At 67.1% G+C, this 225,753-nt stretch carries 206 protein-coding genes, 4 tRNA genes, 1 other RNA gene and 16 pseudogenes (1 of these 227 running past the window's edge); 98 read left to right on the top strand and 129 right to left on the bottom strand.

Translation table 11 applies throughout. From position 1 onward, the window contains the following. The first annotated feature begins 351 nt into the window (after positions 1-351). The 4 genes from ASG92_RS29285 (at position 352) to ASG92_RS17535 (ending at position 8,654) form a co-directional block, all read left to right on the top strand. Positions 352-1,005 (top strand): DUF4232 domain-containing protein, encoded by a 654-nt coding sequence (locus ASG92_RS29285; protein ID WP_200952009.1) that lies wholly within the window; start codon positions 352-354, stop codon positions 1,003-1,005. Positions 1,006-1,123: 118 nt separating this feature from the next. Continuing rightward, on the top strand, positions 1,124-2,620 hold the full coding sequence (locus ASG92_RS17525; RefSeq protein ID WP_056632138.1) for an FAD-dependent oxidoreductase: 1,497 nt from the start codon (positions 1,124-1,126) through the stop codon (positions 2,618-2,620). Positions 2,621-2,692: 72 nt separating this feature from the next. Continuing rightward, positions 2,693-7,789, top strand: a complete 5,097-nt coding sequence (locus ASG92_RS17530; protein ID WP_056631002.1) for a DEAD/DEAH box helicase — start codon at positions 2,693-2,695, stop codon at positions 7,787-7,789. Beyond that, on the top strand, positions 7,782-8,654 hold the full coding sequence (locus ASG92_RS17535; protein ID WP_056631005.1) for a DNA-formamidopyrimidine glycosylase family protein: 873 nt from the start codon (positions 7,782-7,784) through the stop codon (positions 8,652-8,654). Before ASG92_RS17530 ends, ASG92_RS17535 begins: the two co-directional genes overlap by 8 nt. A 57-nt stretch (positions 8,655-8,711) precedes the next feature. Here the strand turns inward: ASG92_RS17535 and ASG92_RS17540 are convergent, their stop codons facing one another. Beyond that, a complete protein-coding gene (locus ASG92_RS17540; RefSeq protein ID WP_056631008.1) occupies positions 8,712-9,380 on the bottom strand; it encodes a membrane protein in 669 nt (222 codons plus the stop codon). A 60-nt stretch (positions 9,381-9,440) separates the two neighbouring features. Here ASG92_RS17540 and ASG92_RS17545 point away from each other — a divergent pair, with 60 nt between their 5' ends. Continuing rightward, positions 9,441-10,919, top strand: a complete 1,479-nt coding sequence (locus tag ASG92_RS17545) for a PLP-dependent aminotransferase family protein (RefSeq protein WP_056631011.1) — start codon at positions 9,441-9,443, stop codon at positions 10,917-10,919. A gap of 104 nt (positions 10,920-11,023) precedes the next feature. On the opposite strand, the gene ASG92_RS17550 is transcribed toward ASG92_RS17545, so the two are convergent. Further along, complete coding sequence (locus ASG92_RS17550) at positions 11,024-11,539, bottom strand: DUF4188 domain-containing protein (protein WP_056631013.1); 516 nt, start codon at positions 11,537-11,539, stop codon at positions 11,024-11,026. A gap of 101 nt (positions 11,540-11,640) precedes the next feature. Here ASG92_RS17550 and ASG92_RS17555 point away from each other — a divergent pair, with 101 nt between their 5' ends. After that, complete coding sequence (locus ASG92_RS17555; protein ID WP_240987184.1) at positions 11,641-12,216, top strand: TetR/AcrR family transcriptional regulator; 576 nt, start codon at positions 11,641-11,643, stop codon at positions 12,214-12,216. 138 nt (positions 12,217-12,354) lie between these two features. Here the strand turns inward: ASG92_RS17555 and ASG92_RS17560 are convergent, their stop codons facing one another. Then, positions 12,355-13,047, bottom strand: a complete 693-nt coding sequence (locus ASG92_RS17560) for a hypothetical protein (RefSeq protein ID WP_056631020.1) — start codon at positions 13,045-13,047, stop codon at positions 12,355-12,357. After that, positions 13,040-13,714: a helix-turn-helix domain-containing protein gene (locus ASG92_RS17565; RefSeq protein ID WP_056631022.1), complete on the bottom strand. Its 675-nt coding sequence runs from the start codon at positions 13,712-13,714 to the stop codon at positions 13,040-13,042. The genes ASG92_RS17560 and ASG92_RS17565 overlap by 8 nt, the downstream gene beginning before the upstream one ends. A gap of 157 nt (positions 13,715-13,871) precedes the next feature. On the opposite strand from ASG92_RS17565, the gene ASG92_RS17570 reads away from it, so the two are divergent. Beyond that, positions 13,872-14,822, top strand: a complete 951-nt coding sequence (locus ASG92_RS17570) for a pseudouridine synthase (RefSeq protein ID WP_056631025.1) — start codon at positions 13,872-13,874, stop codon at positions 14,820-14,822. 26 nt (positions 14,823-14,848) lie between these two features. Here the strand turns inward: ASG92_RS17570 and ASG92_RS17575 are convergent, their stop codons facing one another. Continuing rightward, complete coding sequence (locus tag ASG92_RS17575; protein WP_082579582.1) at positions 14,849-15,445, bottom strand: O-acetyl-ADP-ribose deacetylase; 597 nt, start codon at positions 15,443-15,445, stop codon at positions 14,849-14,851. A 79-nt stretch (positions 15,446-15,524) separates the two neighbouring features. Here ASG92_RS17575 and ASG92_RS17580 point away from each other — a divergent pair, with 79 nt between their 5' ends. Next, positions 15,525-16,154, top strand: coding sequence for a DedA family protein (locus ASG92_RS17580; protein ID WP_056631028.1), 630 nt, complete (start codon positions 15,525-15,527; stop codon positions 16,152-16,154). 31 nt (positions 16,155-16,185) lie between these two features. On the opposite strand, the gene ASG92_RS17585 is transcribed toward ASG92_RS17580, so the two are convergent. After that, on the bottom strand, positions 16,186-16,491 hold the full coding sequence (locus ASG92_RS17585) for a hypothetical protein (RefSeq protein ID WP_056631031.1): 306 nt from the start codon (positions 16,489-16,491) through the stop codon (positions 16,186-16,188). A gap of 356 nt (positions 16,492-16,847) precedes the next feature. Then, entirely contained in the window at positions 16,848-19,664 is a 2,817-nt protein-coding gene (gene ppc / locus ASG92_RS17590; protein ID WP_056631036.1) for a phosphoenolpyruvate carboxylase, read from the bottom strand. A 326-nt stretch (positions 19,665-19,990) separates the two neighbouring features. Here ppc and ASG92_RS17595 point away from each other — a divergent pair, with 326 nt between their 5' ends. Next, positions 19,991-20,809: a DUF1684 domain-containing protein gene (locus tag ASG92_RS17595; RefSeq protein WP_056631039.1), complete on the top strand. Its 819-nt coding sequence runs from the start codon at positions 19,991-19,993 to the stop codon at positions 20,807-20,809. 140 nt (positions 20,810-20,949) lie between these two features. Here ASG92_RS17595 and ASG92_RS17600 read toward each other — a convergent pair whose 3' ends face one another. Then, a complete protein-coding gene (locus ASG92_RS17600; protein ID WP_056631041.1) occupies positions 20,950-22,158 on the bottom strand; it encodes an acyl-CoA dehydrogenase family protein in 1,209 nt (402 codons plus the stop codon). Beyond that, positions 22,155-22,988 (bottom strand): SDR family NAD(P)-dependent oxidoreductase, encoded by an 834-nt coding sequence (locus ASG92_RS17605; protein ID WP_056631043.1) that lies wholly within the window; start codon positions 22,986-22,988, stop codon positions 22,155-22,157. The genes ASG92_RS17600 and ASG92_RS17605 overlap by 4 nt, the downstream gene beginning before the upstream one ends. A 119-nt stretch (positions 22,989-23,107) precedes the next feature. Between ASG92_RS17605 and ASG92_RS17610 the strand changes: the two genes are divergently transcribed. The 5 genes from ASG92_RS17610 (at position 23,108) to ASG92_RS17630 (ending at position 30,458) form a co-directional block, all read left to right on the top strand. Continuing rightward, entirely contained in the window at positions 23,108-24,406 is a 1,299-nt protein-coding gene (locus ASG92_RS17610; RefSeq protein WP_056631045.1) for a glycoside hydrolase family 76 protein, read from the top strand. Between the two features lie 251 nt (positions 24,407-24,657). Then, positions 24,658-25,704, top strand: coding sequence for an iron ABC transporter substrate-binding protein (locus ASG92_RS17615; protein ID WP_056631048.1), 1,047 nt, complete (start codon positions 24,658-24,660; stop codon positions 25,702-25,704). Positions 25,705-25,708: 4 nt separating this feature from the next. Beyond that, positions 25,709-27,301, top strand: a complete 1,593-nt coding sequence (locus ASG92_RS17620) for an iron ABC transporter permease (RefSeq protein ID WP_200952010.1) — start codon at positions 25,709-25,711, stop codon at positions 27,299-27,301. After that, on the top strand, positions 27,298-28,461 hold the full coding sequence (locus ASG92_RS17625) for an ABC transporter ATP-binding protein (RefSeq protein ID WP_200952011.1): 1,164 nt from the start codon (positions 27,298-27,300) through the stop codon (positions 28,459-28,461). Before ASG92_RS17620 ends, ASG92_RS17625 begins: the two co-directional genes overlap by 4 nt. A gap of 104 nt (positions 28,462-28,565) precedes the next feature. Beyond that, positions 28,566-30,458 carry a glycogen debranching N-terminal domain-containing protein gene (locus tag ASG92_RS17630; protein ID WP_056631051.1) on the top strand — a complete coding sequence of 631 codons (1,893 nt, stop codon included), beginning with the start codon at positions 28,566-28,568 and terminating at the stop codon, positions 30,456-30,458. Positions 30,459-30,534: 76 nt separating this feature from the next. On the opposite strand, the gene ASG92_RS17635 is transcribed toward ASG92_RS17630, so the two are convergent. Both ASG92_RS17635 and ASG92_RS17640 read right to left on the bottom strand, forming a co-directional pair. Then, positions 30,535-32,202, bottom strand: coding sequence for a glycoside hydrolase family 32 protein (locus ASG92_RS17635; protein ID WP_056631054.1), 1,668 nt, complete (start codon positions 32,200-32,202; stop codon positions 30,535-30,537). A 65-nt stretch (positions 32,203-32,267) separates the two neighbouring features. Beyond that, positions 32,268-32,876: a YdeI/OmpD-associated family protein gene (locus ASG92_RS17640; RefSeq protein WP_056631057.1), complete on the bottom strand. Its 609-nt coding sequence runs from the start codon at positions 32,874-32,876 to the stop codon at positions 32,268-32,270. 83 nt (positions 32,877-32,959) lie between these two features. Between ASG92_RS17640 and ASG92_RS17645 the strand changes: the two genes are divergently transcribed. Further along, positions 32,960-33,700: a hypothetical protein gene (locus tag ASG92_RS17645; protein ID WP_056631060.1), complete on the top strand. Its 741-nt coding sequence runs from the start codon at positions 32,960-32,962 to the stop codon at positions 33,698-33,700. 95 nt (positions 33,701-33,795) lie between these two features. Here the strand turns inward: ASG92_RS17645 and ASG92_RS17650 are convergent, their stop codons facing one another. Genes ASG92_RS17650 through ASG92_RS17670 form a run of 5 tightly spaced genes read right to left on the bottom strand, consistent with a single transcriptional unit; the run spans position 33,796 to position 41,232 of the window. Continuing rightward, entirely contained in the window at positions 33,796-35,058 is a 1,263-nt protein-coding gene (locus tag ASG92_RS17650) for a M20 family metallo-hydrolase (protein WP_056631063.1), read from the bottom strand. A gap of 9 nt (positions 35,059-35,067) precedes the next feature. Then, positions 35,068-36,846 carry an amidohydrolase gene (locus ASG92_RS17655; protein WP_056631066.1) on the bottom strand — a complete coding sequence of 593 codons (1,779 nt, stop codon included), beginning with the start codon at positions 36,844-36,846 and terminating at the stop codon, positions 35,068-35,070. Positions 36,847-36,859: 13 nt separating this feature from the next. After that, positions 36,860-38,266: a gamma-aminobutyraldehyde dehydrogenase gene (locus tag ASG92_RS17660; RefSeq protein ID WP_056631069.1), complete on the bottom strand. Its 1,407-nt coding sequence runs from the start codon at positions 38,264-38,266 to the stop codon at positions 36,860-36,862. Between the two features lie 12 nt (positions 38,267-38,278). Beyond that, the gene (locus ASG92_RS17665) at positions 38,279-39,898 is read right to left on the bottom strand and encodes a thiamine pyrophosphate-dependent enzyme (RefSeq protein WP_056631071.1); all 1,620 of its coding nucleotides are present in this window, start codon (positions 39,896-39,898) and stop codon (positions 38,279-38,281) included. After that, entirely contained in the window at positions 39,895-41,232 is a 1,338-nt protein-coding gene (locus ASG92_RS17670) for an MFS transporter (RefSeq protein WP_056631074.1), read from the bottom strand. Before ASG92_RS17670 ends, ASG92_RS17665 begins: the two co-directional genes overlap by 4 nt. Before the next feature lie 161 nt (positions 41,233-41,393). Between ASG92_RS17670 and ASG92_RS17675 the strand changes: the two genes are divergently transcribed. From ASG92_RS17675 to ASG92_RS17715, 9 genes are all read left to right on the top strand, one after another. After that, positions 41,394-42,584 (top strand): helix-turn-helix domain-containing protein, encoded by a 1,191-nt coding sequence (locus ASG92_RS17675; protein ID WP_056631077.1) that lies wholly within the window; start codon positions 41,394-41,396, stop codon positions 42,582-42,584. Between the two features lie 166 nt (positions 42,585-42,750). Then, entirely contained in the window at positions 42,751-44,106 is a 1,356-nt protein-coding gene (locus tag ASG92_RS17680) for an MFS transporter (RefSeq protein ID WP_082579583.1), read from the top strand. Further along, on the top strand, positions 44,103-44,546 hold the full coding sequence (locus ASG92_RS17685) for a RidA family protein (RefSeq protein WP_082579584.1): 444 nt from the start codon (positions 44,103-44,105) through the stop codon (positions 44,544-44,546). Before ASG92_RS17680 ends, ASG92_RS17685 begins: the two co-directional genes overlap by 4 nt. A gap of 14 nt (positions 44,547-44,560) precedes the next feature. After that, the gene (locus ASG92_RS17690) at positions 44,561-45,181 is read left to right on the top strand and encodes a dimethylmenaquinone methyltransferase (RefSeq protein WP_056632154.1); all 621 of its coding nucleotides are present in this window, start codon (positions 44,561-44,563) and stop codon (positions 45,179-45,181) included. 126 nt (positions 45,182-45,307) lie between these two features. Then, the gene (locus ASG92_RS17695) at positions 45,308-45,847 is read left to right on the top strand and encodes an NUDIX hydrolase family protein (RefSeq protein ID WP_056631080.1); all 540 of its coding nucleotides are present in this window, start codon (positions 45,308-45,310) and stop codon (positions 45,845-45,847) included. Positions 45,848-45,931: 84 nt separating this feature from the next. Beyond that, positions 45,932-47,005 (top strand): DUF6707 family protein, encoded by a 1,074-nt coding sequence (locus tag ASG92_RS17700; RefSeq protein ID WP_056631082.1) that lies wholly within the window; start codon positions 45,932-45,934, stop codon positions 47,003-47,005. An 81-nt stretch (positions 47,006-47,086) separates the two neighbouring features. Then, positions 47,087-47,812 (top strand): hypothetical protein, encoded by a 726-nt coding sequence (locus tag ASG92_RS17705; protein WP_056631085.1) that lies wholly within the window; start codon positions 47,087-47,089, stop codon positions 47,810-47,812. 33 nt (positions 47,813-47,845) lie between these two features. Beyond that, entirely contained in the window at positions 47,846-49,132 is a 1,287-nt protein-coding gene (gene tgt, locus ASG92_RS17710; RefSeq protein WP_056631086.1) for a tRNA guanosine(34) transglycosylase Tgt, read from the top strand. Positions 49,133-49,283: 151 nt separating this feature from the next. Further along, positions 49,284-50,219 (top strand): type IV toxin-antitoxin system AbiEi family antitoxin domain-containing protein, encoded by a 936-nt coding sequence (locus ASG92_RS17715; RefSeq protein ID WP_056631089.1) that lies wholly within the window; start codon positions 49,284-49,286, stop codon positions 50,217-50,219. 129 nt (positions 50,220-50,348) lie between these two features. Here the strand turns inward: ASG92_RS17715 and ASG92_RS17720 are convergent, their stop codons facing one another. After that, positions 50,349-51,059: a queuosine precursor transporter gene (locus ASG92_RS17720; protein ID WP_056631093.1), complete on the bottom strand. Its 711-nt coding sequence runs from the start codon at positions 51,057-51,059 to the stop codon at positions 50,349-50,351. 244 nt (positions 51,060-51,303) lie between these two features. Beyond that, positions 51,304-52,767 carry an MFS transporter gene (locus ASG92_RS17725; protein WP_056631096.1) on the bottom strand — a complete coding sequence of 488 codons (1,464 nt, stop codon included), beginning with the start codon at positions 52,765-52,767 and terminating at the stop codon, positions 51,304-51,306. A gap of 142 nt (positions 52,768-52,909) precedes the next feature. Between ASG92_RS17725 and ASG92_RS17730 the strand changes: the two genes are divergently transcribed. Next, positions 52,910-53,767, top strand: a complete 858-nt coding sequence (locus ASG92_RS17730; RefSeq protein WP_056631099.1) for a hydroxymethylpyrimidine/phosphomethylpyrimidine kinase — start codon at positions 52,910-52,912, stop codon at positions 53,765-53,767. Positions 53,768-53,843: 76 nt separating this feature from the next. On the opposite strand, the gene ASG92_RS17735 is transcribed toward ASG92_RS17730, so the two are convergent. Further along, complete coding sequence (locus ASG92_RS17735; protein ID WP_056631102.1) at positions 53,844-54,431, bottom strand: TetR family transcriptional regulator; 588 nt, start codon at positions 54,429-54,431, stop codon at positions 53,844-53,846. A gap of 92 nt (positions 54,432-54,523) precedes the next feature. On the opposite strand from ASG92_RS17735, the gene ASG92_RS17740 reads away from it, so the two are divergent. Continuing rightward, positions 54,524-54,841 (top strand): hypothetical protein, encoded by a 318-nt coding sequence (locus ASG92_RS17740; protein ID WP_157372271.1) that lies wholly within the window; start codon positions 54,524-54,526, stop codon positions 54,839-54,841. A gap of 16 nt (positions 54,842-54,857) precedes the next feature. On the opposite strand, the gene ASG92_RS17745 is transcribed toward ASG92_RS17740, so the two are convergent. The 3 genes from ASG92_RS17745 to ASG92_RS17755 form a co-directional block, all read right to left on the bottom strand. After that, positions 54,858-56,150 (bottom strand): serpin family protein, encoded by a 1,293-nt coding sequence (locus tag ASG92_RS17745; RefSeq protein WP_056631110.1) that lies wholly within the window; start codon positions 56,148-56,150, stop codon positions 54,858-54,860. A 521-nt stretch (positions 56,151-56,671) separates the two neighbouring features. Further along, positions 56,672-58,420 (bottom strand): pyruvate dehydrogenase, encoded by a 1,749-nt coding sequence (locus ASG92_RS17750; protein ID WP_056631112.1) that lies wholly within the window; start codon positions 58,418-58,420, stop codon positions 56,672-56,674. Positions 58,421-58,671: 251 nt separating this feature from the next. Beyond that, on the bottom strand, positions 58,672-60,159 hold the full coding sequence (locus tag ASG92_RS17755; protein WP_056631116.1) for a helix-turn-helix transcriptional regulator: 1,488 nt from the start codon (positions 60,157-60,159) through the stop codon (positions 58,672-58,674). Positions 60,160-60,341: 182 nt separating this feature from the next. Between ASG92_RS17755 and aceA the strand changes: the two genes are divergently transcribed. Next, entirely contained in the window at positions 60,342-61,673 is a 1,332-nt protein-coding gene (gene aceA, locus ASG92_RS17760; protein ID WP_056631119.1) for an isocitrate lyase, read from the top strand. A gap of 94 nt (positions 61,674-61,767) precedes the next feature. Beyond that, positions 61,768-63,438 (top strand): malate synthase A, encoded by a 1,671-nt coding sequence (gene aceB / locus ASG92_RS17765; RefSeq protein ID WP_056631122.1) that lies wholly within the window; start codon positions 61,768-61,770, stop codon positions 63,436-63,438. Positions 63,439-63,658: 220 nt separating this feature from the next. On the opposite strand, the gene ASG92_RS17770 is transcribed toward aceB, so the two are convergent. The 7 genes from ASG92_RS17770 to ASG92_RS17800 form a co-directional block, all read right to left on the bottom strand. Continuing rightward, positions 63,659-64,852 (bottom strand): MFS transporter, encoded by a 1,194-nt coding sequence (locus tag ASG92_RS17770; RefSeq protein WP_056631125.1) that lies wholly within the window; start codon positions 64,850-64,852, stop codon positions 63,659-63,661. 164 nt (positions 64,853-65,016) lie between these two features. Beyond that, a complete protein-coding gene (locus ASG92_RS17775) occupies positions 65,017-65,760 on the bottom strand; it encodes a ThuA domain-containing protein (protein WP_056631128.1) in 744 nt (247 codons plus the stop codon). Position 65,761: 1 nt separating this feature from the next. Next, positions 65,762-66,862 (bottom strand): Gfo/Idh/MocA family oxidoreductase, encoded by a 1,101-nt coding sequence (locus tag ASG92_RS17780; RefSeq protein ID WP_056631129.1) that lies wholly within the window; start codon positions 66,860-66,862, stop codon positions 65,762-65,764. A 55-nt stretch (positions 66,863-66,917) separates the two neighbouring features. Beyond that, positions 66,918-67,823 (bottom strand): carbohydrate ABC transporter permease, encoded by a 906-nt coding sequence (locus tag ASG92_RS17785; protein WP_056631132.1) that lies wholly within the window; start codon positions 67,821-67,823, stop codon positions 66,918-66,920. Continuing rightward, positions 67,820-68,755: a sugar ABC transporter permease gene (locus ASG92_RS17790; RefSeq protein WP_056631135.1), complete on the bottom strand. Its 936-nt coding sequence runs from the start codon at positions 68,753-68,755 to the stop codon at positions 67,820-67,822. The genes ASG92_RS17785 and ASG92_RS17790 overlap by 4 nt, the downstream gene beginning before the upstream one ends. Positions 68,756-68,757: 2 nt before the next feature. After that, positions 68,758-70,053, bottom strand: coding sequence for an ABC transporter substrate-binding protein (locus ASG92_RS17795; protein WP_240987185.1), 1,296 nt, complete (start codon positions 70,051-70,053; stop codon positions 68,758-68,760). A 439-nt stretch (positions 70,054-70,492) separates the two neighbouring features. Further along, on the bottom strand, positions 70,493-71,707 hold the full coding sequence (locus tag ASG92_RS17800) for an ROK family transcriptional regulator (protein ID WP_056631139.1): 1,215 nt from the start codon (positions 71,705-71,707) through the stop codon (positions 70,493-70,495). A 210-nt stretch (positions 71,708-71,917) separates the two neighbouring features. Here ASG92_RS17800 and ASG92_RS17805 point away from each other — a divergent pair, with 210 nt between their 5' ends. The 9 genes from ASG92_RS17805 to ASG92_RS17845 all read left to right on the top strand — a co-directional run bounded on the left by ASG92_RS17805 (position 71,918) and on the right by ASG92_RS17845 (position 81,510). After that, positions 71,918-73,057 carry a Gfo/Idh/MocA family oxidoreductase gene (locus tag ASG92_RS17805; protein ID WP_240987208.1) on the top strand — a complete coding sequence of 380 codons (1,140 nt, stop codon included), beginning with the start codon at positions 71,918-71,920 and terminating at the stop codon, positions 73,055-73,057. A 1-nt stretch (position 73,058) separates the two neighbouring features. Beyond that, complete coding sequence (locus ASG92_RS17810; RefSeq protein WP_056631145.1) at positions 73,059-74,060, top strand: sugar phosphate isomerase/epimerase family protein; 1,002 nt, start codon at positions 73,059-73,061, stop codon at positions 74,058-74,060. A 54-nt stretch (positions 74,061-74,114) separates the two neighbouring features. Next, positions 74,115-75,236, top strand: coding sequence for a LacI family DNA-binding transcriptional regulator (locus ASG92_RS17815; protein ID WP_056631149.1), 1,122 nt, complete (start codon positions 74,115-74,117; stop codon positions 75,234-75,236). 239 nt (positions 75,237-75,475) lie between these two features. Then, the gene (locus ASG92_RS17820) at positions 75,476-76,216 is read left to right on the top strand and encodes a sugar phosphate isomerase/epimerase (RefSeq protein ID WP_056631152.1); all 741 of its coding nucleotides are present in this window, start codon (positions 75,476-75,478) and stop codon (positions 76,214-76,216) included. Continuing rightward, positions 76,213-77,337: a Gfo/Idh/MocA family oxidoreductase gene (locus ASG92_RS17825; protein WP_056631155.1), complete on the top strand. Its 1,125-nt coding sequence runs from the start codon at positions 76,213-76,215 to the stop codon at positions 77,335-77,337. The genes ASG92_RS17820 and ASG92_RS17825 overlap by 4 nt, the downstream gene beginning before the upstream one ends. A 76-nt stretch (positions 77,338-77,413) precedes the next feature. Next, the gene (locus tag ASG92_RS17830; protein WP_200952012.1) at positions 77,414-78,733 is read left to right on the top strand and encodes a sugar ABC transporter substrate-binding protein; all 1,320 of its coding nucleotides are present in this window, start codon (positions 77,414-77,416) and stop codon (positions 78,731-78,733) included. Between the two features lie 64 nt (positions 78,734-78,797). Continuing rightward, a complete protein-coding gene (locus ASG92_RS17835; RefSeq protein WP_056631158.1) occupies positions 78,798-79,811 on the top strand; it encodes a sugar ABC transporter permease in 1,014 nt (337 codons plus the stop codon). Continuing rightward, positions 79,804-80,643 (top strand): carbohydrate ABC transporter permease, encoded by an 840-nt coding sequence (locus tag ASG92_RS17840; RefSeq protein WP_056631161.1) that lies wholly within the window; start codon positions 79,804-79,806, stop codon positions 80,641-80,643. The genes ASG92_RS17835 and ASG92_RS17840 overlap by 8 nt, the downstream gene beginning before the upstream one ends. A gap of 147 nt (positions 80,644-80,790) precedes the next feature. Beyond that, positions 80,791-81,510, top strand: a complete 720-nt coding sequence (locus ASG92_RS17845) for a DsbA family oxidoreductase (protein ID WP_056631164.1) — start codon at positions 80,791-80,793, stop codon at positions 81,508-81,510. A gap of 33 nt (positions 81,511-81,543) precedes the next feature. Here ASG92_RS17845 and ASG92_RS17850 read toward each other — a convergent pair whose 3' ends face one another. Further along, positions 81,544-83,472: a bifunctional diguanylate cyclase/phosphodiesterase gene (locus tag ASG92_RS17850; RefSeq protein WP_056631166.1), complete on the bottom strand. Its 1,929-nt coding sequence runs from the start codon at positions 83,470-83,472 to the stop codon at positions 81,544-81,546. Positions 83,473-83,687: 215 nt separating this feature from the next. Between ASG92_RS17850 and ASG92_RS17855 the strand changes: the two genes are divergently transcribed. After that, positions 83,688-84,338 carry a TetR/AcrR family transcriptional regulator gene (locus ASG92_RS17855; RefSeq protein ID WP_056631167.1) on the top strand — a complete coding sequence of 217 codons (651 nt, stop codon included), beginning with the start codon at positions 83,688-83,690 and terminating at the stop codon, positions 84,336-84,338. A 58-nt stretch (positions 84,339-84,396) separates the two neighbouring features. Here the strand turns inward: ASG92_RS17855 and ASG92_RS17860 are convergent, their stop codons facing one another. Continuing rightward, positions 84,397-85,071, bottom strand: a complete 675-nt coding sequence (locus ASG92_RS17860) for a LytR C-terminal domain-containing protein (protein WP_056631168.1) — start codon at positions 85,069-85,071, stop codon at positions 84,397-84,399. Continuing rightward, a complete protein-coding gene (locus tag ASG92_RS17865) occupies positions 85,064-85,363 on the bottom strand; it encodes a type II toxin-antitoxin system VapB family antitoxin (protein WP_104140389.1) in 300 nt (99 codons plus the stop codon). The genes ASG92_RS17860 and ASG92_RS17865 overlap by 8 nt, the downstream gene beginning before the upstream one ends. Before the next feature lie 147 nt (positions 85,364-85,510). Here ASG92_RS17865 and ASG92_RS17870 point away from each other — a divergent pair, with 147 nt between their 5' ends. Both ASG92_RS17870 and ASG92_RS17875 read left to right on the top strand, forming a co-directional pair. Beyond that, positions 85,511-86,443 carry a hypothetical protein gene (locus ASG92_RS17870; protein ID WP_056631170.1) on the top strand — a complete coding sequence of 311 codons (933 nt, stop codon included), beginning with the start codon at positions 85,511-85,513 and terminating at the stop codon, positions 86,441-86,443. A gap of 53 nt (positions 86,444-86,496) precedes the next feature. Next, on the top strand, positions 86,497-88,134 hold the full coding sequence (locus ASG92_RS17875; protein WP_056631171.1) for a stealth conserved region 3 domain-containing protein: 1,638 nt from the start codon (positions 86,497-86,499) through the stop codon (positions 88,132-88,134). Between the two features lie 68 nt (positions 88,135-88,202). Here the strand turns inward: ASG92_RS17875 and ASG92_RS17880 are convergent, their stop codons facing one another. The 3 genes from ASG92_RS17880 to ASG92_RS29290 form a co-directional block, all read right to left on the bottom strand. Next, positions 88,203-89,114: a phosphodiesterase gene (locus tag ASG92_RS17880; protein WP_056631174.1), complete on the bottom strand. Its 912-nt coding sequence runs from the start codon at positions 89,112-89,114 to the stop codon at positions 88,203-88,205. A 174-nt stretch (positions 89,115-89,288) separates the two neighbouring features. Continuing rightward, on the bottom strand, positions 89,289-89,774 hold the full coding sequence (locus tag ASG92_RS17885) for a glutathione peroxidase (RefSeq protein ID WP_056632165.1): 486 nt from the start codon (positions 89,772-89,774) through the stop codon (positions 89,289-89,291). A 123-nt stretch (positions 89,775-89,897) separates the two neighbouring features. Beyond that, on the bottom strand, positions 89,898-91,193 hold the full coding sequence (locus tag ASG92_RS29290) for a M23 family metallopeptidase (RefSeq protein ID WP_240987186.1): 1,296 nt from the start codon (positions 91,191-91,193) through the stop codon (positions 89,898-89,900). A gap of 378 nt (positions 91,194-91,571) precedes the next feature. Here ASG92_RS29290 and ASG92_RS17895 point away from each other — a divergent pair, with 378 nt between their 5' ends. Then, entirely contained in the window at positions 91,572-92,480 is a 909-nt protein-coding gene (locus tag ASG92_RS17895) for an oxygenase MpaB family protein (protein ID WP_056631177.1), read from the top strand. A gap of 46 nt (positions 92,481-92,526) precedes the next feature. Here the strand turns inward: ASG92_RS17895 and ASG92_RS17900 are convergent. Then, positions 92,527-92,614: transfer RNA gene (locus ASG92_RS17900), tRNA-Ser, on the bottom strand. Between the two features lie 166 nt (positions 92,615-92,780). Between ASG92_RS17900 and ASG92_RS17905 the strand changes: the two genes are divergently transcribed. From ASG92_RS17905 to ASG92_RS17920, 5 genes are all read left to right on the top strand, one after another. Further along, entirely contained in the window at positions 92,781-93,104 is a 324-nt protein-coding gene (locus tag ASG92_RS17905) for a hypothetical protein (protein ID WP_056631180.1), read from the top strand. A gap of 74 nt (positions 93,105-93,178) precedes the next feature. Next, an RNA gene (gene ffs, locus ASG92_RS27560) (signal recognition particle sRNA small type) lies at positions 93,179-93,275 on the top strand. Further along, entirely contained in the window at positions 93,274-96,672 is a 3,399-nt protein-coding gene (locus ASG92_RS17910; protein ID WP_082579586.1) for a DNA polymerase III subunit gamma and tau, read from the top strand. Before ffs ends, ASG92_RS17910 begins: the two co-directional genes overlap by 2 nt. 99 nt (positions 96,673-96,771) lie before the next feature. After that, positions 96,772-97,371 carry a recombination mediator RecR gene (recR, locus tag ASG92_RS17915; protein WP_056631186.1) on the top strand — a complete coding sequence of 200 codons (600 nt, stop codon included), beginning with the start codon at positions 96,772-96,774 and terminating at the stop codon, positions 97,369-97,371. A 124-nt stretch (positions 97,372-97,495) separates the two neighbouring features. Beyond that, positions 97,496-98,854 carry an aspartate kinase gene (locus tag ASG92_RS17920; RefSeq protein ID WP_056631189.1) on the top strand — a complete coding sequence of 453 codons (1,359 nt, stop codon included), beginning with the start codon at positions 97,496-97,498 and terminating at the stop codon, positions 98,852-98,854. Between the two features lie 132 nt (positions 98,855-98,986). On the opposite strand, the gene ASG92_RS17925 is transcribed toward ASG92_RS17920, so the two are convergent. Further along, on the bottom strand, positions 98,987-99,193 hold the full coding sequence (locus tag ASG92_RS17925) for a hypothetical protein (protein ID WP_056632172.1): 207 nt from the start codon (positions 99,191-99,193) through the stop codon (positions 98,987-98,989). 141 nt (positions 99,194-99,334) lie between these two features. Next, on the bottom strand, positions 99,335-99,559 hold the full coding sequence (locus tag ASG92_RS17930; protein WP_056632174.1) for a hypothetical protein: 225 nt from the start codon (positions 99,557-99,559) through the stop codon (positions 99,335-99,337). 149 nt (positions 99,560-99,708) lie between these two features. On the opposite strand from ASG92_RS17930, the gene ASG92_RS17935 reads away from it, so the two are divergent. After that, a complete protein-coding gene (locus ASG92_RS17935; RefSeq protein ID WP_056631194.1) occupies positions 99,709-100,146 on the top strand; it encodes a MarR family transcriptional regulator in 438 nt (145 codons plus the stop codon). Positions 100,147-100,287: 141 nt separating this feature from the next. Here the strand turns inward: ASG92_RS17935 and ASG92_RS17940 are convergent, their stop codons facing one another. After that, positions 100,288-102,654 carry a S8 family serine peptidase gene (locus ASG92_RS17940; RefSeq protein WP_240987187.1) on the bottom strand — a complete coding sequence of 789 codons (2,367 nt, stop codon included), beginning with the start codon at positions 102,652-102,654 and terminating at the stop codon, positions 100,288-100,290. A 319-nt stretch (positions 102,655-102,973) separates the two neighbouring features. Between ASG92_RS17940 and ASG92_RS17945 the strand changes: the two genes are divergently transcribed. Genes ASG92_RS17945 through ASG92_RS17955 form a run of 3 tightly spaced genes read left to right on the top strand, consistent with a single transcriptional unit; the run spans position 102,974 to position 104,932 of the window. Beyond that, complete coding sequence (locus ASG92_RS17945; RefSeq protein WP_056631200.1) at positions 102,974-103,585, top strand: SSI family serine proteinase inhibitor; 612 nt, start codon at positions 102,974-102,976, stop codon at positions 103,583-103,585. A 55-nt stretch (positions 103,586-103,640) separates the two neighbouring features. Beyond that, positions 103,641-104,567 (top strand): 3-methyladenine DNA glycosylase, encoded by a 927-nt coding sequence (locus ASG92_RS17950; RefSeq protein ID WP_157372284.1) that lies wholly within the window; start codon positions 103,641-103,643, stop codon positions 104,565-104,567. Beyond that, positions 104,564-104,932 carry a hypothetical protein gene (locus ASG92_RS17955; protein ID WP_056631206.1) on the top strand — a complete coding sequence of 123 codons (369 nt, stop codon included), beginning with the start codon at positions 104,564-104,566 and terminating at the stop codon, positions 104,930-104,932. Before ASG92_RS17950 ends, ASG92_RS17955 begins: the two co-directional genes overlap by 4 nt. A 92-nt stretch (positions 104,933-105,024) precedes the next feature. Here ASG92_RS17955 and ASG92_RS17960 read toward each other — a convergent pair whose 3' ends face one another. Beyond that, a complete protein-coding gene (locus ASG92_RS17960; RefSeq protein WP_056632177.1) occupies positions 105,025-108,123 on the bottom strand; it encodes a S8 family serine peptidase in 3,099 nt (1,032 codons plus the stop codon). Positions 108,124-108,442: 319 nt separating this feature from the next. Continuing rightward, on the bottom strand, positions 108,443-108,628 hold the full coding sequence (locus ASG92_RS17965) for a hypothetical protein (RefSeq protein ID WP_056631209.1): 186 nt from the start codon (positions 108,626-108,628) through the stop codon (positions 108,443-108,445). Positions 108,629-108,866: 238 nt separating this feature from the next. Here ASG92_RS17965 and purS point away from each other — a divergent pair, with 238 nt between their 5' ends. Genes purS through purL form a run of 3 tightly spaced genes read left to right on the top strand, consistent with a single transcriptional unit; the run spans position 108,867 to position 112,223 of the window. Continuing rightward, entirely contained in the window at positions 108,867-109,118 is a 252-nt protein-coding gene (gene purS / locus ASG92_RS17970) for a phosphoribosylformylglycinamidine synthase subunit PurS (protein WP_056631212.1), read from the top strand. Position 109,119: 1 nt separating this feature from the next. Beyond that, on the top strand, positions 109,120-109,893 hold the full coding sequence (purQ, locus tag ASG92_RS17975; protein WP_056631215.1) for a phosphoribosylformylglycinamidine synthase subunit PurQ: 774 nt from the start codon (positions 109,120-109,122) through the stop codon (positions 109,891-109,893). After that, complete coding sequence (gene purL / locus ASG92_RS17980) at positions 109,890-112,223, top strand: phosphoribosylformylglycinamidine synthase subunit PurL (RefSeq protein WP_056631218.1); 2,334 nt, start codon at positions 109,890-109,892, stop codon at positions 112,221-112,223. Before purQ ends, purL begins: the two co-directional genes overlap by 4 nt. Before the next feature lie 84 nt (positions 112,224-112,307). On the opposite strand, the gene ASG92_RS17985 is transcribed toward purL, so the two are convergent. The 6 genes and pseudogenes from ASG92_RS17985 to ASG92_RS18010 all read right to left on the bottom strand — a co-directional run. Beyond that, complete coding sequence (locus tag ASG92_RS17985) at positions 112,308-113,249, bottom strand: hypothetical protein (protein ID WP_240987188.1); 942 nt, start codon at positions 113,247-113,249, stop codon at positions 112,308-112,310. A gap of 121 nt (positions 113,250-113,370) precedes the next feature. Continuing rightward, the gene (locus ASG92_RS17990; protein ID WP_056631222.1) at positions 113,371-113,664 is read right to left on the bottom strand and encodes a DUF503 domain-containing protein; all 294 of its coding nucleotides are present in this window, start codon (positions 113,662-113,664) and stop codon (positions 113,371-113,373) included. Between the two features lie 21 nt (positions 113,665-113,685). Beyond that, complete coding sequence (locus ASG92_RS17995) at positions 113,686-114,003, bottom strand: putative quinol monooxygenase (protein WP_056631224.1); 318 nt, start codon at positions 114,001-114,003, stop codon at positions 113,686-113,688. Between the two features lie 103 nt (positions 114,004-114,106). After that, entirely contained in the window at positions 114,107-114,733 is a 627-nt protein-coding gene (locus tag ASG92_RS18000; protein WP_056631226.1) for a hypothetical protein, read from the bottom strand. A 14-nt stretch (positions 114,734-114,747) separates the two neighbouring features. After that, the gene (locus ASG92_RS18005; RefSeq protein WP_056631229.1) at positions 114,748-115,296 is read right to left on the bottom strand and encodes a DUF1990 domain-containing protein; all 549 of its coding nucleotides are present in this window, start codon (positions 115,294-115,296) and stop codon (positions 114,748-114,750) included. 107 nt (positions 115,297-115,403) lie between these two features. Further along, a pseudogene (locus ASG92_RS18010) lies at positions 115,404-115,796 on the bottom strand (MmcQ/YjbR family DNA-binding protein); the annotation flags it as partial. A 45-nt stretch (positions 115,797-115,841) separates the two neighbouring features. Between ASG92_RS18010 and ASG92_RS18015 the strand changes: the two are divergent. Continuing rightward, positions 115,842-116,870, top strand: a complete 1,029-nt coding sequence (locus ASG92_RS18015; RefSeq protein ID WP_056631231.1) for a 2-oxoglutarate and iron-dependent oxygenase domain-containing protein — start codon at positions 115,842-115,844, stop codon at positions 116,868-116,870. Positions 116,871-116,909: 39 nt separating this feature from the next. On the opposite strand, the gene ASG92_RS18020 is transcribed toward ASG92_RS18015, so the two are convergent. Beyond that, the gene (locus ASG92_RS18020; RefSeq protein ID WP_056631234.1) at positions 116,910-117,335 is read right to left on the bottom strand and encodes a CoA-binding protein; all 426 of its coding nucleotides are present in this window, start codon (positions 117,333-117,335) and stop codon (positions 116,910-116,912) included. Between the two features lie 147 nt (positions 117,336-117,482). Here ASG92_RS18020 and ASG92_RS18025 point away from each other — a divergent pair. Together ASG92_RS18025 and ASG92_RS18030 are read left to right on the top strand one after the other, a co-directional pair. Beyond that, positions 117,483-117,920: pseudogene (locus ASG92_RS18025) on the top strand (PLP-dependent transferase); the annotation flags it as partial. Beyond that, entirely contained in the window at positions 117,917-118,411 is a 495-nt protein-coding gene (locus tag ASG92_RS18030) for a CoA-binding protein (protein WP_056631237.1), read from the top strand. The pseudogene ASG92_RS18025 and the gene ASG92_RS18030, both read left to right, overlap by 4 nt. Before the next feature lie 202 nt (positions 118,412-118,613). Here the strand turns inward: ASG92_RS18030 and ASG92_RS18035 are convergent, their stop codons facing one another. The 5 genes from ASG92_RS18035 to ASG92_RS18055 all read right to left on the bottom strand — a co-directional run bounded on the left by ASG92_RS18035 (position 118,614) and on the right by ASG92_RS18055 (position 122,199). Next, on the bottom strand, positions 118,614-119,279 hold the full coding sequence (locus tag ASG92_RS18035; RefSeq protein ID WP_056631240.1) for a hypothetical protein: 666 nt from the start codon (positions 119,277-119,279) through the stop codon (positions 118,614-118,616). Next, complete coding sequence (locus ASG92_RS18040) at positions 119,276-119,824, bottom strand: RNA polymerase sigma factor (protein ID WP_056631243.1); 549 nt, start codon at positions 119,822-119,824, stop codon at positions 119,276-119,278. Before ASG92_RS18040 ends, ASG92_RS18035 begins: the two co-directional genes overlap by 4 nt. A gap of 87 nt (positions 119,825-119,911) precedes the next feature. Further along, entirely contained in the window at positions 119,912-120,397 is a 486-nt protein-coding gene (locus tag ASG92_RS18045; RefSeq protein WP_056631246.1) for a hypothetical protein, read from the bottom strand. A gap of 197 nt (positions 120,398-120,594) precedes the next feature. Next, complete coding sequence (locus ASG92_RS18050) at positions 120,595-120,777, bottom strand: hypothetical protein (RefSeq protein ID WP_056631250.1); 183 nt, start codon at positions 120,775-120,777, stop codon at positions 120,595-120,597. A gap of 132 nt (positions 120,778-120,909) precedes the next feature. Further along, positions 120,910-122,199 carry an adenylosuccinate synthase gene (locus tag ASG92_RS18055; RefSeq protein ID WP_056632182.1) on the bottom strand — a complete coding sequence of 430 codons (1,290 nt, stop codon included), beginning with the start codon at positions 122,197-122,199 and terminating at the stop codon, positions 120,910-120,912. 398 nt (positions 122,200-122,597) lie between these two features. On the opposite strand from ASG92_RS18055, the gene ASG92_RS18060 reads away from it, so the two are divergent. Next, complete coding sequence (locus tag ASG92_RS18060; protein WP_056631254.1) at positions 122,598-123,233, top strand: uracil-DNA glycosylase; 636 nt, start codon at positions 122,598-122,600, stop codon at positions 123,231-123,233. A 123-nt stretch (positions 123,234-123,356) separates the two neighbouring features. On the opposite strand, the gene ASG92_RS18065 is transcribed toward ASG92_RS18060, so the two are convergent. The 3 genes from ASG92_RS18065 to ASG92_RS18075 form a co-directional block, all read right to left on the bottom strand. Then, complete coding sequence (locus ASG92_RS18065) at positions 123,357-123,779, bottom strand: DUF3151 domain-containing protein (protein ID WP_056631257.1); 423 nt, start codon at positions 123,777-123,779, stop codon at positions 123,357-123,359. Position 123,780: 1 nt separating this feature from the next. Beyond that, positions 123,781-124,800, bottom strand: coding sequence for a class II fructose-bisphosphate aldolase (gene fbaA, locus ASG92_RS18070; RefSeq protein ID WP_056631260.1), 1,020 nt, complete (start codon positions 124,798-124,800; stop codon positions 123,781-123,783). 154 nt (positions 124,801-124,954) lie between these two features. Beyond that, complete coding sequence (locus tag ASG92_RS18075) at positions 124,955-125,629, bottom strand: RNA methyltransferase (protein WP_056631263.1); 675 nt, start codon at positions 125,627-125,629, stop codon at positions 124,955-124,957. Positions 125,630-125,681: 52 nt separating this feature from the next. Between ASG92_RS18075 and ASG92_RS18080 the strand changes: the two genes are divergently transcribed. After that, positions 125,682-126,512 (top strand): HAD-IIA family hydrolase, encoded by an 831-nt coding sequence (locus ASG92_RS18080; RefSeq protein ID WP_056631265.1) that lies wholly within the window; start codon positions 125,682-125,684, stop codon positions 126,510-126,512. A 9-nt stretch (positions 126,513-126,521) separates the two neighbouring features. Here ASG92_RS18080 and ASG92_RS18085 read toward each other — a convergent pair whose 3' ends face one another. The 6 genes and pseudogenes from ASG92_RS18085 to ASG92_RS18110 form a co-directional block, all read right to left on the bottom strand. Continuing rightward, positions 126,522-127,571: an alpha/beta fold hydrolase gene (locus ASG92_RS18085; RefSeq protein WP_056631268.1), complete on the bottom strand. Its 1,050-nt coding sequence runs from the start codon at positions 127,569-127,571 to the stop codon at positions 126,522-126,524. A gap of 108 nt (positions 127,572-127,679) precedes the next feature. Further along, positions 127,680-128,243 (bottom strand): STAS domain-containing protein, encoded by a 564-nt coding sequence (locus tag ASG92_RS18090; protein ID WP_056631272.1) that lies wholly within the window; start codon positions 128,241-128,243, stop codon positions 127,680-127,682. Positions 128,244-128,334: 91 nt separating this feature from the next. After that, complete coding sequence (locus ASG92_RS18095) at positions 128,335-129,093, bottom strand: GAF and ANTAR domain-containing protein (RefSeq protein ID WP_056631275.1); 759 nt, start codon at positions 129,091-129,093, stop codon at positions 128,335-128,337. Between the two features lie 84 nt (positions 129,094-129,177). Then, a complete protein-coding gene (gene pyrE, locus ASG92_RS18100; RefSeq protein WP_056631278.1) occupies positions 129,178-129,759 on the bottom strand; it encodes an orotate phosphoribosyltransferase in 582 nt (193 codons plus the stop codon). 78 nt (positions 129,760-129,837) lie between these two features. Further along, a complete protein-coding gene (locus tag ASG92_RS18105) occupies positions 129,838-131,085 on the bottom strand; it encodes an FAD-dependent oxidoreductase (protein ID WP_056631282.1) in 1,248 nt (415 codons plus the stop codon). Positions 131,086-131,314: 229 nt separating this feature from the next. Then, positions 131,315-131,635 (bottom strand): annotated as a pseudogene (locus ASG92_RS18110) (enolase C-terminal domain-like protein); the annotation flags it as partial. Positions 131,636-131,645: 10 nt separating this feature from the next. Here ASG92_RS18110 and ASG92_RS18115 point away from each other — a divergent pair. Next, positions 131,646-131,999 (top strand): annotated as a pseudogene (locus ASG92_RS18115) (LacI family DNA-binding transcriptional regulator); the annotation flags it as partial. Positions 132,000-132,074: 75 nt separating this feature from the next. Continuing rightward, complete coding sequence (gene nadE, locus ASG92_RS18120; RefSeq protein ID WP_056631292.1) at positions 132,075-132,929, top strand: ammonia-dependent NAD(+) synthetase; 855 nt, start codon at positions 132,075-132,077, stop codon at positions 132,927-132,929. Between the two features lie 99 nt (positions 132,930-133,028). Here nadE and ASG92_RS18125 read toward each other — a convergent pair whose 3' ends face one another. Together ASG92_RS18125 and ASG92_RS18130 are read right to left on the bottom strand one after the other, a co-directional pair. Then, positions 133,029-133,943, bottom strand: coding sequence for an NADP-dependent oxidoreductase (locus ASG92_RS18125; RefSeq protein ID WP_056631295.1), 915 nt, complete (start codon positions 133,941-133,943; stop codon positions 133,029-133,031). A 165-nt stretch (positions 133,944-134,108) separates the two neighbouring features. Next, the gene (locus tag ASG92_RS18130; protein ID WP_056631298.1) at positions 134,109-134,903 is read right to left on the bottom strand and encodes an IclR family transcriptional regulator; all 795 of its coding nucleotides are present in this window, start codon (positions 134,901-134,903) and stop codon (positions 134,109-134,111) included. A 185-nt stretch (positions 134,904-135,088) separates the two neighbouring features. On the opposite strand from ASG92_RS18130, the pseudogene ASG92_RS29935 reads away from it, so the two are divergent. The 5 genes and pseudogenes from ASG92_RS29935 to ASG92_RS29940 all read left to right on the top strand — a co-directional run. Then, positions 135,089-135,184: pseudogene (locus ASG92_RS29935) on the top strand (succinyl-CoA--3-ketoacid-CoA transferase); the annotation flags it as partial. A gap of 121 nt (positions 135,185-135,305) precedes the next feature. Beyond that, on the top strand, positions 135,306-136,133 hold the full coding sequence (locus tag ASG92_RS18135) for a CoA transferase subunit A (protein ID WP_056631302.1): 828 nt from the start codon (positions 135,306-135,308) through the stop codon (positions 136,131-136,133). Between the two features lie 71 nt (positions 136,134-136,204). Further along, a partial coding sequence (locus tag ASG92_RS29295) for a CoA-transferase (protein WP_277309758.1) occupies positions 136,205-136,596 on the top strand: 392 nt, incomplete at its 3' end. 1 nt (position 136,597) lies between these two features. Beyond that, positions 136,598-136,875: pseudogene (locus tag ASG92_RS29300) on the top strand (CoA-transferase); the annotation flags it as partial. Between the two features lies 1 nt (position 136,876). Next, positions 136,877-137,120: pseudogene (locus ASG92_RS29940) on the top strand (CoA-transferase); the annotation flags it as partial. 72 nt (positions 137,121-137,192) lie between these two features. On the opposite strand, the gene ASG92_RS18145 reads toward ASG92_RS29940, so the two are convergent. Together ASG92_RS18145 and ASG92_RS18150 are read right to left on the bottom strand one after the other, a co-directional pair. Beyond that, a complete protein-coding gene (locus ASG92_RS18145; protein WP_157372286.1) occupies positions 137,193-137,729 on the bottom strand; it encodes an ankyrin repeat domain-containing protein in 537 nt (178 codons plus the stop codon). Positions 137,730-138,015: 286 nt separating this feature from the next. Continuing rightward, a complete protein-coding gene (locus tag ASG92_RS18150) occupies positions 138,016-138,588 on the bottom strand; it encodes a heme-binding protein (protein ID WP_056631306.1) in 573 nt (190 codons plus the stop codon). A gap of 209 nt (positions 138,589-138,797) precedes the next feature. On the opposite strand from ASG92_RS18150, the gene ASG92_RS18155 reads away from it, so the two are divergent. After that, entirely contained in the window at positions 138,798-140,000 is a 1,203-nt protein-coding gene (locus tag ASG92_RS18155) for a histidine kinase (protein WP_082579590.1), read from the top strand. Then, on the top strand, positions 139,997-140,623 hold the full coding sequence (locus tag ASG92_RS18160) for a response regulator transcription factor (protein WP_056631311.1): 627 nt from the start codon (positions 139,997-139,999) through the stop codon (positions 140,621-140,623). Before ASG92_RS18155 ends, ASG92_RS18160 begins: the two co-directional genes overlap by 4 nt. On the opposite strand, the gene ASG92_RS18165 is transcribed toward ASG92_RS18160, so the two are convergent. Next, a complete protein-coding gene (locus tag ASG92_RS18165; RefSeq protein WP_056631316.1) occupies positions 140,620-140,889 on the bottom strand; it encodes a hypothetical protein in 270 nt (89 codons plus the stop codon). The genes ASG92_RS18160 and ASG92_RS18165 overlap by 4 nt on opposite strands. Positions 140,890-140,920: 31 nt before the next feature. Between ASG92_RS18165 and ASG92_RS18170 the strand changes: the two genes are divergently transcribed. From ASG92_RS18170 to ASG92_RS18190, 5 genes are all read left to right on the top strand, one after another. Further along, on the top strand, positions 140,921-141,241 hold the full coding sequence (locus ASG92_RS18170) for a hypothetical protein (RefSeq protein WP_056631319.1): 321 nt from the start codon (positions 140,921-140,923) through the stop codon (positions 141,239-141,241). A gap of 47 nt (positions 141,242-141,288) precedes the next feature. Continuing rightward, positions 141,289-144,120 (top strand): PEP/pyruvate-binding domain-containing protein, encoded by a 2,832-nt coding sequence (locus ASG92_RS18175; RefSeq protein WP_056631322.1) that lies wholly within the window; start codon positions 141,289-141,291, stop codon positions 144,118-144,120. A 290-nt stretch (positions 144,121-144,410) separates the two neighbouring features. After that, on the top strand, positions 144,411-144,614 hold the full coding sequence (locus ASG92_RS18180) for a cold-shock protein (RefSeq protein WP_013599688.1): 204 nt from the start codon (positions 144,411-144,413) through the stop codon (positions 144,612-144,614). A gap of 229 nt (positions 144,615-144,843) precedes the next feature. Beyond that, complete coding sequence (locus tag ASG92_RS18185; RefSeq protein WP_056631325.1) at positions 144,844-145,425, top strand: DinB family protein; 582 nt, start codon at positions 144,844-144,846, stop codon at positions 145,423-145,425. A 503-nt stretch (positions 145,426-145,928) separates the two neighbouring features. Then, positions 145,929-146,783, top strand: a complete 855-nt coding sequence (locus tag ASG92_RS18190; RefSeq protein WP_240987189.1) for a serine hydrolase — start codon at positions 145,929-145,931, stop codon at positions 146,781-146,783. Between the two features lie 217 nt (positions 146,784-147,000). Here the strand turns inward: ASG92_RS18190 and ASG92_RS18195 are convergent, their stop codons facing one another. Next, the gene (locus ASG92_RS18195) at positions 147,001-148,233 is read right to left on the bottom strand and encodes an acyl-CoA dehydrogenase family protein (RefSeq protein WP_056631327.1); all 1,233 of its coding nucleotides are present in this window, start codon (positions 148,231-148,233) and stop codon (positions 147,001-147,003) included. Positions 148,234-148,328: 95 nt separating this feature from the next. On the opposite strand from ASG92_RS18195, the gene ASG92_RS18200 reads away from it, so the two are divergent. Both ASG92_RS18200 and ASG92_RS18205 read left to right on the top strand, forming a co-directional pair. Beyond that, on the top strand, positions 148,329-150,089 hold the full coding sequence (locus ASG92_RS18200; RefSeq protein ID WP_056631330.1) for an AMP-binding protein: 1,761 nt from the start codon (positions 148,329-148,331) through the stop codon (positions 150,087-150,089). A 3-nt stretch (positions 150,090-150,092) separates the two neighbouring features. Continuing rightward, positions 150,093-150,599, top strand: coding sequence for a MarR family transcriptional regulator (locus ASG92_RS18205; RefSeq protein WP_056631333.1), 507 nt, complete (start codon positions 150,093-150,095; stop codon positions 150,597-150,599). Between the two features lie 10 nt (positions 150,600-150,609). On the opposite strand, the gene ASG92_RS18210 is transcribed toward ASG92_RS18205, so the two are convergent. Together ASG92_RS18210 and ASG92_RS27565 are read right to left on the bottom strand one after the other, a co-directional pair. Further along, positions 150,610-151,287, bottom strand: a complete 678-nt coding sequence (locus tag ASG92_RS18210) for a PAS and ANTAR domain-containing protein (RefSeq protein ID WP_056631336.1) — start codon at positions 151,285-151,287, stop codon at positions 150,610-150,612. Positions 151,288-151,315: 28 nt separating this feature from the next. Next, entirely contained in the window at positions 151,316-151,663 is a 348-nt protein-coding gene (locus ASG92_RS27565; RefSeq protein ID WP_082579591.1) for a DUF1508 domain-containing protein, read from the bottom strand. A gap of 320 nt (positions 151,664-151,983) precedes the next feature. On the opposite strand from ASG92_RS27565, the gene ASG92_RS18215 reads away from it, so the two are divergent. Next, a complete protein-coding gene (locus ASG92_RS18215) occupies positions 151,984-152,394 on the top strand; it encodes a metalloregulator ArsR/SmtB family transcription factor (protein WP_056631338.1) in 411 nt (136 codons plus the stop codon). 66 nt (positions 152,395-152,460) lie between these two features. Here the strand turns inward: ASG92_RS18215 and ASG92_RS18220 are convergent, their stop codons facing one another. The 6 genes from ASG92_RS18220 to ASG92_RS18245 all read right to left on the bottom strand — a co-directional run bounded on the left by ASG92_RS18220 (position 152,461) and on the right by ASG92_RS18245 (position 158,080). Next, the gene (locus tag ASG92_RS18220; protein WP_056631340.1) at positions 152,461-152,724 is read right to left on the bottom strand and encodes a hypothetical protein; all 264 of its coding nucleotides are present in this window, start codon (positions 152,722-152,724) and stop codon (positions 152,461-152,463) included. Between the two features lie 149 nt (positions 152,725-152,873). Further along, a complete protein-coding gene (locus ASG92_RS18225; RefSeq protein WP_240987190.1) occupies positions 152,874-153,650 on the bottom strand; it encodes a CPBP family glutamic-type intramembrane protease in 777 nt (258 codons plus the stop codon). Between the two features lie 41 nt (positions 153,651-153,691). Next, positions 153,692-154,471, bottom strand: coding sequence for an enoyl-CoA hydratase (locus ASG92_RS18230; RefSeq protein WP_056631345.1), 780 nt, complete (start codon positions 154,469-154,471; stop codon positions 153,692-153,694). Positions 154,472-154,507: 36 nt separating this feature from the next. Then, positions 154,508-155,404, bottom strand: coding sequence for a 3-hydroxyisobutyrate dehydrogenase (gene mmsB / locus ASG92_RS18235; protein WP_056632188.1), 897 nt, complete (start codon positions 155,402-155,404; stop codon positions 154,508-154,510). 58 nt (positions 155,405-155,462) lie between these two features. Next, the gene (locus ASG92_RS18240) at positions 155,463-156,542 is read right to left on the bottom strand and encodes an enoyl-CoA hydratase/isomerase family protein (protein ID WP_056632190.1); all 1,080 of its coding nucleotides are present in this window, start codon (positions 156,540-156,542) and stop codon (positions 155,463-155,465) included. A gap of 38 nt (positions 156,543-156,580) precedes the next feature. After that, positions 156,581-158,080: a CoA-acylating methylmalonate-semialdehyde dehydrogenase gene (locus tag ASG92_RS18245; protein WP_056631348.1), complete on the bottom strand. Its 1,500-nt coding sequence runs from the start codon at positions 158,078-158,080 to the stop codon at positions 156,581-156,583. A 155-nt stretch (positions 158,081-158,235) separates the two neighbouring features. Between ASG92_RS18245 and ASG92_RS18250 the strand changes: the two genes are divergently transcribed. Together ASG92_RS18250 and ASG92_RS18255 are read left to right on the top strand one after the other, a co-directional pair. Next, on the top strand, positions 158,236-159,042 hold the full coding sequence (locus ASG92_RS18250) for an exodeoxyribonuclease III (protein ID WP_056631350.1): 807 nt from the start codon (positions 158,236-158,238) through the stop codon (positions 159,040-159,042). Between the two features lie 33 nt (positions 159,043-159,075). Beyond that, complete coding sequence (locus tag ASG92_RS18255) at positions 159,076-159,978, top strand: hypothetical protein (RefSeq protein WP_056631352.1); 903 nt, start codon at positions 159,076-159,078, stop codon at positions 159,976-159,978. Positions 159,979-160,002: 24 nt separating this feature from the next. Here ASG92_RS18255 and ASG92_RS18260 read toward each other — a convergent pair whose 3' ends face one another. The 5 genes from ASG92_RS18260 to ASG92_RS18280 form a co-directional block, all read right to left on the bottom strand. Beyond that, positions 160,003-161,055, bottom strand: coding sequence for a LacI family DNA-binding transcriptional regulator (locus tag ASG92_RS18260; protein WP_056631356.1), 1,053 nt, complete (start codon positions 161,053-161,055; stop codon positions 160,003-160,005). A gap of 81 nt (positions 161,056-161,136) precedes the next feature. Continuing rightward, on the bottom strand, positions 161,137-161,403 hold the full coding sequence (locus tag ASG92_RS18265) for a hypothetical protein (protein WP_056631359.1): 267 nt from the start codon (positions 161,401-161,403) through the stop codon (positions 161,137-161,139). Beyond that, the gene (locus ASG92_RS18270; RefSeq protein WP_056631361.1) at positions 161,400-162,290 is read right to left on the bottom strand and encodes a carbohydrate ABC transporter permease; all 891 of its coding nucleotides are present in this window, start codon (positions 162,288-162,290) and stop codon (positions 161,400-161,402) included. The genes ASG92_RS18265 and ASG92_RS18270 overlap by 4 nt, the downstream gene beginning before the upstream one ends. Further along, complete coding sequence (locus tag ASG92_RS18275) at positions 162,287-163,324, bottom strand: sugar ABC transporter permease (protein WP_056631363.1); 1,038 nt, start codon at positions 163,322-163,324, stop codon at positions 162,287-162,289. The genes ASG92_RS18270 and ASG92_RS18275 overlap by 4 nt, the downstream gene beginning before the upstream one ends. 7 nt (positions 163,325-163,331) lie before the next feature. After that, positions 163,332-164,615 (bottom strand): ABC transporter substrate-binding protein, encoded by a 1,284-nt coding sequence (locus tag ASG92_RS18280; RefSeq protein ID WP_056631366.1) that lies wholly within the window; start codon positions 164,613-164,615, stop codon positions 163,332-163,334. A 127-nt stretch (positions 164,616-164,742) separates the two neighbouring features. Between ASG92_RS18280 and ASG92_RS18285 the strand changes: the two genes are divergently transcribed. Next, positions 164,743-166,719 (top strand): glycoside hydrolase family 13 protein, encoded by a 1,977-nt coding sequence (locus tag ASG92_RS18285; RefSeq protein WP_056631369.1) that lies wholly within the window; start codon positions 164,743-164,745, stop codon positions 166,717-166,719. A gap of 137 nt (positions 166,720-166,856) precedes the next feature. On the opposite strand, the gene ASG92_RS18290 is transcribed toward ASG92_RS18285, so the two are convergent. From ASG92_RS18290 to ASG92_RS18330, 9 genes are all read right to left on the bottom strand, one after another. Next, complete coding sequence (locus ASG92_RS18290; RefSeq protein WP_056631372.1) at positions 166,857-167,171, bottom strand: hypothetical protein; 315 nt, start codon at positions 167,169-167,171, stop codon at positions 166,857-166,859. A 158-nt stretch (positions 167,172-167,329) separates the two neighbouring features. After that, positions 167,330-167,941: a hypothetical protein gene (locus ASG92_RS18295; protein WP_056631374.1), complete on the bottom strand. Its 612-nt coding sequence runs from the start codon at positions 167,939-167,941 to the stop codon at positions 167,330-167,332. Continuing rightward, positions 167,938-168,501: a DUF6286 domain-containing protein gene (locus ASG92_RS18300; RefSeq protein ID WP_240987212.1), complete on the bottom strand. Its 564-nt coding sequence runs from the start codon at positions 168,499-168,501 to the stop codon at positions 167,938-167,940. The genes ASG92_RS18295 and ASG92_RS18300 overlap by 4 nt, the downstream gene beginning before the upstream one ends. 83 nt (positions 168,502-168,584) lie before the next feature. Then, positions 168,585-168,968: a hypothetical protein gene (locus ASG92_RS18305; protein ID WP_056631381.1), complete on the bottom strand. Its 384-nt coding sequence runs from the start codon at positions 168,966-168,968 to the stop codon at positions 168,585-168,587. Then, complete coding sequence (locus ASG92_RS18310) at positions 168,965-169,156, bottom strand: hypothetical protein (protein ID WP_056631385.1); 192 nt, start codon at positions 169,154-169,156, stop codon at positions 168,965-168,967. The genes ASG92_RS18305 and ASG92_RS18310 overlap by 4 nt, the downstream gene beginning before the upstream one ends. Continuing rightward, the gene (locus ASG92_RS18315; protein ID WP_056631387.1) at positions 169,153-169,611 is read right to left on the bottom strand and encodes an Asp23/Gls24 family envelope stress response protein; all 459 of its coding nucleotides are present in this window, start codon (positions 169,609-169,611) and stop codon (positions 169,153-169,155) included. The genes ASG92_RS18310 and ASG92_RS18315 overlap by 4 nt, the downstream gene beginning before the upstream one ends. A 107-nt stretch (positions 169,612-169,718) precedes the next feature. Beyond that, on the bottom strand, positions 169,719-170,174 hold the full coding sequence (locus tag ASG92_RS18320; RefSeq protein ID WP_056631391.1) for a hypothetical protein: 456 nt from the start codon (positions 170,172-170,174) through the stop codon (positions 169,719-169,721). A 285-nt stretch (positions 170,175-170,459) separates the two neighbouring features. Next, a complete protein-coding gene (locus tag ASG92_RS18325; protein ID WP_056631394.1) occupies positions 170,460-172,055 on the bottom strand; it encodes a glycoside hydrolase family 68 protein in 1,596 nt (531 codons plus the stop codon). Positions 172,056-172,578: 523 nt separating this feature from the next. Beyond that, a complete protein-coding gene (locus ASG92_RS18330; RefSeq protein ID WP_056631396.1) occupies positions 172,579-173,259 on the bottom strand; it encodes a DUF2306 domain-containing protein in 681 nt (226 codons plus the stop codon). Between the two features lie 107 nt (positions 173,260-173,366). On the opposite strand from ASG92_RS18330, the gene ASG92_RS18335 reads away from it, so the two are divergent. Beyond that, positions 173,367-174,137, top strand: a complete 771-nt coding sequence (locus ASG92_RS18335; RefSeq protein WP_056631400.1) for a TetR/AcrR family transcriptional regulator C-terminal domain-containing protein — start codon at positions 173,367-173,369, stop codon at positions 174,135-174,137. Here the strand turns inward: ASG92_RS18335 and ASG92_RS18340 are convergent. From ASG92_RS18340 to ASG92_RS18360, 5 genes are all read right to left on the bottom strand, one after another. Next, positions 174,118-175,101 carry an EamA family transporter gene (locus tag ASG92_RS18340; RefSeq protein WP_056631404.1) on the bottom strand — a complete coding sequence of 328 codons (984 nt, stop codon included), beginning with the start codon at positions 175,099-175,101 and terminating at the stop codon, positions 174,118-174,120. The genes ASG92_RS18335 and ASG92_RS18340 overlap by 20 nt on opposite strands. Next, on the bottom strand, positions 175,101-175,706 hold the full coding sequence (locus ASG92_RS18345; RefSeq protein WP_056631406.1) for a TetR/AcrR family transcriptional regulator: 606 nt from the start codon (positions 175,704-175,706) through the stop codon (positions 175,101-175,103). The genes ASG92_RS18340 and ASG92_RS18345 overlap by 1 nt, the downstream gene beginning before the upstream one ends. Positions 175,707-175,853: 147 nt before the next feature. After that, positions 175,854-175,926: transfer RNA gene (locus ASG92_RS18350), tRNA-Phe, on the bottom strand. Positions 175,927-175,974: 48 nt separating this feature from the next. Continuing rightward, positions 175,975-176,048: transfer RNA gene (locus ASG92_RS18355), tRNA-Asp, on the bottom strand. Between the two features lie 95 nt (positions 176,049-176,143). Continuing rightward, positions 176,144-176,216: transfer RNA gene (locus tag ASG92_RS18360), tRNA-Glu, on the bottom strand. Positions 176,217-176,456: 240 nt separating this feature from the next. Between ASG92_RS18360 and ASG92_RS18365 the strand changes: the two genes are divergently transcribed. The 4 genes from ASG92_RS18365 to ASG92_RS18380 all read left to right on the top strand — a co-directional run bounded on the left by ASG92_RS18365 (position 176,457) and on the right by ASG92_RS18380 (position 180,461). Then, a complete protein-coding gene (locus ASG92_RS18365) occupies positions 176,457-177,419 on the top strand; it encodes a DMT family transporter (RefSeq protein WP_056631408.1) in 963 nt (320 codons plus the stop codon). Between the two features lie 9 nt (positions 177,420-177,428). Further along, complete coding sequence (locus tag ASG92_RS18370) at positions 177,429-177,857, top strand: metallopeptidase family protein (RefSeq protein ID WP_056631411.1); 429 nt, start codon at positions 177,429-177,431, stop codon at positions 177,855-177,857. A 10-nt stretch (positions 177,858-177,867) separates the two neighbouring features. Continuing rightward, a complete protein-coding gene (locus ASG92_RS18375) occupies positions 177,868-178,788 on the top strand; it encodes a cation diffusion facilitator family transporter (RefSeq protein ID WP_056631413.1) in 921 nt (306 codons plus the stop codon). 239 nt (positions 178,789-179,027) lie between these two features. Next, positions 179,028-180,461, top strand: coding sequence for a C40 family peptidase (locus tag ASG92_RS18380; protein WP_056631415.1), 1,434 nt, complete (start codon positions 179,028-179,030; stop codon positions 180,459-180,461). A gap of 17 nt (positions 180,462-180,478) precedes the next feature. Here ASG92_RS18380 and ASG92_RS18385 read toward each other — a convergent pair whose 3' ends face one another. From ASG92_RS18385 to ASG92_RS18395, 3 genes are read right to left on the bottom strand one after another with little or no spacing between them, the layout of a single operon-like run. After that, entirely contained in the window at positions 180,479-181,378 is a 900-nt protein-coding gene (locus ASG92_RS18385) for an ABC transporter permease (RefSeq protein WP_056631418.1), read from the bottom strand. After that, positions 181,365-182,423, bottom strand: coding sequence for an ABC transporter ATP-binding protein (locus ASG92_RS18390; protein ID WP_056631420.1), 1,059 nt, complete (start codon positions 182,421-182,423; stop codon positions 181,365-181,367). The genes ASG92_RS18385 and ASG92_RS18390 overlap by 14 nt, the downstream gene beginning before the upstream one ends. Beyond that, positions 182,420-183,586, bottom strand: coding sequence for a DUF2092 domain-containing protein (locus tag ASG92_RS18395; protein WP_056631423.1), 1,167 nt, complete (start codon positions 183,584-183,586; stop codon positions 182,420-182,422). Before ASG92_RS18395 ends, ASG92_RS18390 begins: the two co-directional genes overlap by 4 nt. Before the next feature lie 103 nt (positions 183,587-183,689). On the opposite strand from ASG92_RS18395, the pseudogene ASG92_RS27570 reads away from it, so the two are divergent. Next, a pseudogene (locus tag ASG92_RS27570) lies at positions 183,690-184,038 on the top strand (DedA family protein); the annotation flags it as partial. Positions 184,039-184,048: 10 nt separating this feature from the next. Here ASG92_RS27570 and ASG92_RS18405 read toward each other — a convergent pair. Both ASG92_RS18405 and ASG92_RS18410 read right to left on the bottom strand, forming a co-directional pair. Continuing rightward, on the bottom strand, positions 184,049-186,814 hold the full coding sequence (locus tag ASG92_RS18405) for a PEP/pyruvate-binding domain-containing protein (RefSeq protein WP_056631429.1): 2,766 nt from the start codon (positions 186,812-186,814) through the stop codon (positions 184,049-184,051). Between the two features lie 3 nt (positions 186,815-186,817). Continuing rightward, positions 186,818-187,855, bottom strand: coding sequence for a universal stress protein (locus ASG92_RS18410; protein ID WP_056631430.1), 1,038 nt, complete (start codon positions 187,853-187,855; stop codon positions 186,818-186,820). 413 nt (positions 187,856-188,268) lie between these two features. Here ASG92_RS18410 and ASG92_RS18415 point away from each other — a divergent pair, with 413 nt between their 5' ends. Continuing rightward, complete coding sequence (locus ASG92_RS18415; protein WP_056632192.1) at positions 188,269-188,916, top strand: hypothetical protein; 648 nt, start codon at positions 188,269-188,271, stop codon at positions 188,914-188,916. A 42-nt stretch (positions 188,917-188,958) separates the two neighbouring features. Here ASG92_RS18415 and ASG92_RS18420 read toward each other — a convergent pair whose 3' ends face one another. Further along, positions 188,959-189,621 (bottom strand): copper resistance CopC family protein, encoded by a 663-nt coding sequence (locus tag ASG92_RS18420; RefSeq protein ID WP_056631433.1) that lies wholly within the window; start codon positions 189,619-189,621, stop codon positions 188,959-188,961. A 108-nt stretch (positions 189,622-189,729) separates the two neighbouring features. On the opposite strand from ASG92_RS18420, the gene ASG92_RS18425 reads away from it, so the two are divergent. After that, a complete protein-coding gene (locus ASG92_RS18425) occupies positions 189,730-191,172 on the top strand; it encodes an NCS2 family permease (protein ID WP_056631436.1) in 1,443 nt (480 codons plus the stop codon). 73 nt (positions 191,173-191,245) lie between these two features. Continuing rightward, complete coding sequence (gene hutG / locus ASG92_RS18430) at positions 191,246-192,319, top strand: formimidoylglutamase (RefSeq protein WP_056631439.1); 1,074 nt, start codon at positions 191,246-191,248, stop codon at positions 192,317-192,319. Here hutG and ASG92_RS18435 read toward each other — a convergent pair. Beyond that, on the bottom strand, positions 192,316-194,583 hold the full coding sequence (locus ASG92_RS18435) for a transglycosylase domain-containing protein (RefSeq protein WP_082579617.1): 2,268 nt from the start codon (positions 194,581-194,583) through the stop codon (positions 192,316-192,318). The genes hutG and ASG92_RS18435 overlap by 4 nt on opposite strands. Positions 194,584-194,741: 158 nt before the next feature. On the opposite strand from ASG92_RS18435, the gene ASG92_RS18440 reads away from it, so the two are divergent. Further along, a complete protein-coding gene (locus ASG92_RS18440; protein ID WP_200952014.1) occupies positions 194,742-195,002 on the top strand; it encodes a hypothetical protein in 261 nt (86 codons plus the stop codon). Positions 195,003-195,097: 95 nt separating this feature from the next. On the opposite strand, the gene ASG92_RS18445 is transcribed toward ASG92_RS18440, so the two are convergent. From ASG92_RS18445 to ASG92_RS18470, 8 genes and pseudogenes are all read right to left on the bottom strand, one after another. After that, on the bottom strand, positions 195,098-195,334 hold the full coding sequence (locus ASG92_RS18445; protein WP_056631446.1) for a hypothetical protein: 237 nt from the start codon (positions 195,332-195,334) through the stop codon (positions 195,098-195,100). Between the two features lie 162 nt (positions 195,335-195,496). Beyond that, a complete protein-coding gene (hutH, locus tag ASG92_RS18450) occupies positions 195,497-197,089 on the bottom strand; it encodes a histidine ammonia-lyase (protein ID WP_056631449.1) in 1,593 nt (530 codons plus the stop codon). Between the two features lie 75 nt (positions 197,090-197,164). Beyond that, positions 197,165-197,380, bottom strand: a pseudogene (locus ASG92_RS29945) (urocanate hydratase); the annotation flags it as partial. A 1-nt stretch (position 197,381) separates the two neighbouring features. Continuing rightward, positions 197,382-198,255, bottom strand: a pseudogene (hutU, locus tag ASG92_RS18455) (urocanate hydratase); the annotation flags it as partial. Between the two features lies 1 nt (position 198,256). Further along, a pseudogene (locus ASG92_RS29950) lies at positions 198,257-198,621 on the bottom strand (urocanate hydratase); the annotation flags it as partial. A gap of 1 nt (position 198,622) precedes the next feature. After that, positions 198,623-199,023 (bottom strand): annotated as a pseudogene (locus ASG92_RS29955) (urocanate hydratase); the annotation flags it as partial. Positions 199,024-199,131: 108 nt separating this feature from the next. Beyond that, a pseudogene (locus ASG92_RS18465) lies at positions 199,132-199,467 on the bottom strand (urocanate hydratase); the annotation flags it as partial. Between the two features lie 229 nt (positions 199,468-199,696). Next, positions 199,697-200,530, bottom strand: a complete 834-nt coding sequence (locus ASG92_RS18470) for an IclR family transcriptional regulator (RefSeq protein ID WP_056631454.1) — start codon at positions 200,528-200,530, stop codon at positions 199,697-199,699. Positions 200,531-200,715: 185 nt separating this feature from the next. Here ASG92_RS18470 and ASG92_RS18475 point away from each other — a divergent pair, with 185 nt between their 5' ends. From ASG92_RS18475 to ASG92_RS18485, 3 genes are all read left to right on the top strand, one after another. Next, positions 200,716-201,633, top strand: a complete 918-nt coding sequence (locus ASG92_RS18475; protein ID WP_056631458.1) for an SDR family oxidoreductase — start codon at positions 200,716-200,718, stop codon at positions 201,631-201,633. A 120-nt stretch (positions 201,634-201,753) separates the two neighbouring features. Further along, positions 201,754-203,229 carry an amino acid permease gene (locus ASG92_RS18480; protein WP_056631461.1) on the top strand — a complete coding sequence of 492 codons (1,476 nt, stop codon included), beginning with the start codon at positions 201,754-201,756 and terminating at the stop codon, positions 203,227-203,229. A gap of 346 nt (positions 203,230-203,575) precedes the next feature. After that, entirely contained in the window at positions 203,576-204,211 is a 636-nt protein-coding gene (locus ASG92_RS18485; protein WP_056631464.1) for a LysE family translocator, read from the top strand. A gap of 28 nt (positions 204,212-204,239) precedes the next feature. Here ASG92_RS18485 and ASG92_RS18490 read toward each other — a convergent pair whose 3' ends face one another. Then, on the bottom strand, positions 204,240-204,989 hold the full coding sequence (locus ASG92_RS18490; RefSeq protein ID WP_056631466.1) for a 3-hydroxybutyrate dehydrogenase: 750 nt from the start codon (positions 204,987-204,989) through the stop codon (positions 204,240-204,242). A 230-nt stretch (positions 204,990-205,219) separates the two neighbouring features. On the opposite strand from ASG92_RS18490, the gene ASG92_RS18495 reads away from it, so the two are divergent. Beyond that, positions 205,220-206,137 carry a LysR family transcriptional regulator gene (locus ASG92_RS18495; RefSeq protein ID WP_056631469.1) on the top strand — a complete coding sequence of 306 codons (918 nt, stop codon included), beginning with the start codon at positions 205,220-205,222 and terminating at the stop codon, positions 206,135-206,137. Between the two features lie 28 nt (positions 206,138-206,165). Here ASG92_RS18495 and ASG92_RS18500 read toward each other — a convergent pair whose 3' ends face one another. From ASG92_RS18500 to ASG92_RS27575, 3 genes and pseudogenes are all read right to left on the bottom strand, one after another. Then, entirely contained in the window at positions 206,166-207,071 is a 906-nt protein-coding gene (locus tag ASG92_RS18500) for a fused MFS/spermidine synthase (RefSeq protein WP_056631472.1), read from the bottom strand. A 73-nt stretch (positions 207,072-207,144) separates the two neighbouring features. Further along, a pseudogene (locus ASG92_RS18505) lies at positions 207,145-207,429 on the bottom strand (hypothetical protein); the annotation flags it as partial. Between the two features lie 158 nt (positions 207,430-207,587). Continuing rightward, positions 207,588-207,808: pseudogene (locus tag ASG92_RS27575) on the bottom strand (aldehyde dehydrogenase family protein); the annotation flags it as partial. 217 nt (positions 207,809-208,025) lie between these two features. Between ASG92_RS27575 and ASG92_RS18515 the strand changes: the two are divergent. Next, a complete protein-coding gene (locus tag ASG92_RS18515; protein ID WP_056631482.1) occupies positions 208,026-209,228 on the top strand; it encodes a glycosyltransferase family 9 protein in 1,203 nt (400 codons plus the stop codon). Here the strand turns inward: ASG92_RS18515 and ASG92_RS30465 are convergent. Continuing rightward, positions 209,194-209,701, bottom strand: a pseudogene (locus tag ASG92_RS30465) (sigma factor); the annotation flags it as partial. The gene ASG92_RS18515 and the pseudogene ASG92_RS30465 sit on opposite strands and share 35 nt — an antisense overlap. A gap of 402 nt (positions 209,702-210,103) precedes the next feature. Beyond that, positions 210,104-210,658: a hypothetical protein gene (locus tag ASG92_RS18525; RefSeq protein WP_056631487.1), complete on the bottom strand. Its 555-nt coding sequence runs from the start codon at positions 210,656-210,658 to the stop codon at positions 210,104-210,106. A 340-nt stretch (positions 210,659-210,998) separates the two neighbouring features. On the opposite strand from ASG92_RS18525, the gene ASG92_RS18530 reads away from it, so the two are divergent. Further along, positions 210,999-212,216 carry a YihY/virulence factor BrkB family protein gene (locus tag ASG92_RS18530; RefSeq protein ID WP_056631489.1) on the top strand — a complete coding sequence of 406 codons (1,218 nt, stop codon included), beginning with the start codon at positions 210,999-211,001 and terminating at the stop codon, positions 212,214-212,216. Here the strand turns inward: ASG92_RS18530 and ASG92_RS18535 are convergent. The 5 genes from ASG92_RS18535 to lepB all read right to left on the bottom strand — a co-directional run bounded on the left by ASG92_RS18535 (position 212,193) and on the right by lepB (position 216,483). Beyond that, positions 212,193-212,969, bottom strand: coding sequence for a glycosyltransferase (locus ASG92_RS18535; RefSeq protein WP_056631492.1), 777 nt, complete (start codon positions 212,967-212,969; stop codon positions 212,193-212,195). The genes ASG92_RS18530 and ASG92_RS18535 overlap by 24 nt on opposite strands. Before the next feature lie 15 nt (positions 212,970-212,984). Continuing rightward, on the bottom strand, positions 212,985-214,361 hold the full coding sequence (locus ASG92_RS18540; protein WP_056631495.1) for a bifunctional PIG-L family deacetylase/class I SAM-dependent methyltransferase: 1,377 nt from the start codon (positions 214,359-214,361) through the stop codon (positions 212,985-212,987). Then, a complete protein-coding gene (locus ASG92_RS18545) occupies positions 214,355-215,527 on the bottom strand; it encodes an acyl-CoA dehydrogenase family protein (protein ID WP_056631496.1) in 1,173 nt (390 codons plus the stop codon). The genes ASG92_RS18540 and ASG92_RS18545 overlap by 7 nt, the downstream gene beginning before the upstream one ends. Positions 215,528-215,570: 43 nt before the next feature. Continuing rightward, on the bottom strand, positions 215,571-215,876 hold the full coding sequence (locus tag ASG92_RS18550) for a ferritin-like domain-containing protein (protein WP_056631497.1): 306 nt from the start codon (positions 215,874-215,876) through the stop codon (positions 215,571-215,573). A gap of 118 nt (positions 215,877-215,994) precedes the next feature. After that, positions 215,995-216,483, bottom strand: coding sequence for a signal peptidase I (gene lepB / locus ASG92_RS18555; protein ID WP_240987191.1), 489 nt, complete (start codon positions 216,481-216,483; stop codon positions 215,995-215,997). Between the two features lie 512 nt (positions 216,484-216,995). Between lepB and ASG92_RS18560 the strand changes: the two genes are divergently transcribed. Then, entirely contained in the window at positions 216,996-219,221 is a 2,226-nt protein-coding gene (locus tag ASG92_RS18560) for a VCBS repeat-containing protein (RefSeq protein ID WP_056631501.1), read from the top strand. A 119-nt stretch (positions 219,222-219,340) separates the two neighbouring features. Here the strand turns inward: ASG92_RS18560 and ASG92_RS18565 are convergent, their stop codons facing one another. Both ASG92_RS18565 and ASG92_RS18570 read right to left on the bottom strand, forming a co-directional pair. Further along, positions 219,341-220,018 (bottom strand): O-methyltransferase, encoded by a 678-nt coding sequence (locus tag ASG92_RS18565; protein ID WP_056631503.1) that lies wholly within the window; start codon positions 220,016-220,018, stop codon positions 219,341-219,343. 73 nt (positions 220,019-220,091) lie between these two features. Continuing rightward, the gene (locus tag ASG92_RS18570) at positions 220,092-220,430 is read right to left on the bottom strand and encodes a thiamine-binding protein (RefSeq protein ID WP_056631504.1); all 339 of its coding nucleotides are present in this window, start codon (positions 220,428-220,430) and stop codon (positions 220,092-220,094) included. A 111-nt stretch (positions 220,431-220,541) separates the two neighbouring features. Between ASG92_RS18570 and ASG92_RS18575 the strand changes: the two genes are divergently transcribed. Together ASG92_RS18575 and ASG92_RS18580 are read left to right on the top strand one after the other, a co-directional pair. Next, on the top strand, positions 220,542-221,162 hold the full coding sequence (locus tag ASG92_RS18575) for a TetR/AcrR family transcriptional regulator (RefSeq protein ID WP_056631505.1): 621 nt from the start codon (positions 220,542-220,544) through the stop codon (positions 221,160-221,162). 220 nt (positions 221,163-221,382) lie between these two features. Further along, positions 221,383-221,634 carry a hypothetical protein gene (locus ASG92_RS18580; RefSeq protein WP_056631510.1) on the top strand — a complete coding sequence of 84 codons (252 nt, stop codon included), beginning with the start codon at positions 221,383-221,385 and terminating at the stop codon, positions 221,632-221,634. Positions 221,635-221,694: 60 nt separating this feature from the next. Here ASG92_RS18580 and ASG92_RS18585 read toward each other — a convergent pair whose 3' ends face one another. The 6 genes from ASG92_RS18585 to ASG92_RS18610 form a co-directional block, all read right to left on the bottom strand. Next, the gene (locus ASG92_RS18585; protein ID WP_056631511.1) at positions 221,695-221,994 is read right to left on the bottom strand and encodes a hypothetical protein; all 300 of its coding nucleotides are present in this window, start codon (positions 221,992-221,994) and stop codon (positions 221,695-221,697) included. Positions 221,995-222,106: 112 nt separating this feature from the next. Next, on the bottom strand, positions 222,107-222,784 hold the full coding sequence (locus ASG92_RS18590) for an SIS domain-containing protein (protein WP_056631512.1): 678 nt from the start codon (positions 222,782-222,784) through the stop codon (positions 222,107-222,109). Positions 222,785-222,892: 108 nt separating this feature from the next. Then, positions 222,893-223,138 (bottom strand): hypothetical protein, encoded by a 246-nt coding sequence (locus tag ASG92_RS18595; RefSeq protein ID WP_056631513.1) that lies wholly within the window; start codon positions 223,136-223,138, stop codon positions 222,893-222,895. A gap of 103 nt (positions 223,139-223,241) precedes the next feature. Continuing rightward, positions 223,242-223,553 (bottom strand): AzlD domain-containing protein, encoded by a 312-nt coding sequence (locus tag ASG92_RS18600; RefSeq protein ID WP_056631514.1) that lies wholly within the window; start codon positions 223,551-223,553, stop codon positions 223,242-223,244. After that, a complete protein-coding gene (locus ASG92_RS18605; protein WP_157372273.1) occupies positions 223,550-224,326 on the bottom strand; it encodes an AzlC family ABC transporter permease in 777 nt (258 codons plus the stop codon). Before ASG92_RS18605 ends, ASG92_RS18600 begins: the two co-directional genes overlap by 4 nt. A 40-nt stretch (positions 224,327-224,366) precedes the next feature. Further along, positions 224,367-225,242 carry a glycerophosphodiester phosphodiesterase family protein gene (locus tag ASG92_RS18610; RefSeq protein ID WP_056631520.1) on the bottom strand — a complete coding sequence of 292 codons (876 nt, stop codon included), beginning with the start codon at positions 225,240-225,242 and terminating at the stop codon, positions 224,367-224,369. 50 nt (positions 225,243-225,292) lie between these two features. Here ASG92_RS18610 and ASG92_RS18615 point away from each other — a divergent pair, with 50 nt between their 5' ends. Beyond that, positions 225,293-225,753, top strand: partial view of a DUF445 family protein gene (locus tag ASG92_RS18615; RefSeq protein WP_056631523.1) — the 5' portion only. The gene runs 892 nt beyond the window's last position; the window shows 461 of its 1,353 coding nt (coding positions 1-461); its start codon is at positions 225,293-225,295; the stop codon falls past the right edge of the window.

Genomic DNA, 225,753 nt, shown 5'->3' on the forward strand with positions numbered 1-225,753 from the left:
CGTAGCCGGACTATGAGCTAGTAGCACTTGTTCGAATTGGATTCATTCAAGTGATGGACAAGCGAGACCAAGTTCATTCTGACATAGCAAAATCGCCATATCAACGCAATTTAGGCCCGCAATTCCGCCATTTCTGCGGCAAAGCGAAGGTTTATCGTTGCATCAGTGGCGCGAAATTACCGCCGCGGCCGAATGCCGGAAAATGAGAGGTGGCTCCGGGCCGCGGAGCCGTCGGAAAGGCGCGTCGTGCGGCCCGGCTTCGGCGGCCCGGATGTCACAATCCGGGCACCAAATTCGTCCGGCCGCCGTGCCTTCGTTGACTCCGGCAGAAACGGCCGCAAAGGTAAAGCCATGAGGCTTCAGCGAATCACCAACGGACTGATATGCACGACGGCGGCTGCCGCACTGGCGCTCTTGCTGGCCGCCTGCGGGCCCAGCCAGCCGGCCGGCCAAGGGAGCGCGGAACCGGGTACGGGCTCCCCCAGCGCGGGCGGCAGCCAGGCTGCCCCCGAAACGTCGGCCCCGCCGTCGTCCTCTACTTCGGCGTCCCCGTCCTCCGGAGCGCCCCAGGCCACTTCCGGCAGCGTCCAATTATGCAAAGCCTCGACGCTGAAAGCCACGACGGATGCCACCGGCGGCGGCGCGGCCGGCAGCGTCTACATGGAACTCATTCTGACCAACAGCGGCCCGTCTTCCTGCCATCTCAAGGGCTTCGCCGGCGTCTCGCTGGCCAGCGGCCCCAACGGCCAGCCGATCGGTGCCCCGGCGCGGCGCGACACGACGGTTCCCGTCGGCGACGTGCTGCTGGCGCCGGGCCAGTCCGGCACGGCCGTGCTCCGCTACACGCAGGCAGGCAACTACCCCGACTGCGTCAAGGCGTCTGCGGCAGGATTCCGGGTCTACCCGCCCGAGGACACGGCATCGCTGTTCGTGGCGCGGCCGTCGGATGCCTGCAGCAACGCCTCCATTGAGCTTCTGAGCATCGGGGCGTTCCAGGCCCGCTAGGTTATGCCCGCCGTCGTTTGCGTGTTCCGGAGCCTAACCTGTTCCGGTCCTGCATCCGTCAGTACACTTGCGGATACTCAGGGTCCTTGCTGACAGCACCGAAGGCGGGTTGATTTACGTGACGTCACTCTGGTTGGACCGCACCGACACTTTCACCGGCGACGACTTCAGCCAGGGGGAGGCCTACGACACCGTAGTCGTCGGCGCCGGCCTGACCGGGCTGGTCACGGCGCTGCTCCTGGCCCGTTCAGGGCAGAACGTCCTGGTCCTCGAGGCGAGAAGTCCCGGAGCCGTGGCCACCGGCAACACCACCGCCAAAGTCACGCTGCTGCAGGGAACCGTCCTGTCCGGCCTGCGGCATCAGTATCCCGCGAAGATCGTGGACGCCTACGTGGCAGCCAACCGCGAAGGGCAGGCCTGGCTGCTGCGGTACCTGGAAACCCGCAGGGTGCCGTTCCAGAAACGCGACGCGTACACCTACGCCACCACGCCAAAGGGGACAGAGGCGCTTCGCGAGGAGCTTGCCGTGGCCCTGGCCGCCGGCGTCGAAGTGGACTATGTCCGCGACGCCGGGCTGCCTTTCCCGGTGCGCGGGTCGCTGCGCCTCGGCGGACAGGCGCAGATCAATCCCATGGACGTTGTCCTTGCCCTGGCTGAGGACGTGCGCTCGCACGGTGGCACCATCGTCTCGGGCGTCCGCGTCCAGAACGTCGGCGGAACGGACCCGTCGACAATTGAGACCGACCACGGAACGGTGCAGGCCAACGAAGTGGTGCTGGCCACGGGCACGCCCATCCTGAACCGCGGCCTGTACTTCGCCAAGCTCAAGCCCAACCGCTCGTACGCCGCCGCCTTGGAGTTGTCCGGAGACGCCGTGCCGCCGGTCGGCATGTACCTGTCCGTGGAGCAGCCTGTCCGGTCGCTGCGGGATTATCCCGCCGACGGGCGGCGCCTGCTGCTGGTGGGCGGCAACGGACATCCCGTGGGACGGGCGCGATCGGAGCAGGCGCACCTGGACGAGCTGCTGGCCTGGGCGGCCTCGCATTTTCCGGAGGCGACGGTGACCCATACGTGGTCCGCGCAGGACTACCAGGCCACCAACCTCATGCCGTTCTTCGGAAAACTCCCCCGCGGTAGGGGCCGCATCTACTTCGCCACGGGGTACAACAAGTGGGGCATGACCAACGCGGTGGCCGCGTCCCTTGGCATCGCCGCGGACATCCTCGGGGGCCACCTGCCCTGGGCCAACACCATTCACCGCCGCGTTACGTCCCCTCCCGGTGCGGCATCCGCCGTGGCGCTCAACGCGGACGTTGCCGCGACGCTTGCGAAGGACTGGGCGCGGGCCGGCCTCAAGAAACTGCCCCCGGAGTCCGGCACCCCGCCTGCGGAAGGGACGGGCGCGGTGGCCCTGCGCGGCCGCAAACCCGTTGGATCGTCAACCGTGGACGGAACCACGTGCACCCTGTCGGCCGTCTGTACCCACCTCGGCGGGGTGCTCCACTGGAACGACAACGAAAAATCCTGGGACTGCCCGCTGCACGGCTCCCGGTTCAGCCACGAGGGGAAGGTCCTCGAGGGACCGGCCACACACGATCTTCCACCGGCCGGGTGAACCGGAGCGGCTGACGGCCTCTCGGCAGAAGCCGCAGGCAATACTGTCGGTGCCTTAGGGCATGATGGAGGCATGCAGTCGCAGGAGCCCGCCGGCACGCCCGGCGGCACATCTATGGTGGACGCGATGGGCCAGTTCAGCAGGCCCACCCGGGAGTGGTTCCTGGGTGCGTTCGCCGAGCCCACGCCCGCCCAGCAGGGCGCCTGGGCGGCCATTTCCTCCGGTTCGCATGCCCTTGTCGTGGCACCCACCGGGTCCGGAAAAACCCTGGCAGCGTTCCTCTGGGCCCTGGACCGGCTGCTGGTTTCGGGAGCCGCCCTGCCCCCGGAGCTGCCGGGGCTGGAGGACACTCCCGCCGGAGGCCCGGGCGGTTCCCCGGCGGCCAAACAGCCCCGGGCCAAGAAGCCGAAGCGGAAAACCCGGGTCCTGTACATTTCGCCGCTCAAGGCGCTTGGCGTCGACGTCGAACGCAACCTCCGCTCGCCCCTCATCGGTATCACGCAGACGGCCAAGCGGCTGGACCTGCCCGCGCCGCTGATCACCGTTGGCGTCAGATCTGGCGACACGCCTGCCTCGGAGCGCCGCGCCCTGCTCAGCCACCCGCCGGACATCCTCATCACCACCCCGGAGTCCCTCTTCCTCATGCTGACGTCCAAGGCGCGGGAAACGCTGAGCGAGGTGGACACCGTCATCGTGGATGAGGTCCACGCCGTCGCCGGCACCAAACGGGGGGCCCACCTCGCGGTCTCCCTGGAGCGGCTTGATGCGCTGCTGCCCAAGCCCGCCCAGCGGATCGGCCTGTCCGCCACGGTGGAGCCGAGGGAGCTCGTGGCGCAGTTCCTGGCGGGTTCGGCTCCGGTGCAGATCGTGGCGCCGCCCTCGCGCAAGAACTGGGACCTCACCGTGTCTGTCCCCGTGGAGGACATGTCCGATCTCCACGGCGCCGCCGGTGCCTTCGACTCCGGCCCCGCTTCAGGGCTGCAGCCGCAGGCCTCGATCTGGCCGCACGTGGAGGAAAAGATCGTGGACCTGGTGCTGGCGAACCAGTCCACCATCGTCTTCGCCAACTCACGCCGGCTGGCGGAACGGCTGACGGCACGGCTCAACGAGATCCACGCCGAACGGCGGCTCATGACGGTTGGCGGCGGCTGGGAGGATCCGTCGCCTCCCGCGGCGGGGATCCTCCCGACATCCACGGCCACGCCGGCGCATATGATGGCGCAGGCCGGGAGCACGGCAGGCGCCGATCCCCTGCTGGCCAGGGCGCACCACGGCTCAGTGTCCAAGGACCAGCGGGCCCTGATCGAGGACGACCTCAAATCCGGGCGGCTGCGCTGCGTCGTGGCCACGTCCTCCCTGGAGCTCGGCATCGACATGGGCGCGGTGGACCTCGTGGTGCAGGTGGAATCGCCGCCCTCCGTGGCCAGCGGACTGCAGCGGGTGGGCCGTGCGGGCCACCAGGTCGGCGAAATCTCGCAGGGGTATCTTTTCCCCAAGCACCGCGCCGACCTCGTCCACACCGCCATCACCGTTGAGCGGATGCTGGACGGCAAGATCGAGCGCCTCAGCGTCCCGGCCAATCCCCTCGACATCCTGGCCCAGCAGACCGTCGCCGCCACGGCCCTCGGCAGCATCGACGTGGAGGAGTGGTTCTCCACAGTGCGGCGGTCCGCGCCCTTCGCCACGCTCCCCCGCTCCGCCTTCGAAGCCACCCTGGACCTGCTCGCCGGACGCTACCCCTCGGACGAATTCGCCGAGCTCCGTCCGCGCATCGTCTGGGACCGCAATGCCGGCACCATCGAGGGCAGGCCCGGCGCCCAGCGCCTCGCCGTCACCTCCGGCGGGACCATCCCGGACCGCGGCCTGTTCGGCGTCTACATCATCGGCACCGAGGCGGAAGGGTCGGCCTCCCCCGCCGGAGCGCCCGGGGACGGCAAGGCCCGCGGCACCGCGTCGCCGGCAAAAGGCGGCCGGCGCGTCGGCGAACTCGATGAGGAGATGGTCTACGAATCCCGCGTGGGCGACATCTTCGCCCTCGGCGCCACGAGCTGGAAAATCGAGGACATCACGCACGACCGCGTGCTCGTCTCGCCCGCCTTCGGCCAGCCCGGAAAGCTCCCCTTCTGGAAGGGCGACTCGCTGGGACGGCCGGTTGACCTGGGCCGCGCCCTCGGCGCGTTCGTCCGCGAACTGTCAGCGTCCGACGTCGGCCCTGCCACCGAACGCTGCAAGGCCAGCGGCCTGGACGACTTCGCCGCCAACAACCTGCTGCAGTACCTCAACGAACAGAAGCAGGCCACTGACGTGGTCCCCAGCGACACCACCCTCGTGGTGGAACGCTTCCACGACGAACTCGGCGATTGGCGGGTCATTCTCCACAGTCCGTTCGGCATGCCGGTCCACGCGCCGTGGGCACTTGCCGTGGGCCAGCGCCTGCACCAGCGCTACGGCCTGGACGGCTCCGCCATGGCGGCCGACGACGGCATCGTGCTGCGCGTCCCCATGATGGAGGACGAACCGCCCGGCGCCGAGCTGTTCCTGTTCGACCCCGAGGAACTGGAGCAGATCGTGACGGCCGAGGTGGGCGGCAGCGCCCTGTTCGCCTCCCGTTTCCGCGAGTGCGCGGCGCGTGCCCTGCTGCTGCCGCGGCAGACGCCGGGTAAGCGGCAGCCGCTGTGGCAGCAGCGCCAGCGGTCCGCCCAGCTGCTGGATGTCGCGCGGAAGTATCCATCCTTCCCCATCGTGCTGGAAACCGTGCGGGAGTGCCTGCAGGATGTATACGACCTGCCGGCCCTGAAGGAAATTGCGGCGTCCGTGGAACGCCGGGAACTGCGGATCGTGCAGACAACCACGCAGCAGCCGTCGCCCTTCGCCAAGTCGCTGCTCTTTGGCTACGTGGCGCAGTTCCTTTACGAGGGCGACTCCCCGCTGGCCGAGCGCCGAGCCGCCGCACTGGCCCTGGACTCCACCCTGCTCAACGAACTCCTTGGCCGTGTGGAACTGCGCGAACTCCTGGACGCCAGGGTCATCGAAGCCACCGAGCGCGAACTGCAGCGCCTTGCTCCCGACCGGAAAGCCCGCGGCGTCGAGGGGGTCGCCGACCTGCTGCGGCTCCTCGGTCCGCTGGACCCGGAGGAGGTGGCCGCCAGGCTCGCCCCGCCGGCTGAAACCGCCGCACCGCTGGTTGTGCCTGTCGAAACCGAGCCCGCCGAAACCCCCGCACCGCTGGTTGAGCCTGTCGAAACCGAGCCTGCCGAGACCCTCGTAGCTGTCGCCGTCGCGCACCTCGCCGCGCTGCAGCGGGCCAACCGGGCCATCAAGGTCACCATCAGCGGCGTCGAAAGGTTCGCGGCGGTGGAAGATGCCGCACGGCTGCGCGATGCCATCGGGGTCCCGCTCCCCATGGGCGTTCCCCTGGCCTTCATCGAACCGGTAGCGGATCCCCTGGGCGACCTCGTCTCGCGCTACGCCCGCACCCACGGTCCCTTCACCGCCACGGAAGCCGCGGCCAGGCTGGGACTTGGCGTCGCCGTCGTCGGCACGGCCCTGAAGCGGCTCGCCGCGGACGGCCGGGTGGTGGAGGGCGAATTCCGGCCCCACACCGAGCCCGCTGCCAACCAGACTGCCACTGCGGACACCGGCCCGGGCCGCGACGCCGCCCCCGCATCCGAGTCCTCGGCACCTGGCCTTCCTGCGACCGCATCCGTCACCACTGCCGCCGCCGGCAGCGAGTGGTGCGACGCCGAGGTCCTGCGCAAACTGCGGCGCCGCTCCCTGGCCGCGCTGCGTGCCGAAGTGGAACCGGTGGACGCCGCGGCGTACGGGCGGTTCCTGCCCGCCTGGCAGAACGTCCGCACCCCGGGGGCCGGGCGCGGTCAGCCGGCGCTGCGAGGACTGGACGGGGTGGCGACGGCCATCGATCAGCTGTCCGGAGTGCCGGTTCCGGCGTCCGCGTGGGAACCTGTTGTGCTGGCCAGCCGGGTATCGAACTACCAGCCGGCCATGCTGGACGAGCTCATGGCAGCCGGCGAGGTTCTCTGGTCCGGGGCCGGCTCCCTGCCCGGCAACGACGGCTGGATCAGCCTGCATTTGGCGGACTCGGCCGAACTGACACTGAACCCGGCGATTGATTTTGAGCCCGGAGACGCCCAGCGGAGGTTGCTGGACTATCTCCAGGCCAACGGCGGGGGCTATTTCTTCCGTCAGCTGACGGACGTGGCCGGCGGAATGGACTCGGTGCTCAGCGACCAGGAAGTCGTGTCCGCGCTGTGGGACCTCGCCTGGGCGGGCCGCGTAACCGGAGACACGTTCGCTCCCGTCCGGGCCCTGATCGCCGGCGGGCACACGGCCCACCGGCAGGTTGCCCGGGCACCGCGCGCCCGTGCCCCGCGGCTGGCCCGACTGGGGCGCTCGCACGGGACCGGACTGCTCGGCTCACCGGGGCTCACCGGCGGACGGTACGGATCGGTGACCGGTTCGGCGCCGACGCCGCCGTTGGCGGCCGGGCGCTGGTCTGCGCTCCCGGCGCCGGAGCTCGACCCCACTATCCACGCCCGCGCCACTGCCGAGCTGCTCCTCGACCGCTACGGCGTGGTCACGCGCGGCTCAGTCATGGCCGAGAACATCCTGGGCGGATTCGGACTCATGTACAAGGTGCTGGCCCGGCTGGAGGAGGCAGGACGCTGCCGGCGCGGCTACTTCATCGAGCACCTCGGGGCGGCCCAGTTCGCCGTGCCTGCCACGGTGGACCGCCTGCGCTCGTATTCGGAAGACACGCAACTGGCCAAACCGGAACCTGTGGCACTGGCCCTCGCCGCCACCGATCCCGCCAACCCGTACGGCGCCGCCCTGCCGTGGCCCGCCCTCAGCGTCGAGGCCGGCAGCGGCCACCGGCCCGGGCGCAAGGCGGGGGCGCTTGTGGTGATGGTCGACGGCGCGCTGGTGCTTTACGTGGAACGCGGGGGAAAGACCTTGCTCGTCTTCACCGAGGAGGAACCCGTTCTCGCCGCCGCCGGCGCCGCCCTCGTGGACGTGGTCAAGCGGGGCGCCGTCGACAAACTCGTTATGGAAAAGGTCAACGGCCACGGCATCCTGGACACTCCGGTGGCAGCCGCTCTGACCCACGCCGGGGCCTACTCCACTCCGAAGGGACTGAGAATCCGTGCCTGAGGGCGACTCCGTCTGGCGCGCAGCCAACCAGCTGCACGCTGCCCTTGCCGGGCAGATACTCCTGGCCTCCGACTTCCGCGTACCCCGCTTCGCCACGCTGAACCTCCGGGGCTGGACTGTCCAGGAAGTCGTGCCGCGCGGAAAGCACCTCCTCATGCGGCTGGTGGGCCCTGCCGGCGATCGGCTGACCATCCATTCGCACCTCAAGATGGAAGGCAGCTGGCAGGTCTACCCGCCGGGCGGCCGGTGGCGCAAGCCTGGCTTCACGGCACGGTGCGTCCTCCGCACGGCTGCGGCAGACGCCGTCGGGTTCTCGCTTGGCGTGCTCGAGGTCATCAACACCGCAGAGGAGGACAAAGCCGTGGGGCATCTCGGGCCGGACCTGCTGGGGCCGGACTGGGACCCTGCCGAGGCCGAGCTCCGTGTGGCATCGGCGCCGGACGTTCCCGTCGGGGTGGCCCTGCTGGACCAGCGCAACCTCGCAGGCATCGGCAACATCTACCGCTGCGAGGTGTGCTTCCTGGCCGGAATCCACCCGGCATCTCCCGTCGCGGCCGTGACCGATCTGCGTGCCATGTTCGCCGACGCCAAGCAGCTTCTCGAGGCCAACCTCGGACCGGGCGGGCGGACCACCCTGCTCAACTCGCCCGGCCTTCCCGTGGACCGCGCCGCCGGCCGGCCAGGTTACTGGGTCTACCGGCGCGAGCACCAGCCCTGCCTGCGCTGCAGGACCCCGATCCGCCGCGGCGTGCTGGGCAAGACGCAGCCGGCGGGATCGGCCGGATCTCCGGAGCTGGTCACCGAGGAGCGCGACATCTACTTCTGCCCCAAATGCCAACCGCTCATCGGCACCGGCCAAGCCTGACGCGCCCGCATATCCGGTCGCCACGCCATTGGCGCCCCGGAGACGAAGAGCCGATTCTCAGGAAGCGGCCACCGGCTCCCCCGCCTCTTCCCCGGCCACTCCCCCGGCTTCTTCCGCGGCCTCTTCCGAACGGACCCGGGCGGGGATGGCCGCCGGAACCATGAAGCGCGGCAGCAGGAGCTGGACCAAAGGCCCGATGGCCAGCGCATAGACCACGGTCCCCACCCCCACCGAACCGCCCAGCAGCCAGCCCGCGGCGAGTACCACCACCTCGATCAGCGTCCGGGACACACGGACGGACCATCCGGTGCGCCGGGCCAGTCCGGTCATGAGTCCGTCCCGGGCACCCGGGCCGAAGCGCGCGCCGATGTAGCAGGCGGAGGCAATCGCGTTGAGCGCCACGGCGCCTCCCAGAAGGGCGATCTGCCCGCCGAGGTGGGAGAAGGACGGGAGCATGGCCAGGCCGACGTCGGCGAACACGCCCACCAGCACGGCGTTGCAGAGCGTGCCGAATCCCGGCCACTGACGGAGCGGAATCCACAGCAGCAGCACGAGGAAGCTGATGATGATCACCACCACCCCGATGCTCAGACCGGTTCGTCCCGCCAGGCCCTGATGGAACACGTCCCAGGGGTCCAGGCCGAGTCCGGCACGAATAAACATGGCCAGGGAAATGCCATACATGGCGAGGCCGGTGAAGAGCTGTACGAGTCTGCGGATCATCATTGAACCATCCTGAAGGACAACTGGCCTTGTTTTCCATGGCCAGTTTGAGATACTGGCCTCATGACCGGCTCCCTGACCCCCACCGCCCTCGCGCGGCTGCTCGGCCAGTGGCACCTCGGCGCCGCGCCCGCCTACCGCGAGCTGGCCGACGTCGTCCGCCTTCTTGTCCTGGACGGTCGCATCCCCCTCGGAACCGCGCTGCCCAGCGAGAGGACCCTGTCCGCCACGCTCGCCGTCAGCCGCACCACCGTGACGGCGGCCTATGCCTCCCTGCGCGACCAGGGTTTTCTGAGCAGCGGACAGGGCACGCGCGGCCGCACCTGCCTGCCCCGGACAGCGGCGCAGGCATCGGGGGCACAGGCCGGCGCCGGGCTGTCCGGGGCGCCCGGACTCGCGGTTCCCGACGGCGTCATCGACCTCGCCTATGCTTCCCTCCCGGCCAGCGGCGAAGTCGTGCACCGGGCCTTTGCCGCCGCCCTGACGGAACTTCCTGCCCTGTTGCCCGGATTCGGTTACGACGCCCTCGGTGTTCCGGCCCTCCGCGAGGCGATTGCCGCGAGGTACACCGCCGTCGGCGTCCCCACGTCGGCGGCACAGATCCTGGTGACGTCGGGCGCCCAGCATGCGCTGAACATCGTGCTGCGCGCCCTGGTCGCCCGGCAGGACCGGGTACTGGTGGAGCACCCGACGTACCCGAACGCGCTTGATGCCATCCGGGCCGCAGGCGGAAGGATGGTGCCGGTGGCTCTGCCGCCTGCACCCGAGGCCGGCTGGGACATCGCCGCCACAGAGGCGGCCCTGATGCAGCAGCGGCCCAAAATGGCCTACATGGTGCCTGACTTCCACAACCCCACCGGCCGCCTGATGCCCGATTCCCAGCGCCGCCGGCTGGTCCGGGCCGCCGCCGCTTCGGGCACCATCCTGGTCGCGGATGAAACCCTCCGCGAGCTGAACCTCGACGGCGGCACCGCGGCACCGATGTCCTCCTTCGGTCCGGCGGTAGTGTCCATCGGATCGCTGAGCAAGTCCCACTGGGCCGGCATGCGCACGGGGTGGATCCGCGCGTCCGAAGGCATGATTCAGCGCTTCGCCGCCGTCCGCACCACCATGGATCTTGGCGGGCCGGTGGTGGAGCAGCTCGCGGCCGCGCACCTGGTGCGCAACCTGACGGAGCCGCTGCCGGGCAGGCTGGCCGCGCTCCGCGAGAGCCGCTCGGCACTGCTGGAACTGCTGCACGGCCATTTGCCGCAGTGGCAGCCCGAACGGCCCGACGGCGGCCTGGCAGTCTGGTGCCGGCTCCCCGCTCCGAGCAGCACGGCACTGACCGTCATCGCTCCCGAGCTTGGCATCCGCCTCGCGGCAGGTCCGCGCTTCGGAGTAGGGGGTGTCTTTGAAAACCATCTCCGCATCCCCTTCACGCTGCCGCCGGACCAGCTGGAAACGGCCGTCCTGGCGCTGCGCTCAGCCCAGGACAGGCTGGACGCCGCCCCGCAGCTGCGCCGGACACTCCGGGACTCCCCCGCCGTGGCCATCGCCTGACGGTCGGGGATGCGCAAATTGCCTGGGGACGCGGAAAATGCCCGGGGACACCGGAATTCCGTTGTCCCCAGGCGTTTTGCGCGTCGCGGGGCCGATTGCGCGTGCTAGCCAATCCCGGACGGACCACCCGCGCCGTGCCCCGCCGGGCGGCCCATGCGCTGCTTCGCCGTATTGGTGCCGGCGCCGACGGGGACATGCGCCGTCGCCTTGGCCAGGCCAAAGAGCGGCATGCCGTTGTAGATCACCTCGATCCCGGCGGCGGGCACCTGGTACGTCTCGTGCCAGACTCCAACATCGCCAGTCCCGGCAAGCACTTTCATGAAGCGGCGCCAGGGTTCCAGATGCGGGGACTCCCTGTCCGCCGCGAATTTCCGCAGGTGCTCAGGGCTTTCCCAGTAGCTCAGCAAAATTGTGGTGCGCCCGAACCACTGTTCACACCCCAGCATGCCGGACGCCGGATGGCCCGCCAGGTGCCGGAGCATCCTGGGCATGGCGGCAGCCACCTTGGCGACGGTGCCGACCTTCCACCACCGGTTCGCACGCATGCCGATCAGAAATACGGTCACCGACTCGCGCTCCGGGTCAGCGGTGTAGCGGCCCGGGAATACCTTCTGTGCCATGACAGCTCCTTGTGTGATCCTCATGTTCGGCTTCATCGCCGTGCCTCAAAACCCTGTTCCATAACATCGTTACAAAACAACGTTATGAAACAATGGGCACTATGGCAAGACCCGTCGTGCACAACGATTCACTCAGACAGGACCTCCTGGCCGCCACGGCGGACCTCGTAGATAGGGAAGGGCCCGCACGGGTCACGCTGCGCGATGTCGCGTCGGCCGCGCAGACGTCCACGAGCGCCGTCTATTCGCTGTTCGGCGGGAAGTCCCAGCTGCTGACCGCGGTGGTGGACGATGGCTTCCGCTCCTTCCGAGACTCACAGGTGGCCGCGGCCCCGGGCGGCCTGCACGCACTCGGCGTGGCCTACCGGATCTGGGCGCTGGAGCATGAGGCCCTGTACCGGCTGATGTTCGGCGGCGCACTGGCGGCCTACGCCGATTGCCAACCCAGCCCCGACGCCGCCGCAGACGCCATGGCACCCCTGATTGAGGCCGTCGCTTCGGCTCAAACGGCCGGCACCTTACTGATGGCGCCCGTGGACGTGGTCGCCTCGGCAATCTGGGGACAGGTTCACGGACTCGTGAGCCTGGAGTTGGCACACGTCGGATCGCCCGCAACCGACTGGGCGGCGGTTTACGCGTCGGCGCTGGACGCCGTCGCACGCGGCTGGGCTGCCTGACCCGCCGCCACCATCCTCTGGCGCGCAAATTGCCTGGCGACACACAATCGGTCCGGCGACACCCGAATTCGAGTGTCGCCGGACCGATTGCGCGTCCCGGGGTAACAGGCGCGTCGTGTTCTGCTTCGTCCTGGAGAGCTACGCGTAGACCGTTTCGAGGAACCCGCCCCAGGCCGTGGCTGCGGCCGCGGAATCTCCGGTGCCGCCGAAGTCGTGCACGGTCATGCCCACCGGGGCGCCGAAGGAGTTGCGGCCAAAGAACCGGTACAGCGCATCCGCGGTCCGCAGTCCCAGGAAGTGCTCATTGGAGAAGTCCACCTCGCCCGAAAGCCGCCCCACGCCGTCGAGCTCCACGTCAAAGGCGTCGCCCGCGGACGCGTCATCCATGCCGAGCGCCTTCTTCAGCAGCACGAAGCCGTCCGGCGACCGGGACGACGGCGGAGCCTGCACGTCCGTGAACACCACGGGCCTGCCGTCGAAGTGCCTGAGGTACTGGCCCAGGGTGTGAAGGTAGAACGCGGTGTGCTTGCTGGCGCCGTCATACTGCTCATCCCAGCTGTCCACGAAGATGCCGCTGTGGACGTAGTGGAGTTTGGCGCGCCCGCCCTCGAGGGGTTCCAGCACGTGCTCCAGCTGGTTGAACCAGCCGTCCGGCCCGTCCATGCGGGTCACGAGGTGGCCGGGATATTCGTCGACCGTCCGGACAGCCGGCCACTGGTCCGTGGGGAACATCCACGCCGGGGTGTCCTTGGTGACGGCTTCCCAGACGCGCTCGGGCGTGCCGGGCAGTTCGGTGTCGAATACGATCTCGAATTCGCGGTTGTCAGTCATTGTCCTGCTCCTTAGCTGATAGTGGCTTAGTCGATGACGTTTTGGTGGGTTTGAGCGTCGGGTGAAGTGCGACGACGAGCCGGTGCCTGCGGCCGCGCGGGCCGCCGGCGCCCCCGCCCGCTTCAGCGCCACCGCCTGCGGCAGCACCGCCGTCGTGATACTTGTCCACGAGCCGCGTGACCGCCGCGCCCAACTCCTCGGCGAAAGCGGCGCGGTCGGCGGCGGAGCGGAAGGTGATCTCGCCGTCGATCGCGAAGGTGGCGAGTTTCTGCCGGGCGGCGGCGGCACCGGTGATGAGCTTGCCCACCTCCTGGACCATCCGCCCCGCCAGCGCCAGCAGCCAGAAGGCCGAGAACCGGTCCGAAAACCGGTGCGGATCAGGCGCCACGGCGGCGAGTGCCACGGGTGAGATCAGGTACGAGGCGGCCGTCGCCTGGACCACGCGCTCGGTGACGTTTCCTTTGCGGCGCTCCTCTACGAGCTCCACGAGCCCGTGCCGTTCCAAGGCCTTGAGGTGGTAGTTCACCTTCTGGCGCGGAAGGCCAACCCTGCCGGCGAGCTGCGTGGCTGACCAGGGTTCGGCCAGCTCATGCAGGATCCGGGTGCGGATGGGATCCAGCGAAGCCTCCGCGGCCGCGGGGTCCTCGATCACTTCGATGTCCAACATGCTTCCAGTCTGCCGACCGACGATTTTATTTGTCAAGAACTTTTTTACCGTCGGTGGCCGTTTCGACGGTTCCCTGCCGGTTCGACGTCGGGCATCGTCTTGCATGCAGGGAACCGTCGAAATGGCGGAGTCGGGGGCAAAGTAGAATGGACCGGTGATGCAATCCCCCCTTCCCGTGCGCGACGGCGTGAACGCCACCCGCCTGCGGCTGCCGAACGAGGGGCCCTGGACCACCGCGATGGACTACATGATGCACCGCTGGGGGCACATCGACCCGCAGGGCATCGAGGACCGGTTCGACGCCGGCGAGATCGTGGGCGAGGGCGGCATCCCCTTGGACCGGCGCACCAGGCTCGAGGACCACACCTTCATCTGGTACTACCGCACGCTCCCGCCGGAGACCCGCCTGCCCGTGGAACTGAACATCCTGCACCAGGACGATCACATCCTCGTGGTGGACAAGCCGCACTTCCTGCCCACCACACCCGGCGGAACGTACATCCAGGAATCCGCGCTCGTGCGGCTCCGGAACCAGCTCAACCTCCCGGATCTCATCCCGATGCACCGGCTGGACCGCATGACGGCCGGCATCCTGCTGCTCTCCACCAACCCCGAGACGCGCGGCAACTACCAGGTGCTGTTCGAGAAGCGCCAGGTGCAGAAGGAGTATGAGTGCGTGTCCGCCGCCCAACCGGCTGCCGGGCACGCCGCCGTCGACTTCCCTGTGGTGGTCCGGAACCGGATGACCAAGTCCCGCAGCTACCTGCTCGCCGAGGTGATCGACGGTGAGCCCAATGCGGAGACCCGCATCGACCTGATCAGGACGTTCGACGCCGGAACTTCCGACGGCGGTTCGCCCGCCTCCGGTTCGCGGGGGCTGTACCGCCTCGAGCCGCATTCCGGGAAGACGCACCAGCTGCGGGTGCACATGGCCTCGCTGGGCCTGGGCATCCTGCACGACGCGTTCTACCCGGACCTGTTGGACAAGGCCCCGGACGACTACACCAAGCCGCTCCAGCTGCTGGCCCGCGGCATCCGATTTGTCGACCCCATCACCAAGAAGCCCGTGGAGTACCGCAGCCGGCTTGAGCTCAGCGAAGTCCGCTAACTCCGGCCGTTAGGCCCGGGGCCGGACTAGCTCCGGCCGGCGCCGCCCGCCTCACCGGGATCAGCGGCGGAGGGATCAGCGGCGGAGGGACCGCCGGCATCGCTCCCAAGGACGTCGCGGAAAATCCCGGCCATCTCGGCGCTGAACAGGACGAACTCCACAAGGTCAACCCCGGGCTCCCTCGGGCGGCCCGCATACCCGCGGACGGCGTCGAGCGCCACCTGCGCAACCTGGCGGGCATCCCAGCCATAGACGCCGGCACCCACCGCGGGGAAGGCCAACGACCGCGCCCCGAGGCCCTCGGCGATCCGCAGGCTCTCGGTGAAACACGAGGCCAGCAGCGCGGGGTCCGTCTGGCCGACGTGACGGTTGGGCCCGACGGTGTGAATCACCCAGGTGGCCGGCAGCCGGAATCCCGGAGTGGCCACGGCCGCCCCGACCGCAAGCCCGTCCTGCAGCTCGCCGGAGCGCAGCCGCCGGCAGGCCTCGAGGAGCTCCGGCCCTGCCGCCCGGTGAATGGCGCCGTCCACGCCGCCTCCGCCCATGAGTGACGAATTTGCCGCGTTCACGATCGCGTCCACGTGCCGCCCGGTGATGTCGCCCTGGACAATCTCGATTCTCATGCTGCCAGTGTGGCACCGCAGGCCCGTCCCGTCGAAGGGCTGCGCAACGTGCTGGCTCCAAGTGCGGTACGTTGTGCGAATGGACTTCGGCAACGCGGACACCTGGGGAGCCGCGATCTACTTCTGGATCATTCCGGCGGTTCTCGGGGATGCCATTTTTCCGCCCATCCCGTCGGAAATGGTCCTCATCACCGGCGGGGCGCTATCCGCGGAGGGCCGGGCCAACCTGTTCCTGGTCGGCAGCCTGTCCGCCGCGGCCTCGTGGCTCGGCGACGTCATAGTGTTCCAGCTGTTCAAGCGCCGCCTCAGCCATGTCCTGGACCATTGGGCGTGGGGCCGAAAAGTCCACCGCGGCATCCACGAAGCCATCGCCAAGGCGGGCCGCTCCTCCACCTACGGCGCCATCATCGGGGCCCGGTTCATTCCCGGCGGCCGGCTCGCCACCTCCGCTGCGGCCGGCATCGCCGATGTTTCCACCCCCGGCTTCAGTCTTTGTGCGGGACTGGGCGGGGTGCTCTGGGCGACCTGGCTGGTGGGCCTCGGCTATTTCACCGGCTCCGCGACCCGCCTGCCGTTCTGGGCCAGCTCGCTGATCGGCCTGGGCGTGGGCCTGGTGATCGGGGCCCTGGTGGGCGTGATCGCCACGCGGCGGCGCGGCAGCCGGTCCCCCGTGGACGAGCCGGACGGCCCCGCCGAACCGCTCCCCTGAGCGGGACACCGGAACCCGCTCACGAAAAAAGTCAGACCGGCGCCCAGCGGCCGCGGTTGCGGCGGAGCACCGAAAGCGCGCCGGTCACCGCAACGCGTTCGACGGCGTCGCGCATCATCGCTGCCGACTCGCGGGCCTGGCTGTTCTCACCGCTGTACTCCGTGGCCTCGACGAGGAAGCGCAGATTCAGCTGCGGCACGCCTCCCGCGAGTTCCAGCTGGTTGGATTCCACGTGATGACGCGTGCCCAGGGCCTCCACCGCGGCCGCCATCACGGCTTCGGGAGGGTTGCCCGGCTTCAGCCCGGTGATCTTGAGTCTGGTCTGGAACGACGGCATGCTCCACCTTAACGTCTGCCCTAACGTCTGCGCGAACGGGCACTTAATGCCCTCAGATCATGCTCCCAAGGGCCTTAAGTGCCCGTTCGCGCGTGGTGCCGGGAGGGACGCTGGAGGGAAGATAGGCCCGCCTAGCGGAAGCATGTTCGCGGCCAAAACCCACACGCTCTCTCACTTCCTGCCGCTTAAACCCCAACGCTCTCTCACTTCCTGCCACTTAAGCCCCAACGCTCTCTCAGCAAGTGAGGGAGCGTCGGGGAAAAACCCGCGGGAAGTGAGAGAGCATCGGGGAAAAACCCGCGGGAAGTGAGAGAGCATCGGGGAAAAACCCGCGGGAGGTGAGAGAGCGTCGGGGCTTAACCGGTGTTGCGCAGGCCTGCCGCCACACCGTTGACCGTGATGAGCATGGCCCGCTGGAGGCGTTCGTCGATCTCGGCTCCGGAGATGGTGCCGTCCTTCGCGCCCTCACGCACGCGGCGCAGGAGCTCCACCTGGAGGTAGCTGATGGGGTCGAGGTACTGGTCGCGGATTTCCAGCGAACGCTTCAGGGTGGGCTGGGCATCCAGGAGCACGTGCTCGCCCGTGAGGTTCTGGATTTCGGAGACGGTGAGCTCATATTCTTCCCGGATCGCCCGGAAAAGGTGGTGCAGCTCCTTCGGAACCAGGGTGTCCACGTAGTAGCCGGCGATGTCCAGGTCGGTCTTGGCCAGGGTCATCTCCACGTTGGACAGCACCGAGCGGAAGAAGTGCCAGCCGTGCATCATCTCCACGAGCTGGGCCGAGTTGCCGGCCTCACGGGCAGCCTTCAGCCCCGAGCCCACGCCGAACCAGCCGGGCACGATCTGCCGGGACTGGGTCCAGCCGAACACCCACGGGATGGCCCGCAGGCCGCCGAGGCCGGCCCCGGAATCGGGGCGCTTGGACGGGCGTGACCCGATGTTCAGCGAACCCAGCTGCTCCACCGGGGTGGAGGCCAGGAAGTACGCGGGCAGGTCCGGATCGTCGATCAGGCTGCGGTAGCGGGCGAAGGCGGCGTCGGAGATGGTCTCCATGACGTGCCCGAACCGTTCGCGCTGGTCATCGGACGTGCGCGGGGTGCGGTGCAGGGCGGAACCCTGCATGACGGCGGCCAGCGACAGCTCCAGGTTCTCGCGGGCCAGTTCCGGCAGCGAGTACTTGTCCGAGATGACCTCGCCCTGTTCGGTGAACTTGATTTCACCTTCGAGGACGCCGTTCGGCTGCGCCATGATGGCGTCGTAGGTGGGTCCGCCGCCGCGGCCCACCGAGCCGCCGCGGCCGTGGAACAGGCGGACCCGGACCCCGTGCTTGGCGGCGATGTCGCGGAGCTTGCGCTGGGTCTTGTGGATCTCCCACTGGCTGGTCATCACGCCGGACTCCTTGTTGGAGTCCGAGTAGCCGAGCATGACTTCCTGGACGTCGCCGCGGAGCCGGACCAGTTCGCGGTAGGAAGGATCGGACAGCAGCTGGTCCACGATCTCCGCGGAGGCACGCAGTTCCTCCACGGTTTCAAGCAGCGGCGCGAATCCGATCTTGGCGTACGGGGCGTCGCCGAAGAGGCTGACGAGGCCGGCTTCGCGGGCCAGGACGGCGGCGGCCAGGACGTCGTCGGCGCCGCGGGTCATGGAGATGATGTACGTTTCGATGACGTCGGGGCCGTAGGTGCGCAGGGCCCGGCGGATTTCACGGAAGACGTCGTACGTGCCGTCAGCAACGCCGTCGAGCTTGATCGGGTGGCCGGAGAGCGGCCGGCGGGACGCCAGTTCCGCGCTCAGCACCTCGAGGCGCTCGTCGCGGGTCAGTTCCGCGTACCGGATGCCGGGTCCGCCCAGGCGGTCCATGAGCTGCCCGACGGCGTCATGGTGGTGGTCGGCGTGCTCGCGGATGTCCAGCGTGGCCAGGTGCAGGCCGAAGGACGCGATGGCGCGCCGGACGCGGGCCAGGGCCCCATCCGCGGCGAGGGATGCCGAGTGGTTGCGCAGCGAGAGTTCCAGCAGTTCAAGCTCGGAGATGAGTTCCTCGGTGGAGGTGTAGTCCCGGCCCGGCTGGTGGACCGACCCTGCGGCCACGCGCTTGCCGGTGTTGATGAGCTTGGCCTTGATGCAGGTCAGCTTCAGCCGGTACGGCTCCTGGGCGTTGAGTTCCAGGATGCGCCGGTCCAGGCCGGGCAGCTTCGCGAGGTCGGCGTCGATCGAATCGAGCAGCGTCTCGTCGGCGCCCGCCAGGGCGGTGGAGTTGGACAGGATGGAGATGAGTTCGTCGATCATGGCGATGCTGAGCCGGACCGCGTGCTGGTTCTGCAGCTGGAGGATCTCGTGCGTGACTGCGGCAGTGACATTCGGGTTGCCGTCCCGGTCACCGCCGATCCACGAGCCGAACTTGATGGGGGCGTTCCGGGCCGGCAGCGTGACGCCGTGCTCGCCCAGGAGTTCGGAGAGGTCCGTGAGCATTTCCGGCAGGGCGTCGGTGAGGATGCTGCTCAGGTAGTAGATGGCGTTGCGGGCCTCATCCACGGGCGTGGGCCGGACCTGGCGGAGCTCGTCCGTCTGCCACATCTGGTCGATGATCTCGGACAGCTGGCGGTCCTGGCGGCGGCGGGCCGAGGTGCCGTCCTCGGTGGGCTCGGCCAGCACGTCGGAGAGCTTGCGGATCTTGTCCAGCACGGAGCGGCGTGATGCCTCGGTGGGGTGCGCGGTGAAGATGGGGCGCACGTCCAGTTCATTGACCACTTCCTGGAGCACGGCCGGGCCGGCCTGGCCGGCGATGTCCGCCACCGCCTTGGCCAGCCAGCCGTCCTTCTCCTGCCGCGTGCGCAGGCCGCGGACCCGGTGGACCTGTTCGGCGGCGTTGGCGAGGTGGAAGTAGAAGGCAAATGCCCGGACCAGGTCGGTTGCCTGCTCAAGCGGCAGGGAGGCGAGCAGCTCGCGGACCTGGGCGACGACGTCGTGCGCGCTCCACGGACCGGTGGCATCCGCACCGCCCCGGGCGGCCTCCTTCGACTCCTTGGTCAGCAGGCGCACCTGCTCCACCAGGTCCAGGAGCTCGGGGCCGTGCTGGCGGACCAGCGATTCGCCCAGCAGGGTGGAGACGCGGCGCACGTCCGCGCGGAGTTCGGCGGCGAGATCTGTTTCTGAATTCAATGCAGTGTCAGCCATGGAAACTATCTTTCGAGGGTTCGGACTTGGCTCGTACACTGCGCTGGATACTGTGAGCCGGGTTACTTGTTCCTATGGGATGTTACCCGCAGCCGGCTGGACGCCGGGAATATGTCTCAGATGCTGTCGTGCCCTTGAACTCCTCCGGCCCGGCGCGGTAAGGGTCCGCGGGCAACCTCATCGTGAGCGGGTAAAAGCCCAATTCCAAGGCTACGCCAGCCGCCCGCAGCCCGGCAGTCCCCAGAAGGCAGCAGCTGCGGAATGAAGTGCCGCCGCACCGGGTTGACCCCTAAGCTGGCCAGATTGACACCCACCTTGGAGGAACCATGAGCACCGCACCAGACGCGCAGCTGGAACGCTGGCGCCGCTTCCGCAGCAGCCGCAACACCGCCCTCGCTGCGGACTACGGCTGGCTGACGCTCACGTCGTTCCAGTGGCTGGAAAGCCAGCCGTCCGCCGTCGACCTCGCGCCCGGCTTGTGGTCAACGGACGGCACGACGGCGGCGCTCACCGCCGCGGCCTCGGACGGGCTCACACTGGTGGAAACGGGAGAGCCCGTGGACGGCACCGTCACGGCGCAGCTCGCCGACGAGGAATCCCTGATGTGGGTGCAGTTCGGCGGCGGGGACGGCAAGCAGGTGGTGGTGGAGCTGGCCATGCGGGCCGACAAATACGCCATCCGCACCCGTGACTCGAAATCGCCGGTGTTCACCGAGTTCGACGGCGTGCCCACCTTTGATTACCGCCCCGACCTGGTGGTTGAGGCACGGTTCGAGGCGTTTGCCGAGCCGGAGGACGTTCCGATCGCAACCGCGAACCCGCTGGTGGACGGCGTGCACCGGAGTGTCGGCGAGCTGGTGTTCCGGCTGCCCGGGAAGGACCACGAGTACCGGCTTCACGCCGAAGAAGAGAAGCTCGGAGCGCTGACCGTCACGTTCCACGACGAATCCAACGGCGACACCACGGACGAGTGGCGGAAGGTCTCCACGGCCCGGCCCAGGCCAGACGGGACCGTGATCCTGGACTTCAACCGCGCCATCAACTATCCCAGCGCCTTCACGCCGTACGGCACGTGCCCCATGCCGGTGAAGAACAACAGCCTGGACGCCCGGATCGAAGCCGGCGAAAAGCAGCCCGCCTTCTGAGCGCGAACGAACACTTAAGCCCCGCCCCCTCAGCGCGAACGGACACTTCAGCCCCACCCCCCGGCGCGAACGAACACTTCAGCCCCACCCCGGGGGCCTCAAGTGTTCGTTCGCGCTGGTGCCGGGCCGGAAACGAAAGCTCAGACGATCGCGGACACCCCGGTGACGGCGCGGCCCACGATGAGCGTGTTGATCTCGTAGGAGCCCTCGTACGTGTAGATGGCCTCGGCGTCGGCGAAGATCTTGGCCATCCGGTAGTCCGTGACGATCCCGTTGCCGCCCAGCAGGGACCGGCCCATGGCCACGGTTTCGCGCATCCGGGCCGAGGTGTAGGACTTGGCCAGGGCCACCTGCGCCATGTCCGCCGCGCCACGGTCCTGCAGCTGCGCGATCCGCACCATCATGCCCATGCTCGCCACGGCGTTGCCCAGCATGGTGACCAGCTGCTGCTGGATGAGCTGGAACTTCGCGAGCGGACGGCCGAACTGCTGGCGCTCGACGGCGTACTGCCGGGCGACGTCGAACGCGGCCAACTGCTGCCCCACCGCCTGCCACGCCACCATGATCCGGGACCCGCGGAGCAGGGCGTTGGTGTCCTCGAAGCCGTTGATTCCGGCAAACCGGTCGGCCTCAGGAACGCGGACGTCCTCGAACACGATGTCCGCGTTCTGCACCGTGCGCAGCGCAATCTTGTTCTCGATCCGGCGCCGGCTCACTCCCGGCAGGCCGGCATCCACAATAAAGCCGCGGATGGCGCCGTCGGCCTCGTCCCTCGCCCACACCAGCATGTAGTCGCAGAACGTCCCGTTACCTATCCAGCGTTTGGCGCCGTTGAGCACCCAGCAGTCGCCGCCGCCGTCGGCAGCTCCCGTCAGGCCCGACACCCGGCGTGCCCGGGTTTCCATACCGCCGGCGACGTCGGAGCCGTGCCCGGGCTCGGTCAGGGCGAAGGCGCCGGTGGTCCGCAGGTTCGAAGCGTCATCCAGCAGGCGGTTCCGCTGCTCCTCCGAGCCGAATTCGTAGAGGGACTCCACGAAGAGGTCGTGATGGACCAGGAAGAACGTGGCGATCGAGGTGTCCACGCGCGTCATTTCCGCGATCACCAGGCCGGCAAACAGGTGGCTGTAGCCGCGCTGGGCCGGCGTGCTCAGCTCCAGGGCCGCGAGCTTCGGCAGGATGTGCGCGGGGAACTCGGCCCTGTTCCACCACTCCCCCGCGTACGGTGCGATCTCCGCTGCCAGGAATTCCCGCAGCTCCTGGAGTTTCCGCTGCTCGCTGACGCTGAGCAGTGCCTCATAGTCGAAGAAGTCGGCCGTGGGAAGGGCCTCAACCCCGGTTGCCTGCGTCATTTCGGGCCCATTCGGATGGCGCCGTCAAGGCGGATGGTTTCGCCGTTGAGCATGGCGTTGTCCACGATGTGCGCGGCGAGGTTGGCGTACTCGGCCGGCCGGCCCAGGCGGGACGGATGCGGCACCTGCTTCCCCAGCGACTCCTGGGCTTCCTGCGGCAGGCCGGCCATCATGGGCGTCTCGAAGATGCCCGGCGCGATGGTCACCACGCGGATCAGCGAGCGGGCCAGTTCGCGGGCCAGCGGCAGCGTCATGGCCGCCACCGCACCCTTCGAAGCGGCATAGGCCGGCTGGCCGATCTGGCCGTCGAACGCGGCGACGGAGGCCGTGTTGATGATGACGCCCCGCTCCTCCCCGCCCAGTTCCGTGACTGCGGGTTCCGTTGCGGCCATCGCCGCGGCCGCCAGCCTGATGACGTTGAAGGTGCCCACCAGGTTGATCTGGATCACGCGGTTGAAGGTTTCAAGCGGCAGGACGCCGTCGCGCCCCAGGACCTTCCCCGGTGTGGCCACGCCGGCGCAGTTCACCACGATCCGCAGCGGACCCAATTCTGCCGCGGCGTCGACGGCGGCCTGCACCTGCTGCTCGTTCGTCACGTCGGCGGGAACAAAGACCGCCGTGTTGCCACCGGCCGTGCCGGCCTGCCCGCCTCTGCCGGCCTCCCCGCCGGCGCTGCTCGCGTTCAGTTCGTCGGCGTAGGCGGCTCCGGCCGAGGACCCCAGATCCGCGAGGACGACGGATGCGCCGGCGTCGAACAGCCGCCGGGCCGTGGCAGCGCCCAGGCCGGACGCCCCGCCCGTGATCAGCGCGACGGAACCCTTGATGTCCATACATCCTCCTTGATGTGGAACCGGCCACCGGCCGCGAACATTAGTTAGTGAATGTTAACTGAAAGTGCATCCGGGCGCACCCCTGCCCTGCAGTTGCGGCCATTCGCTAGGCTGGCCACATGACGCAGCCCGACGCGGAGCCCACCCGCCCAGCGACGGCGCACCAGGACCAGACTGGACCTGACGCCGCCGCTGACGCCGCCGCCGCGGCGGACTGGGCAGTTCGCGCCAACGAGGCCGCCCGCTCGGTCACCAGCCTGTTCGGCCAGCGGCTGCTCTTCCTGCCCGGGACCCACATCGCCGCCATCACCCGGCCCTCCGGCCGCCTGAAAAACCTCGCCCGCCCATGGCACTACTGGTGGCAGGCACACTATGTGGACTGCCTCGTGGACACCGGCCGCCGCGAACTCGGGACTACCGGGCAGCCGCCGGCGAAGTACGACGGCGAACACCGCCCCAGCGCGGGCCGGCTCGCTTCGCGGCTGGTCACCGGCATCCGGCTGCGCAACTTCCTGACGTACGTCAACAGCTACTACGACGACATGGCTTGGCTGGCGCTGGCCACTCTTCGGCTGGAGCAACTGGCGGAGGAGAGCCGCAGGCCAAGCCGCCGGCGCGATGGCCGCATCCGAAAGAGCCTGACGCTGCAGTTCGATTCGGCCTCCACGGACGACCTCGGCGGAGGCACGTTCTGGAGCACGAAGAGGGACTTCAAGAACACCCCCGCCACGGCACCGGTGGCGCTCTACTACGCACGCACGGGCAACCCGGCCAAGGCACAGGCCCTGCTGGACTGGCTCGACGCCAGGCTTTTCGATCCCGGCCGGGGCCTCTACCTGGACGGACTCCGGATCAACGCGGCGGGCGAGGCGGTCCTGGTGGACGCCATCTACACCTACAACCAGGGCCCGGTCCTCGGCGCCCTGCTGGAACTCGGCGGCACCGCCAACCTGGCGCGGGCGGCGGAAGTGGTGGACGCGGTGGCGCGGCACCTCACCGTCCCCGGGGCGGGCACATCAGACACCGGCGGAACAGAGTCCGGCACAACGGACACCGACACGTCCCGCTCCGCCGCCCTCCGCTGTGACGGAACGGGCGACGGCGGCCTGTTCACGGGGATTCTGGCGCGCTACCTGGCACTCGCCGCCCGCGACGGACGCCTGCCGGAGGCGACCCGCACCACCGCCGCGCAACTGGTCACGGAGACCGCCGAGGCGTTCTGGGCGGGGCGGCGAAGCATTTCCCCGGACGAGGCCCTGGCGAAACACGGCCGGCAGGACAGCCTGATCTTCTCGTCCGAGCCGGCACTGCCCGCGAGCTCGACCTATCCGCCGGGCACCGCCGTCGAACTTTCCACCCAGCTCCAGGCGTGGATGACGCTCGAAGCGGCGGCGGCGATCGCCGCCGGACCGCACTAGCCCCCGCCGGAACCAACCCGCCGGCACCAACCCGCCGGAGCCGCCCGAACGGCCGTCTGCCAGCCGGCCCACCCCCGGGGCCCAATTACGGCACGCAATAGTTACGTAATTGATGTGATCCTCGTCACTTAAGGGCCCTGCGGCTTGGATGCTTAGGTTTGGCTAACCTACAGTTTTCGAAGTGAGCTTCACCTAACTTCCCCAGCTCACCAGGACCCCGGTCCACCAGACTTTTGCAGAAAGAAGCCCCGATGAAGATCCGCAACAACGCGCTGGCCGGCATCGCGCTCGCAGCCACCGCGGCCCTCGGCCTATCGGCCTGCGGCGGCTCCCCCGCCCCCGCCGGCTCCGGCTCCGCAGCAGCCACCAACGGCGAGATCACGGTCTACAACGCCCAGCACGAAAGCCTCACCCAGGAATGGGTAGACGCGTTCACCAAGGAAACCGGCATCAAGGTCACCCTGCGCCAGGGCGACGACACCGAGATGTCCAACCAGATCGTCCAGGAAGGCCAGGCCTCCCCGGCGGACGTCTTCCTCACGGAGAACTCCCCCGCAATGGCGCAGGTGGAGAACGCCGGACTGTTCGCTGACGTGGACAAGGACACTGTCGCCCAGGTTCCCGAAGCGTTCCGTCCGAGCACCAACAAGTGGACCGGCATCGCCGCCCGCTCCACCGTCCTTGTCTACGACAAGACCAAGCTGACCGAAGACAAGCTGCCCAAGTCCATGCTGGACCTGGCCAAGCCGGAGTGGAAGGGCAAGTGGGCGGCCTCGCCGTCCGGCGCCGACTTCCAGGCGATCGTTGCCGCCCTTGTCGAGCTCAAGGGCGACGCTGCAGCCGACGAGTGGCTCAAGGCCATGAAGGACAACGCCAAGGTCTACAAGGGCAACAGCACGGCCATGAAGGCCGTCAACGCCGGCGAGGTCGACTCGGCCCTGATCTACCACTATTACTACTTCGGCGACCAGGCCAAGACCGGCGAGAACTCCAAGAACGTCAGCCAGTACTACTTCAAGAACCAGGACCCGGGCGCTTTCCTCTCGGTCTCCGGCGGCGGCGTGCTGAAGTCCTCCAAGAACGCTGACAAGGCCCAGGCCTTCCTGAAGTTCATCACGGGCAAGAAGGGCCAGGAGGTCCTGCAGAAGGGCACCTCCTTCGAGTACGCCATCGCCTCCGAGGTCCCGGCCAACGAGAAGCTGGTCCCCATCAAGGACCTCCAGGCCCCCACGGTGGACCCGGCCAAGCTGAACTCCCAGAAGGTCACCGAGCTGATGACCAAGGCAGGACTGCTGTAATTCAGTGACCACTGATCTATCGGCGCCGGAAATTTCCGGAAGCACGACGACGGCGGGCCGGGGCAAGCGCCCCCGCCCGCCTTTCGGCGTATCCGCCATAGCCGTCCTCGCAGTGCTGATCGCACTGTTCTCCCTTGTCCCGCTGGGATACGTCGCCTTCATGACGGCCGCAACCGGCTGGGACACGGCGGCGGCGCTGATCTTCCGGCCGCGCGTCGGCGAGCTGCTGCTGAACACGGTTCTGCTGATCGTGATCACCGTGCCGCTGTGCCTGGTCCTGGGCGTGGGCGGCGCCTGGCTCGTGGAGCGGACCACGCTTCGCGGCCACAAGATCTGGGCTGTGCTCCTCGCGGCTCCACTGGCCATTCCCGCCTTCGTGAACAGCTATGCGTGGGTGTCGGCCGTGCCGTCGCTCGAGGGCCTGTCCTCGGGCGTGCTGATCGCCACGCTGTCCTACTTCCCGCTCGTCTACATCCCGGCCGCAGCGACCCTCAGCCGGCTCGATCCCGCGGTGGAACAGTCCGCGGCATCGCTGGGGCTCGGCGCCTGGCGGGCCTTCTTCCGCGTGGTTCTGCCGCAGCTGCGGATCGCCATGACCGGCGGCGCCCTTCTCGTGTCCCTGCACCTGCTCGCCGAGTACGGCGCCTTCGCCATGATCCGGTTCGACACCTTCACGACAGCGATCATGGTGCAGTACCGGTCAACGTTCAACGGCACTGCCGGAAACATGCTGGCCAGCGTGCTCGTGTTCTTCTGCCTCATCCTGCTGCTGGCCGAGGTCCGGAGCCGGGGCAACGCGCGGTACGCCAGGGTGGGCTCGGGCGCCCAGGCCAAGGCGCTTACGCTTCCGCTGCATCTCTACCAGCTCCCAGCCCAGCTGTTCCTGCTTGCGCTCACCGCATTGGCGTTCGGGCTTCCGCTAGTCTTTGTGCTGCGCTGGATCATCGCGGGCGGGGCGGACATCTGGACCGCCGACGAATTCATCCCCGCCCTGCTGCAGACCCTCGGCTACGGCCTGGCCGGCGCCGTGGTCACCACCATTGTCGCGTTCCCCATGGCGTATCTCGCCGTGCGGCACGCCAGCTGGTTCAGCAAGGCGCTGGAGCTGTCCAACTACGTCACGAGCTCGATGCCCGGAATCGTGGTGGGCCTCGCCTTCGTCACCGTCAGCATCCGGCTGGTCCCCGGCGTGTACCAGACCTCCGGGGTCCTGATCGCGGCCTATGTGCTCCTGTTCCTGCCGCGGGCCCTGGTGAACATCCGTGCCGGGCTGGCGCAGGCACCGAAGGAGCTGGACGAGGCGGCGCAGGCCCTGGGCAGTCCGCCGCTGCTGGCCTTCCTCCGCGTCACGCTGCGGCTCACGGCCCCGGCCGCGGCGGGCGGCGCGGCGCTCGTCTTCCTTGCCATCGCCAACGAGCTCACCGCAACGCTGCTCCTCTCCCCCAACGGCACAAAAACGCTTGCCACGGAATTCTGGAGCAAGAGCAGCGAAATCGACTACGCCGGCGCCGCGCCCTATGCCCTGCTGATGATCGTGATCTCGGCACCCATGACCTATTTGCTCTTCCAGCAGTCCAAGAAAGTAGCGGGACAGTGACCGAACAATCCCCGTCCAGGCTCCCGGAACCACGGGTCTCAGCCTCCGTGGCGCCCAGCACCAACAGCCACCTGGAGATCGACTCGGTCACCAAGGACTTCGGTTCCCAGGCCGTCCTCAAGGGCGTCAACCTGTCCGTGGCCAAGGGCGGGACCACCGCCATCGTGGGTCCCTCCGGTTCCGGCAAGACCACGCTGCTGCGCCTGATCGCCGGCTTCGAGCACCCCGGCACCGGCACCATCCTGCTGAACGGCAACCCGGTGGCCGGCAACGGCGTGTGGAAGCCTGCGCACAAGCGCCACGTCGGATACGTGGCCCAGGACGGCGCCCTGTTCCCGCACCTGACCGTAGGCCAGAACATCGCCTTCGGGCTCAGCGCCGGAAAGCTCGACGGCGGCCGCCGCGCGGTCTTGGCCCGCGTCAACGAACTGCTGGAAATGGTCTCCCTGGACACCGCCATGGCCAAGCGGCGCCCGCACCAGCTGTCCGGCGGCCAGCAGCAGCGGGTGGCCCTGGCCCGTGCCCTGGCCCGTGAGCCCGAACTCATGCTCCTGGACGAGCCGTTTTCCGCCCTGGACGCCGGACTGAGGGTCGCCACCCGCCGGGCGGTGGCCAAGGTCCTCAACGAGGCCGGCGTGACCACCATCCTGGTGACCCACGACCAGGCGGAGGCCCTGTCCTTCGCCGACCAGGTCGCCGTCATGCGCGGCGGCAAGCTGGCGCAGATCGGCAACCCGTTCGTCGTCTACACGCGTCCGGCGGACCGTGCCACTGCCGAATTCCTGGGCGACGCCGTGATCCTCGACGCCTGGATGGAGGGCTCCCTGGCCACGTGCTCCCTCGGCGGCATCCCCGTCCGGCGCCCGCCGGCCCAGGGCCGCGTCCAGCTGATGCTCCGCCCCGAACAGATCCGCATCGCCGAGGACGGGCCCATCCGCGGCGTGGTGGTGGACACCGACTACTTCGGCCCCGAGACCACCGTGCGACTGAAGCTCGCCGTGCCGCCGAAACTCGCCGGAGTCATGAAGGACCACCGCTACCCCGGCGGCGGCGAAGTGATCACCATCCGGCACTGGAACGCGTCCATCGCCCAGCCCGGCACCGAACTGTGCCTGCGCGTGGTGGGCGAAGCGGTGGCGTTCCCGATCGACGCCGACTGAGCCGTCCGCTGACTGAGCCTGTCGAAATCCCGGCGACCGGCCCCGTTCCGCTGACTGAGCCTGTCGAAATCCCGGCCTCCCGGCGTCCCGCGTAGGCTGGGCGCATGAGTGTTCAGCCGGGTCTTCACCGTCAGTACTGTTCAGTTGCCGCTCCCACCCAGCTGTGGCTGGACGCCGACGGCCGGCTCTCCGGCGGCCCCACATTCACGGGACTCCTGCACGGCGACACACGCATGCTCTGCCGGGCGTCCGTCACCGTCAACGGCATGGAGCCGGAACAGGTTTCCGTGGACCCGGCCCCGGGCGGCGTCCTGCGGGTCCGGGGACTCATCAGGGGGATCGCCGGGCGCACGGCGGATCCCGCCGTCGAACTCCTGCAGACCTGGACCGTCACTCCGGGCGTCGTCCGGCACGGCCTGCGGATCAGCACCTCCCTCGAGGAGCTCGACGTCGAACTCGCCATCGGGCTCGCAGCCGACTTCACCGACATGGCCGGCATCCGGCTGAGCCGCTTCCGCGACCCGCAGGACCCCGTGGCGGATGACGCCGTGCTGCGCTGGCACGACGACGGCCGGAACCTTACGGTCTCGGCCCCCGGCAGCACCGGGCCGGGTCAGCAGCTGCTGTGGCGCGGCACCGCGGGCCGCGGGCGGCCCTACGAAGCCGAATGGCAGGCGGTGCTGGATGATCACGGCGGCGCCGTGGTGGCCGCCGCGCCTTCCTCGCTCACGTTTCCGGCCCACGCTGTGCCTTCCGGCCCGCTGCAGACGCTCCTCGAAAATTCGCTGGACGAGCTGGACGGCCTGCGCCTGGCCACGCGCCAGCTGCCCGACGCCCCCTTCATCGCCGCCGGCGCGCCGTGGTACTTCACCCTGTTCGGCCGGGACTCGCTGTGGGCCGCGCGCATGCTGCTGCCGCTCGACGCCGGGCTGGCCGTAGGCACGCTCCGCGTCCTGGCGGAATTCCAGGGCACCAAATCCGATCCGGACGCCGCGGAGGAGCCCGGCAAGATCCTGCACGAGCTGCGCTCCAAGGAGCTCGTGCTGGAAAGCGAGGGGCTCCGCCTCCCTCCCGTGTATTTCGGCGCGGTGGATTCCACGCTTCTTTGGCTGTGCCTGCTGTCCGAGCTGTGGCACACGGGCAAAGCCGACGACGCCGTCCGTGCCCTGCTGCCTAACGCCCGCCGCGCCGCGGCCTGGCTGCTCGCGTCCGCCAACCCCGACGGAACCGGAACGGCGGGAGGCTCCGGCTTCCTCACCTACCAGGACCCCACCGGCCACGGCCTGAGCAACCAGGGCTGGAAGGATTCGGCGGATGCCATGCAGTTCCGTGACGGACGGCTCGCCGACGGACCCATCGCCCTGGCGGAAGTCCAGGCGTACGCCTACCAGGCGGCCCTGGCCACGGCGGAACTCTTCGACGCCACCGACGCGGACGCGGGGGATGCCACCGCCGGTGAGCTGCGGGACTTCGCCGCCGCCCTCCAGCAACGGTTTCGCGAGCGCTTCTGGGTGGAGGACGCGGCCGGAGGCTTTCCGGCCATGGCGCTGGACGGCGGCGGCGTGCCGCTGGACATCCCGGGCTCCAACATGGGCCACCTCCTCGGCACGGGCATCCTGTCACCGGAGGAGACGCGCCTCGTCGCCATACGCCTGCTGAGCCCGGAGCTGTTCACGGGTTACGGCATCCACACGATGTCCAACCGGGCGGCCGGTTTCTGGCCCTACAGCTACCACTGCGGTTCGGTGTGGAGCCACGATACCGCCATCGCCATCCGCGGGCTCCTAGCCGACGGCTTCACCGCCGAGGCCCGCACGCTCGCGGACGGCCTGCTGACGGCGTCGGAGTCCTTCGGGAACCGCCTGCCGGAGCTGTTCGCCGGCGCCCCCGCGTCCCAGTCCGGCGATGCGGTGCCGTACCCGGCGTCGTGCCATCCGCAGGCGTGGTCCTCGGCCTCGGCCGTGGTGGTGGCCCAGGCCCTCGGCGCCCTGGCCTGACCGGACTGGCGCCGCCCTGTCCTGACTGCTCCAGACGAGTCCTGACGCGACGGGCCGTGCAGCGGGCCGCACCGCCCTACCGGGCGGTGGCCAGCGGCGTGTACTTGAAGGACTTCAGGGTGACGTTGCCGCCCGTGGTGGCGGCATTGACCCTGTGCTGCCCCTCCCGGGGGAACACCAGCGAGGTCAGGGTCTGCTCCCCGCCGTTGACGAACACCTCAACCGAGGAATAGTCCACGAAGACGGTCAGCTCCACGCTCCCCCGTCCGGGCGCGTCTGAGTTGCGGGGCTGGCTCAGGGCGGTTCTCCGGTCCGTGAAGACCGGGCCCAGCGCCTCCGCGCCGGGCACCACGGCCGCCCTGGACAGCGAGGCCGTGCCCTCCGCGAAGTTGTACCCGACGGTGGCGAAGTCCGCAGAACCGCTGCCCAGCTTCAGGAGAGCCTCCGCACCGTCGTCGGCCTGGGTCCGTTCCAGTGTGACGTCCAGCCGGTAGGCACCGCTGCCGGGGGCGGGAAGGTCCCCCGCGCCCGCGGGAGTGACGGGCCTGCTGTCCGCTGTCTTGGAAGCGCCTTCCAGAAGCGACATGGCGCCGGTGGGAGTCGAGACCAGGGAGGGCCTGCCCTGGACGGTCTTGAGGCGGATGTCCCGCACGATCGAGTCGGCGCCGCCCTGCCAGTCAGTGGTCGGCAGCTGGCGGGCGTACGTCCAGTTGTTCATCCAGCCGATGGCGTGCCGGGACGCGGTCCGTTCGTTGTCCGGAAGCCGGGGATCATCCCAGGTGACGGCCGCGTAGAAGTCTGATCCGGCGTCGAGCCACTGATGCTTCCCGTCAGCCGGGGTGAAGGTGGTCCCGTCCCAGGTTCCGGTCCAGTAGGCCACGCCCGTGGTCCGCCCCTCCCCGGAGCCGTTGGCGCTCGCGGCCAGGACCCAGGTGCGCTTGGCCGGATCGCCGTCGAGATCCAGCTCGAAGAGATCCGGGCATTCGAGGATGCCGAGGCCCTTGCGCTCAAAGCCGGAGACGTAGCGCCAGGCCTTCAGGTCGCGCGAGGTGTAGAGGCCGACTTTCTCGCCTTCGGCCAGGGCCATGACCCACTGGCCCCTGGCCTCGTCACGGATGATTTTCGGGTCGCGCCAGTGCTCCTTGCCCGGGTTGTCCATCACGGGATTCCGGTCATAGGCCTTGAACGTGTAGCCCTTGTCCGTGGAATAGAACAGGGACTGGCGCTGAATGCCCTTGTCCTGCTGCGTCATCACGGCGACCACGGCGTCTTTGCCGAATCCTGCCGTGTTGCCGTGGTCCACCACGGCGCTGCCCGTTTCGATGTCGCCCAGGCCATTCTTGAACTTCTCAATGGCCACGCCCTCGTCCTTCCAGTGCACCAGATCGGTGGTGGTGACGTGGTACCACTCGGTGCCGTTACCCTCCGGATGGTCCGCGTTGTAGAGGTAGTAGTAGTGCCACACCCCGTCCAGCATGAACGGCCGCTGAGGATCGTTCATCCATTCCTTCGCGGGCGTCAGGTGGTAGCCGGGGCGGAACTGGGAGGCTCCCTCAGGCCTGCTGAACGACTGCTGGGCGGGCGCGGCCGACGACGGGGTCGGGCCGGCGCTCCCCTGCCCCTGCCTGCCGGACCCGCCGGCCATGCCGACCGCAACGGTCACAGCCAGCACCACCGTGAGCGCCGCCGCCACCGCAATCCAGGTGGCACGCGGGCTGAGCTTGCGTAGGGAAAACCTCTGCATGTCCGCCGATCGTGTTGGGAGTGGCATCAATTTTAGCGCGGCGGAGCGTCCCTTCCTGTTCCGGTTCAGGCACCCGCCTGGCCCGCAGGGCGCTTCTTCTGCGGATACGGCGTCTCGCCCCGAGCCAGCATCTCCACGAATCCCGCAATTTTCCGCTCCCGGGTGGACGCCTGCTTCACCGAGTTGGTGCGGTAGATCAAGGCGTAGCGGTTGACGGACGTCAGGACGTCGAACATGGTCTGGGCCTCCGGGACGGCGGCAATCGCGGCCGCAAGATCGGCCGGGACGTCCGCCGACGCCTGCCCCGAATATGCGGCCTCCCAGCGGCCGTCGGCCTTGGCGGCGTCGACGGCGGTCCGGCCCGCCGCTGTCATCCTGCCGGCGGCTTCAAGCATCCCGATGCGGTCCACGTTCCGTGCGGACCAGACGCTCTTTGGCCCGCGGCGCGTCATCCGCTGGAAGGAACTGTCGTCGTCGCGCCGCCTGCCCTGACCGTCGATCCAGCCAAAGCACAGTGCCTCGCTCAGGGCAGCTTCGTAGTCCAGTTCCGTGGTGCGGCCGCCCTTCTTGTGCAGCACCAGCCACACGCCCGGGCTGGTGTCATGGTGCCGTTCCAGCCACGTGCGCCATTCAGCAGCGTCCTTGACCAGGAGTTCGTCGAGTTCAACAGCCATGCGCCTATTCTGCCCCCGGTGCCGGACGAATCAAGTCGTGGCATCATGGCCATGACGGCGCTTTCCGAATCCGAGGAGAACCCATGCTGCGTGCCCGCCCCGTTCATTTCACCTCCCGGATGGAACCGTGGGAGCGGCTCCTCACGGACCTGGGCATGGTCAAGACCCTGGACGACGACTCCTGGAAAGAGTTCGACGCCTGGTCCGGCCGGCTGGCGCTCCAGCACACCCCGGCCGGCACCGCGGACGACGGCATCACCTCCTTCGGCGTCGAAGTGGGCGATCCCGAGGAGTTCGCCCGGCGCACCAATCTGGCGGGAGCGGAAACGGGAACCACACCGGCCGAGCTGGTACCGCCGGACATCGGCGACTCCTGCCGGGTCACGGGCGCGGACGGCTTCAGCTTCATGGCGGACAAAGCAGCCCACGACGTCCAGTGCGCCGACGCCGATCCGGGGCTGAAGGTGGTGGCGGTCTGGTTCACCGAGGACGCGGCTGCGGCGGCCAGCACGCTGCGGAGCATCGGCGCCCGGTTCCGCCCCGTTCCCGACGCCGACGAAACGGCCGACTTCACCGCCAAGAACGGCGGCGTGCTGATGGTTCGCCCCGGTTCCGGTCCGGCGCGGTCCGGCTTCGGTTTCGAGTACGACGGCGATCTGGACGCCTTGCGTGATCGGCTCACCGCCGCCGGGCACCAGGTCAGCGTGACGGAAGAGGCCTTCGGACGCACACTGCACGTGGCCAACCCGGATGCGGCCGGAGGTGCCGCTCCGGGACCCCACGTGCCGCCCACGCTGTGGGTGTCCGCCAGGCGTCCGGCGTAGCCCCCGCGGTTCGAGGCGTTCGAGGCGTGGGATCCCGGCACTTAGGCCGCACCTAAGCCCTGAGATCTCACGCTTCGGTGGCGTACTGGCGGCCGCTAGTCTTCGAGCACGCCGTTGCAGAGCCGGTTGACCACTTCGGTGAGCATGGCCAGGCCCGCGACGATGTCCTCATCCGTGGTGTATTCGTGTTCGTTGTGCGAAATTCCGTCCACGCTGGGCACGAACAGCATCACGGTGGGGACGAGGTCCTTCATGTTCGTGGAGTCGTGCCCGGCGAGGGTCATGACTTGCTTGCTCGTCAGTCCCAGGTCGGCGGCGACCTTGGCGGCCAGTTCCACGCCCTCGGGCTGGTACGGCGTGACGGGCCAGGAGTGGGAGTGGTTGCGTTCCACCATGATGTTGGCCAGCCGCTCGATCTCCGCAATGCGCCGATGCAGGAGCGCGTCGGCCTCGGCAAGGACTGCCTCGTCCGCGCTCCGCAGATCCAGCAGCAGGTTGACCCGTGACGGCACCACAACGGGCGAGTTCGGATACACGTTCAGCTGGCCCACCGAGGTGTGCAGCACGCCGGGGAACTTGTCGGCCAGTTCCCGCGCCGCCACCACCAGCATGGAGGCGCCGAGCAGGGCGTCCTTCCGGTCCGCGATGACGGTGGACCCGGTGTGGGCCTGTTCTCCGTGGACCACGAATTCGTACTTGTTGGCGGCCCAGTTGGAGTGCACCAGGCCGATCGTGATGCCTTCGCGCTCCATGCTGCGGCCCTGCTCGATGTGGATTTCCGCGCAGTATGCGGCTTCAGGCCCTTCGTAGTCTCCGCGGCAGCCGATGGCGTCCAGCGCGTCGCGGACCGTGACGCCCACGGCGTCGGTGGTGGCTAGTGCCGTCTCCAGCTCCAGCTTGCCGGTGTACACCGAGGAGCCCATCATGGACGGCTTGAAGCGGGAGCCTTCCTCGTTGAACCAGTTGACGACGGCGATGTTGAACTTCGGCTGGCCGTCCGGGCCGGAGGCGCCCCATTTCTCCACCAGGCGGAAGGCCGCGTGCGCGGCGGCCAGCACGCCGTAGGCGCCGTCGTACCGGCCGGCGGTGGGCTGCGAGTCCATGTGCGAGCCCACCACTACGTAGGGTGCGCCAGGCACTGCTTCGAAGAGTCCCCACTCGTTGCCGGCGCGGTCGAACTTCACCGTGAAGCCCTTGGCCTCCAGCAGTTCCTTGAGCCACTGGCGCTGCTGGCCGTCGGGGATGGAGGCGGCCTGCCTGTCAACGCCGCCGTTCGCGGTGGCTCCGAATTCGCTCATGGTGTGGAAATCGCGGACGAAGGCGGTGTCGCGGGCGCTGAGGGTGGTTGTTGTGGTCACGGTGCTCTCCTATGAACAGTTGGTGGCTGTGCTGATGAATGTGATGCCGGAGGACGGGCCGACGGCCGTCCGGCCGGTACGGACAGGGCTCCGGAAGGAGGACTCCCGGTGGGTAAATGCGCCGCCGACGGCGGTGGCAAGGACCCGGAGGCCGGCAATGTCCGGGGCGGTCAGCGGCGAGCCGGACAGTACAGTGAAGTCCGCCAGCTTTCCGGGCGTCAGTGTGCCTTTGGCCTGCGCGGTGCCGGTGGCGGCGGCCGCCCCGGAGGTGTAGGCCGCCAGCGCCTGGCGGGGGCTCAGCCGCTCGTCCGGGTTGCCGAAAACGGCCCCGGAGACGGTGCGCCGGTCCACGAAGGCCTGCATTCCGCGGAGCACGTTGCCGTCCGCCACGGGGCGGTCCGAGCTACCGGCGAGAGTCACGCCTGCGGCCAGGAACGACGCCGCACGGTAGGCCCAGCCGATCCGCTCCGGCCCCAGCGAGGCGGTCATCGCGTCCCCGCCCTCGAAGAAGAAACTTGACTGCGGGGTGACGGCGATTCCGGCGTCCGCGAGCCGCTGCACCTGGTCGGGCCTGGTCACCGAGGCGTGTTCGATCCGGTTGGGCAGGGCGCGTGGCCCGTACTTTTCAGCGCAGTCCGTGAGGATGCCTATCGCGAGGTCCAGGGCGCGGTCACCGATGGCGTGCGCCGCGATGGACCAGCCAGCCGCGTAGGCGGCCTCGATGCTCCGCCGCAGCTGCTCCGGATCGGCCTGGAAGTAGCCGGTGTTGCCCGTGTTGTCCGTGTGGCCGTGGCTGCAGTAGTCCTCGCTGACGGCCGCGGTTTCGCCCAGCAGCGAGCCGTCCAGGAACACCTTCGCCGGGCCGAGGGATAGCACGTCGTTACCGAAACCGCTCGCCATGCCAAGATCCAGGCCTACGGCCTCCAAGCCGAACCCGTCGAGCGGGTGGAGCACGTCCAGGACCGGCATCAGCTGGGCTCGGGCGTGCAGCCTGCCGTTGGCCACGGCGCGCTGGTAGGCGGCCAGTTCCACGGGGCTGTGGCCGATCCAGCCGCCGCCGATCCCGGCTTCCGTGAAGCTGGTGATGCCTTCCGCGGCGTAGTGCCGGGTGGCCCGGTCCAGCGCCGCTTCGATGGCCTCGAGCGAATACGGCAGGATCAACTCCTGGACCAGCTGCTGCGCTGTTTCCTGGACCAGCCCCGTGGGCCGCCCGCCGGCGTCGCGGACTATCACGCCGCCGTCGGGATCGGGGAACGACGGCGATTCGGCGCCCGCCAGCCGCAGCGCGGCGGTGTTCACCACGGCCATGTGGCCGGAGTTGTGCCGGATGAACAGCGGCCGGTCCCCCGTGATCCGGTCCAGCACCGCAATGTCCGGGAACTCGCCGCCGTGGTGCGTCTGGCTGAAGCCCGTGGCCATGAGCCAGCCGGCCTGCTGGTCCGGCCCCGTGCCGTCAGCGGACGCAAGGTCACCGGACGTGCCGGCGCGGGACTTGCCGCCGGCCATGTCCGCTTCCAGCAGCGCGTACAGCTGGTCCAGGCCGCGGGCGCCGGAGACGTCCACTTCGCCCAGGCCTAGCCCGAACCACGTGGTGTGGCAGTGGGCGTCGATGAACCCGGGAGTCACGGTGGCGCCGTCCAGGTCCAGGACCTCGGCCGCGTCCAGGCCGTCCAGGTCCTCATCGAGGCCGACGATGCGGCCCTGCCAGATTCCCAGCGACGTGGCATGCGGGCGGCGGTCATCCATGGTGATGATGTCCGCGTTGCGCAGCAGCAGATCGAGTTTCATGGGATGCCTGGCGTTAGCGGTGGGAGGTGGTGACGGACTTGATGCGGGTGTAGTCCTCGAGTCCGAACACGGACAGGTCCTTGCCGGTTCCGGAGTGCTTGAAACCGCCGTGCGGCGCCTCGGCCGGGATCACCTGGTGGCAGTTGATCCACACGGAGCCGAAGTCGAGCTCGTTGGACACCCGGGTGACCACGCCGTGGTTGTCGGACCAGACGCTGGAGGCCAGCGCGTACTTGGTGCCGTTGGCCAGCTCGATGGCCTCCTCCTCCGTGGCGAACGGCTGCACCGTGACCACGGGACCGAAGATCTCGTCGCACACCACCTCGTCGCTCTGGAAGACGCCGTCGATCACCGTGGGCTCGAAGTAGTAGCCGGTGCCGGTGCGCTTGCCGCCGGAGAGGACGGTGGCGTTGGCCGGGAGCCGGGACATGAAGCCCTCCACCCGCTCAAGCTGTGCGGCACTGTTCAGCGGGCCGAGGTCCGCGTCGTCGCCGCCCACGGTGAGCGCGGCCGCCGCGGCTCCGAGCGCCGCGGCGAACTCGGCGTGGATGGACTGCTCCACCAGCACGCGGGTGACGGCGGTGCAGTCCTGGCCGGCGTTGAAGAAGGCGCTCAGCGCGATTTCCTGCGCGGTCCGGGCGATGTCCACATCGGCGAAGACGATCGCGGGCGCCTTGCCGCCGAGTTCCAGGTGGACGTCCTTGAGGGTCTTGGCCGCGGCAGACATGACCTGTGCACCGGCACGGGTGGAGCCGGTGATGGAAACCATTTCCGGGATCTCGTGGTCCACCATGGCGGCACCGGCATCACGGCCGCCGCAGACGACGTTCACGACGCCTGCCGGGAAAACCTCCTGGGCCAGTTCGCCCAGGAACACCGTGGACCACGGCGTGGTGTCCGCAGGTTTGAGGACCAGGGTGTTGCCGGCGGCCAGGGCCGGGCCGATCTTCCAGATGGCCATCATGAACGGGTAGTTCCACGGGGTGATCTGCGCGACCACGCCCAGCGGCTCGCGCCGGATGGTGGAGGTGAAGCCCTGGACGTACTCGGTGGAGGCCGTCCCCGACACCACCCGGCAGGCGCCGGCGAAGAACCGCAGCTGGTCCGCGCCGCGCAGGATCTCCAGTTCGCGGGTCGCGGCCCGGGGCTTGCCCGTGCACGCCACCTCGGCCTCCAGCAGGCGGTCCACGTTGGCTTCGATGAGGTCCGCGAGCTGCAGCAGCAGCGCCTGGCGTTCGCCCGGCGTCGTGCGCCTGTAGCCCTTGAACGCCTGCTGCGCGGCCTGGAAGGCGAGGTCGACGGCGGCTGCGTCGCTGTCCGGGGCGGTGCCGATCTGGAGTCCCGTGCTGGGGTCGAAGAAGGGCAGGCTGGCCGGGGCGTCAACAGCCTGGCCGTTGATGATGTTCTTGAGCGTGATCACGTGGGGCTCCAGTCAGTTGCTCTTGGGGGAACGGGTGGTGGGGTCCTGCGGCAGGTGCAGCACGGCCGGCAACCCTGACTCGACGGCGCGGCGAAACGCGGCGGCGAAGTCCTCGGCCTTCTCGATGCGCTCGCCGTAGCCGCCGTAGGAGCGGGCCAGGGCGGCGAAGTCGGGGTTGGTCATGTGCGTGCCGGAGGGGCGGCCCGGGTAGTGGGCTTCCTGGTGTTCGCGGATGGTGGCGAAGATGCCGTTGTCCACCACCAGCACGATGAACCGGGCCCCGTGTCCCATGGCGGTGGCGATTTCCTGGCCGTTCATCATGAAGCAGCCGTCGCCGGCCACCGAGATAACCTGCCGCCCGGGGTAGGCCAGGGAGGCGGCAACGGCGGCGGGGATGCCCATGCCCATGGCGCCGTTGCGCGGGGCGGCCAGGGAGTTGGCGCTGTTGTGCTGCAGGTAGCGGGCCGGCCACAGGGCGTGGTTGCCTGCACCGAAAGTGAGCACGGCGTCGTCGGCCACTTCCTGCTTGAGGATTTCCATTACGACACCGAGGTCCACGCCGGTCCCCCCGTCAGGCTGGGCGGAGGAGAACTTGAGGTAGTCGGCACGGGCGTCGGCGAACCAGCCGGCTGCTGGCCGCACGGCGGATTCCGTGCCGGCCAGGACCATGGAGAACGCGGTGACGTCGGCGGTGATGTGCTGGTCCATCCGCCCGAAGTGGCCCAGCAGGTCGGCGTCGGCGTTGACCACCACGGTGTCGGCGCCGAGGCCGCGGGTGTATCCGTCGGAGAGGACGTCGCCGCGGACGCAGCCGAGGAAAACGATCAGGTCCGCCGCGTCCAGCCGTTCGGCATTGGCGTCGCTGCGGCCGTAGCCGAGGAAGCCGGCGTAGGCGTCGGAGCGGTGCGGGACGGCGTCGTAGGCACGGAAATCCGCAACGACGGGGACGCCGTGGCGGCTGGCCCAGCCGGCCAGGGCCTCGCCGGATTCCTGCGTCCAGCCCTCGCCGCCCACCACGATGAGCGGTTTGTTGGCGGCGGCAAGCCGGGCTTCAAGCTCGGCCAGGTCCGGGGCGGAAGGTGCCGGGCGGGAGACCTTGCGCGGTTCCACGGTGCCGGCCTCGATCGCGTGGACCAGCACGTCTTCCGGCAGGCCGATCACCACGGGTCCGGGCCGGCCGCTCATTGCGGTGAAGATGGCGTCGTCCACCACGCGGGCGGCGGAAGCGGCGTCGTCGAGCGTCACCACTTTCTTGGCAGTGCTGCCGAACCAGGCGTTGATGTCGAATTCCTGGAAGGATTCGCGGCCGCGGTCCGCCACGGGGATGAGGCCCACGAAAAGGATCATGGGGGTGGCGTCCTGGTGGGCGGTGTGGATGGCGATGAAGGCGTTGGCCGCACCGGGGCCCCGGGTCACCATGGCCACACCGGGCAGTTCGGTGAGGCGGCCTTCGGCGAGTGCCATGAATCCGGCGCCGCCTTCGTGCCGGGTCACCACGGTTTCTATGGCGGAACCGTGCAGGCCATCCAGAACGTCCAGGAAGCTTTCGCCGGGGACGCCGTAGACGCGCTTGATTCCGGCACGTTCGAGCTGGGCGACGATCAGGTGCCCGGCGGTGGTTGTTGTACTCAATGCTTCATACCTTCTTCTTCGATACTGAGGGCGGGCAGGACAATCCCTGAGAGTGCGGTCAGAACGGACACGACCAGCAGGATGATGGCCCCGGGCCAGAATGAATTGCCACTGGCAGCCACGAGGGCTGTGGCGATAAGTGGGATAAAGCCGGAAATGACGCCGGCGCTATTGGAGGTGATGGCTACGCCGGTGTAGCGGACACGGGTGGCGAACAGTGCTGTGAGGGCCGTACCCGAGACAGCGTAGGGAATGGACAGGGTGGCCACGCCGATGACCATGGCGCCGATGACCAGCACCGGGTTCGCGGTGTCGATGGCCAGGAAGACCGGGACGGCCACAAGCGCGGAAGCCACGCCGCCCCAGAGGATCACCTTGCTGGCGCCGTACTTCTCGCCCATGCGTCCGGCCCAGATGAGGACGAAGATCTCGAAGACCGCGGCGAGGAGCGAGCCCAGCAGGAGGGTTTCGTACGGCATCTTCAGGACCTTGGTGCCGTAGAAGACCACAAAACTGGTGATGAGGTAGAAGCCGCCGATGCCCAGCAGCGCCGAGCACATGCCCACCAGGATCTGGCGCCAGCTCTTGGTCAGGACGCCGCGGATGGGGGCGTGCTCGGTCTCGCCTGACTCCATCAGGGCCTCGAACTCAGGCGATTCACTGAGCTTGCTGCGGATCCACATGGAGATGGCCAGCAGCGGGATGGCCGCCACGAACGGGATGCGCCAGCCCCAGGCGTCGAAGTTGGTCTGGCCCACCAGGTAGAGCATTCCGAAGAAACCGCCGGAGGACAGGATGGTGCCGATCGGCGAACCGATCTGCGGCAGCGCCGCGTAGCGTGCACGCTTGGCAACGGGGGCGTTTTCGACGGCGATAATCACCGCGCCGCTCCACTCGCCGCCCACTGCCAGGCCCTGCAGGATTCGCAGTGCCACCAGGATGACGGGGGCCGCGACGCCGATGGTCATGTAGTTCGGCAGGAGGCCGATCAGGCCGGTCACGACGCCGATGCCCACGATGGTGACCATCAGGATCTTCTTCCGGCCTATCTTGTCGCCCAGGGAGCCGAAGATGAAGCCGCCGATGGGGCGCGCCACGAAGCCGACAGCCAGGGTGGCGAAAGAGCTCATGGCGGCCACAAAGGGGTCCTCGGAAACGAAATACTGGGCATTGAACACCAGCGCCGCGGCAGTGGTGAACAGGAAGAAGTCGTACCACTCCAGGGCTGTGCCAACGAGGGCTGCCAGGGCCACCTTACGGGTGACACTCTCATCCACGATCCTTAGGGCCGGACGGTCCGCCCCCGTGACCGCCGTGCTGTCGTTGCTTGCCATGATCACTCCAAATAGATTCGGACCGGGTGCTGCGAACACGCGGCGCTTCTCGCCGCTTGCCGCGTGATGTGGCTCACCCGTGGGCCTCACTCCATTCTTCCAGTAGGTTCACCCAAAATAACTAGCAATACACCACGGGATTTTGGTCCTAGAATGTGAAAATGCACAACATTCAGGACAACGCCTCCCGCTGGGGAGAGCTGGTGGAGCGGCTGCACGGGCGCCTCGACGAACTCGTGGACCTCTTCATGGCCCGGGTTCAGGAGATCCCGGAGTATGCCAGCAACAGGGTTGGCCTCCCGGAGCTCCGGGATACTGCCCGCGAGACGTTCCGCCGCCTCGTGGACGGGCTGCGTGACAAGGAGCTGCAGCAGTCGGGCCGCAACGGAGACCGCGATTCGCTGATGCGGTTCTCTTCGGAACTTGGCACCAAGAGGGCGCGGGCCGGGATCTCCCCCGAGGCCCTGATCTCAGCCGTCCGGCTGGATTTCAGCATCCTATGGGATGACCTGCTGCAGATCTCCGATCCCGAAGACGCCATGCTGCTTACATCCAGGGTGGACAGGGTATGGCGCGTTGTGGATGAATTCGCCACCCATACGCATTCGAGCTACTCCGCGGAACGGGTGCGCATGGCACAGGAGGAATCAAATATCCGCCGTGAGTTCATTGCCCGGCTTTTCAGCAAGTCCGAACTCTCCGCAGACACCATCAGCCAGGCGGCCGCGGCCCTCGTTACCGATCCTGACGCACGGTTCTCCATAGTTGCGGCCAGCGGGGAAGCGGCGTCGAAACTTCGCGCCATTGCAGCTCAGGGCCCACAGTCCTCGCAGAGGCTCTTTGTGCACGAATTCGGCGGCAGTGCCTATGTTTTCTGGGCACTCGGCCGTGCTGCCCGCGGAGGGGCCGATCCGGAGGGATCCGCCTATCTCCCGGCCGGCATCGCCGGGATCCCCTGCGGCTACGTGGAAGGTTTTGCCGGCCTGCGCGCCCTCCCGTCGGCGGCGCGGACCGCCGAGCGGCTGGCCCTGCTCCTCCACCCCTCAGACAAGGGCCCCCTGACTGCCGCCGGCGCCTGGGCCAGGCTCGCGAAGCAGCAGCTCCAGGACGCCGGACTCGATCTGTGGGCGGACCTGGACTCGGCACTCTCGCCATGCCGCGGCGGGGAACGCGAACGCCTGGAGGAAACGGTGCGCCATTTCCTGTCCACAGGGAATATCACCACCACGGCGCAGGCCCTTTTCTGCCACCGGAACACCATCCTCAACCGGCTTCACCGTTTCCAGGACCTGACCGGGATCGACCTCGCTGTTCCTTCCCAAGCGGCCAGGCTGGTGGTGGCGTGGGCCTGAGCGGGGTCCGAGTGCGGGCTGCCCGAGCTTGCCTCAGCGTTGTGTGAACACACAATTTTGGCGGATTTTTGGTGGATTTTTTGCCATTGAACTGTGATGGCTGACACAGGATAGTTGGTAACTACCTGCACCGGACAATCGTCCCCGCACCCCATCTGGAGAACTGATGGCCAACATGGTAGATACCACCGCCGCCGCTGCTACGGCACGGCTGGACCTCGCAAAAATGCGCAAAATCGCTCTCGCCAGCGTGATCGGAACCACCGTCGAGTGGTACGACCTCTTCGTTTTCGGAACAGCTTCCGCGCTCGTTTTCAACAAGATCTTCTTCCCCAGTTTCGACCCCATCGTGGGCACCATGCTTGCCTTTGGCACCTTCGCTTCGGCCTATATCGCCCGCATGGTGGGGGCCATCATCTTTGGCCACTTCGGGGACAGGCTGGGACGCAAGTCCATGCTGCTGATCTCCCTGCTGACCATGGGCGCCGCCACGTTCGCCATCGGCCTGCTGCCGGACTACAACAGCATCGGCATCATGGCACCCCTGCTGCTGCTCTTCCTCCGCGTCATCCAGGGCCTGGCCCTCGGCGGCGAATGGGGCGGGGCCGTGCTGATGACGGTGGAACACGCGCCCTCTACCCAGCGCGGCTTCTACGGTTCGCTGGTCCAGGTGGGCGTACCCGCCGGAACCCTCATCGCCAACGTGGCCTTCCTGATCGTCGCCTCGAGCGTCAGCACCGAAGCCCTCCTCTCTTGGGGCTGGCGTATCCCGTTCATGGCCTCCGCGCTGCTTGTGGCGGTGGGCATCTACATCCGGCTCCACATCGAGGAGACCCCGTCCTTCCAGGCTGTGAAGGACGCCGGCGCCAAGGCCAAGCTGCCCTTCGCGGCCCTGATGGCCAAGTACTGGAAGCAGGTCATCCTGGGCGGCGTTGCCACGCTCTCCACCGGCAGCACGTTCACCCTGCTCGTTGCTTCCGGCGTCTCCTACGGCAAGAAGGAATTGGGCCACTCGGAGGCCCTCATGCTGTGGGTGGTGCTGGCCGCCTGCGCCCTGTGCTTCGTCCTGATCCCCTTCTTCGGCAGGCTCTCCGACAAGTACGGCCGCAAGCCGATCATCTACGCCGGCGTGGCCGCCGAGGCAGCCCTGGCGTTCCCCGTGTTCTGGCTGATGGACACCAAATCGGTGCCCCTGCTGTTCGTGGCCTACCTGGCCATGATGACCGCTTTTGCAGCCAACTACGGGCCCATCGCCACGTTCCTTGCCGAGCTGTTCGGCTCCAAGGTCCGCTACTCGGGGCTGTCGGTCGCCTACATGCTTTCGGGCCTTCTCGGCAGCGCCGCGACCCCCTTCATCACCACCTGGCTGCTCGGCGTGACGCACCAGAGCTCCTCGATCGCCTGGTACATCATGGCCGCCGCCCTGGTCTCGCTGGGGGCATTGTTTGTCCTGACGGAAACCAGGCACGGCAACATCGACGCCGTTGACGAGGCGCCTGCAGAGGCCGTGGCCGCCAAATGACGGCAACAGCTGAAGCAGCCGGAATCGTACGGATAGCCGAGGTAGCCGGACAGGCAGCCGCCGTCGGGCCGTTCTCCCCCGCGGTGGTGGCCAACGGATTCGTCTTCACCTCGGGTCAGATCCCGGCGATTACCGGGCTGGACCACCAGCCCGGGACCTTCGAGGGCCAGGTCCGCCAGACGATCCTGAACCTCAAGGCGGTCCTGGAGGCCGCAGGCTCGGGGCTGGAGCATGTCGTCAAGGTCAACACGTACCTCACGCACCCAGACCACCTGGAGGAATACAACCGCGTCTATTCCGAATATTTCGGCACGGCAAAACCCGCGCGGACTTCGGTGTGCGTCAGCCTCTGGGGAGTTTCGCTGGAGATCGAGTGCGTCGCCGTGGCCGCGGGCCCGGTTGCCGTCCTTCCCGGAACCGGCACCGGGGCTCCTGAATGACCGGGACCGCAGCCATGAGCAGGACAGCCGGCCTGGAACTACTGGACGGCCTGCGCGCAGTCAGCTACCCCACCCTCGGGCATTTCCTGGATGAGGGCTTCCTCGATCCCCGAATCCAGTCAGTGCTTGAGGGCGTCAGGATCGCCGGCCCTGCCGTCACGGTGCGGATCGCGGACAATGACGCCATCGCCATGAACCATGCACTCCTGGCCTTGTATCCCGGTGCCGTGCTGGTGGTGGACATGTCCGGCGACCACCGGCATGCCCCGGTCGGCGCCGTCACGGCCGCGGCGGCCCAAGCGCAGGGCGCCGCGGGCGTCGTCGTGGACGGCATGGCAACCGACGTGCAGGAGCTCCGGGAGACCGGATTGCCTGTCTTCGCCCGGGGCACCACCTGCCTGACCACCAAGCGCGTGTTCGGCGACGGGTCGGCCGTCAACGTCCCGGTGACCTGCGGAGGAGTCCGCGTCAGCCCGGGCGACTGGGTGCTCGGCGACGCAAACGGAGTGGTCGTCCTGTCCCCCGAAGCAGCGGCGGAGGTGCTGGAGAAGGCGCTCGCGTCCGATGCCGCTGAGCCCGCCCTGCTGGCGCGGATAGTGTCCGGCGAGCCGCTGGAGTCGGTGCTGGCCCTCTAGCCGCGCCCCGGCCGGCCCCGGCCGGCCCCTGTTCGATGCGTGGGATCCCGGCACTATGCGATCCGCTATGAGCTGAGATCTCACGCATCGGCGGCCGGACGGGTGCGGATGGGGTAGAACTTAACCATGAACGTGCGCACCCCCGACCCCAATCCCGGCTGGCTGTCCGACGAAGACCTGTTCGAGGCCCGCGGAAGGCTTCCCATGGTCTATGTGGAGGCCGTGCCGGTCCGGCTCGATCCCCTCGGGTTTGTGAATGAGGTGGGCACCCTCCTCCAGGCGGACGAGGACGGCACCATGGTCCGGTCCCTGGTCTCCGGGCGCGTGCTCTACCGCGAAACCATCCGCGCCGCCCTGCTGCGCCACATGGAGAAAGACCTCGGCCCGCTGGCCTTCCCGCAGCTGCCCGTCAGCCCCGTGCCGTTCACCGTGGCCGAATACTTTCCGGCGCCGTCGCACACCGGCTTCACCGACGACCGCCAGCACGCCGTTTCGCTGGCCTACATCATCCCCGTGACCGGCGAATGCGAGCCGCGCCAGGACGCCCTGGAACTGACGTGGATGACCCCGCAGGAAGTGCTCAGCGAAGGTGTCCAGATGGAATTCAGCGGCGGCCGCGGGGCCCTGGTTCGGCAGGCCCTGGCCTACGCCGGCGTCGGCAGCTGACGCCCGGGCGTCCGCGCCTCCCCGACTTCGCACTCGCTCCTTTGTAGACTGTTGGGCGGACCGCAAGAGAACTTAAGGACTCCCATGACCCACCCACCAGCTGCCCAGAACTTCCGCGAACAGCAGGCTGGATCTCTGCAGACGGGCGACCACCTTCTCCTGCCGGACGGCGAGCGGTCGGCGGAAATTCACTCCGTGGAAGTCGAAAATGACGACTTCGGCACTCCCGCGATCGTCCTTGCAACCCTCACCGGAGGCGGCATGCTGCGCATCGCGGCCGGGTCCTCGGTCCGGATCGCCGGGCGGCAGCCTGCCTTTGATCAGCCCGGCCCGGGCGGCTCCGCGCCCGCCGTCGCCGGTGAGAAGGGTGCCCCGGGGAACGTTGCCGGGGAGAACAGCTCCCCCAACGAGTCCGACGCCGGCACTCCGCTTCAGGTGGTTGAGAAGCCCGGCGGCGGGGCGGCTGTGCCCGCGGCGCCTGCCGCCGTCATCGTACCTCCCCTGCCTGCCACAACGCCCGCGGTGATCGGGCCCAGCGCCGAAGACCTGGCCCTGATCCCGGAGCCCGCCGGGACCCCCGAGTCCGTGGTGGAGGCCGTCGCCGAAGCGCATCCGGATTCCGTGGGCGTGCTGCTTCTGGCCGACAAGCTGGTGAAGGGCATCAACACGAAGTCCGGCAGCTGCCTCAAGGATCTCAGCGACCTGGCGCACGAACTGTTCATCATGCTCAAGGATCCCGATGCCGCGCTGTCCGTGGCCGACCTCCTCAACGTGCTGCCTTTCGATGGCAACCCCGGCCGCTGGGCATCGGTGGAGGCGTCGCTCGCGCTGTCCACCTACATCTGCCGCCAGACGGGGAAGAAGGACCGGGCGGCCGTCTACGAGAAGCTGCTCCGGGCCCCGGAAAACCAGGAAACGGATCCCTTCAAGGCCCGGATGCAGGCCAGGGTGCGCCAGCGGTCACTGAATGAGCCCAACCTGTACGACAAGGAAATTTTCCGGTCCATGGACAATGGAAACCATGAGGCCGAGCGCGAATGGCGTCAGCTGCGCCTCGAGTCGCTGCTGTTCCTGCGGGCCCACGGCGGGTCGCAGACCATCAGTGACGGGGAGCTGGAACGGCGGATCGCCAATGAACTGGAATCCGTCCGGGGATAGGCCCGTGCCTGTCCGGCGCGGGCTCCTGATGATTCCGTTTTTCCTCTAGCCCGGGCTGTGCCGAAGTTGTAGATTCAGGCCATGACGAACAATCTGAGCGTTGTGATCAACTCTGACGCGCCGCAGGTTTGGACAATGCTGCGTGAACCTTCCAAGGTCGCCCAGTGGCATGGCTGGGAGGCAGATGACCTCACGGCGGAAATCAACGAGATCTACTTCAACAGCACCGTGATCGAGGGCGCCGACCACACCACGCTGACCGTCGACGGCGGTGACATCTTCACGCTGAAACCGGTGCCCACCGGCACGGAGGTCAGCGTCACCCGCGCCGCGATGGACCACAACTCCGAATGGGCCGCCTGGGACGAGGACATCACCCAGGGCTGGCTCACGTTCCTCCACCAATTGCGGTTCGCGCTGGAGCGGCACCCGCACGGCAAGCGCCGGACCTGCTTCTTTTCGGTGCCCGGAACCGGAGGCTCGGCGATCGAGAAACTGGGCCTGAAAGACGTCCCCGCCCCGGGCGAGGACTATTCGCTCACTCTGGGCACCGGCGAGGAAATCTCCGGCAAGGTCTGGTACAGATCGAACCACCAGGTGGGGCTCACGGTGCACAGCTACGCTGAACACGGCGAGGGCCTGCTGATCGTGGCGGACCAGCCTGTCATCCCGGATGTCAGGCCCGACGGCGGTTCGATGGTGATCCTGTCGACCTACGATCTGGGGGCACACAGCCTGGAAACCATCCGCACGCTGTGGGACGACTGGCGCTCTGAGAACTACCCCACATCGGAACCCATCCACTGAGGATTCGCGCGGGTAAGCTGGCACACTTGAACCGTGCCAGCCAATCCTGAACCAGAGCCGCCAGGCCGCCAGTCGGAATACTCTTTCCGCGTGGGCAAGCGGCTCACCGAATCCTGCCGCCCGTCCGCCGAACAGGTGTCCGCCAACGGTGGCGAGTTCCGCGGCAGGACCGGCACCATCACCACGCCCCACGGCGAGATCCAGACGCCGGCCTTCATCGCCGTCGGAACCAAGGCGACCGTGAAGTCCGTGCTTCCCGAATCCATGGCGGAGCTCGGGGCGCAGGCGCTGCTGGCCAACGCCTACCATCTGTACCTCCAGCCGGGTCCGGAGGTTCTGGACGAGGCCGGCGGGCTGGGCGCCTTCATGAACTGGCCGGGCCCCACGTTCACCGATTCCGGCGGATTCCAGGTGATGAGCCTGGGCTCGGGCTTCAAGAAGGTCATCGACATGAAGTCCGTGGACCAGTCCGGGCCGGATGATGCCGTGGCCGCGGGCAAGGAGCGCCTGGCCCACGTGGACAATGACGGCGTGTGGTTCAAGAGCCACCTCAACGGGGACCGGCACCGCTTCTCCCCCGAGATCTCCATGCAGGTCCAGCACCAGATCGGCGCGGACATCATGTTCGCCTTCGACGAGCTCACCACGCTGCAGAACTCGCGCGGCTACCAGGAGGAGTCGCTGGAGCGCACCCGGCTGTGGGCCCTCCGCTGCCTCGACGAGCACTTCCGGCTCACCTCGGAGCGCGTGGGCAAGCCGTACCAGGCCCTGTTCGGCGTGATCCAGGGTGCGCAGTACGAGGACCTGCGGCGGAAGGCCTGCCGGGACCTCGGCGCCATGGCCTTTGACGGGTACGGGATCGGCGGGGCCCTGGAGAAGGAAAACCTCGGCACGATCGTGCGCTGGTGCAACGAGGAACTGCCGGAGAACAAGCCCCGGCATCTGCTGGGCATTTCCGAACCGGACGACATCTTCACCGCGGTCGAAAACGGCGCGGACACCTTCGACTGCGTTTCGCCCACCCGGGTGGCCCGGAATTCGGCGTTCTACACGCCCACCGGCCGGTACAACCTGTCCGGCGCGAAGTACAAGCGCGACTTCGGCCCGCTGCAGGAAGGCTGTGACTGCTACGCCTGCCTGAACTACTCCCGCGCCTACATCCACCACCTGTTCAAGGCCAAGGAGATGCTCTCCGCCACGCTGATCTCCATCCACAACGAGCGGTTCGTGGTCAAGATGGTGGACGACGCCCGGCTGGCCATCGAATCCGGGGACTTCTTTGAGTTCAAGGCGGATACCCTGGCCCGGTACTACGGGTAGGCCCGCCCCGCCGTCGGCCGGCGCCATTTCGACGGTTCCCTGCGCACTAGACGTATGGCCGCGCCGAGCCGGCAGGGAACCGTCGAACCGGGTTTCCACATAGCCAATCTGGGGTCTGGAACCCCTGCGTTGCGAAGCCGACGCTGGAACCATGACTCAGCCGAAACCTCAGCTTCCCGCCGGCACGATGTGGCGCACGCAGGAACTGCTCAGCGCGGGTGTTCAGGCCCGTGCCATCACCCGTTTGGTGCAGAGCGGTGACCTGGTGCGTCCCCGGCGCGGCTGCTACGTCCGCGGCAGCTGGTGGAACGGACTCAAGGCGGGCACGCGCAGCCGCTACCTGATCCACGCCCACGCACACGGCACGCTTACGACGTCGGCCGGCAGCTTTGTCTACAGTCACACCTCGAGTGCCCGCTTGCGCCGGCTTCGCCTGTGGAACGTTGATGGCCGGATCCACCTGACCCAGGCGACTTGCCCGTCCGGAATTTCCCATGGCACCGGCGTCGCTGCCCATACCCGTGCGCTGGGGCGAGGCGAGGTCAGCTTCGTGGATGGTCTCCCCTGCACGTCCCTCGAGCGGACGGTGGTGGACTGCTGCCTGATGTTCAACGTGCGGCAGTCCCTGATCCTGGTCGATCATGCCTGCCGCCTTGGCGCGGACCTGGAGGTTCTGCGGGCCTGCTGCGCCGAACTGGCCGGGCGCAACGGAGTCGTGGCGCTGCGCAGAGCCGTCGAACTGGCGGATCCGCGCTCCGAGTCGCCCGGGGAATCCCTGACCAGGGAACTGCTGCACAGGCTCAAAATCGAGCCGCCCGAGCCCCAGTACGTGGTGCACACTCCTCTCGGCGAGCACCGCCTGGACTTCGCCTGGCCCAAGAAGAAGGTGGCACTCGAATTCGACGGAAGGGCCAAGTATTTCGACTATCAGCCCGCCGGCGAAGTTCTGTTTGCCGAACGCCGGCGCGAAAAGGCACTCATGGAACAAGGCTGGGTCTTCGTGCGGATCGAGTGGAAGGACCTGTTCAACGAGGCGGAATTCAAGTACCGGGTGCTGCGGGCGCTCGGCCGGGGTCCGGGCAGCTGACTCCCACCGCCGTTTCGACGGTTCCCTGCCAGCTCGACGTCACGCAGCGTCGAGTGGCCATGGAACCATCGAAGTGGCGGATGGTGCGCCGCCGGCGGGCGCCGTGAACGTACGACGCCGCGTGGCCGGCTACGCTGCCTGGGTCACTGCCCCGTAGCTCGGCTCGCGCCTCTTGACCCAGCCGATCACCAGCGCCGTCACGGGCACGAAGAGGAACTCCACGAGGGTTTTGTAAAGGAAGCCCGCTACGACGTAGTTCACGAACATGCCGAAGTCAGCGATGCCGATGACGGACGCGGCAATGCTGCAGAAGATCAGCGTGTCCACGAACTCTCCGGCCACCGAGGAACTCATGATGCGAGCCCAGAGGGACTTCTCGCCGGTACGCGCCTTCATCCTGACCAGGATCCAGGAATTGATGGTCTGGCCGGCAAGGAACGCCAGCAGGGAGGCAAGCACGATCTGCGGCACCGGGCCGAGCGCACCCTCCAGGGCTGCCTGCTTGGACGCACCGAACTCATCGTCGAACCCCGGCAGCGCGATGATGATCCAGTAGCAGACGGAGGACAACACCGAGAGCGCGAACGTGCTGATGATGGCCTTGCGCGCCACTTTGAAGCCGTACACCTCGCTGATGACGTCACCCAGGATGTAGGCCAGCGGGAACAGGAAGAAGCCGCCGTCGGTGACGATCGGGCCCAGCGCCACGCCCTTGGAGGCGCCGATGTTGGAGAGGATCAGCACCACGGCCATGACGGCGAGCACGATGCCGAAATACGGCGAGCCGATCGAGGCAAACCTGGGCGGAGCTGCGGCAGGGAAAGTCTTGGCGGAAGTCATGGCTGTTCCATTCGTAGTGGTTCGCTCGATTGCCCGGGTCCGTCAAGAAGAACGCGCGGTCAGCCGGCTGTATTAGCACTGGACGGTCCGCTGCCGACAGGCCGCCGGAACCGCCCTCCATTCTCTCACCCGCGACGCCATAGCCGGCCGCCCGCCGTCGTACCCGCCCAATTCGATGGTTCCGTGCACACTCGACGCTACGTGGCGTCGTGTGGGCACGGAACCGTCGAAACGGCGCCCTGACCTAGCGGCGCGAGGCGTCGATGAGGTCCTCGTCGTCGTCCCTGCGGCCAGCGTCGGTGCGGCCAGCGTCGCTTCGGCCAGCGTCGGTGCGGCCAGCGTCGGCGCCGCCGTCCGCCGCAGCAGCAGCGGGCGACCAGGCGTCGCCCTGCTCGCGGTCCAGGTGCGTGGCCTTCTTGTTCTTCAGCGCGAAGACGTAGACCAACAGGGAGATCGCGATGGCCACGGTGACGTAGGTGAAGAACAGGTCCACGCGCTCGGCCTTCTGGAACGCGGCACCCAGCAGCGGGACCGTGCCGCCGAAAAGGGAGTTGGCGACGGCATAGCCGAGTCCGACGCCGAGCGCGCGGATGGAGGCCGGGAACAGCTCGGCCTTCACCAGGGCGTTGATGGAGGTGTAGCCGCCCACGATCAGCAGGCCGCCCATCATGAGCAGGAACGCGGTGAGCGGATCTTTGGTCCCGGCGAGTGCGGACAGCAGCGGCCAGGTGAAGAGCACACCGGTGATGCCGAACCACAGGAGGAGCGGCTTGCGGCCCACCTTGTCGGAGATGATCCCGTAGACCGGCTGGAGCAGCATGAAGATGAAGAGGGCCCAGAAGTTGATCACCGACGTGTCGGTCTTGGCGATCCCTGACGTATCGTTCATGAACTTCAGGATGAAGTTGGTGTACGTGTAGAACGCCACGGTGCCGCCGAGGGTGACGCCGATGCAGATCAGCAGCGGCTTCCAGTACTGGGTGAACAGGAGCTTCATGGTGCCCGGCTGCGCCTCGCCGGCCGCGGCAGGGGCCTTGGCGGCCTCGACCTGCTCCGCAGACACGGTTTCTTCCATCGAGCGCCTGAGCCACAGGACCACGAGTGCTGCCACACCGCCGATCGCGAATGGAATGCGCCAGCCCCACTCGGTCAGATCACCCTTGGGCATGGCGTTCTGCAGTACCACGAGGACAAGCAGGGCCAGCATCTGGCCGCCAATCAGTGTGACGTACTGGAAGCTGGAGAAGAACCCGCGGCGCTTGGAGGTGGCGGCCTCGGACATGTACGTGGCGCTGGTGCCGTATTCGCCGCCGACCGAGAAGCCCTGGATCAGGCGCACGAGGATGAGCAGGAGCAGCGCCCAGACGCCGATCTGCTGGGTGGTCGGCAGGATGGCGATGGCGAAGGATCCGGCGGACATGAGCGTCACGCTCAGCGTCAGCGCAGCCTTCCGTCCCTTGCGGTCGGCATAGCGGCCGAAGAACCAGGCGCCGATCGGGCGCATCAGGAACGACGTCGAGAAGACGGCCATCGCCTCGAGTCCGGCCTGCAGCTCGTCCTTGGAATTGAAGAAGTGCGACTGGAAATAGGCCGCGAAGACTGTGTAGACGTAGAGGTCGTACCACTCCACGAGGTTACCGGCGGAGCCTTTGAGAATGTTGCTCACCGCTCGCCGGGTCTGGGCTGCTTCGGACAGTTGAGTGCTCATCAGTGAACCTTCCTGGATTCAGCGCCGCAAGCAAGCAACGCCGTCCGCCACCCTAGTGCCCGTGATCGGGACCACGCGCTTTTTGGTCATACTGTTCATGAGCACAATGCAGGACCTTCGCGCCCGGTGGCAGGATGGGTCCATGACCACTGCTGAAGCTACTGCGACCCCTGACCGGACCACTCCCGCCGTCGTCCTGACGATTGCCGGCTCCGAGGCGACCGGCGGCGCCGGCGCGCAGGCGGACCTCAAGACGTTCCAGGAGCTGGGCGTCTTCGGCATCGCCAACCTGACCTGCATCGTGTCGTTCGATCCCTCGGACAGCTGGAACCACCGCTTCGTGCCGGTGGACCAGGAGGTCATCGCGCATCAGTTGGAGGCGACGACGGCGGCCTACGGTGCCGCTTCGGGCGCACCTTCCGTGCTGGACACCGTGAAGATCGGCATGCTGGGCAGTCCTGCCACGATCGAAACCGTCGCCTCGGCGCTGGCTGGCGGCGGGTTCACCAACGTAGTGCTGGATCCGGTGCTGATCTGCAAGGGCCAGGAGCCGGGGCACGCCTTGGACACCGATCAGGCCCTAAAGGCGCAGATCCTGCCGCTGGCCACGTTTGTCACGCCGAACCACTTCGAAGCCGAGTCCCTGTCCGGGCTGGAGATCACGGATGTCGAATCGCTCAAGGCCGCGGCCGTGCGCATCCATGAACTCAGCGGCGCCGCCGTGCTGGCCAAGGGCGGCGTGCGGCTGACCGGCCCCGACGCCGTCGACGTCTTTTACGACGGCAAGACCCTCGAAGTCCTCTCTGCGCCGAAGGTGGGCGAGGTGGCCGTCTCAGGCGCCGGCTGTTCGCTGGCCGCCGCAGTGACGGCAGAGCTCGCCAAGGGCGCCACTCCCCTGGAGGCGGCCCGGACGGCTAAGTCGTTTGTCACCGCCGGCATCAGCAACCGCGTGGCGTCAGGCGCTCCGTTCGATGCGCTGTGGCAGGGCGGGGCGCGGTAGGCCTCGCCTTGGGGCAACTCGCGTCTGGCGGTGGCGGGCAAACGCCTGCGGCACTCTGCGCTGGGCGCCGCCCGGCTTATGCCTGCGCCTGCAGGTCCTCCGCCAGCATGGTCACCGTCCGGACGATAAACGCGCGACGCCGGCCTGCACGGTCCGGTGAGGCGCCGGCCAGCAGGGCGTCCAGTTGGGCCAGGACCGTCCAGCCGTCGCACAGGGTTACGGCCGTGAGCAGCAGGTCAGCGGCGTCGGTGCGGTCGATGCCCGGGAGGACTTCCATCACCTGCTCCACCTTGACCGCGCAGTGCCTGGAACGGGCCTCCCTGTCCACCATCTGATCGCCACGTTCCAAACCCTCCCAAAAGAGCAGCCGGGCCAGGACGGGGTCCTTCCGGTGATGGTCAAAAAGCCGGCCCGCGTAGTCGCCCATGGCGACCGGTCCTTCGCCCTCGATGGGGACGTCCACGATCACGCGTCTCAACTCGACCGCCAGCACCGCGTCGAAGAGGCCGTCCTTCTTGCCGAAGTACTGATAGATGCGTTCCTTGTTCACCCCGGCTGCGGCGGCGATCCTGTCCACGCGAGCACCGGAAAAGCCCTTGTCGCTGAACTCACGCGTGGCAGCAGCAAGGAGGAGGTTCTTGGTGCGTTCGATATCCCAGGCCATGGTCGCATCCTACCGTTTCCAACCAGATAGTTGCTTTTTGGGCGTAATGCAGGATACTTTCGAACCAGCAAAAGCAACCAAACAGTTGGAGAATCCCCATGAACACCGGTGCGCTCAAGACGTCCGTTCCCGCTGCGGAACGGGAAGCAGACTCCCCAGGGGCTCCGGCCGGCCGGCTCGGGACTCCGCCCTCGGTTCACGTCCGCGTGGTGGTGACCTGGCTGGCCATCTTCCCGCTGGTGGCACTGGGCATGACGGCAATAGCACCGATTTCGGAGGGCTGGCATCCGGTGCTCCGGTCGCTGGTCCTCACGCTCGTGGTCGTGCCGCTGGCCGTCTACGTCGTTGTCCCGCGGCTGTTGGCCGGCTACGGCGCGCTCAGACGCCGCACCACAATGTCCAGCCGCTAGTCTCCGCTGGCCGGAGTCAGCGCGGGTCCGCAACGGTGCCCATGAACAGCGGCAGGCCGGTCTCGACATGGATGATCTGGTAGTGGAACGGCCTGTCGAACTCGATGGTCCGGTCCGGCTGCGGCGGTGCGCTGGTGACCATGCCGTTGATCTGGGTTACCGCGGCTGCCACTGTGCCCTTCTCCGCGACGGTGATGTTGGCGGCCTGCGCGGCCTGGGTGATCGTCATTCCCTCCTGGATGGAGTCGAAGTCGGTGGTGGTGCTGAGGGTCTCCTGCAGTCCCATTGCACCCAGGACTTTACGGAGGTCGAAGCTGCACTTGTGGTCCCACCGCGGCAGCTGGATCTGGACCGTTTCCTGCCGAGCGGAATCCATGGTTCGGGCGATCTCAGCCAAAGTTTCCGCGCTCAGCGCCGTGCCTGTGCCCTCGCCGGCGCCCTTGCTGGCCGCGGAGTCCGGCAGGACCAGCCGCATCACGAAGCCGTCGGCATAGGGAAGGTCCACGCCCCGCCAGCCCTGGCCTTCCGCGTACTTCATGGGCAGCAGGTTGTGCATGGCAGGAGCAGTGATCTCCTTGCCCTCGGCCGTGGTGAACGGGAGGTCAGACGTGTTGTTGGGATCGAACGGAACATTCCATGCGGCGGCGAAGTACAGCGCGTTGAGGAGGCTGAAGGTGTTTCTGCGGTCGTATTCCGCGGGAGCTTTTTTGATCCGGCCGCCGGTGTTCTTATCCACCCACGCGTCGATGGCAGGCTTGGTGGCCGCCTCGTCACTGAAGTCCACGGGATACACACCGGTGCCGTAGTGCCGTGCCAGCGTGTCAAGGTAGGCCGCACCGGTAGTGACACCCTTGTCCACAAACAGGCCGTTCGCCGGGTGCATTACCGGTTTCCGCGGCGGGCTCCCTTCATCCACAGAGCCGGGGTCGCCGTCGAACTTTTCCAGGGAAGCCAGCAGCGCGTTCATGGCTTCATCGCGGTGTTTGGCGGGAAGCTTCAGGACGTCATCCATCTCGCCAGCTGCCTCACCCGACGCACCGGCACGCAGCATGGCAAGGGCAATCAGCAGGCTGCCCGGCGACGCAACCACGTTGCCGCTGGCGCCGTCGCCGCCGTCGGCCAGCAGCGCCTCCCCGAGCGTCAGGGCCGAGTCGCGGAGGGACCGCAACTCAGCGTCGTAGCCGGCGAGTTGCACCGAAACCCGTTCGACGCCGTCGGCCTTCAGGAGCCCGGGCTGCGGCGCCGAGCACGCGGTCAACGCCACCACGGCCGTTGCCGCCACCAATTTAGCCACTCGAATCCTCTTCATTGCCGCCCCTCAGACAAACCGCGGAAGACCGCCTATCCACAGTCAACCAGCAGGGTCTGACAGTATCGATGCCTGTCCGGTCACGGTTTGTTGTCGTTTCGGTCTCACGCTCCGACCCTCTCTCACCATTCGCAACGTTTTCGCTAACGCTCGCTCACTTCCTGCACGTTCCGGATCAACGCTCTCTCTGGTGTTGAGCACCGGCGTATCCTCGAGACACCCCGGAAACGGAGCAAATCTGCTTCCAGCGGGACCCGGTTTCGGAAGGAGCGATGGATGGCACAGTTCCACGTCTCCGTCTACCCGGTTCCCCACGGAGATGAGGCGTTCGAGCAGGAGATCGCACCGTACCTGGCTGCCAAGGCACGCTGAAGTTTCCGTTGGGGAAGCCTGTTCCCGACGAACTAATCGGCAAGGTGGCGGCACTGCTGGCGGCCGAGCGCCGCCGGCAGTAGCGGCCGGCAGTCGCTGCCGTCGAAAGCGTACGACGGCGGGCGTACCGCCGTCGTCGTCCCGGGCATCTACCGCCGCGGGATATTTCGCAGGTTGCTCCGGGCCATACTGACGGCCTCGCCGGCGCCACGGTTCAGGACCACCTTGGACATCGCCGTGGCGAAGCCCAGGACCTGTGCCCCCTTGATCTTCGGCGGAATCGAGAGCGCCTTGGGGTCCGTGATGAGTTCCACCAGCGACGGTCCCGGATGGGCGAACGCCTCGCGGTAGGCCTGCTCGATCCGGGCCGGATCCGTGACGCGGACCGAATGGAAGCCGAGAGCCTGGGCAACGGCCGCGTAGTTGGCGTCCGGCACATCAACGCCGAAGTCAGGCAGTCCGTCCACCAGCATCTCAAGCTTGACCATGCCCAGGGTGGAGTTGTTGAACACCACCACGTTTACCGGCAGCCGGTAGGCGGCGACCGTGATGAGCTCGCCGAGCAGCATGGACAGTCCGCCGTCCCCCGAGACCGACACCACCTGGCGCCCGGGATAGGCCAGCTGCGCGCCGATCGCGTGCGGCAGGGCATTGGCCATGGAACCGTGCAGGAAGGATCCGATCAGCCGGCGGGTGCCCAGCGGGTTGATGTACCGCGCAGTCCAGACGTTGCACATCCCGGTGTCGGCGGTGAAGATGGCATCCTCCGCAGCCACCTGGTCCAGCAGGGAGGCGGCGTACTCCGGGTGGATCGGCTGCAACTTTTCCACTTTGCGGGTGTAGGCGCCCACGGCCTTGTTCATGAGCCGGTCATGCTTCTTGAGCATCTGGTCGAGGAAGCGGCGGCTCTTTTTCGGCTTGAGCAGGGGCATCAGGGCCGAGAGAGTGGGCAGCACGTCTCCATGGACGGCGATGTCGACGTCGGTCCGTCTCCCCAGCTTGTGGGCGGCGCGGTCCACCTGGGCCGTGGGGGTGCCGGGAAGGAACTGGTCATACGGAAAATCGGTGCCGAGCAGGATGAGCAGGTCCGCGTCCTCGATCCCCTCAGCGGCGGCACCGTAGCCCAACAGGCCCGTCATGCCGATGTCGTACGGGTTGTCGTACTGCATGAAGTCTTTGCCGCGCAGCGAGTGGCCGATCGGTGCGCGGATCAGTTCGGCCAGGGCGACCACTTCGTCATGGGCGCCCTGCACGCCGGCTCCCGCGAAGATGGCCACTTTCTCGGCCGCGTTGATGGCATCAGCCAACTTCTGGACGCTCTCCGACGCCGGCACAAGGGTTGCGGGCACGAACGCCGCAGGAAGAGGCGTCTCCGCTGTTGCGTCCAGCCCCGCGATATCGCCCGGAAGAGTGACGACGGCGACTCCTCCGAGTCCGACGGCGTGCTGGATCGCGCTGTGCATCACACGGGGTGCCTGTTCCGGGGTGCTGACCAGCTCCGAGTACACCGAGCATTCGTTAAAGAGCCGGTCCGGGTGGGTTTCCTGGAAGAAGCCGCTGCCGATCTGTTTGCTGGGAATGTGCGATGCAATGGCCAGCACGGGCGCCCCGGATCGGTTGGCGTCGTAGAGGCCGTTGATCAAGTGCAAGTTCCCCGGGCCGCACGAGCCGGCGCACACGGCGAGCCGGCCGGTCAGCTGGGCTTCAGCCGCGGCGGCAAAGGCTGCAGCCTCTTCATGCCGGACGTGAATCCAGTCGATTCCGCCCTGCTGGGAGCCGCCCGTCTTGCGGACGGCATCGACAATCGGGTTGAGGCTGTCCCCCACAATCCCGTAAATTCGCTGCACTCCGGCAGCCTGCAGTTGTTCGATGAGCTGGGTTGCAAGTTCCTTGGCCATGAGTGCACGCTCCCGCGATCGGATTGATGTGCTGACAGGGACAATATAGTCCGCCCACCTTCGGACGCTTCCCAGCCCGCCGGGCCCGCGCTGGCCAACCTGCAGGAAGTGAGAGAGCGTCGCGGGAAAACCCGCGGGAAGTGACAGAGCGTCGCGGGAAAACCCGCGGGAAGTGACAGAGCGTCGGGAGGAAACCTGCAGGCAGTGAGAGAGCGTCGATCAATCAGGGTCGGACCGGGCAGGGAGCCCCGTCAGCTCCCCGAGTGCGCCTGCAGGAACGTGTACACCTCGGTCTCGTCCACTCCCGGGAACGCTCCCGGCGGCATCGCGGCCAGCAGGTGCGAGTGCGCCCGGGCCGACGGCCAGGCGTTGCCCGCCCACTCCGAGGTCAGCGCGGCCGGCGGGCGGCGGCAGCAGTTCTCGTCCGGGCACGTTGACTTGGACCGCTCGGTGGTGTCGCGGCCGCGGAACCACTTCACCTGCGCGTACGGCACGCCGACAGACAGCGAAAACTCGCCGTTGGCCGACCGCTCCGTCCGGGCCGTGCACCAGTAGGTCCCCGCCGGCGTGTCCGTGTACTGGTTGTAGGCGCTGAACTTGTCCGGCACGTCGAACACCACCCGCGACGTCCAGTTCTTGCATGACGGCTGGCCTTCAATGGCGCCGGTGTGATCCTGGGGGAACGTCACGCCGTCGTTCTCGTAGGCCTTGTAGATGATGCCGCTCTTGTGCGTCTTCTGGAAGTGCGTGCGGATGTCCAGGTGCTGGGTGGCCAGGTTGGTGAAGCGGTGGGCCGCGGTTTCGTAGGACACGGCGAAAGCGTCCCGGATGTCCTCCACGGCAATTTCCTTGGCCTGCTTGGCCTTCTGCAGGAACTCCACGGTGGCCTGCTCCGGCAGCATCAGCGCGGCCGCGAAATAATTCGTGGCCACGCGCTGCATCAGGAAATCGCCGTAGTTCGACGGCGTCTGGTGGCCCAGAACGTAATGCCCCAGGGCCTGCAAGAGCACTGACCGGGGGTCGTGATCGGTGCGCTGGTTCTGCGTGAGATAAATTCGGTGATTCTTTAGGTCGGTCACCGAACGGGTTGAATGCGGCAGATCGCCCACATGGTGAAGGCTGAATCCGAGATGCGCCGCGATGTCCGCGATGACGTGGTGGGACAGCGGACCGCTGGTGTGTCCCACCGAGGCCAGGACCTTCTGGGCCTCCGCCTCGTACTCCGGGAAGTAGTTGTTCCGCTCCCGCATCATGGCCCGCAGTTCGGCGTTCGCGCGGCGGGCTTCTTCGGGCGTCGCCACCTGTTCGTTGAGCCTGCGCTCCAGCTCATGCTGCAGGCCCACCATGGACTCCAAAACGTCCATCGGCAGCCGCGAGCTAATGCGGATTTTCGGCAGGTTCAGGGATTCGTAGATGGGACTGCGCTGGTACCGTTCCAGCTCGATCTCGAGGGCCGCACGGCGGTTCGGCGGTTCGGCGCCGAGAAGCTGGTCGATGGTGACACTAAGGGCGGCGGCCAGCTGCTGCAGCATCCCCAGTTTGGGCTCGCGCTTTCCGTTCTCGATCAGGCTCAGCTGGCTCGGTGCGGTCCCGACGACGGCACCCAGGTCATCGAGTGTCATGCCCGCTGCTTTGCGCAGGTGCCGCACGCGGCGGCCCAGGCTGATGACGTCCACTTCGGGGGCGGAAGGGGACGACGGCGGGGTGGCGGCTTTGCGGTTCCAGCTCGTAGGCGACATTTATTGAGCATACGCGAAGAAACGCATTTCTTTCCATGGTTTTCATCTAGTAACCCCCTTGAAAGTGCAGAAAAGTAGGTGTCACGGAAAGAAACACCGCACCGGTCCAGCCGGCCGGAACTGCAAGGACGCAGGAAGGGCCGGTCCTGGGACACCCCCGGAGCACAAACAAGGAGACAAAGATGACTGCAGCATTTGAGCCCACCCAGCAGACGCCCGAACAGCAGGCCGCCGCACTGGAGCTCGAGTGGGCCGCCAACCCCCGCTGGGAAGGTGTGACCCGTGACTACAAGGCTTCGGACGTCGTCCGCCTCCGCGGCCGCGTCTCCGAAGAGCACACGCTGGCCCGCCGCGGCTCTGAGAAGCTGTGGAAGCAGCTCACCGAGGAGCACAAGGAAGGTAAGTACACCAACGCCCTGGGCGCCCTGACCGGCAACCAGGCCGTGCAGCAGGTCAAGGCCGGGCTCCGCGCCATCTACCTTTCCGGCTGGCAGGTGGCCGCGGACGCCAACAACTCCGGCCACACGTATCCGGACCAGTCGCTGTACCCGGCGAACTCGGTTCCCACGGTGGTCCGCCGCATCAACAACGCCCTGCTCCGCGCAGACCAGATCGAGTTCTCCGAGGGCATCCAGACCGTTGAGGACTGGCTGGTGCCGATCGTCGCCGACGCCGAGGCTGGCTTCGGCGGACCGCTGAACGCCTACGAGCTGATGAAGTCCATGATCCAGGCCGGCGCCTCGGGCGTTCACTGGGAGGACCAGCTCGCCTCGGAGAAGAAGTGCGGCCACCTCGGCGGCAAGGTCCTGATCCCCACGCAGCAGCACGTGCGGACCCTGAACGCGGCCCGCCTGGCCGCCGACGTCGCCGGCACCCCGTCGGTCGTCATCGCCCGCACCGACGCCGAGGCGGCAACCCTGATCACCTCCGACGTCGATGAGCGCGACCAGGAATTCATCCTCCGCGAAGGCGGACAGCCGGTTCGCACCCCGGAAGGCTTCTACAAGGTCCGCAACGGCATCGAACCCTGCATCGCCCGCGCCAAGGCCTACGCCCCGTACTCCGACCTCATCTGGATGGAAACGGGCACCCCGGACCTCGAGCTGGCCCGCAAGTTCGCCGAGTCCGTCAAGGCCGAGTTCCCGGACCAGATGCTCTCCTACAACTGCTCGCCGTCGTTCAACTGGCGCAAGCACCTGGACGACGCCACCATCGCCAAGTTCCAGCGTGAACTCGGCGCCATGGGCTTCACGTTCCAGTTCATCACCCTGGCCGGCTTCCACGCCCTGAACTACTCGATGTTCGATCTCGCCCACGGCTACGCCCGTGAAGGCATGAGCGCCTACGTCGAGCTGCAGGAGAAGGAATTCGCCTCCGAGTCCCGCGGCTACACCGCGACCAAGCACCAGCGCGAAGTCGGCACCGGCTACTTCGACGACATCGCCACTGCGCTCAACCCGAACGCATCCACCCTGGCCCTGGTGGGATCCACCGAAGAAGGCCAGTTCCACTAGCAACTTCCCCAACTAGATAGCAGTAGGTGTCGTTTTGGAGGCTCAAAACGACACCTACTGCGACTCAGTTGGGACCCTTTCAAGGAGAACTCCCATGAACAGCTTCACCGACAACTTCACTATCAACGGGATCACGTTGACCGCCCAGCCTATTTGCCGGCAGAGCGAGGTACTGACGCCGGATGCGCTGGCGTTTGTGGCCAAGCTGCACAATGCGACGGCCGGGCGGCGCGAGGAGCTGCTGCGGGCTCGCAGGGCACGGCGGGACCAAATCGCCGCCGGCCAGGATCCCCGGTTCCTCCCGGAGACGGCGGAAATCCGCAACGATCCGAACTGGCGGGTCGCTCCGCCGGCGCCGGGGCTGGAGGACCGCCGCGTGGAGATCACCGGGCCCGTGGACAAGAAGATGACCATCAACGCCCTGAACTCCGGCGCCAAGGTATGGCTCGCGGACATGGAAGATTCGTCCACGCCGTCCTGGCGCAACGTGATCCAGGGACAGCTCAACCTCACGGACGCGCTGGAACGCCGGATCGACTTCACGTCCCCGGAGGGCAAGGACTACAAGCTCCGCCCGGCCGAGGACCTGCCCACCATCGTGGTGCGTCCCCGCGGCTGGCACCTGCCCGAGAAGCACATGCTCATCAACGGCACACCGGTTGCCGGCGGCATCGTGGACTTCGGCCTGTACTTCTTCCACAACGCCCGCCGCCTGCTGGCCCAGGGCAAGGGCCCGTACTTCTACCTGCCGAAGATCGAGAACCACCTCGAGGCACGGCTCTGGAACGACATCTTCATCCTGGCCCAGGACCTGCTCGGCATCCCGCAGGGCACCATCCGCGCCACGGTGCTGATCGAAACCATCACGGCGTCCTTCGAGATGGAGGAGATCCTGTACGAACTGCGGGACCACGCCTCCGGGCTGAACGCCGGCCGCTGGGACTACATCTTCTCCCTGATCAAGAACTTCCGCACCCGCGGCCCCCGGTTCGTCCTGCCGGACCGCGGCCAGGTGACCATGACAGCCCCGTTCATGCGCGCCTACACCGAGCAGCTGGTGCGCGCCTGCCACAAGCGCGGCGCCATGGCGATCGGCGGAATGGCCGCAGCCGTTCCCAACCGCAAGGACGAGGCCGCCAACGCCAACGCCTTCGAAAAGGTCCGCGCGGACAAGACCCGTGAAGCCGCCGACGGCTTCGACGGCTCCTGGGTGGCCCACCCGGACCTCGTCCCGGTCTGCCGCGAGGTGTTCGACGCCGTGCTCGGCGACCGGCCCAACCAGCTGGACCGCCTCCGCGAGGACGTTGCACCTGATGACCGTGCACTGATCAATGTGGCCGCGACCCAGGGCACCATCACCGAGCAGGGCATCCGGAACAACATCGAAGTGGGCATCAGGTACATCGAATCCTGGCTCCGCGGCAACGGCGCCGTGGCCATCCACAACCTCATGGAAGACGCCGCCACCGCGGAGATCTCCCGCTCCCAGCTGTGGCAGTGGATCTACTCCCGCGCCATCACGGACCACGGCGAGATCATCAGCCGCGAATGGGTCGAGGACATGCTGGACGAGGAGTTCGCCGGGCTGGAACGCTTCGATGGCGACCGCTTCGAGGACGCCCGCGACATCTTCGAGGAAGTCACGCTCAGCGACAAGTTCCCCAGCTTCCTCACCGTTCCGGCCTACGCCCGCTACCTGCACGAAGCCCGCGAGGGCGCAGACGCCACGGCCGAGGCAATCGAGGACGAGCTCGTCGCCGCCTAGATTTCCGTCAGCCGGGCTGCCACGCCTTCGCAACAGCACCCCCGAAATCCGGGGAGGCAGCCCGGCAACGGAACCCACCTTTTCATAGCGCGAACGAACACTTGAGGCCCCTTTCCTTAGGAATTTAGGGGGCTCAAGTGTTCGTTCGCGCTGTTGCGCGGGGGCTTAAGTGTTCGTTCGCGCTGTTGCGCGGGAAGGACGTACGACGGCGGCGCTCGCCTTAGCGCTGTTTCGGCACCTTCCGGACGGACAGCGTGGTTCCGACGATGAACAGCAGCACGGAGCCCAGGATAATCAGGAGCGGCCCGTCCCAGGAACCTGAAGCACCCTGCACATAGCCCAGCAGCGTGGGCGCCACCGCGCCGAAGCAGTACCCCGTGCCCTGGACGATCGCCGACATCCGGCCCGCCGAGGCCTGGTCCCGGGCCAGCTTGATGATGGCGATGAAGATCAGTGTGATGCCGCCGCCCTGGGCGATGCCGCCGAAGGAGGACCACAGCCACCACAGCTCGGGCGCGAACAGCAGGCCAAGCGGCACGGTCAGCCACATGGCTCCCAAGGCGAGCGCCACCGCCGTCGTACTCGCAGACCTGGCCACCAGCGGAACGCCCATGCCGCCCGCGATGGCGAGGATCTGGAAGAGGGACGATCCCGCTCCGGCGGCAGCCGGAGCCATCCCCAGCTCATCCGACAGCAGGGTGGGAAGCCAGGCGGTGACTCCGTAGTAGGAGACGGCCTGCCCGGCGAAGCCAACGGTCAGCCCCACAGTGGTCCAGCGTGAGGCGGGCCGGCCTGCGGCAGGAGCGCCGCCCGAGCCGTCGTCCGGCGCCGGAATGAAGGCCCCGCGGCCCGCCGCGAGCATCCAGAAGCCTATGGCGGCGACGGCGAAGGCAGCGCTGGCCGCGAGGGCGGGACGCCAGCTGGCAACCTCGGCCAGGGGTGCCGTGACCACGGACGTGACGAACGAGCCGATATTCAGGGCGGCCGTATACATGCCCATCGCGGTGCCCTGGCGGCGCGGGGAAAAGTCCCGGCGGATGACCAGCGGCAGCGCGATGTTTCCGATCGTGATGGCCACGCCGAGAATCACCGTGCCGAGCATCACCAGCGCGCCGCCCCCGGCGGACCGGACCACAACGCCGGCTAGGACGCCCAGGAGGGTCAGGGTGATGGCCACTTCCGCTCCCAGCCGGCGGCCGGCCAGTGAGGCGAGGGGCGCAGCGAGAGAGAAGCAGAGCACGGGTATTCCCGTCAGCAGCCCCAGCTCCACGGGCGAAAAGCCCAGGTCCTGCTGCATGGCCCCGGCCACCGGGGCCACCGCCACGAACGGACCCCGCATGTTCAGTGCGATCAGGCCGATGCAGGCGAGCAGAATCCAGCTGCTGGGGACCTTGGAACCCGGGCGCGCTTTCATACGGCGGCGGGGGCGGCTTGCGGGTGCACGGTAAGGGGGCTCATCACTTTCATTGCTATCACGCCGCGGCCAAATCGATGGAAAAAGTCGGCGGACAGGAAGCGGGCAGGAGCACATCGCTGCACTCCTGCCCGCCGGAAACCCTATTCAGCTATGCGGCACCCTCAGGCCAGGTACCAGTCCCGCTGGGCGTTGGCCACGCCGGGCGCCTCCCGGAACTGCTTCGGCTGCGCCACCCAGCCGACTCCGTTGGCGATGACCTGCTGGATCTGGGGCTGGTGGTAGACGGGATACTCCTGGTCGCCCGGGCTGAAGTAGAAAATCCGGCCCTTGCCGCGGGAGAACGTGACACCCGAGCGGAAGACTTCGCCGCCTTCAAAGGAGCTGATGAAGATGAGGTCGTCGGGCTCGGGGATGTCGAAGAGCTCGCCGTACATCTCCTGCTTCGGGATCACGATGGGGCTTTCCACGCCCGCGGCAATCGGGTGCGAAGGCTTGACCGTCCACACAAGCTCGCGTTCGCCGTCGTTACGCCACTTGAGCGAGCACGTGGTCCCCAGGAGCCGGGTGAAGATCTTGGCAAAGTGCCCCGAGTGAAGGACGATCAGCCCCATGCCGCCCAGGACGTGGCGCTGAACGCGCTCGACCACTTCGTCGCTGACCTCGGCGTGGGCCACGTGGCCCCACCACAGCAGGACATCCGTCGCGGCCAGGGTTTCCTCCGACAGCCCGTGCTCCGGATCCGCCAGCGCAGCCGTGGTGATGCCGGAATCCGGATAGAAGCCTTTCAGCCCGTCGGCGATGGCCCCGTGAATTCCCTTGGGGTACATCTCCCCCATGGTCTCCGGTTGGTTGCGGGCCTCATGGACGCCTTCGTTCCACACCAGGATGTTGAGTTTGTCAGTCATGTCAGAGCCTCACTTCGCGCTGTTCGAGGGCGGACTTGTAGCAGGCATCGAGCACCAGTGCGCGGCTCAGTGCCAGGGCACCGTCGTGGGCGCCCCAGACAGACTCGCCGCCGCGGACGGCTTCCACAAAGTCTTCCACCACCGCCTCGTGCGCCCGGCCGGGTTCCGCCACCACGGTGTAGTCAGCGTTTTCGCCGTCCTCTTCCTTGAAGATCCGGAGGTCCGCAACGGGGGCGTTGGAGGCGCCGACGGCGCGCAGTTCGGCGCCGCCGTCGGTCCCGTAGACGGTGAAGTCCATCAGGTCGTCTTCGTCCCGGTAGGCCGCCCAGCCGGCCTCGAGGATCAGCGTGCCGCCGCCCTCAAGGCGGATGAACGCCGACGCGAAGTCTTCCACTTCGAACTTGTGGGTCGCGTTCATCGCGGTGTACCGGGCATTGCCGCCGAGGCCGCGGTGGCCCAGCTCGGAGTGGGTGGACGCCGAGACGGACACGACCTTGGGTTCGCCGAGGAGGTGCAGGGCGTAGTCCAGGACGTGCACGCCGATGTCCGCCAGCGGTCCGCCGCCGGCCAGCGCGGGGTTCGTGAACCAGCTTCCCAGCATGGGGATGCCCTGGCGGCGGAGCCAGGATGCCTTGGCGTAGTACGGGCGGCCGAGTTCGCCGTCGTCGATGATGCCCTTCAGTTTCTGGATGTCGCCCCGGCGGCGGTGGTTGAAGGCAACGTCCAGGACGCGGCCGGCCTTGCGCGCGGCCTCGACCATCTGCAGACCCTCTTCGCCGTTGCGGGCCAGCGGCTTTTCGCTCAGGACGTGCAGCCCGCGTTCCAGCGCCGCGATGGCGATCGGCGCGTGCAGGAACGTCGGCACCGCGACGCTGACGGCGTCGAGTCCTTCCAGCTCGATCAGGTCCTCCCAGCGGGCGAACGTGTGCGGAATGCTGTACTCGGCCTTGAGGCTGCTCAGGAGGTCCTCCTCCATGGCAGCCACGGCCACGAGTTCCACGCCCTCTATATTCTTGTAGGCCTTGATGTGCTGTTGACCGGCCCATCCGATGCCGACAACCCCGACCTTCAGGGGTGCGGGCTGTGCCTGCTGCATGCTCACTGGAATTTCCTTTTCTTTGTTTTTTGGGTTGTTGAGCTTGGTTGATGAGGGCGTGTCAGCCCTTGACGGCACCCGCGGTCATCCCGGCAACGATCCGCTTCTGGCAGACGAGCACCAGGATCACCAGCGGAATCGTGATCAGGACCGACGCCGCGCTGATGGCGCCGATCGGCTGATCGTATTCGCTGGTGCCGTTGAAGAAAGCGATCGCCACCGGCACTGGACGGGACTCGGGGGACGTCGTCAGCGTGACGGCCAGCAGGAATTCATTCCACACTGAAATGAACACCAGGATGGCCGTGGTGGCAAGACCCGGAACGGCCAGCGGGAGGATTACCTTCCGGAAGGCCAGGAACGGCGACGCTCCGTCGATGTACGCCGATTCCTCCAGCTCCTTGGGGATTTCCCGGAAGAAGGAGGTCAGCGTGTAGATCGCCAGGGGTAGGGCGAACGTGAGTTTGGGGATGATCAGGCCGATCAGGGTGTCGTAGAGGCCGATTTCCCGCCAGATGGAGAACATCGGCGCCGCGATGGCGATGGCCGGGAAGGTGGTGACCGAGAGGATCAGCGTCAGGAGCAGAGCCTTCCGCTTCATCTTCAGCCGGGCCAGGGCATAGGCGGCGAAGGAGGCGAAGACGAGCGCGACGGCGGTGGTCACCACGGCGATGATCACCGAGTTCCGCAGGGCCAGGAAAAAGTCCGGGTTGCGGAACACCACAAGGTAGTTGTCCAGCGTGGGCTGGCTGGGGAACAGTTCCCCGGCGCCCAGGCTCGCCCCTGCCTTGAGGGAGGTGTTGATGAGCCAGTAGAAAGGCACCAGCGAGAAGGCCATCACGGCCAGGACGAAGAACCAGGTTAGGGGGTGGAGCCTGGACTCCCCGCGGCGAAGCGGCTTCCTGGTGAGCCGCGGGCGGGGGCTCGCCTGGGCCGCGGCGCGGCGTTCATCGAGGACGGTACTCATTGCTTCTCCTGGGCAGCTGCGCGGATGTTCCCGCCGGCGAACCGGATGTAGATGACGGATACTGCCATGACGGTCAGGAAGGTGAGGATGGACAGCGCGGACCCCTCCCCGACCAGCCGGTTCTCCCGCAACTCGGTGTAGGCCAGCATGGACATCGATTCCGTTCCGTTGGCGCCGCGGGTCAGGACGAACGGCAGATCGAAGACCCTCAGGGCGTCCATGGTGCGGAAGATGGCGGCCAGCACGATCGCCGGCTTCAGCAGGGGCAGGGTGATGTTGACGAATGTGGTCCACTTGGTGGACCCGTCCAGCTCGGCTGCCTCGTAGACCTCGTCAGGGATCACCTGGAGGCCGGCGAGCACCAGCAGGGCGACGAACGGGGCGGTCTTCCACACATCCGCCAGCACTATCACTGCCATCGCGTAACCGGACTCGCCGAGCCAGACGATGTCGCCGCCGGGCAGGCCGAGTCCCCTGAGCACCGTGGTGACGAGGCCGAGGGTCGGCTCGAACATCGTCTGCCACGTGATGGCGCTGACCACGGTCAGGATCGCGTAGGGCAGCAGCACGAGGGTCCGCAGCAGCCCCCGTCCCCGGAACGTCATGTTCAGGAGCAGCGCCATGGCCGTTCCGAGGACGAGTTCCAACGAGACAGAAGCCGCGGTGAACGTGAACGTCTGCCCGAAGGCTGACCACCAGGCGCCGCTGCTGAGCGCGTCCAGGTAGTTGTCCAGCCCGACGAACCGTGACAACCCGGCCTGCCGCACACTGTATTGGTGAAGCGACAGCCAGATGGCGTAGCCGATGGGAACGGCTGCCACCAGGAACATGAGGATCAGCGACGGCGCCACCATCCGGACCGCCAGCCGGCGTTCCGCGCGGTCGTACACGAAAGTCCTCGGCCGTTCGGCCAGCTTCTGTGTCGATGTCATGGCTAGAAGCTGTCCTGTGCGGTCTTGATGTCCTCGGCCATCTTCTTGGCGGCCTCATCCGGCGAAGCCGATCCGGACAGGACCGAATGCACGTTCTTGTAGATCGCCTGGGAGATCTGCGGGTAGACCGGGGACTGCGGACGCGGCTTGGCGCCCTTGACGGATGCCAGCAGTTCCTTCGCGAACGGCATGGCCTTCAGGACCTCGGGGTCGGAGTAGGCCGCCTCGTTGACGGGTGCCTGCGAGCTGTCGATGGCCACGTGCTTCTGCCACTCCGGAGTGGTTGCGAAGTTGATGTACGCCAGTGCTGCTCCGCTGTTCTGGGAGAAGGCCGAGATCGCAAAGTTCCATCCGCCCAGTACGCCGCTTGCAGCGGACTTGCCGTCGAAGGACGGCAGCGGCGAAACGTCGAACTTGCCTGCCAGCTTGGTATTGTTCAGCAGCCGGTAGACGTGCGGCCAGTTGCGCTCGTACCCGAAGTTGCCGGATTCGTACGCCAGCCTTGCCTCGTCTTCCTTGTAGGTCATGACCGCGCGGTCGGCCGAGCCGTTCTTGATGCCGTCGGCCATGAACTGGAGGACTTCCCGGGTCTCAGGCGAATCGATCTTCACCTCGCCCTTGTCGTTCACCGCCTCGCCGCCTGCGCTGTACAGGAGTTCGAGGAAGTTGACGGTCAGGCCCTCATACTGCTGCGCCTGGTATACAAGGCCGTTGCCCGGCGCCTTTGCGGCCTCGGCGTAGAGCTCCTGCCACGTGGACGGCTTGGCCACCTTGCCCTTGGCGGAGTAGACGAGTCCTGCGTTGGTGTAGAACGGGGTGGCCCAGTACTTGCCGTCGTACAAGGCGGTCTGCGCTGTCGACGGGATCAGTCGATCCTTGATTTTCTCCATCACCGGGGTCTGGTCCAGCAGCCAGTTCTGCGCAGCGAACTCGGGGGCCCAGGTGACGTCCATCATGAAGATGTCGCATTCCGTGGACTTGCCTTCCAGGCGCTGCACTGTCTGGGTGCGCTGCTGGTCCGTGCTCGAACCGATCTCCACGTACTTGGCGTTGATGGTCGGGTTCGCCGTGTGGAAGGCGGCGGTGGTGTTCTTGTGGATGCCGCTGGCGTCCTTGCCGCCGCAGATGGTGATGTCGCCCTTGGCGCCCTCAGCGCTCTTGAGGTCGACGGCGGCAGCCGTAGACTCCGGCGAAGTCGCCGGGGTGCCGCCGCAGCCTGCGAGCAGGACGCCCATGGCCACGGTAGCCACAACACTCTTGGCCAGACGACGTCGTCCGGCTGGCATGGAAGCCTTCACGAGTTTCCTTTCGATATGCCTGCCCCGGTCCGCCAGCAGTCTTCGCTGGCGGGCCAGGGACGGCCGCGTTGATATGACGTGGTGAGGAAGATTTCAGTGCCAAGCTTTTGACTTTTTAATTACAAAAGCCTGCAATTTCTCGGCTGTAAGTAAAGCTTTCACGGGCCCTAGTGCGTGTCAATGAGCTAAGCGCATTGATTTTCGGCTTTTATCAACTCTTTCGAGACACGGTGCATGCGCGTGGGGGCGAACTTTGGATGAGGAGTGGCAAAAGGAACCGGACTTTCGCGCCTCAGGGCAGGAATGAACCACGGCAGCGGGGGCGCGGGCTGCCATGGGCAGCCCAGAGCGAAGTGGGCATGCCAAGGCGACGGAAGGCCGGCGGCGCGGCCCCGGGCCGGCTCCGGTACGGGCGGCTCCGCTACGGGAGCCGGTTCCGCTACGGGCGGGCCGCGGCCGCCACGGCGGATTCGACGACGGCCGGCGACAGCACGTACTCGATGACCATGCGGCTGGCGCCGAGGATGGCGGCGTCCGTCTTGGCGCGCGACTGCTCAATCCGCAGCCGGGCCGTCGCGAGCGGCAGGGACCGCCCGTAGACGGCTTCCCGGATCCCGGCCAGCAACTGGTCGCCGGCCCGGGACAGGCTTCCGCCCACTACAATCACGGACGGGTTGAGCATGTTGACGCAGATGGCCAGGACTTCGCCGACGTCGCGGCCGGCCTGCCGCAGGGCATGGATGGCATGCACGTTCCCCTGAGCAGCCAGGTCCACGACATCCGCCCCCGAACTGGCCTCGATCCCCTGGCTTTGCAGCTTCCGGGCCAGCGCGGGACCGGAGGCCAGCGCTTCCAGGCATCCCGTGTTTCCGCACCGGCACAGCACGCCCTCGCCGCCCGGCACGCGGACGTGGCCGAGGTCGCCGGACGTGCCGTCGGCGCCGCGCTGAAGTTCGCCACTGCTGATGATGCCCGCTCCCACGCCGGTGGCCAGCTTGATGAAGAGGACATCCTCATACTCGCTCCAATGGGCATGCCGTTCCCCCAGCGCCATGATGTTGACGTCGTTGTCCACGAGGACTTCAACATCGATGTCCTTGCGGATGTATCCCACGACGTCGAACCCGTCCCAGCCGGGCATGATCGGAGGCTTCACGGGCCGGCCGCTGCCGTGTTGCACGGGTCCGGGAAGGCCAATGCCGATGCCGGCGATGTCAGCCTCGGTACGTCCTATCTGCGCCAGCAGTTCCCGGCCGCTGTGGAGAACCCAGTCCAGCACCGCCTCGGGCCCCCGCGCCACGTCCAGCGGTTCGGAGTGCCGGGCCAGGACGCTGGAGTTGAGATCCGTCAGGGCGATCGCCGCGTGGCTGGCGCCGACGTCGGCGGCCAGGACCAGCCGGACCTTGGCGTTGAAGGCGAATTTCGACGGCGGCCTGCCGCCGGAGGAGGCGGCCTCGCCGGCAGGACCCACCAGGCCGAGGGCGGTCAGGGCATCGATTCGCGCGGCAACAGTGGTCCGCGCAAGGCCCGTCTGTTCGGACAGCTCGGCCCGGGTCCGGGGCCTGCCGTCGCGAAGCAGCTGAAAAAGATCGCCGGCGCGGGCCAGGAAGCCCGCGTCGATGGGCCGCTCCTGCCGCTCGATAGTCGTCTCCATGATTAAGGAATAGCACACGATCCCCGGAACTCACTGGCTTAACGCATCTATTTCCATAACTTTTGATTGACTATGGACAAAAGTGCCCGTAGGTTCGATTGAAACAGCAGCCGTCCCTGAGGAACCAACATGTCCACTCCAGAATCCGCGCTGCGGCAGGGCGATGACGCGCCTGCGGCGGCAGCGTCCGTCCGCCCGCTGGGCGTAGCGATGATCGGATACGCGTTCATGGGCAAGGCCCACTCCAACGCGTGGCGGAACGTCGCCAGCTTCTTCGACGTCCCGGTCTTCGAACAAAGGGTCCTGGTGGGCCGTGACGCCGAGAAGGTCGCCGCCGCCGCGGCAAAATACGGCTGGGCCGAGTCCGCCAACGACTGGCGGGCGGTGATCGCGCGCGACGATATCGACGTCGTGGACATCTGCGCCCCGGGCTGGATGCACGCGGAGATCGCCATCGCCGCACTCGAAGCCGGCAAGCACGTCCTCGTGGAAAAGCCGCTTGCCAACACGCTTGCCGAGGCCGAGGCAATGACCATCGCCGCCCGTGGCGCCCGGGAGCGCGGGGTGCAGTCGATGATCGGGTTCAACTACCGCCGGGTCCCGGCCCTGGCACTGGCCAAAGAGCTGATCGCGGAAGGCCGGCTCGGAACGGTCCGCCACGTCCGCGCCGCCTACCTGCAGGACTGGCTCACCGACAACCAGGCCCCCATGACCTGGCGGCTGCGGAAGGAAACGGCCGGCTCCGGCGCCCTGGGCGACATCGCCTCCCACGCCATCGACCAAGTCCTGTTCCTCCTCGGCGACGCCGTCACCGAAGTGTCCGGGCGCCTGCGCACCTTCGTCACGAGCCGCCCGGGCACGGACGGACCGGAGGACGTGACGGTCGACGACGCCGCCTGGGCCACACTGTCCCTCGCCTCAGGGGCGGTCGCCTCGGTCGAGGTGTCGCGGGTGGCCACCGGGCAAAAGAATTCGCTCAGGCTTGAGATCTACGGCGACAAGGGCTCCCTGCTCTTCGACCTTGAGGCCCTGAACGAGCTCGGCTTCCTGGACGCAACCCTCCCGGTGCGGGAGCAGGGATTCCGCCGCATCCTGGTCAACGAACCCGGGCACCCGTACCTGGACGCTTGGTGGCCCCAGGGCCATATCATCGGCTGGGAGCACACCTTCACCCACGAGATCCGGGACTTCCTGACCGCCATCAGCAACGGAACCGCGCCGTCGCCGTCGTTCGATGACGGCCTGACCGTCCAGCGCATCCTGGCGGCCGTGGAGGAAAGCTCCGCAGCGAAAAGCTCCACCATCCAGATCGCCACTCCCCTGACCGATTCCCCAGCCGAAGGAGCCTGACATGCCCCGCCCTTACACCCTGTTCACCGGCCAGTGGGCCGATCTGCCCTTCGAGGAAGTCGCCAAACTCGCCTCGGGCTGGGGCTATGACGGACTGGAGATCGCCGTGTCCGGGGACCACCTGGACGCCTGGCGCTGGGACGAACCGGGCTACGTCGAGTCCAAGCTCGCGGTCCTGGAGAAGTACAACCTGAAGGTCTGGGCCATCTCCAACCATCTCAAGGGCCAGGCCGTGTGCGATGACCCCATCGACTTCCGCCACGAAGCGATCGTCGGCTCCAAGGTCTGGGGCGACGGCGACCCCGAAGGCGTCCGCACCCGCGCCGCCGAGGAAATGAAGCGCACTGCAAGGCTCGCCAAGGCCCTCGGCGTGGACACCGTCGTCGGGTTCACCGGCTCCTCCATCTGGCAGTACGTGGCCATGTTCCCGCCCGTCCCGGCAAAAGTCATCGACGCCGGCTACCAGGACTTCGCCGACCGCTGGAATCCGATCCTGGACGTCTTCGACGAATGCGGGGTCCGGTTCGCCCACGAAGTCCACCCGTCGGAGATCGCCTACGACTACTGGACCACAGTGCGCACCCTCGAAGCGATCGGCCACCGCGAGGCATTCGGACTGAACTGGGACCCGTCCCACTTCATGTGGCAGGGCATCGACCCCGTCTCCTTCATCTGGGACTTCAAGGACCGGATCTACCATGTGGACTGCAAGGACACCAAGCTCCGCCCCACCGGCCGGAACACCGTCATGGGCTCCCACCTGCCGTGGGGCGACCCCCGCCGCGGCTGGGACTTCGTCTCGGCCGGACGCGGCGACGTCCCCTGGGAATCGTCGTTCCGTGCCCTGACCGCCATCGGCTACACCGGCCCCATCAGCATCGAGTGGGAAGACGCCGGCATGGACCGCCTCCACGGCGCCCCGGAGGCGCTCGCAGCGCTGAAGAAGTTCGATTTCCCCGCCTCGCAATCGAGCTTCGACGCCGCCTTCAGCACCCAGGACTGAGGTGGGAAGTACCGGGCCCTGACGCGAATAGAATTGCCTGCGGAAAGGAGTCCCATGGCCAAGAAGCCCACCGTCTACGACGTCGCCGAGCGGGCCGGGGTCTCCATCGCCACCGTGTCCTTCACCTTCACGCAGCCGCATCGCGTCCGCGAATCCACCAGGGAAGCCGTTTTGGACGCGGCCCGGGCGCTGGGCTACCTGCCCAGCGCCAGCGCCCGCGGCCTGGCTCGAGGCAAGACGGGCGCGATCGGGCTGTTTTCGTTTGACTACTTTGGCCGTTCCAGCACCGAGGCCGCGCGCAATGCTGCCGTCCGGACGGCCAGGGGCCCCGGTCAAGCCAGCCATGACTGGGACTCGCTGTTCTCGGACGAGGCCAACAAGGACTTCCGCCTGTTCCCGCTGTACCACGACGAAGTGCAGCGGGGCGTGGAGATGGAGTGCAGGCGGCGCGGTTACGTGCTCATGATCGGCGAAGGCCACGGCGCCAGCACCGAGGCAGACATCGCCGAGATCGCCGGCCGCGTTGACGGACTGGCCGTCTTCCCGAACACGCTTCCCGGCGAGATCCTGCGCCGGATTTCCAAGCGGATCCCCGTGGTTGAACTGTCCAACCCCGCGGAGGACAACCGGCTACACCGTGTATCGGTGGAAAATGCCGGCGGCATGGCCCTGCTGACCGAACACCTGATCCAGCACCACGGCCTGCGCCACATCACCTTCGTGGGGCCCGAGGGTTCACCGGACCGGGAGCACCGGTTCCGTGGCTACGCGGAGGCGATGAGCGTTGCCGGGCTGGACATCCGCACCCTGCCCCGGTCCGGCCCCACGGACCCTGCAGCCGACGTCGACCGGACCATCCATAGGTTGCGGGCTTCCGGTCATCTTCCGCAGGCCTTCGTCTGCGCCGTCGACGCCGAGGCGCTGCTCTACATGGACGCCCTGGCCCGGGCCGGAATCAGTGTTCCCGGGCAGGTCGCAGTCACGGGCTTCGACGGCCTGGTGGCGGGCCTTGTCAGCCGTCCGACGCTCACCACCATCAGGCAGCCCATGGTGGAACTGGGTAGCACTGCAGCGTCAATCCTCATCGACGAAGTCACCAAGCCCAGCCCTGCGCCGGTGGTTAAGGAGCTCCCGGTGAAGCTCATGGTGCGCGAAAGCTGCGGCTGCGGGGTCTGAGCCCGGGCGGTAGCATCCCCCCGTTTGCGGACAACCCACGCTCTTTAGGACGTCGCAGGCTCTTTCGCGCCCCGCCCGACAAAAGTTGGTTGATATCTGCTAAAAGGTGTTGCCAAGCTTCCATCTATGCGCTTTGATTGAACCCGGCACCAGAATTCAAAGCGCATAGAAGTCCGCGCCTTTCGATCAAAGCGCATAGAAATCCCACCCTTTCCGTTCATTGATGACAGGGGAAACACATGTCCTATTCCGTTCAGCTCTACACCGTCCGGGAGGCCCTGGAACGGGACCTGCCCGGCACCATCCGCCGCCTGGCAGACATTGGCTTCACCATGGTTGAGCCCTACCGCTTCGTCGCCAAGGCAGCCGAACTCAAGGAGGCCCTGTCCGAGAACAACCTCCGGGCGCCGTCCGGGCACGCACCGCTCCTGAGCGAGGACCAGGACGAAATCTTCGCCGCAGCCCTCGAGCTCGGCATCGGCACCGTCATCGACCCCCATGTGCCCGCCGGTCGGTGGACCACGCTCGAAGACATCAAGGACACGGCGCAGCAACTCAATGCCGCGGCGGCTAAAGCCGCCGGCTATGGCCTCCGTGTGGGCTACCACAACCACTGGTGGGAAGTTGAGTCCGTCATTGACGGCAAGACTGCCCTCGAACACCTCGCGGACAACCTGGACCCCGCCGTCGTCCTGGAACTGGACACCTACTGGGCGGCAGTGGGCGGCCAGAACCCCACGGAGCTGCTGGCCAAGCTGGGCCACCGCGTCAAATTCATCCACATCAAGGACGGCCCGCTGACCCCGGACCCCGCAAACCAGGTTGCCGTGGGCGACGGCCGGATGGCCATCTGGGACGTCATCGGCGCGGCCACATCCCTGGAGGCCGGCGTGATCGAACTGGACGCCTTCCAGGGCGACATGTTCGAAGCGGTGCAGGACAGCTTCAACTACCTGGCCTCCGGCACGGTGTCCGCATGAGCGCAGCCACGGCCAGGACGGGTCCCGTTGGCATCGGCATCATCGGCGCCGGCGTCATCAGCAAGCAGTACCTCGACAACCTCAGCAGCTTTCCGGACATCACCGTGGCCGCAGTCGGCGACCTTTTCGAGGAAGCCGCCGCTGCCCGCGCAGCCGAGTACGGAGTCCCCGTCCACGGAGGCGTGGACGCCGTCCTGGGGAACCCGGAAGTTGAAATCGTCATCAACCTGACCATTCCGGCCGCGCACGTGGAAGTGGCCACCCAGGCGCTGGACGCCGGAAAGCACGTCTGGAGCGAAAAGCCGTTTTCGCTGGACCGCGAGAGCGGTTTGGGGCTGCTCAAGGCGGCAGACGCGGCCGGACTCAAGCTCGGATGCGCCCCGGACACCTTCCTGGGGGCAGGCCTCCAGACCGCCCGCCGAATGATTGAACGCGGTGACATCGGTGTCCCGCTCACCGCCCTGACCCTCATGCAGTCCCCCGGTCCGGAGTCCTGGCACCCGAACCCGGCCTTCCTCTTCCAGGACGGAGCCGGGCCGCTGTTCGACATCGGGCCGTACTACCTCACCACCCTCGTCCAGACGTTCGGCAGCATCCGAAGGGTTGCAGCGTTCGGCTCCAGGTCGCGCGAGACCCGGGTGATCGGTTCCGGCCCGAAGGCGGGCGAGGAATTCGCCGTCACCGTCCCGACCCACGTGAGCTCCATCCTGGAGTTCGACGGCGGCGAGTCGGCCCAGAGCATCTTCAGCTTTGATTCACCCCTCAAGCGCGCCGGGTTCGTGGAAATCACCGGTTCCGACGCCACCATCGCCTTCCCGGATCCGAACAACTTCGACGGCGATGTCAGGATCTGCGCCAAGGGCGCAGATGACTGGACCACCGTCCCGTCAACCGGCTCCACGGCAAGCCGCGGTGCCGGCGTGCTGGAAATGGCCCGGGCAATCCGGGCAGGACGGCCCCACCGGGCCCAAGGCGAACTGGCGTTCCATGTCCTGGACACGATGGCCTCCATCGCCGAGTCCATCGACACTAAGGCCTTTGTCGACGTCGAAAGCTCCACGGCTCCCGTCCCGGCCCTGCCGGAAGAGTGGGACCCCACGGAAGCAACGCTCGCCGGCTGAATCCCCCCGGGGGAACCCGGCATCAGCCCCGCCAGGCAAGAAGCACCAGCTCAACGACGAGAAACCGGAGCATCACATGAAGAATCCCCTGAAAGTACTGACTGCGCTGGCAGCCACCGCCACACTGGCCCTGGGCCTCACGGCGTGCGGTGGCACGAGCCAGGCAACCAGTGACACCATCACGTACTGGGCATCGGACCAGGGCAACAGCCTGGACGACACAGCAGCCAAGCTCAAGCCGTCCCTGGAGCGCTTCACCAAGGAAACGGGCGTCAAGGTCCAGCTCGAGGTCATCAGCTGGACGGATCTTTACAACCGCATCCTCACGGCGGTCACCAGCGGCGACGGTCCCGACGTCCTGAACATCGGCAACACCTGGGCCGTGACCCTTCAGGAAACAGGCGCCTTCGAACCGGTTGAGGGCGCCCTGCTCGAAGCCGTCGGCGGCAAGGACCGCTTCCTCCAGACCAGCTGGTCCACGGGCGGGGCCGAGGGTAAGACGCCCACCTCCGTCCCGCTGTACGGGCTGGCCTACAACATGTACTACAACACCAAGATGTTCAAGGCGGCCGGAATCGAAAAGCCCCCGGTGACGTGGGACGAGTTCGTGGCCGATGCCAAGAAACTGACCAAGGACACCAACGGCGACGGCAAGACGGACCAGTGGGGCTTCACCGCAGCCGGGGCATCGGTCTCCGCTAACTCCCACCAGGCCTTCGTGCGCGGCCTCCAGAACGGCGGCACCCTGTTCGACAAGGACGGCAAGCCAACATTTGACAGCGCGCCCCAGGTGGCCGGAGTCAAGCAGTTCATCGACCTGATGGCAACCGAGAAGGTGATGTCGCCGTCGGACGCGGAAATCTCCCAGGGCAGCCAGAAGATCGACAACCTCATCAACGGCAAGGCGGCCATGCTGTTTGACCAGAGCCCGCTGAAAAACTTCGACGCCCGCGGCTTCAAGGACTGGGGAGTGGCGCCCGTCCCGATGATGCAGGCCGGAGCCACCGGCGACGCCGGTACGCAAAGCCACGTAGCCGGCATCAACCTCAGCGTGTTCAAGAACAGCAAGAACAAGGACAACGCGATCAAGCTGGCGGGCTGGCTCACCAGCGACGCCGAACAGGTGGCACTGAACAAGGCTTTCCGCTCCCTGCCCGTGGTGACCGGGGCGTCCTCTGACGCCGCGTTCCAGACCGAAGAGGTCAAGTCCAAGCGTGACGCCCTGGCGAATCACGCCCTGCCCATGCCCCTCGTGGCCAAGGAGGGCCAGATGGAGACCCTGACGGGAACAGCCATCAAGAACCTCTTCGCCAAGGCTGCGACAGGAACTGTCTCCGAGGCAGACATCAAGGCAGCCCTCGAGGACGCCAACAACCAGATGGCTGCGGCCCAGTAACAACGTCCGCGGCGTGCGGGGGCCCGGCGAGCGCCGGCCCCCGCACCCTGGCTAAGGAGCTTCCATGTCCCACTCAGCCCTAGACAGCAGCCCTGCTGCTGCCGGCAGCCAAACCGTCCCCGAAACCGCGGGCCCGTTGCCGGAAAACGTGCCAGCGCCCAAGGCGAGGAAAGCCCGCCGGTCTTTCCTTCCCTACGGACTGATTCTTCCCGCAGCAGTTCTGGAAATCCTGATCCACATCGGCCCCATGCTGCTGGGCATCTGGATCGCCTTCATCTCCCTCACCCAGCTGAACCTCACCAACTGGCTCAATGCGCCGTTCGTGGGCCTGCAGAACTTCGTCAACGGGCTGAACCCCGAAAGCACCATCGGCCAGGCGTTCTTCAGCACCGTGGGCCGCACGCTCATCTATACGGTCACGGTGGTGGGCCTCTCATGGATCCTGGGCATGGCCGGTGCCGTTTTCCTGTCCTCCAACTTCAAGGGCCGTGCCCTCCTTCGCACCTTTTTCCTGGTCCCGTACGCCTTGCCGGCCTACGTGGGCACCATCGCCTGGGCCTTCATGTTCAACCAGCGCGACGGCGCCGTGAACCAGATCCTGGTGGACACCTTTCACCTTTTCGGCGAGGAGCGCCCCTTCTGGCTTCTGGGCAGCAACTCCTTCGGAGCCATGATCGTGGTGAACGTCTGGCAGCTGTGGCCCTTCGCATTCCTGATGCTCATGGCCGCCCTGCAGAACGTTCCCACTGACGTGTACGAAGCTGCGGCCATCGACGGCGCGTCGCTCTGGCAGCAGTTCCGCACCATCACTTTGCCCATGGTCCGCCCCGCCAACGGCGTGCTCCTTATGGTCATGTCCTTGTGGACCTTCAACCAGTTCAACATCCCGTTCGTTTTGTTCGGTGCGTCGTCGCCCAAGGACGCCACCCTGGTGTCGCCGCTGATTTACCAGAACTCGTTCGGCAGCTGGAATTTCGGCCTGGGCGGAGCCATGAGCGTCCTGCTCCTCATCGCCCTTTTCATCGCATCCGTCTTCTACATCCGCATGGTGCTGCCCAAGGGAGCCGACAATGATTGAGACCCGCAACTTCCGCATTCTGAGGAACGTGGTACTGACACTCCTGTCCCTTTGGGTGGCAGTACCCCTCTACGTCGTGGTCTCCACGTCCCTCAAGCCGCTCAAGGACGTCGCCGGACTGTTCCAGTGGATCCCCCGCGAAATCACGGCGTCGCCCTACTTCGAAATCTGGACTACTGTCCCGTTGGCGAAGTACTTCCAGAACAGCCTGGTCATCACCGTCTGCGCAACCATCTGCTCAGTCACTGTCGCCGTCCTCGCCGCGTACTCCATTGCGCGGCTGGAGTTCAAGGGCAAGCGGGCGTTCAGCCTGACCGTCCTGTCAACGCAGATGTTCCCGGGCATCCTGTTCCTGCTGCCCCTGTACCTGATCTTCACGCAGATCCGGAACCTGACGGGTGTACAGCTGCAGGGTTCCTACCTCGGGCTGATCATCACGTACATGACGTTCACGCTGCCGTTCGCCATCTGGATGCTGAGCGGGTACTTCGCCTCGATTCCCAAGGAGCTTGAGGAGGCTTCCATGATCGACGGCACGGGCCGGCTGGGCGCGCTCTTCAGGGTGATACTGCCCGTGGCCAAGCCTGGCATTATCGCCGTGGCGGTGTACTCGTTCATCTCGGCCTGGGGAGAGGTGCTGTTTGCCTCCGTCCTGACCAATGAGGCCACCAAGACGCTCTCCCTGGGGCTGAAGTCCTACGCGAGCGAGTCCGACGTCTTCTGGAACCAGCTCATGGCCGCCTCCGTGGTGGTCAGCCTGCCGGTGCTGATCGGCTTCATCCTGGTGCAGAAACACCTTGTTGCGGGCCTCTCAGCCGGCGCCGTCAAGTAGCCAACAGCACATGCCGCCGCCGGAATAGCGCGAACGGACACTTGAGGCCCAAGTCCCCGGGGCGCCAAGTGTCCGTTCGCGCCTGGCAGTGAGCAAGCCAACAGCGGAACCGGGAATGGCCGGCCGGACGCGCGGGTTGTGGCAGGCATGAAGATTGAAATCTGGTCAGACGTCGCGTGCCCGTGGTGCTACATCGGCAAGCGCCGGTTCGAGGCCGCCCTGGCGGAATTCCCGCACCGGGACAAGGTGGAGGTGCAATGGCGCAGCTACCAGCTGGATCCCTCCCTGCCGGAGCACTACGACGGCACCGAGCTGGACTATCTCAGCACGCGCAAGGGCCTTGCGCCGGAGCAGGTCGCGCAGATGTTTGACCATGTGGCAGCCCAGGCCAAAGGCGAGGGGCTCAACTACAGGTTCGACGCCGTCGTCGTCACCAACAGCTTCACAGCCCACCGCCTCATCCACCTCGCCGCCGCGCACGGCAAGCAGGACGCCGCTAAGGAACGGCTGCTCAGCGACCACTTCGAGCACGGCAAGGACATCGGCAGCCGGGAATACCTCACGTCCCTCGGCGGAGAGCTGGGCCTTGATGCGGTCGACGTCGCCGAACTCTTCAGCACCGACAAGTACGCCGACGACGTCCGGCACGACTTTGCCGAGGCGCGCGCCCTAGGCGTCAGCGGCGTGCCGTTCTTCGTGATCGACCGCAAGTTCGGACTCTCCGGGGCCCAGCCGGCCGCGACATTCACCATGGCTCTCGAACAGGCCTGGCAGGACTCTCATCCACTGGTCATGGTGGGCGCCGACGGCGCAGCCGCGGGAGACACAGAGGGAGACGCCTGCGGACCGGACGGCTGCTCCGTCTAAGACGGTGCGGCACCGCCTGGCAGGAGCAAGGTCCTAAGTGTTCCCGTAGAAGGCGTCGTTCACGTCGTTGCGGTCGCGCGCCGCGCCCCTGGCGAGCTGATCAAGGACGTCCAGATGGGTGTCGAGTCCCACCGGCTGTTCACCCGGCCGGCCGAGGAGGTACCCCTGACCGGCGATAACGGGCTGATGAGCTGCAGCAGCAAGACCGGGCCGCAAGAGCCTGGTGAGCATGCGGGGTTCTTCGATGCCCTCCGCCACGACCCACCCACCGGACTCCTGGATGAACGTAATGGCGGCCGAGACGGTGGCCATCGAGGACGGGTCCGTGTCGAGGCGGGCAATAACCTCCCCGTCGATTTTCAGGATGTCGAACCTGACGAGCCTGAGGGCATGCAGGCCGGCGTTGGTCTTGCCCATGTCGTCCAGGGCCAGGCGGAAGCCCCGGTCCTGGGCCTGCCTGAGCGTGCGGATCGGGTCCGCGTGGTTCAGCGAGGCCTGCTCCGGAACCTCCAGCACGACGTCTTCCGGTTCCAGGCCGGCCACGGCCAATTCGGCAATGAGGTTGTCGACGTCCAGGCCGGGCAGCGCATCCGGATGCACGTTCAGAAACAACAGCCCTTCCCACTCCCGGCTACACACCGCCAGCGCTGCAGACCGCGCACGGGCGTCCAGTGCCGGGGCGACTCCGAGGCGCTCGGCCAGTTCGAATGCCTCCTGCGGCCCGTTGATCCGGGAACCCCTCGGAAGACGCAACAGGGCCTCGTGGGCAAGTACCACTCCGCGGCGCAGGTCCCAGATCGGCTGGAAAGCTACATTGAGCGGCACGCTGCCTGTAGCCAAGGTTGTCAGCTCGATAATTTTTTCGGCACTGACCGTGTGGTCTTCCGCCATGGATTTGAAGGACACACTCTGTCGCCGCCCGAGCCGCTTGGCTTCGTAGAGGGCCGCGTCGCTGCGCTCCCAAAGTTCCTTCAGCTCAAGGGGCTCACCTTCGTCGCTGGAGGCGATGCCTGCGCTGAACGTCACTCCGGGGAAGCGTTTGGCGAGGGCCGTGCGGACCCGTTCGAGCGCTACGGCTGCCTGGTCTTCGTCGCTGCCGGGCAGGATGACGGCGAACTCGTCGCCTCCCAGGCGGAACGGCGTATCGGCTTGGGTGAGTTCATCCAGGGAGTCGGCGAGGGCCATCAGGACGCGGTCGCCGTGGCTGTGCCCTAGCCGGTCGTTGAGCTGTTTGAATCCGTCAAGGTCGAGGAGCGCCAGGGTGACCACCCGGTACCTTTTGTCCGTCAGCGTTGTCTCCAGTGACGGCTGGAACGGGCGGCGCCCCGAAAGCCCGGTCAGCGGGTCCGCGTCAGCCTGCCGCTGTACGTGCGCATGGCGGCGTTGCAGGGCCCGTCCCCCGAACATATAGGACAAGGGGGTCGTGACCAGTATCGCCGCCAGCAGTCCAAGGAGTTTGTTTGACCCCAGATCCCCGACCAGTCCGGTAATCATGTCGGCACGCTGGTCAATCTCCAGAATCAGGGTTCCTTCCGGCGCGGACACAGGCACCAGGAATTCGTACCGGGTCACGCCGGTGCCTCCGATTTCCGATTCGGTTTGGACGGTTGGTTCACCTGTCGAGAGCACCTCGGAAAAACGTGTTGCGTCAGCGTTGACTGACTCGCCCCCGCCGGCCTGGGCGTCGCCGCTTGCGATCAACGTCCCGGCAACGTCGAACAAACCCACATAGACAGCGCCCTGGCTGCGCTGCAGGTGGTGGATCTCAGCGGCAACCGCCTGCTCACGCTTGGCCGGGTCCAAATCCGCGGCCAGGACTCCCTCGAGTTCCATGGCCGCCGCCTCGTAGGTCCGCCGGTAATCTTCCAGCCCGCGGTCGAGGATCTGCTGCCGGGCCACGCCGTACTCGATCAGACCTGCAACGAGCATCGCGGCCGACACCGCGAACGCCCAGCGGACCATGAAGGACAGGCCCGGCGCAGTGAAACCGCTTCTGCCGTGGCGCGGCCGCCTGCGGGAGGACCCGCTTTCAGCTTCGCCGTCCGTCCAAATGTGATGCCCATGATGTTCCACAACGCCCCCCAGTCGCCGGAATAAGGCACACTCTACCGGCGCGACCTGCACCCGGCAGCGGAAATACCACATGGTTTACTGACAGATCGCGGTAAGGTGTGCGTATGCCACGGATTTCGGCCCCCAGCAATGCTGCGCAGCGCGCCGATACCCAGCGCCGCATCCTGAATGCGTTCGGCGAACTCCTTTTCACGCACGGGCTGCCTGGACTCACCATGACGGATGTGGCGCGGCACGCGGGTATCGGCCGCACTGCGGTGTACAACTACTACGCCGACATCGAAGAGCTGCTGATCGCCTACGCCCTGGTCGAGACCGAGCGGTTCCTTGCAGAGCTGCGGGAATCCCTGAACCGCCTGGACAACCCGGTGGAACGGCTCGCCCTGTATGTGCGGGCGCAGGTCGAGGACCTCAGCCGCCGCCACCTGCCGCCCGGTCCCGCCATGGGTGCTGTCCTCTCGCCCGCGTCCTTCGCCAAGCTGGCCGACCACGTGGGCGGCCTCAGCGACCTGCTCCAGGACATCCTGCGCGACGGCACGGAGCAGGGCTACTTGCCGGTGGCGGATGTCCGGCAGCAGGCGCAGCTGATCCACGGAACACTGTCCTCCAGCGCCGCCCGCGGCAGCGACGAGCCGGAGGACCTGGAAGAGCGCATCGCGCGGACTGTCCGGTTCATCCAGCTGGGGGCCGGCGCCAGGTTTGACGACGGCGGCCGTCCGGTGCGCCTTGGCCCTCCGCCCGCTGCGGCGGGCTAAGCCGCCCGAAGAACTTCAGGTCATGCTCCGGCTCGGGGGTTACGGGACGGGCTGAGGATCAGGGCTTGGCGCCCTGCGTCGGTATGACCGGAAACCGGGAGTCGTCGGCGATGCGCCGGCTTTCCCGCGGGCAGCTGAGCTGGCCGGGCGTTTGGTCGACGAGCGCGGGCTTGATCAGGCCGCGGTAGTCGCCGGCCAGGATCACGTCCACGCTGGCATCCGAGCGCCCGTCCTGGAAGTAATCCGAACCCGGCACGTTCCGCTGGACGCTGAAGGCGGCAGCTTGTCCGGCCGCCCCGGAGACGACAGCTGCCACGCCGCGGTAGCCGGTCTCGGTGTTCCCCACGGCGCCGATGACGAATTTCCGGGCACGGAACTCGTTGGCCGCGGACTTGGCCAGGCCCGCCCGGCTCGTCGAATTGTAGACGTTGACCTTGACCTTGGCGTTGGGCATGTAGTCGAACGTGGTGTCAGGGCAGAGCGACGCCCTCTGCTGGGTCTGGATCGCCGTCGGAAACTTGATCTGGCCGTTCATGACGCCCACGGCGCCAATGATGCCTGCGACAAGGAGGGCAAGGAGCAGGACGAGCACCACGCCGTGCAGGATGCGTCGTCGCAGCCGGCCCGGGTCATCCAGCGTGTCGTCCGGCTCCGCGAAGGTGGCCCGGAGCTCGGGGCCGGTGACGACGCGGTGCCCGTGCAGGACCATGGCATCCTTGGGTTTTCTAGCCATCGATCACCAGCACACGGGCGTGGATGGCAGTGCGCTGGTGAAGGGCCGTGCGGACCGCCCGGTGCAGGCCGTCCTCCAGGTAGAGCGTGCCTTTGTACTGCACAACATGCGGAAAGAGGTCGCCAAAGAATGTTGAATCCTCGGCCAGGAGGGCTTCAAGGTCGAGGGTCCGCTTGGTGGTCACGAGTTCATCCAGGCGCACGGGCCGCGGCGGAAGGGCGGCCCAGTCCTTGGGCGTGCTAAAACCATGGTCGGGGTAAGGGCGTCCCTCGCCCACAGCTTTGAATATCACCATGTAATGCTAAGCACCTTGCCGGTACAAGGGAATGTGGAACCCGCCCGGCCCGGAGGTTGTAGCCAAACAGTAACCATGTGTCACATCGGGGCCACTCGTGCCCGCCTCAGCCGGTCCGCCGGGGCCGGCTGTCAGAATGGAGGCATGACTGCACCCGCTGCGAATGCTGCCTCCGCCGCCTTTGGCGCCCACACGCCGTCGGCCCCTGCCCTTGCCCTGCTCCTGGACGTCGACGGTCCGGTCGCCAGCCCTGTCACGCGGGACGTGAAGCCGGAAATCATCTCCGACCTCGTGGCCCTGGCCGCCGCCGGCGTTCCCGTCATCTTCAACACGGGGCGCTCGGACGCATTCATCCGCGAGCAGGTCATGGAGCCGATGATCGCTGCGGGCATGCCTGCCGGGACCCTGATCCACGCCATCTGCGAAAAAGGCGCCGTGTGGTTCAGCTACACCGCGTCCGGTCCCGGACCAGTCCACGTGGACCACGAGCTCGCCGTCCCCGCCGCGTTCGGGGACGACGTCCGGCGCATGGTGGCCGAGGACTACGCCTCGCACATGTTCTTTGACGAGACCAAGCGCGCCATGGTGTCCGTGGAGCAGCACATCGGCGTGCCCAGCAGCGAGTACCTCGCCGAGCAGGAGCTGTTCGACGAAGAGGCGATGGGGCTGATGGAGCGCCACGGGCTGGGTGTGGTCAGGCTGGACCACCACGCGCCGAATTCCGATGACCAGATCGATTACCGCGTGGACCCGACCATCATCTCCACGGACATCGAGTCCGTCCGCCTCGGCAAGGACCTCGGCGCGAGCCGGGCGGTGGAACTGCTCGCGGCTCAGGGCATCACGCCGCAGGCCTGGCGGACAGTGGGCGATTCCCGAACGGACTACGCCATGGCAGACTGGCTGCACCACAATGATCACCTGGTCAAGCACGTGGACGTCCGTCCCGCAGACGGCGTGCCGGTCAAGCCCTACGACATCCTGACCGCCGCTGACCTGGGCCTGGACGCAACGGTCATTCACGACGACGCCGGAGGGGCCTTCCTTCACAGCTGGCGGGAAGCGCTGGCAGGCTGAGCCCGCTGCCGCGGCGCCAGTATTTTCCCTGCAGTTTTTCCGGCAGGACTATCATGCAAGTAAGACCCCACCCCCGAACAGCACGGAGAAACACCATTACAGACGTAACGGTTCAGGATGATATTTACTACGGCGGCCAGGCATCCGAGGACGTACCCGCGCATGCGGAAGTAACGTCGCCGGCTGCTGTTGCGCGCCTCAAGCACCGCCCCGACATCGTGCGCCGCTCGGGCCGGTATGCGCTGATCAACGAGAACCGGACGCCGTACCATGCGATGGTGGAGGATCTGCTGTTCCTGCGGAACGTGCTGGCCGCGGCCGGGCTGGATTACCTGCTGGTCCGGGGCAACAACGACCGCCCGGTGATCGCGCTGGACTGGAAGAACCGCAAGAAGCTGCGCGCCGCGCTCGTGGACGCCTGCCGGAATGAACCGTTCTACTCGATGACCGTGGACGCCAAGAAGAAAACGTCCGTGCTGGTGGCCGACGGTGAGCTCTCAACCAACCGGCAGGCACGGATCTTCCGGCTGTACCGTCCCCGCGTGGAGCCCACCGGCGGCTTCGAATTCGGTGCGTCGGCCGGCGTGCAGGTGGAGCTGTGGAGCTTCCAGGGCAACGAAGTGATCCTGCCGATCGAGAATTCGCTCACCCGACGCACCATGCTGGCCCACGACGCCGTCCGCGGAACCGTTGAGCGCTACGGCCATACCTGGCCCACCATCGAAAACATGTTTGCGGACCACGCGAGCGACATCAGCTTCGACATCGACCTGGTCTTCTCGTGGGTGGACGGAAGCTCCCCGGAATACATCGCGGCCCGGCGGGCGCGGATGGCCGGGGCCGTCGTGGGAGAAGGTGACGACCACGAGGCGCGCTACCGCCAGATCAACGAACTCAAGTATGCGCTCCGGTCCGTGTACATGTTCGCGCCCTGGATCCGCCGCATCTTCATTGCCACGGACTCCCCCGCGCCGGCCTGGCTGGCGGACCACCCGTCGGTGACGATTGTCCGGAGCGAGGAGTTCTTCGCGGACCCCTCCGTGCTGCCTACGCACAACTCCCAGGCCGTCGAATGCCAGCTGCACCATATCGACGGCCTGTCCGAGCACTTCCTATACTCCAATGACGACATGTTCTTCGGGCGGCCCGTCGGACCGGACATGTTCTTCACGCCGGGCGGGATCACCAAGTTCATCGAGGCTGAGACACGCATCGGCCTCGGTGACAACGACGCAGAGCGGAGCGGATTCGAAAACGCCGCCCGGGTGAACCGCAAACTGCTGTGGGACCGCTTTGGCCGGATCACCACCCGACACCTTGAGCACACGGCTGCGCCGCTGCGGCGCAGTGTTGTGGGCCAAATGGAGCAGGAGTTCCCGGCGGAGTTCGCCAAGACGGCGGCAAGCACGTTCCGTGCCGCGGACAACATCTCCGTGACCAATTCCTTCTACCACTACTACGCCCTGCTCACCGGGCGTGCAGTAACCCAGACGGCGGCGAGGGTCAGGTACGTGGACACCACCGCCCGCGCCGGCCTGAACTACCTCCCGAAGCTGCTGGCCAAGCGCAACATGGACTTCTTCTGCCTCAATGACGGCAGCTTCCCGGAGGTTCCGGCAGAGGAGCGGGCGGAGCTCGTCACCGACTTCCTGGAGAAGTACTACCCCATCAAGGCGCCCTGGGAAAAGTAGCCCGGAACGCAGCCGGCTGCCCCGGCTACCTGGTAGCAGGGGCAACCTGGTAGCCGGGGGCAGGGCCGCTATTTCGTGGTCAGGACAGGGCGCTTCACTTGCACGGGGATGCGGATTCCGGCAGTGGCGAGCCGCCGTTCCGTCTCTTCCGGGCTCACGTACTCCCCTACCGTCGGTGCGGCTCCCAGCGGAACCACCGAATGCACAATCGTGTGCTCGTAGACGTGCACGAGGTTGAAGGCCTGTCCGGCGTCTCGGCCGCGTGTGCCGCCCACCGGAACGTTCAGGTCCTGCGTGTAACACGTTGCTGAGGCCACCGACACCGGGATACCGGCGAACATGCCGGTGGTCGAATAGTGCAGGTGCCCGGCGAGGATGGTGCGCACGTCCGAGTTGCGGACAACTGCGGCCAGGGCCGCCTGGTCACGGAGCTCCACGAGCACGGAAAGGTCCAGGACAGAGGGCACCGGGGGATGGTGCAACGCGAGGATGGTGCCATCCGGGGCGGGGGTTTCCAGCTGGCCGGCAAGCCAGTCAAGCTGATCATCGCTGAGCTCACCGTGGTGGAACCCCGGCACGGAGGTGTCCATGGTGATGACCCGCAGGCCGTTTACGTAGTAGCTCTGGTCCACGGGATCGTCGTTGCCCGGCTGGTCCAACAGGCCGGCCCGGAAGTTGGCACGGTTGTCATGGTTGCCCATGGCCCAGATGACCTTGGCGCCAAGGTCCCTGCACGCCGGTTCAACGATCGCGCGGAGTTTGGCATAGGCCTCGGGGTCGCCTTTGTCTGCCAGGTCACCGGTGAAGATCACGGCTTCCGGGCGGGCGCCAGATGCCTGGACCTCGTCGAAAAGCTGGATCAGGCGGGCTTCGCTGTCTACGGCTCCATAAAGGGGGTCCGGACCTCCCAGCAGGTGGGGGTCACTCAGGTGGAGTAGAAAATGACGTGGCCGGGGGTGCTCGGCCTCGATGAGCTCCATTGCTGCCTTCGCGGTAGTGAGGAAGCGGGGCGCCTCCTGTGTCCGTCTCAGTACGCTCCATCCAACCAGATAAAAAGCGAACTTTGGGGAAACTGGAGTTGGCATGTTGAAAAATTACGGCTGCGCCGCCGCTTTCGGGCTACCTTCCTCGCTTTCGTTTCATGACGGCAGGCATCACGCGATGACCGCCTCGATGGCTTGCCGCAGCTCCGGCGACGCCGGATCCACGGCGGAGGCGAACCGCCCCACAACTTCACCGTCACGGTTGACCAGGAACTTCTCGAAGTTCCACGTGACCGTGCCCGGCAGAATGCTCTTCTTGAACTTGGTCAGCTCGCTGTACAGGGGGTGCCGCTCTTTGCCTCGGACATGAGCCTTGGCGGTCAGGGGAAATGTTACGCCGAAGTTTTTCTCGCAAAAGTCGGCGATCGCCGCATCGTCGCCGGGCTCCTGCCCGCCGAACTGGTTACAGGGGTCGCCCAGGATCTCGAGTCCCCTGCCGCGGTAGGCCATGTAGAGCTCTTCAAGGCCGGCGTACTGCCGCGTGAAGCCGCACTCGGAGGCCACGTTCACCACCAGCACTGCGTTCCCTTTAAAGCGTCCGAAATCGGTAGCGGTTCCGTCGTTGAGTGTCAGCGGAATCGTATGGAGGGAAGTCACATGGTGCTCTCCGACCGGGTGCATAGGTGTCATTAATGACAACGGTATTAGCTGCCGCTGCATTCCTTCGACCTCCTAACCCGGCTGGTGAACAGCCGGACGGCGGGCAGCCGCCCGCCGCACCTACGGCGCGGCGGCGGGCTCCACCGTCACTGCACTTTCTGGTACGGCCTCTGTGGTGGCAGCCACAGGAGCGTCAGTTGAAACAACCATCGACGACGACACGGGTGCCGGATCGGCCGTTGGGACCGGCTCAACCTGGGCGGGAGCCACGGCGTCCGTTGGCGTGGGAACCGGATCGGTCACCGGCACGGGCTCCGTTGGTACCGGCTCCGCTGTCACGGCAGGTTCCGTGGGAGGAACCGGGTCAACGGGCGCCGGTTCGGTGGTCACAGGCGGCGGCTCCACCGGCGCCGGTTCAACCGGAGGCGGAGTCGGCTCGACCGGAGGCGGCGTCGGCTCGGGCGTGGGCGTGGGAGTGGGGGTCGGCGTCGGGGTCGGCGTCGGGGTGGGGGTCGGCGTCGGCTTCGGCGTGGCCGTCGGCTTGGGAGATGTGGTGGTGGTCGGCGTCGAGGTCACCCGTGTCGACGACGAACTGGGCACCAGTGTGGTCCCGGAGGCGCCGGCCGCGAAACTGGTCCGCGGATTGGCGGCCAAAGCGGCAGCAACGGGAGTCAGACTGTCGTCGGTGTTCCCGGGCAGATAGGGGATGGCCCAGCCCGAGGTGATAGCGGTGCCGGGGTCGAAACTGGTCAGGACCGCCGGAGTCAGCCGGTCGATCTGCCGGATGGGCAGCATGGTCCAGTTCAGCGGGTTCTGGTGCTGTCCATCCTTAATTACTTCGAAATGCAGGTGGCACCCGGTTGAGGATCCGGTGTTGCCCACTTCTGCAATGACCTCACCAACCCGTACCTGGTCGCCCTTTTCAACGGCAATGCCCTGCAGGTGGTTGTACGTAGTGATCAGCCCGTTCCCGTGGTCGATCTCCACCCGGTTACCACCGCCCCAGGGGTGCCATCCGGCTGCCCGGACCACTCCGGAGTCGGCTGCGTAGACGCGGGTTCCGCAGGCCGCGGCGTAGTCCTGGCCCCAGTGGAATTCGCCTTCCTCGCCCGTAAGCGGGTTGTGCCGCAGTCCAAACGGGGAAGTTGGGATGAGCACTTCAAGCGGCGCCATCAGGAAGCCTTCGCCCGGCCGCTGTAATTCAGCGGACGCGACGCCGGGCGATCGCGGCTTGGTTCCGTTCTTGGCTGTAGATGCGTCCACGACCGTCCGGCCGTAGGGGACCTTAGCCAGGGCGTCTGCGGCCAGCTCGCCCAGCGCGTGCCCTTCGTGTGTGCTGTCCGGATCAAGCAGCGCCGGGCCCACAACTCCGGAAGGAGCTGCCAGGGGTACGGCGTCCCCGACAGGTTGCTGCACTGAACTGGCCGGTCCTTGGAACCCAAAGGCGAAGACGGAAAACCCGACGACGACGGCCGCGGAGAGACTCCGCAATGCGATTCGTCCAGGTCCGATTATCCTCGGCGCGTGTCCGTTTCCCCCATGAGTTGCCACTGAATTCTCCTGAATTAGGACCCGCCAAACTCCTATCTCGACGAGCGTGTTCTCCATTGTGGCCACACGGTCAGTCCGGGCGAAACCCCTAAAACTGGGGGGCTATACGGTGCTATTTATAGGCTTAAGGGGCAGTAAACCGTGTTCGCAGGTATGGAGCATGCGCGGAAACCCCCTGGAATTTCGCGGGCATTCGCTCTGTACCGGCTTAAGCCGTCGGCGTCCCTAGGCAAGAATGGAATCATGCGGAATTTCCTTAGGGAATGGCAGTCGGAGGTTAGGCGGACACTCACCGGAAGCCCGGATGTCCCGCCCGAATGGTCACTCACGTTTGCCCAGGGGGACGACCCCGGCTACTACCTCCCCGGGTCTGCAGTCTGGTCCGTCCACGGGGGCCTGCCGACGTTAATCGCAGGCATTCGGTCACTGCTCATGCAGTCGCTTCATCCCGGCGTCCTTGCAGGGGTCCACGACCACTCGAACTTCCGCGAGGACCCCGTGGGCCGGCTCGTCATGACAACCCGCTGGATTCACGCCGTCACGTACGGTTCCAAGGCCGACGCACTTGCCGCATGCAGGCGCGTGCAGCGGCTCCACGAGTCCGTGCGCGGTAAGTATATTGATGGACAGGGCGAGGTCCGGGACTACTCTGCCAACGATCCCGAGTTGCTCCGGTGGGTCCACGTCACCTTCACCGACTCGTTCCTCTGCGCCCACAAGGTGTGGGGCGGGCCCATCCCGGGCGGTCCCGACGCGTACGTCCGGGAATGGGCGCAGGCAGGCCGGCTGATGGGTGTGGACGCGCCTCCGCTGAGCGAGGCCGACCTGAGGCCGCAACTGGATGCCTGGTTCGCGTCGGGCCAGCTTCGGGCCGACGAGCGTGTTGCCGAAACTGTCGCCTTCATCCGCAATCCGCCCCTGCATCCGTTCCTGATGCCCGGCTACCGCGTTCTGTTCGCGGCCGCTGTGCTCAGCCTGGAGCCCCGGTACCGCGCCATGCTTGGCCTGCGGACCGCCCGGCTTGGTCCCTTGCCGCTGCCGGTGACCATCGCTGCCCGGGTGACTCTCGCCGTCGTGCGCCTTGCGCTGGATCGGACCGGGCCAAGTGAACACGCGGCGCGGGAGCGGCTCCGCCGGCTGGGCGTGGCGTAGGAAACAGAAAACCCGGTTCCGACAATGTCAGAACCGGGTTTTCCGATGGCGGAGAATGGGGGATTTGAACCCCCGAGGGCGTTAACCCAACACGCGTTCCAGGCGTGCGCCATAGGCCGCTAGGCGAATTCTCCAGTAGCTTCTGAATCAAAAGCAGATACTAGAATACCTGAACTTTTCGGCATCGCCCAATTGGGCCGATCGGGGGCTTCACACCGCCCGGGGACAGCCGGCACTGCGCCCGCCCTTCCGGCCTCAACGACCGGTGACGCGCGGGTGCCCGGCTGGCAGGATGGTGCCATGTCCCAGCTCCACGCCCTGGTTGCCTATGTCCCCGAATCCCACGCCGAGGAAGTTCTCGCCGCCATCGGGGATGCCGGCGCCGGCCGGCTGGGCAACTATTCGCACTGTGCTTTTACGACTCCGGGCACCGGGCGCTTCACGCCCCTCCCCGGCGCCGAGCCCTTTATCGGCACAAGAGGCGTGCCGGAGCAGGTGGCCGAGGTCCGGATCGAGTGCATCGTCGAGGAGGAAACGCTCGACGACGTCATCCGGGCCCTGCGGGCGGCCCACCCTTATGAGGAACCCGCCTTCATGAGCTGGCCCGTGAACAGGCATCGGTGAGGGGTCCGATATCGGGCCCGAGCGGCCGCTTCGGAGCCGATTCGGGGCACACCAAAACTTCGGGTAAACTGTCTGACGGCCCCTCATGTGGCGTCATCCTGTTGAACTCCCCCAGGACCGGAAGGTAGCAAGGGTAAGCGGGCTCTGGCGGGTGCATGAGGGGTCTTTTATGTCAGTCCCGATTGGTAGGGTTTTCTCTGTGACTGTTACTACTGCCCTTTACCGTAGATACCGCCCCGATTCGTTCGCGGACGTTATCGGGCAGGAACATGTCACGGAGCCGCTCATGACGGCCCTGCGGAAAAACCGGGTGAACCACGCCTACCTGTTCTCGGGTCCGCGCGGCTGCGGCAAGACCACGTCAGCCCGCATTCTGGCCCGCTGCCTCAACTGCGCCAAGGGCCCCACCGACACTCCCTGCGGCGTGTGCCCCAGCTGCGTGGAATTGGCCCGCGGCGGCTCCGGATCGCTCGACGTGATCGAGATCGACGCCGCCAGCCACGGCGGTGTGGATGACGCCCGTGACCTTCGTGAGCGCGCCACGTACGCTCCGGTGCGGGACCGCTACAAGATCTTCATTATCGACGAGGCCCACATGGTCACCTCGGCCGGCTTCAACGCCCTGCTGAAGATCGTTGAAGAACCCCCGGAACACATCAAGTTCATCTTTGCCACCACGGAACCGGACAAGGTCATCGGGACCATCCGGTCCCGCACGCACCACTACCCGTTCCGCCTGGTGCCGCCCGAGCCGCTCATGGCCTATCTGGAGCTTCTCTGCAAGCAGGAAAACGTGCCCGTAGCGCCCGGCGTGCTGTCGCTGGTCATCCGCGCCGGAGCCGGGTCCGTCCGCGATTCCCTCTCCGTCCTTGACCAGCTGATGGCAGGCGCGGGCCCCGATGGCCTGGACTACGAGCTCGCCGTCGCCCTCCTTGGCTACACGCATGCTTCGCTCCTGGACGACGTCGTGGAGGCAATCGCCGCCTCTGACGCCGCCACCGTCTTCCGGGCAGTGGACCGCGTCATCCAGACGGGACACGATCCCCGCCGCTTCGTGGAAGACCTCCTGGAGCGGTTCCGGGATCTCATCATCATCCAGGCAATGCCGGAGAGCGCCCAGTCCATCCTCCGCGGCATGCCCGCGGACCAGATTGCCCGGATGCAGAACCAGGCGCACAACCTCGGAGCGGCAGAGCTTTCCCGCGCGGCCGACGTCACCAATACCGCGCTGACGGAAATGACCGGTGCCACGTCCCCACGGCTGCACCTCGAACTGCTCTGCGCCCGCATCCTGCTGCCCAGCTCCGAACAGACCGAACGCGGCATCGCCGCCCGGATTGACCGCGTGGAGCGGAGACTGAACTACGCAGGGAACGACGTCGGCGCTCCCGCCGCCGTTTCTGCAGCCCCCGCAGCGGCTGCTTCTGCAGCACCAGCTCCTGCAGCTCCCGTTCCGCCGGCCGCGGCTTCCGCTGCTCCCGCAGCGGCCACAACTGCACCAGCCCCTTCCGCACCGGCCCCTTCTGCACCAGCCGTCCCGGCCGCCCAGCCTCCCGCTGGCCTGCAACCGGCAGCCTCCCCCGTCACCGCGCCAGCCGAGCGGGAGCCCCTCGCTGCACCCCGGATCAGTACCAACGACTGGCCGGTTGATGAGTCACCTGCGGGCGCCCGCCGGGTGACTTCGGAACCGCCGGCCGCGGCCAGCCGGGAAGCTGCTACGCAAAGGCCGCCCGCCCAGCCCGTGCCGGAGCCCCGGCCCGCTCCCGGAGAGCAGGCAGCACCGGCAATCCAGTCAGCGCCCGTCCAGCCGGCGCCCGTCAGCGGCTCACTGCCCGTCCCTGCCACGCCGCCTGCCCGGTATCCGGAGTCACGGCCGGAACCGGCCGCGGCACAGTCTGCTCCGCCGCAGCGTGCGGCATCCGCACCGGCCGGCGCAGGTGCCGACGTCGAAGTTCTTCGCCGCGCCTGGCCGGAGATCCTGCAGACCCTCACCAAGATCAAACGCAGCACGTGGGCCCTCGTGGAGCCGAACGCCCAGGTCGGCCAGTTCGACGGCCAGGTGCTTACCCTCGTCTTCACGACCTCCGGACTGGCCGGCGCCTTCGGCCGGGCGGATCACTCCGAAAATCTGCGGCAGGCCATCCATAAGACGATCGGCATCGACTGCCAGATCACTGCGGTGGCGGCCGGATCCAGCGGCCCAGCGAGCTCTGAGCCAAACCCAAAAGCGCCTACTAGCCGGGACGTCCCGGCTACCACGACGGATGCGGACTGGGGACTTGCCCCCGCCGCACCCGATTCCGCGCCGGCTTCAACGCCCGATTCCGCGCCGGCTTCACAGAGTCGCGCCGCTTCCGTTGCGGCTTCCTCCGCTGCGGGCCCTTCGGACGGAATTCCTTCGGACGGAGTTCCTTCCGGTGCGGGTCCGGTGCCTGCAGCGCGGCCGGCAGCTTCTGCCCCGGCCGTTTCCACCCCGGCTGCGTCCTCGTCGGCTGCGACTTCTTCGGCGGGTCCTTCGGCCGCATCGCGCTCGGCCAGCGTGGCCGGAACTGACGCCGGCCAGGCCGGCGCTTACTCCTACCCGGACGACGATTGGGGGCCGCCCCTCGACGAGGACGCGCCGCCCCTCGATGAAGAGCCGCCCATGGACTGGGAACCTTCACGCCACACTCCGGAACTCCCTGTCCCGGCTTCGCCCGACCGGCCCCGCACGGCTGCGGCTTCCGCGCCTCCGGCTTCCGTCGCCCCGGCCTCCGCCGCATCCGGTAACCGCACGCCCGCGCGGGACACGTCCGATGATCCGTGGTCGCGTGCCGTCGAGCAGGCTCCCGGTGTGTGGCTCCTCGGTTCAGAGACCCATGTCGGCAGGTCCCAGAGCGAGTCCGGTGACGCGTCGGAAACGATTCCCCCGGAGCCGGCCGCCCCGCACTACGAACCGGCAGCGGCGCAGATTCCCCGGACCGGAGGCCCGGGAGCACAGGTCCCTGACGGTGCACCGGCCCCGGCGACAGGCCCGGCTGAGCCGCTGGGCAACGGGGGCACTCCCCCGCCAGCCGGAACGCCCGAGTCGGACGTGCCCCAGTTCGCCCCCGCCTACGCCATGGCATCCGCCCAGGCGTCCGGCAGCCACGATTACGGCGTCCCGGCACAGGGCATTCAGGCGCCCGCCGTGCAGGCTGTCGGTGCACAAACAGCTGTCGGTGCAGCAACACAGGTGCGGGTGCCGGTCTTCGCACCGAGCGCTGCCCCGGCTACGCAGCCCGGCCCGGCAGCCGCCCCGGCCCACTCGGCAGGAGCGACTGCAGCTGCGCCTCCGGTGCCCGGCAACGGGAAGCTGAGCCTTTACCAGAGACTGTCCAACAGCCCCGAGGCCGAGGCTGGACGGGCCAAGGCACCGGCCCGGCAGGTCGAGTCTGCTGCCCCTTATGTGCAGGACATTCCCAGCGCGGACGACGAAACCATCGAGGAGTCGGGCGTCTTTGGCCGGGCCGCCGTCGAGCGTATTCTGGGCGGAAAGCTCATTGAGGAACGGTCGCTGGACGGGAGCCCGCTGCTGCCCCGCTACTAGGCCCAACCGATCACCGCCTGACAGCCGGGCATCCCTGCCCGGCCCCGCCGCGCCGGCCATGCCGGCCGGAGGCCTTCCAACCAAGTAATCGAGGACATTGTGTACGAGGGTGCAGTTCAAGAGCTGATCGATGAGCTCGGACGCCTCCCCGGCGTGGGGCCGAAGTCGGCCCAGCGGCTGGCCTTCCACATTCTGGAGGCCGACCCCCAGGACATGAAGCGCCTGGTGGAGGCCATCACCACGGTGAAGGAGCGCGTCAAGTTCTGCACAGCCTGCGGCAACGTAACGGAGCAGGAACTGTGCAACATCTGCCGGGACCCGCGCCGGGACCCGTCCGTCATCTGTGTTGTCGAGGAATCCAAGGACGTGCTCGCCGTGGAGCGCACCCGGTCATTCCGCGGCAGGTACCACGTGCTGGGCGGTGCGATCAATCCGATCGCGGGCATCGGCCCGGAGCAGCTGCGGATCCGCGAGCTCCTCACCCGGCTCAATGACGGCGCCATCCAGGAAATCATCATCGCCACCGACCCGAACCTGGAGGGGGAGGCGACGGCAACGTACCTGGCACGGATGCTCAAGTCGATCGGCATCACGGTCACCCGTCTCGCCTCCGGCCTGCCTGTCGGCGGCGACCTCGAATACGCCGATGAGGTCACTTTGGGCCGGGCTTTCGAGGGCCGCCGCAACGCCCTGAGCTGACCGTCCAGGGTCACAATTCAACGCGAGGCGGACGGCGGCGATAAACTGTTGGCATTAGTTACGCCGTCGCGCCGCAAGGCCGCCTGGCCTCCAAAACTCCGATTGATCCAGTGAGGGTGCACGCATGAGTATGCCCAGTACCGATGTGAAGACCGAACCTCAGCCGCAGGAGCTGGCCGTCAGTGACACCGTCACCACGCAGCTCATTGTGCAGAAGTTCGGCGGCTCCTCGGTGGCCGACGCTGAGGGCATCAAGCGGGTTGCGAAGCGTGTGGTCGATGCGCAGAAGGCCGGCAACGAAGTTGTTGTCGTCGTCTCCGCGATGGGCGACACTACCGACGAACTCCTGGACCTCGCCGCGCAGGTCACCGATTCCGCCCCGGCCCGGGAGATGGACATGCTCCTCTCCGCCGGTGAGCGCATCTCCATGGCACTGCTGGCCATGGCGATCAACAAGTTCGGCGCCTCCGCACAGTCCTTCACCGGTTCCCAGGCCGGCATGATCACCGACGGCATCCACGGCAAGGCCCGGATCATCGACGTCGACCCGCACCGCATCCGGACAGCCTTGGACAAGGGACACATCGCCATCGTTGCGGGCTTCCAGGGCATGAGCCGCACCACGAACGAGATCACCACCCTGGGCCGCGGAGGTTCGGACACGACGGCGGTCGCCCTCGCCGCCGCCCTCGAAGCCGACGTCTGCGAGATCTACACCGATGTGGACGGTATCTACACCGCCGATCCGCGCGTTGTGCCGTCCGCGCAGAAAATCGACCGCATCTCCAGCGAGGAAATGCTGGAACTGGCCGCCTCCGGCGCCAAGATTCTGCACCTGCGGTGCGTTGAATACGCCCGGCGGTTCGGCGTGCCGCTGCACGTCCGTTCCTCATTCAGCCAGCACGAAGGCACCTGGGTCCTGCCCGGCGCCGATGACAAGATCACGACTCAAGAGGGAGTTGCCTTGGAGCAGCCAATCATCTCCGGTGTTGCACACGACCGCTCGGAAGCGAAGGTCACCGTTGTGGGCGTACCGGACATTCCCGGCAAGGCCGCGGCGATTTTCCAGGTGATCGCTGACGCGCATTCGAACATCGACATGATCGTTCAGAACGTCTCCACGCACGGCACCGGCCGGACGGACATCTCCTTCACCCTTCCCATCGTCGAAGGGGCCGATGCCCTGGCGGCCCTCCGCGCGGCCCAGCAGGAAATCGGCTTCGAGAGCATCGAATACAACGAGCAGATCGGCAAGCTGTCCCTGATCGGCGCCGGCATGCGTTCGCACCCGGGTGTTTCGGCCACGTTCTTCAAGGCCCTGTCCGACGCCGGGATCAACATCAACATGATTTCGACGTCAGAAATCCGCATTTCAGTGGTGACGCACGCGGACCTGCTGGACGATGCAGTCCGGGCCATCCACAAGGCCTTCGACCTTGACAGCGAAGACGAAGCAACGGTCTACGGCGGCACCGGCCGCTAGTCACTGGCGGACGCGAAACATGGAGCGGGCGGACGCGAGGCATGGAGCGCCGGTCGCCGGCGCTCCATGCCTCTCCACGGCGTCTCTGCACGGCAGGCGGCATGCCCGCCTGGCTAGTCTCGTCCGCGCGCCCTACTTGAGGTCGCTCTTGCGGACTGCATAGTGGTGCCCCTCGGAGTCGGTCTCGACTTCAAACTGGGCCAGATCATCCTCTGAGGCGTGCTCATAATCGTCATGCATGTGAACCACCGGCAATGTCGGATCGCCTTGGGTGGCCGGGCCGAATATGAACCGGAGCCTGTCGGTCATATCCATGAAGCCAGCAAGCACATGTGCCACAAGTTCCACCCCCTTCCCTCATCGAAGGCGGAGAGAGCAACTGCTCTTCCGTACTGCCAGTGCCCTTATTTTACGCCGGGACCACGAAAAATGGCCCCCGACCGGGGTGACAGTCGGGGGCAGGAGAAGGGGCGTGGCGCTCTAGCGCAGGGACTTGTCGTCGGGGTTGCGCGGCACCACATAGGTGCTGCCGTCCGGCCGCCGGACGGTTTCCCACTGCCGGGTCTCGGCCTCGCGCTGGGCGAGCAACTTACGGTTCTCGTCAGTCATGTCATGCTCCAGGGAACTCCGGTTGGCCGGGCCGAAGATCGCCCTGAGCTTGCCGGTTGCGCGCATGAACCTCTGCGATGCGTTCTCTTTTGCCACGGTATCCACACTCCATTTCCAGGACCACTGCCGGAAACAACGATACACTAATCATTAGTGCACTAACTATCGAAGGGATGCCCATGACTGGCCGACCGGAAGACCCTGTCACCTCCCCAGCCGCCGGGCCAGCCGCAGGCCCCGCAGTAATGGAGGACGACCTCCTGCTGGAACGCCAGCTGTGCTTCGCACTGACAGTCGCCTCCCGCAGCGTTGTCGGCGCGTACAAGCCGGTGCTGGACAAGCTGGGGCTCACGCATCCCCAATATCTGGTCATGCTGTGCCTGTGGGAATCAAGCCCCCGCTCGGTCCGCGACATCAGCGACGCCCTGGCCCAGGAGCCCGCCACCATTTCACCCCTGCTCCGCCGCCTGGAAACGGCCGGACTTATCACCAGGCGGCGCGTGGAAGGAAACGAACGCGCCCTGGCGGTGGAGTTGACGCCCGCCGGAGCCGCCCTGCGCCGGCAGGCCACCGCGGTTCCCGGCATCATGATGGCCAAGCTGGGCCTCACCCGGGAACAGGTGGAAAGCCTGCACCGCGCCATGATGGACCTCATAGCCGCCACCGGTTCCGCCCGGATCTAGCGCTTCACCCGCGCTGGCGGTTCGGCGCAAGCGGCGAAATGCCACACGGACGACGCCGGCACTCACCACGCGTGGTGAGTGCCGGCGTCGTCCTTTGCTGCCCAGGCAACTTGCTGCCCCTGCCCGGGCGGCCGCCAGGCGCTATGGCGCGACGGGCCGCACCGCCACCGGAGAGCGGACGCTGTTCTCGGACGATGTCCATGTCAGCGAGCCCATGGAATAGGTGTCCAGCGCAGCTCTGGCGGTGGTGAACGTGACAGTGAAGGTCGCGCTTTCACCTTCAGCCAGGGTCACCTCGGCAGGGCTTACCGTCGCCGTGATGCCGGGAAGCGTGACGGCCGCCCGGTAGGTTCCCGCTGTCACCGCCGTGACGGTGCGGGTGACGGTCTGGCTGCCGGCCAGCGCACCAAGCGCTATTGACGGCACGTTGACATCCTTGGCGGCGATCGGCGCCACGCCCAATTGGAATCCCTGCCCCTGGAGGAAGCCCATCCAGTCCGCAATTCCGGCGTCATAGACCAGCCCCGGCGACGAGAACTTGGCCGGATCCACATGCCCGGCGCCCTGGGCGAAGACGTCATGCACGGCTGCACCATCAGCGTTGACCAGGTCATGGGCGGTGGTCATGATGGCGGACTTCACAGCCGCCGGCGACCACTGCGGGTTCTTGCCGAGCAGCAGGGCACCGGAGCCCGCAATGTGCGGCGCCGCCATGGAGGTGCCGGACAGGAATCCGAAGTCCTCGCCCTTGAAACCGATCGGCGAAACGGCCGCGAGCACTGCCACGCCGGGGGCCGTGACGTCCGGCTTCAGAAGGTCGCCGTCGGATGCAAGCGTCGGCCCGCGGGAGGAGAATTCCGCAATCTGCGGCACCGGCGGCAGTTTCGCGCCTGTGGTGTCAGTGGCCTTGAGGCTGGCCGTCAGCCCCGGATTCGCCGTGACCACATCCTTGATCTTGGGGTCGTCGACGTGGACCGTGGGAACACTGTGCAGGTCCGCGTCCAGGGAGCCGGGGGTCAGGTTGACCAGCACCATGCCCACGCCGCCGGCCCGCTTCACCTCTTCACTCTTGGCGACGCGAGGCACCACACCCCGGTCGCAGACCACGATCTTTCCGGCCGCCTTGGCCGGGTCCAGTGTGTCCGGAGCGCAGAGGGCCGCGTTGGCGTCCACGGCAGCGGCCGCCTTCACGGTAACTGCAAGGACGATGGGCTTCGAGTTCACCTCGGTGCTCATCACGCTGGCTCCTGCGAATTTCGCGCCGTTGGACAGCTCAGCGGTTCCGCGCAGGGAGTTGTCGAACGTGGAGGCCGCAACGCTGGTCAGCCAGGGACCCGCATGGTTCACCGTGCCTGCAAACGGACCGGAGTTGCCTGCCGACGTCGCCACAAACACCCCTGCCGCCGCAGCATTGAGGAAGGCCAGGGATACGGCGTCAACCGTTGAATTATTGTTGCCGGAGATGGAGTAGTTCAGTACGTCCACGCCGTCCAGGACGGCATCCTGGATGGCGTTGAGGATGTCGGATTCCAGGCACCCCGTCGCCTCAGGGACCGCGCCTTCCCAGCAGACCTTATATACGGCGATCTTCGCCGCCGGCGCAACGCCCGAGCTCTTACCGAAGTCCCGTCCGCCCGCCACCTGGGTCACGTCGCTGTTCCCGGCAGCAGTGCTGCCCGTGTGCGAACCGTGGCCGTTGACGTCCAGCGGGGAAAACTTTTCCAGCGGCGACCGCAGCTCAGGGGGCACCGCAGCCTTGTAGGCCTGGTCGTAGAACCGGGCACCGAGCACTTTGCTGTTGCACTCCGTGCCGTCGAAGCCGTCACCGCTCACGCAGGTACCCACAAACGTTCCGCCGTTGGCCTTTTGCATGCCAATGACGTTGTCCTGGAGACGGAAGGGCTCGCCCACCTTGGAGCGGCCCGAGAGTGACTTCACCTCGTCACCGGCGAAGAACGGATTGTCCGGCGAGTAGCCGGTGTCCAGCATTCCCACTACTACGCCCTTGCCGGCATCGCTTTCGCCGCCGAAGTGCTTTTCCCAAACGCCGTCGCCGCCGGGAAGGCCGAGGAAATCGCTGGTGGAGTAGTCGGGCTTGCGCAGGCTGTCAGGAACCACGGCCAGCACGTTGTTGTCGCTGGCCAGCCCCTTGATCTGTGCCGCCGAAAGTACGGCGCTGAAGGCGTTGACGGCCAGGGTGAAGCTCCTGGTGATCGTCACGCCCTTCGCAGCGGCCGCCTGCCTCTGCTTGGCCTTGAGGTGCGCGTCGTACTTACGCGAGTTGGGGCCGGAGGGGTCCAGTTTCTTGCCCTTCGGGACCGCCGTGCCGGGAATGCCGGGCACACCGCCTGAATATGTGGCCAGCGGCTTGTCCTTGAGCATGACGATGTAGCGGCCATCGTCCAACGGTGAGTCGCCGGAGCGGGCGGCCGCCTGTGCGGATGCCTGTCCGGACGACGGCCCCGGCGCGGCCGCCGTCGGCCCGGCGATGCCCTGGCTGATGACCATTGCAAGACCAACGGCCAATACTGCGGGTAGCCGTCTGCTCAATCCGGGGCGGGATGTTTCTGGATGGGGGGTCATGGGGAGATGCCTTCCTTTGTTCTTGGACCTGTAGACCTTCGGTCCCACGAACTGGACGCTCTGCCCCCCATGGGCGTCATCACTCTTTGGTTGTTGCCGCGCACCCGTCGATGTCAGAAAGATACCGCGGACGCCGCAAAGAATCGATACCCTTCCGTTAGCAAGCGCCGGATACCGTTACCGCCCCGTTCCGGCAGCCGGAAGCCGCCGACGGTAGAATAGGAAAAACTTGAGGAGACCCGGCATGCGCAAGCTACTGATTTCTGTGCTGCTCGCCCTCGGAGCGACGGGCGGCCTCGCCGCCTGCACCCCTGACACCGGAACCGGCCAGCCTTCGCCGACGCCCACAAGCGAATCCCCGGGCACCGGAACGCAGTCACCGGGCGCCACGCCCGGGCCGGGAACGTCTACGCCTGGCAGCCCGGCGCCGGGCACCATACCGCCCGACGCCGAGACCACCGTTCCCGCCCCGCCGCCGCCGGCCGCTTCGCCGCTGCCGTCGGGCCCCGGAGCCGGTGACGCCGAGCTCTCCATCACTGTGAAGACCTCCAAAGACGGGACGGCAGTCAACTACACGCTGGTGTGCAAGGGCGGCGCCCCCGTTGCCGAAAGCCAGCACCCCAAGGCCGCCGCGGCCTGCACGGCACTGAAGAACAATGCCGCCATCCTGAACCGCGCTGCGCCCAGCAAGGACGTCTCCTGCACCCAGCAATACGGGGGCCCGCAGGTTGCCACCGTCACGGGAGTGGTCGACGGCACGCCGGTCGAGACAACGTTCGAGTTGCGCGACGGCTGCGAGATCGGCGCGTGGAACGCCGCTCAGGACGTCCTGGGCTCCTCCAGTGGGTCTGTCTAGGACTGTGGGGCAGGCCAGGACATTGCCGGGCCCGGCCTCGACTCCGGCCGCCCGGCTGCACGCGCTTCTTCCAGGCGACTGGAGGGCGCGCGAAGCCGCCCATGCCGAGCGCGTTCGCCGTTACGCCGACCCCTACCTTGCGCGACGATCATCCGGCCGCAAGCATCCGGTGGAGGATTTCCTCTTCACCTACTACACGCAAAAGCCGGGCCAGCTCATGCGCTGGCATCCGGGGGACGGTACCGTGCTCTCTGGCGCGGAGGCAGCGGCGCGCACGGGCTGGAAGTACTACCGCACGCTCGGTACCGGCGAACTCGCTGCTGCAGGCCTGCCCGCCGGCAGCGTTGCCGTGACCCTGGACCGGGACTCGTTCCTCGCCGAACGCCGCGACGCGCTGCTCTTTGGCCAGGTCATCCTGGCAGGCACGGCCGCCCGCCCGGCCCAGTTCGGATGCTTCGGTCTGCATGAATGGGCCATGGTCTACCGCCAGGAAAAATTCGAACTCCGCCACGAGTACCTGACACTGCGGCTGGGCGCCGCCGGCACCGACAAGGTGGTCGAGGACAACAGGATCCGTTGCTCGCACTTTGACGCGTTCCGGTTCTACACGCCGGATGCCGTGCCGCTGAACGAACTCTCGCCAAGCAGGGAGAACCAGCGGACCATGGAGCAGCCAGGCTGCCTGCACGCGAACATGGATCTGTACAAATGGGCCTACAAGCTCTCACCCGCCCTGCCCAGCGAACTCGTGATGGACTGCTTCGAGCTGTCCTGGCGGGTACGGGCCATGGACATGCAGGCCTCCCCGTACGACCTCACGGACTGGGGCTACCCGCCGATTCCAATAGAGACGGCAGCGGGCAAGGCCGCATACGTGGAGCACCAGCGGGCTTTCTCCGCCGAGGCCCAGGTCTTGCGGAGCCGGCTGTTGGCGGAGTTGGCGCCCCTGTTCGACGCCCTCGGCCCGGAGGAACGGCAGTGAGCACCACGGCCCCGGCGCCCGACTTCGACCTGACCGTCACCCTGACCGAGGCGCCCGGAGCTCCTGCCCACGTCTTTACGCTGGTCTGCCGTTCCGGCCGGCTCGCCGAATCAACGCTGCCGGACCCGGCAGGGGCGGTTGCCGCCGTCGAACGCTTCGGCGAACGGATCTTCTTCCCCGAGCCCGGCCCGCCCAAACTCTGCACGCAGCAGTACGGCGGTCCTCAGGTGGCAGTGGTGACCGGCCACTTTGGCGGACGCACGGTACAGTCGCGGTTCTCCCTGACGGACGGCTGCGAGATTGCGCGCTGGCGTGCATTGTCCCCGCTCCTGGGCGGAATTGCCGGGTCTGCCGGTGCCATCTGAGCCTGGCACTGCCGCTTAACAGCAGTGGCCGGCGGGGCTAACCGCCGGCCATTGCTGTCAGGAATCCAAGGGAACCCGGATCCGGGACCTTCCTAGATGGAGTTATCCGGTGTCCGCGTCAGGTCGTCATTGACGACCTTCCCCGTTTCCTGCTTTTTCTTCGGATCGTCCGAAGCCGGCGGGACCCCTGCAGTGCCTCCCGGTGTCACCACAACGGTGACGAACGTCGGGGCACTGGCACCGTCGAATGTCACCCGGCCAATGTAGGAACCCGGGGCGAGGTCCTTCCACGCCAAGGCGAGCTGGCCGGCCTTGCCGTTGGCAAGCCGCACGGGGTCGGGGGTAACGGTTGCGTTGCCCTCGTTTGCGCCAAGGACCGCCGCGTCCACGGATGCCTTGGTGGCCTGGCCGTTGGGACTGTCGTACAGATTCACGAACATCCGGTACGTGCCCGGGGCCGGGTTAGGGATGGAAACCGATTCGCTGGCCGCGGCCGTGGCGACGACGATCCCCTGGCCGCTGGGCGTGATGACTACCATGTCGAAGTCGGCCCGTTCATCCGCGGAGAACACGGACAGCTTGGCCAGCGGGACGTTGGCCGGGACCTCCACGGTCTTGACGAAGTTCGAGGCATCGGCCGCGTACTTGAAAGGCCCGGGAACCAGTTCAATGGCGGAGGAGTCCGCTTTGGACAGTCCGTCCAGCGTCACGTTCGTGGGCGAGCTGGAACCCGAGACGATGCTGATGTTCCCGGCCCCGTTGCCTGCCGCGGACGTGAACGCGACGTTCTTGGGCGCCACGACCGACTGCGGACGGACCGCGATCGGCGATGCCACGTTCTTGTTCGCCCCCTGCCAGGTGAGCGAACCCGTGGCGAAGCTCCCCAGCTTTGCGCTCTGGTTTTCGAAGGACACCTTGAACGTGCGCTTCTCGCCGGCTGCGCCGAACTGCAGGATGGACGGGGTCACCGTGACCTTCACTCCCGGCACGCTGGCCTTGGCGCGGTAAACGCCAGGAGTCAGCGCGGTCACCGTGCGGGTGACCTCGATGCTGCCGGCAAGGTTGCCGAGGGAGAAGGACGGGACGTTCATGTCGCGGGGCTTGGTGACGCCCAGGCCGGGCATGCCCAGATCGACGCCGGTTCCCTGGATGAACCTGAGGTAGTCATCGCCGTCGGCGTCGTAGACCAGTCCCGGATCCAGTACACGGGCGGGATCCACCTGCCCCGCACCGGTGGCCAGCACGTCGGTGTTCTTCGTGCCGTCAGCGAGCTTGACGTCGCCCGCGGTGGTCATCATGGCCGATTTCACGGCTGCCGGAGACCACGCCGGGTTCTTGCCCAGGATGAGGGCGCCGAAACCGGCCACGTGGGGTGAGGCCATGGACGTGCCGGACATGAATCCGAACTTGTCGCCGCCGGCACCAATCGGCGAGACACCGGCGAGTACAGCAACGCCGGGCGCTGCGACGTCGGGCTTCAGCAGATCCGAGTCCGTGGCAATCAGCGGTCCGCGCGAGGAGAAGCCGGCGATCTGGGGCTGGGCCTCGGCGGGCAGTCCCGTGGTGTCCTTGTTGACGAGGGAAACGGTGATGGCCGGGTTAGCCGCGACCTTGGCCTTGATCGTCTCGGTGGCGGGCGGGTTCACGTGGACGGTGGGCACGGAGTGCTTGTCTGCGTCGAGCGACGATGCGGTCACGTTCACCAGGATCATCCCGACGCCGCCGCCGCGCGCCACCTCGGCGCTCTTGGCCACGCGGTCATACGTGCCGCGGTCACAGACCACGACTTTCCCGGCGATTTTCGCCGGGTCCAGCGAGCCCGGGCCACACAGCCGCGGAGCCGGATCCTGCCCGGAAGCTGCATCGGCGGCAAGCACAACGCCGGCGCCGGCAACCTCGCGGTTCATGATGCTGGCGCCCCGGAACTTGCTGCCGTCGGAGAACTCCACCGTGCCCTGCAACTCCTGGGAGAAGCTGCTGGCCGCGGCGGTGGTGACCCACGGCTCCCCGTGGTTCACCGTGCTGTCGTCGGGGCCGGAGTTACCGGCCGAGGCCGCCACAAAGATCCCGGCGGAGGCGGCCGACAGGAACGCCAGGGACACCGGATCCGTGGTGGTGGACGTGGTTCCGGAGATGGAGTAGTTCAGGACGTCAACGCCGTCCAGCACGGCCTGGTTGATGGCATCGATGGACGCGGAGGTGTAGCAGCCGCCCGTGGCGGGGTCATTGTCCTCCCAGCAGATCTTGTAGATCGAGAGTTTGGCGGCTGGGGCAACGCCGCTCGTGAGGCCGAAGCTGCGGCCGTCCACGAACGTTTCCACGTTGGCGTTGCCGGCGGCGGTGCTGGCGGTGTGGGTTCCGTGGCTGCCGACGTCCACGGGGGAGATGAGCTCTTCCGGTGCGCGGTCCTTCTTGGCCACCGTTGCCTCAAAGCCGTCGGAGAAGTAGCGCGCTCCCAGGACCTTGGAGTTGCAGGCGCTGCCGTTAAACCCTTCGCCCTTCTGGCATTCTCCTTCGAAGGTGCTGCCGTCGGACTTCAGCATGGCGATTTTGCCGTCGCCGGTGCGGTACGGGACGCCGACCTGCGGATCGCCGGTGAGTGGCTTCACCTCGCTGCCGGCGAAGAACTCGCTGGAGGGCGTGTACCCGGAGTCGATGACGCCCACCACGACGCCCTTGCCCGCGCCGTCCTGGCCGCCGAACTGGGTGTTCCACGTGCCGTTGGCCCCGCTGAGCTTCAGGAAATCGGTGGTGGAGTAATCCGGTGCCCGCTGGGTGTCCGGTGCGACGGCGAGGACGCCGGGGTTCTTGGCGAGGTTCACGGCCTGGTCCGCGGTCAGCGTTGCGCTGAAGCCGTTTAGCGCCGCGGTGTAGCGGTGCCGGATCTGTACGTTTTCCTGCCGGGCCACCGCGGTCTGCTTCGCCTCAAGGTGGGCCTGGTACCGCTGCACCTCGGCCCGGTCCGCGTCCAGTTTCCGGCCCGATCGCGGTTTGGTGGCCTGCAGCCCCGGCGTGCCGCCGTCGTACGTGGCCGCGGGCTTTTCGGTCAGGACCACAATGTAGCGGCCCGCCTGGTAGTTGTTCGGATCGATGTTCTTTTGCTGGGCTGCCTGCGACGCGCCCTGGATCGGGGCGGCGGTCGCTGGCAAGGCTGCGAAGGATGAAAGGAGCAAAGGCAAACCGACACACAGTGCCGCCGCTTTCCGGGCCCCCCGGCTTCGGAAGAAGCTTATTCCTGCTGATTTCACGAGTGATTTGAACCTTTCATAAGGAACGGCCCCGGCCACGCCGCCGGGCGCAATGGTGTCGTGTCACGCTGGTTGACAGGTCTTGTCAGGCCATGCGAACGGCAGCCGATCCCACAGTACCTACCGGGAGGTAGTTATGACATAGGACACAAACACAAATTTTGCTGTTGTCACTCGGCAAGGGGGCCTTAAGAAGCAGCGGCGGGCGCCCGCGAGGGGCACCCGCCGTGGCGGCATGCGGTATTGGAGCTTTTTGGGCCGGCTACTGCCGGGGCGTGCGGACCACGTCACTGATCCACTGGCGCGTCTTCTCGTCCACCGGGCCTGCGACCCGGTTCTGCCTGGCAGCGCGGTTAGCCTTGATCTTCTGGAGAACCATCTTCCCCAGCCCCGCGAACACGGCGGCAGCAACCATCGGCAACAGTACGGATTTCGGTTTCTCACCCATTCCGCAATCCTACTGACGGCGGGGACGGCGGACCAGAGCCGCCGTCGTCCTGCATGCGCCCCGGTGCCGGCGGTCCCGAATACGGAGTGCGGCGCCGGGGCCGGTAGAATGGGGAAGCAAGCTCGCGGAGCGCTCGTCCATGTTGTGCCATTTGTACCACCCAGGCCACAGAGGAATGGCGTGAGACGGCACCACTCCGCTGCGCCCTTACCCAATGCTCACGCACAGGAGTTACCGGATGCCCCGGATCGTTGTTGACGTCATGCCCAAGCCCGAGATTCTGGACCCGCAGGGGAAGGCCATCGTGGGTGCACTCCCCCGCTTGGGCTTCACCAGCTTTAGCTCTGTCCGCCAGGGCAAGCGTTTCGAACTGACCGTCGACGGCGAGGTGACCGATGCAATCCTGGCCCAGGCCCGCGAGGCCGCGGAGACCCTGCTGTCCAACCCCGTGATCGAGGACGTCGTCAACGTCGAGGTCGTCGAGGCCTGAAATGACTGAACTCCCCCTGATCGGCGAGGCAATCGCCGTTGCCGCCGAGCCGCGGCTGGCCGGCGCCCGCATCGGCGTCGTCACCTTCCCCGGAACGCTTGATGACCGCGACGCCGCCCGCGCGGTCCGCCTCGCCGGCGGCACCCCCGTGCCGCTCTGGCACGCGGACAACGCCCTCGGTGACGTGGACGCCGTCGTCATTCCCGGCGGATTCTCCTACGGCGACTATCTCCGCGCCGGCGCCATCGCGCGCTTTGCTCCGCTGATGTCCAAGATCATTGACGCCGCTAACTCCGATGCCAGGCTGCCCGTGCTGGGCATCTGCAACGGCTTCCAGATCCTCACCGAGTCGCACCTGCTGCCCGGTTCCATGATCAAGAACGACCACCTGAAGTTCATGTGCCGCGACCAGGTGCTGCGGGTTGAAAACAACAGCACCGACTGGACCCTCGATTATGAGGCGGGCCAGGAGATCACGGTGCCGCTGAAGAACCAGGACGGCCAGTACATCGCGGACGAGAAAACCCTCGACGCCCTCGAGGCCGAAGGTCGCGTGGTGTTCCGCTACGTGGGCTTCAACCCGAACGGCTCCCGCCGCGACATCGCCGGCATCTCCAACGCCGCCGGCAACGTGGTGGGTCTCATGCCCCACCCGGAGCACGCGGTGGAGGTGGGCTACGGTCCCGAGTCCCTCGACGGAATCGGCGGATCGGACACCGACGGCCTCGCCTTCTTCACCTCTGTCCTGAACAAGATCGTGGGAGCAAACAAATGACGGAGACACCCTCAGTGGCGGCGCCCGTGGAGACCGCAGGGAAGTTCAACATCGACACGGTCGAGAACGCGGCCAAGACCCCGGACACCGAACTGCCCTGGGCCGAACTCGGCCTGAAGCAGAACGAGTTCGATGAGGTCGTGAAGGTCCTGGGCCGCCGCCCGACCGGCCCCGAGCTCGCCATGTACTCCGTGATGTGGAGCGAGCACTGCTCGTACAAGTCCTCCAAGAACCACCTGCGCCAGTTCGGCGAAAAGGTGACCGAGGAGATGAAGAAGGACATGCTGGTGGGCATCGGCGAAAATGCCGGTGTCACCAACCTGGGCGACGGCTGGGCCGTGACGTTCAAGATCGAGTCCCACAACTCGCCGTCGTTCGTGGAGCCCTACCAGGGTGCCGCAACCGGCATCGGCGGCATCGTCCGCGACATCATCTCCATGGGCGCCCGCCCGGTGGCCGTAATGGATCCGCTGCGTTTCGGCGCCATTGACCACCCGGACACCGCCCGCGTCATGCACGGTGCAGTGGCCGGCATCGGCGGCTACGGCAACTCGCTGGGCCTGCCGAACATCGGCGGTGAAATGGTCTTCGACTCTGTATACCAGGGCAACCCGCTGGTCAACGCGCTGGCTGTCGGCGTCATGCGCCACGAGGACATCCGCCTCGCCAACGCCTCCGGCAAGGGCAACAAGGTGGTGCTGTTCGGCGCCCGCACCGGCGGTGACGGAATCGGCGGCGCCTCCGTGCTGGCCTCGGAATCCTTCGACGACACCAAGCCCTCCAAGCGCCCCGCCGTCCAGGTGGGCGACCCCTTCGCCGAGAAGGTCCTGATCGAGTGCTGCCTGGAGCTGTTCAAGGGTTCCCTGGTTGAGGGTATCCAGGACCTGGGCGCCGCAGGTATCTCCTGCGCCACGTCCGAGCTCGCCTCCAACGGCGACGGCGGCATGGAGGTTGAACTGACCTCCGTCCTGCTCCGCGACCCCACTCTGACGCCGGGCGAAATCCTGATGTCCGAGTCGCAGGAACGCATGATGGCCGTGGTCACGCCCGAGAACATCGCCGCTTTTGAAGCCGTCATGGACAAGTGGGCCGTGGAGTACTCCTGGCTGGGCGAGGTGACTGATACCGGCCGCCTGATCATCACGTGGGAAGGCGAGGTCATCGTCGACGTCGACCCGCGCACCGTTGCCCACGACGGCCCGGTCTACGACCGCCCGTATGCCCGCCCGGAATGGCAGGACGCCGTCCAGGCCGATACCTTCACCGGGTCCGTGCAGGATGCCGGCCGCCCCTCCGCCCCTGCGGAACTGGCCGCCGCCGTCACCGAGCTGGTTGCCTCGCCCAACATGTGCGACAAGTCCTGGATCACCAACCAGTACGACCGCTACGTCGGCGGCAACACCTCGATGGCGTTCCCGGACGATGCCGGGGTGGTCCGCGTGGATCAGGAAACCGGGCTGGGCGTGGCCCTGGCCACCGACGCCAACGGCCGCTACACCTACCTCGACCCGTACCACGGCGCGCAGCTGGCGCTGGCCGAGGCATACCGCAACGTCGCCACCTCCGGCGCCGTGCCGATGGCCGTCAGCGACTGCCTGAACTTCGGCTCCCCCGAGGACCCGGACGTCATGTGGCAGCTTGCCGAGGCCATCCGCGGCCTCTCGGACGCCTGCATGGAACTCGGCATCCCGGTCACCGGCGGCAACGTTTCGCTGTACAACCAGACCGGCACCACGCCCATCCACCCCTCCCCTGTGGTGGCGGTGCTGGGCAAGCTGGACGACGTCGCCCGCCGCACGCCGTCGGGCTGGCGCGAGGACGGCCAGGCCATCTACCTGCTGGGCACGACGGCGGCAGAACTGGACGGCTCGGAATGGTCCAACATGCGCGGCCACCTCGGCGGGCTGCCGCCCAAGGTTGACCTCGCCGCCGAACGCGCGCTGGGTGAAATCCTGATCAACGCCTCCCGCGACGGCATGGTGGACTCCGCGCACGACCTCTCCGAAGGCGGCCTCGCGGCAGCCCTCGTAGAGTCCTCGCTGCGCTACGGCGTCGGTGCCCGGATCGCGCTCCAGGATGTCCTGGACCGCGACGGCGTTGACCTGTTCACGGCGCTGTTCTCCGAGTCCCAGGGCCGCGCGATCGTGGGCGTCCCGCGCTCCGAGGAGGTCCGCTTCACGGACATGTGCACCGCCCGCGGCTTTGCCCACACGCGCATCGGCGTGGTGGATGCAGCCAGCGGCCAGCTGGAGATCAACGGCGTGGATACGCTCCCGCTCGAGTCGCTCCGCGAAGCCCACGAGGCCACCCTGCCGAAGTACTTCGGCTAGTCCCCACCGCCGCCCAACCTCCATCGATTGCTCCGTAACTGCCCCTTTGATCGCTCAGAAGGGCAGTTACGGAGCAGTCGTTCGTTAACGGCCAGGCCGCCAGCCGGCCCGGACCAAGGCCGTCCGGACTTTGGCCACCGCGGCCTTGGCGTCGTTGACCATGTGGCGCTTGGAGATGCGGACCTCCGTCCAGCCCAAAGATTCGTATCTCTCGGAGCGGGCGATATCCCGGACAATCTGCCCTTCGTCGCCATGGTGCTCACCCTCGTATTCGATGCCGATCCTGTATTTTCGGTACGAGAGGTCCGGCCGATGGTGCCTGGTTCCGTCGTCGTCGATGATGGGCACGTTCAGTTCCGGCTCGGGTAGCCCGGCCCTTTTCATGGCCAGCCGCAGCACGGACTCCTGCGGGGAGTCGGAGCCTACGCGGATGAGCTTGATGGCTTCCTTGGCTTTGCGGATGCCGCGCTTTCCCTTATGCCGGTCGATCATCCGCTGGAGGTCATCCAGACTGCACAGCGGCATGTCCCTGCCCTCCAGTTCGGCACGCGGAACACGGACGCAGCTGTCACCGGCGACCACGAGTTCGTCAACACTTAGCATTTCGGCCAGGTCCAGCCATGTGCGCTCCGGAGTGGTTATTGGGATCCCGTCCAGCACGGTGACCTCGTCCTCATAGAGCTTCATGCGGTGGACGATCACATGGGGGCGGTTGAGATGGGCGGCGCCCTCCGGTCGGATCACGTGGTACATCTGCAGTGCCTCCTTCTGCCGGCGACGCGGCAGCGATGAGAGCTCCGCGGCGGTGAGGTGGGATGCGGCGCATCCGTCGTTGACCTCGATGAATGGCCGCACCCGGACGCTCAAAGGGAGCGCCGACGTCGGGCCCTTCGATCGGATGCCTCTTCCCAAAGCCGTCAGCGACCCGTGGCGCAACCGCTTCGGGGTGACGCCGGCTCGGCTGGCCTCGGCGACGGTGAACGGGCGTCCTTCTAACTCCTCGGGGAGCCGGCGTGCGGTTTTCATGGATTCATCAGAGCAGAACCCCGTGCGCGGTGCAGAAGTTATCCACACCCTCCATCGACTGCTGCGTAACGGCCCTTATGGACGGTCAAAAGGGCCGTTACGGAGCAACCGATGGTCAGCTTTAGTCCTCGCTGTGGAGTTCGCGCTGCCGCGCGCTGAGCAGCTCGATCTCCGGCCGCGCGGCCACAAAACGCTCGACGGCGGTGAGCACCTCCACGAGGTGCGCCCGGTCGGCGGCGACGAGGCCGGCCCCCACCTGCGTGCGCCGGTACTGCTCGTGGTCCCCTACCTCTGCAACGGAGACATCGAAGCGGCGTTTGACCTCCGCCAGCAGCGGCCTGACGAAGGCGCGCTTCTCCTTCAGGCTCTGGACGTCCCCGAGGAGGATGTCGAACTCAATCCATCCGATCCACATGGCTTAATCGTATCGACGGGGTCAGATGGTGAGTTCGCCCATCCGGTCCCAGCCCTCGCCGTCGAGCTGGCGGCTGATGATCCGGGGTGTCTCCGCGAGTGCCTGGGGCATGTCCGCCATGGCCTCCTTGAAGTGGACGCTGTTGACGTGGTCCCCGGCGGCGTTGTCCTTGAACGCTTCCACGAGCACAAACTCATGGGGATCGTCCACGCTGCGGGACCAGTCGAACCAGAGGTTGCCGGGCTCCTGCCGGGTGGCCTCGGTGAAGTCAGCCACGAGGTCGAGCCACTTTTCGGACCAGTCGGGCTTGACCTTGAATTTAACGACAATAAAGATCACGGGAGATCGCCTTCCAATCGTGGATTGTGCCGGGGTCAGCTCTTGCACCCCAAAGGGTCAATTCTTTCACCGGGCGTCGCGGCCCACGCGCTCAGCTCCCGCCTCAGCCGCCAGCCAGGGCCTGCTCGCATTCGTCGATCGCCTCGCGGGCGTACTGCTGCTGGGCCGGCGTTCCCACCCGTTCCGCCCATTGTTCGGCCAGCTGGAACTCCACCAGGGCTTCCGTCAGCCGGCCTGCGCCATGAAGCGTCCAGCCCAGGTTGTTGTGCAGCGCCACCATCCACCGCCTGGCGAAGGCGTCGTGGGCGGTGGAAGCGTACTCCAGCGCGCTCCGGGTCCAGGTTTCCGCATGGGCGGAGTCCGCCATCGCCAGCATGTGCAGTGCGTCCACGGCCAGGAACTCCTCGCCAAGATGGTCACCGAGTTCGGCCGCCTGTTCGAACAGCGGCACGGCCATCGCGGCATGGCCGCTCGAATTCAGCACCCGCCCGCGCTCCAGCAGGATCCGGACGCCGATGGTTGGCTCGTCCTCCCCGTCAATTGAATCCAGCAGTGCGTCCGCCTCTTCAAAGCGGCCCTGCAGTCCGATCGCCCGCCCCAGCTGGGTTGCGAGCTCGGCCTTTTCGTCGGCGTCGTACTTCTGGTCGGCCATCGCGTCCCGGAAACGCTGCTCGGACTGCTCCGGATCCTCGAAATTCCATAGGCGGTCAAGGGTCTTTTGGTCCAGCATGTACCTTCTCCTGATCAGCTTTCACCTGTGGCGAGTTGGCGTGCACCTTCAATGTATCGGGAAGTGATGAGGCTCTGCGCCCGCCTGGCCAGTGCGCCGCCCGCCGAGTAGAACCAGTTGGAGTGCCTGCTGAAGGCCGTGATCTTCAGAAAAACCCTGTCCTGGACATCGATCTCTACCTCGAACGCTTCCTCGCCCCGCTCGGGGTGACCCGGCAGCGTGCCGTACGCGAAGCCGGCACGCTGCGGCCCGCCGCCCGGCAAAGGATGGTGGACCCACACAACCTCGCACGGGGCGTTGATTCGGAAGGGACCGACGCCGAATCCGCTCACCACGCGCGCGCCCGGGACCACGACGTCGGACTCGGTGCGGACCCGCAGCCCGGACCGCCGCTGCAGTTCCCACGTCAGCATTCCCTGCGCCACCCGGCGGTAGAGCGCGAGGCCGTCGCCGAGGTAGGCCTGCGACACGAGGCACGGGTATCCCTCCGGGGGCTCGCCGTGCTCGGTGGATCCGATGCCGGGATAGTTGAGCTCGCCGCGTGCCAGGCGCTTTTCAGTCAACGCTGCGGTCCCGTGGCGGCGGCGTCGACGGAAGCGGAGGCGGGAGCGGAGGCGGGAGCGGAGCCGGCGGCGGAAGGGCCGTCGTCGGACGTCGCGCCACGGGCCCCGGCCAAACGCGCCCAGCCAAGCTGCTCCTGCTGCTTGCGGCTCAGCGACGCCACAACAAGGTCGTAGGAATCCTCCACCATGTCGCGGATCATGTCGTCCGGCAACGACCCGTCCAGCCGCACGCCGTTCCAGTGCGTCTTGTTCATGTGCCAGGCGCCGGTAATTTCGGGGTGTGCCGCGCGAAGCTGTTCCGCCAGCGCCGGTTCGCACTTGAGGCTCACGGACCAGTCCGCCGGATCCATCGCGGAGGCCGCGAACATCTTGGCTCCATGCCGCACGCCTCCGGCCACAGCCGCACGGACCTTGAAGACGGACGTCTCCGGGCCGAAGGGAAAGTCCTCGAAGGCTCCCGGGAAGCTGAGGCAGATTTCCCTGAGTTCGGCTGTGTCCATGCAGCGAGCCTACAAAGCCTTCCACGCCGGTGCTAGTCTGCGACTATGTCACAGGATCAGGAGACGATCCCTGTTCTGGATTTGGGCGCCGCGCGTCAGGCCGACGGGTCGTTCAGTCCGGACTTCATTGAACAGCTCCGCGATGCCGCGCACCGTGTCGGCTTCTTCCAACTCATCGGCTACGGGGCCGCGCCCGGTCAGGCAGAAGATCTCCTGGCAACCATCAAGCGCTTCTTTGATCTGCCCCTCGAGGAGCGGATGAAGCTGGACAACCGGCTCTCCCCGCATTTCCGTGGCTATACCCGGATGGGCACGGAGGTCACGCAGGGAAGGGCGGACGCGAGGGAGCAGATCGACTACTCTCCCGACCGTGAACCGGTACCGGATTATCCCCCCGAGCAGCCGTACTGGCTCCTCCAAGGCCACAACGTGTGGCCGGATGACTCGTTGCCGGAGCTGGAACAGGCCGCGATGGCCTGGGCAGGGCTCATGTCGAAGGTGGGAGCCGAACTTCTGCGTGCGATCGCAGTCTCCCTCCAGCTGCCGGAGGACTACTTTGACGAACCGTTCCGAGACTCACCGGCCTGGATGGGCAAGCTTGTCCACTACGTCGGCGGAGTTGTGGAAGCAGCCGGCGACCAGGGAGTGGGCTCGCACGCGGACTACGGCTTTGTCACCCTCCTCCTTCAGGACGCGGTAGGTGGCTTGGAGGTGCTCCCGCCGGGAGCCGGCGAGTGGACGTCCGTGGAGCCCATTCCTGGAGCGCTCGTGGTGAACCTTGGCGAGATGCTGGAAGTGGCAACCGAGGGCTATCTCGCCGCCACCATCCACCGCGTGCAGGCGCCGCCGCCCGGTGTGGACCGTTACTCCGTGCCGTTCTTCTGGTCACCACGGTTAGATGCGATGATCGAGCCGGTCCCCCTCCCGGCGGAGTTGAAGGCCCAGGCCCGCGGTATCTCGGATGACCCGTCCAACCCGATGCTCGCCTCCTTTGGCCTCAACATGCTCAAGGGCCGCATGCGCGCCCATCCGGATGTGACAGAACGTCACTACCCGCAGCTCATGAAGCCCTGATCAAAAACTGATGGGCCGGCTCAAAAACTGATGGGCGGCTCAAAGGCCGAAGTGCCAGCCTTCGCGGGCGGGGCACGAGTTCACCACAACGTCCAGACCTGCGGCCCTCGCGCGCGCCACCGCGGCGTCGTCGAAGACTCCCAGCTGCAGCCAGATTGCCTTGGCGCCCACCGCAATGGCCTGATCAATCACGGGGCCCACTTTCTGGGAATTCACAAAACACTCCACGACGTCGATGGGGTGCTTCTCCGCCGGGATCTCCGCCAGGGAGCGGTATCCCTTCTCCCCGTGGACGTCGTCCCCGGGGAGGTTCACCGGGATGATTTCCATGCCCATGCGGTCCCGGACATACAGCGCGACGTCGTACGCCGAGCGCCACTCGTTGGTGGTGAGGCCGACGATCGCCCACGTCCCCTTGGTTCGCATGAGGCGTTCAATGACTGCTCGATCGTTAACCTGGGCCATACATCAAGCTTACTCCTGCGGCGATTCGACACGATTGCCGAAGAAATGAATGAAATTTCGGCGAACCATTGCGCCGTGAACGAATATGACGCAGGAACAATGGGCGAATTTTGCGTAATTGGCCTACGTGAACTACTCGGGGCTCCCTCCCATCCGCACTACGGGCGCGCGCAGAGGTATTTGCCGCTGGGTCCCGGCTCGGTGTTCTCCTTCGGCGTGAAGGGCGGCCGCGCGGCCGGGCAGAAGTTCATCGAGTCGCTCCAGCTGGCCTCGCATCTGGCCAACGTGGGCGACTCCCGGACCCTGGTGATCCACCCCGGCTCCACGACCCACCAGCAGCTGAGCCCCCTGCAGCTCGAGTCGGCAGGTGTCCCGGAGGACCTGGTCCGCATCTCCGTGGGCCTGGAGGACATCGAGGACATCCTGTGGGACCTATACCAGGCCCTGGACGCGGCAGAGGAGGCCACGGCCGACGGTGTATCCGCGGAAGCGGCGCATCGCGCCGCCGAGGAACGAGGCGGTGTGTCTAAGCCGCGCGCGGATGCATTGTCGGCCGACACCTGCACGATTGGAGCACGTTCATGAGTACGGAAGACCGCACCTGGGAAGGCCCCTCAGCGCCGGATCGCCTGAACCTGCTCCGGCAGGCGAAGTCCATCGCCATTGTGGGCGCCTCGGACAAGCCTTCGCGGGCGAGCTACTTCGTGGCCACCTATCTGCAGTCCTCCACCCGCTACAAGGTGTATTTCGTGAACCCGGTGGTGAAGGAAATCCTGGGGCAACCCACGTATGCGTCGCTGGCCGACCTGCCCGAGAGCCCGGACATCGTGGACGTGTTCCGCAAGCACGATGACCTGCCCGGTGTCCTGGACGAGGCCATCGCTGCCGGAGCCAAGACGCTGTGGCTGCAGCTGGGCTCGTGGCATGAGGAGGTGGCAAAGGAAGCGGAAGCCGCCGGTCTCGACGTCGTAATGGACCGCTGCGTCAAGATTGAACATGCACGCTTCCACGGCGGCCTTCACCTGGCCGGCTTCGGCACCGGCGTCATCTCCTCGAGGCGGCAGGTGCTGGCCTAGGCGTACTGCCCACGCGGGCCTCGCAAGGTGGTGTGCCTCAACGGCAGCTGAAGCCGCCGGATGCGAAAAAGGGCCGGGCTGGAACCTGATGGGGGACACATTCCAGCCCGGCCTTTCACTTAGGTAATCGCCAGGGCCGCCCCGAAGGTTACGCCACTTCGAAAAAAACTTTTAAACTTTTTTCTGCCTGGTTTTCCCGGGCTCAGGGCTTCCCGGGAACAGGTCCCGGGACGGTGTGGAGCAACGGAAGCAGACCGGCAAAAGGCCTTGAGCTGGCGCCGGGCGGCGCCGGCACGGGGGTTGCCGGCACGGTCGTCGGCCTCAGCGGCACCGCCGGAGTTTTGGCCTGGCTTCCTCCGTGGTCGGCCGCGGCATTGCCCGGAGCCGGCGTAGCGGACGCGGGGGCCGGCCGGGCCGACTTTGACGCTGACGCAGACGGCGTCACGGCGGCCGGGGACGGCGCGGGAGGGACCGCCACGTCAGAGGGCGAAGGCGGCGGCGCATCGGTGTTCGACGCCGGGGTCTGGCTGATCGGCTCGAGTATCTTCACCACGGCATGGCTGACGCTGCGGCGGAAGTCCTCGCCGGAGGCAGCCACGGCGCCGGCGCCAAGGCCCATGGCCCCGATCACAGCGGCGCCGACCACGATGCCCATCCTGCGCTGCCGGTTGCGGCGGCGCAGGTCCAGGCTGGCGATGCCAGGTGCCAGCAGTGCCTGGAGATCAGCACGCGGTTCAGGGGGTCCGTCCAGGGCGAACGCGCGCAAGTCTTCCAGCGACCTGCGAAGGTCCGCGTCCTCTTCGAACCCGGAATCCTGGAGGATCGCCTGGATATCCCCTTCTTCCCGGCCTGTGGGCGAGACACTCATGATGGTGTGTGGTCCTTTTCCTTGACGAGTTCGCGCAGGGCAATTAGCCCGCGCCGCTGGAGCTGTTTGATGGCGCCCGGGGTCTTGTTCATGATGCCTGCCACCTGTTCGACGGAGAGGTCCGCGACGATCCGCAGTATCAGGACTTCACGCTGCTCGTCGTTGAGCATGGCAAGAGTGGACGACATGCCGCCCAGCGAGCCGAGGACCTCGTCTTCGGCGGAGTTTGAATACCGTTCGTCAGCCAGGGGGTCGTATTCGGTCAGCTGGGGTGTTCTGGCGTACCGGCGCCGGTAGTCGACGAGCCGGGCGTGGGCGACCGAGAAAATGAAGGTCCGCAGGCCCGAGTGACCGCCTTTGACGCCAACGAGTTTGGGCAGGACATCAACGAAGACGTCCTGCGTGAGGGCTTCGGCGTCGTCAACGCCACGGGCCCGGAAATAGCCAAGCACTGCGGGGGAAATAGTGCTGTAGACGGCGCTAAAACCGGAAGGATCGCCGGCTAACGCGGCTGACAATTCGTCGTCGGTCAGCTGAACTGCCAAGGAGCTGTCCTTCCCTTACGGCTGGTGTGCGGCGGTAGTAAGCCTAGCCGCCGCACGCCATATGGCCCTATTCGGGAAAGTCCGTGCCTACTTGCCGAGCTTGGGCAGGTCTGCGGACGGAACGGCCGGCACAGCCGGGACTGCCGCGCCGGGAACGGCCGGGGCTGCCGGAACAGCAGGCGTGGCAGGGACAGCAGGCGTGGCCGGAACGCCAGCGCCACCGGGAACAGCCGGCGTGGCCGGAACAGCGGGAGTGGCGGGAACGGCGGCGGTCGCGTCAACCTTGGCGGCGGCGGAGCCATGCTCGGTCGAAACCTTGGCCTTGCCGGAAACCTCGGCGCCCTTGACCGCAGGGGTCTTGACTGCAGGGGCCTTGACGGAGGGGGAGGCCGGAACTGCGGGTACAGCCGGGACCTCGGGGGTAGCGGGGACGGCGGGCGTAGCGGGGGTCACCTCTGCGTGCTGCGAGCCGGAGACCTGGGCCGCGTTGGCCAGTCCGATGCCGGAGAACCCTCCAACAGCGATGATGGCGGCTCCGACAGCAATCCTGGTGGTCTTGCTAACACTCTTCATAAGAAAAAAACATCCTTTGGTTGGTTGAAGGCCGGGCTGGAGGCTGATGGGGACAACCACCGACCCGGCGCTTACATAGAGGTAATCGAAGCGCCGGGGCCGCAGGTTACGCGCCGACCGGAATTCCTTTGGGGGGATGTGCCACGGCGGAAGGCCCACCTCAGTCAGGGGCCCGCGCCAAGTCAGAAGAGGGCAAGTCAGAAGAGTCGGAGCTGCCCGTTCGGAAATCCGTCAACGCCGGCCTCAGACAGCATCTGGCTCAGGGCATTAACACTGAGCACATCGCCCAGGTCCAGGAGGAGATCGTCGATGCAGGTCTGGCCGTCCAACACCGGAACCCCAGTCAGGCATTCAGTGTCATCGATGCTGAGATTTTCCACCTGAGTGAGCTTAGGGCAGACGGCCGGTGAGCGGAGACCGACACTCCGCCGGCTGCCGGCAAGGACAGCGGCGGGCCACCTCAGAGAGGTGACCCGCCGCCGTCGGAAATGCTGAGGATGTAGCCGGGAACGTCAGTCGTTGATCAGATCGTTGACAACGATGGTCTGGTCCCGGTCCGGGCCCACGCCGATCGCGGAGAAGCGCGTGCCGGAGAGCTTCTCAAGGGCCAGGACGTAGTTGCGGGCATTCTCGGGTAGATCGGCCAGCGTGCGTGCTCCGGTGATGTCCTCGGTCCAGCCCTCGAAGTACTCGAAGATGGGCTTGGCGTGGTGGAACTCGGTCTGGGTCATGGGCATTTCGTCGTGCCGGACGCCGTCGACGTCGTACGCGACGCACACCGGGATCTGCTCGATGCCGGTGAGGACGTCCAGCTTGGTGACGAAATAGTCCGTGAAGCCGTTGACGCGGGAAGCGTGGCGGGCCAGGACGGCGTCGTACCAGCCGCAGCGGCGCGGACGGCCGGTGTTGACTCCGAACTCACCGCCGGTCTTCTGCAGGTACATGCCCATCTCATCGAAGAGTTCGGTGGGGAACGGGCCGGCGCCGACACGCGTGGTGTACGCCTTGATGATGCCGATGGAGCGCGAAATGCGTGTGGGTCCGATGCCCGAGCCCACGGAGGCGCCGCCGGCGGTCGGGTTGGAGGACGTGACGAAGGGGTACGTGCCGTGGTCCACATCCAGGAACGTGGCCTGGCCGCCCTCCATGAGCACCACCTTGCCTTCGTCCAGGGCAGTGTTCAGCACGAGGGTGCTGTCGATGACCAGGGGGCGCAGGCGCTCCGCGAAGGAGAGGAAGTAGTCAACGATCTCGTCCACCACAACGCTGCGCCGGTTGTAGACCTTGACCAGGAGTTCGTTCTTCTGGCGAAGCGAGCCTTCAACTTTTTGGCGCAGGATGGATTCGTCGAAGACGTCCTGCACGCGGATGCCGAGGCGGGCCACCTTGTCCATGTAGGCCGGGCCGATGCCGCGGCCGGTGGTGCCGATGGCACGGCTGCCGAGGAAACGCTCGGTGACCTTGTCCAGCACCTGGTGGTAGGGCGCAACGAGATGGGCGTTCGCGGAGACGCGCAGCTTGGAGGTGTCCGCGCCGCGGGCTTCCAGGCCGTCGATCTCCTGGAACAGGGCCTCAAGGTTCACCACACAGCCGTTGCCGATGATCGGAACTGCGTTCGGGCTCAGGATGCCGGCAGGAAGGAGCTTAAGCTCATACTTCTCACCGCCCACGACGACGGTGTGCCCGGCGTTGTTTCCGCCGTTCGGCTTCACGACGTAGTCGACGCGGCCCCCGAGCAGGTCAGTGGCCTTACCTTTGCCTTCGTCGCCCCACTGGGCTCCGACGATCACGATTGCTGGCATGGGATCCTCCCCCATTCGTTCGGGCCGACTTCCGTTTCATTCACCGGGAGTTTCACCGCGGTGGCTGGCCGGAAGGCAGCGCCGTTCATGAGAATGCCCCGAATGTCAGCGACCGCACCCTCGGCGTTGGCCGATGGACAAAGTCGCAAGAGTTCCGGGGCTCTTACCACCCAAGTTTAGCCGATGGCCAGAGGATGTCTTGCTTTGGCCGTCCGCTGCGGTGCCTGTTGCGCCGGGAGGCGGGCGGTGCAGTGAGCGGTACATTTTGCGGGGCTTGCTAAACTGATAAGGATCGACCAGGAATCGATCCACACCACATTTTCAAACCGACCCGGACTTGGCGCGCCCGTTTCCGGTACGGCAGCGTGACCGATCCCCGCAGGAGACACAGCACTTACATGACAGCCTTGGCTACTGAATCTTTCCGTGAACAACTCCTGAGCCGCCGTTACGAACCCAATGTCGCCGCTGTTAATGAATTGTGCGACTCCCTGCAGAGCACCAAGCCGGGCACCCAGGTGCCTTATGTCGACCCCATGCACGACGTCGATGAATGCCGCATCATCAGCCTCTACTCCAACATCGGCGCCGCCTCGCCGTCGGGCTTCATCACCCCGGGCGACGACGACGCCGCCACCCGCATGCTCGGCGTGCAGTGGAAGCTCGGCCTCCGGCCGGAGTACATCATGCCCTGGAACGTGCACCCGTGGCACACCCCCGGCGAACCGAACGGCAAGTTCACCCCTGACCAGATCTCCGCCGGCCTGAAGCCGCTGCTGAAGTTCCTGGCCCTGGTGCCGCGTGCCTCGGTGATCGTCGCCCACGGCACGGAGGCCAACCGGCTGGCGGGCCTCCTGCTCAAGACCGAGGTCCCGCTGTTGTGGCGCCGCGGCCTGAAGACGTACAAGGTCCGCTCGCTCAGCGGCCGTGCCTTCGCCGGCACCCCGGCCCGCCAGCAGCAGTACCTCGACGAAATGCACGTTGTGTACCTGGACGCCATGGCGCGCACGGGCCTGGCCAAGGCCGCCAGCTAGCTTTTCCACGAATAACGACGTCGGCCCCTCACCTGCTGGTGAGGGGCCGACGTCGTTTGCAGGGGCCTCCGCCGCCGAGGGTTCCCTGGCTGAGCGGAGCGAAGCGAGGGAGGCGGCGGGGATTTACTTGGCTTCGATGGCGGCCTTGGCCGCCGGATCGGAGTCATTGAGGAACTTCTCAATGCGTTCCGGTTCCTCCGCCTCGCCGATGGCCGACGATGCGCGGCCAAGGGAGTACAGGGCACGCAGGAAGCCGCGGTTGGGCTCGTGTTCCCACGGGATGGGTCCCACTCCGCGCCAGCCGTTGCGCCGCAGCGAATCCAGGCCGCGGTGGTAGCCCACACGGGCGTATGCGTAGGAGTCGATGGTGCGGCCGTCAGCCCAGGCTTCCTCGGCCAGCACAGCCCACAGCAGTGAGGATGTGGGGTGCTTCTCCACCAGATCCAGGGCTTCCTGGCCCGCGTCCAGCTGCGCGTAGACCTCGGTCTCGGCAGGCAGGAGCGTGGGCTCGGGACCCATCAGGTTCTTGCGGAACTCGTCGGACATACTAGAAGGTCTTTCCGGCCGAGCCGAGCTGCTTGGTGGCTTCAACAACGCGGGCTGCCAGGCCGGCTTCGGCCGAGGCGCCCCAGACGCGGGGATCGTAGGTCTTCTTGTTGCCCACTTCGCCGTCGACCTTCAGCACGCCGTCGTAGTTCTTGAACATGTGGTCGGCCACGGGACGCGTGTAGGCGTACTGGGTGTCGGTGTCGATGTTCATCTTGATGGTGCCGTAGGAAACGGCGTCGGCGATTTCCTGGTCGGAGGAGCCGGAGCCGCCGTGGAACACGAGGTCGAACGGGTTTTCCTTGCCGATCTTGGCACCAACCTGGGCCTGGATGTCCTTGAGGATCTCCGGGCGCAGCTTCACCCCGCCCGGCTTGTACACGCCGTGCACGTTACCGAAGGTCAGCGCGGTGATGTAGCGGCCGTTCTCGCCGGCACCGAGGGCTTCGATGGTTGCCAGGGCGTCTTCCACCGTGGTGTAGAGCTTCTCGTTGATTTCGTGCTCCACGCCGTCTTCCTCGCCGCCGACCGTGCCGATCTCGACCTCGAGGATGATCTTGGCAGCAGCGGTGCGCGCCAGCAGTTCACGGGCGATGCGCAGGTTCTCCTGCAGGGTTTCGGCGGAACCGTCCCACATGTGGGAGTTGAAGAGCGGGTTGCGGCCGGCCTTGACCTCAGCCTCGGAGGCTGCCAGCAGCGGCAGGACGAAGCCGTCCAGCTTGTCCTTGGGGCAGTGGTCCGTGTGCAGCGCGATGTTGACGCCGTAGTTCTTGGCAACTTCGCGGGCGAAAGCGGCGAAGCCCAGGGAACCGGCAACCATGTCCTTGGTGGAGGCGCCGGACCAGTAGGCCGCACCGCCGGTGGAGACCTGGACGATGCCGTCGGACTCGGCCTCGGCGAAGCCGCGCAGGGCCGCGTTCAGCGTCTGCGAGGACGTGACGTTGACCGCCGGGAATGCGAAGCCGCCCGCCTTTGCGCGGTCGATCATCTCGGAGTAGATCTCTGGGGTTGCAATGGGCATGCTGACTCCTAAAGTGAATTTCGTCTGCGGGTTGTGTTGACCCGGGAGTGAACCTCGTCGGCTACGAACCATCCTAGCCAGTTCTGCGCGGGGGCAGTGTTTCGGGTCACTGGGCCGGGTAACACTTTGTTCCGGTCCGGCGGGCGGACAGCGGCTACACGTGCTGGCCGAAGACGTGGCGCCGCACCCACGCGTGCATGGCAATCGCCGCCGCCGAGCCTGCGTTGATGGAACGAGTGGAACCGAACTGTTCGATCGACAATGTGGCCTGGGCAGCTTCATGCACCTCCGGCGTCAGGCCCGGGCCTTCCTGGCCGAAGACCAGCACGCACTTCCGCGGCAGCTCATACGTCTCCAGCGGCACCGAGTCCGGGAAGATATCGATGCCTATGATGGCCAGCCCCTCCCCCTGCGCCCACGCGACGAAATCCGCCACGGTGGGGTGGTGGCGGACGTGCTGGTAGCGGTCGGTGACCATTGCGCCGCGGCGGTTCCACCGGCGTCGTCCGATGATGTGCACCTCTTTGGCGAGGAAGGCATTGGCGGTGCGCACCACGGTGCCGATGTTGAGGTCGTGCTGCCAGTTTTCGATGGCGATGTGGAATTCGTGGCGTTTGGAATCGAGGTCCGCCACGATCGCCTCGTGCTTCCAGTAGCGGTATTTGTCCACCACGTTGCGCCGGTCTCCGTCCGACAGGAGGTCCGGGTCCCAATGGTCGCCTTGCGGCCACTCGCCTTCCCAGGGCCCGACGCCGACTTCCGGCTTTGGCTCCGGCGTTTCCTCCGCGGCTGGTTGGGGTTCTGCTGGGGTCCCGGGCGTTTGAGTCACCCCTCAACACTAGACTGGGCTCCGGAAGCAACCATCACCGGCGGAGGTAATCGTGGCAGAAGCGGATCAGGTCAAGGGAAACGCTGCGGTGTACCGCAGCGGCCAGGAAATCGAGTGCTGGCTGACCGATATGGACGGCGTCCTGGTGCACGAAAACCAGGCGGTCCCGGGAGCGGCGGAGCTGATCCAGCGCTGGGTGGACACGTCCAAGCGGTTCCTGGTGCTGACCAACAACTCCATCTTCACTCCCCGGGACCTCGCCGCCAGGCTGAGTGCCTCCGGTCTGGAGATCCCGGAAGAGAACATCTGGACCTCGGCCCTGGCCACTGCGCAGTTCCTGAAGGACCAGGTGCAGGGCTCCGACTCCGGCAACCGCGCGTACACCATCGGCGAAGCAGGACTCACGACGGCGCTGCACGAGGCCGGCTTCATCCTTACCGACCAGAATCCCGACTTCGTGGTGCTGGGTGAGACGCGCACGTATTCCTTCGAGGCGATCACCATGGCGATCCGGCTGATCCTCGCGGGGGCGCGTTTCATTGCCACCAACCCCGACGCCACCGGCCCCTCCAAGGAGGGCCCCATGCCCGCCACCGGCGCCATCGCCGCCCTGATCTCCAAGGCGACCGGCCGCGAACCGTACATCGTGGGCAAGCCGAATCCCATGATGTTCCGCTCGGCCATGAACCAGATCGATGCCCACTCCGAAACCACCGCCATGATCGGCGACCGCATGGACACGGACATCATCGCCGGCATGGAAGCCGGGCTGCACACGGTGCTGGTGCTCACCGGCATCACCCAGCGCGAGGACATCGCGGCCTACCCGTTCCGCCCCAACCAGGTGCTGAACTCCGTGGCGGATCTCAAGAACCAGATCTGACCGGAACCCTTAGAACGGCGTCATTTTCCGGCCGCCCGACGGCAGCGGCAAAATCTCGTCCTGCAGTGCCGCCAGGATCGGCCGGTAGACGAACGGATTCCAGCCCGGGCTGGCGTGGGCGGGCAGCGCTCCGTCCGTCTGACGGTCCGAGGACACCATGTTGTCGGCGAACGTCCGGGCCCAGGACTGGCGGGCGGTCTGGTAATTGACGGTCTGGTCCCGGGGGTTTCCGATGTAGGCCATCCGGGTCTTGCCGATCCGGCCTGCGAACCGGGTGGCGTCGAAGTGGTAGATGTAGGCGGACTCGGACTGGATCAGCACGCTGGACGGGGCAATCGGGGACAGCTGCTCCAGCGTCTGGTCCAGGATCTGCCGCCAGGTGCGCTCGTCCTTATGCACCACGCGCTCGCCCAGCTCGTACCCTCCGCGCAGCACCGAAGGGATCCGGAACCCGCTTTCGTACAGGAACACCACGCCGTCGAACCAGCTCTGGTCAAGGACGTCGAACTTGCTGTAGGGACTGGAGTCGAGCACGATCAGCGCCACCTCGGCGCCGTGGAGTTCGAGCAGCCGGGCCGCCACCTGGGTCGCGACCATGCCGCCGAAGCTGTGCCCGTAGAAGTAGAGCCTGGTGAGGTTGTTGGCCCGGACGTGCTCGATCACGGCGATGACCAGCTGGTCGATGTCCAGACCGAGGTTGGAATAGCCGACGGCCGCCAGCTGCCCGCGCTGCCGCAGCGTTCCGCGCAGTGAGTTGAGGATCCACTGCGCTTCTTCCCAGCTGGTCTTGTAGCCCGGGAACAGGATCCAGCTGGCGTTCGGGAAGTAGCTCTTCGCAAAGTCGTCTTCCACGACCAGGATCTTGTTGACCTGGCGCTCCTCCTGGACCGTCCGGGTCAGCAGCATGTCCGCCGCGAGCACGGACGAAGCGCCCGCCCCGGCAAGGAATGTCCGCCGGGAGAACCGCTTCAGCTCCGCGGCATGCCGGAGAAGCCGGGCTGCTTCTGCCCCCGGCCGCTCCCCCTGACCCGCCTGACCAGCGGCTCCTTCGTATGGCACTGAACTACCCTAGGCACACTTCAAACCTTAGGCACAGTTCAGGCCCTAAGCACAGTTCAACCGGGCCCGGCAGGCTGTTGATCGTAAAGTTGAGGCCACCCGGTCCGGTCAGTTGCTTGAGGCGTGCTTCTCGGCGGACTCGGCCAGTTCCCGGCGGGCGATCTCCTCTCCGATTGCGTCGTACCGGGCCAGCAGTTCATGTCCGGAATGCCCGGCTGGATCGTCCAGCAGCCCGAAGACCGAGTCGCTCGCGGCGAGCAGCTCGTCGGAGGAATAGTCGGATAGCGGGCGGAGCCCTGCGGCCTCCAGCGCCTCGGACAGCTCTGACGGGTTCGTCAGCGCCGTGAAGTCAGGGCGTGATTCCGCCGCGGCGTGGTCGCGGGTGGCCATGACCTCAAGCAACACGCCTGGCGCGGCTCCGGAGGAGACCTGCCGTGTGCCGGCGTCGAGGGCGTTGAGGTCGATGCGCAGGCCGGCGAGGGCGGATGACTCCACGAAAGCGGCGTGCGAAAGATCCACAGTGATGGGCGAAGAGATGCCCGTCCGGCGGACGCGCTGGATTTCGTGCATCAGATCCGGGCGGGACGCCTGGGTGAGCCTCCCCCGGACATCGATCCGAGCGGTGCCGGCGGCGTCGTCGATCTTAATGAGGGGATTAAGCTGGTTGTCCATAGGTACTCCAAAAGGGGTGTCTATGGCCGACGGCTCAACCTCGGACAGCCTATCCCGGGCAGGCCGGCCGCACAAGCAGCAGGCGGCCGGGCTAGCCCGCCTGAATTTTCCCGGGCTCCTCGAAGTGCGTGCGGGCCTCCGCGCCTCCCACCGAATTCACCAGCGACGCAGCAATGTCGCGGAGTTTCACGTTGCTGTGGCTCGAGGCATCGGTGAGGATCCGGACGGCCGTCTCCTGGCTGCACCGGTTCTGCGCCATGACGATGCCGACGGCGATGTCGATGACGGTCCGCGATTCCAACGTCGCGCGGAGATTCGTTGCGCTGTCCGTGTGCAGCGAAAACCTGACCGCCAGGCGCAGGGCCTGGGAGATCTCCCGGGTGTACCCGCGGGCGCGGGCCGCGGAAATCTCATTGAACTTGTACGGCACGTCAGAGTAGAGGTTGAGCGCGGCCTTCGCGTCCCCCTGCAGATTAAAGGGAAGCGACAGCACCGAACGCAGCCCGTGCGAAGCCACCGCGTTGGCGTAATCAGGGCCCCAGCGGTCTTCTTCGAAGAGATCCGGAACGTGGACTTCCCGGTCTTCCTCCGCGGCGGTCAGGCACGGCCCCTGGGACAGCGAATACTGGATTTCGTCCACTTCGCGGGCGGAGTCGCTGCTCCAGCCGATCGTCGCCGCCTTGCGGTCCCGCAGGAGCGTGATTCCGCAGAGGGCGTCGTCACCGTCGCCCGCCACCTGGTGCGCCGAGTACCGCGCCAGCTCATTGAGGAAGTCCTCAAAGTCGGCGCTCTCCAGAATGAGGTTCTGGATTTGCTCAACACTGCTCAGGGCTTGATCCGACGGGCGCATGACGGGGTACTCCAAGTGAAGGGACTGATCCAGGGTACCGAAATACTAGGCCACCCGGGGTGTGCCGTCCACCAGGGCAGGCTGTCAGCTCAGGCCGAGTTCGTCCTTGCCGAAGGCGAACAGGTACGGCACGCCGGTTTCGGCTTCGATCTTTTCCTTGGCTCCGGTGTCGCGGTCGACAATCACGGCGACGGCCACCACGTTGCCGCCGGCCTTCCGGACGCCCTCGACGGCGGTCAGCGCCGAGCCCCCGGTGGTGGACGTATCCTCCAGGACCAGTACCTTGCGTCCTTCGACGGACGGCCCTTCGACCTGCCGGCCCATGCCGTAGGACTTCTGGGCCTTCCGGACCACGAACGCGTCCACGGTGCGGCCGGCGTCAGTGGCTGCGTGCATGACCGCCGTGCCGACCGGGTCAGCCCCCATCGTGAGGCCGCCTGCGCACTCAAAGTCGATGCCGGCGTCGTCAATCAGTGACAGCATGACCTGCCCCACGAGCCTGGAGGCCTCGTGGTGAAGGGTGATGCGGCGCAGGTCGATGTAGTAGTCGGCCTCAGCTCCGCTGGACAGGATGACCTTGCCGCGGACCACGGCGAGCTCCTTGATGAGTTCCAGCAGGCGGGCACGGGCAGCAATGTCGGATGCAGAGTCCGGAGTGGCAGTCATGGGTCCAAGTTTAGTGGGTGGCGGATTTGTGACGGACCGGCGGTACTGGCTGCCTGCGGGGAGCATGCCGGAGACACGCTAGGCCACGGCCCGCGGTTCCTGCCGCCGGGCAAACCCGGGAGCGTGCTCGGGCCGGGGCCCGAAGGCGATGAGGCGGGGCATGACCTTCCGGACCGCCGGAACCCGGCGGGCGATAAACGGCAGGAGTGCCGGCGGCCCGGCCCTCCTGCCGGTGAACAACGGAACAAACACCACGCGGTGCATGATCCGCTGGACAGTCTGGACCACCACCGTGGGCATCTGCCGCCGGCGCTGAACGGCTTCGAGCTCTTTGCGGCTCACGTGACCCCGCAGGAGGGCAGGGGCGAGCCGCGCCGCCGCTGCGACAGCATCCTGGATGGCGAGATTGATGCCCACTCCCCCGGCCGGCGACATCGCATGGGCCGCATCCCCGATGCAGAGCATCCCGTCCACGTACCAGCGCCGCAGCCGGTTGAGCCGCACGTCGAGCCAGTGGAGGTCATCCAGTGAACTGATGGCGTCCAGGCGGTCGGCCAGGTCGGGCCGCAGGGAGCCGACGCGTTCCCTGAACCGTTCCACGCCCTCGCTACGGATGCGGCCGTCCGAGCCTTTGGGCCCGAGATAGCCCATCTGGTAGTAGTCGTCGCGGAACAGCGCGATCATGGCCTCGTGGCCCTTGAACGAGGGCACGATCCCGGCCACTTCACCCTTCTCGGAGGGATACCGCGGCAGCTTGAACCACCAGGTGTCGAACGGCACCGGGAATTCCTTGGGCTTAAGGCCGGCGGCCTGGCGCAGCACGGAATGCCGGCCGTCCGTGGCCACCACCAGGTCCGCCCGGATCGCGCCCTCGGTTCCCGTCTTGGTCCGGTAGCGGACGCCGGTGACCCGGCCGCCGTCGGACATCAGCGACGTCGCGTTGTGTTCCATCTTCAGCGTGAACGTCGGCTCCTCCGCGGCGGCCCTGGCCAGGAAATTCAGGAAGTCCCACTGGGGCATCATGGCGATGTAGTTGTACGGCGGGCGCAGGGATGCGAAATCACCCAGCGTGACCAGCCCGACACCCGGCACGGGGAACGCGACGTTGCGCAGGCGGCTCTGCGGAAGCTCGCGGAATGCACCGCCCAGGCCGAGCTCGTCAATGAGGCGGATGGTTGACGCGTGCACGGTGTCTCCACGGAAGTCCCGGAGGAAGTCGCCGTGCTTTTCGAGGACCGTGACCTCCACGCCGGCCCGCGCCAGCAGGAGACCCAGCATCATGCCCGCCGGTCCGCCGCCGACCACCACGCAACCCGTTCTCTCCATGAGCCAACGCTACGCCTGTCCGCGCGGCGGGGCACGGGTGGATTTCGCTGCTGGATTTCGCTGCGAAAAGTGGCCGGCGCTGCGGAAACGGACCGCCGCTACGCGGATTCCCGTAGCGCCGGTCCGATTCGGTGTCGCCAGGCCGGAACCGCAGCGAAATTGTGGCTCGTGCGGCCTACGCTGCCAGGTGCTGCGGGCGCTGCCGGCGCTGCCGGTGCGCCGTTGCCCGTCACCAGTCGTGGACCGTTCCGTCGACGAGGCGGTTGTAGGGCAGGTAGGCCTGCTGGTAGGGGTACGTGGCGGCGGCCGCCTCGTTGAATTCGACGCCGATGCCGGGCTTGTCCCCCGGGTGCAGGTAGCCGTCCACGAACGTCATGGACTGCTCGAACACCGTGTTGGTGGCGTCGGAGTGCTGCATGTATTCCTGGATGCCGTAGTTGTGGATCGCCAGGCCCACGTGCAGCTGGGCCGCGAACCCCACCGGGGAGATGTCGGTCGGGCCGTGGAAGCCGGACTTGATCTGGTACTGCGCGGCAAAATCCATCACCTGGTCCGTTTGCCCCGAGACCACCTCCGGGGCCGCGGCCCCCGACGCCGCCGCCCACACGGGCGCCACGGCATGCATCGTCTTCAACGACCTCCTGGCCATCGGCATGCTTCAGCGCCTGCGGGAGCGGGGCGTTCGCGTGCCCGAGGACATGAGCATCGTCGGGTGCGATGACATCTTCGGCGCGGACTTCTGCAACCCCCCGCTCACCACCATCGCCTCCCCCATCGAACAGGCAGGACGCGTGGCCGTCTCCATGCTCCTGGCCCAACTCAATCCGCTGCAGGGCGGCCCCAGCCGGCGCCTTGCCGTCATGCCCACGCACCTCACCATCCGCGGCTCCACCGGCCCCGCCCGCGTTCCGTAGTTCATGCGCGACGCATTCCGCCCGGCGCGGCAACGTAGTTGAGTGTTCCCGACCACGCTGACTAGGCTGGGTCACATGCGCGAAATCCAGGCCAAGATCATTGAAGAAATGGGCGTTCAGCCCCGGATCGATCCTGCAGAGGAGGTGCGCAAGCGCGTCACCTTCCTGAAGGAGTACCTCAAGGCCACCGGCACCAAGGGCTTCGTCCTGGGCATTTCCGGAGGCCTGGATTCGTCGCTCGCCGGGCGGCTCGCCCAGCTGGCCGTCCAGGAGCTTGATTCTGAAGGCGTGGACGCCAATTTTGTCGCCGTGCGCCTTCCCTATGGCGTGCAGCATGACGAGGACGACGCGCAGGCCGCCCTGGACTTCATCCAGGCCAAGACCGACTGGACGTTCAACATCTCCGCGGCCGTGGACGGCTTCGAGGACGAGTTCGAGAAGACCGTGGGCAACGGGATCTCCGACTTCCACAAGGGCAACACCAAGGCCCGCACGCGCATGATCGCCCAGTACGCCCTCGCCGGCGAACACAACTACCTCGTGATCGGCACGGACCACGGCGCCGAGTCGGTGACAGGCTTCTTCACGAAGTTCGGCGACGGCGGCGCGGACATCCTTCCGCTGTTCGGCCTGAACAAGCGGCAGAACCGCGCCCTCCTGGCCCATCTCGGTGCCCCCGCGCGGATCTGGGAGAAGGTGCCCACGGCCGACCTCCTGGATGACAGGCCTGGCCGCACGGACGAAGACGAACTCGGCATCAGCTACGACCAGATCGACGACTACCTCGAGGGCCGCGACATCCCCGAATCCGCTGCCGCCCTGATCGAGGAAAAGTACCTGCGGACCCGGCACAAGCGGACCGTCCCTGTCACCATCTTCGACACCTGGTGGAAGCACGAGGGTCCGGAGGAGCCCAGGGTAGGACTCTGATTCGGGTAGAACCACGACGCCGGGAGCTGCTTGAGCGGTAAGCCGCCGGACGCCGTCGAACGCTTCACCTCAAAAGCAGCCTCGCCTGCTGCTGCCAGCCTATGGCAGCAGCACGATCTTGCCGCGGCCATGGCCGGCCCGGCTGATCTCCAGTGCCTCGGCCGCCTCGATCAGCGGCATCCGGTGGGCGATGGTGAAGGTGAGCTGGCCTTCGGCAGCGAGCGTTGCGGCTTCCACGATGCGGCCCTCCAGTTGCCGGACAGCCGCCAGCCCGGCCTCTGACGAACGCTTCCCGGGAACGGTGGTCACGGCCCGGTTGCTGCCCTGAAGCAGTTCCGCCGTGGCGGCCACTGAATCGTCGCCGCCAACGGTGTCCAGCACGGCCGTGACATTACCGGCCACATCAGCCAGCGACCGCACCCTGTCGGCCAGCCCGGGCCCATAAGTTACGGGTTCGGCCCCCAGCTCCCTGAGGTACTCCTGATTCGCCTCCGATGCCGTGCCGATCACCCGCGCGCCGAAGGCCTGGGCGATCTGCACCGCACCCGAACCCACACCGCCCGCGGCCCCGTGGATAAGGACGGTGTCGTCGGCGCCGATTTCCAGCTGCTTCAGGGCCGAGTACGCCGTCCCGCCGGCCACCGGAATGCACGCTGCCTGCTCGAAGTCGACTCCCGCCGGCAATGGAGTCAGCTGATCAGCGGGCACCACTGCCTCGGTCCGGTAGCCGCCGATGAAGCCGTTCCAAATCACTTCATCACCCACGGTGAATCCTTCAAATGCGGGCCCAACCGCAGCGACCACACCGGCCGCCTCGCAGCCGGGCACAGCCGGGAGGTCAACCGGGGCCCATTGTTTCAGGTGGCCGGCTACGAGTCTCCAGTCGATGGGATTGACGCTCACAGCACGGAACTCCACCAGGACCTGGCCTTCGCCGGGCTCTGGAAGCTCCTCGATGCCCACCTTGAGGACCTGCGGGCTGCCGTATTCCTCAAAGTAGATCCTTGTGCTCATGGCGCTGGCTCCTTCGATGGTGTCCAGGGCTCTGTTGCAGGGCCTGACTGCAAGCCTAGGCACGGCGATGCGGCTCCACAACAGTTCGGGCAGGGCGCTCAGGGGTCGCTTATGGCGGCCCTGAGTTGTGGCCTGAGTTTGCGTCCCCCGCTCCGGGCGCCGCCGTCAGTGCCGCCGCCGGTCCCGGCCCGGGGCGCTGAGTTGGACCGTGAACCGGTGGGCCTCCTCCAGCAGGAGCCGGCCGAGGAGGTCCTGCCGGTCTTCGCGGAAACGAGGTTCGATGCCGGTCAGCGACAGCGCCCACGCGGGCCGGCCCGCCTGGTCAAAGACCGCCGCCCCCATCCCCCAGCTTCCTTCGAGCACCAGCCCGGGGTTCACCGAATATCCGGTGCGGCGCGTCTGCCGGAGGTTGGCCCTGACCACGCTTTCGGTGTGCCCTGCGGCGAAATCCCCTGCGTGCGCGGCCCAGTCCGAGAGGATCTGTTCCTGCTCGTCGTCGGGCAGGAAGGCCAGGATCGCGGCGCCTGCCGACGCCACTCCCAGCGGAAACCGGACGCCCTCATGCAGCACAAACGACCGGACCGGGAAGCTGCCTTCCTCCCGCAGCAGGCACACGGTCTCGGCGCCGCGGCGGATGGAGAAGAAGGCGCTCTCGCCGGTTTCCTCGGCGAGCCGGCGGAGGCTCGGCCGGGCGATGTCCTCCAGCGGGAAGCGTGCGGAGGCCACCGCTCCCATGAGCAGGACCTCGGGTCCCAGGACCCAGTTTCCGCTTCGCGGGTCATGGTCAAGGAGTCCCTCCGAGGCCAGTGACGCGAGAAGGCGGTGGACGGTGGGCCGGGTGAGGCCGGATTCCCACACGAGCTCGACGAGCGAACTGCCCTCCGGCCGGCGTCCCACGATGCGCAGGAGCCCGGCAACGCGGCTGACCACCTGGGCGCCCTGGACTGGGGCTTGGTTCATGATTCTCCTCAAGTATCCATATTGTGGATACCCCACAGCCTACCGTCCACACTGTAATGGGCGGTGAATTGACGCAGAAAGTTGCCCTTGACAGGCCGACTCGAAGGTCCCTAGGCTCCAAGATCAGACGCTTCGTCCACAAAGTGGACAGCCCACCGTACGGCACAGCTCAACGAGGAGATGCGATGTCCAAACTGAATTCCGGCGCTGCCCAGGCGCTGAACGGGGTCCTGCGGGACGGGATGACGCTCGCCGTCGGCGGTTTTGGCCTCAGCGGGATCNAAGACCCTCGCAGAACAGCGGCCGGATGTAGGCCGGAACGAAACCGCCGGCAGGCCACCGCGGTTCCCGGCATCATGATGGCCAAGCTGGGCCTCACCCACAGCTCAACGAGGAGATGCGATGTCCAAACTGAATTCCGGCGCTGCCCAGGCGCTGAACGGGGTCCTGCGGGACGGGATGACGCTCGCCGTCGGCGGTTTTGGCCTCAGCGGGATCCCGGCGGACCTGATCGAGGCCGTGCGGGATTCCGGAGTCCGCGGCCTCACGGTGGTCTCCAACAACATGGGCGTCGACGGCAAGGGCCTCGGTGTCCTGATCGAGGCCGGCCAGGTGCGCAAAGTGATCGCGTCCTACGTGGGCGAGAACAAGCTGTTCGCCGAACAGTACCTGGCCGGGCTGCTCGAGGTGGAGTTCACCCCGCAGGGCACGCTGGCCGAGCGGCTGCGCGCCGGCGGCGCCGGCATCCCGGCGTTCTACACCAAGACCGGCGTGGGCACGCTCGTCGCCGAAGGCAAGCCGCTCGCGGAGTTCGACGGCGAAACCTACGTCCAGGAGCGGGCCATCCGGGCCGACCTCGCCCTGGTCCACGCGCACACCGCGGTCGCCGAAGGCAAGCCGCTCGCGGAGTTCGACGGCGAAACCTACGTCCAGGAGCGGGCCATCCGGGCCGACCTCGCCCTGGTCCACGCGCACACCGCSGACACCGACGGCAACCTGATCTACCGCYACACCGCACGGAACTTCAATCCGGTGGTGGCCACCGCGGGYGCCGTCACCATCGCCGAGGCMGAGGCCATAGTCGAGCCCGGCGCCCTGGACCCCAACCACATCGTCACGCCCGGCGTCTACGTCCAGCGCCTGGTCCAGGCCAGCAGCCGGGTCAAGGACATCGAGCAGCGCACGGTCCGCCCGAGGGTCGAGCCCGCCTCCGCAGCAGCCCCGGCCTGATTAGCCCCGCCAAMCCAGCGCGAACGAACACTTAAGCCCCCCCGCAACTTTGAGAACCCAAGGAGAACCCCATGGCCTGGACCAGGGATGAAATGGCTGCCATCGCGGCCGAAGAACTCAACGACGGCGACTACGTCAACCTCGGCATCGGCATCCCCACGCTCGTGGCCAACAACCTGCCCGAGAGCGTGCGCGTGGTCCTGCAGAGTGAGAACGGCCTGCTCGGCATGGGCCCGTTCCCCTACGACGGCGAGGAGGACGCCGACCTCATCAACGCCGGCAAACAGACCGTCACCGTCCTTCCCGGCGGCAGCATCTTCGACTCCGCCACCTCCTTCGGCATGATCCGCGGCGGCCACGTGAAGGTGGCCATCCTGGGCGCCATGCAGGTCTCCGGTAACGGCGACCTCGCCAACTGGACCATCCCCGGCAAGATGGTCAAGGGCATGGGCGGCGCCATGGANAAGGTGGCCATCCTGGGCGCCATGCAGGTCTCCGGTAACGGCGACCTCGCCAACTGGACCATCCCCGGCAAGATGGTCAAGGGCATGGGCGGCGCCATGGACCTCGTCGCCGGCACCCCGCGCGTCGTGGTCCTCACCGAACACAACGCCAAGGACGGCACCGCCAAGATCGTCAAGGAATGCACCCTGCCGCTCACCGGGCTGAGCTGCGTGGACCGGATCATCAGCGACCTCGCCGTCTTCGACCTCGTGACCAAAGCGGCGGCACAAAGCACCTANCAACGCCAAGGACGGCACCGCCAAGATCGTCAAGGAATGCACCCTGCCGCTCACCGGGCTGAGCTGCGTGGACCGGATCATCAGCGACCTCGCCGTCTTCGATCTGGAAAAGACGGACGACGGCGGCCGGCGCCTCACGCTGACCCGCCTCGCCCCGGGCGTCACCGTCGAGGAGATACGGGAGAAGACCGAGGCGGAATTCACGGTTGCTCTGGAGCGGCTGGCCGAACCGGCCCAGCTTTGACCAACTTAGTAGCCTGAGACGGGCGCCCAACAGGGGTCGGAGGTCCAAAGCCGGGCCAGTTCGGCTGCGCTGTCAGCCCCGTGCTCGGATCAGCGCGGCGATCTCGGCAAAGCCCAGCCGTTCCGCGTTCTCCAGGGCTGTCCGGCCCTGCGGATCCCGGATGTTGGGGTCGGCGCCGGCGGCAAGCAGCGGCCGGACCACTTCCTGCTGGTTCGGCCCGCCGTTGTTCAGCAGGATTGCTTCCTGCATGGCGGTCCAGCCGAGATTGTTCACGTGGTTGACGGGCACGCCGGCGGCGATGAGGATCCGCACGGTCTCCACGTGGCCGTGCTCGGAGGCGGGAATCAGCGCGGTTCCGCCGAAGCGGTTGGTGCTGGCAACGTCCGCGCCGTTGGCCAGGGCCAGCCGCAGGACATCGTTGAAGCCTTCAGCCCCTGCGTACAGGAAGGCCGAATCCTGGATGGCGTCCCTGGCGTTCACGTTCCCGCCGGCCTGGATCAGTTTCCTGACGAGGGCGGCGTCGTTGGCTTTGGCGGCCAGGATCAGCTGCTGGTCCAGCTGCCTCTGGGCCTCCGCCAACGCCGGCCGGGACTGTGCGGGGCTAGACACAACGGGCGCTGTGGCAGCAGGGCGGGTGGTGGCTGGCGCCGCAGCAGCCGTGCCGGACGACGGCGGAGCAGCGGCGCTGTTGCCGGACGCACTCCCCGACGCCGGTCCGCCGGCCGGCGGGGAACCGGGCTCGCATCCCGCCAGCAGCGTAGCCAGGCACGCCAGGCCCAGCAGCCTAAGCGCTACGGCTGAACGCCAGCCGCCGGAGCTGGACCTCACCCGCGATCTGCACCTCACCCGCGATCTGCACCTCACCCGCGATCTGCACCTTGCCATGAAGCGGAGCCTACTTCGCGGTTCCGGCAATCGCCTCGGCGCCGGCCACTGCACAGGCCTCGTCAAGCTTGCCGTCGGGGGCGCCGCCCACCCCGATCCCTGCCACGGAGGCGCCGTTCACCCTGAGCGGGACGCCGCCGGGCAGGTAAAGGGTGCCCGGAAGGTCGGCGATGCTGGGCCCGTTGCCGGTGATGCGCCTGGCCAGCTCACTCGTGGGCGCGCCAAAGGCGGCAGCGGTGTAGGCCTTCTGCTTGGCGGACTCGATGGTGTGCTCGGCCGCGTTGTCCCCGCGAAGGATGGCCTGCGCCGTGCCGAACCGGTCCACGAGGGCAACGGTCACGAACGGCAGCTTGTCCGCCTGGCACTTGGCCAGCGCTGCGCCGACGGCCTTAGCCGAGGCGCCCACGCTGATCCTGTTCTGGGACACGACGTTTTCGGGCACCGGCTGGACGTCCGCGGCCGGCACGGCTGCCGGCGCCGCAGACGCCGGGGCCGTACCGGCCGTGGCGGCCGCGGTTGCACCGGCGGTAAGCACGACCACCCCGGCTGCTGCGGCGGCAAAAATCTTCTGGGACTTCTTCACGATGGTTCTCCCTAACTAAGCCTGAAATTCGAACGGCCTGAACGGCTACATTTCCATCGTGCCGCCCGGCCGAACGGGACACATCGGGCCTTCAGGTGAACCCGTGTCCTCCTTCGGGCCAGCGGGATCAGCCAAAAGGCTGAGAGACCAGCAACGGCGCGGGCAATAGCATGGTGGTTAGCACTTCATCCACCGGAACCGGATCCACCATGCCTTCCTCAGCCCCAGCCGCATCCCCGGAAGTATTGCCCGACCGGCAGTCCGCAACATCGGGCAGCGGCCGGCTGGGCCGCATTGACGCCGCCGTCCACCTTGGTTTTGCGGTCCTGATGGTGGCGTCCGTGGTGCGCTACGTGATGCGGCACAGCCCGCAGGACAACCTCCTGATCCTGGGCATGGCTGCGGCCGCCTGTGGACTCTACGCCGTCATCGCGGTGCTGGCCCAGCGCCGGCGTCCCTGGGCGGTCTGGATGTTCGTCCTGGTGGCGGTCTGGGCAGTGCTGGTGATTTCCGCCCCCAGCTTCGCCTGGTGTTCGTTCGCGCTCTTCTTCCTCTGCCGCACGGCGTTCACGGGCGCCGTGGCCTATATTGCGGCCGGCGCGACGGCGGTAGCCACCGCCGTAGGGCTGTTCCGGCTGAGCGACGGCACCGATCTCGCCATGCTGCTGGGCCCGCTCGCCGTCGGCGTTCTGCTGACGCTCATCTACGACCGCATAGAGCACGACGCCGCCGAGCAGCGCCGCCTGCACGCCGAGGTGTCGCTCGCCCAGGGACAGCTGGCAGCCAGCGAGCGCCGTGCAGGCACCATCGCCGAGCGCGAGCGCGTCTCCCGCGAAATCCACGACACCGTGACGCAGGGCCTCGCCAGCAGCCTGCTCCTCCTCGAAGCGGCCAACCGCGCCTGGCCCGGCCCCACGTCCCGGCAGGACCTCCGCGAAGCCAGCGAATTGCTCCGGCGCAACCTTTCCGATACCCGCAGCCTGGTGCATGAACTGGCGTCCCCCGGGCTCGATGCCTCGCCGCTGCCGGACGCATTGCTGCAGGCCGCGTCCCAGTACGTGCCCGATGCCAGGCTGCTGGTCACCGGCGAACCGCGGCCCGTCCCCGCCGAGGTCCGCCATGCGCTCCTGAGGGTGGTGCAGAGCGCCGCAGCCAACATCAAACTCCATGCCTCCGCGGCGAACGCCACTATCACCCTGGGCTTCCTCCCGGAGGCCGTCACCCTGGACATTTACGACGACGGCGCCGGCTTCGATCCGGCGGCGGTAGCACCGTCGTCGGACGCCGGAGGGTACGGGCTGCGGGCCATGCGGCAACGCGTGGAGCAGCTCGGCGGCGCCTTCTCCGTGGAAAGCACGCCGGGCGAAGGAACGATAGTGGCCGCCCAATTGCCGGTGAGGGAAGAAGAATGAGCGCCATAACCGTGCTCCTGGTGGACGATCACCTTGTGGTCCGCAGCGGACTCAAGGCCCTGCTCGGCACCCAGCCGGATATCGAGGTGGTGGCCGAGGCTTCCTCCGGAGAGGAAGCGCTGACCGCTATGAAGGTGCACTCCCCCGCCGTCGTGGTGATGGACCTGGCCATGGGTCCCGGCATGGACGGGATCGAGGCCATCCGGAAGCTCCGCGAACGCAACCGCAGGCAGGCCGTGCTGGTGTTCACCACCTACGATTCGGATGCCGACATCGTCCGGGCCGTGGACGCCGGGGCCATGGGCTACCTGCTCAAGGACGCCGCGCCGGAGGAGATCTTCGCCGCCGTCCGCGGGGCTGTGCAGGGCAAGAGCGTGATGAGCGCGCCCGTGGCGTCCAGGCTGTTCCAGCAGCTGCGCAATCCGGACGAGGTGCTGACCCCGCGGGAGGCCGAGCTGTTGAGCCTGCTCACCGAGGGGCTGAGCAACCGGGAGCTCGGCCAGCGGCTGTTCATCTCCGAGGCCACGGTCAAGACCCACCTCGCCCACATCTACGCCAAGCTCGGCGTGGAGACCCGGGCCGCGGCTATTTCCACCGCCATCCGCCGCGAGGGGATGCGCTAGCCGGGTCCGGCTGAACCCGCACGGGCCAGTGCCGTCGTGACCAGCGCCGTTGTGACCTCGTTCGGCGGGCCGGCAGCGGTGACGCGCCGCGGCGGGTGCGTGTCGCGGCTGTTCCCGCGCGAAACAGGGTCAGGACGGCGACCGGCCCAGCTGCCCACCGACGTGGTGGTCAAGGTGACGGCGTCCTGTGTCTGCGGCTCGGACCTGTGGCCGGCGTGGCCGTGGCTCTTGTGTTGCCCCAGCACCGGGTCTACGGTGATCCGCATCAGCTTCCACCGCCGTCGTCGAGGAGCCGTCATGGCCAGGTTTGTGCAGATCATCGAATTCCAGACCTCCCGGATCGAGGAGATCGAAGAGCTGGGCCGGCCGTCTAGAACCGAGGGAACCACTGCCCCGACGTTCCGCCGCATCATCGCCACGGCGGACCGCGACCGGCCCGGGACCTACCTCACCATCGTGGAATTCGACTCCTATGAGTCAGCAATGGAGAACTCCAACCGGCCGGAAACGTCGGACTTCGCCGCCAAAATGGCCGCACTGTGTGACGGACCCCCTGTATTCCGCAATCTCGACGTGCAGTGGGAGGACACTGGCCAGGAGCCGGACACCACCGTGTAGCCCGGAAGCCAGACGAGCGAACCTGACCCAGAAACGAGGCACAGGACATGAGTCCTCCGGAGAGCGGCACGCCTGACCGGCTCGTGCTGGAACTCGGCCAGCTGGGCTCCGAACCGCTAACGCTCGTGGGCGGCAAAGCCTTGAATCTCGGCAGGCTCGCCGACGCCGGCTTCCCGGTCCCGGCGGGGTTTTGCCTGACCACGGCCGCCTACAGGATGGCGGTTCCTCCCGAGCTGGACGCGCTGGCTGCCCGCCTTGACGGCCTGGCAGCCGGGGCAGCACACACCGGCGAGGTGCCGGCCACCGGCGGTCCAGACGGCAATGAGCCCGCCCAGCGTGAGGGTGCCCTGAGAGAAGATGCCCAGCGCGAAATTGCTATGCGTGCGAGGGAACTCGTGGGGACGTCACCCGTCCCACCCGAGGTGGAGGCAGCCGTTCGCAGGGCCTACGCCGCAATGGGCGACGTGTCCACGCCCGCCGGCAGCGCACCCGCCGGCAGCGAACCCGCCGGCAGCCCGCCCGCCGTGGCGGTGCGGTCCTCCGCCACGGCCGAGGACCTGCCCTTCGCGAGCTTCGCCGGGCAACAGGATTCCTTCCTCAATATCGTTGGGGCCGACGCCGTGATGCAGGCAGTCCGGCGCTGCTGGGCCTCCCTCTGGACGGACCGGGCTGTTGCGTACCGTTCGGCCAACGGGATCCGCCATAGCGACGTCGGCCTCGCCGTCGTCGTCCAGCATGTTGTGGACGCCACCACCGCCGGCGTGCTGTTCAGCGCAAACCCGGTCACCGGCACGCGTGGCGAGACGGTCATCGATGCGAGCGCCGGCCCCGGGGAGGCCGTGGTTTCCGGAGCGGTGACTCCCGACCACTTCGTGGTGGAGACGGCCACGGGACGGATCCGGCAGTCCAGCCCGCGACCCGTCGATGCCGGAACAGGCGACGGCGGCAGCCCGGGCCTGACCGACGCGCAGCTCCGTGAACTCACGTCGCTGGGACTATCAGCCCAGGAGCTTTTCGGGGAGCCGCAGGACGTGGAGTGGGTCATCGACGCCGAGGGCACAATCTGGCTGACCCAGTCGCGGCCGATCACCACCCTGTATCCCCTGCCGGATCCGTCGTCCGCCAAGCCTTTCGGGCTGGAATCGGCGCCGGACGGTGAAACCCGCGTGTATCTCTGTGGCACCCTGCTGCAGGGGCTGACGCGCCCCCTCACGCCAATGGGGCTCTCCGTAATGGGCATGATGGGAAACCGCAGCTCGCCGTGGGCCTATGTCAGCCCCGGGCTGAGGATGTATGCGGACCTGACACCATTTGTCCGCACCGCGTACGGCCGCCGGATGCTGCTGAAGTGGCTTCCGTTGGCAGACGGAAGATCGGCTTCTGTTCTGCCCGCGCTCCTCGACGACCCGAGGTTCGGCCTCACCAAAGGCCAGCCCCGCCCGTCCAAAGCTAGGGCGTCGGAAGCTCGCCGCAGGGACGGCACGGCGGGCCTCGCCATGGTGGTTTGGCTGGTCCCTGCCCTCATCCGGGCCGTCCTGCGGCCCAAGGCTGAGCTGCACCGGGCTTTGCGCTTCGGAAAGCGGCTCGAGGCGGACCTGGCCCTGCCTGAACCAGCGACAGCATTCAGGCGGCTTGACCACGCCCAGCATGCCCCGGCCCGCACGGTTGATGATCTGGTCCGGGCTACGCTGCCGGCACCGGCCGCCGGATACGCCATGCTGGGCCTGGCCCGCTGGCTTCTGCGCGGAGTGGCCGAACCCCGCGAGCTGGAGGCCGTCCTGCGCGGACTCCCCCACAACGTGACCACCGAAATGGACCTTGAATTGTGGCGTCTGGCTGTTTCCGTCCGAGACGACGCCGCCTCGCGTGAGGCATTCCTGGGCAGGCGTCCCGACGAACTGGCCGTGAGCTATGCCGCCGGGGAGCTGCCGCCCGTGGCCCAGGCCGGCCTGCGCCGCTTCCTGGAACGGTACGGCCACCGCGCCGTGGCTGAAATCGACCTTGGCATGCCGCGGTGGTCCGAGAAGCCGGACCACATTCTGGGAATGATCTCCAACTACCTAAAGGTGGAGAATCCTGAGTTGGCCCCGGACCGGCAGTTCGCACGGGCTGCTGACCATGCCGAGGCCAGAATCCGCAGCCTCGTGGCCCGGGCCGGGGCAGTGAGCCGGTGGCGGGGCCGCCTGGTGGCTCTGTGCCTGCGCCGGACGCGGCAGCTCGCCGGCCTGCGCGAACTGCCCAAGTTCTACGTTGTGACCGTCTTTGGCGAAGTCCACAGGCAACTCGCGGCCATCGGCGCCGAGCTGGCCAGGGCCGGCACCATTGTGGCTGCGGACGACGTCTTCTTCCTGACTTTCGACGAGGCCCGCGTGGGCCTTCGTGGCGGCGAGCTGAAGGGAATGGTTGCGGAGCGTCGTCGGATCTATGATGCGGAACTTCGGCGGAGGCACATACCGCGGCTCCTGCTCTCCGACGGCACGGACGTCGAGGCCGCGGTCGCAGGTGCGGCTGCAGCCTCCAGCCTCGTTGGGACGCCTGCGTCTGCCGGGAAGGCCGCGGGCAGGGTCAGGGTGATCCTGGACCCCGTGGGCGCGCATCTCGAACCTGGGGAAATCCTCGTGGCGCCGTCCACCGATCCCGGCTGGACTCCGCTTTTCATGACCGCAGGCGCGCTGGTGATGGAGATGGGCGGGGTCATCTCGCACGGAGCCGTGGTGGCCCGCGAATACGGCATCCCCGCCGTCGTCGGCGTGCCCCACGCCACCACCCGGCTGCGCACCGGCCAGACCGTCGTCGTGGACGGAGCCGCCGGGACCATCACCGAGGTTGAAACCGCAACCGACGTCGGGACCGTTACCGGCGTTGGGACCGTGACGTAATCCGGTCCTTCGAGGAGCAGATTGAGGGGCCCGCCGTAGCCCGGAATGCCCGAGGAATTCGTGCTTCCGGAGCCCGGATATCTTCAAATCCGCCCTGTCCGAGATCAGGAAAGCGCAGGTCCGGCTGGCCCCTGTGAACAGAATCTGCCGTTACAGGAGGGACAGTTGATGACGGCAGCTATTGCACGGCCAGCGAACGCACCCTAGGTTTGAGACAGCGGAAGACAGTCTCCGCATCTGCCTGCCGTCGGAGCAGGACCAGAAAAAGGGTTACAAAGGAAGTAGTAGTAATGGCAACAGGCACAGTTAAATGGTTCAACGCCGAAAAGGGTTTTGGCTTCATCGCTCCGGATGACGGATCAGCAGATGTTTTCGCCCACTACTCGGCAATTGCCAGCAGCGGCTACCGCTCCCTGGATGAAAACCAGAAAGTCGAATTCGATGTGACCCAGGGTCCCAAGGGCCCGCAGGCAGAGAACATTCGCCCGCTGTAAGGCTTAAAAACTCCCCTGTCCGTGCTGATCTGAGCACGGACAGGGGAGTTTTTTGTTCTCCTCGGCCTGGCTGCATTGCTGTTCCGGCGCAGTTCTGCACCTGTTTCCGCGGCTCCAAGTCCTATGCCGCCCGTCAGTTCGGGTTTGCGGGCCCGGGTGGCGGGACAAAGTGGTGCGGAACTGCTGGGGTGACAGCCCGGACCTGAGCTTCCTCGGTATAGTGCCCACTATGGATGACAAAGCGATTCTGCACCGCTACTTGAAGACGCGGCGGGCGCAGCTCCTCGCGAAGCTCGACGGGCTGGACGAATACGACGTCCGCCGTCCCATGACTCCCACCGGCACCAACCTCCTAGGCCTCGTGAAGCACGTTGCCAGCGTAGAGCTGGGCTACTTCGGCGAGGTGTTCGGACGCCCGAGCGAGCGGGATGTGCCGTGGCTCGACGACGATGCGGAGCCTGATGCGGATATGTGGGCGACGCCTGCCGAGACCCGCGCGGACATCATCGCCTTGCACCGATTCTCGGCGGACCACAGCGATGCCACCATTGAGGCCCTCGCGCTCGACGCGCCTGGCATGGTGCCGTGGTGGCCCGAGGAGCGCAAGCACGTGACCCTGCAGCAGATCCTGGTGCACATGTGCTCCGAGACGGCCCAGCACCTCGGGCACGCGGACATCCTCCGCGAACTCATCGACGGCGCCGCAGGTCAGGGCCCGAACGACCCCAACCTGCCGATGCGCAGCGACACGGAGAAGGCCGCGCACTTCGCCCGGCTTGAAGAAGCGGCCCGGGAGGCCGCGGCCCGCTAAGCGCTCACCTAATCAGACCGGGTCCAACTGCCGCCCGCCCCTCCTGACGTGCAGAAACAACCGGCCTTCAAGGTTTTCACAACCTCCTCCGGCGAAGCTTGGTGCACCGAACTCAAGGCGTGACAAGCGTTGGGAGGGGCGTTGTCAGGGTGCTCGCCAGGCTGGCCGCTGTGGTGCTTTGAATGTCCGAGCGGCGTCCGCTTCCGGAACCGTGAACGCCACCTGGTGCACGGACTGTGCCGGTGAACAGGGCCCACGGCAGGCATCGCAGGACCCCTGACCGCCGGACGCTGAGGCCAGGGCACCGGCACAGGCTGCCTGGCGGCGGCTCTGTTTCCCGTCTCGTCAGCCCCCTTGCGGCTACAGTGGCTGCCTCTGTGGCCGCCGCGGCGGTGGTGTACGCGTCCGCCCTCCCGCCTCCCTTTGGTACCTCGGGCACGCCGCGCGGGATGACGCCGTCGACGGTCGGCAGCCCTGCAAATCCGGCAAGGATCCCTATCCCCTTGTCCACGCCGCCCAGCCGAGCAACATCCGCAAGTCCCGCGGTCACGGCTACGGCCCCAGCGCCCGCAAAGCCAGCACCTGCAAAGCCAGCACCCGCAAAGAGTGCCAGCGCCATCCGTGCAACAGCATCGCCCTCTGCCGCCGTTCCGGACACACAGGGGTCAGCCATCGATCCAGTTCTTGAGGCGCAGGTCAGCGGCATCATCAGGGCAAACGCCCCCAGCCAAGTGGGCGTCGCCCTGATCGATATGGCGGACGGCATCGTTCACGAATACGGGGTGCGCGAGAAGTTCGTGGCGGCGAGTACCGGTAAGGTTCTCGCCGCGGCCACCTATTACCATCTTGCCGAATCGGGGCTGGTCTCGTTGGCGGCCCCCATGGGCGGTTCCACGGCGGAAGTCCACCTCCGGCGGATGATCCAGCAAAGTGACAACCAGTCCTGGGGGCTGATCCTTGGCGCCATCGGCTACCAAGGGATCCAGGACTACGCGGCATCGATCGGTATCACCTATGACCGCGTGTTGAATACCCTCACCGCGGCTGAGACAGCACGGATACTGGCGCTGCTGTTCGGCGGCCGCCTTCTCAGCGGTGCCAACACCGCCCAACTGCTCTCCTACATGCAGTACACGAACTACGAGTCGTTGATTCCGGCCGCTGTTCCGGCCGGAATCAACGTTTTCCACAAGTACGGTCTGCTCGACGGCAACCTGCATGATGCGGCCATCCTGGTGCAGGACACGCGCGCATACGTCCTGGTGGTGTACACCCTGGGACACGACGCTGCAGGCATGCCCGGGGGCGCCGGAATCATCCATCAGGTCACGCAGGCGGTTGCGGCGAAACTGTTCTAAGGCGGCGCCGGACCCAGGTTCCAAAGGAAACAGCCATGGGGGTTCCCTCTTCCGCCCGCACGCGAAGCGGGAAGACACCACATTTCTGCACCGTTTTGCCGCCACGACCCCGCGGCCAGTCCCGGCCAGGCCGCGGAATTCCAACCCTGAGGCCCCGGTCCCGGCAGGAAAGTGGTGCAAATTTGCCGCCGCGCCGCCGAACGGGTGCGGCCCGGCCCTACACGAAGGCCGATTTCCCCGTCACGGCACGGGCTACGATCAGCGAGTTGATCTCGTAGCTGCCCTCGTAGGTGTAAAGGATCTCGGCGTCGCCGAACAGTTTGCCCATCTCGAAGTCGCTGCTGATGCCGTTGCCGCCCAGCAGGGAACGTCCCATGGCCACCGAGGCGCGCGCGAGCCTGGTGGTGGTGGCCTTGGCCATGGCGGCCTGCGCCATTTCCAGCTTGCCGTCCTCCTGGATCCGGGCAAGCTGAACCATCAGCGCCAGCGACGCGGACGCATTGCCGAGGATCTCGGCCAGCTGCTGTTGGACAAGCTGGAAGCTGGCCAGTTCCTTGCCGAATTGCTTGCGCTGCAGTGAATAGGAACGGGCGACGTCGAACGCGGCCAGCTGGATCCCGGCACCTTGCCAGCCCACCCAGGCACGCGAATCCCGCAGGAGCTCGTTGGCCTTGGAGAAATCGGTGGCGCCAGGGAGCAGGTTTGCCTCCGGGATCCGGACGTCCTGGAGCACGATGTCCGCGTTCTGCATGATCCGCAGCCCGATCTTGTTGGCGATCTTCGTGGCCGCATAGCCCGGGCGGTCCGTTTCCACGATGAAGCCCTTGATCTGCTGGTCGGCCACATCCCGGGCCCACACCAGGGCAAAGTCGGCAATGGTGCCGGCGCCGATCCACCGTTTGGCCCCGCTGATCACCCATTCGCCATTCTCGAGCCGGGCCGTGGTGGCCAGGCCGCCGGCGATGTCCGAACCGTGCTCCGGCTCAGTGAGCGCAAAGGCCCCCAGCTGCGTGAAAGCCGTCAGGCCGGGCAACCAGCGGCGCTTTTGTTCGTCGGAGCCAAGCTCGTTGATCATGCCCACGATGAGCTCGTTGTGGATGCCCACCAAGGCGGACAGCGACACGTCGGCCCGGGCCACTTCCACGTACATGAGGCCCTTGAAGAGCTTGGATGTGCCGTCCGTCTGCAGCCCGCCGAGTCCGCGCTTTCCCAGCTCAGCCAGGAGCCCGAAGGGGAACTCCTCGCGGTTCCAGTAGTCGATGGACTGGGCGCGTACCCGGGACTGCAGGAACTCCCTGGTGTCGAGGTAGCGCTGCCGCTCGCCGGCAGGCAGCAGGTCCGCGATGTACATCAGGTCCGCGTCCGGAAAGGGCGGCGCGGCGGCGTCAGCACTAACCGCCGTCGTTTCGGTTGATTGTCCGCTGTCACGTCCTTGTGGCTGCACGGGCATAGGTCCCTTCGCTCTTCCAAACCCTTGGATGTCCTAGTATATTGCACAGTGATGTGGATCACTAGGACGTGGATTCCAAAGGCGAAAGGTGCCCCATGACAGTCACCGACGACTTCCGTGCAGCACGCGACCAACTGCTCGCCCTGCGCCATGACTACGGCCAGGCGAGGAGCACCTTCGAGTGGCCGCGGCTGGAGGAGTTCAACTTCGCGCTCGACTGGTTCGACGCCATTGCCGCCGATCCGGCTACAGGGAGCAATCCGGCGCTGGTGATCGTCGAGCAGGACGGCTCGGCGACGCGCCGCAGCTTCGCCGAGTTGTCGGCGCGTTCAAACCAGGTGGCCAACTGGCTCCGCGGCCAGGGGGTGAAACGCGGGGACCGCATGGTCATCATGCTGGGAAACCAGGTGGAGCTCTGGGAGCTCATGCTGGCCGGCATCAAGCTCGGCATCGTCCTCATCCCCACCACCACGCTCATGGGTCCGGCCGACCTGAAGGACCGCGTGGAGCGCGGCGAGGCAGGCTGGGCCGCCGTCGGAAGTTCCAACATCGGCAAGTTCGCAGACGTTCCCGGAGACTACAGGCTCATTGAAATCGGCGACGGCGGAGCTTCCGCCGCGGATGCGGCGCCAGGTGCCGCCCGGTACACGGAGTCCGCGGCGGCCCCGGCGGACTTCACCCCGGATGCCCCCACCAAGGCCGACGAAACGCTGCTGCTGTATTTCACCTCGGGCACCACTTCCAAGGCCAAGCTCGTGGAGCACACGCACACGTCCTATCCCGTGGGCCACCTGTCCACGATGTATTGGATCGGCCTGGAGCCCGGCGACGTGCACCTCAACGTGGCATCCCCGGGCTGGGCCAAGCACGCCTGGTCCAACGTGTTCACCCCGTGGATCGCGGAGGCCTGCGTGTTCGTCTACAACTACGAGCGCTTCGATGCCCGCGCCCTGATGGAACAGATGGACCGGGAGAAGGTCACCAGCTTCTGCGCCCCGCCGACGGTCTGGCGGATGCTCATCCAGGCTGATCTCGGCCTGCTGAAGAATCCGCCCACCAAGGTGGTGTCCGCCGGCGAGCCGCTCAACGCCGAGGTGATCGGGCAGGTGCAGCGCGCCTGGGGTCAGACCATCCGCGACGGCTTCGGCCAGACCGAGACCACGGTCCAGGTGGCCAACACCCCCGGCCAGCCGGTGAAAATCGGCGCCATGGGCCAGCCCCTCCCGGGCTATGACGTGGTGCTTGTTGACCCTGCCACCGGTGAGGAATCCGACGACGGCGAACTCTGCTTGCGCCTGGACCCGCGGCCCGCGGGCCTGATGAAGTCCTACTACGGCGATCCGGACAAGACGGCGGACGCCTTCCGCGGCGGCTACTATCACACGGGCGACATGGCCAGCCGGGACGAGCGGGGGATCATCACGTATGTGGGCCGCGACGACGACGTCTTCAAGTCCTCCGACTACCGGCTGTCCCCGTTCGAGCTGGAGAGCGTACTGATTGAGCATCCGGCCGTGGCGGAGGCCGCAGTGGTCCCGTCCCCTGACCCGCTCAAGCTGTCGGTGCCCAAGGCGTTCGTGGTCCTCGCGGCCGGTCATGAGCCCGGGCCGGAGCTGGCCGAGGAGATCCTGCGCTACTGCCGCGACCATCTGGCGCCGTTCAAGCGCATCCGCCGGATCGAATTCACAGAGCTGCCGAAGACCATTTCCGGCAAGATCCGGCGCGTTGAGCTGCGGCACAGCGAGGAGGTCCGGCACGGCGCGTCCGGCGCTACGGTTTCCGGCGCTGCGATTCAGGCCGGCCTCGGGAAGGAATATTCGGAAGCGGATTTCCCGGGCCTGAAAAAGCAGGGCTGAGCCATGAACGCACCGCTGCCCCGCGACCCCATTGCCGATGCACAGCGCAACTGGGAGCGCCACGGCTGGGGGGACGTCGCCGCGCCGATGGCCGCCGTCACCGCGATCATGCGCACGCAGCAGATACTCCTGGCCCGGATCGAGGGAGCGCTGAAACCCTTCGGCCTGACGTTTGCCCGCTACGAACTGCTGGCGCTGCTGAGTTTCGCCCGGAGCGGCGCGCTGCCCATGAACAAGGCGAGCGCCCTGCTCCAGGTCCATCCCACGTCGGTGACCAACGCCGTCGACCGCCTGGAAAAGGCCGGGCTGGTGGTCCGTTCACCGCACCCCACGGACGGACGCACCACGCTGATCGAGCTCACCGCGGAGGGGCGCACCCTTGCGAAGAGCGCGACGGCGGTGCTCAACACTGAAGTTTTCAGCCAGTCCGGCTTCGCGGACCGGGACGTTGACCAGCTCATCCGCATCCTGGGCGATTTCCGCCGGGGAGCCGGGGACTTTTCCGAGTGACAGCCCGCGGCTAGCGGCCGGGAACGGAGTCCCCTTCCGAACGGATTTCAGAGGGCCGGCGCAGCTCTTCGATGAATGTGTCGAGCAATGCGTGCTGGTGCGGATTGTTGGCCAGCTGCACGAGGTCGGAGGCCGTGCTGGCCACTTTGATGTTGGTGTGCTGGCTGTACGTGGCCAGCAGTTGGAACGCGGCGTCAGAACCCATGCGCAGGGCCCCCATCAGGATTCCCTTGGCCTGCTCTATGGTGCTCCGCGTGCCTAGGGCTCTTTCAACCGCTTCCCGGGACGCCCGCTCTGTTTCCCAGTGCAGGGTGCTTGTGAGGTCAATGATGAACCCGTCAACAGCCCGCAGGGTTCCGGCCTCCATCCGCGCCTCCCCCGCCGTCAGGACGCGGTGTTCGCGCAGGCGGGCGTCGATGAGGCGGTGGTAGCTGCAGAAGTATCCTCCCGAGGCGCAGGCCGCGGCGAAAATGTCCTGGCAGCGTTCCCTGTCGTCCGGATGCTTATGGGAAAGGAGCAGCTCGAGCGTCGGGACGATCTCCCCGCGGCTGTACCCATGAAGGGCGTAGAGCTCATCCGACCAGTCCAGCCGCCGGGTGGCTGCGTCATAGCGGAAGGTGCCGGCAACGCCGTCCGCCTCCCCCCCGAGGGCACTCGAGTAGGTCCGGACGGTCTTCGGGATGTTCATCGGGGCATCTTCTGCGCCACCTGCCCGCTCATCCTCGGGCACCGGCGGGATATCGGACGAAAGAGGCCGCGAGCGACAGGGCAGGGACGGATTCCTTGCAGGAAGGCCGCAGCTCAGGCCGGGCGGGCAGGCCCCGCCGGGCTGTTCCTCCCAGTGCCGCTGCAGGCTGATGCGCCGCACGGCGGTCTGGGGGCGCTTCTGCCAACTCGCGTACGTGGCCCATACCGGCGTATTCGCGTACGGCAGCGATACCTTCTACTGCGGCTGCCTTGCTAGGAAAAGACCGGGACACCGCCATCACGGTCCCGTCCGGTGCGGTGAGCTGAAATCTGAAAGAAGCGTCTGCGTCGATGAAAAGTTCGAACATGCCAGCCATAAAGTCCTCCTGGATCCAGGGATCACCCAGCCTCCGTCGACGCCGTCGTCACCGGAGGCAGCTGAAGTTTCCGCACCGTCACCCCGCAGATGTCCCGGGGTTCGAATTGATGAATTTATGAAATTGTGAACTAGCCGGGGCTCTCTTGGCAAGCCTTGTCCGCGCCGGAGCCGGGCAAAGAACGGCCATGCGTCGCCCGGTGATGACACATTGCGGAGCAAGGATTGGGTGGCATCTCGAGACAGACCGTTCTGTCTCTATACTTGGAGCTAGATCCAATTTTTCGGCGCCGGAATCAGGAATTCAGCGGAAGGAATCCCATGACGGATGACATGCCAGAGGGCGTGATCCGGACGGAGGTGAAGGCTGAGCTGTTCAAATCCATGGGTCACCCCGCGCGGATCCTCATATTAGAGATGATGGTTGACGGACCGGTCGCAGTGAGCCACCTGCGGGACGGGACGGGCCTTGAGGCGTCGAACCTTTCCCAGCACCTGGGCATCCTCCGGCGCCAGCGCCTGATCGTCCCGTCGCGGAAGGACGGCCGTCTGTTCTACGAGCTCTCCTGCAACGACGTCAGCGAGGTTCTCGCCGCGGCGCGGGGACTCCTTGGCACCGTCCTCCAGGCCAGCGGTTTTCCTCCGGCTAGCGGCATCCAGGCTGGCGGTGTGCCGTCAGTCGCCGGACTGGCGGCCGTCGGCGCCAGCAGCCGCCAGGCGGCGTCTCTCTAGCCGCTGCGCGCTGCCGTACGAGGCTGTGCCCCGCGCCAGCGCATCGGGAGAGCCAGCGTCAGCGCATCAGGCGGGATTGGCCACGGCGGCCGCGGCAGGCCTCCCGAAAAGCCACGCCGCGACGTCGCTCCTTAGGACCAGATGGGGACTCCCGGTCCCGCTGACGCTTCCTGCAGGCACGTAGTAGCCGCGCCCGGACCCCGGCCCGCCTGCCGCGCGATCAAGCGCCTCAACGATCCGGCGGGTGAGGTGGCCCTGGGGCCCCGCGGCGTGGATTTCCTCGAGTTCATCCGGGGTGAGTCGTCCCAGTACCGCGGCAATATTGTCCACGATCGTTTCCCTTCCCGCACAGTTGCCAGTTGCTTGAAGTGCAAGGCTAGAGCACCGCGCTTAACGGCGGGTGAAATCCCCGCGGCGAACAGAATACGGAATCGGGCGGGCGGTGGTAGCCGGATCCGGCACGCTCGATCAGCCGGTCCTCAGTACAGAAAAATGTCGATCCATGCGCGGTTGTGGGCATGGAGCAGCACCAGGAACAGCACCAAGTCGAAGAGCAGGTGGACGCTGACAATGTAGGACAGCGACTTGGTCACGGTGAAGAGGCGTGCCTGCAGGAGCGCGAAGGGGTAGATGAACAGCGGCGCCCAGGACCGGAATCCCAGTTCCCACAGAAATGATGTGAACAGGACGGCCTGCAGCAGGTTGGCCTGCCAGTCGGGCAGGTGCCTCCGGAGCAGTGCGAACGCCGTGCAGATGAAAAACAGTTCGTCCCAGATGCCCAGGGCGTTGGTGCCCACGAAGAGCCGGGTGATGCCTTCGGGGTCGTGCACGGCCGGCCAGTTCATGTAGACCCCGGTCCTGATCATGTAGACAGGCAGCAGGGCATAACCGATCACCACGACGGCCGGCAGGTACCACTTCTCGGCCCGGGTCCACTTCTGCCCGGTCCGGACCGGAAAAACCACCGCGTGCTCCTTGGTGACGAAGCGCGAAACGGTATAGGGGATCCCTACGGCGAGCACCATCGCGGATCCCATGACGAGCATGTGGGACGTGCTGACGTCCGTGGTGATCGGCACGGCGCTGATGATGGCGATTCCGGCCGCGATCAGGGCCAGGTCCCGGAACAGCCCAAGGTCCACCAAGGCGGCCAGGATCAGCGAACACGCCAGGAGGGCGTATCCGGGAGCGCTCTGGTCCAGCCCGAACAGGATGAAGCCGGACAGCGACAGCATCGCGGCCGGTACAACGCGCATGGATGTCCCCTTGACAGTGCGCTGCACGGCCAGGGGCATGCTCACCGGTGCCTGAACTCCGGCTGGCGCTTCTCCGCGAAAGCCGCCATGCCTTCCTTCTGGTCCTCGGTGGCGAAGAGCGAATGGAACAGGCGGCGCTCGAACAGCACGCCCTGCGCCAGCCCCGTCTCGAAGGCCGCGTTGACGGCTTCCTTGGCCAGCATGGCCGCCGGCTTGGACTTTGACGCGATCACCGCGGCGGCTTTCAGCGCCTCTTCCACGGTGTCCCCTGCCGGCACCACCCTGGCCACGAGCCCGGAGCGTTCCGCCTCGTCCGCGTCGATGAACCGGCCGGTGAGGATCATGTCCATGGCCTTGGCCTTGCCCACGGCGCGGGTGAGCCGCTGGGAGCCGCCCATCCCCGGAAGAACCCCCAGGTTGATTTCGGGCTGGCCGAACTTGGCGTTATCTCCGGCGATGATGAAATCGCACATCATGGCCAGTTCGCAGCCGCCGCCCAGGGCAAAGCCGGACACGGCGGCGATCAGCGGTATGCGAAGCCTGGTGAGGTCTTCCCATCCGCGGAACCAGTCGGCGTCGTACATCTCCATGTAGCCCTGGGAGGCCATTTCCTTGATGTCGGCGCCGGCGGCGAACGCCTTGCCCGACCCCGTGATCACGACGGCGCCCACGCCGGGATCCGTGTCCATCGCCGTGACCGCGGCAACGAGCTCATCCAGGGTCGCCATGTTCAGGGCGTTCAGCGCCTCGGGCCGGTTCAGGGTTACGAGCCCAACGCGCCCCCGGCGCTCCACCAGAATGTTCCCGTACTCGTGCGTCATGCATGCCCCTTCGGTGCTTGGTGATGAAAACTAAGACTACTTTCCGGACTTGTCCCGGATGTCGGTGATGATGCCGGAAAAGTCGCGCCCGGCGCCGCCTTCAGCGGCAAAGGCATCGTAAATTTCAGAGGCCAGCGGACCCATCCGGGCCGCGACGCCGGTGCTCTGGACGGCATTCAGGGCCAGCCTCAGGTCCTTCGCCATCAGCGCCCCGGCGAATCCGGGCTGATAATCCCGGTTGGCCGGACTGGTGGGCACGGGTCCCGGCACGGGGCAGTTGGTGGTGAGCGCCCAGCACTGGCCTGACGCCGCGGAAGCGACGTCGAACAGAGCCTGATTCGTCAGCCCCAGCTTCTCGCCCAGCACGAACGCCTCGCTCACCGCGATCATGGACACGCCCAGGATGAGGTTGTTGCAGATCTTCGCCGCCTGCCCTGCGCCGTGCTCCCCGCAGAGGACTGCGCGCTTGCCCATCACGTCCAGCATGGGCCGCACCGCCTCAAAGTCCTCCGGCAGCGCGCCCACCATGAACGTCAATGTGCCGGCCTCGGCGCCCACAACGCCACCGGAGACCGGCGCGTCCACGGAGCGGTGCCCGGCGTCCAGGGCCAGCCTGGCCGCTCCCCTGGCCTCGTCCACGTTGATGGTGGAGCAGTCCAGGAACATGGTGTCCGCCGCGGCGGCGGCGAGCAGCCCGGGCTGCCCCTCCGTGCCGAGGTACGCGTCCAGCACATGCTGCCCGCTCGGGAACATGGTGAGCACCACGTCAGCCCCGGCGACGGCTTCGGCGGCGCCGGCGGCGACCGGTACGCCATGCTCCCGCGCGGCTTCCACCGCCGCGGGCACGACGTCGAATCCGGTGACCGTATAGCCCGCCTTGACCAGGTTGACGGCCATGGGCCCGCCCATGTGGCCCAGCCCGAGGAAGGCGATGTGTTCCTTCCTGGCCGCGGAATCGCCCGCGGCTCCCGCTACATCCGGCGTTGCATCGTCAGGCACGGCCCGTCTCCTTCTCCAAAAGAACCAACTCCCTGTCCCCCAACGGCGCAAAGTACCTCTCGACGTCGTGCGCGCGCACTTCGCCGAGCGTGGCCGGCCGCCAGTTGGGGTTGCGGTCTTTGTCCACCACCTGCGCGCGGATTCCTTCCCGGAAGTCCGGGCCGGCCAGGCATCGCAGACCCACGCGGTACTCCTGGGCGAGCGCTTCGTCGAGGCTCAGCCCCCTGACCCTGCGCAGCGATGCCAGTGCCACCTTGACCGCCGTGGGCGACTTCGCCTCAATGGTGTCCGCTGCCTCCGCGGCCTCACCGCCGGCGGCACGCAGCCGCCGGACGATTTCCTCGGCGTCGTCGGCGGCGTAACAGGCGTCGATCCAGTCCCGCTGTTCCTCCAGCCCCGAGGCGGGGGCGTGGCCGGAAAAACGCCCGACGGCGGCTTCCGCGGCTTCGTTTTCCAGCGCCGCCGCGAGGTCGGCGAGCCTTTCGGACGGAACGAAGTGGTCCGCGAGGCCCAGGAACAGCGCATCGGCGCCGCTCAGGTGCGCCCCGGTCAGTGCCGAATGGGTGCCGGACTCCCCCGGCGAGCGCGAGAGCAGCAGTGTGCCGCCGACGTCGGGCACGAATCCGATGGTGGTCTCGGGCATGCCCGTCCGGGTCCGCTCGGTGACGATGCGCACGGAACCGTGGGCAGAGATGCCCACGCCGCCGCCCAGCACCAGCCCGTCCATGAACGCCACGTACGGCTTCGGGTAGCGCGCGACGAGCGAATTCAGCCGGTATTCGGCCTCCCAGAAACCGGCCGTTTCGTCACCTCCCGCGAGCATGTCCCGGTAAATCGCCACGATGTCGCCGCCGGCGCACAATCCGCGCTGACCGGAACCCTGCACCAGAACGGCCGCCACGCCGTCGTCGTCCGCCCAGGCGGTCAGCTGATCCAGCATCGCCGCCACCATCCCGGCGGTGAGCGCGTTGACCGCTTTGGGCCGGTTCAGCGTCACCACGCCGAGGCGGCCGCGCCGTTCGAACAGCACCTCTTCGGGCACTGCCTCCTCAGGCGCTGCTTCCTCGGGCATGGTGTTCGCGGGGCTGGCGTCAGGGGATGTTCCGGTCATCAGCTTCCTTCCGGCATGGTGAAGCTGGCGCCCTGACGGATGCCGGAAGGCCAGCGGGTGGTCACTGTCTTGGTCTTGGTGTAGAAGCGGAAGGCGTCCGCGCCGTGCTGGTTGAGGTCCCCGAAGCCGGAGGCCTTCCAGCCGCCGAAGGTGTAGTACGCGATGGGCACCGGAATGGGAACGTTGATGCCCACCATGCCCACCTGCACGCGGCTGGCGAAGTCCCGGGCTGCGTCGCCGTCGCGGGTGAAGATGGCCACGCCGTTGCCGAACTCGTGCTCGCTGCAGAGCCGCAGGGCCTCGTCGTAGTCGGCTGCGCGGAGGACGCTCAGCACGGGGCCGAAGATCTCCTCCTTGTAGATCTTCATGTCCTTGGTGACGTTGTCGAAGAGCGTGGGGCCAACCCAGAAGCCGCCTTCGTAGCCGTCCACGGTGATCCCGCGGCCGTCTGTCACCAGCGTGGCGCCGTCCTCCACGCCGGACTGGATATACCCCTCGATCCGCTCCTTCGCGGCGGCCGCCACCACGGGGCCGAAGTCGGAGTCCTTGTCCAGGCTGTGGCCCACCTTCAGCCCCTTGATCCGCTCCTGGAGCCGTGAGACGAGCCTGTCCGCGGTGTCCTCCCCCACGGGAACAGCCACCGAGATGGCCATGCAGCGTTCGCCTGCGGAACCGTACCCCGCCCCGATCAGGGCGTCCGCGGCCATGTCGAGGTCCGCGTCCGGCATGATCACCATGTGGTTTTTGGCGCCGCCGAAGCACTGCGCCCGCTTGCCGTGGGCGGCCGCCGTGGCATAGATGTACTGGGCAATCGGCGTGGACCCCACAAAGCCGATCGCCTTGACGCGGTCGTCCTCAAGCAGCGCGTCCACGGCTTCCTTGTCCCCGTTGACCACGTTGAACACGCCGTCCGGCACGCCCGCCTCGGTGAAGAGCTCGGCCAGGCGAAGTGGCACGGAGGGATCCCGTTCCGAGGGTTTAAGGATGAAGGCGTTGCCCGCCGCCAGTGCGGGACCGGACTTCCAGAGCGGGATCATGGCGGGGAAGTTGAACGGCGTAATGCCCGCCACCACGCCCAGCGGCTGACGCATGGAATGAACGTCAATGCCTGAACCGGCGTCGTCCGAAAACTCACCCTTGAGCAGATGCGGGGCGCCGGCGGCGAACTCCACCACCTCGATGCCGCGCTGGATGTCCCCCTTGGCATCCGGAACGGTCTTGCCATGCTCAGAGGAGAGGAGCCTGGCCAGCTCGTCCAGGTGCTCGTTCACCAGGTCCACAAACTTGAGCAGGATCCGCCCGCGGCGCTGCGGGTTCATGGCGCCCCACTCCAGCTGGGCCTTTTCGGCGCTGGAGATGATGTTCCGGACTTCCTCGGCGCTGGCCAGCGGAAGCTTTGACTGGACCTCGCCGGTGCAGGGGTCATAGACGTCGCTGAACCTTCCGGAGGTGCCCTCCACCCTCCGGCCGTCAACGTAGTGGGACAGTTCGCGCACCATGGTGGAATGCTCCTTTGCATGTGACCCGGGTCATCTTGGAGCTGAATATACTCGGACTTCCTACTAAATTCCAGAGTCCGGGGATGCGGACGGGCACTCCGGCACCCGGGCCGCCCACCATCCGCCCGGGGCCCAAGTTCGGTAAGTTAGGAACTGTGAAGATTGCTACCTGGAATGTGAACTCGCTCCGTGCCCGCGCCGACCGTGTGGAGGCCTGGCTGCAGCGCACTGACTGCGATGTCCTGGCCATCCAGGAAACGAAGTGCAAGGACGACAACTTTCCGTGGGAGCTGTTCGAACGGATGGGCTACGAGGTGGCGCACTACGGCGTCAGCCAGTGGAACGGCGTGGCCATTGCCTCCCGGGTGGGCCTCGAGGACGTCGAGCGCGCCTTCGTGGACCAGCCGGCGTTCGGCAAGGCGGGCAAGGACCCCATCCAGGAGGCCCGCGCCATGGCGGCCACCTGCGGCGGAGTCCGGGTCTGGAGCCTGTACGTCCCCAACGGCCGCTCCCTCGACGACGAGCACATGCCCTACAAGCTCGAGTGGCTTGCCGCCCTCAAGAACCACGCCGCCGGCTGGGTCTCCGAGAACCCCGAGGCGCAGATCGCCCTGATGGGCGACTGGAACATCGCGCCCACGGACGACGACGTCTGGGACATCGATCTGTTTCTTTCCCAGGGCCTCACCCACGTCAGCGAACCCGAGCGCGCCGCGTTCCGCGCCTTCGAGGCCGTCGGCTACTCCGACGTCGTGCGGCCGCACACGCCGGGTCCCGGCGTCTACACCTACTGGGACTACACGCAGCTGCGCTTCCCGAAGAAGGAAGGCATGCGGATCGACTTCGTCCTGGCCTCCCCTGCCCTTGCGGCCCGCGTCACCGGCGCCTCGATCGACCGCGAGGAACGCAAGGGCAAAGGCGCCTCTGACCACGCGCCGGTGATCGTGGAGCTGGCCGACTGATGGGGACTGAACGTCGATGACAGGCAGGCGCTCATGACGGGAAGCCTTTACCGGGGGCAGGCCGGGCTGCCGTTCTCGTCCACGCTCCGGGTCTACGAACCGCTGGAGGCCTTCCCCGAGGACCAGCGGGCCGCCCTCAAAGCCGCGGGCAAGCGGGCAGTTTCCCGCGCCGCAGTCGAAAACGCCGAGCTGCTGGCCTCGCTGGGACGGATCACGCGGCCCGGCGGAGATCCGTTCCCCACGGGACGGACCGACCTGGTGCGCGTCACCCGGGCGCCGGGTATTCCGGTCGGGGACGACGCCACGAAGGAGCCTGCCGGCGCGGACACGTCCGACGGCGCCGCCCTGCTGTACTGCCCCAGCCAGCTTGTGCTGCGGGCCGGACTGGCTGCCAACGCGCTCATGGAAGGAATCCACGGCCCTCTGGCCGAATTGCTGATACCGGAGGAGCAGCGGGACCGGCACCAGGAGCGGATCGACCAGGTCAACGCCCGCGATGGCATTGCCCGGGTGCACACCCGGGCCTCCACGTGGGGAATCCCCTTCAGCTGGTTCTCGCTGTTCCTGGAGTCCGACCCGCAGGACGTGGTGGAGTCCGGCGGCCGGATCCTGACCGTCCGGGTGTGGGCACGCATAGCCGAGGCGCTGGACAGGGTGCGCTACGCGGTGGCGAACCTGGCCCTGGCGGCGCCCGACCTGGACATGCTGGATGACCTGACCCAGCTCACTGAATGGCTGGAGCTGTTCCACGCGGATTCCATGGTGGAACTCGACTATGGTGCCGTGGCGGACAAGGTCTACCCGGACGACTCCCCCATGGACGTGCGCCTTGGGATCGAGTGTCTCGCCGAGGGAGACATGACCGGCGCGGCCGCCGCCTACCGCAGGCTCGCCTCGCGCTGGATCCCCATCCGCCAGCTGGCGCGCGCTTCCTGACCAGGCTTTCCGGTTCCCGGCCCGCTAAGCCCGCGGCGGCGCCGTCGTGCGTCTGACGATGAGTTTGTGGGGCGCGACGGCGGAATGCACGGAGCCGGCGATCCCCACCAGCTCGTCCAGCAGCATTTTGGTGGCCAGTTCGGCCTGTTCGTCAGGCCGCTGGCCCACAGTGGTAAGGCCTATGGCGTCGGAAAAATCGTGGTCGTCGATCCCAATCACGGACAGGTCCTCGGGAATCCGGACGCCCACACGGTTCGCTTCGAAGATGACCCCCATGGCCATTTCATCGGAGGCACAGAAGATGGCGGTCGGCTTGGATCCCGGCTGACCCCACAGCCGCCGGAACGCCTCCTGGCCGCTGCGGACGGTGAAGTCACCCCACTCATCCCACTCGGGACGGACCACAAGTCCCGCCGCAGTCATCACGTCCTGGAAGGCCAGGATGCGGACGCGCGGGACGTCGAAGTTAAGGTCGGTTTCGTCGTCCCCGTGGAGCAGGGCAATATCGCGGTGGCCGAGGTCGATCAGGTGCTTGACGGCAGTGGAGGCGGCAGCGTAGTCGTCGATGCCGATGTAGGCGCATTCCTCCACGTGTCCGCCCACCACCACCAGGGGGATTTCGATCTTCTGCAGGTGTTCGAGTTCCTCGTGGGTGAGCGCCATACACAGGACCAGCAGCGCGTCGATCTGCTTGTAGACCATGGTCTTGCTGAAGAGCCGCTCGCGGTGGCTGCCGTGGCCACCCAGGTTGAACAGCGACAGGTTGTACTGGCGCGCGTGGAGTTCGCGGTCTGCGCCCTCGATGGCTTTGGAAAAGAACCAGCGGCTCACAAACGGCGCCAGCACGCCGATGGTCTTGGTGCGGCCGGTGGCCAGGCCCGACGCCGACGACGACGCCACGTACCCCAGGGCACCGGCCACTTCGAGAATTTTTTCCCGAGTGGCCGGTGAAACCCTCGGCAGGCCGCGCACGGCGCGGGACACGGTTGCCGTGGACACTCCGGCTGCCGCCGCCACGTCCTCAATGCTGACTCCTGAGTGGCCGCCGCGCTGTGCCCTGTCAGTTGTGCGCGCCACGATGACCCCTCAAAGCCTCTATACAGATTTCCGCCATGACATTCTCCCAGCGGCAAGAAACCATTTTAGTCTGGCCGGCGCTCAGCTGCGGCGCTTGGCCGTGCGTGCGGGAAGGCGCCTGCGCAGCCTGATCATCCCGTACAGCGCCAAGAGCACACCCAGCAGGCCCAGCGCCCACCCGAGTGCCGGCTGGGCGGTGAACTCCATCCAGACCGTGGCGACGAGCAGCACCACTGCCCAGAAGCCGAGGAATCCGATGATGATGTCGAAGTCCTCGCCGGAGCGGACCCGCTTAGGCCCGACCCCGGCTGCCGGCTTCCCGCCCTTCGGTACTGCTCCGTGCGTCATTTGACTGCGCCGGCCGTCAGCCCGGCCACGATCTTGCGCTGGAACACCAGCACCAGAATGACGAGCGGAATGGTGACGATGGTGCCCGCCGCCATGATGGCCGTGTAGGGAATCTGGTTTGGCTGCGCCCCGGCGAAGTTGGCGATTGCCACCGTCACCGGCTGGGTCGCGTCGCTGGACAGCTGGCTGGCGATCAGGAATTCATTCCAGGAGGAGATGAACGCCAGGATCGCCGTGGTGAAGATGGCCGGCGCCGCCAGCGGCATAATCACCTTCCGGAACGCCTGGCCCTGCGTACAGCCGTCCACACGGGCCGATTCCTCCAGTTCCCACGGCATTTCGCGGAAAAACGAGGTCATGGTGTAGACCGTCAGCGGCAGGACAAACGAGATATTCGGGATGATCAGCGCCTGATAGGTGCCCATCCAGCCGATGTTGGTGAACAGCTGGAACAACGGGGTGATCAGGGCAACGCCCGGGAACATGGAAGCACCCAGGATGAAGCCCAGCACCATGTACTTGAACCTGAAGTTCAGCCGGGCCAGTGCGTAGGCGGCGAACACACCGATGACCAGCGACACCAGGGTGACGACTCCACCGATGAACACGCTGTTCAGCAGGGCCTGGCCGAACCTGTTGCCAAACGACGTGTCGAACGCGGTATTGAAATTGTCCAGGGTGACGTGAGTGGGCAGGATCGAGGTGTCGTAGGTGAAGCCCACGTCGCGGAACGCGGTCACCACCATCCAGTACGCCGGGGCGAGGCACCAGATCAGGACCACTGCCGCACTGATGTACGTGCGGCCCTGCGCCCATTTCTCCCGGTTCTGCGCGGCTTTCCTGCCCCTGTCCTGCTGCGCGCGCAGTTCGGTTGTCGCGGCGGTCATTTCTTCCCCTTACCGGTGGCGCCGCTTTGCTCCACAACATTCGCTCCGAGGAAGCGGACGAAAATGAAAGCGACAAGAAAGATGATGATGAACGTGATGGTCGACAACGCCGCGGCAGAGTTGAAGCCTTGCCTGATCTGGTTGATCACCAGGATCGACAGCGTTGTGGTGTTGTTGGCGCCGCCCGTGAGGATGTAGGGAAGGTCGAACATCCGGAGCGCATCAAGCGTGCGGAAGAGGACGGCGACCATGAGCGCCGGCTTAACCAGCGGGAGGGTGATCATCCGGAACCGCTGCCAGGCCGAGGCACCGTCCACCTTGGCCGCCTCGTAGACCTCGGCCGGAATCATCTGCAGGCCCGCCAGGATCAGCAGCGCCATGAATGGCGTTGTCTTCCAGACATCGGCGATGATCACTGCCCACTTCGCCGGCCACTCGCTGCCGGTCCACAGAATAGTGGTGTTGAACAGCTTGTTGGCGATTCCTTCGAAGGCGAAGATGAAGAACCAGAGCTTTGCGGTCACGGCGGTGGGGATGGCCCACGGCACCAGTACAGCCGCACGAACAAGGCTCCGGCCCTTGAAGGTCCTGGCCATGATCATGGCCATCCAAAAGCCCAGGGCGGTCTCAAGCGCAACGGTGACGACAGTGAAGAAGAACGTGGTGGCGGTGGCCGACCAGAACTGGGCGCCCAGGGTGCCCGGCGGGCAGGCGACGGTTCCGCCGGCCGGCGCTGCACACTGCTGCGCGATCCAGTTCACGTAGTTCTGGACGCCGGCAGGGCCGCCGGCGGTGAAGAGTCCCGTGGCCGGATCGAGCCCGGCGTCTTTTTGGAAGGACATCACGATGGCACTGATGATCGGGTAAACGATCACAATGGCCAACGCGATGATCGTGGGGGCAAGGAGCCATGCGGCCCACCTGCCCTGGCTCAGGATCTGGTTGTCCTCACCAACGCCCTTGGGCCCGTGATGAATCGGGGTGCCGCCCGACGCCGGTGCTTTGACCGGCGTCGGGCCTACTTCGGTTGCCATGGCAGACCTACGATCCTGCACCGGCGGATTCGATGGACTTCTGCATGTCTGACAGTGCAGTGTCCACGGGCTTCTCGCCCTTGATGGCTGAGTACGCGTTTTCCTGGATGGCCTTGGTTACCGCCGGGTAGAACGGGGTGACCGGGCGGGGAACGGCGTTCTCAATGGACGTCTTCAGGACCGGCAGGTACGGAAGCTTGGCCACAAGTTCCTTGTCGGTGTACAGCGACCCCAGCACGGGGGCCAGCGAACCCTGGGTTGCGTAGAACTTCTCGGATTCTTCCGAAGTCATGAACTTCAGGAAGTCCAGGGCAGTGGCCTTGTTCTTCGAGTAGACGCTGACAGCCAGGTTGTGGCCACCCAGCGAGGAGGCGCCGGGGCCGCTCGCGCCGGGGATCGGTGCGATGCCGAGCTTGTCCTTCACCGCAGACGAACCCTCGGTGGTAGCCAGGTTGTAGACGTAGGGCCAGTTGCGCAGGAACAGCAGCTTGCCGCTCTGGAACGCCTGCCGGCTCAGTTCCTCCTGGAAGGTGATGCCTTCCCTGGGGATGTTGCCGTCTGCGTATGCCTTGGCGAGGTTCTCCAGGCCGGCCTTGGCCTCGGGGGTGTTCAGGCTGGGCTTGCCGTCCTTGTCCAGGACCGATCCGCCGGCTGAGTTGATGGCCTCGGACGCGTTGACCGTCAGGCCCTCGTACTTGGTGAACTGGCCGGCGTAGCAGCCGATGTTGTTTTTCTTGGCGATGGAACACATGCTCATCATCTCGTCCCACGTCTTGGGCGGCGTGGGCACCAGGTCCTTGCGGTAGTACAGCAGAGCGCCGTCAGAGGTCTGAGGCGCGGCATACAGCGTGCCCTTGTACGTGCCACTGTCAACGGTTGGCTTCAGCATGGCGCTTGTGTCAATTGCCATCTTGTCCTTGAGCGGCTGCAGCCAGCCCTTGGCGGCGAACTCTGCTGTCCAAACGACGTCAACGTCAACAACGTCGTAACCGGCGTCCTTGGCCTGGAAGTGCTGCACGATGTCATCATGCTGCTGGTCGGCCTGGTCCGTCTGTTCCTTGAACGTGACCTTCTCGTTGGGGTGCGCGGCGTTCCACTTGGCGACCAGCGGCCGGACCACGTTGCTGTTGTCCTTGCCCTGCACGTACGTGATGGGACCGCGCCCGTCAAGGCCGGCCGCGGCGTCGCCGCCACCTGCCGGGGTACCGCCTCCGCCGCCGCCACAGGCGGAGAGCGTCAGGGCGAGAATGCCGGCAGTTGCTACCGGGAGTAAGAACTTCGGGGTTTTCATTGGCAGGAGACTCCTCGCTGAGTGACATGAAAAAAACACGGTGCGGTTGATGTGGTGACAGTCACACTAGTAACGTTGCCGTGAGGAATGCAAGCGTTTACACCTAATTGTTACCGGAGAGGCAACCATGACCCATCGCCCTACTTCAACGCCCGGTTCCGACATCACGGCGTGGTGGGCCAGCGCCGTCGTCTATCAGATCTATCCCCGCTCCTTCGCTGACGGCAACGGGGACGGCATGGGCGATCTCCCCGGTGTGACGGCGCGGTTGCCCTACCTTCAGAGGCTCGGCGTGGACGCGATCTGGCTGTCGCCGTTCTACAAATCTCCCCAGGCGGATGCCGGCTACGACGTTGCCGACTACCGACAGGTGGACCCCATGTTTGGCCGGCTGAAAGACTTCGACGGCATGTTGCGGAAAGCTCACAGCCTGGGCCTGAAGGTCATCGTTGACCTGGTACCGAACCACACTTCTGATGAACACGTCTGGTTCCAGGAGGCTCTGGCGGCCGCGCCGGGTTCGGCCGAGCGGGAGCGCTACATGTTCAGGCCCGGGAAGGACCAGGTGGCGGGTTCCGGCGACGGAAACCTGGCGCCGAACAACTGGAAATCCATTTTCGGCGGTCCGGCGTGGACGCGGACCACGAATCCGGACGGATCTGCCGGCGACTGGTACCTGCACCTTTTCGACACCAAGCAGCCCGACCTGAACTGGGAGAACCCGGAAGTCCAGGAGGAGATGCGCTCGGTGCTGCGGTTCTGGCTGGACCGCGGAGTGGACGGCTTCCGCGTGGACGTGGCGCATGGCATGGTCAAGGAGGCCGGGCTCCCGGACTGGGACGGCGTGGCCGCCATGGTGGAGGGTTCGTCCGAGGCCGGGCACCTGCCGGACGCCCCGGGCGCGCATTCTGAAGCGGTGGAGCCGCACACGGCCCACCATCATCATGACCGCGCCGCCGACGAGCGCTCCGGAGAGGACGCCGGGCACCAGCCAGTATCACCGTTGTACCCGCCGTCGCCCTTCTTTGACCAGGACGGCGTGCATGAGATCTACCGTGACTGGAACCGCGTGCTGGCCGGGTACGACGGTGACCGGATGCTGGTGGCCGAGGCCTGGGTGGAACCGGCGGAACGCCTGGCGCGGTACATCCGCAAGGACGAGATGCAGCAGGCCTTCAATTTCGATTTCCTCCTGGCCGGCTGGGACGCCCAGCGCATGGCGGTCGGCATCGAGGACTCCCTGGAGGCGGCCGCGTCGGTAGGGGCGCCGTCAACATGGGTCCTGAGCAACCACGACACCGTGCGCCACACCAGCCGCTTCGGACTGGCGGACCCCACCACGTTCCCGAAGGGCATTGCCGCGGAGGACGAGCAGCCCGATGCCGTGCTGGGCCTGGCCCGCGCCCGCGCTGCCACTTTGGTGTCCCTGGCGCTTCCGGGTTCGGCCTACGTGTACCAGGGCGAGGAGCTGGGCCTGCCGGAGCACACGACGCTGCCGGCCGAGGCCCGCCAGGACCCGACGTTCTTCCGCACCAACGGCATCGAGCGCGGACGCGACGGGTGCCGTGTCCCACTGCCATGGAAGTCCGGCGAGCCCGGCTACGGCTTCGCCGACGCCTACACCGGCGGGTCGTCCGACGGCGGATCGGGTCACCGCCCGCCGTCAGCCCCATGGCTGCCGCAACCCGAGTCGTTCCGCGACCTGGCCGCGGACCGGCAGGACGGCGTCGAGGGTTCAACGCTGGAGCTGTACCGCTCGGCGCTGTCGTTGCGCAAGAGCCACGGCCTGGGTTCGGGTTCGTTCTGCTGGGCCGACATGCACGATCCCGAGCTGGGCGTCCTGGCCTTCCAGAACCGTGACATCCTGGTGATCGCCAACATGGGCACTGAGCCGACTCCCGTGCCTGACGGTTACCGGGTGGCCCTTTCGAGTGCCAGTGCTGGCGCCGCCGAACCAGCCTTCGACGAACCGGCCGTTGTCGGGGCTGTTGCAGGACGGTCGGCGTTGGGCGCGGCCGCTGCGGCATCCGGAGTCCAGGCAGGTGGAACCGCGGATACCGCCGTCATTGCCCCCAACACGGCCGCGTACCTCGTGGCCGGTTAGCCCCGCGCTCCGCCTCATAACCGAAGAGCGCTGCGTTCCGAAAGGAACGCAGCGCTCTTCGGGGCTCCGGCGGGACGGTGCACGCCGGACGCTTCTACAGGGACGCGGCAGGTGAGCCCGCGGACCCGGTGGTCCCGCTAGTTGCCGCCCTTGAACAGGCCGGCGATCCTGGCACCGAGGCCCTTGACGTTCTCGGCAACGCCTCCCGCAATTTCCTTGGCATTCCCGGCAACGTCACTGGCAAGTTCCTTGGCGTTGTCCGCAACATCTCCGGAGAGGAATTCTTTGACATTTTCCGTGGCCTGGCCGGCGAATTCCTTGGCGTGGCCGGCTGCCTCACCAGCAAATTCCTTCACATTTCCGGTTGCCTCACCGGCAAATTCCTTGGCGTGGCCAACCGCGTTTTCGAGTCCGTCCTTGGCAGCCTGGTTTCCTGATACTTCATCGCTCACAGTGTTCTCCTTGTCGACGGGCTTGGCCGGGGTGATGGCCCGGCCAGGGCAGTGGCGGCACGGGGCAACCACCGGCCCTCGTGTTTCAACCTAGGGCCTTGATGATCCCCTGGCCAAACCGTCCGGCCATGACGCGTCATGAGGCAAAGAATGCTAGGTCAACGGACGCGCTCCGCACGGCTGAAGCGGGTGCGGGCACCCGCGGCGATGTGCACCAGCACCGGCGTCCGCTGGCCCACCACGGTTTCCAGTGCGGCCACCAGTGCCGAGGTGTCCGCGGCGAGAACCTGCGGTGGCACTCCCGGCCTGGGGTGCAGTCGGATCTTTAGGGCAGGCTGCCCGCGGACCTCGTACGTGGCAACCGTGGCACCCGCCACGTCGGGGCGTTCAGCCAGCGCATTCTTCAGCGCCTGTTCGGCCACGCCGCTTCCGATCCGTATGTCGCCAGGAACGCCGCCAGGGTCCTCGGCAGCCAGCAGGAGGTCGGTGCGGCCCTTTCCCTGCTGGGCGACCCAGGCCACCATGAGGCCGATCAGCACAACCAGGACCAGGGCCAGGACGATCCAAAGCCAGCTTTCCGTCCGGCCCGGGAACCGCGTGCCCTCAAACACCCGGTTGGCGCCGTCCCACACGCTCCGCGACCAGGACTGCCACCACGTCCCGACGGCGGGAACAGTGGCCAGCAGCATGAGCAGGATCCCCACCGACAGGAGCTTGAATCCCAGGATCCCGATGAGGATCCTGTTGAGGATCCTGGGCGTGCTGGTCATGCGCCGATCACCCCCGACATCGCGAGATTGATCCGTACCTGGGGCATGGGAACCGGTGCCATGGAACGCAGTTCGTCCTCGACCGCCTCACGGATTGCGTTCTCGCTGACCGGCACGCCGGACGTGGGGCGGACGTTCACTACGGCCTGCCGCTGGGACACCACCACCATGACCTGTTCCTGGGTGACGTTCGCCGCCAGCCGGGCCCGGCGCGCAAGGGCTGAAGCGATGATTTCGTCATCAACCACCACGGCTATGCGCGGGTCCTCAAGCAAGTGCCGGGCCCGGCGGCCCGGCAGGACGGCGCTGAGGAAGAAGAACAGACCCGCCGCTGCGGTCACGGCCCCCGTGACCCCCAAGAGGAGCGGAGGCATTCCGCCCGGCAGCGCGACGATCCGATCCGCCGCCGTGTGGGGATCGATAAGCCAGGGCGGCTGGCCGATGGCGCGCACCCCGGACTCAAGGAGTGCGTAAAGGCAGAGGAGAACCACCAGGGCCGCGGCGAGCCCGGCCGCTGCCGCACGGGAGGAATGCGTCTCCCGGCGCAGGACTCTCTTCATATCGAACGGGGCGGCATGCGCCGGGCCGGCCGCGCCCTCTCCGGGTACGTCCCCCGCCTCGCTCTGCTGTTCAATGACGGAACTCAACGAACCCGGCCCCTCTCCGTGACGTGCGCCCCGCTGATGCGGATGTCCACCCTGCTCAACCGTGCACCGCTGAGTTCGGTGACCTTGGTAAGGATGTCGGATTTGGCGGAGACGGCCCTCTGCCAGATTGACCCGCCGAACACTGAGACACGTTCCGGATCGCGGATAACGGCCGTCAGGCCGGGAATCTTGATAGGCGTGACGAGAGACAAAGCCAGCAGGCCGTCGTCGTCCGACCACTCTGCGCGCACGTCATGGGCCGGGACGCCCAGGGATTCGGCGGCGGCGGCCTTGGCCAGGCTGGTGAGGGCCTGGGTGCTGATCCGGTTGTGGCCGCTGTACAGCCGGCTCGGCGTGGCTGCTTCGGCTGCCTGGCTCATGATGAGGAGCGCCGGCCGCTAAGGGCGTCGATGACGCTGCGCAGGTCCAGTTTCCCTTCTGCGGCGCGGCCCAGGAGGGCACCGATGCCCATGAACAGCAGGGAGACCAGGAAGCCCCACAGACCGAACTGGAGGGACATGAACGCCACGAACGCACCGATTGCGATGCCTACGACCGTCAGGCTCACAGGACCGCCTCCCTTTCAGTCACAGCCGGCGCCCCCGCGGGCTTCGGCGGCGGCGCTATGTAAACGTCGTTGATTTCGACGTTCACTTCGATGACCTGCAGGCCAACGAGTTTTTCGACCGCCGAATAGACGGCCGCCCGGACCTGGTTGGCCAGGGAATGCAACGGCGTGCCGTATGCCGCCACCAGCGTAATGTCGACGGCAACCTGGGTCTCGCCGACCTCGGCGTGCACCCCGGCGGCATGGTCCGAGCTGCCCACGGCGTCGCGGATGGCGCCCAGCGCCCGTGAGGAGCCCGTTCCCAAGGAATACACTCCGGGCACGGCGCGGGCGGCAATTCCCGCGACCTTGGCCACTGCCGTCTCAGAGATGATGGTGCGGCCGCCGGCCGCGGGCCGGCTTAGGGCCGCCTCCGCGCGGACTCCGGCGGAGGGTTGTGGGTTCTGGTATTCCATCAGGCGCTCCCCTTCTGTTGAACACAACCCTATCCCTTAGGTCCGACAACGTCAGGGGCGCAGCGCGCCGGATTCGCCCGCAGTTCCAGAAGGTATCCGCCGGTGCTCTACGAGCAGTTGGCGGCCAGCCACTTGGTCACCGGCGCCATGGCGTTCTGGAACTGGCCGCTGGAATACACCGTCTGGTCTTTCAGGCCCGCCACGGCGACTTCGTCCAGCTTCGCGAAGTCGGCCTTCAGCGCATCCGGAACGCGCTCTGCCGTCTCATTGAGATCCGCCTTCTTCTGCTCAAGTTCCGCGGTCTTTCCCTGGGCAGCCGACATCGGCAGCAGCGAGGCTCCGGTGGCCTGCTCGGAGATGGCAGCGCACGCCTCCGCGGCTGAGGCGTAGCCTCCGAACGGGCCGGACGACGGACTGGCTGAAGCCGAAGGGCTGCCGCTTGACGAGGGGCTGCTGGAAGAGGCCGACGACGGCGCGCTGCCGGCTGTCGGGGCGGAGCATGCGGTGAGTGCCGCAACGGCGAAGAGGGCGGCGGCGGTCAGCGGGCGTGCAAGGTTTTTCACAGTTCACATTCCTGGATAGGTTGTGCCGCCAGTGTCGGCGGCCTGTCTGGCCAGGCGCGGGGCGCCCGGCCGTGTCCCCGGCGTGCGAGTCTAGCCCGGGCCGTAGCCCGCTTGCCAAGTTGACATTGCGCGCGGTCCTTGCAGCCCTCCCTTATATATAGGGAACGATCACGGCATTTAGGCGATATTCCGGAGACGGACAGGCCGGGCACGTAGCGCCGGTTAACGAGGAAGGCGCCCGGATGGGATCCGGGCGCCTCCGCAGGTTGCTGCTGTAGTACTGGGTTACTTGTAGAGTCCGGCTCCGCCAACGTTGACGTTGGTGGGCAGGTAGCCGAACGGGCCGAGGCCGTTCTGGCCGAAGCTCCGGTCAACCTTGGACACGCCGTCCCGGAAGTTGATCTTCACGGTGGGCGACAGGGAGCCGCCGCGGACGCCGTTGACGTTGTCGATGAAGGACTGGACCAGTCCACCAGGCTGCACGTAGTGCGAGTAGGCCTGGAACTGGCGGCCGTTCTGGAGCGGGTTGGGACCTTCCGGAGCGTTGGCCGGCATGTTCAGGTCCGTCGGCGAACCCAGGGCCAGGCCGCTGTTGTTCATCGGCTGGTAGTCCGAGCGCACACCGTCACCCACGAAACCGTAGACGCCGTCGGGGCCGCGCATGCCTGCCGCGTAGGTGAACTGGTGGCTGATGGTGAACAGGTAGTACTTGTTCTTGCCGCCCTCATTCTGGATGAAGATCTGCGGGCGCTCAGTCTGGTCGTTGACGCAGTTGGCGGACAGGAGCGGGGGCAGGAACTTCCACTTGGTCAGGTCCTTGTTCTCGGCCACTGCCAGGCCGACGTTTGCGGTCTGGTAGTAGGCACCCGTGCTGTTGACCTCGTTGAGCTTCTCGGCGTTGGCGTCGCCCTTGGCATAACCCAGGTCAGCGTCCTCGCAGCGGTAGTCGCCGCGCTTGCCGCCGGTGTTGCCTTCGAAGACCATGAAGGTCTTGCCGGGGTGGGCCGGGTCCGCGAACGTGTAGGGGTCGCGGAAGGCGAAGCCGGGGTTCTGCGCCTTGTTCTGGTACAGCTTTCCATCCGGCTCGAGGAGCTTGGTGTGCTGGAAACCGTCGAACGTGACGCCGTTCTTGTCGGCGTGGATGTTGCCCAGCGCCTTCGCGATGACGGCGTCGGGGGCGATGCCGCCGCCGCCGGCGTTGCGCTCTGCCCGGTCGTAGAAGGTGGTGGCCGTGTAGAACACGTTCACGTGGTCGCCCTGCATCAGGCGAGTGGAGCCGGACCACTCCGTGTTGCCGATGGAGGTGTTGTCCAGGAACAGGTGTCCGCCGTAGTTCCACTTGTCCTTGGCCGGATCGGCGTTGGTCTTGCGGAAGAAGTAGCCGATGCGGGCGTTCCAGTGGCGCTGGTCGAAGCCGTAGCCGGCGTGGCGGTCGGCGACCAGCGAGAAGATGACGTCGTAACCCTTGTAGCTGATCTGGTTGGCGTTCTCATCGGTCAGGGACCAGGTGTCCCAGACCCACACGTCGTCGTTCATGGCGGGGAAATCCTCAGGGATCTCCGGCATGGTGACGTCCGGGCTCATGGAGTTCTTGCCCGGAGCGACGGTGGAGTCGCTCTGAGCCATGATCTGCTTGGCATCCGCACGGGTCCACTTGGAAGTGTAGTCGGCCGCCGGATCATAAGCCTTCTGCGTGTGCTTGGTAGGCAGGGGGAAGCCCGGGGTGGGGGCGGGCATCTGCGTGTTCGACGGCGGATCCGACGGTTCGTTTGCCTGCGCCGAGGGCACGGCGAGGAACGTGGTGGCCGCGACCGCGGCCGCCAGAGCTGCGGCGGCGGGTCGCCACCGCAGCTTCAGGGGTGTGTTGGGGTGCTTGTGCATGTTTTGCTCTTCTCGCGGAGTTACATTTCGTGGAAGACGGGCATGTGCCCTTGTCCCCGCGCACTCCGGAGGTCCCGATGACACGGCAGGCGTCATCGAGGACGCCGTTGTGTCGAGGGGAAACGGGGCTTGGGTAGGGCCCCGGTAAGGCGGCTTAGGAGGTTGTGCACTTCCCCGGCCTGGACTCCACGGTAGACAACGTTGTCGACCGAGTTCAACCCGGTTTTCAGCGCCCCCGGAAGACCGGCGAGAATAAGTGCAAGCGCTTACATTTACGTTGGCGCGCGCGTGCCACATCGGGCCCGCCGATTCAACTGCAGCTTAATAAATCTGCTTTATATCCGTCATTCATCATTTGTTTACCCGTCCATTGCTCCACAACTGCCCTTTTCGGCCGCAAAAGGGCCGTTGTGGAGCACCCGATTACCCGGGAAAAGACTCCGGGGTGTGTCGAAGATCCCTTCCATCCCCCAGGCGTCCAGCTAGTCCAGCCGGTGCAGCTCCCGGGGCGGATCCGCCGGTTCTACCGGCGCGCGGATGCCTGCGCCCGCCGGTAGATGAAGTACTCGGCCACGGCGAGGTTGATCACCCACGCTGCCCCCAGGAGCGCCGCCCGGGTCAGCTCGCTGGGCGGGCCGGCCAGGAGAATCCAGGGGATGGATACCAGGGCCTGGGTCCCCGCGGCGATCCCGATGGCGTAGCCACGCGCCATCCAGGCACTATGCCTGACGAAGTCCCGGCGCCGAATCGCGAGAAGCCCCAGGGCAATGCTCACCACCATGCCCGAGCCGAAGATGAGCCGCAGGACGAGGAGTACGTCGCCGTCGCCTTCCGGGAGGTCGTAGAAGACCGCCATCCACAGGCCTGTGAGGCCTACGAGCAGGCCCGCCGGCACGAGAATGCGCCCGGCGACGCGATGCCAGCTGAGCCTGCCGCGACCGCCCCGGCGAAGTGACGGGACGAACTGGAACGCCCCCAGCAGGCTGTAGACGATGGCAGCGGGAATGTGGATCAGCACGGGTACGGGCGAGTCGAAGAACCTCGCGTTCTGCGGTGTCACCGCGGCACCGGCCGTCAGCTCGGTAAGACGCACCGCCCCGAAGACCACCGGTATGAGGCTGAGCAAAATCAAGGCGGCGGGCACGGGCCACTGGACCTGTGGACGGCGGACGGGCGCCGGGGCGCCGATGGTTTCCGTTGGCATGTCGAGTCCTCCGCTCAGTGAGTGTACGGCGTACACCTCATGTGTCCCGAGGGTAGGTGTACGCAGTACACTTGTCAAGGGAACGCTGCTAAGGGAGGCTGGTCCGGATGACCCAGCAGGTGGAAGCTACGCGCCGTGTCCCCTTGAGCCGGGACCGGGTACTGGACGCCGCCGTCGCGCTTGCCGATGAGGTGGGCATCGAGTCACTCAGCATGCGCAGGCTCGCCCAGGAGCTCGGCGTGGTCCCGATGGCGCTGTACAAGCACGTCGCAAACAAGGATGAACTTCTCGACGGCATGGTCGACGCAATCGTCCGGGAGATCGATCCGCCGGTCCGCGATGCCGGCTGGAAGTGCGTTGTCCGGCTGCGGGTTCTCTCGGCGAGGCGGGCCCTCCTGCGGCACCCTTGGGCCCGGCGGGTGCTCGAATCCCGCACGAACAGGACGCCCGCGGTTCTTGGGTACATGGACTCGTTCATCGGCATGTTCCTGGCCGGAGGGTTCTCCGTCGATCTCACCCACCATGTCATGCATGCCCTCGGCAGCCGGATGTGGGGGTTCACCCAGGAGTTGTTCGACGACCCGGCAAGCGGGAATCCTGCCGCTATGGCGCCGGAAGCGCAGGCCGCCGTGTTCCGTGAGATGGCGGAGCGGTATCCGAACATACTGAAGGTCGCCACGGCCGCCAGGCACGACGACGGATCGGTCGCCGGGCAGGGCTGCGACGACCAGTTTGAGTTCGAGTTTGCCCTCGACCTGCTGCTTGACGGCTTCGAGCGGCTTCATGAGCAGGGCTGGACGTCGCAGCGAGCGAACCTGGTCGGCGGCGCACCAGGGGATAGCGGAGGCCCGCCTAAACCTAGGCCCGAGTCCGTGTGACGGGGACAGGCCGTTCGCCTTCGGGCGGAATTTCTTCGGCCCGCCCGTGGCGTCTTTCGGGGGCAGGCAGCGTCAGAACGAAGAGGCTGCCCGCGACCAGCGCGGCACCAACCCATGCCAGCGCCGGCAGGCGCTCACCCACCACCACCACAGCCAGGACGGCGGCCACCACTGTCTCAGCGAGGGATATGGTGGTGGCCATGCTGGCGCGGACGCGGGCGAGGCCCCAGCCGAACAGAACGTAGCCCGCAAACATCGGGACAAGCGCCATATATGCGCCGACCAGCAAGTTCTGCCAGGAGGCGAGGAGTGGCGATCCCGTGATGGCCAGCACGGGCATGAGGAGCAGCCCGCCTATGCCGAAGACGGCCCCCATGACTGCCCTCGAGGGCACCCCCGTGTTAATCAGGCGGTGCGCAGCCCAGGAGTACAGCGCATACGTGAGTCCGGCAATGAGCCCCAGGCCGATGCCGGCGGACGCGGACCAGCCCGAATCAGTGGCCGACGCCGGATCAGCCTGCCCGGCTTCCGCGAAGCACAAGAGCACGGCACCAGCGAGACCGAGCAGCGCACCCGCCGCCCACCGGCCGGTAAACCTTCTCCGGTCCATGACCCGCTCAATGACGGCGGAGGCGAGCGGGGCCGACCCGATGGAGACAACCGTGCCAACCGCCACGCCGGCCAGGTGCATTGAAGAGTAAAAGGCGAGGGGGTACGTTGCGACGGCCAACGATCCCAAAGCCACCGTGGGCCACTGGCTGCGCAGGGATGCCGAGAACGCGATGATCGATCGGGCCGCGAACGCTGCCTGCAGCAGGCCGCCCAGGCCCATTGCTACCGCCCCGATCGCTAGCGGGCTCACGTCGGGGGCGAATGTGGCTGCGGTACCCGTTGTGCCCCACAACACCGAGGCGGCCAGCACAAACAACGCACCCCACGCGCTTCCCTTGAAACCCGTGCCCATCACAGGGCGCCGATCAGGGCGGCCGCGATCTGGCGGGCTTCCTGAATGCAGTGGTCATTGCCCTCAAGGCCCGCGCGGGCCATCGAACCTTCAAGCAGGAACGCCAGGTGCCGGGCAATTGAATGGGCCCGCTCAGGTGAGTGCGGGAGGAGTTCGGCCACATGCTGCGATATCAACGCCTCAACCTCCTCCTTGTGGCGCCGGACCGCCGTCCTTCCGGGGTCCCCGGCAGGCAGCTCGGCCGCAGCGTTGAGCAGGCCACAGCCCCGAAAGCCACGTTGATAGGCCAGATCGGCGTGGTCCGCATAGGCGTCGAAGACCGCAAGGACGCGTTCCCGGGGGCTGGTGGTCACCTCCATCCGCGTCCGGTACAGCCCCATCCACTCCTCGTGGCGGGCGGCCAGGTACGCCGCCACCAGGTCAGCCTTCGAGGAAAAATTGTTGTAGAGGCTCTTTTTGGCCACGCCCGCCTCGGCCGTAATGGTGTCAATACCCGTTCGGGCCAGGCCGTCGGCATAGAAGCGCCGCGAAGCCGCTTCGAGCAGGGCGTCGCGGGCACGCCTCTTGGGAAGGCCGCTTCCCGGTGTCATCGGTTTCTCGGTCATGTGTGGTCCTCGCCGGCCTCGCAGGTACAGTAGGTAGACCAGTCTACCTACTTCCGCTCTTGAAGGCAACGAAAAAACCCCGCAGCTCCCGTGTAAACACGAGGAACTGCGGGGTTTTAGCTGCCCAGCGTTGAGCTTGCCGAAAAGTGGCTCCGACCGGCGTCGATCCGGTGACCTTTCGATTTTCAGTCGAACGCTCTACCAACTGAGCTACAGAGCCTAGGTGACTTGTCACCATGACAGCCGGAATTTCTTCTGGCAATCAGAGCGACCCTGACGGGACTTGAACCCGCGACCTCCGCCGTGACAGGGCGGCGCGCTAACCAACTGCGCTACAGGGCCTTGCTTGTTTCTTGCTGTTCACAGTATCGCTACTGCAATTTTTCAAGGCCTTTAGCCTACCAGACTTTTTGGTCCGGTTTGACCACTTCCTTGCGTACCCCCAACGGGATTCGAACCCGTGCCGCCGCCGTGAAAGGGCGGTGTCCTAGGCCGCTAGACGATGGGGGCCTGAACTCAATCCGGCTCATTCAGGGCAAAAATAAAGGGCCGAAGCCTTTCGTTTTTGTCCCTCCGAGTTGCTCCGAACTGGACCTCTAAAACTATAGGGCCTACGCCGGGAAATTCCAAAATCGGCCCGGCAGCCTCCGCGGCGGCCCCCGCGCCGGGCGCGGCAGAATGGCAGTTTCTTGCCTAGAGGTGACCGATTTCCGCCAGCCCCGGGACGCTGAACAGGACTAGATTGTCACCATGGCAACCACCGCCGACACCAGCTCCCTGCACCCCGCCGATCCCCACGAAGGATCCGCCGCTGCAGCGCCCGCCCCATCCACCCGGCAGCCCAAGCGGCCCGTCAACAAACTGGGCGTCGCCGCCGTCGTTGTCACCGTGGTGCTCTGGGCCTCCGCTTTCGTCGGCATCCGCGCCGTCGGCCCCAGCTTCTCCCCCGGCTCCCTGACGCTCGGGCGGCTGGCGATTGCCGCCGTCGTGCTCGGCGCGGTGGTTCTGCCCACCATGCGCACGCTGCCCCGGGGACGCGAGTGGTGGCCCATCCTGGCCTACGGCGTCATGTGGTTCGGCGGGTACAACGTGGCCCTCAACGCCGCCGAACACCTGCTCGACGCCGGAACCAGCGCGCTGCTGATCAACGTGAACCCCATCCTCATCGCGGTGATGGCTGGCCTCATCCTCAAGGAGGGATTCCCGCGCTGGCTGATCATCGGAAGCCTCGTGGCGTTCGGCGGCGTTGCCGTGATCGCGCTCGGTTCGGGGCAACGGTCGACGGCGGACGTGGCCGGCGTGCTGCTGTGCCTCCTCGCCGCCGCACTTGCGGCCGTCAGCGTCATTGTCCAGAAGCCCGTGCTGCGGAAGTTTCCCGCCGGGCAGGCTACGTGGTTCGGGATCATGGTGGGCCTGGTGTGCTGCCTGCCGTTCGGCGGCCAGCTCGTGACGGAACTGCAGGCGGCGCCGCTGCCGGCAACCCTGGGCCTCGTGTATCTCGGCATCTTCCCCACCGCCATCGCGTTCACCACCTGGGCCTACGCACTGTCGCTGATCGACGCCGGGAAGCTGGCCGCCACTACCTACCTTGTTCCCGGCACGACCGTCCTGATCTCGTTGCTGGTGCTGAGCGAAATCCCGACCGTCTGGGGGCTCGTGGGCGGCGCAATCTGCCTGGTCGGCGTGGGGCTCACGCGGCGGAGATCCCGCTAAAGTTTGGGTATGCCTGCAAACCTGCCGCCCGGACTTCCCATCGTCCCGGACGGCGACGGCGAACCCTCAGGCTTCGACATGTCGGAAGCCGATTTCGAGGCGGCCGTCAGCGACGCCCTGAACAGGATACCGGCGGAGGTGGCGCGGGCCATGGACAACGTGGCGGTCTTCATTGACGATGACTACACGCCCCAGCCGGGTGAGGACCCGGACACGGTGCTGCTGGGACTGTACGAGGGCGTTCCGCTGACCGAGCGGGATTCGTGGTGGGGCGCGGGATCCCTGCCGGACCGGATCACCATTTTCCGCCAGCCCATCCTGGACATCTGTTCCTCCCGGGAGGACGTGGTGGAGGAAGTGGCCGTTACGGTGGTCCACGAGATCGCCCACCACTTCGGAATCGACGACCAGAGGCTTCACGAACTCGGTTGGGACTAGCCTTGTAGGCATGGGACACGACCACAACCACGCGCACGGTGTCACCGCGACCGGGAAGCACCGCAGCCGACTGGTTGCGGTCCTGTCCATCACCTTGGCCGTGGTCTTCATCCAGGTGATCGGCGCGGCGCTATCGGGGTCCCTGGCCCTGCTTGCCGACGCCGGACACATGCTCTCCGACGCCGCGGGCGTGTTCATCGCGCTCCTGGCCGCGTGGATCGCGGCCCGTCCGGCCAGCGACCTGCGCACCTACGGCTATCAGCGCGCCGAGGTGCTGGCCGCCCTCGCCAACGCGCTCATCCTCGTGGTGATCGCGGTGGTCATCTTCACCGAGGCGATCCGCCGGATCGGTTCCGCGCCGGAAGTGCAGACGGACATCATGCTCTACGCCGCCGCCCTGGGCGCGGCCGCCAACCTGGCGTCCCTGCTGATCCTGCGCCGGGCGCAGAAGGAAAGCCTCAACGTGCGCGGCGCCTACCTGGAAGTGCTGGGCGACCTCCTGGGCTCGTTCGCCGTCATTGTGGCGGCGCTGGTGATCAAGTTCACCGGCTTCCACGCAGCCGACACCATTGCATCGGCACTCATCGCCCTGATGATCCTGCCGCGCGCCTGGCACCTGCTCCGGGACGTGGTGGACGTCCTGCTGGAAGCCACACCCAAGGGGGTGGAGGTCCGGATGATCCGCGAGCACATCCTGTCCGTGGCCGGCGTCGTGGCCGTCCATGACATCCACATCTGGACCATCACGTCCGGTGTGCCCGTTTTTTCCGCCCATGTGGTGGTGGAGGATGCCGTCCTGAGCGCCCGGGGCGCGGACCAGGTCCTGGACAAGCTCACCACGTGCCTCGGCTCCCACTTCGACACGGAACACTGCACCTTTCAGCTGGAACCGGCCAGCCACTCCGAGCACGAGTCCCGCCAGCACGCCTGACCGCGCCGTAAGGGGCCGTTAGGGCGGCCCGCGGTCTTCTGCCGCTCCCGCCGCGGGTGACACGCCCACGGAAATTCCGCCGAATGACACTCTTGTGGTTTATGTTATTGATGTGACTCGTGTTGCCAAAGTGGCACATGGGCACGTAGCCTCGGTGCTGCTGGGTGATTTGCAGAGGGGCACTTTCGTGCCGCCTCCCTACTCGTTCGTCCCGGCCCCGAACGCAGCGAGGTTTGCGAATGAGTTTGACCGGAACAGGCTGCAAGGCCGCCGTGCTGTGCACCGCCGTCGTACTTTTCGGAACGCTCGCGGCGCCCGCGCACGCCTCGCTGGTGCCCCCGGCCACCGCGCCGGCGCTGGTGGTTCCGGCGGCGGAGATCCCCTCCCCCGGCGACATTGCCGCCGCCAAGTCCAGTGAAAGCGCGACGGCGGCGCAGGTCACCCGCATCGAACGCATCCTGGCGGATGCCGCCTCCGCACAGGAGCTGACCTTCGCGCGGACCCTCGAGGCAAACAACGCCTACAGCGACGCCCTCGTGGAGCTCCGGACCCGGACCGACGCCGCCGCCGTGGCGACCGCCCGGGCCGCGTCCGCTGACAAAGAGCAGGCAAAGAGCCGCAAGGAGATCGGCCAGCTGGCGGGGGACCTTTACCGCAACGGCGGGCTGAACCCCGCGCTGAGCAGCTTCGTCGCCGGCAAGGGTGACGTCCTGGAGCAGGCGGCAACGCTGCAAGCCCTCTCAGCCGGCCGCAGCCGTGCCTTCGAAACGGCCGAGACCACCGCTTCCGCGGCAGAATCACTTACCGCAGCCGCTGCAGACGCCCGGCGGGCGGCCGATGACGCCGCCAAGACCGCCGAATCGCTCAAGGCTGCGGCAGAGCAGGCCAACGCGGCCCAGCTGAAAGCCGTGTCCGAGGCCAAGGCGCAGCGGACCGTCCTGGTGGGGCAGCTCGCCTCGCTGAGACGCACCACGACAGCTCTTGAGTCGGCAAGAATCGACGGTCTGGAACGGCAGCGGCAGCAGGCCCGGCTCGCTGCCATCACGGCCGCCGCGGATCAGGCTGCAGCGGAACAGGCGGCCACGGTAAGCGGCGATCCGGCCTCCCCGCAGGCCCAAACTCCTGCCCGGGCGGCAGTTCCCGCACCGGCAGCCCTGGCGCCGACAGCCGCAGACCCGGCACCCGCACCGGCCCCGGAGCCTGCCCCCGCACCGGCACGGCCCGCTCCGGTCCAGTCGGCTCCCGTGGTTCCGGTTCCGGCTCCACAACCAGTCCAGCCCGCCCCCGCACCGTCACCGGGAGGCACCAACCAGACCGCCATTTCCGTGGCTTTGGGCAAGGCGGGAAAGCCCTATTTCTACCAGTTCGGCGGCACCGGAGCCTACGGTTTTGACTGCTCGGGTCTGGTTCAGAGCGCCTTCGCCGCAGCCGGAAAATACCTGCCGCGCACGGCCGCCGAGCAATTCGCCCAGGCACCCGTCCACGTTCCCCTGTCCCAGGCGCAGCCGGGTGACCTCCTGGTCTGGGGATCGGCTCCCGGTTTCTACCACGTGGCCATCTACCTGGGCGGCGGCAGGGTGGTGCAGGCCCTGAATCCGTCTGCCGGGATCACCGTGACGGACCTGAGCATGATGGCCGGCATGCAGCTCTATCCGGTGGCGGCGCGGTACTAGCCTCTAAGACAGCACCGCTAAGACAGCACGTCCTTGCTGACGAACCGGCCGTAGGCCAGGGCGCCGAACACGGCGATGTAGCCGGCCTGCAGCATGGCGTTGCTGGTGAAGGAATCCCACCCGATGGGCTGGCGCAGCAGGTCCGCAAATCCGAACCAGTAATGGCTGAACAGCCACGGGTGCAGCCACTCCAGCTGGGGCAGCTGGTCCAGCACCTGCGACGCGACGGACAGGACGATCGTGGCGGCCATGGCTCCCACCGGCACATCCGTCAGCGTGGACAGGAAGAGCCCGATCGCCGACAGTCCCAGCAGGGACACCGTCTGGTAGGCGGCGATCAGCAGCATCCTGTTCAACGCCTCGCCGGGCTGCACCACATCGCCGGACAACAGCGTCACCGGGCCCACGGGGAACAGCGCCGCCCCGATTCCGGCGCCGGCGAGCGCCACCGCCAGCGGAGCCGCAACGCAGAATGCAACCGCGCCTACATACTTCACGAGGAGCAGCCGCACGCGCCCGGCGGGAGCCACGAGCAGGTAGCGGAGGGTTCCATGGCCGGCCTCGCCGGCGATGGTGTCGCCAGCCACGACGCCGATGGTCAGCGGCAGGAACAGCGGCACCGCGACGATCAGGGCGGTCACTCCGACGAACAGCCCGTTCTGCGTGATGCGGTCCAGGAATGCCGGCCCCCGGCCCGGCGGGACCGCCGTGGAAAGGCGGACGACGACGGCGATCATCACCGGGATCGCGGCGAGCGCCAGCAGCAGGGCCTGGGTCCTCCCGCGGCGGAACAGCTGCTTGAGCTCCGAGGCGAGGAACGATCGGCTGGACGCCCGCTGCCGTGGCACGGAACCTTCCCGGCCGGACTCCTTTGCGGTCCTGGAGCCGTGTTCGGACACCTGGTCACTGCGCGACATCGAATCCCTCCCCCGTCAGCGCCACGAAGCGGTCCTCAAGGCTGCCCCGCTCCACGGCGAAGCCCCGAACCCTCACACCGTCCGCCACAAGCGCGGCCACGATTGCTTCCGGCGCCGCCTCAAGCGCCGCGGCCGCATCCCGTTCGCCGGTCCCGCCTGTTCCGCCAGCCCCGCCAGGGTTGCGCGAGCCGTTCGGGGACAGCGCCCCCGCGCTGCCGGGAAGGACGGATGTGATGACGGCGTCGGCGCCGTCCGGGTGCCCGATGACCGGAGTCATGCCGAACCGGACCAGCACGCCCGAGGCCGCGCCGGCGTCGGGCGTTATCAGGCGAAGCTGTGCGGTGCCCGCCTGGCGGAGCTCGGCCAGCGGACCCTGCGCCACCAGGCGCCCCACGCTCATGATGGCCGCATGGGTGCAAATTTGCTCCACTTCAGCCAGCAGATGGCTGGAGACGAAGACCGTGGCACCGTCTGCGGCGAGGGACCGGACCAGGCTGCGCACCTCGCGGGTGCCCTGGGGATCCAGCCCGTTCGTGGGTTCGTCCAGGATCAGCAGTTCCCTGCGGGAGAGCAGGGCATTGGCGATTCCCAGCCGCTGCTTCATGCCCAGCGAATAGGCGCGCACCTTCTTGCGCGCGGCGTGTGACAGCCCCACCCGGTCGAGCGCTTCCGCCACCCGGGCCCGCCGCGTGCCCGGCGAAGCGTGGCGGTCGGCGGCATCAAAGCGGTGCAGATTTGCGGCCCCGGAGAGGAACGGATAGAAAGCGGGCCCCTCGACGAGGGCGCCCACCTGCGGCAGTACCTCGTCCAGCTTGCCCGGCATGTCCTGACCGAGCAGCCGCACCGACCCTGCTGTCGCTGCGGCCAGGCCAAGCATCATGCGGATGGTGGTGGTCTTGCCGGAGCCGTTGGGACCCAGAAAGCCAAAGACGGAACCCTGCGGCACCGCCAGGTCGATGCTGTTCACCGCAAGCTGATGGCCGAAGCGCTTGCTCAGCCCCGTGGTCTCAATGGCGAGTCCGGCGCCCCGGTCAGCGGAAGTCACCTCGCGGCAGCAGCGGCCTGCAGCCGCTCCAGAGGCACCGAGCCAACGAACATCCGGCCGTCGTCCGTCAGCAGGACGTTCAGCAACGACGTGGAGATCGCCCGGCCGCCGGGCACGGCGACTGTTGCCTGGCGGAGAAGCGGATCGTTCAGCAGCGTGTCGACCGACGGCGCCCCGGCCGCCGCGGAGTTGGCGCGAGCCGGGAAACCGACCACCGTCTCCCAGCCGGTGCCGGTCACGGACGGAGCCCCACCGGCTGCAGCGGGCGCCTTCCGGTCATTTTCCAGCTTGCCCAGTTCGTCCTTGCCCAGGCCTGAGGTTTCCCTGCCCTGCTGGCCCAGGTCCCGCTTGGCGTAGCCGGACGACGGCAGCGCCAGTTCCTTGACCGAGGCGCCGGGCGGAGGCGTGAAGTTGAAGATGGCAGCATCCGGGGCCTCAAGCTTGAGGCTTGAGAATGCCGTCCGGAAGGCGGGCTCCTGCTGCCCGCGTGCCCGTACTTCCACGCTCAGCGGCAACCCGTTCTCGCCGTCGACGGCGACAGCCACGGATTCCACCAGCGTTCCCTGCGAGCGCGGAGTGAGCACCAGGTTGTAGGCTGCCCTGCCGGCCACTTCCACGTCCCCGCGCACGGCCACGTCCGTGGAAACGTCAACTTTTTCAAGCATCCGGGCGGCCAGTTCCTCGGGCGTTGCCACACTGCCCGGCATCCGGGAGCCACGGTCCTGCTTGCCGGACGCAATGCCCGGAAGCGTCAGGTGCGTGGCGGTATTGTCCTTGGAGTTGTACAGCCAAACCTCGTTGCCCTGCCGCACCGCGTCCCGCTCAGCCATTCGGTCCATGACCTGGATCCGCACCTTGGCGGGTCCGTCGACATAGACCCGGGCGCTATGCGGACCTGTCAGCAATTCCGCAAGGGAGCCTGCAGCGGGGCCGCTGCTCGGCCCTACCTGGGGAACGTCGGGCAGGCCGAGTTCGGACGTCTGCTCCACCGTTCCGGACAGGGCCTTGGTGGTGTGCTGCCCGATCATTGCCAGCACCTGCGCGGGAGTCTTGCCGGGCAACGGATCGCGGGCGCTGGCAGGGACGGACCCCGCCAGGACTCCGGCAGCGATTACAGCAGGTACGGCCACGGCGGGCATCCACCGCAGCCAGGTGGGCGTCATCTCAACTCCGATCCGTGGTCGCAGCTCATATCCTCAGGGTACGCCTCGGCCCAGCGCGTGGCAGCCCCCAATTCGCGCTGCCGCTTTCGCAGGACCACGCGGGGGGGAGTGGGGCGTCGGGCTGTTCACGCTCGCAGAAACGGTGTTCCCGCCGATCCCCAGCGAGGTCATTCTTCCTCTTGCGGGGTTCCTGACCCGGCAGGGATCCCTGAGCCTGCCCCTGGTCTTCGTGACCAGCACGCTCGGGGCATATGTGGGCGCCCTGGCGCCGAAGCGGGATCTGGAACGGGGCCCTGATCGGGCTGGGTGTCCTGCTAGGCCGGCAGTACTCAATGGTGGAGCAGTACTCCCGCTACCTCAACTATGCGGTCTATGCGGCGCTGGCAATCGTGGTGGTTTGGCTCGTGGTGCGGTACGTCCGGCGAAGGAAGACGGCGGACGAACCGAAGTAAGTGGCGGTCTTCAGACCCCGGCCACCCTGCTGCCGGCAGGCACCACCGTGCCGGCGGCGCCGTCGACCGTTACTTCCTGCCCCGTCCGCAGGACGGACGTAGCATCGGCGACGCCCACCACCGCGGGGATCCCGTACTCCCGGGCCACCACGGCGCCGTGCGAGTTGGGGCCGCCCATTTCCATCACGAGGCCGCCGGCCGTGAGGAACAGCGGGGTCCAGCCCGGATCGGTGGACGGGGCCACCAGGATCTCGCCCGGTTCCAGGTGCGCACCCACCGGGTCCAGGATCACCCGGGCCGGGGCCGTCACCGTTCCCGCCGACGCCGGGCTCCCCGCCAGGGCGCCCTCGACGGCAGTCCCCCTGGCAGAAGCCAGGGTTTCCGGCTCCGTCCCGTCGGACAGCAGCAGCCGCGGGATATGGCGCCGCTCCAGCTCCAGGTAGTAGGCCCCCTGGCGCCGCGCCACGAGCTCCTGCATATCCGCGCCGTCCAGCGCGGCCCCCGTTTCCGCAAAGTCCAGGAAGAAGACGTCGTCGGCGCGGGCGATCCGCCCTTCCGCGGCCAGCGCCTTGCCCACCTCGGCCAGCTGCCGCCTGACCTCCGCCAGGGCCACGACGATCTGGTACTTCGGAAGTTCGCGCAGGCCGACGAAAAGCCGGGCCCGCCGCAGCGCCGCCCGGACTACGATGCCACGGAGACGTCCCCTGGAACGCGCCTCCGCCACCAGCCGCGCCATCTGCGCCTCCGCTTCGGCTTCCGCCCGGCTGAACTGCCGGTCCGGAGAGAGCGCCGGGTCATCCAGCCGCAGGTAGTTGGCGAGGACACCCAGGATGTGGGTGGGGTCGTCCCGCCACCGCGGCATCCCGACGTCGATTTCCGCAACGGCCCGGTGCCCGAACCGCTCCAGAAATGCGGCCAGGCCGGACTGCGCCACGGCCGGCAGTTCGCCGGCACTGAAATGCTGAGCCAGCAGCGCGGGCGGCTGCCCGGTCAGCACCCGCGAGGATTCGTCGTCGGCACGGATTGCCGTGGCAAGCCGCCACAGCTCCAGGTCCATCTCCGTGGTGACGTTGTTGGGCAGTCCGCGGAGAACCGGCTGGAGCTCAGCCCACGTCTTCCGCCCGGCCTCCCGCTGTCCTTGCCCCTGCCGCCGGCCTCCCTTGAGCAGCTTTCCGGCGAGGCCCAGCATCGCAAAGCCGAGCGCGGGAAGCGGGATGATGGCCGGGACATTGGGAAACAGCCGGGAGAGCACCTGCTCCGCGTGGTCCAGCCGCTGCCGTGGCGAAGCGCCGCCGGGGAGTTCCAGCGACTTGTTGAAATCCTTGGTGAACCGGTCCACGCGCCGCAGCGCGGCTTCCGGCCGGAACAGCGCCCGAAAGAGGGTTTCAGGCACCCGGGCGCGCGCGGCCACAGGTGCCACGTGTTTGATCAGGCCCCAGGGCGTGCGGCGGGTGATCGAGAACCGGGGATCGGCGAACACATGGCGCAGGAGCACTGCGGAGCGCGCCTCCATGATGTCGAATACCCTGGGGACGATCCGGCGGCCCACCGTGCTCCGCGCCACGGTGGTCAGGTCGAAGAAGATGCGCTGGCCTGCTTCGGCATAGGGAGGGGGGCCGCTCCGCGCACTGGGAACATCGAAGCCTGCCTCGGCCGCCACGGCGGCCGTGATGCGGCGGAAGGCGGCGAGGCCCATGGGGGTGATGGGCCGGGTCAGCCCCTGGGCCAGGCTGAAGCACAGGTAGATCCGGGTGTCGTACTCCGACACCTCGCCACGCAGCACCTTGTCCGCCAGCGGGTACAGCGTGGTGATGGGACGGGACTGGGTCAGCCAGGCCTTGCCGGCGGCGTCGATCGCCCACTCCGTGTCCTGCGGCGCCCCGTAGTGGTCCTCGGCTTTGCCTCCCAGCGCGGCGAGCTCCCGGACCTGCGGGTCCGTCAGGCAGGGCTTGTCCCCCGCGGCCGGCTGGTCGATGCTCTCGGTGCCGCCCCCGGACAGCGGGCGGATGACCAGGCGTTTGTCTCCGACGCGGCGCTCCAGGATCCGGCCGGACGCGGTGTCCACCACAAAGTGGTCCGGGTTCACGGCCCCGGACACCACGGCCTCCCCCAGGCCCGGGCTGGCATCGATCACGGATTCCCGGCGTCGGCCCGTCACCGGGTTTGCCGTGAACATCACCCCCGCTGCCGCGGCGTCCACCATGCGCTGGACGACGACGGCGAGCTCCACCGTGGACGGGTCAATGTTGCGGCTGGCGCGGTAGGCGACGGCGCGGTCCGTCCACAGGGAAGCCCAGCAGTCCCGGACTGCCGCCAGCAGCGCATCCGCGCCCACGACGTTCAGGTAGGTGTCCTGCTGGCCGGCAAAACTGGCGAAGGGGAGATCCTCGGCCGTGGCTGACGACCTGACCGCGACCGGAACGCCCGGTCCCTGTCCGGAGCCCGGTCCCTGCCCGGAGTCCAGCGCCTGATAGGCGGACAGCACCTCGCTGGCGATCTCCGGCGGCAGTTCGGCCGCGGTGATCAGCCCGCGGGCCCGGGCGGCGAGCTCGGCGAGGGCGTCCAGGTGGTCCGCCGGGGTGGCCTGCAGGTCACGGTGCACTGCGCCGAGTCCCAAGGGCGCCATGGCTTCAGCGTAGGCGCCGGTGGTGAGGCAGAAGCCGTCCGGCACCGGTAAACCGGCGGAGAGAAGCTCGCCCAGGTTGGCGGCCTTCCCGCCCACCTGCGGCAACATGCGTGCGTTGAGGTCGCCGAGGCCGAGCACCCTCCCGCTCATGGCCTATGCGGCGCCGAGCATGGGACCGAAGCTGGCACGGTCGGCGAGCCGCGGGTCCTCCCTGTCCGGCACCACCATCACGGGGCTCTTGGCGTGGTGCAGGACGCCGTCGGAGGTGGAGCCCAGGAGCATGCCGGTGAAACCTCCGCGCCCGCGCGTGCCAACGACGATCAGCTCCACATGGCGGCTGGCCTCGACGAGCACGTCCACGGGCGAACCGTCCACGAGCCGGGTTTCGATGGTCAGCCGGGGGAAGTGGCTCTGCAGCCAGGCGACGCCGGCCTTCAGCTGGACCTGGATGTCCGCAAACAGGGCTTCCCTGTCCAAAGGCGCCGGGACCCATGCCAGGGATCCGCTGTACTGGGGCACGGCGCAGATCACCCGGAGCGGTGCTGCCAGCCGCTCGGCCTGGGCCGCGGCCTCGAGAACGGCGACGCGGGCCTGTTCAGAGCCGTCCACGCCCACCACCACGACGTTTTCCACGGGCCCGTACCCTGCCTTGGCCTGCTCGGCCCGGACATGCTTGTCCTGCGTGGTTTCACCCAGCCGGTTTGCGCAAATCAGGGGAACCGTGACGGTGGGGCACTTGGCATGGGCGGGCAGGGCGCTGCTGACGGAACCGAGAAGCCGCCCCACGAAGCCGCCCCGGCCGCGGGTCCCCACTACAAGGAGTTCCGCGGATTCCGAGATTTCCAGCAGCACACCGGAGGCGTCCCCGTTTTCCACCGAGGCGCTGACGTCGATGTTGTAGCCGGCCACTTTGTCCACCGCGTGCTGCAGGATGGCCTCCGCGCCCTCGCGGATCACCGAATCGTCCACGGTGGCATAGCCGCCGTCGAGCCCGGACGCCGCGAAAATGGGCACCGAGTAGGCGGTGACGATATGGAGGGGATGACGGCGGCGCTCGGCTTCGCGGGCTGCCCACACCAAGGCGCACTGCCCATGATCTGAACCGTCGACGCCGACTACGATCCCTTCGGGCCTGACGGCCCTTCGGTCGCCATTCCGTGCCGGGTCCGGATGCAACTCGTGTGCGTCCATTCGGTCCGCCTCCTCGCGATACTGCCCTGATGATGCGGCTATTCTGCCAGAAGCAGAGACTTTCGCCGTCACCGGCAGGCCTCCCGTTCCCGGTTGCGTCAGGCCTGCTTTCATGTCCAACTATTCTCGGTCGGCGACTTGTTAGCAAGCAGGCCGGGAGGCCGTTTCGGGCGGCCGCCTGCGCGGGCTCAACGGCTGCTTGAGGCCCTGGCGCGGGTCACTGTTTCAATGTTTCCGGCGGGCTATCCAGGGACTGAAAAATTCTGTAGTGTTCGAGGCACTATTGATCCGAGATCTGTGTTCCAGAACACAGCCGGGCCATATTTTGTGTCTGCTTGCTGGGGCAGCGGACCGTGCAGGGCGCAGACGCCCTGTGCTTCGAAAATTTCGAGGAGGAAGCTGTAGTGTCAAGCATGCCTGGTCTCAGCGGGGCTGAACGGACCACCACCGTGGTCATCGGCGCCGGCCTTCCCGGTCTGGCCATCGCCACGGAACTCCGCCGGCGGGGCGTGGACTCGATCACCGTCAGCGGGCTTGAAGCGCCCGGCGGGCAGGCGTCCCAGACAGCGCCCCTGCAGCGGTGCGACGCAGCGGGAGGATCCCCCCTTCAGGAGCGCAATGAAATCCTGCGCCAGCTGCGTAATTATGCCTCGAGCCACCAGCTGGACATCCGAAACGGCACCGCCGCCGTTCAGCTGGACAGGATGGACGCGGGGACGGCGGACGCTTCGCTCCACCGCTGGGCCGTCCACACCCCTGACGGCGTGCTGCTGGCCGACCACATCGTGCTGACGCGCTGCGCCCACAGCCAGCTGCGCCGCATGCTCACTGACCTCGGCATCTCCGTGGGGCAAAACCTTGTGGCGGCCATGCGGGCCATCGGCATGTACCTCGTGGGAGTAGGCGAGCTGGTCACGCCGACGCCCAGGGAAGTCCTGCGGCAGGCGAAAGTGGTGGGTCAGGCCATCTCGGCCAAGGTGTACCCGGACAGCGTCCCCTCAGTGTTGACGGGAAGCTTCGCGGCCCTCCAAGCCCCCGCCTGGCAGCCCGGCCCCGCCTAATAGCAAAGCCCCGCTGGCGGCCGGCCCTCGGGCAGTCGGCGACTAGACCCCCTGGCCGCCTGACCCGCCGGGGCGGGCACCGGCGTCGTTGTCCTCAGCATCGGGCGCTTCCCCGGCGTCCGGGTCCTCCGCGTCGTCGCTGACGCCAAGCCTCCGGCGGGCCAGCACACCAAGGGTCACGAGCAGCCCGAGCGCCACCGCGGCGAACACCACGACGCTCCACGGGAACGGCTCCGATGCGTCAGGCACCTTTTCCGGGGCCGGGGTGATGCCCGGCTGGGGCGTACCGGCCGTGGGCACCGGGACTGCCGCCGTCGATCCCGCGGCCCCGGACGTTGCCGTGAACGCGAACGTCCCCTCAATGGGATGCGAATCCGAGCTGACCACGCGCCAAGCCACCGTGTATTTGCCCGCCGGGGCGCCCTCCCGCAGCTTCTGCGAGGCCACGTTGTCGACGATCTCCACTTTGCCGTCCGCCCAGTCAGTTCCGGCGGAGTCGCTGACCTTGACCTGCGAGCCGAGCCCCAGCGGATTCTTGTTGAAGGTGATGGACACCTTGGCCGGCGGCGTGGCCACCGTGGCGCCGTCGGCCGGGCTGCTGGACTCGGCGGCATCGTGCGCGGCGGCCGGACCGGCGGTGAGAAGCAGGGCGGCGAAGGCAAGCGCGCCCAGGACGGCGCTCAGCAGCTGGCGGGTGGAACGCATGGACGGACTTCTCCCTTGTGTTGGCTTCCTTACAGACTAGGCGAAAATGCCGGGAAGGCCCCCTGCCGCCCAATAGGATGCAACCAACCCCAAAACCCCGGAGGACAAATGCTTAAGCAGGGCTCTGCAGTGGACCGGTATTTCAAGATTTCCGAACGGGGGTCAAACTTCTCCCGCGAGGTCCGCGGCGGTTTTGCCACGTTCTTCGCCATGAGCTACATCGTGGTGCTGAACCCCCTGATCCTGTCCGGCCCGGATTCCTCCGGCGCAACGCTGGGCTTCCCGGCCGTCGCTGCCGTCACCGCCTTCGTGGCAGGCATCCTGACCATCCTGATGGGTGCCTGGGCCAAGCACCCCTTCGCGCTGGCCACCGGCCTGGGCGTCAACGCCTTCGTGGCCGTCACGGTGGCCACCAACCCAGGGCTGACCTGGCCGGACATGATGGGGCTGGTGGTCCTCTCCGGCATCACCATGCTGATCCTGGTCCTCACCGGCTTCCGGACCGCCGTGTTCAAGGCGGTTCCGGACGGACTGAAGACGGCGATCGTCGTGGGCATCGGCCTCTTCATCGCCCTGATCGGACTGGTCAACGCCGGCTTCGTGCGCCGCATCCCGGACGCTGCCGGCACCACGGTGCCGGTGGGTCTGGGGTTCGACGGCAAGCTCCTGGGCTGGCCGACGCTGGTGTTCGTCTTTGGACTCATCCTCACCACCGGCCTGCTGGTCCGCAACGTCAAGGGCGCCATTCTGATCGGCATCGTCGCGTCCACCATCCTGTCCGTGATCCTTGAAGTCACGCTGCACATCGGCCCGAGCTTCGACGGCAAGAACGTCAACCCGCAGGGCTGGTCCCTGGTTGCCCCCAAGTTCACCGAGTGGGCCGCCCCGGACCTCTCGCTGATCGGCAAGGCCAACCCGATCGGCGCCTTCGAGCACCTGGGCGTCGTGGCCGCAACCCTGTTGGCGTTCGTGATCCTGCTCAGCACCTTCTTCGACGCCATGGGCACCATGGTTGGCCTGGCCAACGAGGCCGGAACCGTGGACAAAGAGGGCAACATCCCCAACGTTGACCGGGTGCTGCAGGTCGACGCCCTCGGTGCCATCGTGGGCGGCGGCGCGTCCGTATCCTCCAACCAGATCTACGTCGAGTCCGGCGCCGGCATCGGCGAAGGCGCGCGGACCGGCCTCGCCTCGATCGTGACCGGCCTGCTGTTCCTGGTGGCCATGTTCTTCACCCCGCTCATCAACCTGGTGCCGTTCGAAGCCGTGGCCCCCGCCCTGGTGGTGGTCGGCTTCATGATGGTGGCCCAGGTGGGCAAGATCGACTGGAAGGACTGGGGCATCGCCCTCCCGGCCTTCCTCACGTTCAGCCTGATGCCCTTCACCTACTCGATCGCCAACGGCCTGGGCGCGGGCTTCATCTCCTACGTCACCATCCGGACGTTCCAGGGCCGCGCGCGGGAGGTCCACCCGCTCATGTGGGCAGTGGCCGCGGCCTTCGTCGTGTTCTTCGGCATCGGGCCCATCGAGCAGGCCCTCGGAATGCTCTAGCGGTTCCGGGATTTCAGACAGTACGACGCCGGCGCTGCTGGCTTTGTCCGGCCCCGTGCGGTGAGCTTGAAGCATGGATATTCCCGCGCTCTCCGTCGACGCCCCGCCACCGTCATGGACCGGCCGTTTCGACGGCGACGGCGAAACACACCGCCGCTGGTGGCAGGCGGTGGCTCCGTACGCCGCCACCCGGCACCAGCGCAGTCCGCTCCGCGCTGATCCGCCCGTCAGGGTCACCCTGCCTGCCGAGGCAACTGCTCCGGGCGGCGCAACCACTCCGGGCAGGGCTGGCCGGCCGGCCGTACTTCTGGGTTTCTGCAGCGACGAGGGCGTCCGTCGCAACAAGGGGCGGACGGGCGCCGCGAAGGCGCCCGCCGCGATCCGCACTGCGCTGGGCCCGCTGGCCTTCCACCTGGACCGGCCCGTCCTCGACGCCGGTGACGTGACCGTCCGGGACGGTGAACTCGAAGCGGGCCAGGCCCGGGCCGGGGTGGCGGTCACAGCACTGCTCGACGCCGGGAACCTCACCGTGCTGCTCGGCGGCGGCCACGAGACCGCGTTCGCGAGCTACCTGGGCGTGGCCGGATCCCAGGCCGTCCGCGAAGGGCGGCGGCTGGGGGTGCTGAACCTCGACGCCCACTTCGATCTCCGCGACGAGGCCGTGCCCGGCTCCGGCACGCCGTTCCTCCAGATGGCCCGTGCGGAAGCCGCCGCGGGGCGCGAACTGAAGTACGCCGTCGTCGGGATTTCCGAACCGAACAACACGGGCGCGCTGTTCAGCACGGCCCAGGGGCTGGGCGTGAAATACCTCCTGGACGAGGACTGCACGCGGGACGCCGTGCATGCGTTCGTGGCGGATTTCCTGGCCGACGTCGACGTCCTGTACCTGACCATCGACCTTGACGTGCTGCCGGCGTCCGTGGCCCCGGGGGTGAGCGCCCCGGCGGCGTTCGGCGTCCCGCTGCCGGTGATCAGCGCCGTGTGCCGCCAGGTGTGCGCGAGCGGGAAGCTGCTGCACGCCGACGTGGCGGAGCTGAACCCCTCTTTTGACATTGACAACCGCACGGCCCGGGTGGCGGCGCGCCTGGTCAACACCCTGCTGGGCAGGACGGCCCTGGCAGGCCAGGACACGGCGCTGCCGTACTAATCGTTGGCGCGGGCGGGAGGGCTGGCGGACGCGGCAGGGCTGGCGGACCCCCGCGGGGACGGAACCGGCTTGGGGGTCGACCTTGGAGTCGGCTTGGGGGGCGGCTTTGGAACCGGCTTTGCGACGATCGCCGCCGGCGGCTTGGGGAACGCGGCGGCCGGATACAGCCGCGCCACCTCGATCATGTAATTCGCCCACTGCGGGCCGGCGATCATGTAGCCGTCAATCCGCGAGTAGAACTTGCCGTTGACGGTGAGGTTCCTGCCGGGCCGCTGCTGGCCTTCAAGGGCGTCCCCGAAGAAGGAGGCCGTGGCCAGGCCCGTCGTGTAGCCGAGCACCCACGTGGCACTGTTGCTGTTGTTGGTGCCGGTCTTGGCCGCCACCGGCACGCGGCTCTGGACCTTGGGATTGATATAGATCCCCGAGCCCTTGTTAAGCATGTCCTGCAGCGCCTTGTTCACGCCCCGGGCCACATTCGGGTCCACGGCGTCGCGGCATTCCTGAGCCTGGCCCGGAAGTTTCTGTCCGGCGACATCCGCCACGCGAAGGAGTGCGATCGGTGCGCAGTACCGGCCGTCGGCGGCGAAGGTGGCGAAGGCGTTGGCCATGGACATCGGGGACACGCCGGTGCCGCCCAGCAGGTTGCCAAGCTGGTGCATGTTGATGGGGGTGCCGTCCAGTCCGCTGTGCAGGCCCACCGCATTGACCATGTTCTGGATCCCGCAGAAGTCCAGCTGCGCCGCCTCGGCAAACGTGGCCGTGTTGATGGAGTTGTAGAGCCCGTAGTCGGCCGGCATCTTCCGGTAATAGCCGTCGGAGGCATTCTGCAGGTCATCGGCCGCTTCAAGGCCCGCTTTACGCTGCTTGGTGCTGTAGCCGCCGAGCACCTTCCCGCAGGAGGACCGCCAGCGGAACCCCAGCGGGTACTCCCGCCGTGAAGCATCCACGACTTCGGTCATGGCCCGTCCCTGATGCAGCCATTCGGCGAACGTGAACGGTTTCATGGTGGAACCGGGCTGGAATCCGCCGGCGCCGTTGAGGTCATTGCCGTCGGGGTCCTGGGAGTCCACATTGAAGTTCAGCTGGGTGTCGAACTTTCCGCGCTGCGGCAAAAAGACGGTGTTCTGCGCCATGGCGAGGATTTTGCCCGTACCCGGCTGGACCGTGACCAGCGCGGCGCCCCACTTGGCGGGGTTCGCCCCGGCAGTCGCGTCCACCTGCGCCTGCGCCTTTTCCTGCAGCCTGCTGTCCAGCGTGGTGGTGATGGTCAATCCGCCGCGGTAGAGCTTCTGCTCCCGCGCCTCCGTGTCCGCCCCGTACGCGGGGTTGTTGAGGATCAGGTGGGTGACGTAATCACAGAAGTAGGGCGCCATTGCGGCCGCGGCGCAGCCCTGCTTGGAGGGCACTACCTTCAGCCCCTCGCCCGTGGCCACCGCGGCGTCATGCTGCTTCTTGGTGATCTTGCCCTGGCTGAGCATTGCCGCCAGGACCTGGTTGCGCCGTGCGATGGAGTTCTTCGGGTTGGCCACGGGGTCGTAGAAGCTGGGGCTGTTCACCAGCCCCGCGAGCAGCGCCGCCTGGGGCAGGTTGAGCTTGCTGGCCGGCACGCTGTAGAAGTATTGGGCGGCGGCCTCGATGCCGTAAGCAATGCGGTTGAAGAAGACGATGTTGAGATAGCCCTCCAGGATCTGGTCCTTGGTGAATTTCTTCTCCAGAGCCATCGCCAGCCGCATTTCGCGGAGCTTGTCCCCCACGCTCTTCTGCCCGCTGAGCACCACCTGGTCCTCGCGGCCGGCTGAAATCAGGGCCTCGTTGGCCACGTTGGTGACGTACTGCTGGGTCAGGGTCGAGGCCCCCTGCCTCTCGCCGCGCGTCAGGTTGCTGGCCAGCGCCCGGAGGACGCCCTGCGTATCCACCCCGCTGTGCTCGTAGAAGCGGCTGTCCTCGATGGCCACTACAGCGTCGCGGATGAACGGGGACATCTGCTTCAGCGGGACCCGCACCCTGTTTTCCGCATAGAACGTGGCGATCAGCTTCCCGTCCGCCGTCACCATCCTGGTGGTCTGGGCCGGCGTCGGAACTGCGAGTTCGGTGGGGAGGCTCTTGAAATAGGAGATGGACTTGCTGACGGTGGTGCCCGCGAGCGCGGCCCCCGGAACCAGGAAGCTGGCTACCAAAACCCCGCACATGCCGCTGACGATGACGAACCCCAGCATCGCTGCCAGGGCCCGCGCCGTCCGGAATACAAACCTCTTGCCTGCCATGAAGCTCACCAAACGTCGGAAGTGAATTCAGAATACCCGCCGACCCATGCTGGACAAACCCGGTCATGGGCCCTGTCAAATGCCAGTCATCTTACGTTTGTTGCCTCAGGCCGGTAGGATGGGCTCCGGCCTCGGCACGAATCACAGAAAGTCAGTACATGAGCACAGCAACTATGGAGCGCCCAACCGCTCCTTCAAGCGCGGCAGGCTCCTCGGATTCCCGGTCCATCCACTTGGCCTTCACCAGTGCGGACCAGGTCCACGAGGGCCTGGAGAATGCGGTGGAAGCCCTGATCGAAACAGCGGCCCAGGACGGCGCCTGCGGCATCAGGGTCACGCGCCTCGAACCTGGCCACTACAAGGTGGCCCTCGACGAGTCGGTCCCCTTCGGCGAAACCCACGAGGACATCGCAGCCTAACACGGCCCAGCAAGCAAAAAGCCCCCGCCTCTGGTCTCATCCGTTGCCTTAATCGGCCGGATGATCCCAGGGTCGGGGGCTTTTGTTTGCCTGACTTACGCCCGGCGGACCTGCACGCCGTCGGACTTCATGAAGAGCTGCGTCTCGGAGATCCCGCTGCTGACGAGCCACAGAACGTTGCCGCTCCGTGAGACTTCCTCGACCTCGCCTGCGGCAATAACATGCGCGTGCTTGATGATTTCGACCCGCTCGCCCGCGTGCAACGATCCCCAGTCGGAAACCGTGGCCGTGTGTGCGATGCGTCTGGACAGGACTGCCCCGCGTGCTTTCATGTGAACTTCTACCCCTTTGTATATGTTCTCTGCCACAGCGTCGTTGATGTGACTTTCACTACACCCTCAGTTCTACTACACTCGGCGAGCCCGTGCCCGCCGCGTTGCAGAGTGTTTCGGCGCCGCCGGCAAATGTTTACCGGCGGCGCACACTATTCACCGTTAGGCAAGAATTCCGACGGCGGATTCGGCCGCCGCCCTTACCTCGCCGGAGGCGACCAGCAAGTCGGCTGCTTCCAGTTCCGGTGAGAGGAACCTGTCGGCTCCCGGACCCTCGACGACCCCGCGGAGCGCCGCGACAACCGCGGCGCCCGCCGGACCCGGAGTCAGCAGACCGCCGGAGAGCTGCGCGCGCATGTCGAGGGCGCGGGCGGACGTCACCAGTTCGATCGCCAGGACGCGGCGCAGGTTCTCGACGGCCTTCCGGAGTTTTCGGGCGGCGTGCCAGCCCATGGACACGTGGTCCTCCTGCATGGCTGAGCTCGGAATCGAGTCCACAGACGCCGGCACGGCGAGCCGCTTGTTGTCCGAGACCAGCCCGGCCTGGGTGTACTGCGCGATCATGAGCCCCGAATCCACGCCCGGATCCGCGGCGAGGAACGCCGGCAGCCCGTGCGAACGCGCCGGGTCCAGCATGCGGTCGGTGCGGCGCTCGGCGATGGAACTCAGATCCGCCACGGCAATCGCCAGGAAGTCGAGGACGTACGCCACGGGGGCACCGTGGAAGTTGCCGTTGGACGTCACCCGGCCGTCCGGGAGGACCACGGGGTTGTCGATGGCCGCCGCGAGTTCGCGGGAGGCCACCAGGTCCGCATGGTCCACGGTGTCGCGGACGGCGCCGGCAACCTGCGGTGCGCAGCGCAGCGAGTAGGCGTCCTGGACCCTGGAGTCGCCCACCCGGTGTGAGGCGACAATCGGGGAGTTGGACAGCACGCGCAGCATGTTGTCCGCGCTGGCGGCCTGGCCCGGGTGCGGCCGCAGGGCCGCGTGGAGCTCGGGCAGGAACACCTGGTCCGTGCCGAGCAGCGCCTCGACGCTGAGCGCGGCGGTGATGTCCGCCGTCGTCAGCAACTGGCGGAGATCCGCGATGGCCATGAGGAGCATGCCCAGCATGCCCTCGGTGCCGTTCACCAGCGCCAGGCCCTCCTTCTCCGCGAGCGTGACGGGTTCGATCCCGTGCTCGGCGAGGAGTTCGGACACGGGGCGGCAGTCCTTGCCGCCGTACAGTACGCCGTCGGGTCCGGTGGCTTCGCCCTCGCCCATCAGCACCAGGGCGCAGTGGGACAGCGGGGCGAGGTCGCCGGAGCAGCCCAGCGAGCCGAATTCGCGGACCACCGGGGTGATGCCGGCGTTGAGCACGTCCACCATCGTCTGCAGGACCACCGGGCGGACGCCGGTGCGGCCGGAGGCGAGGGTCTTGGCGCGGAGGAACATGATGCCGCGGACCACCTCGCGTTCGACGGCCGGGCCCATGCCGGCGGCGTGGCTGCGGATCAGCGACTTCTGCAGCTGGGTGCGCAGCTCGTTGGGGATATGCCGGTTGGCGAGCGCACCGAAGCCCGTGGAGATGCCGTACGCGGGCACCTCGCTGTGGGCCAGTTCGTCAATGTGTGCGCGCACCTTGGCAACGGTGTCCAGGGCTTCCGGGGAGATGGTCACCTTCGCGTTGTGGCGTGCGACGGCGACGACGTCCTCGGGGGTGACGCCGCTGGAACCGAGGGTGACGGTCAGCGGTTCGTGGGTTGTGAGGGTCATTGGAAGTTCCTTGCTCGGGGCCGGTGATCGAGCTTGTCGAGATCCAGGTTTCGACAAGCTCGACCACCGAAGTGGCTAGTGGGTTTCGGACGCAGTCTCTTGCATCGGGATGCGGACGCCGCGTTCCTTGGCGACCTCGACGGCGCGGTCGTAGCCGGCGTCGGCGTGGCGGATCACGCCCATGCCGGGGTCATTGGTGAGCAGCCGCTCGAGTTTCTGCGCGGCGAGCTCGGTGCCGTCGGCGACGGAGACCTGGCCGGCGTGGATGGACCGGCCGATGCCGACCCCGCCNTTGGTGAGCAGCCGCTCGAGTTTCTGCGCGGCGAGCTCGGTGCCGTCGGCGACGGAGACCTGGCCGGCGTGGATGGACCGGCCGATGCCGACCCCGCCGCCGTGGTGGATCGAGACCCAGGTGGCGCCGGAGGCGGTGTTGAGCAGGGCGTTCAGCAGCGGCCAGTCCGCGATCGCGTCGGAGCCGTCGGCCATGGCCTCGGTTTCCCGGTACGGGGAGGCGACGGAGCCGGAGTCCAGGTGGTCGCGGCCGATCACGATGGGCGCCTTGACCTTGCCCTCGGCGACGAGCCGGTTGAACAGCAGCCCGGCCTTGGCGCGTTCGCCGTAGCCCAGCCAGCAGATCCGCGCCGGCAGGCCTTCGAACTCGACGCGCTCCCCGGCGGCGTCGATCCAGCGGTGCAGGTGCTTGTTCTCCGGGAACAGTTCCTTGATGGCCGCATCGGTGACGGCGATGTCCTCGGGGTCCCCGGAGAGCGCCACCCAGCGGAACGGGCCAAGACCCTCGCAGAACAGCGGCCGGATGTAGGCCGGAACGAAACCGGGGAACTCGAACGCACGGTCATAGCCGCCCTTGCGGGCCTCGTCGCGGATGGAGTTGCCGTAGTCGAACACCTCGGCGCCGGCGTCCTGGAACTCCACCATGGCCTGGACGTGCCTKGCCATCGAGGCCTGGGCCTTCTTGGTGAAGCCTTCCGGGTCCGCCGCGGCCTCGGCCTGCCATTCGGCGACGGTGATGCCCTCGGGCAGGTAGGACAGCGGGTCGTGGGCGGAGGTCTGGTCCGTGACGATGTCCACGGTCAGCTCCCCGGCCCGGTGGCGGCGCAGGATCTCCGGGACCCAGGTTCGGAGCCAGTTCAAGATGTACATCGCGGNGCCTCGGCCTGCCATTCGGCGACGGTGATGCCCTCGGGCAGGTAGGACAGCGGGTCGTGGGCGGAGGTCTGGTCCGTGACGATGTCCACGGTCAGCTCCCCGGCCCGGTGGCGGCGCAGGATCTCCGGGAACACCTCGGCGGCGTTGCCGACGTAGCCCACGGACCAGCCGCGGCCCTCTTCCTTCGCCTTCAGGACCTTGGCGATGGCGGCGTCGAGGTCCGTCTCGACCTCGTCGAGGTAGCGCTTGCCGGCGCGGCGGCGCAGGCGGGTCTCGTCGACGTCGACAATCAGGCAGGCGCCGTCGTTCAGGGTGACGGCGAGCGGCTGGGCGCCGCCCATGCCGCCGCAGCCGCCGGTGAGGGTNCGGGTCTCGTCGACGTCGACAATCAGGCAGGCGCCGTCGTTCAGGGTGACGGCGAGCGGCTGGGCGCCGCCCATGCCGCCGCAGCCGCCGGTGAGGGTCAGSGTGCCGGCGAGCGTGCCGTCCTCGTCCCCGGTGAGCTTGCGGGCGATCGCGGCGAAGGTCTCGAAGGTGCCCTGCAGGATGCCCTGGGTGCCGATGTAGATCCAGGAACCGGCGGTCATCTGGCCGTACATCATCAGGCCCTCGGCCTCGAGCCGGCGGAACTCGGGCCAGTTCGCCCAGTCCCCCACGAGGTTGGAGTTCGCCAGCAGCACCCGCGGCGCCCACTCGTTGGTCCGGAACACACCCACCGGCTTGCCGGACTGGACCAGCAGCGTCTCGTCCTTCTCCATCGTCTCCAGNAGTTTAAGCGCGTTGCTCATTGTCGCGCCACCGCGGTGCCCTCGGGCGTCTGGATCGTGCTCTTCGCCACACTGGTGGGGGCTTCATGGTTAGTGGCCTGGCAGCCGATCCCCCACGAGGTTGGAGTTCGCCAGCAGCACCCGCGGCGCCCACTCGTTGGTCCGGAACACACCCACCGGCTTGCCGGACTGGACCAGCAGCGTCTCGTCCTTCTCCATCGTCTCCAGGGTGCGGGTAATCGCGTCGAACGCGGCCCAGGACCGGACAGCCCGCCCGGTGCCGCCGTAGACCACCAGGTCATCCGGGCGCTCGGCAACYTCCGGGTCCAGGTTGTTCATSAGCATGCGCAGCGGGGCTTCGGTCTGCCAGGACCTGGCGCTAAGCTCGGTGCCGCGGGCTGCTTTGACCGGGCGGGCACCGGTGGTGAAATCGGCGGGTGCCATGGTGGCTCCTTCGTGTGTTTGATGGTTCGTCCGGCGTTTGCCGGGTAATGGAAGTTCTGTATCCACTAAAGCCTGTCCGGACGGGCGGAAACAGGGGGTTTGGGCCGGTGCTGTCCGGGATTCCAGACGCGCCCACCCTTTCCCAACTAGGTAGCAGTTGATGCCGTTTTGGGGGCTCAAAACGACGCCTGCTGCTACCTAGTTGGGAAGGGCAGCTGGGTGGGCGGGGTCAGGCGGAGCGGCGGCCGTGGATGCGGACGGAGAGTTCGTCGGCGACCTTCTGCACGCGTGCGGCGAGCGCCGGCCACTGGTCCGCTGGCAGCCTGTCCTCGAGGAATGTGACGGCCACTGCCGCCGTCGGCCATCCCAGGTGGTCCGTGACGGCGGCGGCGATGGAACCGAAGCCGGGCGTCACCTCACCGTGTTCCGTGGCGTAGCCGCGCTGGCGGACCTGGTCCAGGTGCGAGGACAGCGACGAGTACTTCATGATGGCCCCGTCCATGTCGTGCCGCGCACTGAACGCGGCGGCGTTCGGATACAGCGCGCGGACCTGGGACTTGGGCAGCGCGGCAAGGATGGCCCGACCGCTGGCGGTGAGGTGGCTCGGCAGCCGTACGCCGACGTCGGTCACGAGCGACGGCCGGTTCTTGGCGCGTTCCTCCACGATGTACAGCACGTCGCGCCCATGCAGCACCGCGAGGTGCGCGCTTTCGCCGATCGCGTCCACGAGGGAGGCGAGCAACGGCCGCCCGAGCCGGGAGAGCGGCTCCTGCCGCGAGTAGGCGGAGCTGAGTTCGAAGGCGCTGATGCCGAGGCCATAGCGCTGTTCCTCGTGCAGGTGCAGGACAAACCCGTTGGCCTCCATCACGCCCAGAAGGTGGTAGACACTGGAACGCGGCAGTCCCAGCGCGGTGGCGATGTTCGACGCCGCCATCGGCCCGCGCCGTGAAGCCAGCAGTTTGAGGATCCTGAGGGTGTTTTCGGCCGCCGGGACTTTCGACGTCGCCTTCGCTGCCGCCTTCGGTGCCCTTACCGCCCCCTGCGGCGCCGGGGTGTCTGCCATTTTTTCCTCCGTCGTTCCGGTTCCGTTCCAGTCCCAGGCTGGGGTGGTGTCCGGGATACCGTACTTAAGCGTGCGCCTTCGCGAGTGACTTGCCGGGCGAAGCGACTCCCTACGTGTCCGGAATACCAGACAATTGCCGCATTGGCCAGAGTCCGCCGGCGGAGCCTCCGGAGGTAGCGTTAGGCATGGACTCACCGCTGGCCGGGAAGGTCGCCCTGGTTGCCGGTGCCACACGCGGGGCCGGTCGAGGCACCGCGGTGGCGCTGGGCGAGGCGGGCGCCGTCGTCTATTGCACGGGCCGCACCACCCGGGACCGCAGGTCCGCCTACAACCGTGCCGAAACCATCGAGGAGACGGCCGAGATGGTGACCTCGGCCGGCGGGACCGGCATCGCTGCCGCCGTCGACCACCTCAATGCCGCCGAGGTGGAACAACTGATCCGCCGGATTGACGCCGAGCGCGGACGGCTGGACGTCCTGGTCAACGATGTATGGGGCGGCGAGAACCTCATCGAGTGGAATACGCCGCTGTGGGAGCACAACCTCGATGCCGGGCTGAAAATGCTCCACGGCGCCGTGGACACGCATCTGGTCGCCAGCCATTTCGCACTCCCCCTCCTCATCCGGCGCCCTGGCGGGCTCGTGGTGGAGATGACGGACGGGACCCGGGAGTACAACACGGCGCACTACCGGCTCTCGGCGTTCTACGACCTCGCAAAGTCCGCCGTCCTCCGCCTCGCCTTCAGCCAGGCCGAGGAGCTTAAGCCGTTCGGATGCACAGCGCTGGCCCTGACCCCCGGCTGGATGCGCTCGGAAATGATGCTGGAACACTACGGTGTGACAGAAACGAACTGGCGCGACGGTGCAGCAATAAACCCGCACTTCGCCGCGATCTCGGAAAGCCCGCGCTTCGTGGGCCGCGCAGTCGCCGCGCTGGCAGCGGACCCGGACGTGCATCTCCGCAACGGCGGCTCGTTCTCCTCCGGCGGACTGGCCCGTGAGTACGGATTCACCGATGTTGACGGCTCGCAGCCCGACTGCTGGCGGTACCTGGCCGAGGTCCAGGATGCCGGTCTTCCCGCGGATCCCACCGGCTACCGCTGACGGCCTGCCGCCGCACAGTCTGAAATTGAAGACACCAAGGCCCCGTGAGGCTCATCACGTGCGTCCCGGAAATGGTCTGCTGGTAAACGATCCCCCTCCCAAAGACGAGAAGGTATTCGTATGCAGCAAGCACCAGACGCCCTAAAGACGGCACCCGCAGCCGCGATCCGCGCGGCAAGCACCACGGTGGAAACCGTCCTCAACCGCGGACTCAACGTCCGGCACATCCGCTTCATGGCGCTGGGCTCGGCCATCGGCACCGGGCTGTTCTACGGGTCCGCGTCCGCGATCCAGAAGGCCGGGCCCGCCGTGCTGTTCGCCTACATGATCGGCGGCGCCGCGGTGTTCATGGTGATGCGGGCACTGGGCGAAATGGCAGTCCGGCACCCGGTGTCAGGCTCCTTCGGACAGTACGCCAGCCGCTACCTCGGCCCGCTGGCGGGCTTCGTGACCGGCTGGACGTACGTCTTCGAAATGGCGATCGTCGCCATTGCCGACGTCACCGCGTTCAGCATCTACATGGGCTTCTGGTTCCCTGCCGTGGAACGCTGGATCTGGGTCCTGGCCATCATCTTCCTCCTCGCAGCCCTGAACCTGCTGAGCGTGAAGGTGTTCGGCGAACTTGAGTTCTGGTTCACCCTGGTCAAGGTCGTGGCCATCATCGCGATGATCGCGGGTGGCGCGGCAATCCTCGCCTTCGGGTTCCAGGCCGGCGGGTCCTCGCCAGCGCCGGGCCTTGGCAACCTCGTGGACCACGGCGGAATGTTCCCGCAGGGCTTCGAGGGGCTTCTGGCCTCGTTCGCCGTCGTAATGTTCGCCTTCGGCGGGATTGAAACCATCGGGATCACGGCCGGCGAAGCCGCCGACCCCAAGAACGTGATCCCCAAAGCCGTCAACACGGTGCCCGTCCGCGTGCTGCTGTTCTACGTGCTCACACTTGGCATCCTGATGGCCCTCTTCCCGTGGAATGAGATCGGCAGCAACGGCAGCCCGTTTGTGCAGATCTTCAGCGGCCTGGGCATTCCGGCCGCACCGCACATCCTCAACGCCGTCGTGATCACTGCCGCCCTCTCCGCGATCAACAGTGACATTTTCGGCGCCGGCCGCATCCTGTTCGGCCTGGCCAGACAGGGTCACGCTCCGCAGAGCTTCGGCCGGGTTTCGCGGCACGGCGTGCCCTGGATGACGGTGGTGATGATGGCCGGAATCCTCCTCGTAGGAGTTGTCCTGAACGCTGTCATCCCCGAGGACGTCTTCCTCCTGATCGCCTCAATTGCCACATTCGCCACCGTCTGGGTGTGGGTCATGATCCTGGCCTCCCATGTGGCGATGAAGCGCGAGATCGCCCGCGATGGCCTGCCGGCGTCGGAATTCCCGTCCCCCTGGTGGCCGGCTGCGTCCGTCCTGACCATCGGCTTCATGGCCGTGGTGATCGCCGTCCTCGGCATCTTCGAGGACACCCGCATAGCGCTCTACGTGGGCGCGGTCTGGCTGGGCCTGCTGGTCCTCGCCTACCGGCTTTGGGTCAAGGGGAACGGACGACGGCGGGCACACCTTGAGGACGAAACCTCACCGCTGCCGGTGGTCCGGGGCTGACCTCCAGCGGCCGCGGGGGCCGCCGGCGGCGTGGAATGCCCGCGCCCGAGTAGCCCCCGCGGAAGATAGGCGACGTCGTCGTGGGCGATGATCCCTTCAGCGGACGGCACGAAGGCACCGTGGTAGTCAAGGACGGCCACTGGATCGGGCTCCGGTCCTCGGGCCGGACCGCTTCGGCAAGTCCTACCTGGTCCCGGAATCGGCCGTCGAGGAGTACATCCGGCAGGCTGGCAGTCCGGCCACCGTTCCGGAGTCGCATCCGAACCGCCGGCGGGATCCCGGGTCAGGCTGATCCAGGGAGGCACGGCGGGTGGCTGCCCACGGGCCGCCGGAGTTACGATCAGGCATGGTGCCTTTGACCAATCTGGTGGCCTTTGCCCTGGTCTCCGCGTTGCTGATCGCCGTCCCCGGACCGAGTGTCCTGTTTGTCATCGGGCGGTCCCTTGCTTTGGGACGGCGGGGCGGCCTGCTCAGCGTTGCGGGCAATGCCGGGGGCGAACTGCTGCAGATCGCAGCAGTGGCGCTGGGCCTGGGCGTGGTGCTGGCGCAGTCGGTGCTGCTGTTCACCGTCGTGAAGTTGGCCGGAGCTGCCTATCTCATCTACCTGGGCATCCAGGCAGTCCGGCAACGCAAGGGGCATTCGGCGGCGCGGGACGTCTCACGTTCCGCCTCCACGCTGCGCATTCTCCGGGAGGGGTTCATTGTGGGAGCCACCAACCCGAAGTCCGTGGTGTTCTTCGTGGCCGTGCTCCCCCAGTTCGTAGACCACGCTGCCGGGGCCATTCCCCTGCAGCTCGCCGTACTGGGGGCCACTTTCCTGGTGATCGCCCTGGTCTCGGACAGTGTCTGGGCCCTCGCCGCCGGCACGGCCCGGCAATGGTTTGCCCGCTCGCCCCACCGGATCTCCGCGGTCAGCGCCACGGGCGGCGTGATGATGATCGGCCTTGGCGGCACCCTCGCCTTAACTGGCACCAAGAACTAGCGGGTTTCGACAGGCTCAGCCACCGGTTCTAGCGCGCCGACCAGCCGCCGTCCATGGTGTAACTGGCTCCGGTCACCATGCCGGCGTCGTTGGACGCCAGCCATGCCACGAGCGAGGCAACCTCCTCAGGCTCGACCAGCCGCTTGACCGCGGACTCGGTCAGCATGACCTTGGCCAGGACCTCCGACTCGGGGATGCCATGGAGCCGCGCCTGGTCCACGATCTGCTTTTCCACGAGAGGGGTCCGCACGTACCCGGGATTGATGCAGTTCGACGTGACTCCGTGCTCACCGCCCTCCAGCGCGGTGACCTTGCTCAGCCCTTCGAGTCCGTGCTTGGCGGAAACGTAGGCGCTCTTGAACGGGGAGGCACGGATCCCGTGCACGGACGAAACATTGATGACGCGGCCGAAACCGTTGGCGTACATGTGCGGCAGCGCCGCCCGGATCAGCAGGAACGGCGCCTCGAGCATGAGCGTGATAATCCTGCGGAAGGCCTCCGGTTCGAAATCCTCGATGGGGCTGACCCGCTGGATTCCCGCGTTGTTGACCAGGATGTCGCAGTCCAGGCTCAGCGCCGCCAGCGCGTCCACGTCCAGGAGGTCCACCGCCCAGGCCGTGCCGCCCACCTCGTCGGCGAGCGCCGCGGCGCCGGCTTCGTCCACGTCCGCCACCACCACTTTGGCCCCCCGGGCCGCGAGCTCGCGCACGCAGGCCGCGCCGATTCCGCTGGCACCGCCGGTCACCACTGCCTTGCGGCCGTTCAGTGTCTTCTCCATTCCGGGACCGCCTATCGAGTTGTGTGACGCCGGGCCGGAGGCGTCGACAGGTCTGCGGCCGGACACTGCCCCGCCAGCAAGGATGGATTCGCGTTCATGGTTTGGCTCCTCAAAGTGTCCACGCTGACACGTGCTGCGTGTTCCAGCACTTCCGATCCACCTGAGTATTGCTGCAGAAAGAACGCGGTTCAATAACTAATCCGGCACTTGATTCGTGCAAAATTGCAGATATGGATGCCAACCCGGATGATCTTCTGGTTCTGCTCGCCGTCTCGCGGTCGGCAAAATTCACGACGGCGGCGCAGGTTTTGGGACTGAACCACACCACGGTTTCGCGCAGGATTGCCGCCCTGGAGAAGGCCCTGGGCGGGCGGGTCCTCTCCCGGGCGGCCGGCGGCTGGGAGCTGACCGAGCTCGGCGCGCAGGCAGCGCTGGTTGCGGAGCAGGTCGAAACGGCGGTGCGCGCGCTGGGACCGTCAGGCCGCCCGCCGGACCCGATCACCGGCGTCGTCCGCATGACCGCAACTGACGGCTTCAGCGCCTACATTGCCGCGCCGGCGGTGGCCCGGCTGCGGCGTAACCATCCCGGGCTCAGCGTGGAGATCGTCACTGTCACCAGGCGGGCCCTGCAGCAGCGCTCCGGACTGGACATCGAAGTGGTGGTGGGTGAGCCGCAGGTGCACCGGGCCGAAGCGTTCCGGCTGGGCGAATATGTCCTCGGCATGTACGCATCCCGGGCGTATCTGGAGGAGAACGGCATGCCAGACTCCGTGGAATCCCTGAGCACGCATCCGCTGGTGTATTTCGTGGACTCCATGCTGCAGGTGGACGACCTCGACGCGCCACGGCGCCTGGTGCCGGCGATGCGGGACGGAGTGAGCTCCACCAATGTGTTTGTCCATGTGGAAGCAACGCGGGCCGGCGCCGGCATCGGGTTCCTGCCGTGTTTCATGGCCGACCGGCACGACGACCTGGTGCGCCTACTGCCCGGGGACATCGCCGAACGGCTGCCCTACTGGATGGTGCTGCGCCCCGACTCGATGCGCCGGCCGGCGGTCGCGGCCGTTGTGCAGGCCGTGCGGGAACAGACCGAGGCCCACCGGGAGTGGCTGCTGGGGCACGGCGGCAACTCATCTGCTGCTCCGTAACCGCCCTTCTGAGGCCTCAAAACGGCAGTTACGGAGCAGGCGACGTAGTCTGTGGGTCGTGACGCAAACGCGCGCCGGTGGCGAAGGCCCGGACCTTGGCATCGTTCCAAATGTGCGCGGGTACAGCCCCGCCCAGGAGCCGGCGCGCCAGCCCGGGATCGTCGTCGAAAGGCTCGTCGCTGCCGGCCATCACCATGTTGCCGTACCGGCGCCCCTTCAGCATGGCGGGATCCGCGATGATCACTGTGTGCTCAAAGGAAGCCGCGATGGTGGCGGCATCCTCGCGGGCATTCTTCAGGTCCGGGCCGTCCCCGGAATTCACCACGTAGATGCCGCCCGGCGCCAGCACGCGCCGCACGTGCGCATTGAACTCCCCCGTGGTCAGGGGACGCGGCGTCAGGGAACCGGCGAAGACATCGCGGATGATGAAGTCGCGGGTCTGCGGGGTCAGGGTCTCCGTCACGGCCCGGGCCTCGCCCACGCGCAGCCGCAGCAGCGGAGCCTTGGGGAGGTCGAACCAGCCGCGGACGTATTCGGCGAGTTTGCCGTCCAGTTCCACCACCACCTGCCGCGCCTCGGGATAGGCCGCGTGAAAATAGCGGGCAAGCGAACAGGCCCCGCCGCCAAGATGCAGCCCGCGCAGTTTTGGCCGGGACTCCGTGGGCCAGCGCGACTCAATCAGGGCCGCCATCCAGCGCATGTACTCGAACTCGAGGAACAGCGGATCGGCGAGGTCGATGTGCGAGCTCATGACACCGTTAATGCGCAGGAGCCAGCCCGTGGAATTGTCCTGGTCCGCGATGAGTTCACAGTCGCCGGTGTCGATGTAGTACACGCCTTCAACGGGACCGTCCGGGCGGGCGCCCCGGGCCAGCTCCACCACGCCGGGAGCTGCCTCGACCGTTTTTCTTCCCGACTTTCCGCGCCGTGCCATCAGTCCTCCGCCGCTTCCGTCATGCTTCAACCCTAGTTGACGGCGGGGGTTGCGGGGATCTCGACAAGCTCGATCAGCGGGGGCCTCGACAGGCTCGATCAGCCGGGGTCCGATCAGCCGTAGCTATGCCTGAGACGGATACTCCTTCGCCGTTGCGGATGCGCTGGACCATGGCCGTGGTGGAGCGCTCTGCCACGTAATCGAGGATGGACACCCGGCCGCCGTAGGCCTCCACCGCCTCGGTTTCCGCGAGCATCTCGGGCGTGTAGTCGCCGCCCTTGGCGTAGACCTCCGGGCGCAGCTGCTCAATCAGCGGAATGGGCGTCGGTGTATCAAAGACGGTGACGTAGTCCACGCAGCCGGGCGCTCCTCTGCGAGCCGTTGCGGAAGCCACGCGGCGAGACCCCGTTGCTCGGTCAGGTCCGGCAGACCGTTCGCGTTCTGGCGCGAGCCGCTCACGGATCAGTCTCTTCCGCCGGGGTGACCCCCGGTGCCGGGGCAGCCGGGCCTGGCAACGCCGAAGACCTCATTGACCTTGACGGTGCCGACCCGCAGGGCGGCGATGGCCTGCTGGGCGTGCGCGATGCTCCCGGTCAGGACGGTCGCGGCCAGCCCGTGGCGGCCCGACGCGGCGAGGCTAAGCCCCTGCTCGAAGTGTCCACCACCCGGACCGGAGCCACGGGCCCGAACGTTTCCTCGGCCATGACGTCCATGGTGTCGGTGCATTCAAGGAGCACTATGGTCGATCGCATGGGGCTCCTCGCTGTGGGTCGCCGGTTCCTGGATGCCGCCGTCTTCTGACGTCATCCGTACCCAGGCGACTGCGGATTTACACGCCGCCGCGTCAGGGAGTTTTCAACGCTGGCAAGGGGCGCCGGGGCGCCGTATGGTGGCACCAGGGACCGTGCCCGCAGGGCCCTGGTCCGCCCGGAGAGAGCCGAAAGGGCTGACGCCATGGGACACCTCAACGCCGACTTTGGCGGAGCACGCATGACCGGGTACGGAGTCGGACCCGTATTGGAGGAATTCACCGGGGTCTCGCGGATTGCCGTGCTTCGCGGCGGCGGGCTGGGCGATCTGATGTACGCCATCCCGGCGGTCACAGCGCTGAAAGCGGCTTATCCGACGTCCACCGTGACACTGCTGGGCACTCCTATTCACGCCGAACTTCTTGCCCAGGTTGAAAGTCCGGTGGATGAAACTGCCATCCTTCCGTTCGCGGAAGGCGTGCGTCCCGGGGCCGTGGATGAGGAGAATCTGGACAGGTTCATCGCCGGGATGCGCGCCCGAGATTTCGACCTCGCCGTCCAGCTGCACGGCGGCGGACGCTATTCCAACCCCTTCCTGCTCCGGCTTGGCGCGCGGCACACCGTGGGTGCCGGGACGCCGGATGCCGCCAGGCTTGAGCGCACCGTGCCCTACGCGTATTACCAGCACGAGCCGCTGCGGGCGCTCGAGGTGGCGGGTTACGCCGGTGCACCGCCGGTTGATCTGGAGGCCCGGCTGCGTCCCCGGCCGGAGTTTGAGAGGCAGCTGGCCGTTAGCCTCGCCGGCGACACCCGCACCGTGGTGGTGATCCACCCGGGCGCCACCGATCCCCGCCGGCGCTGGCCGGCCGAACGATTCGCCGCCGTGGCCAGACGGGCGGCCGACGACGGCTTCCGGGTTCTGGTGGTCGGTGACCAGAGCGAAAGGGAGCTGGCGGAAACGGTGGTGGAACTCGCCGTCGGCCCTGTCCCGGCCGGAGCGGGCGCCGCGAGGGGCAGCGATTCCGCCGACCACGCCGCTCCGCAGGTGGCCTCGCTCGCCGGGAAACTGAGCCTGGGCGAGCTCGCGGGCCTGCTTGCCGGCTGCAGCGTGGTGGTGGCCAACGACAGCGGCCCCCGGCACCTGGCCCAGGCCCTGGGGACGCCGACAGTGGGCATCTTCTGGGCGGGCAATGCCATCAACGCCGCGCCGCTGGGCCGCAGCATGCACCGGATCCACCTTGGCTGGGCCACCCACTGCCCCGAATGCGGGATCGACATCACCCAGGTGGGGTGGACTGCGCCGCGGTGCCGGCACGATGTGTCCACGGTGGAGGCCGTGGCAGCGGACGCCGTCTACGAGGACGTCCTCCAGCTCACGGCCATGACCCCTCGTCCTCGTGGCAGATGAGCATTTCGCGTATTTCGCACCCGGCGGGCTGGGACAGCACGAACAGGATGGCCTGGGCCACGTTGGCCGGATCGGCGGTGTCCAGCGAATCCGGATGCATGCTGCTGGCAGCCGCGTGCGCCTCCCGAACGTCCTCCGCGCTGACGCCGAGTTCGGCCGCCAGTTCCTGGGTTGAAGAAACGCGGCCCAGCGTCTGGGTAAGGTCCGGGACGGTGCGAAGCATTTGCGTCCGCACGTCGTGCACGCGCCGCGGAGGCCGCACGGTCCAGCAGGAACCGCTCAAGTTCCCCGCTGATGGTGGGAGCGGCGTATGCCGGAAAGCTTTCGCCTTTTTCCTTGTCAAAGCCCCTGGCAGCCATGACCAGCCCCAGGTACGCGACCTGGACGAGATCGGAACGCTCCCTGCCGCGCGTGGCAAAGCGCGACGCGAGGGACTCGGCAAGGTCGAGGTAGTTCAGCACCAGCTGGTTCTGGAGGCGTCATGGAGGCGTCATGGAGGCGGCCCGCCTGCGGGGCCGGGCGCCGGTCGCGACGCTCAGGGGGCCGGCGCCCGGCGCCGTCGTACTGGAGATCTTCGTTGCGGACCGGTGTCATGGTCACGGTTGTAGGGGAAGATTCTCTGGCATTGTCGGGGATTCCTTCGACCTGGATCGCTAGAAAGCCTGCGGCAAGACTTAGGAGAGGGGAATCATAAGTGTACTTATTAAACAATGACCCCTGGAGATAGGCTCGGCTCAAAGCACCCCGCGCCCCGGCATCCTCCGGAGGCGGCCGCCGCAGTGTCCCGGCGCAACAAGACGGAGGACCCGCCGGAGCCAGGTCCCGGCGGGTCGGATCACACGTGCGTCGCGTCCTATCGAAATCAGGGCGGGCCGCTACTCCTGCGGGTTGGTCCGCCTCGCGTCCGCATCGGTCCGCGGATCGCGGTCCACGTCAGCGTCACGCCGCGCGTCGCGCCGCGCGTCAGCGTCCGTGTCGGTTCGCGTATCCCGGTCCACGTCAGCGTCACTTCGCGTGTCCCGCCGCGCGTCAGCGTCAACGTCGCGCCCCGTGTCCGCGTCAGCGTCAGCCCGCCGGTCACGTTCCGTTTCCACGTCGGGGTCCAGGGCATCCGCCTTGTAGAGGTGCTTCTCGGAGTCGGCCCGGAAGTCCTGCGCCTCCGACTGCCGCCGCTCTGCCTCTTGCCGGAGCCGCGCCGCCTCAACCTGGGCCTTCTCAGCATCAGCTTTGGCCCGCATGGCCTTGGCTTCATTTTCACGGGCCTGAAGCTCCGACTCCTCAGCTTTACTCCGGATTTCGGCCGCCTGCTGACGGTTCTGTTCATCGCGCTTCTGCCGAAATGCTTCCCTGCGCTTGCGGCTCATGAGCAGAACAATCAGCGCGACGGCGATGATTACAACGACGATCCAAATCCAGGCAGTTGTCTCCACCGTGGATCCACCTCTCTCCCTATCCAGCACCGGCCGGTCTTTGCGCGCCCGGCGTACATCACCTGAGCGCGCGACCGATTGAACTAGCGGCAATCGTGGTACTTACAATCCAATAGTAATCATGCTTACTATTTTGGGGCCAGCAAACCTGGGTGGGTGATCAGTGACCCACTTCTTCGAGAGAGAGCGGCGATGAACGATAACCAGCGGCCTCACGACGAAAACCCTTCAAGCACGACGACGGATGCGGCTCCCAGCCCTCCGGCTCCAGTTGACAGCAGCCGGGCCGGCCCCCGAAGCGGGGGACGAACGGCCCGCGCGTGACCGAAAGGATGGTCCCATGGCCACGAAAGAAGCCCCGGAGACCAGCACGGCCAAAGCGGCCACCGCGCCCGCCCCGGATGACGAACGCAAACCCGACAGCCCGACGGACGTCAGCAAACCGTCCTGGAAATACATCGCCCGCAAGGCGCTCCGCGAATTTGCGTCCGACCAGTGCCCCGACCTCGCCGCTGGCCTCACCTACTACGCTGTCCTGTCGCTGTTCCCGGCCCTGCTCGCACTGGTTTCGCTGCTGGGGATCTTCGGCCAGCCGGAAAAAACGACGGCGGCCCTCCTCGACATTGTGCAGGGCATCGCACCCGGTTCCACCGTGGACATGATCCGCCAGCCCGTTGAGGAACTCACGAGGTCTCCCGCCGCCGGCTTCGCCCTGGTGATCGGCCTCGCGACGGCTCTTTGGTCCGCTTCGGGCTACGTGGGCGCGTTCGGCCGGGCCATGAACCGGATTTACGAAATCGATGAAGGCCGCGGGTTCGTCAAGCTCAGGGGGACCATGCTCGGAGTAACGCTGCTTGCCGTCGTCATCGTCGCGCTCCTTGCGGCCATGCTTGTGATCAGCGGCCCGGTCGCCGAAGCCGTTGGCGGCATCCTTGGACTCGGCGGCGTGTTCCTGACGGTCTGGAACGTTGCTAAGTGGCCGGTCATCGTCCTGCTGGTCATCGTGATCATTGCCGTCCTCTGTTACGCCACTCCAAACGTCAGGCAGCCCAAGATCCGCTGGATGAGCATTGGCTCCTTCATTGCCTTGATGGCTTTCGTGCTGGCCTCCCTCGGGTTCGGGTTCTACGTGGCCAACTTCAGCAGCTACGACAAGACGTACGGCGCCATCGGCGGCGTCATTGTGATGCTGCTGTGGCTCTGGATCCTCAACATGTCCCTCCTGTTTGGCGCAGAGTTCGACGCCGAGATGGAACGCGGCAGGCAACTGCAGGCGGGCATCGAGGCGGAGGAAACGATTCAGCTGCCGCCCCGTGACACCAAGAAGAGCGACAAACTCCAGGAGAAGGAGGAGGAAGACATCCGGCGCGGACGTGAGCTGCGCGAGAAGTACGGCGCGGAAGGCAACGCCGCAGCGGACGGCGGCAGCGGGGACGGCCGTGAAGGCACGGCCCGGGACCGCGGCGGCCGGTCAGCCAGGCGCGGCGGCCGGTCAGCCAGGCGCGGCGGCCGGTCAGCCAGGCGCGGCGGCCGGTCAGCCGGGCGCGGCGGCCGCTGACTCGGCCACGGCCTCCGCGCCCAGCGTCCTCAGGTAAGCTCCGAAACCGCGCGGCGCCCGCGCGGAGGTCCGTCCCGACGTCATCACCCGGGTGGTGTCGGTGGCCACCACCGCGAATCCGCGCCGCCGCAGCCCGCCCACCAGGGCCCTGTCCTCGGAGGAGGGTATTTCCGGAAAGCCTCCGGCCAGCCGGTACGCCGACGCCCTCACGCCCAGGTTGGCGCCGTACACATGCGGGTGCCGCTCTTCAGCGGGATGCCGGATACGCCACGTTCGGAGGACTTCCGGATCCATGCCGCGGGGATCGGGCTCGACGGAACCCAGCACCACGTCCCACCCGGCGTCGGCCAGTTCGAGCTGCCGCCAGAGCCAGTTCTCCGGAACCCGCGAATCCGCGTCCGTGCTGGCCAGCCAGACGCTTTCCAAGCTCGTCTGTTCCAGGCCCGGCCGAGTGCGGCCAAGAGCGGCCGCCACTCCGGCGGCCCTGCTGGCGCCCGCGTTGCGGAAGATCTGGTGGAGCACCGTGAACCGCCCGTCTGCTGCCGCGATGCGGGCAGCGATGTCAGCCGAACCGTCGGTGCAGTGATCCAGGACCACGGTGATCCCGACGGCGACTGATGGCCGCCGTTCGGCCAGCGCCCGCGCTGCCGCCTGGAGCGCATGCAGGGCGTGCTCGATGTGGCGTTCCTCGTCATGGGCCGGCATCACCACCTCAACCCTGCCGATCGGCGGCCGCACCGGCTTAGGCCCCATTCCGCTTCTCAGGCCTCATTCGACGGATCCGGCCTCAGGCTCCGGCGCAAGGAACGTCTCGAGCACAAAGTCGCGCTCCCGATACAGGCCTGCCGTGGGCCACCCGAGGCGGTCGCGGGCCAGGGTGTGGACCGCATCGCCATCCAGCTCCCATCCGGAAATCGGGTGCCTCCAGTGGCACAGCTGCAGGGTCCCGCCGTTAGCCAGCGATCCGGCGATCCGCGCGAACAGCCCGTCGAGCTCGGACGGCGCAAGGTAGTAGCCCACCTCGGACAGCACGATCAGGTCGAAGCCGCCGTCCGGCCAGTGCTGCGGAACCGTGAGCTGCCTGGCCTCGGCGCCGGCATAGGGTGCCAGCCGCTGAGCAGCACGGGCTACGGCCGTGCCGCTGGCGTCCACGGCGAGCAACCGTCCGCACCGCCCCGCCAACTCCGCGCTCAAGGTGCCGATCGAGCAACCGACTTCCAGCCCGGCGTCGTACTTTTGCTCGGGCAGGGCAGCGAGCGTCAGGGCGCGCTTGCGCTGCTCATACCAGCTGACGTCATACCCCCACGGGTCATCGGCCCTGCGGTGCAGGGCATCAAAGATGCCCTGGGCGTCGCGGGCGCCCAACGTTCCGGAGACCGGAGGACGCCAGGAGAAGACCTCGAAGGGGCGCCCAAAGTGCACCAGGAAATGGTCCGCGAGGAGCGCTTCATCTCCGGGCCGTTCGGACAGGGGCTCCAGCTGCGAGGCGTGGGCCCGCAGGGCACCCTGCTTCGCCCGCTGTTCCGCGGCGCCCAGCGGCAGCCGCACCCAGCGGCGCCATTCCGGGTGTTCCGGCGTTGCCCACAGCCAGTACCAGATGGGATATTCCAGCAGCCCGTGGCCGCCCGCCTGCGCGAGCTCGGCCGCGACAGCCCCCAGGGTGTCGTGGTCCGGGTGCCCGTCGGAGCGGTAGGGAGCAACAATCACCAGCCGCTCCGCAGGGCCGCGGTGCCGGCCGATGGCTTCCTGGACGTGCCGGACTACGTCCGCGCGGTGTTCGGCGAGCCGGCCGTCCCCAAGCCCGAGGAACTGCCAGCCGCCCGCCGGGCCGAGCACGGACATCGCGCGCCCGAACTCTTCGAGCCGGACTGCGGCAAGCTGCTCCGGCGTGGTGGTCGGAGAGTCCGGATGGGACGCCTCCCCCGCCGTGCACAACAACACCTCCGCGTCGGCGCCAGCGGCCTTCAGCCGTGCCAGCAGCCCGCCTGCCCCGAGCGTTTCGTCGTCCGGGTGGGCGGCAAGAAGGATAAATCTCGTTCCGGCCAGCTCGCCCGGATCCAGCGGCAATTCGCCCAGCGTGGCCAGCCCGGCCGCCTCCCACGCCGCTTCGTCCGTGCCGGCGTCAGTGTGTGAAAAGCTCACCACTCGTGCTCGCCCTTGAGCGTGAGGGCGCCGAGCTGCGCGTCGTCCCGCAGGGCATGGTGCTGCCGGACGTACAGCGACAGGTCCGCCATGCACTTGCCATACCGCTCGTCGAACGCCAGCGGCCCGGGTCCCAGGTTCTGGCTCACCAGGAGCTGGACGCGTTCGACGGCGGCAGCAACAGTCCCGCGGACACGGAGCGCCTCGCTCCACGCGCCTGAGTTCCGGCTGCCGCCCGGTTCTTCCGGCAGTTCCGCACGTCCCTGCACGCGGCCGTCGACCAGTTCAGCAGTCCGGGCAAGGTGCTGGATGGAGGACGTGAGGATCCGGTCCACTTCGCCGAGGCTCGCGAGCGCCACCTGGTCAGGTTCGCGCTGGGCCTGTGCTCCCCGAATCAGGGCTGCCTTGAAATGCCGGCCCAGCGCCACCGCGCCGCCCAGCCAGCACGCGGCGACCCCCATGCCGCCCCAGGCGAAGCCCGGGCGCTGGAAGTACCAGCCGTCTCCGCCCAGCGGCACAGCGGGAACGCGGTCAAAGTGAACGGTTCCGCTGGGTATTTCCCGCAGGCCCCGGCTTGTCCATTCCGGGTCGACGCAAGTCACTCCGGCGTCCCTGAGGTCTACCGCGAATGCGGCCCGGCCGCCTGATTGCGTGTGTGCCGTCACGACGGCGTGGTCCACGAACTGCGCCAGCGAGCACCACGGTTTGGACCCGCTGAGGCGCACCTCGCCACCGCGTTCACCGCCGCCTTGTTCGCCGCCGGGCTGTCCGCCGCCGCCCGGTTCACCGCCGCCCTGTCCGCCGCCGGACTGGGGCACGGCCGCGAGGCGTGTGCCCGGGGCTTCGGCGGCAAAGACGCCCCACGTTCCGGTGAAGGAGTCAGCGGCCCCTGCCTGGGACAGGATGGCCCCGGCGTCCAGATGGGGTTCCAGGATGCGGCCCGCCGCCACGTCAACCGCAGCAACGGAGGCCAACAGTTCCCACAGCCGGGCTGTTTGGCCTTCTCCCGGCTTGGGGGCGAACCGGCCTGCCTGGTGGGCTGCGGCCAGCAGTGCGGGTACGTCTCCCACAGCAGCGGCCATCGCCTCCAGGGTGACGTCCAGTTCCGCCAGCTGCTCCGGAGAGGAACTGATGCGAACCGCCTGCCAGGGGCGGCGCGGCGGGGTCATGCAATGCTCGCTGACATAGTGCGGGGCCTAATCTTCATTTTGCTCAGGCCTCCGCCGGTGCCGTCACCGACGCCGAGGCAGCCATGACTTCCGCGTTCACCATCCACGCCAGCTGCTCGAGCCGCGTGATGGCGGCGTGCAGCAGGTCAGCGCTGGTGGGGTCTTCTGCATCCACCTCGTCGTGGACATCGCGCAGGGTCTTGACCGTTTGCTCATCCAGCTGGAGGTGCAGATCGCGGAAGTTCGTTCCCACGAGGTTCCAGTGCGCCTGCTTCCCCTGGACGTGCAGCTCGATCAGGTCGGTGAGAACCCTTTGAAGGTTGCCGGCCAACGTCTGGGATGCTTTCATCTCTTCCTCCGCTGCAGTATGTCAGGGACCGGCCGCCTCGGCCGGGAACATCATTCCAAGCATACTTAGCTTCCGCGCCGCAGACCCCGCCCGCTGCTTGGTTTCCGTCCGGCTGCTCCTAGCGCCCGGCCGGCCACAGCACGGTGGCCTGAAGGTGTCCCAGCGGTACGCTGCCATAGGTCCGCGAGTCGATGGATCCCGCCCGGTTGTCGCCGAGGACGAAGACGTGGCCGGCAGGCACCGTGACGGGCCCAAAATACGTGCCGTCGATTCGGCTGTGGTCGATGCCCGGTTCGGGTTGCGGCACGCCGTCCACCACCAGCACTGAGTCCTCGATTGCCACCGTCTGGCCCTGGAAGGCAACGGCGCGCTTGATTGCCGGGTTCCCGTCGTCCGGGCTCGTGAAAACCACAAGATCGCCGGGCCTGAGTCCGCCCAGGGCCGGCCCGGGCTTGAACATCAGCACCGTGGTCCCCCGGGGCACTGCCGGCTCCATGCTTTCCGAGCTGACCGTGACCGGCTCCACCACCCACAGGCGCGCGGCCAGCAAGGCTGCCGCCAGCACGGCCGCCGTCGTGATTTTCTTTCCCCGGCGGGAATCGGTCACGACAGTGCTCCTTTCGTTCCGCTGCCAGGAGCATGACCGGCCCGTCTTGGAAAAAACCGGAGCCGCCAACGCCGCCACGGGGCCGATTTGGAACCACCCCTATTTTGGCCCCCTCAAATCGATGGCCTAACCCCGCAGGGCGGGAAGAACCCTCCCGACCCCCTGACTGGGCGGTGTAAGGGCCCGCGAAGCCCTCGGTTCCCGGGAAATTCCCAAGTCCTTGCGCGCACACTTGTCTTGTCCTGAACCGGACGGTGGCCGCGGCCGGTAACGGACCAGGACCGCCGGGTCCGGTGCCGTTTCCCCAGCGGCACCAGACCCGGCGTACGGCCTAAACGGCTTGCGGAGCCCAAATTCCGCCTCAGCGGCCTGCGCGCCGTCCCTTCCCCACCGGTTTTATCCGACGTTTATCCAAGGTCTTTAGTTCAACGTGAACTTGGTCGGTAATCGACTTTCCGGCCTGGCCTTGAGGGTACTGGGGGCCACAAATCGAGTGTCCATAAGGAGTCACCATGTTCTCGCAATCCGTGAAGCGGCCGAAGATGCCAGACGGAACAAGCCGCTCCCAACCCGCCCACCGGCGGTCCACGGCCACCGCCGCGGCACGTCTTGCCCCTGTTGCAGCGGGAGCCATGCTGGCCGCCGCACTGGCACCGCTGGGCGCCGCTCCGGCCGGCGCCGAAACGGCCGGCGCCGAAACGGCCGGAATGGGTCCCGTGGATTCGGCCAACGGCTTCCCCACCTGGTATTCGGACGGAACCGTCAAGCTGCAGCTGTGCTACATGGCCAACAGCGGGTGCCTCACCGAGCCGCCAGACCCGAACTCGCCGGCGTCCTACCCGGACAACTTCCCGGATGAGGCGTTCTGGTTCAATGCCGAGGCCAGCGGCGGGAACCTCGGTCTCTACGAGGCCGCCCTTGAGGCCGCCCACGTCAACGGGCCCGTGGTTGACGGCGACCAGATGGGATTCGGCCGGCTGCGGTTCCGGCTGAGCAATCTCGTGGCGGGAGCCTCATACACCATCACCCACCCCTACGGCGTCCACACGTTCACGGCAGAACCGGACCCCCAGGATCCGAGCCTTGGTGAGATCAATGTGACCCTCGACGAAGGCTGCACTCCCTCCGGAACGGCCGCCTGCGACTGGGACAGCGTCGGTGCTTCCTTCCTTGGCGACTTCGCCTCCGGCTCCACCGCCACCTTCCTCCGCCAGGTAAACGCCCCTGCCGGAACCCTGGGAGACATCAACACGGCGACGGCTGTCACGGGCGCCCCGTCCGGCACCAACGCCGTCATCGTGACCGGCCCTGATGCCGGCGGCCCCGGAATCGGCACCCTCACGGTCAACACGTTCACCGTCCAGGGGCTGATTGCCGAGGGTTCAGACGGCGCACCGTCAACTCCGGACCTGGTGGCAGCCAGCGACACCGGCCGTTCCTCGACGGACAACGTCACCCGGCTGACAACACCGACCGTTACAGGGACGCTTCCGGCAGGCGCCTCGGGGCCCGTCCAGCTGATCGTCGACGGCGGCGCACCCCGGGCCACGACGCTCGCCGGCTCAACCTACTCCGCCACGCTTGCGGCCCTGCCGCAGGGCGTTCACCGGGTGCAGTCCCGCATCACCAACCCCGCCTTCGCGGCCGATCCCACCCAGCCGCAGTTCCTGGCCTCCTCCACGCTGACGTTCACGGTGGACACCAGCGCGCCGGCCGTCGCCGTCACTGCGCCGTTCCCGTCAACGCCGAGCCTGGACAACACGCCCACGCTCAGCTTCTCGGGTGAGGCCGGAGCAAGGTTCGAATGCCAGCTGCAGCCCAGCAACCCCCTCTGGGATGCCACCTGCGCCTCGCCCAGGACCTGGGATGCCCAGGCGAACGGCACCTACGTCTTCAACGTCCGGGCCACGGATGCCGCAGGAAACGTCAGCGACCTCGCCAGCCGCACTGTGCAGATCGGGCAGAGCACGGCAGCCGCCGCCACCCCCAAGCTTCAGGACTTCAACAGCGACGGCCGGGCAGACATCGTGTCCAGGGATACCGCCGGAAGGCTCTGGCTCTACCGCGGCAACGGAACCGGCGGCTTCCTCGCCAAGCTTCAGATCGGGAACGGATGGGGCGGCATGACCGCCATCGTCAGCACCGGCGACTTCAACGGCGACCGCAAAGCGGACATCGTGGCCCGGGACTCCGCCGGCGCACTGTGGCTCTACGGCGGCAACGGCGCAAGTGGCTTCACCGGACGCGTCCAGATCGGCAACGGCTGGAACGGGCTGAACAACATCGTCGCCCCCGGCGACTTCAACGGCGACCGCAAGGCCGACCTGGCAGCACGTGATGCCGGCGGAAACCTGTACCTTTACCTCGGCAACGGAACCGGCGGCTTCATCGGAAGGACCCAGATCGGCAACGGCTGGAACAGCATGAACGCCATCGTGGCTACCGGCGACTTCAACAGCGACGGCAAGGCCGACCTCGCCGCCCGTGATACCGCCGGAAACCTCTGGCTTTACCGTGGCAACGGCTTCGGATCGTTCCTCGGCAGGGTCCAGATCGGATCCGGCTGGAACGGCCTGAGCATTGCCGGCACGGGCGACTTCAACGGCGACCGCCGGGCTGACCTGACGGCCCGCGACGCCGCCGGAAACCTCATTCTCTACCGTGGCAACGGAGCGACCGGCTTCCTCGGCAAGACCCAGATCGGCACGGGCTGGAACACCATGAACGCCATCATGTAGTCCCGATCCTCTGAGTTCCGACGCAGCACCGCCCGCGTACAGCCAGTACGCGGGCGGTGCTGCGTCGTGGCGGGGCTGCCGGCGTCCGCCGGTCGTAGTCCGGCCGGCCGCGGGTGCCGCTAGCGGACCACGGCCAGCGCGAAGCCGTCCCACCCCTTGGAGCCCACCGTCTGGATAACCGTGGCGTCGAGCCTGGCGTCCTCCCCCATCAGCTTCAGCGCGCTGAGGATTCCCGGGGCGTTGACCTCGTCCATGGAGGGATCAAGCACCGCCCCCTCCCACACCACGTTGTCCATGACAATGCTGGTTCCGGGCCGGCCAAGCCGCACAGCCCAGTCCAGGTACTTCGGGTTGTTCTCCTTGTCCGCGTCGATGAAGACAAAGTCGAACGGTGCGGCTCCTTCGGCCTCCAGCGCCGCGAGCGTGTCCAGCGCCGCGCCTATCCGGATGTCCACTTTGTGACCCAGCCCGGCAGCGTCCACATTCGCGCGGGCTACGTCCGCGTGTTTGGTGAGATATTCGCACGTGACCAGCTGGCCGTCGTCGGGAAGTCCCTGGGCCATCCAGATGGTGCTGAAACCGGCCAGGGTGCCGATCTCCAGAACCCGGCGCGCGCCGGACGACCGGACCAGGAGCTTCAGCAGTTTTCCCGCGTTGGGGGTCACCTCGATGGGCGGCATGCCGGCGTCGACGGCGGACTGCACCGCGCGCTGAAGCGCACCGTCCGGATGGACGACGACGTCGGACAGGAACTCTTCTACGGCCACCCACTCGGGCCGCGGCTCGTGCTCAAACATGGCCCCAGTCTCGCAGCAACGGCACTTGGGGGCTAGGGCGTCCGGCGGACCGCCGAACCCGCGGCCGGAGCGGTCAGGAACCCTCAGCTATGGCGCTTTCCAAGCGATCGACCTTTGCGGTGAGCTCACCCGAGAAGCCAGGCCGGATATCCGCCTTGATCACCAGGGACACCCTGCTGCCGAACTTCCCCACCGCCTCGGTGGCGCGTTTGACCACCGCGAACACCTCGTCCCATTCTCCCTCGATGGTGGTGAACATGGAATCGGTCTTGTTGGGCAGCCCGGACTCCCGGACGATCCTGACGGCGGCGGCTACTGCGTCGTGCACGGACGCGTCCGCTGCGCCGCCGGCCCCGGCGTAGGCCGGATCGGCAGGAATTCCGGACGGGGCGACTGAAAATGCAAGCAACATGGGTCCAGTCTGACACGGTTCACAAGACTCCCAAGGGCGTGTGCTGCGTCATATTTGGCGCTACCAATGGGTAACGAAGTCCGGGAGACACAGCGTTGCTAACCTTTATTCATGAACCTCGCAGTAGAGCGCAAACCACTCCGTGCCGACGCTGCCCGCAACGTGGACAAGATCATCAATGCGGCCCGCGAGTGCTTCCGCGAACACGGCCCGGACGTTCCGCTGCAGACCATCGCCGCCACGGCCGGAGTGGGACCGGCAACGCTCTTCCGCAATTTTTCGGACAAGGAACAACTGGTCCTGGCGGCGCTGAACCGCCAGCTCCGGCTCCACGTCGACCCCGTCATTGATGTTGCGCTGGCGGGCCCGGACGCAGCCGAAGGCCTCTTCCACGTCATCGACGCCGTCATGACCGCCGCGAGCGAGAACGCCAACCTGTTGGGCGCCGTCGCCGGGCGGCGGGACCTGCTGACTGGCATCACCGGCAGCCTGATCGAATCCGTAGGCGTGCTCCTTGGCCGGGGACAGGGCCAGGGCACGCTCCGCATCGACATCTCACTGACGGACATGGTGAGGCTGCTGGCCATGCTGATCGGCGTGGTTGACACCATGGAACCGGGCTCCGACGCCTGGCGCCGCCCAGCGGCGCTCATCGAAGACGCTATCCGCTCGGTACGGCCCGGCCGGCCGCTTCCGCCGCAGGTGCCGCTCCCTGGCACCCAGTTCGAGTAGACGGCATTTCCAGCAGGCTGCGGCTCTTCGCCGGCAAGCCCCGTCCCGTCCCAGCTCCATCCCGTCCCAGCTCCTTCGCCGGGGCCGTATCTATTCCGTCCGACCGGCTTGCACAGTAAGCTAGGCGCACCAGTGGTTAGGCAGCCAGCCTCGGGATTTCCATAACGGAGCAAACAATGTCATCCTCCACCCGTGAACATTTCACACCGGCTGCGTCATCATGAACCGCTCTCAGCTCGCACATTTCCTGAAGCTTTCCGCGGACCCCGAAGCCACGCTGACGGCGGCCTCCACCGATGAGCTCGGAATCATCGTGGACGCGCTCTACCGCAACCTGGACACGCCCAAACCGGTTTTCGGGGCCCAGGACTGGTACGACCTCGCCACCGAAGAACTGGCCCGGCGCACGTCGCCCGGTTCTCCGGAGTTGTACAGGGCAGCCTCTTCTCCGGACGCCTACGGAGCAGCGTAGTCCAACACGCGCAGTCCAGCCCAGGGCATCCCGTCCCTTGACGGGGTGCCGCCTGGGTTCCTAGGAATCCTTCGCCGTGGACTCGGGCGCCGGGGATTCCGTCGTCGCGGATTGAGGGCCCGCGTCCTTTGCGGGCGCGTGTCCCTTCCCGTGAGCGTGATGCTCCGCTTCGTGGGCATGCTCCTTCGCCTCGAGCAGATGCTGCTGCAGCTTCTCCTCCGCTTCCCGGCGCCGGCGGGACGTGTCGCGGAGCTCCCGTGTGGATTGGGAGCCGCTTACCTCGATGTACGGGGCGCCCGTCCTCTCATGCGCGTCCTTGTGGGACTCCGGCTCACCCGGGGCTGATGATTTTTCGTTCATGGTCAGTTCGTCCTCTCTGAAGCCAACAAAACCCTGCGCCGCTCCACCAACTGCGTCGCTCCACCATCTACTCAGTCACACCCGGCCTGACACGTCAATGCCGGCCCCCGGGTCAAACGCCGCCCGGGAAGGCCTCCGGCCGTGTGGTGTGAGTGCGCAATGCGGAGCTGACGCACTCACTCATGGCCTGGAGCGCAATCAGCTGCGCTTCCCGGACCTGGGGCGTGAGAGCGTTAATGCAGATGGCCTCATCTGCCGCCTGCGCCAGCGGATTGGGCGCCCGGCCCGTCACTGCCCACACAATGGCATCCGCCGCCTTGGCCGCCGCCGTCGCCTCCAGCAAGGCGTGGCGGTGCCCGCTGGCCGACACGACCATCAAAACGTCGTCGGCGCGAATATGGGCCGCTACCAGGGTGGCCGCCTCTTCCGCATTGCCCTGCGCAATTTCGATGACGCTCGCCGTTCCCGCTCCGGCCGCCGGCGGGGCTCCCCGGAGGGCGATGACGGAGAAGGGCCGGCGCTCACCGGAGTGGCGCCCCAGCAGTTCGGCGGTAAACTGCTGCACCTCAGCCGCCGAACCGGCGCTGCCGGCGGTCACCAGCCGGTTCCCGGCGAGGAGCCGCCGGGCCAGTTCCTCCCCCCACCCCGCCAGGCGCGAGGATTCATTCCGGAGCGAGGCGACGGCGGGACCCACCTGACGCAGGTGCTCCAGAACGATGTCCACCGGCGCTTTCTCGGCGAACGGGGCCTCGGCGACGCGCGTGCGCGACAACCGGCTGACGGCTTTCATTTTTCCAACTCCTCTTCACTTTGAGCAGTTGCTGCGCATCCCTTGGCTCACTCTGCGCGTAACTGCACACCGGTTGGCGCGCCCCTTCGTTGCGGGGCGCGCCAGGCCTCAGTCGTCGTTGGCGGCGGCCGCGGCACGTGCCAGGAGCTCACGGTTAACCGCCGCCAGGGCCGCCAGCCTTGCGGGGTTTCCGGACAGCTCAAGCTCGCGCCCGAGACCACGGCAGAGGGCGGCCAGTTCGGCTTCGGGAACGTCGGCAAGTGACCTGAAGTGGGTGAAGAAACGTTTCTCGGGTAAGCCCGCGACGGCATGCCTGCGGATGCCAGAAGCTCCGGGAGGCAGCCGATTGTCCATGGTTCACCACTTGTACGGTTATGGCGGCTGACTGCTTAGCCTCTTCGAGCATACAACGCATGTGATGCACGCCACTAGGCAACACGCGCGGCGCCGGGTCCGGTCAGTTCCAGCCCGCCAGGCGGAGGAGTGCGGCAGCGCCGGCGCCTGCCACCACGACCGCCAGGAAGGGCGCCCGGAAGAACAGGGCAACGCCAGCCGCGGCCAGGGCGCCCAGCCGGGCGTCCAGGACCAGCGCCTGGCCCGATGCCACGGTGTTGACGATTGTCAACGACGCCAGCAGCCCGATGGTCATGGTGCCCGCCACCCTGGACATCCGGGGGTTGCGCAGCAGGCTGGCCGGCACAAGGTACCCCATCAGCTTCCAGGCGTAGGCGAACAGGCAGGCAAGCAACAGCCACATCCAGAGGCTCATGCGGCGCCGCCCGGGAGGGTTCCAGAGCCCGGGCGCGGCCGGTGATGGTGCTCGGTGTAGGGATCGATGTCCGGTTCCAGCCCTTCATCGCGGCGGCCGTGGCTGAACCAGCCGAAGGCCGCCGCCACCACTGCCGCGATCAGAATGGGCACCCCCGCGGGAACGAACGGCACGGCCAGCACGGTGGCGAGGGCGCACACGACGGCGATGGCCACAGGTTCACGGCCCTTTAGCCGCGGCCAGAGCAGGCCAAGGAACGCCGCGACAGCCGCGCCGTCGAGACCCCATTGTTTGGGGTCGCCGAGCGCACCGCCGGCCAGCGCCCCGACAGCCGTGAAGACGTTCCAGAGCACAAAGATCCCTATTCCGGCGGTCCAGAAGCCGCGCTGTTGCTCGGTGGGGTCCGTCTGGCCGGTGCTCGTGGCCGTGGACTCGTCGATGGTCAGCTGTGCGGCAGCGTACCGGCGCCACCCCTTGGGCTGGAGCAGCACGTTGAGCTGCATGCCGTAAATGCCGTTGCGCATCCCCAGCAGCGTGGCGGCACCCATCGCGGCGAGGCCGGAACCCCCGCCGGCAACCACGCCGATGAACGCGAACTGGGAGCCGCCGCTGAACAGCAGCAGGCTCAAGGCCATGGTCTGCCAGAAATCGAGTCCGGACGTCACGGAAAGGGCGCCGAATGAGACACCGTACAGCCCGGTGGCGATGCTGATGGACAGGCCTACGCGCACCGCCGGGGACTGCAGGAGCCGTGAAGGCCAGGTGATGGGCATGGCACCACTCAACCACAGCGGCGGGAAGGGAGCTAAGCGGCTAGAGCTGGGCCAGCACCTGGGCTGGTTTGTTGGTGGTGATCTCGTGAATGCCGAGCCCCTGGCACAGGGCCACGTCGTTCTCGGCGTCCACCGTCCACACACGGAACCTGCGGCCCGAGGCGAGCCAGCGCTGAACGGTGCGGGCATGCTGGCGCACGTAGTCGATCCCTGGTCCGGCCATGCCCACCTCGCAGTCGTTGAGGATCCGCTCACCCTCCAGCTGGGCGGCCTTCATCATGTTGGCCACGGCCCCGCCCGTGAACGGCCCAAGGCCCAGCTCTTCCCGGACTTCGGCGACGTTGATGTCATCCAGCAGCTGGCAGATGAACTCCCCGGGTACGGTCTTGCGAAGATGCCGCACCGAGTCCGGGCTGAAACTCATGAATGTGACCCGGATGTTGTCCAGCCGGGACGTCAGGGGGTCCCAGCCTTCCCTGCTCAGAACCTCCAGCACCCGGTCCTCCAGCTTCAGCTGGTACGGGCTGGGATGTTTCAGCTCAATGGCCAGCCCGATGTCCCGCCCGGCGTCCCGGAGAAGGTCGAGCAAGTCAGGCAGCGTCAGGAACTGCTCGGACCGGGCGCCGTACGCTTCGGGAATGTGGACGCCCTTCCACGACGAGAAATCCAGCAGCCGCAGCTCGTCGATGGTCCGTTCGGCCACCGGACCGGTGCCGTCGGAAGTGCGGTCGAGGTTGGCGTCGTGCAGGAGAACCACGTGCTGGTCGCGGGTCAGGTGCACATCACATTCCACGCCGTCGGCTCCGTCGGCCAGGGCCCGGAGATAGGCTGCGCGCGTGTGCTCCGCAAAGTCCGCGCTGGCACCCCGGTGGGCATAGACCAGGGGACGGGCTGGGGCTGAGTCCTCGATCGTCATGCTGACACGTTAGCGGACAGCCGCTACGGAAGCGGGGCTAGGCTGGGCACATGCAGGTGAACTCTGAGCCAACCACCCAGCCCGCAGCGCCTCCCGCGGGACCGCAGGCGCCCTACCGCCCGGCGCAGGTGCGTGCCGCCGTCGCGCATCGGCAGCTCAGCGCCGGCGACGCCGAAAAGGCGGCCGCCCTCCGGAAAATGAAGCTCCTGGCGCTTTGCCTGCTCATCGCCATGGCCGTGGTGTTCGTCGTCGCCTTCGCCCTGCAGAAGCAGTACCCCTGGCTGGAATACGTCCGGGCCGCGGCCGAAGGCGGGATGGTGGGCGCCCTGGCCGACTGGTTCGCGGTGACGGCGCTGTTCAAGTACCCCATGGGCCTGAAAATCCCGCACACCGCCATCATTCCGCGCCGCAAGGACCAGATCGGGGCGTCGCTGGGAGATTTCGTGGAGACCAACTTCCTCTCGGAGCAGGTGGTCCAGGAGAAGCTGGCCAGCCTGAACATTTCCGGCCG

The organism is Arthrobacter sp. Soil736 (assembly GCF_001428005.1).
Lineage (GTDB): Bacteria > Actinomycetota > Actinomycetes > Actinomycetales > Micrococcaceae > Arthrobacter.

Coding starts and splice junctions, on each gene's coding strand:
- ASG92_RS29285 (WP_200952009.1), top strand. CDS start 352: ATGAGGCTTCAGCGAATCACCAACGGACTGATATGCACGACGGCGGCT.
- ASG92_RS17530 (WP_056631002.1), top strand. CDS start 2,693: ATGCAGTCGCAGGAGCCCGCCGGCACGCCCGGCGGCACATCTATGGTG.
- ASG92_RS17540 (WP_056631008.1), bottom strand. CDS start 9,380: ATGATGATCCGCAGACTCGTACAGCTCTTCACCGGCCTCGCCATGTAT.
- ASG92_RS17545 (WP_056631011.1), top strand. CDS start 9,441: ATGACCGGCTCCCTGACCCCCACCGCCCTCGCGCGGCTGCTCGGCCAG.
- ASG92_RS17550 (WP_056631013.1), bottom strand. CDS start 11,539: ATGGCACAGAAGGTATTCCCGGGCCGCTACACCGCTGACCCGGAGCGC.
- ASG92_RS17555 (WP_240987184.1), top strand. CDS start 11,641: ATGGCAAGACCCGTCGTGCACAACGATTCACTCAGACAGGACCTCCTG.
- ASG92_RS17560 (WP_056631020.1), bottom strand. CDS start 13,047: ATGACTGACAACCGCGAATTCGAGATCGTATTCGACACCGAACTGCCC.
- ASG92_RS17565 (WP_056631022.1), bottom strand. CDS start 13,714: ATGTTGGACATCGAAGTGATCGAGGACCCCGCGGCCGCGGAGGCTTCG.
- ASG92_RS17570 (WP_056631025.1), top strand. CDS start 13,872: ATGCAATCCCCCCTTCCCGTGCGCGACGGCGTGAACGCCACCCGCCTG.
- ASG92_RS17575 (WP_082579582.1), bottom strand. CDS start 15,445: ATGAGAATCGAGATTGTCCAGGGCGACATCACCGGGCGGCACGTGGAC.
- ASG92_RS17580 (WP_056631028.1), top strand. CDS start 15,525: ATGGACTTCGGCAACGCGGACACCTGGGGAGCCGCGATCTACTTCTGG.
- ASG92_RS17585 (WP_056631031.1), bottom strand. CDS start 16,491: ATGCCGTCGTTCCAGACCAGACTCAAGATCACCGGGCTGAAGCCGGGC.
- ppc (WP_056631036.1), bottom strand. CDS start 19,664: ATGGCTGACACTGCATTGAATTCAGAAACAGATCTCGCCGCCGAACTC.
- ASG92_RS17595 (WP_056631039.1), top strand. CDS start 19,991: ATGAGCACCGCACCAGACGCGCAGCTGGAACGCTGGCGCCGCTTCCGC.
- ASG92_RS17600 (WP_056631041.1), bottom strand. CDS start 22,158: ATGACGCAGGCAACCGGGGTTGAGGCCCTTCCCACGGCCGACTTCTTC.
- ASG92_RS17605 (WP_056631043.1), bottom strand. CDS start 22,988: ATGGACATCAAGGGTTCCGTCGCGCTGATCACGGGCGGGGCGTCCGGC.
- ASG92_RS17610 (WP_056631045.1), top strand. CDS start 23,108: ATGACGCAGCCCGACGCGGAGCCCACCCGCCCAGCGACGGCGCACCAG.
- ASG92_RS17615 (WP_056631048.1), top strand. CDS start 24,658: ATGAAGATCCGCAACAACGCGCTGGCCGGCATCGCGCTCGCAGCCACC.
- ASG92_RS17630 (WP_056631051.1), top strand. CDS start 28,566: ATGAGTGTTCAGCCGGGTCTTCACCGTCAGTACTGTTCAGTTGCCGCT.
- ASG92_RS17635 (WP_056631054.1), bottom strand. CDS start 32,202: ATGCAGAGGTTTTCCCTACGCAAGCTCAGCCCGCGTGCCACCTGGATT.
- ASG92_RS17640 (WP_056631057.1), bottom strand. CDS start 32,876: ATGGCTGTTGAACTCGACGAACTCCTGGTCAAGGACGCTGCTGAATGG.
- ASG92_RS17645 (WP_056631060.1), top strand. CDS start 32,960: ATGCTGCGTGCCCGCCCCGTTCATTTCACCTCCCGGATGGAACCGTGG.
- ASG92_RS17655 (WP_056631066.1), bottom strand. CDS start 36,846: ATGAAACTCGATCTGCTGCTGCGCAACGCGGACATCATCACCATGGAT.
- ASG92_RS17670 (WP_056631074.1), bottom strand. CDS start 41,232: ATGGCAAGCAACGACAGCACGGCGGTCACGGGGGCGGACCGTCCGGCC.
- ASG92_RS17675 (WP_056631077.1), top strand. CDS start 41,394: ATGCACAACATTCAGGACAACGCCTCCCGCTGGGGAGAGCTGGTGGAG.
- ASG92_RS17680 (WP_082579583.1), top strand. CDS start 42,751: ATGGCCAACATGGTAGATACCACCGCCGCCGCTGCTACGGCACGGCTG.
- ASG92_RS17685 (WP_082579584.1), top strand. CDS start 44,103: ATGACGGCAACAGCTGAAGCAGCCGGAATCGTACGGATAGCCGAGGTA.
- ASG92_RS17690 (WP_056632154.1), top strand. CDS start 44,561: ATGAGCAGGACAGCCGGCCTGGAACTACTGGACGGCCTGCGCGCAGTC.
- ASG92_RS17695 (WP_056631080.1), top strand. CDS start 45,308: ATGAACGTGCGCACCCCCGACCCCAATCCCGGCTGGCTGTCCGACGAA.
- ASG92_RS17700 (WP_056631082.1), top strand. CDS start 45,932: ATGACCCACCCACCAGCTGCCCAGAACTTCCGCGAACAGCAGGCTGGA.
- ASG92_RS17705 (WP_056631085.1), top strand. CDS start 47,087: ATGACGAACAATCTGAGCGTTGTGATCAACTCTGACGCGCCGCAGGTT.
- ASG92_RS17715 (WP_056631089.1), top strand. CDS start 49,284: ATGACTCAGCCGAAACCTCAGCTTCCCGCCGGCACGATGTGGCGCACG.
- ASG92_RS17720 (WP_056631093.1), bottom strand. CDS start 51,059: ATGACTTCCGCCAAGACTTTCCCTGCCGCAGCTCCGCCCAGGTTTGCC.
- ASG92_RS17725 (WP_056631096.1), bottom strand. CDS start 52,767: ATGAGCACTCAACTGTCCGAAGCAGCCCAGACCCGGCGAGCGGTGAGC.
- ASG92_RS17730 (WP_056631099.1), top strand. CDS start 52,910: ATGACCACTGCTGAAGCTACTGCGACCCCTGACCGGACCACTCCCGCC.
- ASG92_RS17735 (WP_056631102.1), bottom strand. CDS start 54,431: ATGGCCTGGGATATCGAACGCACCAAGAACCTCCTCCTTGCTGCTGCC.
- ASG92_RS17745 (WP_056631110.1), bottom strand. CDS start 56,150: ATGAAGAGGATTCGAGTGGCTAAATTGGTGGCGGCAACGGCCGTGGTG.
- ASG92_RS17750 (WP_056631112.1), bottom strand. CDS start 58,420: ATGGCCAAGGAACTTGCAACCCAGCTCATCGAACAACTGCAGGCTGCC.
- ASG92_RS17755 (WP_056631116.1), bottom strand. CDS start 60,159: ATGTCGCCTACGAGCTGGAACCGCAAAGCCGCCACCCCGCCGTCGTCC.
- aceA (WP_056631119.1), top strand. CDS start 60,342: ATGACTGCAGCATTTGAGCCCACCCAGCAGACGCCCGAACAGCAGGCC.
- aceB (WP_056631122.1), top strand. CDS start 61,768: ATGAACAGCTTCACCGACAACTTCACTATCAACGGGATCACGTTGACC.
- ASG92_RS17770 (WP_056631125.1), bottom strand. CDS start 64,852: ATGAAAGCGCGCCCGGGTTCCAAGGTCCCCAGCAGCTGGATTCTGCTC.
- ASG92_RS17775 (WP_056631128.1), bottom strand. CDS start 65,760: ATGACTGACAAACTCAACATCCTGGTGTGGAACGAAGGCGTCCATGAG.
- ASG92_RS17785 (WP_056631132.1), bottom strand. CDS start 67,823: ATGAGTACCGTCCTCGATGAACGCCGCGCCGCGGCCCAGGCGAGCCCC.
- ASG92_RS17790 (WP_056631135.1), bottom strand. CDS start 68,755: ATGACATCGACACAGAAGCTGGCCGAACGGCCGAGGACTTTCGTGTAC.
- ASG92_RS17800 (WP_056631139.1), bottom strand. CDS start 71,707: ATGGAGACGACTATCGAGCGGCAGGAGCGGCCCATCGACGCGGGCTTC.
- ASG92_RS17805 (WP_240987208.1), top strand. CDS start 71,918: ATGATCGGATACGCGTTCATGGGCAAGGCCCACTCCAACGCGTGGCGG.
- ASG92_RS17810 (WP_056631145.1), top strand. CDS start 73,059: ATGCCCCGCCCTTACACCCTGTTCACCGGCCAGTGGGCCGATCTGCCC.
- ASG92_RS17815 (WP_056631149.1), top strand. CDS start 74,115: ATGGCCAAGAAGCCCACCGTCTACGACGTCGCCGAGCGGGCCGGGGTC.
- ASG92_RS17820 (WP_056631152.1), top strand. CDS start 75,476: ATGTCCTATTCCGTTCAGCTCTACACCGTCCGGGAGGCCCTGGAACGG.
- ASG92_RS17825 (WP_056631155.1), top strand. CDS start 76,213: ATGAGCGCAGCCACGGCCAGGACGGGTCCCGTTGGCATCGGCATCATC.
- ASG92_RS17830 (WP_200952012.1), top strand. CDS start 77,414: ATGAAGAATCCCCTGAAAGTACTGACTGCGCTGGCAGCCACCGCCACA.
- ASG92_RS17835 (WP_056631158.1), top strand. CDS start 78,798: ATGTCCCACTCAGCCCTAGACAGCAGCCCTGCTGCTGCCGGCAGCCAA.
- ASG92_RS17840 (WP_056631161.1), top strand. CDS start 79,804: ATGATTGAGACCCGCAACTTCCGCATTCTGAGGAACGTGGTACTGACA.
- ASG92_RS17845 (WP_056631164.1), top strand. CDS start 80,791: ATGAAGATTGAAATCTGGTCAGACGTCGCGTGCCCGTGGTGCTACATC.
- ASG92_RS17850 (WP_056631166.1), bottom strand. CDS start 83,472: ATGGTCCGCTGGGCGTTCGCGGTGTCGGCCGCGATGCTCGTTGCAGGT.
- ASG92_RS17855 (WP_056631167.1), top strand. CDS start 83,688: ATGCCACGGATTTCGGCCCCCAGCAATGCTGCGCAGCGCGCCGATACC.
- ASG92_RS17860 (WP_056631168.1), bottom strand. CDS start 85,071: ATGGCTAGAAAACCCAAGGATGCCATGGTCCTGCACGGGCACCGCGTC.
- ASG92_RS17870 (WP_056631170.1), top strand. CDS start 85,511: ATGACTGCACCCGCTGCGAATGCTGCCTCCGCCGCCTTTGGCGCCCAC.
- ASG92_RS17875 (WP_056631171.1), top strand. CDS start 86,497: ATGCAAGTAAGACCCCACCCCCGAACAGCACGGAGAAACACCATTACA.
- ASG92_RS17880 (WP_056631174.1), bottom strand. CDS start 89,114: ATGGAGCTCATCGAGGCCGAGCACCCCCGGCCACGTCATTTTCTACTC.
- ASG92_RS17895 (WP_056631177.1), top strand. CDS start 91,572: ATGCGGAATTTCCTTAGGGAATGGCAGTCGGAGGTTAGGCGGACACTC.
- ASG92_RS17905 (WP_056631180.1), top strand. CDS start 92,781: ATGTCCCAGCTCCACGCCCTGGTTGCCTATGTCCCCGAATCCCACGCC.
- ASG92_RS17910 (WP_082579586.1), top strand. CDS start 93,274: ATGTCAGTCCCGATTGGTAGGGTTTTCTCTGTGACTGTTACTACTGCC.
- ASG92_RS17920 (WP_056631189.1), top strand. CDS start 97,496: ATGAGTATGCCCAGTACCGATGTGAAGACCGAACCTCAGCCGCAGGAG.
- ASG92_RS17935 (WP_056631194.1), top strand. CDS start 99,709: ATGGAGGACGACCTCCTGCTGGAACGCCAGCTGTGCTTCGCACTGACA.
- ASG92_RS17940 (WP_240987187.1), bottom strand. CDS start 102,654: ATGGTCATCAGCCAGGGCATCGCCGGGCCGACGGCGGCCGCGCCGGGG.
- ASG92_RS17945 (WP_056631200.1), top strand. CDS start 102,974: ATGCGCAAGCTACTGATTTCTGTGCTGCTCGCCCTCGGAGCGACGGGC.
- ASG92_RS17965 (WP_056631209.1), bottom strand. CDS start 108,628: ATGGGTGAGAAACCGAAATCCGTACTGTTGCCGATGGTTGCTGCCGCC.
- purS (WP_056631212.1), top strand. CDS start 108,867: ATGCCCCGGATCGTTGTTGACGTCATGCCCAAGCCCGAGATTCTGGAC.
- purQ (WP_056631215.1), top strand. CDS start 109,120: ATGACTGAACTCCCCCTGATCGGCGAGGCAATCGCCGTTGCCGCCGAG.
- purL (WP_056631218.1), top strand. CDS start 109,890: ATGACGGAGACACCCTCAGTGGCGGCGCCCGTGGAGACCGCAGGGAAG.
- ASG92_RS17985 (WP_240987188.1), bottom strand. CDS start 113,249: ATGAAAACCGCACGCCGGCTCCCCGAGGAGTTAGAAGGACGCCCGTTC.
- ASG92_RS17990 (WP_056631222.1), bottom strand. CDS start 113,664: ATGTGGATCGGATGGATTGAGTTCGACATCCTCCTCGGGGACGTCCAG.
- ASG92_RS18000 (WP_056631226.1), bottom strand. CDS start 114,733: ATGCTGGACCAAAAGACCCTTGACCGCCTATGGAATTTCGAGGATCCG.
- ASG92_RS18015 (WP_056631231.1), top strand. CDS start 115,842: ATGTCACAGGATCAGGAGACGATCCCTGTTCTGGATTTGGGCGCCGCG.
- ASG92_RS18020 (WP_056631234.1), bottom strand. CDS start 117,335: ATGGCCCAGGTTAACGATCGAGCAGTCATTGAACGCCTCATGCGAACC.
- ASG92_RS18030 (WP_056631237.1), top strand. CDS start 117,917: ATGAGTACGGAAGACCGCACCTGGGAAGGCCCCTCAGCGCCGGATCGC.
- ASG92_RS18035 (WP_056631240.1), bottom strand. CDS start 119,279: ATGAGTGTCTCGCCCACAGGCCGGGAAGAAGGGGATATCCAGGCGATC.
- ASG92_RS18045 (WP_056631246.1), bottom strand. CDS start 120,397: ATGAAGAGTGTTAGCAAGACCACCAGGATTGCTGTCGGAGCCGCCATC.
- ASG92_RS18055 (WP_056632182.1), bottom strand. CDS start 122,199: ATGCCAGCAATCGTGATCGTCGGAGCCCAGTGGGGCGACGAAGGCAAA.
- ASG92_RS18060 (WP_056631254.1), top strand. CDS start 122,598: ATGACAGCCTTGGCTACTGAATCTTTCCGTGAACAACTCCTGAGCCGC.
- ASG92_RS18065 (WP_056631257.1), bottom strand. CDS start 123,779: ATGTCCGACGAGTTCCGCAAGAACCTGATGGGTCCCGAGCCCACGCTC.
- fbaA (WP_056631260.1), bottom strand. CDS start 124,800: ATGCCCATTGCAACCCCAGAGATCTACTCCGAGATGATCGACCGCGCA.
- ASG92_RS18090 (WP_056631272.1), bottom strand. CDS start 128,243: ATGGACAACCAGCTTAATCCCCTCATTAAGATCGACGACGCCGCCGGC.
- ASG92_RS18095 (WP_056631275.1), bottom strand. CDS start 129,093: ATGCGCCCGTCGGATCAAGCCCTGAGCAGTGTTGAGCAAATCCAGAAC.
- pyrE (WP_056631278.1), bottom strand. CDS start 129,759: ATGACTGCCACTCCGGACTCTGCATCCGACATTGCTGCCCGTGCCCGC.
- ASG92_RS18105 (WP_056631282.1), bottom strand. CDS start 131,085: ATGGAGAGAACGGGTTGCGTGGTGGTCGGCGGCGGACCGGCGGGCATG.
- nadE (WP_056631292.1), top strand. CDS start 132,075: ATGCGCGAAATCCAGGCCAAGATCATTGAAGAAATGGGCGTTCAGCCC.
- ASG92_RS18125 (WP_056631295.1), bottom strand. CDS start 133,943: ATGAGCACAAGGATCTACTTTGAGGAATACGGCAGCCCGCAGGTCCTC.
- ASG92_RS18130 (WP_056631298.1), bottom strand. CDS start 134,903: ATGAACCAAGCCCCAGTCCAGGGCGCCCAGGTGGTCAGCCGCGTTGCC.
- ASG92_RS18155 (WP_082579590.1), top strand. CDS start 138,798: ATGCCTTCCTCAGCCCCAGCCGCATCCCCGGAAGTATTGCCCGACCGG.
- ASG92_RS18160 (WP_056631311.1), top strand. CDS start 139,997: ATGAGCGCCATAACCGTGCTCCTGGTGGACGATCACCTTGTGGTCCGC.
- ASG92_RS18165 (WP_056631316.1), bottom strand. CDS start 140,889: ATGCGGATCACCGTAGACCCGGTGCTGGGGCAACACAAGAGCCACGGC.
- ASG92_RS18170 (WP_056631319.1), top strand. CDS start 140,921: ATGGCCAGGTTTGTGCAGATCATCGAATTCCAGACCTCCCGGATCGAG.
- ASG92_RS18175 (WP_056631322.1), top strand. CDS start 141,289: ATGAGTCCTCCGGAGAGCGGCACGCCTGACCGGCTCGTGCTGGAACTC.
- ASG92_RS18180 (WP_013599688.1), top strand. CDS start 144,411: ATGGCAACAGGCACAGTTAAATGGTTCAACGCCGAAAAGGGTTTTGGC.
- ASG92_RS18185 (WP_056631325.1), top strand. CDS start 144,844: ATGGATGACAAAGCGATTCTGCACCGCTACTTGAAGACGCGGCGGGCG.
- ASG92_RS18195 (WP_056631327.1), bottom strand. CDS start 148,233: ATGCCCGTGCAGCCACAAGGACGTGACAGCGGACAATCAACCGAAACG.
- ASG92_RS18200 (WP_056631330.1), top strand. CDS start 148,329: ATGACAGTCACCGACGACTTCCGTGCAGCACGCGACCAACTGCTCGCC.
- ASG92_RS18205 (WP_056631333.1), top strand. CDS start 150,093: ATGAACGCACCGCTGCCCCGCGACCCCATTGCCGATGCACAGCGCAAC.
- ASG92_RS18210 (WP_056631336.1), bottom strand. CDS start 151,287: ATGAACATCCCGAAGACCGTCCGGACCTACTCGAGTGCCCTCGGGGGG.
- ASG92_RS27565 (WP_082579591.1), bottom strand. CDS start 151,663: ATGGCTGGCATGTTCGAACTTTTCATCGACGCAGACGCTTCTTTCAGA.
- ASG92_RS18215 (WP_056631338.1), top strand. CDS start 151,984: ATGACGGATGACATGCCAGAGGGCGTGATCCGGACGGAGGTGAAGGCT.
- ASG92_RS18225 (WP_240987190.1), bottom strand. CDS start 153,650: ATGCGCGTTGTACCGGCCGCGATGCTGTCGCTGTCCGGCTTCATCCTG.
- ASG92_RS18230 (WP_056631345.1), bottom strand. CDS start 154,471: ATGACGCACGAGTACGGGAACATTCTGGTGGAGCGCCGGGGGCGCGTT.
- ASG92_RS18240 (WP_056632190.1), bottom strand. CDS start 156,542: ATGCCCGAGGAAGCAGCGCCTGAGGAGGCAGTGCCCGAAGAGGTGCTG.
- ASG92_RS18245 (WP_056631348.1), bottom strand. CDS start 158,080: ATGGTGCGCGAACTGTCCCACTACGTTGACGGCCGGAGGGTGGAGGGC.
- ASG92_RS18255 (WP_056631352.1), top strand. CDS start 159,076: ATGACGGGAAGCCTTTACCGGGGGCAGGCCGGGCTGCCGTTCTCGTCC.
- ASG92_RS18265 (WP_056631359.1), bottom strand. CDS start 161,403: ATGACGCACGGAGCAGTACCGAAGGGCGGGAAGCCGGCAGCCGGGGTC.
- ASG92_RS18270 (WP_056631361.1), bottom strand. CDS start 162,290: ATGACCGCCGCGACAACCGAACTGCGCGCGCAGCAGGACAGGGGCAGG.
- ASG92_RS18275 (WP_056631363.1), bottom strand. CDS start 163,324: ATGGCAACCGAAGTAGGCCCGACGCCGGTCAAAGCACCGGCGTCGGGC.
- ASG92_RS18280 (WP_056631366.1), bottom strand. CDS start 164,615: ATGAAAACCCCGAAGTTCTTACTCCCGGTAGCAACTGCCGGCATTCTC.
- ASG92_RS18285 (WP_056631369.1), top strand. CDS start 164,743: ATGACCCATCGCCCTACTTCAACGCCCGGTTCCGACATCACGGCGTGG.
- ASG92_RS18295 (WP_056631374.1), bottom strand. CDS start 167,941: ATGACCAGCACGCCCAGGATCCTCAACAGGATCCTCATCGGGATCCTG.
- ASG92_RS18300 (WP_240987212.1), bottom strand. CDS start 168,501: ATGAAGAGAGTCCTGCGCCGGGAGACGCATTCCTCCCGTGCGGCAGCG.
- ASG92_RS18305 (WP_056631381.1), bottom strand. CDS start 168,968: ATGAGCCAGGCAGCCGAAGCAGCCACGCCGAGCCGGCTGTACAGCGGC.
- ASG92_RS18315 (WP_056631387.1), bottom strand. CDS start 169,611: ATGGAATACCAGAACCCACAACCCTCCGCCGGAGTCCGCGCGGAGGCG.
- ASG92_RS18325 (WP_056631394.1), bottom strand. CDS start 172,055: ATGCACAAGCACCCCAACACACCCCTGAAGCTGCGGTGGCGACCCGCC.
- ASG92_RS18330 (WP_056631396.1), bottom strand. CDS start 173,259: ATGCCAACGGAAACCATCGGCGCCCCGGCGCCCGTCCGCCGTCCACAG.
- ASG92_RS18335 (WP_056631400.1), top strand. CDS start 173,367: ATGACCCAGCAGGTGGAAGCTACGCGCCGTGTCCCCTTGAGCCGGGAC.
- ASG92_RS18340 (WP_056631404.1), bottom strand. CDS start 175,101: ATGGGCACGGGTTTCAAGGGAAGCGCGTGGGGTGCGTTGTTTGTGCTG.
- ASG92_RS18345 (WP_056631406.1), bottom strand. CDS start 175,706: ATGACCGAGAAACCGATGACACCGGGAAGCGGCCTTCCCAAGAGGCGT.
- ASG92_RS18365 (WP_056631408.1), top strand. CDS start 176,457: ATGGCAACCACCGCCGACACCAGCTCCCTGCACCCCGCCGATCCCCAC.
- ASG92_RS18370 (WP_056631411.1), top strand. CDS start 177,429: ATGCCTGCAAACCTGCCGCCCGGACTTCCCATCGTCCCGGACGGCGAC.
- ASG92_RS18375 (WP_056631413.1), top strand. CDS start 177,868: ATGGGACACGACCACAACCACGCGCACGGTGTCACCGCGACCGGGAAG.
- ASG92_RS18380 (WP_056631415.1), top strand. CDS start 179,028: ATGAGTTTGACCGGAACAGGCTGCAAGGCCGCCGTGCTGTGCACCGCC.
- ASG92_RS18385 (WP_056631418.1), bottom strand. CDS start 181,378: ATGTCGCGCAGTGACCAGGTGTCCGAACACGGCTCCAGGACCGCAAAG.
- ASG92_RS18395 (WP_056631423.1), bottom strand. CDS start 183,586: ATGACGCCCACCTGGCTGCGGTGGATGCCCGCCGTGGCCGTACCTGCT.
- ASG92_RS18405 (WP_056631429.1), bottom strand. CDS start 186,814: ATGAGCGGGAGGGTGCTCGGCCTCGGCGACCTCAACGCACGCATGTTG.
- ASG92_RS18410 (WP_056631430.1), bottom strand. CDS start 187,855: ATGGACGCACACGAGTTGCATCCGGACCCGGCACGGAATGGCGACCGA.
- ASG92_RS18415 (WP_056632192.1), top strand. CDS start 188,269: ATGCCTGGTCTCAGCGGGGCTGAACGGACCACCACCGTGGTCATCGGC.
- ASG92_RS18420 (WP_056631433.1), bottom strand. CDS start 189,621: ATGCGTTCCACCCGCCAGCTGCTGAGCGCCGTCCTGGGCGCGCTTGCC.
- ASG92_RS18425 (WP_056631436.1), top strand. CDS start 189,730: ATGCTTAAGCAGGGCTCTGCAGTGGACCGGTATTTCAAGATTTCCGAA.
- hutG (WP_056631439.1), top strand. CDS start 191,246: ATGGATATTCCCGCGCTCTCCGTCGACGCCCCGCCACCGTCATGGACC.
- ASG92_RS18435 (WP_082579617.1), bottom strand. CDS start 194,583: ATGGCAGGCAAGAGGTTTGTATTCCGGACGGCGCGGGCCCTGGCAGCG.
- ASG92_RS18440 (WP_200952014.1), top strand. CDS start 194,742: ATGAGCACAGCAACTATGGAGCGCCCAACCGCTCCTTCAAGCGCGGCA.
- ASG92_RS18445 (WP_056631446.1), bottom strand. CDS start 195,334: ATGAAAGCACGCGGGGCAGTCCTGTCCAGACGCATCGCACACACGGCC.
- hutH (WP_056631449.1), bottom strand. CDS start 197,089: ATGACCCTCACAACCCACGAACCGCTGACCGTCACCCTCGGTTCCAGC.
- ASG92_RS18470 (WP_056631454.1), bottom strand. CDS start 200,530: ATGGCAGACACCCCGGCGCCGCAGGGGGCGGTAAGGGCACCGAAGGCG.
- ASG92_RS18475 (WP_056631458.1), top strand. CDS start 200,716: ATGGACTCACCGCTGGCCGGGAAGGTCGCCCTGGTTGCCGGTGCCACA.
- ASG92_RS18480 (WP_056631461.1), top strand. CDS start 201,754: ATGCAGCAAGCACCAGACGCCCTAAAGACGGCACCCGCAGCCGCGATC.
- ASG92_RS18485 (WP_056631464.1), top strand. CDS start 203,576: ATGGTGCCTTTGACCAATCTGGTGGCCTTTGCCCTGGTCTCCGCGTTG.
- ASG92_RS18490 (WP_056631466.1), bottom strand. CDS start 204,989: ATGGAGAAGACACTGAACGGCCGCAAGGCAGTGGTGACCGGCGGTGCC.
- ASG92_RS18495 (WP_056631469.1), top strand. CDS start 205,220: ATGGATGCCAACCCGGATGATCTTCTGGTTCTGCTCGCCGTCTCGCGG.
- ASG92_RS18500 (WP_056631472.1), bottom strand. CDS start 207,071: ATGGCACGGCGCGGAAAGTCGGGAAGAAAAACGGTCGAGGCAGCTCCC.
- ASG92_RS18515 (WP_056631482.1), top strand. CDS start 208,026: ATGGGACACCTCAACGCCGACTTTGGCGGAGCACGCATGACCGGGTAC.
- ASG92_RS18530 (WP_056631489.1), top strand. CDS start 210,999: ATGGCCACGAAAGAAGCCCCGGAGACCAGCACGGCCAAAGCGGCCACC.
- ASG92_RS18535 (WP_056631492.1), bottom strand. CDS start 212,969: ATGGGGCCTAAGCCGGTGCGGCCGCCGATCGGCAGGGTTGAGGTGGTG.
- ASG92_RS18545 (WP_056631496.1), bottom strand. CDS start 215,527: ATGACCCCGCCGCGCCGCCCCTGGCAGGCGGTTCGCATCAGTTCCTCT.
- ASG92_RS18550 (WP_056631497.1), bottom strand. CDS start 215,876: ATGAAAGCATCCCAGACGTTGGCCGGCAACCTTCAAAGGGTTCTCACC.
- ASG92_RS18560 (WP_056631501.1), top strand. CDS start 216,996: ATGTTCTCGCAATCCGTGAAGCGGCCGAAGATGCCAGACGGAACAAGC.
- ASG92_RS18565 (WP_056631503.1), bottom strand. CDS start 220,018: ATGTTTGAGCACGAGCCGCGGCCCGAGTGGGTGGCCGTAGAAGAGTTC.
- ASG92_RS18570 (WP_056631504.1), bottom strand. CDS start 220,430: ATGTTGCTTGCATTTTCAGTCGCCCCGTCCGGAATTCCTGCCGATCCG.
- ASG92_RS18575 (WP_056631505.1), top strand. CDS start 220,542: ATGAACCTCGCAGTAGAGCGCAAACCACTCCGTGCCGACGCTGCCCGC.
- ASG92_RS18580 (WP_056631510.1), top strand. CDS start 221,383: ATGAACCGCTCTCAGCTCGCACATTTCCTGAAGCTTTCCGCGGACCCC.
- ASG92_RS18585 (WP_056631511.1), bottom strand. CDS start 221,994: ATGAACGAAAAATCATCAGCCCCGGGTGAGCCGGAGTCCCACAAGGAC.
- ASG92_RS18590 (WP_056631512.1), bottom strand. CDS start 222,784: ATGAAAGCCGTCAGCCGGTTGTCGCGCACGCGCGTCGCCGAGGCCCCG.
- ASG92_RS18595 (WP_056631513.1), bottom strand. CDS start 223,138: ATGGACAATCGGCTGCCTCCCGGAGCTTCTGGCATCCGCAGGCATGCC.
- ASG92_RS18600 (WP_056631514.1), bottom strand. CDS start 223,553: ATGAGCCTCTGGATGTGGCTGTTGCTTGCCTGCCTGTTCGCCTACGCC.
- ASG92_RS18605 (WP_157372273.1), bottom strand. CDS start 224,326: ATGCCCATCACCTGGCCTTCACGGCTCCTGCAGTCCCCGGCGGTGCGC.
- ASG92_RS18610 (WP_056631520.1), bottom strand. CDS start 225,242: ATGACGATCGAGGACTCAGCCCCAGCCCGTCCCCTGGTCTATGCCCAC.